We start from the raw sequence: 230,686 nt of genomic DNA, 5'->3' as shown, positions 1-230,686 counted from the left end.
CAATGAGACAACATTTGAACAACCAGAATTCCTGACGCTGCTGATTGCGAACAGCGAGGGCACTCCGGTCAGTGGACTATTATCTCTGGACTATCCTAGCGTACTTCAAGTGGCTAGGCTATCATCGACAGGCGGATCAGATAATGGAAAATATACATTCAATCTGATTGATTATTTAAATAAAATTAAGACAACAGCATATAAAAATACTTCATTATATCTATCTTTACCGCCTACAGCCTCGCAGACTTCGGCTAATAGCATCATACCTGCGGCGTTGTTTAATACAGGAAATAGGTTGATATTGGCAAAAGATGGCAATGATCCAAGAATTAAATTAAACATCCTATATACTAAATTTCAATAATTTATGAACAAGAAAAATTGGCTACTCGTATTGTCTGCTTTTGTAGTTACAGTTACAACATTCTCTTCTTGTAAGAAAAGTGATGATACTGAAGATGAGAAATCGACAGAGTGGTTTCAAAAAGCAGCTTATAAAGGTCCACAAACTTCTGCGGCAGCAAGTTTTGTGATCAAAAACATAGCTTACGTAACCACCGGTCAATCCAATAATGCAGGTAGCAGACCTATCCATTTAAAGACCACTTATGCGTATGACCCTGCTTCCAACAGCTGGAGCGAAAAAGATCCACTGGCGGATGATGCTGAACGCAGTGGCCGTCGTAATGCTATTGCATTTACTATCGGCGACTTTGGCTATGTAGGCGGCGGTAACGATGGTTCAAATTACCTTCAAGACTTCTATAAATTCGATCCTGCAGCAGAAAGAGGTAAACAATGGACCAGAATTGCCGATTTGCCAATTCCGTTGGCAAGTGCAGTTGCTTTCAGTATTGACGGTAAAGCGTATGTAGGAACAGGCGAAACAGCCATTAATAATGCTGTTACGTTTACCAACCAATTTTTCAAATACGACCCGACTGCAAATAAATGGGAAGCCATCAACGACGCACCATTCACAGCGAAACGCAAAGGAGCGTTTGTGTTTATGATCAACAATATTGCTTATATTGGTGGTGGCGTTTCCAATAGCAGTAATCCAAAAGACTTCTACAAATTTGACGGAAGCAAATGGACGCAATTGGCAGATATATCTAGAAACGACGGAACATATAATTACGACTTAACACGCTCAAATGCAACAGCTTTCACCATCAATGGCAACGGTTTCCTTGTCGGCGGCCTGAAAGGCAGTATAGCGATCAACAGCGTTGCGAAATATAACGTTAGTGGTGACTATTGGACTACAGACAATACCAATTTCGGCGGGACTGCCAGATACGATGCAGTGGGTTATGCCATTGGAGGAACAGGTTATGTGACCACCGGTCTAAATGGTTCTACCCGTTTTGATGACAACTGGAGCTTTACTCCGATTTATTAATCGGACCCAATCATAACAAAAAAGGGATGAGCGTACGCTCATCCCTTTTTTGTTATGATTGGGACTCTTCTTTTTATCGCGATATATAAACTGGGCAAAGGATATCTCAGCCAGCCCCTAAGTGCAAAATCACCACCTCTCCATGGGGGACAATCATTCCCTGCTGGGAAGACCTAGCAAAAAAGCTCCATCTTCTAGCACTTGCAACCAAGGTGTGAACAGGATTTATTGCCCAGCGGTAGCCAATAACCGGCGTATCAAATTGATAACACCTTTAATGCAACAATGAATCGATAAAACACGCAAAAAAGGGAATGTCCCTCTCCTGACATTCCCTTTAGCTTATTAAAGCAATACTAAGATCAGCTACTGTTCGATGGCCTTAATCTCAAATAAAGTATTCCACAGTTTACCCGTTACAAAAAGACGTTTGTTGGCCTGATCATAAGCAATACCATTGAGCTCGTTATCATAAGCGGAAGTATGTTCGTAAATACCTACTAAGTTTATCCGTCCTTCTACGGCTCCGGTCTCAGGGTCAATAATGACGATAATATCCTTCTGATACACATTGGCATATACTTTTCCATCAATATATTCTAATTCGTTCAGTTCGTCCACCGGCCCGTTTTCATCATAGACAGCAATGGCATGGAGTTCCTTACCGGTGGTAGCATCAAGGAAATACAATTTGTTGGATCCGTCGGATTTAATCAGGCGCTTTCCATCGTAGGTAATTCCCCAGCCCTCTTTACTATTTTCGTATTTAAAAGAACTTTCTTTTGCAAATGTATTTTTATCAAACACGTATCCTTCCCCCTGCTGCCAGGTCAGCATAAAAAGTTTATTGCCTACCAACGTCATGCCCTCGGCAAAGGTCTTCTCATCGAATTTGATCTCCTTCAGTACCTTTCCTGTTTTCAGGTCCACTTTGCGGAGGTTGGATTCGCCATAGCGTCCATTGGATTCATACAGCACCCCATCTGCAAACTGCAGCCCCTGGGTGAAAGCAGTTGTGTCATGCGGGTATTTATTAACAACCTCAAATCCATAATTTTTGGCCGCAGCAGGAACAATAAAAAATGTACTCGACACCGAATCAGACTGACCACCGCTGTAGACCAGGGCAGAAATATTACGCGGACCATAGGCCATATCTTTCGTGTCGACAGTTATTGCTGCCGTATCGGTAGAAGATCCTACATGCCTGTCGTCCACGAAATAGGCAACAGAATCCATTGTTACCGATTCGAATTTCAATTTCAGTTGCACAGGACTTCCTTTTAGCACTGCCTGATTCGGCCCCGGAGCCGCAAACTCCAAAGCTGTTTTTTTGGACTTACAAGAAGTAAAAGCAAGTGCTGTAATCGCAATGAAATAGGTGATTTTTTTCATCTAATTATTATTTTTCTTTTTATTTATTCACTCCACAGCCTCCTTCAGCTGTCCCAAAATGCATCTTTTATATAGGTAATGTCCGGATTTTCACTATTTGTTATTGCAACAACATCAAACCTGAGCTCTCCTACATAGGCGTGTTTCAGTATGTACGCCTGTGCTGCGCGAACCAGCCGCCGCTGCTTGCGCAGGTCCACAAATTCATATGGCTGCCCAAAGTCTGTTCCGGATCTTGTCTTCACTTCCACAAACACCAGGGTATCCCCATCCATGACAATCAAATCTACCTCTAAATTCTTAAAGCGCCAATTTCTTAACACTATTTTACAGCCTATCCCGACCAGATAGTCTGTAGCAAGCTGTTCGCCCAATGACCCTATTTCAAGATGCCTTGCCATACATACCCTTATTTCACAATGGTATTTCCAAGAAAGCCACCCAGAAGCTTCTCCGCTTCTTTGAGTTTTTGATATTTAAAGAGCAACACTTCGAGATTGCCAATATCCTTTTCATGTTTCATCTCTTCACGGATATTGTGCATCTCTGCTTCTATCTTCCGCTTTTTGATGCGATAGATCGCGGTAACGACAAGCTGCTTCAGATGCTCATACTCCTGGCTGACGTAAATCTTGCGTTTGTCGTCGTTCCAGTTTTCACTTAGTGAATATTTGCTGGCAACACAGTTGATCGCGAGTTCAGATACCGCAGCGTCAGCATTGGAATAAAACTGCTTGGGGTCCGGAATTTCATAATTTTCGGCGGCATCACGATAAGCCTTTAAGATATATGCAGCCGCCTTGTCTTTAAATTCAATATCATTGATGTTGCCCAATAGCACACCAGCGACAGGGATATCACCGTCCCCCTCCCAAGTTGCCAGATAATCCCCGTAATTGATCAGAATGCGGACGATCTCACGTTCCTGCAAAACTTCGGAGGTCAGCTGGGTGGGTTGATTCTCAGATTCCATGGCAGGTATTCCTGCTCGTTCCTCATCGGTCATGAAGAAATCCGGTGGTGGGCCATCCATACCAGGTGGAGGCATTCCGGCACCTGCAGGTGGCCCCTGCGTTTTCCGGGATGCTTCTTTATCCGCTTTCTTTGCTCTATTGAGCCTTATCTTGTTGAGTTCGGCAAGCAAAATACGCTCCTCGATGTCCAGCAGGCTGCTGCATTCCCGAATAAAGACCGAAACCTTGATTTCATCGGGTATCAGAGCAATACTTTCGACAACATCACGTATCACCTCTGCTCTTTTTATGGGATCGTTGCTCGCATCGCGCAACAAGATGCTGGTTTTATAAAAGATAAAGTCCTGCTGCCGGGATTTGACATAATCCTTAAAAGCTGCAGCACCAAATTTCTGAATGTAAGAATCGGGGTCGTTTCCATCAGGGAAGAGCAGGACTTTCACATTTAACCCTTCTTCCAGGAGCATGTCTGTACCCCGCAAAGACGCTTTAATGCCGGCTTCGTCTCCATCGTAAAGGATGGTGACATTTTTTGTGAAGCGGGAGATCAGTTTAATCTGGCCTGTTGTAAGAGAGGTACCCGACGAAGACACCACATTTTCGACTCCTGCCTGATGCACCGACAGGACGTCGGCGTACCCTTCGACAAGATAGCAATTGTCTTCGTCCATGATGGCCTTTTTGGCGAAGTTGAGACCATAGAGCACATCCGACTTATGGTAGATGTCGCTCTCGGGCGAGTTGACATATTTGGCGACCTTTTTATCGGTTTTTAACGTACGGCCGCCAAAGCCGATAATACGCCCCGTCAGATTATGAATCGGGAACATGACGCGTCCCCTGAAACGATCGTAGAGCGACTTATCATCCCGTTCGATCGCCAGACCACTTGCTACCAGATAGTCCGGATGAAATCCGGCTGCCTGCGCACTGTCCACCAGGGCAGTCCATTCTTCTGGCGAGTAACCGAGTTCGAATTTTTTGATGATATCCTCACGGTATCCGCGCTCTTTGAAGTAGTTGAGTCCAATGACCTGTCCCATCTCAGTCTTCCACAGGCGCTCCACAAAAAACTTACCGGCCCAGGCGCTGAGCACGTAAAGGCTTTCCCTTTTATCCTGTGCGGCAAGTTGTGCCGGAGAGCGCTCCACTTCTTCAATCTGGATCGCATATTTATCCGCTAAATAGCGAATAGCTTCAGGATAGGAGAACTTCTCCAGTTCCATAACAAACTTGAGCGAATCTCCACCTGCGCCGCAACCAAAGCACTTATAGATACCTTTGGAAACAGAGACATGAAATGAAGGTGTTTTCTCATTATGAAAAGGACAATTTCCGATCAGGGAAGTGCCACGTTTCTTTAAATCAACGAAGTCACCCACCACTTCTTCTATCCGTACTGTTTCCAGTACCTTGTCAATAACTTCTTGCTTAATCAAACCGTTCCTTTTTTAATGTAAAATTAGCATAAATATGATACATTTTTTAGCAGATCGCAGGTATTGCGTGTATTTTCTAAAAGGAGAGCGTAAATAATAAGTGTGACCGGCAAAAAACTATCACGCGAAATATTTACATTTGCTGTTCAATTTATAGCTGATTAAGTTAGTCAAAATGAGCAAAACGATCAAGAAAATATGCTGCATCGGTGCTGGTTATGTAGGAGGCCCCACCATGTCTGTTGTAGCCAGTCAGTGTCCTCATATTGAGATTACCATTGTTGATATGAATGCAGCCCGCATCGAGGCCTGGAACGATAAAGATCTGGACAACCTACCTGTTTATGAGCCTGGATTGAAGGAAATCGTTGCTGAAGCCCGCGATCGAAATCTGTTTTTTTCCACCGATATCAACAAAGCTATTGATGAAGCTGACATGATCTTCATTTCTGTCAATACACCAACCAAAAATTACGGTAAGGGCAAAGGCATGGCAGCAGATTTAAAATATATTGAGCTGTGCGCGCGGCAGATTGCCGCAGTCGCCAAAAATGATAAGATCGTTGTTGAAAAGTCCACATTGCCCGTACGCACCGCAGCTGCTTTAAAGAGTATTCTGGACAACACAGGCAATGGTGTCAACTTTCATATTCTTTCTAATCCGGAGTTCCTGGCTGAGGGAACAGCGATACAGGATCTGATCAAGCCGGACCGCGTACTTATCGGCGGCGAAAACAAAGATGCTATTGCCGCACTGGTGGATATCTATGCACAATGGGTAGACCGGAGCAAAATCCTAACCACCAACCTATGGTCCTCTGAGCTTTCCAAATTAACAGCCAATGCATTTTTGGCCCAACGTGTTTCGTCGATCAATTCGATCTCCGCTCTCTGTGAAAAGACAGGTGCGAATGTGGATGAAGTGGCCAGAGCCATCGGCATGGACACCCGCATCGGCCCCAAATTTCTCAAAGCCTCGGTCGGCTTCGGCGGCTCCTGCTTCCAGAAAGATATTCTCAATCTCGTTTATATTGCCCGTAGCTACGGTCTCACGGAAGTCGCGGAGTACTGGGACCAGGTGATCATCATGAATGATTATCAGAAACGCCGCTTTGCCGACAACATCATACAAACGCTGTACAATACAGTATCCGGAAAGAAAATCGCTTTCTTAGGCTGGGCATTTAAAAAAGACACCAACGATACGCGTGAATCAGCGGCGATCTATGTGGCCGACTACCTACTCAACGAACAGGCGGAGATAACGGTATATGACCCCAAAGTATCAGCCGAACGAATCTATGCGGACCTGGATTATCTGAATACCCGCTCATCCGAAGAAAACAAAGCCTTGGTAAAGGTCGTTAGTAGCCCTTATGAGGCTTGTGACGATGCCCATGCCATCGCCGTGTTAACCGAATGGGACGAATTTAAAGTTTATGACTGGCAAGCTATAAAAGAACAAATGAAGAAACCTGCTTTTGTGTTTGATGGCCGTAAACTTCTGGACCGCAGTCAGCTTGAAGCACTCGGTTTTAAATACTATGCGATAGGCGAATAATACATCAACAGGATAAAGGAAGAACCCTCAGCCCATAAGCAATGCTACGCTTTTGGCTGAGGGTTTTGTTTGTGCCTGTTGGCAACGCATAAGGAAAGAGAGATGAAACACAAGCGAAGCAACAGGACTTTTTATCTTAATTATTCAGCATACTATAAAATTCGTTCATGTAATAAGACTCCTGCAAGGCATCCCTAAAATTCTGCCATTGCTCTTCGTTAAACGAAAATACAATATCCGGATAAGGTGTTTTCATGATCAACCGAAATTCGCCGTCTGGAAACGAACTAAAAAAAAGTTCATCGCCATTACTTTTTATGATGCTCAGAAAGTCGGCAAACTTACCCGGTGTAAATGTCAGCACAAAACTTTGCTGCCAGATATAATATGTCTTGCACTTATGGCAGACACTGATATGGGTATCGCCGCGTTGGCTCAGAACTTTTGTATCACACATGCTTTACCAGTATTTATTTAGACTCATTATAAATAATATTCAAATGTAAGCATTGTTTTTAGAATTGCAAGTATTTATATAAAAAAAAGGGAGATATTTTCATATCTCCCTTTTTACGCGGTATCCGATTAATTGAGCCCGCGCTTTTTCAATAAATATTTTGGATCCGGATCGGCACCTCTAAATGTTCGATACATTTTAGCCGGATCGTCTGTGCCCCCTTTTTGAAGAATATTCTTTCTGAAGGAATCGGCGGTCGGCTGGTCGTATAAGGATTTTTCTTTGAAAGCTGCGAAAGCATCCGAGTCGAGTACTTCGGACCAGATATATGCATAATAGCCAGCTGAATATCCACTGTTAAAAATGTGTTGGAAATAGGTACTTCTATAGCGGGGAATAATCGCTTCTATCAGTCCTATCTTTTTCATTGCTCCTTTTTCAAAACTGTTGATATCTTTAGAGATTTCCTTGGTAGTGGCATGGTAGTTCATATCCAACAACGAAGCTGCGAGATATTCCACGGTTGCAAATCCCTGATCAAAAGTTCCGGCTTTTTCCATTTTTTGGATCAACGAGTCCGGCATTGCCTCTTTGGTTTTGTAATGTTTGGCATAAGTCTTTAACACTTCCGGATCCGCTGCCCAGTTTTCCATGATCTGAGAAGGCAGTTCCACAAAGTCACGTGGAACCGACGTTCCCGCCATAGAGCGGTATCTGACATTGGAGAGCAGGCCATGCAAGGCATGTCCAAATTCATGGAATAAGGTCGTTGCCTCATCAAAGGTCAATAAAGCCGGATTTTTTCCTACAGGTTTCGTAAAGTTACACACGATGGAAATAACCGGAGCTACCCGTTTGCCGTCTTTAGTAGACTGATCACGGTATGATGTCATCCATGCACCACCACGCTTAGACTCACGTGGGAAAAAATCTGCATACAGCAGTCCTAGATGTGAACCATCCTTGTCCTTAACCTCATACACTTCCACTTCTTCGTGATAAGTAGGCACATTGTTGAGTGCGACAAACGTCAATCCATACAGTTTGTTCGCTACAGCAAAGGCGCCTTCACGGACCGCCGGCAGGCTCAGGTAAGGTTTGATCTCATCTTCATCAAGTGCAAAACGTTTTTTACGAATAATCTCCGTGTAGTATCTCCAGTCGTAAGGTGCTACAGCAAAGTCTCCGCCTTCGGCCTTGATCTCCTTGGCAATATCTGCTTCCTCACCTTTTGCTTTTGCCAATGCTGGCGCCCAGAGCTTATTTAGAAGCGCATACACATTTTCCGGTGTCTTGGCCATTGATTCTTCCAGAACATAGTTGGCATGTGATGCATAGCCAAGCAACTTGGCTTTCTGAAGACGCAGGTTCACAATCTTCTGGATGATTTCCTTGTTATCACTGGTATTGTCGTGATTGCCGCGCATCTGGTAAGCATCCCAGATCTGTTTTCTTAATTCGCGGTTTTTAGCATACTGCAAGAACGGCATGATCGACGGATTCTGCAATGTAAAGACCCATTTGTCTTTTTTGCCTTTTGCGGTCGCTTCCTCAGCTGCTGCTGTTTTTAACGATTCTGGCAGGCCCTCCAACTGGCTTGCAGAGTCGACTACAAGCTCATAGGCATTGGTTTCGGCCAATAAATTCTGACCAAATTGCGTTGTCAATGTCGAAAGTTCGGCATTGATCTTTTTCATTTTTTCTTTATCCGCTTCTTTTAGATTGGCACCGGAACGCACAAAACTCTTGTAAGTCTCTTCCAGAAGCTTAGTATCTTCGGCATCCAGACCGAGGCTATTGCGGTTATTCCAAATTTCTTTGATCTTATCGAACAACTTCGCATTCATCGAGATTTCGTCGGAATGGCTCGAAAGTATCGGAGCCAGATCTTTTGCTATAGCCTGAATACTATCGTTTGTGTTAGCACTGTTCAAATTGTAAAATACAGTAGATACATTGTTCAATAGGCTTCCTGCATTTTCCAATGCCACAATGGTATTTTGAAAATTCGGTTTTTCCGAATTATTGACGATCGAGTCTATCTCCAAATTATGTACTTTTATAGCCTCTTCAAAGGCGGGCCTAAAATGCTCGTTTTTGATCTTGTCAAATGGTGGAACATTAAACGGCGTGTCATAGGCTAATAAAAGAGGATTATCTGTCATTATCTTTTTCTCCTCACAACCAACAATTGCAGTTGCCACTATCATTAAAAATGGCAAAAGTTGTCTTTTCTTCATATTGTCTGATTATTCCTGATTTTTTTCCAAAGATAATAAAATTAGGCAAATACACTAGCAGAGGAAGGACAGTTGATGGTATGCGTACAATCGTCATCCTATTGTAAAACAAAAACTTATTCATAAATCTTGTAAAAAATATCTGTCAATTTGAGTAAAAATATTTTAATGAGCGCTATTAACCGTTTCTTTTGGCGATGTGCGGGGGTGCATCAAGAAACACTTGAAAAGTATCCTGAAGAGCATAGCAAATACACAGCCATCGGTGCAACGATCTTTTTTACCGGCTTATTTGCCAGCCTTTCAGGCGGATACGCTATGTATTTTGTATTCAGCGGAGGGACATTGGACTGGCTACTGGCTATTGTATTTGGCGTGATCTGGGGTTTGGCGATATTCAATATGGACCGCTACATTGTCTTAAGCATCAATAAATCCAAAAGTGGCTGGATGCAGCTTTTACAGGCACTGCCGCGTATCCTATTGGCGATCTTGATCGGTCTGGTGATCTCCCGGCCGCTGGAGCTCAAGATTTTCGACAAAGAAATCCGTGAAAACCTCCGGGTACGTTACCTCGCGGATCAACGGGCCAAAATAGATACGCTGAACAGCACATTCAATAAAAAATACGCTAACGAGGTCAGCCAGCTAAAAGCGACGATGGTTGAACGGGATTCTCTGGAATCCAGTATCAAAACTGACCGTACCAAGCTGAACTACGAGATATTTGGAAATAAAACCACAGAAACATCCGGCGTAATGGGATATGGACCTTACGCCAAAATGAAGGCCGACGAACTGAAGAAAAAAGAGGCCTACCTGGATACCTTGCGGAATAAAATAATGGCTCAGCAGAGTACCATTCGGCAGAAGCAGCAATTCGAGGGTATCCTTGACCAAAAAGTGCTGTCCAATACATCACTTGACAGCGCAGTCAATGTTGCCGGCTTTGCCGACCGCAATGCTGCCCTGGGCAATCTAAAATATGACGCTAACGGAAAAGTGAACGAGTCCAATGCAAATGCTGTCTTTTTTATCGCCTTACTGTTTGTCTTTTTGGAATGCCTGCCGGTCATCGTAAAACTGCTGGCTGGACGGGACCCTTATGACAACGAGATCCAAAACCTCAGACAGCTACATGATTACGAGTCGGATACCAAACTCAGCGTGGAGAAAGACGCTGTGGACCGACTGAAAGATACCTATGTGGATGTATCGATCAACCGGCGGATGAAAGAGCTGTGATCTTTCACTCCTCCTCTAAAAATTTGGCATCTATCTGTTTACTGGCCTTGGCGCCCAATCGCTTGAGTTTTTCCACTTTGCCAATGACATTTCCCGCGCCGGTGGACAGTTTTTTGGTGGCGTCCTCATGGCTTTTCAGGGCACGTTCCAGCTGGTTTTGTACCTGTTCCATATCGGCCAGAAAACTGACAAACTTGTCATATAGACTTCCTGCTTCTTTCGCGATTTCGATCACATTGCGTGTTTGACGTTCTTGTTTCCAGATACTCGCAATGGTACGTAATGTGGCCAGCAAGGTAGAGGGACTCACAATCACGACCTTCCGGTCCCATGCATCGCTAAACAGATCCGGTTTTTCGGCGACCGACATACTCAAAGCCGATTCGATGGGCATGAACAACAACACGAATTCCGGTGATTCGATGCCATATAGCTCATGGTAATTTTTGGCAGAAAGTTCTTTAACATGATTTTCGACAGACTGCACATGCTGTTTGGCAAATATGGCACGGTCTTCGTCCGTGTCGGCGTTTACCCAGCGCTCGTAAGCGATCAAAGACACTTTAGAGTCCACAATCAGATGTTTATTTTCCGGGAGATCGATAATCGCGTCAGGCTGCATCCTCCGGCCTTCAGCATCCATCAAAGAAACTTGTAGGCGGAATTCGCGGTCCTTAACGAGCCCCGAACGCTCCAACACCCGTTCCAGGATCACTTCGCCCCAGTTGCCCTGCTTTTTGCTGTCTCCCTTTAACGCTTTCGTCAGGCTATTGGCTTCGTCTTTGATCTTGAGACTCTGCTCCACGAGTTGCAGCACAACACCTTTCAATGAATTTCGTTCGGCCGCTTCCTGATTATAATTTTTTTCAACCTTCTCTTCAAATAACTTAATCTTCTCCTTTAAAGGATCGAGGATAAGTCCAAGTGAACGGTGGTTGGTCTCTGTAAACTTTTGGGTTTTCTCTTCCAGTATTTTATTGGCAATCACCTGAAACTCGGTGTTAAATTGTCTTTTAATCTCTGCGATTTCAGCCTTCTGTTCCTGAAACTTGTTCAGCTGTGCCTCATAGAAAGAACGCGTACTCTCCAAGGAGCGCTCCGCCACCAGGAGACTTTCACGTTCTTTGTCGAGCTCATTTCTCAGCAGCACACGTTCCTCCAGGAGACTTTGTTCACGTTGCTGTGAACGCGCCAATTCGATTCGGAGTGTCTCCAGCTCTTTCTGTTGCCCGCCATCCATGGGGATGGCATTATTTCTTCTCAGTACCAATATGATTAAAATGACCAGTAAGAGTACTATTCCGGCGAAGAAAAATATTTCCATTGATTTGAATTTAAAATGAACAAGTAAGCCGTTGCTTATTGCAACTTCTGATGGGTCTTCCACCACAGATCAGGCATCTCTCCCGAGACTGCCAACTGGTAGTCTTCGTAGCGGCACGGCACGAGATAGTAACGTTCGTTCACCGACTTAGAACCAAAATATGGCACCTGCATCCACCAGCGGTCAGATTTTTTGCTTTTCACAAACACCAGCTCGTGCTCCTCGTTTTCGAGCGTCGTGCGGTAGATAATATACGAGGACTTGGGATATAGTGGTGTGTCGTGTTTGCGGTTGTAATAACCATCAATGAAACACCAGATCATTTGTGACACCAGCATGGCCGTCTGTTCCATCGGATCAAATGTGGGATTCAGTTCATAAAAACCGATCGAAGTACACTTATCCGACATCCCTGCATAACGAGCAAGCTGGCAGGCCTCATCGCCATACAGGCCATTGGGAATCGCATTGGCATTTCCGGGAGCTTCAGAAGCACGGATAGCGCCAATGTCAAAGCTGATCATATCTGCGGCACGGATCAACGGTTCCGACTGATCCATTTTGCCCGCAATAAGGCCAACCCTGGTCGCATTAAAAAACAGCTTATCATACATACTGATCGATTCCTTACTGACCAGATAGGTCTGATAAGCAATCGCATTGAGGTTGAATAAATAATCCGGCTGATGCAGGATAATGTGGTTCACATAGGACCGTGAATTCAGTGCTACATTTTCGACTTGTTCCTGATTGAGATCAAAACGGGCATCTATAATAGCCAACTCGATCTTACGCTCGAGATTTTGATAACCGAGATACTGTGCATAGGTCAGATCCTGACCTCCGCCGATGATAATGGGCAGAATATTGGCCTTCACCAATTCCTCGACCACGGATTTCAGCGCGACATAAGTATCCTGAATGGTATTGCCTGCTTTGATATTGCCCAGATCGACAATATTCAACTTGTAATCCCCCTGATAGAGGTTGTAAAGGTGCTTTCTTACCGCATCCGGAGCCCTGTGCGCCCCATTGTTATTCACAGATGCCCGGTCTTCCTCGACACCAACGATAGCCAGGTGAGGCGGTTCATTTTCCTCCCATACAGGAAAAGTCTCCTCATAAGCCTGAATGACATTTCCAAGCTGGGAATTCAAAAAACCATGTTCGGGAGAAATATGGGCTATCGAAATCGGACTAAAGAATACGGACAATGATGACATAAGCACTGGTTTGTTAACTTCTTATTTTTTCAGGAACACCTGACACAAATATCCATTTATTAACTAACTTTTGAAAACATTATTTTTAACAGTATCTTTATCAGGTGATATTAATAACTGGAGGAACTGGTTTTTTAGGGTCTACCTTAATTAAACAACTGATAGACCGCGGAATCGACGTCATTGCCATCAAAAGAGCTCAATCGACTATTCCGGAGGCGCTGCTATCGTCTTCCTTGATCCAATGGGTGGATGCAGATATCAACAATTACTTTGAGCTGGAAGATGCTCTGGAAGGTGTAACCAAAGTATACCATTGCGCTGCGTTGGTCTCCTATCAGAAAAAAGACGCTAAAGCTCTTTTTAAGGTCAATGTAGAGGGAACCGCCAATCTGGTGAATCTCTGTCTGCAAAAAGGCATCCGGTTGCTTCATGTCAGTTCTATTGCAGCTCTTGGCAGCAGCAAGTATAATCGCCCCATTTCTGAAAACGACCATTGGGAACATAGTCCGACAACATCAAATTATTCGCTTTCTAAGTATCAGGCAGAAATGGAAGTCTGGCGGGGCATTACGGAGGGCCTGGATGGCGTTATCGTGAATCCCTCCGTCATTCTTGGAGCTGCAGCCAAAGACAAAGGATCGGGGGCCATATTTTCCATGATCAACAAAGGACTGAAATTTTATCCGAAAGGAAGCGTGGGTATAGTCGATGTCGAAGATGTGGCGGCCATCATGATCCAGTTAATGGAAAAAGAGGAAATCACGGCCGAGCGGTATATTATCAACCATGTCAATATTGCCAATAAGGACTTACTTAGCGTCGCCAGTGTGCTTATGAACAAGCCTCAACCGCGGATAGAAGTTTCGGAGACGATGCTTCAGATTGCTTCGGCTTTGTCATCTGTGCTGTCCATCTTCAGGAAATCGGATTCTTCGCTAACCAAAGAAACTGCTGCGGCGTCAAGTGCTCAGCTGCAGTATTCCAATGCGAAAATCCAATCGTTGTTGAACCATCGGTATCGGCCTCTGGAACAGACATTAAAAGAAATTGCAAATTTGTATAACAAACAGTAAAACGATAATAGAGTAACAACCAAACCCTGGACCGATCATGAGCAGCTGTCCATCCGCAACGATGGATCCAAGCTCCTGATAGCGTCATCACCAAAACAAATTATTCTGATGAAAAACTATTACATCATTGATTTTGATAGTACGTTTACACAAGTGGAAGCGCTTGATGAACTCGCTAGAATTTCACTTGAAAACCATCCGGACCGTGAATCCATCTATAGCGAGATTGAAAGATACACCAATCTGGCTATGGAAGGGAAACTTTCTTTCCGGGAAGCACTGGCCGGTCGTGTGAAACTTCTGAATGCCAACAGAACTCATCTGGATAAGCTCGTCTCTCACCTCAAGAAAAAGGTTTCGACTTCTTTTTCGCGCAATCGCGAATTCTTCAAAAAACATTCGGATACTGCCTGGATCGTTTCGGGAGGCTTTAAGGAGTTTATCACACCTGTGGTGACGCCCTATCATATCAAGAAGGAGAATATCTATGCCAACACATTTAAGTTTGATGAGGAAGGCAATATCATCGGATTTGACGAAGAAAACCCACTATCCAATGAGGGGGGTAAAGTGCAGCTTCTGAAACAGCTCAATATCCAGGGGCGCCTTTTTGGTATCGGTGATGGCTATTCTGATTTTCAGCTGAAGGAATCGGGACTGATTGAAAAATTCTTTGCATTTACTGAAAATATCCAACGAAAGAGTGTAACGGAGAAAGCCGATTTTATCACCCCCAGTTTCGACGAGTTTTTATATGTAAATGACCTTCCCCGTGCTATTTCGTATCCAAAGAACCGGATTCTTTGTCTAATTGTTGGTAATGTACCCGAGATCGCTGCCCATATATTAAAAAGAGATGGCTTTTCCATCCGTACCAAAGATACCTTTGAAGAAAAATATGTGAAGGATGTCGGCATGCTGTTGCTGGGTGATCATATTGATATTACGGATGAACAGCTACAGCAAGCAGATAAGCTGAAGACTATTGGCTATCTGGGCGATATTAAAGGTCATATCAATAAAGATATCTGTAATGCAAAGGGCATTGTTGTATTTGACGACAAAAAGGGGAAAAAGAAAAATTCGGAATTTATTCCACGTCGGATGGCCGAATTTATCAATAATGGCGATACTTATCTGAGCCGCAACTTTCCGAACTTAATCCTCCCCAAAGTAAAACAGGTGACGCGGCTGCTGCATATTCATAAAAACGTACCGGGGATAATGGCACAGATCAACAAAGTGTACGCACAAAATAATATCAATATTGTCGCACAGTTCCTCATGACAAAAGGAGATATCGGTTATGCCGTTACTGATATACAGGGTGAGTATGACAAGGATTTGCTGAAACAGCTGAAACAGATTGAAAATACCATCAAGTTTAGAATATTATATTAATTATCAATGGGAGGTTTAACCTCCCTAACTTGCATATCTTTATGCCCTCAATGGTTAATTTCACATTTTTTATCACATGTCCCTACATCAAGATCCGGAGTTAAAGAAAGCGGTACTGGCACTTCCGCAAAAAGAGAAGGACAAATTGCTCGTGCGCCTGATCAGCAAAGATAAAATGCTAATCAAACAGCTACATTTTCAGTTGCTGGAAGACGAATACGACCTGGAAGAACGCATCGTCAAGCTGCGGGAACAGTTGCAACAGTTGTTTGATCTCGGCGCTAGACAGATCGGCAATACACCACAGCATAGCCATTTTGTGGCGCTCAGCAAACTGGTCAAGCAGGCCAGCGGGCTGGTCAATGAACATGAAAAAGTCACCAAAGATAAGACTAGCGAGGCCGAATTCCGGTTTTACATTCTTAGCCGCGTCATAAGTGACTATGAGCGCCTTTTTGGCTCCTCCTATCAGTCCGCCGCACACAAACTCCATAAATATATCACGGGGCGGATCAAGCATGCCATTGGCAAATACAACAAGCTACATGAGGATTTTCAGTTCGACTACCGGGAAGATTTTCAGAACACACTACATGCTTTTGGTAATACGACATTAAAAAGCTATATTAGTGAACAGAAAATTGACCTCGACCTGAACTAATCATGAGAAATAGCAGACACCGTGTTAAAATTGGATCTTTCCGCGTCACTGCCTACGAGCAATATAAATTAATGTATATCATCACTTTAGTTGCCTTATTAGTCTTTACCTATACTTTTTACCTGACAAAGTAACTTAACAGGATCCCATATTGCGAATCGCGTAGGATCCCATTTGATCTCCATGTACTCCTTCGGGAAAATATTCCTGCGCTGCGATAGGTTTTTAGCTGTTCAATCTCACCGGATGCTACTGACCCCAATTTTTACCAAAAAACTTAGCACTTCATACCTCATACTTAAGAGTATTTAATTAAATTCGCAATTATTCGAAATTTTTGCCCGTGGGAATTCAAGAAATACTAGAAAAATATATACAAAGCGAATCTGTCCAATCGCTTACCAAAGCCATGCACTCCAAAAACGCAAAGATCCAGCTGAAAGGCCTGATCGGCTCTTCGGATGCATTTGTCGCTGTTTCCTCTTATAAACTTCAGGAACGCCCAATGGTCTTTATCTTACCAACACATGAAGATGCTTCTTACTTTCTGAGCGACCTGGAAAGTCTGCTGGACAAGCAGGTACTGTTTTTTCCGTCATCCTATCGGAAGGCTTTTGATTTCACGCAAACGGATGCGGCCAATGTGCTTCAGCGTGCCGAGACGTTGAGTTCACTCAACCATACCTCTGAACTTCCAAAGATGGTAGTAACCTATCCCGAAGCGATCGCCGAGAAAGTGATCAACCGGACCGACCTCGAAAAAAACACGCTCGAAATCACAGAAAATACAGCCTTAAGCATCGATTTTATCAATGAGTTTTTAATCGAGTATGATTTTGACCGTGTGGATTTTGTTTACGAGCCCGGCCAATTTGCGATACGGGGCGGTATCGTGGATATCTTCTCCTTTTCGAATGATCTCCCCTACCGTATTGAATTTTTTGGAGATGATATTGAAAGCATACGTACTTTTAATATCGAATCCCAGCTTTCGGTCAGTAAAATCCATAAAGTCACTATCGTACCAAATGTACAGGCTAAATTCCTTACATCACAACATATTTCGCTATTGGAATATATCGATCAAGATGCTTCGATCTGGATCAAAGACGCACAGTTTACACTAGATGTTGTCAAGGACGGATTAAAGAAAGCTAAGCAGCTATGGCAGGGCCTAACGGATAAACAGAAAAAGGAAAATCCCGAGTGGCACAATCCTGACTACGAATTTACTGACGAGAAAAACCTGAACGCCCTGCTTTTTGGTTTTCCCATCGTCGAGTTCGGAAAGCAGTTTTTCTATAAAGCTTCGGACAGCCTGCGTTTTGATATCCACCCACAACCTTCGTTTAACAAAGACTTCAATCTGCTGATCCACAACTTTAAGGAAAATGAGAAGCAACACATGCAGAATCTGATATTTTCGGATTCCACAAAGCAGATTGAGCGCATTTATACTATTCTGGAAGACCTGGACAAAACGGCAACGTTTGTTGCTGTACACAAAGCTTTGCGGGAAGGATTTAGGGATGACAGTCTAAAGTTAGCCTGCTACACGGATCATCAGATCTTTGACCGTTATTATAAATACAAGCGAAAAAAGGCGTACGAGCGTTCGCAGGCCATTACACTCAAAGATCTGCGGGATTTAAAGCCGGGCGACTTTATTACGCACATTGATCATGGTGTAGGCCGTTATGGCGGTCTGGAAAAGGTCGATGTCAATGGAAAGTCCCAAGAAATGATCCGCCTCATCTACGCAGACAATGACCTACTTTACGTTAATATCAACTCACTGAACCGCATTTCCAAATATTCTGGGAAAGAGGGCACAGTGCCTAAGATGAACAAACTGGGAACTGACGCCTGGGACAAACTCAAGAAAACAACCAAGAAAAAGGTCAAAGATATTGCACGCGACCTTATCATGCTGTATGCCAAACGAAAGGCACAGCATGGCAATGCTTTTTCGCCCGACAGCTACCTACAGAATGAGCTGGAAGCATCGTTCATCTACGAGGATACGCCCGATCAGGAAAAGGCTACTGCCGATGTTAAAAAGGACATGGAGTCGCCCCACCCCATGGATCGCCTGATCTGCGGAGACGTGGGCTTTGGAAAGACCGAAGTGGCCATCCGTGCAGCATTTAAAGCTGTAGCAGATAGCAAGCAGGTGGCTGTACTGGTTCCTACAACGATTTTGGCGCTGCAGCATTATCGCACATTTACCGAGCGCTTAAAAGGTCTGCCATGTAATATTGATTACATCAATCGCTTTAAAACTTCGAAGCAGATCAAGGAGACCCTCGCGCGTCTTGCGGAAGGAAAAATTGATATCATCATCGGAACCCATCGTCTGGTCAGTAAGGACGTCAAGTTTAAGGACCTTGGCCTCATGATCATAGACGAAGAGCAAAAATTCGGTGTTGCCGTCAAAGAAAAGCTGAAGGTGATGCGGGCCAATGTGGACTCTCTCACGTTAACGGCGACTCCTATTCCACGTACACTGCATTTTTCCCTGATGGGCGCCCGCGACCTCAGTATTATATCCACGCCGCCACCCAACCGGCAACCGGTACAGACGGAACTCCATGTGTTTAACGAAACCCTCATCGGCGAGGCCGTAAGCTTTGAGCTGGACCGCGGTGGCCAGGTCTTTTTCATTCACAACCGTGTAGCCGATCTCCCACAGCTGGGCAACCTGATCCGCAAGCTGGTACCCGGCGCACGTGTAGGCGTCGCCCATGGACAACTCGAGGGGGATGAGCTAGAAGATGTCATGCTCAAATTCATTAATCATGAGTTTGATGTACTGATTGCTACCACGATTATCGAAGCCGGGCTCGACATTCCCAATGCCAATACGATTATCATCAACCATGCCCACATGTTTGGTTTGAGTGATCTGCACCAGATGCGGGGACGTGTAGGCAGGTCCAATAAGAAGGCATTCTGTTACCTATTGAGTCCACCACTGTCCACATTAACGCCAGAGGCTTATAAACGTCTGTCGGCCATAGAGGAATTCTCCGAACTAGGGTCGGGCTTTAATGTTGCCATGCGTGATCTGGATATCCGAGGTTCAGGCAATCTATTAGGCGGTGAACAATCGGGATTTATTGCTGAAATTGGTTTTGAAATGTACCACAAGATTCTGGATGAAGCGATCCAGGAACTAAAGGAAGATGAATTTTCGGAGGTATTCGCGGACGAAAAAGAACGTAAATATGTATCATTCACCCAGATTGACACTGATCTGGAAGTGCTGATCCCGGACGAGTATGTCACCAATATTACAGAACGTTACAATCTCTATACCGAACTGTCCAAACTGGAAAACGAACAGCAGCTGGCCGCATTCGAAAAAGAACTCGAAGACCGTTTTGGCCCGATTCCACACGAAGTGTTTGAGCTGTTCAATACACTGCGCTTACAATGGTTCGGAAAAACAATCGGTTTCGAAAAAATATCTTATAAAAAACATACGCTCAAAGGATATTTTGTCAACAATCCGAAATCCAGCTATTTCGAATCTGACCAGTTTGGCCGTGTATTGTCTTTTGTACAGCATCATCCCGAAATCAGCAATCTAAAAGAAGTAAAAGGGCAGCTCCGGCTTGCTTTGAGCAACGTCAATACCATCAGCTACGCCTTACACCTCCTAAAAGAAATGCTATAACAGGATACGTCCAATGTTTTGAACTAATAAAATCTACACAATAAGTAGATTTTATTTATATTTGGCTTTACAATCACAACAAGCATGGCAAGCAATACCGAAACGATACTCATTCACGAGGGACAACAGTTCAATACCACTCCGGCAGTGACCAGCCCGATCTACCAAACGTCGACGTACATTGCGGATCCTGACCCAACGGAATATACCAGAGCTGCGACTGAACCGAAGCATCCCTATTTTTATCACCGTCATGGTAATCCCACGAATAGCCAGGTAGCCGCTATTATAGCCAAGTTGGAGAAAACAGAAGATGCACTGGTCTTTGCCACAGGAATGGCTGCAATCAGCACAGCCATATTGGCGATCGTAAAGTCAGGTGACCATATTGTTGCTCAACATGCACATTATTCAGGCACAGCTATTTTCTTTAAAGAATTTTTGGCGGATTACGGTATTACGGTCACAGCCGTGGATCAGACAGACAATAAGGCCTTTGAACAGGCCATTCAAGCCAACACAAAACTGATCTATGTGGAGACCCCGTCCAATCCCAACCTGAACATCACCGACCTGAAAGCTATCGGACAGCTGGCCAAACAGCGGGGTATTCTGAGCATGGTTGATAATACTTTTGCGTCGCCGATCAATCAAACGCCAACAGATTTTGGAATTGATATCATCATTCATAGTGCTACGAAATATCTTGGTGGGCATAGCGATTTAACAGCGGGCATTGTCTGCGGAAATCAAGAATACATTGCCAGGGTGTGGAAACGTTCGGTAGCCTTGGGAGCATCGCTGGCTCCGCTGGATTCCTGGCTGCTGCTTCGGGGGCTAAAAACATTAAGCCTTCGGGTGAAGCAGATCAACGCCAATGCGCTACAGCTGGCCCAGTTTTTGGATCAGCATCCTAAAATCAGAACGGTCAGCTACCCGGGTTTGCCTAACCATCCACAGCATAACCTGGCGAAAAGCCAGATGAGCGGCTTCTCAGGGATGATTTGCCTCGAGGTTGCAGGCACCGACGAAGACAAAGCGTTCAAGAATGCCCAGACCCTCATCAACAACCTGCAGATATTTATCAATGCCGCTAGTCTAGGGGGTGTTGAATCGCTTATTGTACATCCCGCAAGCATGTGGGGTGGACATCATACCAAGGAACAGAAAGAAGCTTCGGGCATTTCGCTCGGCATGCTGCGTATCTCGGTTGGTATAGAAAATATTGAAGATCTCATCGACGACCTGAAACAGGGGCTGGAGAAACTCCATTAACAGCACAAGTATGATCATGCCCTCAATAGTCCCGGCTTTGAGGGCACGATAAATTATTACGTTTAAGAAAGACCTTTTAGCCTAAATCAATCGGGTACCATCAGCTATGTTCACCTGAATGACCGCGAGTTCTTTATCAAACTTTTGTCTATATTCCTGTTCCAAAGCGGGCAAAATTGAAGCTAAAGCACCTTCTTTCACAATATTGATGGTACATCCACCGAAGCCACCCCCCATCATCCGGGCGCCGATCACTTCAGGGAACTGCCTAACGTAATCAACCAGATAATCCAGCTCGGGGCAGCTGACTTCATAGACCTTGCTTAAACCTTCGTGACTCTGAAAAATATACTGGCCAAGCTGTTTGATATCGCCCGCACGTAAAGCTTCACAGGATTTCTCTACCCGCTCATTCTCAAGAACGACAAAACTCGCTTTGGCATAGATATCTTTATCTTTCTCCTTGACCAGGCGATCAAGCATATCAATCGTCACATCCCGTAAATTTTTAACTTCTGGATACTCCTCACGTACCCATGCCGAAGCCTGTTCGCACTGCTCACGGCGCTTATTGTATGCGGTAGAGGCCAATGAATGTTTTACATTGGTATTCAACAAGACGACTTCATATCCCTTCAGGTCGAGCGGAACATATTCAAATCCCAATGTACGGCAATCCAGCTTGATGACATTCTTCTCTTTACCAAAAGCGGACGCAAACTGGTCCATAATTCCGCACATCACACCGGCATACGTATGTTCGGCTTTTTGCGCAATTTGGGGAATGTCAAGCCGTTCTACATTCAGATCAAAGAGTTCGCTGAGCGCCAAAGTAACGGCACACTCAACGGCTGCTGAAGAGGACAATCCTGCACCCAAAGGCACATCTCCATCGATATAGAGGTTAAATCCACCTAGCGTCGCGCCTCGCTTTTGGTACTGATCCACAACACCAAGGATATAATTGGGCCAGTGCTTCTCAGAAATGGCAATGTCGCTCAGTCTAACTTCATGGCTTTCCCTATAGTCTTCAGCATATAATGAAATCAGGTCGTCGCCACGCTTGCTTACAGCGACGTAGATAGCCTTATCGATGGCGGCCGGCAGCACGAACCCATCATTGTAGTCGGTATGCTCACCGATGATATTAATACGCCCCGGGGAGGTAACCACTATAGGTTCGTCCTGATATAAGCTTTTAAATTTATTTATAATAGTTTCCTTTGCTATCATCTTATTTTGATTTATAATGTATGGTAGAGCAATTTCTCAGCTGCTCGGCAGCAATCTCGGGCGTAATATCGCGTTGTGGGTTGGCCAGCATCTCATAACCCACCATAAACTTTTTAACGGTCGCAGATCGCAATAATGGAGGGTAGAAATGCATGTGCCAATGCCATTCGGGATGATCACCGTCGTTCACCGGAGCTTGGTGCATACCGGCAGAATAAGGAAAGGACGTATTAAAAAGATTGTCGTAGCGGGTCGTCAACAATTTGAGAATCGCCGCAAGGTCTTCCTTCTCTTTTTCATTGAATTCACCGATATCCTGCACAGCACGCTTGCTTACGATCATTGCTTCATAAGGCCAGGCCGCCCAAAAAGGAACCAGTGACACAAAAGAATCATTCGTATCGATAATACGTTCCTCTTTTCTTAGCTCGGCGCTGACATAATCGGAAAGGATAGTTCGTCCATTTTTATCGAAGTACTTCTTTTGCTGTATGCTTTCTTTCTGGATTTCTACCGGCAGATGATTTTGTGACCAGATCTGTCCATGCGGGTGTGGATTGCTGCATCCCATAATTGCGCCCTTATTTTCAAAAATCTGAATATAGCGGATCCAGTCGATCTGGGATAGATCTGCAAATTCTTTTTGCCAAAGGTCAACCACAGCTTTGATAGCTGCAAGGTCCATTTCCGGCAAGGTCAGGTCATGTCGTGGCGTAAACGCAATGACTTTACAGATTCCTTTTTCTGTCTCTGCGACAAACAGGTCCTGTTCATTAAACTCCTGCTGGCTGGTATCTTTGAGCAGCGCGGAAAAATCATTAACAAAAACAAAGCTCTCTTTATAGTCCGGATTGATATCACCATCGGCTCGTTTGTTACCTGGGCACAGATAACATTTTGGATCATAGGCAGGCCTGTTGTCGCCGGGCAGATCTTCCACTTGTCCCTGCCACGGTCGTTTGCTGCGGTGCGGGGACACCAGAACCTTTTCCCCTGTAAGAATATTAACGCGTGTGTGGGGCGAATCCCCAAAGTTTAAAGTTGATTGCATGTCATGTATAACTGGTGTACAGAATACACAATTATAATGATATTACCGCAAAAGTCAAAGCGATTTTGTGATCTTGTTACCGTGCTTACTTCAGTAGCGGAATTACCGGCACAGGCAGGGCAACACTAGGCTTTAAATTTGGGGTCCTGAGCGCTCAACAGCTCGAAGATGGTAATTTCAGGCAGGATGCCAACGCGGCCGGGATAGCCCAAAAAGCCATAGCCTACATTCACATATAGGCGCTTATTTCCCTGCTCGCGATATAAACCGGCCCATTCTTTATAGATGTACTGGACAGGACTCCACTGCAGTATTTCTGAACGTACACCAAACTGCATACCATGTGTATGACCTGCAAACATGACATCGACATCGGTATCGAGCACCTGGGCCCGCCAGTGAGATGGATCATGCGACAACAACAACTTTACGGGTTGATCTTCCGTTCCCGTCAAAGCTTTCTGTAGGTCGCCATACTTTGGAAAGCGTCCCGTCCCCCAGTTTTGCACCCCTACGACACATAGCTCTTCACCGTCCACTTTGATTTTACGGTTTTCATCCATCAGCAGGTCCCAGCCCATGGTTTTATGCACGTCGATCACATCTTTTAGATTCTTGCGCTTGGCCGGGGAATCCTCCTTCCCATAATAGTAGTCGCCGTAATCATGATTACCCAGAGTTGAAAAAACGCCCAGATCGGATTTTACCCGCGCAAAGATATCCTGATAATCGCGCATTTCAGAAGCTTGGGCATTGACGATATCGCCGGTAAAGAATGTCACGTCGGCTTTCTCTCTCAACAGCATATCAATTCCCCCGCTTACAGCGGTATTGTTATAGAAAGAGCCTGAATGTACATCCGAAATCTGTGCAATGGTCATCCCATGGAATGCTTTTGGCAGGTTGGGAAGATATAGCGGCACCCTTCTGACGCGGTAATCGTATGCGCCAGAGATAATCCCCCAGCTCAATGGAATGAGAGGCGAAGCCCCGATCAGAATACCTGCTTTGGTGAGGAATTCTGAACGACTGATCCCTTTTACGGGGTTTTCAGGGAGCGGTTCCTCAGCATCCTCAACAATATCTTCTACCGAATTCTTCCGGCTGAATAGGCGTTTGATCCATACCCCACCACGGCGGAGATCATCGATCAATAACACTAAAAAGAAAAAGATCTTGGAGGTGGCTGTCAGAAAAAATGCAACCAAAATCACCGATCGAATAATCAACGGAATACTAAATTTGGCCGAAATAAAGACACCCAGAAGCAATAAAAAGGAGTACGACCACCAGAGTATGGAAAATAGCCTTGTTTTGGGAAATTTAATCTTTGTCGCACGTAGGGCAAAGAAGATATAAAAATCCAAAACAAGCAATACACATGCATTAACTAACAACATCGGCAAATATTTTATTAATTTTTGGCATTAAGTGCCAACTGCTTAAGAGACGCTATCCATTTCGGGTCATCATTAAGACTTTCGACCAGACAGACTTCCTCTCCACCCAAGTCCTTAAATTCCTTAGCATATTCTACGCCAATTTCATCAATAGTCTCTATACAATCAGCGACAAATGCGGGACTGAATACCAACAGTTTCTTATATCCTTTGTGTGCCAGATCATGCAGGAGATCGGAGGTGTATGGCTGGATCCATGGCTCCTTACCCAATCGGGACTGAAAACAAAGCGAATACTGTTCCTCTTTTAGTCCCAACTTGGAAGCAATTGCTCTTGTCGTGGCATAGCATTGGGACAGATAACAATATGTGTTAACAGTACTTTTACAGGAATCACATCCAGTCTCAGGACATTTTAGCCTTCCTGTAGGATCGACTTTTCCTAGCTGTCTGACCGGCAGCCCGTGGTAACTAAATACAAAGTGGTCGAAGCGTGCGAGATCATGCTTTCTGGCATGGTCAGCGAAGGTTTCCGTCATGAGCTCATCTGTACAGAAGTTACTGACAAAGCTGATCTCGGGAAGATAGTTCCATTTGCGGATAAGCTCCATCACACGGTCAATCACCGAACCGGAAGTGGCGGAAGCGTATTGCGGAAACAAGGGGATCACCCGGATGGATTCCAATAGCATTCCTTCCAGATTACGTAATGCAAATTCAATGGAGGGATTTTGATACCGCATGGCTAGCTCCACATGGTATTCTTCACCTAGTGCCTCCTGCAGCAAGTCGCGTTGCAGCAGACTATAATGCATCAGTGGAGAACCAGTTTCTTTATCCCAGATGGTCTCATAAATCTTAGCTGATTTGGGGGCACGTGTACGGGCAATAATTCCTTTCACCAATAGCGTCCGCTGGAAATATGGGATATCAATGACACGAGGATCCATTAAAAATTCGGTCAAATATTTTTTCACATCGGGTGTAGTTGGACTATCGGGTGTACCTAACTGTACTAAAAGAATACCTTTTTTGGCTTTATTGCTCATAACTACAAAATTAACAAAAAAGCGTGTATTGTGGATTCTACGCGAATAATATGAAATATCTGTGACGGGCAAGGACGCTAGAGAGCTTCCAGCGCAGCTTTGACTTCTTTCATCAGCCACATGGGAGTCGAGGTAGCACCGCAGATGCCAATACGGTCATTGGTAGTAAAAACAGTGGGGTCTATTTCGGCGGGATCCGATATAAAGTAGCTCTGTGCATTGGCTTTCTGGCATACTTCGAATAAAACTTTTCCATTGGACGATTTCTTGCCGGAGACAAATACAACTTTGTCATATTGCTTCGCAAAGGCACCCAGATCTTCGTACCTGTTGGACACTTGCCTACATATGGTATCATTAGCCTTCACCTCGTATCCACGTTTTATAAGTTCGTCTTTGATCGCGTAGAATTTGTCCACGCTCTTCGTAGTTTGACTATACAGCGTAAAAGAAGCCGGCAGTTCAACCTGATCCAGTTCGGCAATATCCTGAAAAACTAATGCTTCATTGTTGGTCTGCCCCTGTAGGCCGATCACTTCCGCATGCCCATGCTTCCCGAAAATCAAAATCTTTTCATCCTGATCATATGAAGTTTTAATGCGGTTTTGCAGTTTCAGTACGACGGGGCAGGAAGCGTCGATTAAGGTAATATTGTTTTCTAACGCAATACGGTACGTTTCCGGAGCTTCGCCGTGAGCGCGGATCAGCACTTTTTCATTTTTCAAATCGGGCAGAGCAGCATGATCGATAATCCGTAAGCCTTTGGCTTTCAGGCGTGCTACTTCCTCGTCGTTATGCACAATATCGCCTAAACAATAGAGATATCCGTCTTCTTCCAAAATCTCTTCCGCCATATCAATGGCGTATACAACCCCAAAGCAAAAGCCGGAGTCCTTATCGATGTCTACTGTTAGATTTAATGCCATAACATTACAAAGTTACATATTCATATTGAATATATTAATGCAATAAATCTGATTGGAGACGCTTTTTTGATATTAGCACACCTATTTTGTCATTCGATGGTATATAGCCTGCCACCGCTGTAAAAGTGAAAGCTGAGCGCCGAAATAAACACTTGTGAAAAAAGGGCAATTTATCTAATTTTGCAAAAAAATTAAATAATGGCAACTAACAGAACATTTACGATGATCAAACCTGACGCAGTAGCGAATGGTCACATCGGTGCAATCCTTAACGATATCATTGCTGGCGGTTTCAAAATCATTGCAATGAAATACATTCAATTATCCAAAGAAACCGCTGGTGCATTTTATGCAGTACACAAAGAGCGCCCTTTTTATGGCGAGCTAGTAGACTTTATGACTTCTGGCCCTATCGTTGCTGCGATCTTAGAAAAAGACAACGCTGTTGAAGACTTCCGCACGCTGATCGGTGCAACGAACCCTGCTGACGCAGCCGAAGGCACTATCCGCAACAAGTACGCTAAATCTATTGATGCAAATGCCATTCACGGGTCTGACTCAGATGAAAATGCAGCTATTGAAGGCAATTTCTTCTTCTCTCAGTTCGAAAGATTTTAGTCGATAAATGATTTTATACAAGAAGCGTTGCACGATCGTGCAACGCTTCTTGCATTTTGTATTCGCCTAGATGTGCAGTTTATCTGCTTATATACGCCTTAAAATGTTCTCTTGCTCAAATATTCATCTTCTTTGGCTGTCATCTTAGCTTTCTCCGCAGGCTTCTTATCCGGATATCCACATAGATGCATGACCCCGTGGATAATAACCCGATGTAGCTCATCCCGTTCGGCGACTCTAAACTTTTGCGCATTTTCACGGATCCGTTCCACACTGATGAAAATATCACCTGCAATCGTATCCTCATCCTCGGACGAGTCAAAGGTAACAATATCGGTATAGGTATCGTGGTTCAAATACTGTTTGTTGATCTCCAACAGATAATCGTCCGAACAAAGGATAAAACTAAGCTCTCCCACGCGCTTAAACCCTTCATTCTTAACGGATTCAAGGATCCATTGACGAATCTTTCCTTTTTCTTTTATTTTGAAATCGATATCTTCAGTAAAAAATTGTATACTCTTCATCTATTAATTTATTTATCGCTCGATATGTCCCCGAGCCTCTCTTCCTATATCCGCTGATCTTGAGTAGCACCTCATTTATTTTTTAAGGCATTGACGCTGTCTTCAGCAATCGGTTTTTACGTCCATTTGACGGCGTTAAGAGTACCGGCAGCCTTTCACTTTGTAATGAGAAATATGTCGCTACCTACTCAATAGCTACGGCCATCCATGTAGCTCTGTAAGATAATCGTTGCCGAAACTGTATCGATCAATCCTTTTTGCTGTCGGTCCTTTTTCTTCTTACCGCTTTGAGCAATAGCTGCTGCGGCTATTTTAGAAGTAAATCGTTCGTCGATCTCTACTACAGGAATCTCTGGATATGTTTTTTTTAATTTCCGCATAAAGCCCACAACGTGGGACGCAGATTCAGAATCCGACCCATCCAGCTGCTTCGGTTTACCAATGATAAAAGTCTCAACCTGTTCTGTCTGAAGATAATCAGCCAAAAACGTCCAAATATCCTGCGGATGAATGGTGGTCAGTGCTGTAGCAATGATCTGCATGGGATCTGTCACCGCGATCCCGATCCTTTTTGTCCCGTAATCAAAAGCCATCAATCTCATGGATATCTTTTTTACAAAAGTACAATTTAGATATGAGTATTGAGACATGAGTGTTCGGATTCTACCTTTACACCGTATACAAGCGCGAAATATGTCAACATTTTTTATTTTTTTTATCGAGTGAAACATCAATTCACTCATAAATCGATAACTTTGGTAGACTTTTACAAAGTTACACGCTTTTGACATGCGTAAGGCTGCATTATCCTACACGGATAGACAGAGGAGCGCATATACAGGAAGAAGAGTCATTGATTACTGGAACGGAAGCTTATAGCAAGTTCGAAAACAACTTACACAGATGAGAAGAATAATAATTGCAGGTCTTTTCGTGGCATTGTCTCTGTATGGCCACGCTCAGAGCGGCTATGAGCAGCAGATTTTGGCACAGCGGAAAGAAAAAGCGTCTGAGCTCGCCCGAGAAAAATATGGACCACTTAAAGCAGAGCAGGTAGCGTTTCTGGATTACTTTCCGGTAAATCGAGCATATAAAGTCAACGCTAAGGTCGAAGTCCTGTATGATGAACCTGTATTTCGCATGCCCACCTACGACGGCACAAGCAATGAGTATAAACGGTATGCAATCATAACGTTTCCATTGAATGGGAAAGAACGGAAGCTGAACATTTATCAAAGTGTTGCCCTGTTTCAAAATCCAGCTTATAAGAAACATTTATTTTTACCGTTTTTAGATGGCACAAACGGACAGGAGAGCTATAGCGGTGGACGGTATATAGACTTATCGATGGACGACATCAAGGGCGATCTGATCGAGATTGATTTCAATAAAGCCTACAATCCGTATTGTGCGTATAGCAATGGGTACCGTTGTCCGGTGCCTCCAGTTGAAAACACCTTAGACACAAAAATTATGGCAGGAGAAAAAGCTTTTCACAAACCAAAGAACGAGCGACCGGTCAATGTAGATGCTGCACAGGGCTTTAGCGATGCTGACAAAAAAATTATTTTGTCTGGCGACGATAACACACTCCTCCGCGTACTTCAGACTACCGACGAGAATGATCTGAAAGTCCTAAAAGCGACAAGCAGCGATGCCAAATACAACGACCCTTTACTGGAAACTCTTTCAAAAAGGATGTTTGCGACGGTCCGTGACCCCAATCATCCTGGTGTAGGCATAGCGGCCCCACAGGTAGGCATCAACAAGAACCTGATCTGGGTACAGCGCTTTGATAAGGCCGGCCAGCCTTTTGAATTTTACATCAATCCCAAGATCTTATGGCGGTCAAAGTTACAACGCAAAGGTGCCGAAGGCTGCCTCTCCATTCCGGATCGTAAGGAAGATGTCTTACGGAGTTATGCTATTCGGCTACAATATGTCAATACTGAAGGAAAAGTAATCGAAGAAAATATCGAAGGTTTTACGGCAGTCATTTTCCAACATGAAACGGATCATCTTTATGGTATTTTATTTCCCGACCGTCTTGAGGAACAGGCGAAAGCTGAATCTGCTTCACTAAATGATAAGCTCGAGTTTTCGATTCAGCCAAAGACATTGATGCCCTGATTGGTGGAGCATGCTGAATGTTGCGAAGTCGAATTTTGATCACAAGCGTGACAAAACAGAGAGCGCCCAGGGAAATTGAACCCTGGGCGCTCTCTGTTAGAATGATATCTAAGATTAGATCAATGCTTTTTCTGCCAATAGCTCCGCAATCTGAACTGCATTTGTTGCAGCACCTTTGCGTAAGTTGTCCGCTACTACCCACATGTTTAGCGTATTAGGCTGAGACTCGTCACGGCGAATACGTCCAACGAAAACCTCATCTCTTCCATGCGCATCTTTTGGCATAGGATATTGAAGGGAAGCAGGATCGTCAACAACGATACAGCCGCTCTGGGCTGCTAAGGCTGCACGAACCTCATTTAAGTCGAAATCATTTTCAAATTCAATATTTAATGATTCCGAGTGTCCCCCCATTACTGGAATACGCACAGTCGTTGCAGTAACCTTGATTGAATCATCCCGCATGATTTTGTTTGTTTCCAAAATCATTTTCATTTCCTCTTTGGTATAACCGTTTTCCTGAAATACATCAATATGTGGGATAACATTCAGATCAATCTGATAAGGATAAGCTTTTTCACCATCTTTGCCGGCACGCTCATCCATCAGCTGATTAACGGCCTTTACGCCAGTACCTGTAACGGATTGATAGGTCGAAACGACCACTCGTTTGATTTTATATTTATCATGCAATGGCTTTAAAGCCACGACCATCTGAATGGTTGAACAATTTGGATTTGCAATGATTTTATCTTCAGCAGCCAATACATCGCCATTAACCTCAGGGACAACCAGCTTTTTACTTGGATCCATACGCCAGGCTGAAGAATTATCGATTACCGTAATTCCAGCTTCAGCAAATTTTGGTGCAAACTCTTTAGAAGTATCGCCTCCAGCAGAAAATAAGGCCACATCAGGTTTCAAAGCAATAGCCTCAGATGGTGTAACCACCTTGTACTTCTTTCCCTTGAATTCAATTTCCTTACCCTTACTGCGCTCTGAAGCTACCGGAATCAATTCTGTTACTGGGAAATTTCGCGCCGCCAACACGGTTAGCATTTCAGTGCCTACAAGGCCTGTTGCGCCGACTACTGCCACTTTCATTTTTTGTTTGTGTTTAAATTGTGTATATTAAAATTTGTTATTTGATTTGTTTTTAGTTGATTCTTGAAGATTTGATTCTTCAAATTTATAAAATATTCAGCAATTACACTATTAAAATAATAAAATATCGTTTGTTAGACTAGCAAAGTCACAATTTGCGGCCAATTTCAATCGATTTGTCACAATGGTATGATACGCGTAACCCAGCATTTTCCTAAAAATGGTAACGGATCCAATTCAAAAAAAATAAAAATAATTGGCCCTCGTTCAAAAAAAAAGAACAAACGATTGAATCGGTTTAAAATCTCATAAAAACGACCTCAAGATGCTATAAATTAAGATTTTTACTCTGCTGCCATGGGGCTCCTCAGGTTGTTTGATACCGAAAAGCCTTTATATTTGCATCATGAAAGAAAGCATTATTATCATTGGTGCAAACGGCCAAATCGGTACAGAATTGGCCATCGCTCTGCGTAAAAAATTTGGTGCAGACCACGTTGTCACCACAGACATCAGAGAACCTCAGACAAAAAGCCCCGACGAAAATTTTGAAATTGCGAATGTACTCGACAAAAGCGGTCTGGACCTCTTATTTCAAAAATATAAACCCACTCAGGTCTACCTATTGGCAGCTATGCTTTCGGCTACAGGAGAGAAATATCCTGAAAAGGCTTGGGAGCTTAACATGAATGGATTGCTCAATGTACTTGATCTCGCTGTCACGTACAACGTTTCAAAGATATTTTGGCCAAGCTCGATCGCTGTGTTCGGTCCGCATTCTCCAAAAGTGAATACCGAGCAATATTGCGTGATGGATCCCAACACGATTTATGGCATCAGCAAACTTGCCGGCGAGCGTTTAATCGAATGGTATCAGGAACATCGCGGCCTCGATATACGAAGCGTACGATATCCCGGGATTATCTCCTGGAAAACCGAACCCGGAGGTGGCACCACAGACTATGCTGTTGATATTTTCTATGAAGCGTTGAGAACAGGTACCTATACATGCTTTCTATCCGAAGATACTGCTTTACCGATGCTGTATATGGACGACGCCATTCGGGGCACGCTGGAACTGATGGACGCACCAAAAGCAGACCTGAGCATTCGCCACAGCTATAACCTTGGCGGCATTACCTTTACTCCGAAAGAACTCGCACAGGAAATTAAAAAAATTCTTCCTAATTTTGCAATCTCTTACGTAGAGAACGACCCAAGACAGCAGATTGCGGATTCATGGCCCGCAAGTCTGGACGACTCCTACGCAAGGAAAGACTGGAACTGGAAGCCAGAATTTGACATCCAGAAGATGACAGTCGATATGATTGAAAATCTTAAAAACAAAATATAACAATGGGAAGAGCTTTCGAATTCAGAAAAGAGCGGAAATTCAAACGCTGGGCTAAGATGGCCGTACAATTTACACGTTTAGGTAAAGAAATCGCTATGGCGGTTAAAGAAAGCGGCCCTCACCCTGAAACAAACTCGAGACTTCGTACGGCAATACATAACGCCAAAGCTGTAAACATGCCTAAAGATCGCATCGAAGCCGCCATAAAACGTGCTTCTGAAAAGGATTCAAAAGGCTATGAAGAATATGTATATGAGGGCTATGGCCCACATGGTGTCCCTGTTTTGATCGAAACTGCTACAGACAATACCAACCGTACGGTGGGCAATATCCGTAGCTATTTTACAAAAGCTGGCGGATCATTGGGAAAAACAGGTTCGTTAGACTTTATCTTCCAACGCAAATCTATTTTTCGGTTTGCCGCTACAGATGAGCTGGATATTGAAGAACTGGAACTGGAGTTGATCGATGGTGGTTTAGAAGAACTGTACGTGGAAGCTGATGAAGAAGGCAATGATGTTGTTGTTGTGCAGACCTCTTTCGAAGATTTCGGCAATATGCAGAAACTACTCGAAGAAAAGGGAATAGAGATCAAATCTGCTAAACTGGAACGTATTGCATTATCCCATTCCGAAATCACAGAGGAACAGGCGGCTGATGTATTAAAACTGATTGATAAAATTGAAGAGGACGATGATGTACAAGCTGTATATCACAATATGGCATAAGCCAACTTTTTCAGGAATAGATTAAAAGAGCGCTGGCCGCTCTTTTTTTATGCCTATATCCCATGCCCGTCAGAAAAATTACTACATTTGTAATAGACTATAACAAACTCATGACGAAATGACTTTTGAAGAATTTTTCGTAAAAAAGAAAATTGATTTAAAAGCCTTACAAGCGGCAGATGAACCTTTATATGAAGAGTTCAGAATGCATTATGCCGTTATGGGAGAAAAGAGTTTTGATCATAGCAAAAAGTTTTGGTTCAACAAGCTGCGCCTGCGCTTCCGTTTAGAAGAAGAAGCGGCTCCAGTCGGCCCTATCGCGAACAAAACGGACAAAGCCGTTCCTGCTCCGCAGACGGAAGCCCTCACAGCTAAGCCCAGTGGGTTTAAACCCAGGTTTAAGGCAATTGTCCCAGCTGACAAGCCATCGTCGGAAGTGGCAACAACAGCAGCTGTGCAATCCGATGAAACGACTACTACGGAGAACTCGAAGCCCACAGGATTTAAACCGCGATTTAAGGCTGGAGCAACCAAAAGCGAATCCGTTCCCAGCGAACCGGTCTCGCCAGCTACTGACGATAACACAGCAGAAACTTCCAAGCCCGCTGGTTTCAAGCCGCGATTTAAAGCCGGAGTAACCAAAAGCGAATCCGTTTCCAGCGAACCGGTCTCGCCAGCTGACCATACTACAGCAGAAACTTCCAAGCCTACGGGGTTTAAACCTCGCTTCAAGGCAGGTGTCACGAAGACCGAAAATACAGACACGGTGCTAGGTAATACTTCGACAACACAGGAGACTTCTGAAACACCTTCCGAAGCGACAAGTAAACCCGCTGGTTTCAAGCCGCGATTTAAAGCCGGAGTAACCAAAAGCGAATCAGTTCCCAGCGAACCGGTCTCGCCAGCTGACGATACTACAGCAGAAACTTCCAAGCCTACGGGGTTTAAACCTCGCTTCAAGGCAGGTGTCACGAAGACCGAAAATACAGACACGGTGCTAGGTAATACTTCGACAACACAGGAGACTTCTGAAACACCTTCCGAAGCGACAAGTAAACCCGCTGGTTTCAAGCCGCGATTTAAAGCCGGAGTAACCAAAAGCGAATCAGTTCCCGGCGAACCGGTCTCGCCAGCTGACGATAACACAGCAGAAACTTCCAAGCCTACGGGGTTTAAACCTCGCTTCAAGGCCGGTGTCACGAAGACCGAAAATACAGACACGGTGCTAGGTAATACTTCGACAACACAGGAGACTTCTGAAACACCTTCCAAAGCGACAAGTAAACCCGCTGGTTTCAAGCCGCGATTTAAAGCCGGAGTAACCAAAAGCGAATCAGTTCCCAGCGAACCGGTCTCGCCAGCTACTGACGATACTACAGCAGAAACTTCCAAGCCTACGGGATTTAAACCTCGCTTCAAGGCCGGTGTCACGAAGACCGAAAATGCAGACACGGTGCTAGGTAATACTTCGACAACACAGGAGACTTCTGAAACACCTTCCGAAGCGACAAGTAAACCCGCTGGTTTCAAGCCGCGATTTAAAGCCGGAGTAACCAAAAGCGAATCAGTTCCCAGCGAACCGGTCTCGCCAGCTGACGATAACACAGCAGAAACTTCCAAGCCTACGGGATTTAAACCTCGCTTCAAGGCCGGTGTCACGAAGACCGAAAATACAGTCCCACCACCGGATGCTCCGGCTCCCGACAGCAATATCATTGCCCCCACCTCGGTTGAAGAAAACGGAACAACTGACAAACAAAATCAAGATGTTGCCTCAGACAGTGAAAGACAGACGCTCTTCGATGGATCTGAAACCGCCACTCCGAACAGGCCTTCCGGTTTCAAACCTCGTTTTAAACCCGGTTTAACAAAAATTGATAAAAAGGAAGAATAATTTTCATTACATTTAGGCGGATTTTTTCAATTTATTTCTAATCTCGATTAAAACCCTATACCAATGTTAAAGGAAGAAAGACAAGCATTTATTATACATCAGATTAATCTACACAACAAAGTTTTATCATCGGATCTAAGTGTACAGCTGAATGTTTCCGAGGACACAATAAGACGGGATCTGAATGAGCTCGCTGAAAACGGAAAAGTGCTAAAAGTGTATGGCGGAGCCCTTTCCAAATCTTTCCAATTTCCGTTTCAGGATGGCAATGTTTATGCAAAAGAAGCAAAGAAAGAAATTGCAAAAAAAGCAAGCTCCCTATTGTCAAATGGCATGAATGTACTGGTCGGCGGAGGGACGACTTTAATCGAACTAGCACGGACAATCCCAGATCATCTTCAATGTACCTTTTTCACCATTAGCCCATTAGTTGCGCTTGAATTGGCAGAAAAGCCGAATCTCGAAGTGATATTAGTAGGAGGCAAATTATCCCGTAATACCAATATCGTTTCAGGTGCACAAGTTGCCAATGAGTTAGCTGATCTCAAGGTGGATCTTTGTTTGTTGGGAACAAACTCACTTTCCGTGGAAGACGGCGTGACAGATTCGGACTGGGAGGTTGTACAGATCAAACGGGCGATGATCAAATGTTCGAAGAATCTGGCTATATTAAGTATAGCAGAGAAACTAAATTCAAACCAGAAGATGCGCGTCGCTCCTTTAAAGGACGTCACCTACCTGATTACTGACCTAGACCCCAATGACCAGTCTTTAAAAGAATTTAAAAATGCTGTTCAGGTACTTTAAGGACTAAAGGTACATGTCTACACGGTCAAAAGCCATTTCGGGAATAATCTGGACTTTCGCGGACAGCCTATTGTTAAAAGGTCTATCCATTGTTGCTGTCTTTATCTTAGGACGCTTACTCAGCAAAGAAGATTTCGGTATCAACGGTATTATGGTGGTCTTTATCAACCTCGGGATCACCATTGTCGATAGCGGGCTTGGTAATTCCTTGATAAGAGCCAAAGATGCGGATGACCGTGACTTCTCCTCGGTTTTCTGGGCCAATATTATACTGGGATTTGGTTTTTACTTTCTGCTATTTTTCGCTTTCCCGTATATTGTCCGTTTTTTTGACCAACCGATTCCAGTAAGTGTACTTCGACTATCAAGTCTTGGGATAATTATCTCGAGTTTTTCAACTGTACAGCTGGCCATCCTTACCACAAGAATGGAGTTTAAAAAGATCATGTTCACCAACATGCCAGGCGCTGTTCTTAGCCCAATAGTAGGTATTTTGATGGCCTATTATGGTTATGGAGTCCTGTCTTTGGTGGCGATGACTTTGATTACTCCCTTTATGCAAACGGTATCCCTTTGGCTGGTGTCGTCCTGGAGACCTTTAATGATATTAGACTGGGAAAAAACAAAGAAACACTTTCATTTTGGCTACAAACTGCTTCTTTCTTCCTTGCTAGACACGGTGTTCAAAAACATCTATAATGTAATCATTGGAAAGAAATACTTATTATCAGAACTCGGGGTCTATGACAGGGCGCAAAAAATCAATGAGCTTCCAACCTCTGTCCTAACCACCATCGTCAGTAAAGTTACTTACCCTTTATTGGCTAACATACAAGACAATCGGGAAGAAATCTCCAATGCCTACAAACAGATACTACGGATGTCTTTGTACATATCGGCTCCGATAATGCTGGGGCTTTCCGCTCTAGCCCATCCCCTGATTTCTTTGTTATTGGGCGACAATTGGACCGAAGTCGTCCCCTATTTTCAGATTCTCTGCCTAGCAAGCATGCTTTATCCGATTCATTCCATTAATTTAAATGTACTGAAGGTCTATGGCAAAACTGATCTGTTTCTTCGCTTAGAAATCATTAAAAAAATATTGACTACAATCTGCATTGGAGTTTCCTGGCCTTTTGGCATCTTAGGTTTGATGTGGAGTGTCGTGGCAGCTTCGATCCTGTCATTGCTCGTCAATACATATTTCAGCAAGGAGCTTATCGGCTATTCTACAAAACAGCAATTGGTCGATATGATTCCCACATTGCTTACCGCGACCTCTATGGCATTTTTCATGTACCTGACCGCTCAATTTATGACTGGGCTCCCTTTGATATTACAGATTTTAGTTAACTTTACCATCGGAGTTGTCTTTTATTTCGGCATTAGTTACCTTTTTAAATTGGCTCCATTTCAATTTCTGATTAAAATTATCAAAAGCTATAGATCATGATTCAAGTGACTCGTCCCTTTCTACCTCCTGCAGATGAATATAAAAGCTATATCGACGAAATCTGGAAGAGACAGTGGCTCACCAACATGGGACCGCTTTCGAGTGAACTGGAAATGCAACTCAAAGACTTTCTAAGACTCGATCATCTTCTTTTTGTTACGAATGGAACGGTTGCTTTACAAATAGCGATCAAATGTCTGGAGCTAAAGGGCGAGATCATTACAACGCCTTTTTCATTTGTTGCGACAACAAGCAGTATAGTCTGGGAGGGATGTACACCGGTGTTTGTAGACATTGACAAGGACAGCTTAAATATCGACGCAGATAAAATAGAAGCGGCAATTACGCCGAGAACATCAGCGATACTCGCTACCCATGTCTACGGCAATCCCTGTGAAATCGATAAGATTGATAAAATTGCAAAAAAACACAACTTAAAAGTAATCTACGACGCTGCCCACGCATTTTCGGTAGAATATAAGGGTAAATCAGTCCTAACTTATGGAGATATCAGCATTTGCTCTCTCCATGCAACCAAGCTGTATCACTCCACAGAAGGCGGATTGATCATCACGAAAGATCCAGTACTTTTGAAAAAAGCATCCTTGATGCGAAACTTCGGAATATCGGGATTTAACCAATTTGGTGAGCTGGGTATCAATGGGAAGAATTCGGAGTTTCATGCGGCGATGGGCCTCGCTAATTTGAAGTACGTCCCGACGATCATTGCGAAACGAAAAGCACTAAGCGAAAAGTATATGGCCAATCTAAAGAATTTAAAAGGTTATTTTCCGCTTTGGCATACACACTCTTCTCCGAATTACGCTTACTTTCCTATTATCCTGGACAGTGAGGAACTACTGCTCCTTATCATGGCCGAACTGGAAAAGAATCAGGTCTTCACACGACGTTATTTTTATCCTTCGCTCGCCAATGCTTTGCCTTATTTGGAAGACAAACATCTGCCTTTTGCGGATGACATTTCAAAACGTGTACTGTGCTTGCCGCTCTACTATGACCTGAGCATGGAAGAGGTCAACCTCATTACGCGCATCATTTTACGGGTTCAAAACAATAGCAAATGGTAATCGTTGGAGCGGGAGGATTTGCAAAAGAGTTACTGGAGGTCGTCCTCCAGACTAACCCAACAAGAGAGATCGCCTTTTACGACGACGTTACCGCAGCTGGCCCAAAATTGGTCTTTGACCAATTTCCCATCCTGAAAACTCAGCACGAACTCCTTGCCTATTTTGCACAGCATGGCAATAATTTTGTCTTAGGCTTAGGAGGTGGGCAAAATCGGAAAAAACTATTCGACAAAATTAGCCAGTGGGGCGGAAACCTTGTTTCCGCTATCGATACCCGGGCCACGATCGGGACCTTCAGCCACATTGGACGGGGTAGCACTATTCTTAGTCAGGCATGCATCAGCAACAGCGCACAAATCGGAAACGCTGCTTTAATTTATTACCACAGCAAGATTACACATGACTGCGTCTTAGGTGATTTTGTAGAAATTTCTCCCGGTGCTACTCTGCTTGGCCATGTTCAGATTGGCGAACTAAGTCAGGTCGGCGCTAACGCGACCGTCTTAAGTCATATTAAGATCGGTTGCAACTGCCTCATAGGTGCTGGAGCGGTGGTCACTAAAGACATTCCTGACAACTCGATTGTTGCTGGTGTTCCCGGTAAAATCATTCGGTATAAATCCTGATACAATTTAATTGATGAATTTACATATCTTTCATGACGATAAGTTTACGAATGGAGCAATAGAACAGTTCGAGCGTGCCTACCCAGAACAAAACCGTTATATTATATTACTTTACGATCAAAAAGAATTAAAATATACGACTCTCAGCAGCCATACCGCTGTATTTCATATTCGTGATTTAGACCTTGTAAAGAATCTTAGAGCCATAATTGCTACCTTCAATATCAGCCGTTTATTTATCCATTTTATGGATGATTTTAAAGCGGCATTAAGCAATAGACTATTGGAGCGGTTTAGGGATATAAAACTCTACTGGATTTTCTATGGCGGCGATCTATATGATTATTTAAGTCGCTATAAGGGCTACCACATTCTCGATAATCCCGAGCTAGTTCCCAAACAGTCTTGGGTAGAGCGCTGGTCAAAGCTAGCCAAATACCTGATACTCTTTAGGATGAGTCAAAAGTCAGCAAAAGACAAGATATTTCGACGACTTGACTACTTTTGCTTCTGGAATGAATATGACTACGACCTTTTTAAGTCAAAAATTGAAACCTCTGCCCATTATAAAGATTTTATCTATTATAACGCTTTAGGAAACCCCGATCATATTCAGCAAAACAAGAAAGACATCATCATGGTTAACCATGCGGCATCGTTCACGGGCAACCACTTATATATCATTGACAAGTTAGCGAAATCCGCTATTCCATTACGGGATCATCAACTGTTATTACCGCTGAGCTATGGCAATAAACCCTATGCAAATCAGGTAATAGCGGCAGCAGAACGCGTCCTCAACATGGATATTAAGCCCTTGACAAACTTTCTCCCACTGGAGGAATACCAAGCGATACTTGCTGACGTCAAAATAGCGATATTTGGTATGCGTCGTCAGGAAGCAGCAGGCAATATTTTTCAGTTGCTCAATCTTGGTGCAAAGGTATTTCTCAGGAAGGATAACACATTGCTCAGCTGGTTGCGGAAGCGAAATTTTATAGTCTTTTGTCTAGAAGAAGATCGTGAGGACCTTGAAAATCTGCGACCATTGACTGTAGCGCAGATGTCACATAACAATGCGCAATACAAGAAGTATTTTAATGAAAGTGTGTATGATTATATGATGGACCGGTTAATTGTTGATGATCAAAATATGGCTTAGCTATGGAAAATTTATTAGCACCGGTTGTACTGTTTGTCTATAATAGAGCCGATCACACCGAACGCACACTAAAAGCACTGGAAGAGGCTCATCTGGCTTCGCTAACGGAACTGTTCATCATTTCCGATGGCGCAAAAATACCGCAGCATGCCGATGCTGTAAAACGAGTACGTTCACTGATCCGTAAGCCCTGGGGATTTAAAAAGGTATACCTTATTGAGCGTGCAACCAATATGGGTCTGGCAGCGAATATCATACAGGGAGTCTCGGATATTATACGACGATGTGGGAAAATCATCGTTCTGGAAGACGATATTGTGGTTTCCCCTTATGCTTTACAATATTTTAATGATGCCTTGCATTTCTATCAGGCTGAAGACCGCGTTATGCAGATTTCGGGTTACATGTATCCTGTAAAAAATCCGGAACAGCTTTCCGAGAGCTTTTTGTTCCGCGTGGCCAACAGCTGGGGCTGGGCGACATGGGAGCGTGCATGGCAACATTTCAATCCAGATATAAATAAACTCGTTGGGGATTTCTCTCAAGAACAGATCCATCAGTTCAGTATCGAAGGGAAAGAGAATTTTTGGCGGCAAGTGCAAGAGCTTCAGACTGGAAAGATCAACTCCTGGGCAATCCGCTGGTACGCTTCGGTATTCAAAAAAAATGGACTAGTTTTGTATCCAAGGAATTCGATGACTCAAAATATTGGTAACGATGGCACGGGCACGCATACAGCGTCAGAAACAACGTACCAAGTTAAGCTGGCGGATCATCCTATCCACTATTTTCCGACAAACATCGTGGAAGACGAGGAAGGATATAGGGCGATAAAATATTTCTATGCGCATCGTAAGGGATCTCTATTCAAGCGCAGTCTTCGGTTCCTCAGGAAGAAAATTAATGAATTCAAGAAATAATTATGTCTGCTCACCCCAAATTTTCGATTATTACCGTCGTTTACAATAATGTCCGGGATATTGAGTATACGATCAAGTCCGTTGTGAATCAAACCTATGACCATATTGAATATATTGTCATAGACGGTCAGTCCACAGACGGAACGCTCGAGAAGATTCACGGTTACAAGGATCAAATTGCAGTCCTGGTTTCGGAAAAGGACAGCGGTATTTATGATGCTATGAATAAAGGGCTGGCCTTAGCAACAGGGAATTATGTCCTCTTTTTGAATTCTGGCGATGAGCTCTATGACGTCAATAGCATTGAGAACCTGGCGAAACTCAGTGCAGATGCCGACATTCTTTATGGAGAGACTATTCTCGTTGATGACGAAAGAAATATTGTTGGGGAGCGTCGGCACAAAGCTCCTGCTCATTTTGACTGGCGGAGCTTCCGATACGGAATGAATATCTGCCATCAGGCCATTTATATCAAGCGGGATATCGCGGAACCTTACGATTTAAAATACAAACTGTGCGCTGATATCGACTGGGTGATACGCTGCGCCAAAAAAGCGAAAAAATCAGTCAATTCGCATCAATATGTGGCACGCTATCTTGTTGGAGGCATGTCCAAACAAAAACATAAGGAATCGCTAAAAGAACGCTTCGCCATATTCAAACATTATTATGGTACCATCCCGAATTTATTCAATCATGGAATCATTGCCCTAAAAGCAATCTGGTACCGGATTAACTATGGAAAACCCCAAGACTGATGCTAAATCCCGAAATCTTAACCGACCTTGTCACAGTTAAAATGCCTTTTGGCAAATATCAGGGCTATACACTCTGCAATCTACCCGAACCATACCTGGTCTGGTATCAGCAAAAGGGTTTCCCAAAAGGAAAACTTGGCCAGCAATTGGCAACGCTATACGAAATAAAACTCAATGGCCTCGAATATCTGTTGGAGCCATTGAAGAAAAGGTAACCAAGGTCATTTCCATGACCTCAATATTTTTTGTACCTTTGCAGTAAATTTATTTTTAGCATTAAACGCCGTTTGCAGCGGTATCAATGAATATCATGACAAAATATCAAACTTTGCTGTACTATTGTTACAGCCCTATCGAAAATGCAGAACAGTTTGCTGCAGAGCATCTTGAATTTTGTAAATCCCTTGGTTTAGTCGGCCGCATTATTGTTGCTGACGAGGGCTTAAATGGCACCGTATCCGGTACTGTTGAGGCTTGTAAGCAATATATGGACGCTGTTTACGCAGACGGCCGCTTCAACAAAACCGAGTTCAAGATTGATGAAGTAGAGGAACCCTCTTTCATTAAGATGCACTGTCGTTACAAACCAGAAATCGTACATTCTGGTTTGCGAGATCCAAAAGTGATCGATCCCAACCGCCAAACAGGCATACATCTTGAGCCACAGGAATTCCTCGCCATGAAAGATCAGGAAGACGTTGTTGTACTGGATGTACGGTCAAACTACGAGCACAATGTCGGACGTTTCAAAAATGCCGTGACACTTGATATTGAAAATTTCCGTGAATTCCCGGAAAAAATCAAAGAGCTGGAAAAGTATAAAGGCAAGAAAATACTAACCTATTGTACTGGCGGAATCAAATGCGAGAAAGCGTCGGCATTATTACTCAAAGAGGGATTTGAGGATGTTTACCAATTACATGGAGGTATCATTAAATACGGTAAAGAAGCAGGCGGTAAAGATTTTGAAGGCCAATGCTATGTCTTTGACAACCGCGTTACGGTTGAAGTAAACTCTGTCAATCCGTCTGTTGTATCCACCTGTCTAAACTGCGGCAAGCAGACCACTAAGATGATCAACTGTGCTAATCCGACCTGTAATGAGCATTTTACTCAATGTGATGAATGTGGCTGGAAAATGGATGGCTGCTGTTCGGAAGCATGTAAAGAAAGTCCCAATAAACGTAAGTACGATGGCACTGGATATTATGTAAAAGTCCCACAGCCCGTCAATGCGGACAAGATCAGCAAGAGAAAACATAAAAATTTTCCACCAAAAGTAAGGGTCGAAAATTAAATAATTAAAGAGGTCGGTAGTATTACGCTACCGACCTCTTTTGTTTAGTGTCCTTTATTTTCCAAACATTCCGGCGATAGAGTCAAGAATATTTCCCTTGTCCTGCCCATCACTGTTTTTATCAAAGAAACTGCCTGCCAATCCGCCCAGTAGGTCCGTCATATTGTTCGCAGACGGCGCTTGGCCTTCTGCTTGTCCAGACTCTTCCTGGCCGCCACCCAAAAATGAGCCGAGTATACCGCCAAGTACACCGCCGCCTGTACTTTGCTGAGAGCCGCCTAAGACGGAACCAAGCAGATCGCCGATACCGCCGCCACCACTAGAGGTTTGCTTCTGCTGCCCTAGATAACCCATAACGATAGGAGCCAAAGTTGCCAGAACGCTACCTACCTGTGCTGAACTAATACCCGCCTTATCAGCGATATTTTGCGTCACCAAGTCAGTATTCTGTCCAAACATATGATTGACAATCTTATTACCATCGTCATTAGCTCCCGCGCCGAATAAGTCTCCTATTTTATCCAAGATTCCGCCGCCGCTATGCTGATCAATAGCTTTATCGATATTTTCGGATTGTCCTTTGTTTTTCGCATTATAATTCAAGGCAGCTATCATTAACGGTACTGCTGCGGCCACGATCCATTTAGCCTTGGATTCGCTGACGCCTGTCATTTTTGAGATGGCTTCTATCGCTTTAGAGCCGACTCCTCCTGTCACTAAATCTGTTAGATTCATAAGTTTATCATTTGTCTTGTTGCCGACATATGGAGTTTCTTTTTGTTTCTTACCTTTGCATACAAACAAAGACGCTTCTAAGCCTCCATATTTAGAATTTAAATTTGAATGAATATAACGATTTTTTTTGAGGAGTCCAGTATAATTAGTGATCTGAAACTCCTTAAAGATTATTTTTTGGAGCTTGAAAGTTACCACCAACAAGAACCATTAAGATGCCGGAACAATGTCTACTATGTTTGAAAGACTAAAGTTTCTCAAAACTCCACTGCACATAGTTTATATTCTTATCGTCTGCCAGATACTTCTTCTCATAATATGTCTTGATCGACAGGACCTCGTCTACCAGATCCGAATGGTAAAGATCTGTAGTCTCTTTATATTTTTTCAGGTTCAAAGCCTCAATCTGGTCCAGTGTATAGGCATAAAAACCATCATTGTCTGTCTTCAGGTTCATTTTGCTTTCAGGTTTCATGATGATCCGGTAACTTTCGAGAAATTTAGGTCCGGTCAGCCGTTTCTTTTCACGGCTATCCTGCGGCTGCGGATCAGGGAATGTAATCCAGATTTCATCGATTTCATTTTCAGCGAAATGCTCAAGGATCGTTTCGATCTGAATACGCAGGAAAGCGACATTTTTAATCCCCTCTTCTAATGCTGTTTTGGCTCCGCGCCAGATACGATTTCCTTTAAAATCAATACCGATGAAGTTTTTTTCAGGAAATAATTTCGCTAAATTAACCGTATATTCTCCTTTTCCACAAGCGAGCTCCAGAACAACTGGATTTGTATTGCCAAACTGTTTCTCAGCCCATTTTCCTTTATATTCCTTGCCTGCATCGAGCTGAATAACGTTTTCAAACGTCGCTACTTCGGCAAATTTACGTAGTTTATCCTTTCCCATTTTTACTAAAATATCCCACAAAAATAATCTTATCTTCCCGCTAAAAAAAATTAAATCTTTTTAGTCACGCACAAGACCTTTATCATGCCGTATTAAGCGTATCAGAAGGCCGCTTGAAGGAATAAATTGCTTTTCTATGCGCAATTAAATTGTATATCAAAACCAATTTATCTAAGTTTGCAGAAGTCAATAGCTTCGGCAGTCAATAACATATCGTGGAAAAAGACGCTAAAATTTACGTTGCCGGCCATCGTGGAATGGTCGGATCAGCAATATACCGTAAACTAACGGAACTCGGTTATAAGAATATCATCACGCGTACATCGCAGGAGCTAGATCTGCGCAACCAACAGGCGGTTGCGGAGTTTTTTGTTGCGGAAAATCCAGAATATGTTTTTTTGGCAGCGGCTAAGGTGGGTGGAATCATGGCCAATAATACCTACCGGGCTGATTTCATCTATGACAATATAGCCATACAGAATAATGTTATAAAATCATCTTACGATAACGATGTTAAAAAGATGATGTTCCTAGGGTCAAGCTGTATTTATCCCAAGTTAGCTCCACAGCCGCTCAAGGAAAATATGCTGTTGACAGGAACACTGGAACAGACCAATGAACCATACGCTATCGCCAAAATAGCAGGTATCAAGATGGCGGAAGCCTTTCGTGACCAGTATGGCTGCAACTTTATCTCGGTTATGCCGACCAATCTCTATGGCATCAACGACAATTACCATCCACAAAACTCACATGTATTACCCGCCCTCATTCGGAGATTTCACGAGGCTAAAGTCAACAATTCAAAGGAAGTCGTTATCTGGGGAACAGGCACACCCCTGCGGGAGTTTCTTTTTTCGGATGACCTGGCTGATGCCTGTGTATTTCTGATGAATAACTATGATGAAAGAGAATTTGTCAACATTGGGATTGGTGAAGATTTAAGCATAAAGGAACTTGCGGAACTGATTAAGCAAGTCGTGGGATACACCGGCGCCATATCCTTTGATAGCAGCAAGCCGGATGGCACGCCGAGAAAACTTATGGACGTCTCCAAACTACATGCCTTGGGCTGGAAGCACAAGATCAATCTCCCCGAGGGAATCAAGCTGGCTTATGAAGATTTTCTGAAAAAAGAACAAGGGCATTAATAGGTCTCACTATAGGAAGGAATACCATATTCATTGACTTCATCTTTAACAATGGTACTTTCTTCAATCTGAGAAGCTTTTTTCTTCTTCTTCTTGGGACGTATAAAATCGGTGAGTTTGCTCAGCAGTCCACTGATTTTATCTTGATTAATCTGGCCTACAGCACGTTCTGACAGCAATAGCATAAGTGCCTTTTTAAACATTCCCGCTTTTTTCAGAAACAGTCTGTTCATCACAAAAGGTACACCAATACGGAGTGTTTTGGTCAGCCAGTCCGAGTCAGGATTACTGCTCTTGGCAAATAATTGTTGAATGATATTTACACCGGGAATATTGTTTTTTAGCGAGTTGAAAAATCTGACAGGTGCTTCGATTTTATTATTGAGCAACGTAAATTGGGTCTTGAGATAGGCTTCCTGCTCATTCTTAAGTTCCTTTAGACGGAAGATTTCAGCCTTAAGTTCTTGTAGATTACGTATTTTAGTTTGTTTATTCATTTGCAGTCCCTTCCCTATCAAATTTTTCCTTTTGTTTCAGCTCTTCTTCCTCTTCTTCGATTTCATCGTTCCACTTCGCCAAAAAACGTCGAATGGAAAGATCCATAAACTTTGACTCCAGCGCAGGTTCAAAGATCCGTATCACTATTATAATGATGAGAAAGATTCCTGCGGTCGCCAAAAAACCAAGCGAATAGCTTCCTAATAATTCTCCTAGCCAAAATCCCAATGCTAAGCATAAGAAAAAGACAACAAACAAGGTGAATATTAACTTCGTTGTATCTACAACCAAACTAGCGATCAGGCGCGAAGACCGTTCGATAGTCTTTAATTTAACGAGCGTAAACTGGGAATCTATGTATTCCTTCGTTTTCTGAAAAGTACCGCTAAGTGAAAATTTTTCTTCTTCCATGCATCTCTAATTTATTCAGGCTATCTCAAAAGTCAGCTATGATTCTCTAATCGTTCAGATTATTATATTCAACTATCCGGCTTTTTGAAATAGCCTAATATTTCATATATCTCCACAAACTGTCCATGTGAACAATCTGTATGCTATGCATGCTCGATGATATCATCATCAACAATTTCTTCTGCCTGGTTTATTTTACCTCTTAGCGTGGAGACAATTTTTTCTTTAAATTCATTCAGTTGATCGAATTGCTCTTCAGCTCTCTCACGAATAGCATCACTCAAATCGCTTAATGAATCATTGATCTTATCTCTCGTATCCGATCCCTTATCCGGAGCAAATAAAACTCCTAAAGCTGCACCCGCAGCGAGACCTGCCAACAACGCCAAAGCTACTTTACTTGTGTCATTCATTTCTTTTTCGTTTTAAAGTTCTAATTCTATTACTCGATGAATCTAGTCTTCGATAATAATACAATTGACAAAGCAAATCGTTTGCCAAACACCATATTTTATCCATTATTTACTAGAACCGTTCTAGGACAAGATAGTAATTTCCAGCCAATTTTCTATTGCTTTTCAATAATTCAGAAAAGGATCCTTATTTATAAATTAATATTTACTATCTTTAAATCAGCCGATTATAAAATCTTATGTTGAATAAAATCTATTGTAGTGCTGTCTATGGTATTGAAGCACGCACGATTACTGTTGAAGTAGTTGTTTCCACCGGTTTACATTATTACATCGTCGGTTTACCTGACAATGCCGTCAAAGAAAGCTTAAGACGCGTCGAAAGTGCTATTACTTCCTGCCAGTTTCACATGCCAAGGCAAAAAATTGTGGTCAACTTGGCACCTGCGGATGTCAGGAAAGAAGGATCCAGCTATGACCTGGCCATCGCTATCGGCATACTCGCGTCTTCGGGGCAGCTTTCAAACGAACTATTAGCGCAATACCTGATCCTAGGAGAGCTCTCGTTGGATGGAAGCGTCAAGCCTATACGTGGAATCCTGCCCATTGCACTACAAGCTTCCAAAGATGGCTTTAAGGGCATCATACTTCCTCAGGAAAATGCTTACGAAGCAGCAACTGTGACCGGAATCGACGTGATCCCCGCCGAAAACCTGACAGAAGTGGTCCAATTCCTCAGCAGTGCAAAACAGATACAGCCTACACAAATTGACATTCAGTCTGTTTTTCAAACCGGCATCGACAACTATGATGTGGATTTTTCTGACGTTCATGGACAGGATAATATCAAAAGAGCATTGGAAATAGCAGCCGCCGGCGGGCATAATGTTATTCTGATAGGGCCACCGGGAGCGGGCAAGACCATGCTAGCGAAGAGACTGCCAACCATTCTACCGCCATTAAGTATGGCAGAATCGCTGGAAACAACAAAAATTCACTCTGTTTCTGGCAACCTTAAAGCTAGAGGTACCCTGCTCACTACACGGCCGTTTCGGGCGCCGCATCATACTATTTCTGATGTCGCGATGGTCGGTGGAGGCTCCAATCCATTGCCGGGTGAAATTTCGCTCGCCCATCATGGCGTACTGTTCTTGGATGAATTGCCTGAATTTAAGCGCGGTGTTTTAGAAGTCATGCGACAGCCTCTGGAATCCCGCAGCATCACGATCTCAAGAGCGAAACTCTCGATCGACTATCCGGCAAGTTTTATGCTGATCGCGGCTATGAATCCCTGTCCCTGCGGTTACTTCAACCATCCTGACAAGGAGTGCATCTGTGGTAATAATACGGTTCAACGCTACTTAAGCAGAATATCCGGGCCGCTCCTTGACCGTATTGACCTGCACATCGAAGTCACTCCAGTACAATTTGAAGAACTCAGCGCCCGACAGACTGCAGAAAGCAGCAGCGTGATCCGCGGACGGGTGATGCAAACAAGAGCACTTCAAAAACAACGTTTTGAGTCGTTACAAGATATCCACTGCAATGCGCAGATGAGCACGAAACTTACAAGAGAGATCTGCAAGGTTGATGAGCCGGGAAAGAAATTGCTCAAAACAGCCATATCCCGCCTCAACCTTTCTGCCAGAGCCTATGACCGGATTCTGAAGGTGGCCCGGACAATCGCTGATATGGAAGGTAGTCCACAGATTAAAAATCACCATCTGGCCGAAGCCATCCAATATAGAAGTTTAGACCGGGAGACCTGGGGCGGAAGATTTTAGAACGTGTGGAGACCTGTACTTGCAGGCCGAAGAAATACAGGCACTTTTTCCTTGCATAGACTGCTATAAGTCTGTCATGGACTGTTGTCATTTTGCCCCGAACACCATGTTGTTTTTGATAAACGACGATAAGTTCAGATTCAATTGATAACAGTTTGCGGCAAAGTGCGAGTAGAATGGGATAGACTGCTGTCTGTTACAGCTCAACTATTGGACAGTTGGAGGGTATGAGGATGAACTAAGGACAAAGTACAGGAAGTTTATATTAAACAGCGTGCAGTCTGTTGCAGATGCATGGTAAAAGCTTGCAGATTTCATGCAGTTTAGCATATTCTGTCTGGAGCTTGTGATAAAATATAAGGAGTCTGTGTTGGCCTGCTTAGAGTCTGAGACAAACTGCTACCTGTTTATGCTGGGTGATGTCCGGACCAGCTGTCATAAACAGCTGATCATCCAAGCCAGGAGCTCCTTCAGATCTTACTGAACGCCAACATCGTCGAGCCCTTTTCCACATTTAAATATGCCTGAGCCTTTTCTCCGGTCTGCAGAACAAGATCTACTCCGAATATAATCCTTTATTACAATTCAATTTCAAGTATCACGGAGTAACTATTCATATTATCTGACATGTTTAACGTGTATCTGTCCTTATATCGAAGTTCAAGTGTTCTTTTAACATTTTGCAATCCAATGCCGCCTCTGGGAGATGCAGGACTGTTTTTATTTAAACCATTTGCGACCACGAACCTTAAAATACCATCTTCTATAGTTAATGAAACAGTAATCCAAGCATCAGCCCTGCTTCTATCTGGTCCATGTTTGATGGCGTTTTCAATAAAAGGTAATAACATTAATGGTACAACTCGATAAGGTTCTTTTATTTTCTTTATATTAAAATTCAGATTAACGCTATCACCAAATCTTATCCGGATAAGATCTAGATAATCATTTAAAAACTGGATTTCTTTGGCAATGGATATTTTATCATCATTAGCTTGGTAAAGCATATACCGAAGCATATTCGACAGTTTCATTATAGTATTAGGGGTACTGGCTTCTCCTTTTTCCGCTAGCCTATATATGCTATTTAATGTATTAAATAAAAAATGGGGAGAAATCTGGGATTTAAGAATTTTCAGTTCCATTTTCAGATTATCTCGTTCCAGATTTGCTTTATCTAATTCAAGATTAGTAGTCTTTAGTTCTAAATTTGCCTTTTCAAGTTCGAGTTCTGCCTGAGTCTTTTCTAATAAGAGCATCTTGTTGCCTTGAGCAATAAGATGCTTAACCAATTTTGGTGTTAACGGTAGGGATACAAGGGTCAAAAAATCAGGAAATACACTAGGAAATTTTTTAAGTTGATAAATACCAAAATAGCCATCATCGGTAAAAAATCTTACATACTTAATAAATGCTCTACCTTCCTTTAATTCAAAATCGTTAAGAATATCACACGTCAAATACGTGATATTTAACCACCAGATATATGAAAAAACAATAAATATTACGATGGGCAGTACTTTTCTTTTTTCTATCCATTTAGAAATAAGCCATATGACTGAATAGAACAAGGAAGTAGTAACAAAAAGTTCTTTTGCCACTAAAATCCAGATATAGCTACCACCTAGCCTTTTATAGGTAAAAGAATACGTGCAGAAGACCAATATCCAAAAAATTATATGCACGATCACCCTAACAAAAGGTGTATACCATTTTCCCCAAATAATTTCACTTCTCATGTAATATTGGTTTGCTTAGAATATCATTTTATTCAACATGTGTAAGTACCCCATTTTTCCGACAGCTGAGATTGGACTTTTCTAATTTACGTTACTGATTGATTTATTTGTTGTTGGTGTCTAATATTTTTTGATAATTCCGTTGGTGTGAGATTCCCAAGACCTTCATGTGGTCTGTTGTTATTATATTCATCCATCCATGCCTGGGTATGTTCTCTTACTTCTGATAAGTTGAAAAATAAATAAGCATCCAAAATTTCTTTGCGATAACTTCGGTTGAACCGTTCGATGTAGCCGTTCTGCATAGGCTTACCGGGCTGGATAAATTGAATAGCGATGCCTTGGTCTTTACACCAGAGCTCAAAATGATGACTGGTGAATTCGGGGCCATTATCTACGCGTAGACAGAGCGGTTTGCCCCGCCAGTCTATGATTTGTTCAAGTGTCCGTGTTACCCTCAAAGAAGAAATAGAAATACCTATTTCGATACACAATATCTCACGGGAACAGTCGTCCATCACATTAAAAGTTCTAAACCTATTTCCGCTTGCCAAGCTATCGCTCATAAAGTCCATGCTCCATTTTTGATTAATGCTGACCTGTTGTTCCAGAGGCTGTTTCTCCCGAGCAGGTAAACGACGTTTGCCACCCTCTTCTTGTTCATATTTAACAGCTTATACACCCGGTAAACTTTTTTGTGATTCCAGGGCTTCCCCGCTCTGCGCAGATAAGCGTAAAGTTTTCGGAATCCATAGACAGGATGTTTGGCGGACAGATCTTCTAATGCAGATATGACTGCACTGTCATCTTTCTTACTAACATAGTAATATTGTGAACCGCACATGCCTGTCAATTTGCAGGCTCCGGTGACACTCAAACCGTGATCCAGGACAATCTCCTGGGTTAACTGTTTTTGCTGCCGGAGCCCCAACCTTTTTTTGTGATGACTTCTTTTAGGATATCATGGTTCATACTCAGTTCGGCAAACATCTTTTTTAAGCGGGCATTTTCTTCTTCAAGTTCCTTCAGGCGCTTGACATCCGATGCTTCCATCCCACCGTAACGGCTCTTCCAATTATAAAATGCGGCCTTGCTAATCTCAAGATCTCGGCAGATGTCTTCGGTCTTTCTGCCTTCTTCGCCCTCTTTGAGTGCTCGAACAATCTGGCTTTCTGTAAAACGTGTTTTTTTCATTTTATTACTTAAATCTAAACATTTATGTCCAGTTTTAAGCTGTTTGAGTTTTTGGGACACTTACAAATTCACGCATCCAGATTTTATTAAAACTTTGAATGAATGCGCTCGTGATATAATTCGATGTTCATACACTTTTTATTAGAGGAAACACGGCTTGGTGACAGTCGCCCAATGCGAATCGTATCTTCGTATCACTGGCAAAGCCGTCAATATCCGGAAAAATGCTGCCTTTTCTCACCCCGAGAAAGTACAGTGCCCTCTGGATTTCCACAGCGGTTTCATTCGAAAACTCCAGCTTATGGATCAGTTGCTAGAGGTTTCCTGCGGAAGACCGCCTTCAAAACCCTATATAAAAAATCGCCCACAACTTGACGATAGAAAGCGAAAATAGAGTCAATGCTGATGGCTCCCTAGGCATTATGGATAGCCAGCGTATTCGTTGGGGTAATATTCAATCCTGATAAGAATTGTCAAGCCCAAGTGAAAAAGCATGGATATTCAGATGACTTCGCTATCACTCATCCTGATTTCTGTAGACGCAAAACCTTCCAACCAGAGGATTAGGAAGCAGTCGGACAATGAGAACAGGAAATGATAATTTACCATTCCTAGCCACAAGCCCAATCAAGAATCTCTTGAGACAATGTTTCATCATCAATTACAATACATTTAATCATCTCTCAAAATTATTCAAATCAATTTCTAAAATGATAGAGTAACTATCAGGTTTATCCTTTATATCTAAGACATATCTCTCGCTATATTTCAATTCTAATCTTCTCTTCACGTTCTGTAAACCTATTCCTCCCTTTATTGGCTCTTTACTGCCCCTATTGACTCCATTGGCCACAACAAATTTTAATATACCTTCATTTAGAGTTAACGATACATGAATCCAAGCATCTTTCCGGCTTCTTTCAGGACCATGTTTAATAGCATTTTCAATAAAAGGTAAAAGCATTAGTGGTGCTATTCGATACGGTTCATTAATTTCATCAATAAAAACTCCAAGTCTTACACCCTGTCCGAATCTAATATGAATGAGATTAAGGTAATCTCGGAGGAAATGTATCTCCTTTTTTAAAATTATCTTATCATCACCAGTTTGATAAAGCATATATCGGAGCATACTTGAAAGCTGTTCTATAGTTTCAGCAGTGTTCGGATCACCCTTTTTAGCCAGCCTATAAATACTATTCAATGTATTAAAGAGGAAATGGGGTGAAATTTGTGATTTTAATATTTCCACTTCCATTTTTAAGTTATCTCGTTCCAAATTTGCTTTAGCAAGCTCTAATTCGGCCTTATTCCTTTCCATCACCAGCATGATGTTGGCATCTTCGATAAGTAATTTAGCTAGCTTTGGAGCCAAAGGCAAGGAGATTAAAAATAGAAAGTCAAGAATTAACGTTGGAACTTTTTTTATGCTGTATATTCCTAAAAATCCATCTTCAAGGAAGTAATGAACATACTTATAAATTCGTTTATCTTCAATTGGGACAATACCCTCCAATAACTCACATGTAATATATGTGAATGTCAACCACCAAAAATATGAGAAAATAAAAAAAAGTAAAATTGGAATTGCTCGTCCCTTTGCCACCCATTTGGAAATTAACCAAGTTGCCGAATAAAAAAGGCTGGTAGTAACAATCAGTTCTTTAATTACAAACGCCCAAATATAGTTTCCACCATATCTCCGAAAAGTATAGTAATAAAGATAGGATACTGATACCCAGAACACGACATGGCAAATGACCCTTATTAGAGGTGTGTACCATTTCTCCCATATATTCTCACTCCTCATTTATAATAGGTGTATGCTTTTCAACAATTAGCAACAAAATTACAGTTAAGTTAGAAAAATTATTACAAACTTTCTGGCAATAAAAACGTTCAAGCAATACTTTATGCTACGTCATATTACCTAAAAACACTGCAATACCCTCTGCCTAAATGAATAAAAAAACATACCGGTAAATATTTATTTAAGAACATTTTGAGTCGCAATACACAAGGTACAGATTGCTAAAAATTGTCATCGAGCATTTTACAGTATTCATATAGGTCAAAACGGAGTTGGTCGAGATTATTTCTTTCATAAAAATTCAGATAGTATATTCTCCACATCAATTGGAGCTCATGAACAAGAAGACAGAACCTTTTCAAGAAGATAGCTATAATAGACATTCAACTTGGTATATAAACCAATTCCCAGAAAAAGAACAAAAAATTAAATTGTTAAATGGAATAAAGTCATATAAAGGCACTATTAACCATTGGTTACAGAATCAGTTTTTTGATTGTGTCAAACCTATTACACAATATAAAAATGCATCTTGGCTTACTGTAGGAGATGCATATGGACATGATGCTAATTATTTGATAGAAAAAGGCGTTCAGAATGTCATTGCTTCCGACATTAATGATGAGTTTTTAGCGGTATCAAAAGAAGTTGGAATCGTCGATAAATTTTCTGCTGAAAATGCCGAAAATCTTTCATTCGATGATAATAGTGTTGACTACATCCTATGTAAAGAGACCTACCATCATTTTCCAAGACCTTATGCGGCATTGTATGAAATGATCCGTGTCGCAAAAAAAGCAATTATTATCATTGAACCGCAAGATCCAATTTTAAAAATGCCACTTTTGATGTTTATGAACAATGTTCTAGAAAAAATAAAACTTGGCCTAATTAATAAAATCTGGAAGAACCGCTTTTCTTATGAACAGGTCGGAAACTTTGTATATAAAGTTTCCGAAAGGGAAATGGAGAAATTTGCTGCCGGGCTGAATCTTCCAATGGTAGCAATCAAAAACTTCAATCCAAATTTTTGGTTTCCCGGAAGCGAAAAAATTCCAGCTGTAAAATCTGAAAAGAGATTTCGAAAAATTCTCTTTCAAAAAGCCATTAGAGATTTTCTATCAAAATTAGGAATTGTCCCAAGTCAATCTATGAGTATAATCATATTTAAGAGTCTACCAGAGCGCGAAATACAAGAATCATTAACAACCAACGGGTATAGGTTAATAGAAATTCCTAAGAATCCTTATTTATAATTTTGACTATGTACAAATTGGAAAAAGCGGTAATGCAAGCGTAACCATCTTTCTTTTACAAGATGGATACTGTCTTTCCAAGTCTGTATGCTCGTCTTTCGGTAACAATGCTTCCCTGAATGTGGCTTTTGGTTGTCGAATTATTCCAACCAGATATCAAGGGTGGCAGTTCCTCTATGCTGCCAAATATCTTTTAATCGGATGCGGTAGCATCTATTTCACGCATTCAAACCTAATCTCCTATATAATTCCGCTTTATATTGCCCTCCTATTGGAATATCCTTAATACTTCCTCTCATTTTCATAATATTACCCTCCACTCTTTTTGCAAAATCCAGATTCACAATATAAGATTTATGGACACGAATAAACTGTTTTGCCGACGCCAATTTTTCCTCCATTTCCAAAAGCTTTTTCCAGACATTGTATCTTTTTTCTAATGTTTCTATCCAGACATAGTCTTTAGCCCCTTCAATATAAAACACTTCGTCATAAGGGGAAATAATGATAGTTGACCTATCTTTTATTACCAAAAAATCCCTATCTGAATTGTTCCCATTATCATGATTTAAAACAGCCTGTGCTTTATCTATTGTTTTAATCAACCTGTCGAGACCAAAGGGCTTGAGAATATAATCTAAAACATCCAATTCGTACCCTTCCAAAGCATAGCTCGGATCACCCGTGACAAACACAAATAGTGGTGGATTTTTTAACGTTTTCAAAAATGCTACACCATCCATATCCGGCATTTGTATATCACAAAATACCAGATCTACATCTTTGGACTCAAGAATGCTCATTGCGTCGATCGCGTTTTCATATATGCCAAGTATCTGAATTTTTTGAATTTTGCTTAAATGTGACACCAAAATCTCTCTCGCCAGCTCTTCATCGTCAATAATAATACACTTCATTATTCTAACATTCTAATTTGATTTTTAAAAATATGGTATAGCTTTCTCGATCCTCTCTAATATCTAGCGAATAACGGTCTTTATAATAAATATCCAGCCTTCGTTTTACATTCTGTAGACCTAACCCACCAAATTGATGTTCTACAGCCAAATGATTGACACTATTCGAAACATTGTACATCAATTCTCCATCTTGAATTCTTAGTTCAACCTTAACCCAAGCATTCTTTCGGCTTCTATCAGGTCCGTGTTTAATTGCATTTTCAAGAAAGGGAATCAAAATTAAGGGTACAATCTGGTATGGTTCTTTTGTCCTTTCAACATTAAATTCAATTTGTATACTATCTTGGTATCTTAATTTCATTAAATCGAGGAAGTCATTCAGAAACTGTATTTCAAGAGAGATATAGATTAAATCATCTTTGGTTTGATATAAAAGATGTCTCAATAAATTGGAAAGGTTTAATATCGCATCCGGTGTCTTCACATCCAGTTTCTCCGCCATGCGATAAATGCTATTCAGCGTATTGAAAACAAAATGAGGCGATATCTGCGATTTGAGTATATTAAGTTCCATTTGGAGATTATCGCGCTCTAAGCTCAATTTATCCCGTTCAGAAATCGTAAGCTTATAAGCATCATCAAATATTACTTTGGTTAACTTAAGAGATAATGGAAGTGATACCAGATATAAGAAGTCAAGTAAAAAATCTGGCATTTTCTCCAACTTATAAACTCCCCAATAGCCGTCTTTAAGAAAGATTTTAAAGTACCTATGTAAGCTTTCCTCAGATAGAGGAATATGATTTAAGGCGAATCGACAAACAAAATAATTAAAGTTTAGCCAATAAATATATGCAAATAGAAAAAAAAGAAAAGCGGGGAATACTTTACCTCTAGTAACGAAATCCGGCATAATGTAGGATGCAAGATAAAAAAGGCTACTTGTAATCACAAAATCGCTCATTGTAAAAATCCAATAATATTGCCCCACAAGCCTTTCATAAGTGAAGGAGTAAAGAAGTAATACTCCTACCCAAAATAGGATATGAAAGAGAATACGAGTCTTAGGCGTATACCATTTTCCCCATAAATTATCACTTCCCATAATCAAAAACTACAACTTATCAGCTAAGATTAATTTAATATAGTAATACTTTAGCCAAAGTAAGCTAAAAAAATTGAAACAAGTATTTTTAATGAATAATATAATATTATAACGTTACCATTATATTTAATACTACGTCGAGCAAATCTAGGGATTTGTATAGATCAAACATGAGTTTGTCGGGAAAACTTCTAAAACTTAAATCTTGTAATAAGAAACTTTACAAAAATTGATGCTGTCATTACGAAAAAGTTTGGTATGACTGAATAGTAATTACGGAAAATAGCAAAAGATGCATTAGTATGTGCTATTGGACAATCCTGAATTTCATTCGTCTAGAAAAATCTATACAGATCCGCTACCTTATTATTTATTAATTCCATAGCATCAAATGTCCCTACTATCTCAAACAATAGGTTCTTTTTCCAATTTAGACACTAGTGGTTCTAGGGCCAACACCTTATCACCAATTACAATACATGTAATCAATTTAATATACTAAAGCTTAATTTCTAAACAAACTGAATAACTATCTTCTTCTTCCTTGACCTGCAAAGAATAATCTACACCATAGCGCAGATCTAATCTTCTTTTTACATTTTGAATTCCTATGCCGCCAAATCCTGGCCTTTTGCTAATTCGATTTACACCATTCGAGATATTAAATCTGAGGATATTCTCATCCAACTTTAATGACATCTTGATCCACGAATCATGACGGCTTCTTTCCGGCCCATGTTTTATTGCGTTCTCTACAAACGGTATTAAGATAAGTGGAACTATTTTATAAGGTTCATCAGTGTTTTCAAAATTTAGGTAGACTTTTGTGCCCGGTCCAAATCTTAATTTTGCCAGAGTCAGGTAATCTTGAAGGAATTTTACTTCTCTGGAAATCAAAACCTTGTCATCATTAGTTTGATATAATAAATAGCGAATCATATGAGACAGCCTTACAATCGATTCAGATGTTTTGGGGTTATTTGTCTCTGACATCTGATAAATGGTGTTCAAGGTATTAAACAAAAAATGTGGCGATATCTGCGATTTCAGAAAAGCCACTTCCATGGCTAAATTGTCCCGCTCAAGCTCTAGTTTGTCTCTTTCGAGTACTGCCATTTTATTCTTATCCTCAACAATAACCTTAACCATCTTTGGAGCTAATGGAACTGATACCAATAACAAAAAGTCTAAAATAAAAATCGGATGCTTTTGGAGAGCGAAAAGTCCAAAATACCCACCATCTATCCAAAAGTGCATATATTTACTAACCCTTTCATCAGAGGGAGGAACAAAATCTTCTATTAAAACCCATACGCAATATGTCCAGGAAATCCACCAGATATAAGCAAATAAAATGAACAAGATGAGGGGCGCGAGTTTCCCTTTCGATACCCACTTTGATATGATCCAGTTTATTGAATAAAATAAACTTCCGGTAACAAGGAGATCTTTCAGTACAATATAAAGCACATAATCGCCTCCGATCCTTTTTAATGACAAATAATAAAGAGCTGTAACAAGCAACCAAAAGACTATATGAATAAAAATACGAACTTGTGGTTTATACCATCGTCCCCAAACATTTTCACTTCTCATTCAATAAGGCTATAAATCAAACAATCTGTCTATCAAAAAAAGTTGAGTATTTTGATGAATATCTCAACCTCTATTATTAGCAAGACACTTTTATCCAACATCCTAAATTACGAAAAAATTAAAATAATTAGTCAACTGATTATTTTTCAGACTGTAATAAATAGCTATAACGCTCACATGGAGCAATTCAATATGAAAGTATTTTTCCACCTATGCGGCGATATCTCCTATTTTTCTGATAAGGGTTCTTTTTATGACCCGTGCTTAATTTAGAACTTTACTTCAAACAGTAATACCTATTTATTTAAATTAACTACCTAGCGGCATTCCATTACCTATAGCCCATTTTCGGGTTCTCTTTTCTTTTAATTGACCTTTTTCATCATAGATATTATAACTAGCACTTACCACATTATTCTGAATATTATAATCTGTAATTTTTATGGAATAGTCTGCCGGAATATTATTTGTCTCTTTTAGATTGTCCTTCCAAATTAAGGGCTGTTTTCCCGCCCATTTATCTTCAACACTAGTAACTATCTGCAACCTAGCCACAACGCCTTCAGGTATAAAGGTCATATATTCATCATTATTAATTGGAATATTACCTGAACCCCCAGAAGGATAATAGGCATCGGTAGCATCTATATCTTTGGTATAGCGAACTGAAAAGTCCCGCTCATAACAAACCAATTGAGTTCCCCGTTGTCCGAGCCCCATATTTCCTCCTCCTCTATTAAGGTCTTTGTCAGTTCCCTCTCTGACTAATAACGAATTTTGATACCATTGTACTAAGGAAATATTGTAATCAACATAAGACCAATCTAAAGGCTCTTCAACCTTATACTTTTTGGTATAAAATTTCTTGCTGTCAAGATCTATATTGGCAAGAAGTTGAACGTACTTATTCGGAATTTCCAAATCATCAAGAATGAGGCGCAATGAAAGGGTGGCATGGTTAGAATTAATATATTTACTTGGAGAAACTAAATAAGTAAAAAGCTTTTTTGAACTTTCAGGAATCTCACTTGCGTCTATTGTCGGGCAAACTTCTGAAAAAATGTTCTTTCCATCTTTATTATCTACCCTGATCTCTAAAGTATTCTCCAAGGTATTTACCACATAGTATTGGTTCCCCATACTATCGGTTTTAGCTTCGGTTCTCCATTTTTCGTTTTTCACCTCAGAACCATCTGGGCCATCTTTTTTACATGAAAATAAGAAGCATGCCATTAGCAAACATGCACTTAAAATCCCTAAATTCTTTTGTCTATATGCTGTAATCATCATAAATATATTAATGGTCAATTTTAAAAGTCATTTTAAATCGCGAATTATCTTTTAGATATTTGCCGTATAGTAAATCGGTACCACTGGATCACTCGCTGTAAATGTCCCAACGTTTTGTGCAATAAGATCGAAAACTCCATCAGGACTTGGATTGATCAATAGTTGTATCACATTATTTCCGATGTTACTTCCCAAGAGAGAGATTGTGACAACTGGCAAAAAGATTCGCTTCTTCTTGGGTATATGATTCAGTAGTTTTCTTTAGAATCTTCTTCACACAAAATACTTGTTCTTTTCATAATGTTATTTATAGCTGCCTGTTGTTTAGAAATAACTTCAAGAAGTTTATAAGTTTTGTTGTTCCCATCTAACGGCGGAGATGCCAAAATAGTTATCTGAACTTTTAATTTATAACGGTTGCCTTCCTCGAAAACAAAACCACTAATCTCGTCTAAACCTAAATGATACTCTTCTTTATTACTTTCTCTAACCTTAAGCGCCGGTATATTCTTAGGTTGGTCTGGTTTCGCCGGCGGATTAGGTGCAACATACTCAATAGTCGGTTGGATCTCCAACTGTGCAATATAGGTTTGGTCAGAATTTTCTTTGCTGCACGAAAACAGGAAAATTAATAAAAGGAAAATGCTATTTTTCATGGATTTACATTAAAATCTAAAATACTATTGGCCTTCAGTACTTTTTCGAACCCATATTATTAAAATATTTTCACTCTAAAAAGTTATTTCGACCAACTCGATTCCGACCCATACAAACAATGTGATTTCCTCGATAAAAAAACAGAACTTAATATTTAATTTCTATTTTTTACATAAACAACTATTTAATAACCTTTTAGATATTAGCTATGTGACTGAACTCAATCTCCCAAAAATTTAATTATTCGAAGGAAAATATCAAATCTGGGGGCTATTCCGATTACTTTCTCAATGTGTTATACAATTTGGCTGTTATATCCCTTTGAAACAGCCTTAGCTCAATTCCTATATATTCACCCAAAGTCTGTGGATTTAAAGGTACTTTTATCGGTAGAGGTTTACTGATTTTTTGTTCAAAACGCAAACAGGGCAACGTTTTGAGTCGTTACAAGATATCCACTGCAATGCGCAGATGAGCACGAAACTTACAAGAGAGATCTGCAAGGTTGATGAGCCGGGAAAGAAATTGCTCAAAACAGCCATATCCCGCCTCAACCTTTCTGCCAGAGCCTATGACCGGATTCTGAAGGTGGCCCGGACAATCGCTGATATGGAAGGTAGTCCACAGATTAAAAATCACCATCTGGCCGAAGCCATCCAATATAGAAGTTTAGACCGGGAGACCTGGGGCGGAAGATTTTAGAACTGTGCTAAGCAATGTTTTATCACCCAGGGAAAACACAGAATGGTCAAAATCAGCCCCGAAAGTGCACCGAAAAAATGGGCATCGTGATTGATGCCATCCCGTCCATTTTTGGAGGCCCAGATGCAATAACCCAAAAACAGAAAGGCAAAAAGGTAAGCCGGCATAGGGATAATCATCATTACCCCTATAGTCATCTTTGGATTGAATAGAATATAACTAAAAAGAACCGCACAGATAGCGCCGGAAGCTCCTAAACTATAATATCCGGGATTGTTCCGCTGCTGGATAACCGTAGGAATATCGCTGAGAATCAAGCTTCCCAAGTAGATAACGGCAAAGAGCACATGACCATAAACGCTGGCTTGTGCCAACATCTGCTCTAACCCAAATGCAAAGTAATAGAACGTGATCATATTGAACAGCAGATGTCCCCAGTCACGGTGCACAAAACCGCTGGTCAATAGCGTATACCAACGTTCCTTACGTGCAATGCTATATGGATGAAGCATGAGTTTGCCAAAAAGTTGTTCGTTGGATAAGGTATAAATGCTTGTGACAAGTGTAAAAAAGAAGATAACACTCGCTACGGGTGTTTGTTGTAAATAAAAAGTTAGCATAATAATCGTTAGAATCGGTCTTCCAAAAGTAAAACGTACAGCTCTTTGGGGCCATGTGCTCCTAGTACCAAACGTTTTTCGATATCAGCAGTCCGCGAAGGGCCTGTAATCGTTGAAATCATCGTCGGCACCTCCTGACCGTACCTTCTTTGCATATAACCCAGGGCATCCTTTAAATCCCAGACCAATTGCGAGGCTTTGGCGACGACAATGTGTATAGGAGGGTAAATACTCAAACGTCGTCCCGAAGCATTTGCGTTGCTCACCATAATACTTCCATTGCGGGCAATCAATGCCTCACAGGATGTAATGCCCGCATGCGCAGATTCAAAATCCTTTTCGGTCTTGATAAATGGAAAACCATACGGAGTCAATAAATTTTGGATCCCCTGCTCCCAGGCATATATATTTTTGATGTTGTTGACCTCGGTCAATGTGATCAGATTCTCAATCAGTCCAATTTCACCATCACAATACAAAAACTTACCGCCAGCCGCCGTGAACTCACGAACAAAAACAATATCCACCAGTTCATCTTCAGCTTTGTATAACGCAGTATCTTTAAAATTCGGATGGGGATTATCGTTTTTCTGAAGCAATGCCTGACGTATACGCTTTAACATTACCTCCTTCGCTGTCGCATTCTTCACGTTCATGGCTTCCTAGTAGTATATAAATGCAGCGCCAGAGACTCCAGCGCTGCACAATTTTCAATTAGTTGATATTATTTGGCGACGGATTATTATCCAACCGGCTTTCATCCCTCGAGCTTGTCTCATCCGGATGAACGTCTAAAGGAAGATCTGTTTGCGGCACACCGCCGCCGTCCGCACCGTTAACAAATTCATCGTAGGTTGTTTTGGTTTCAAAAGGACGTTTGCCTAGGATTTCTTCAAGATCCGACTGGAAGAGTATCTCTTTTTCCAACAGCTTTTCTGCGATCTTGATCAGACCTTCTCGCTTTTCCAAAAGCAACTGCTTGGTCCGAGCATATACATCATTGATCAGATTGCGCACTTCAGCATCGATAAGCTCTGCCGTTTTGTCAGAGTAAGGCTTTTGGAAGGATGCTTCCGAACTGTCGCGGAACGATACATTTCCAACTTTGTCGTTCATACCATAGATCGCAATCATCGCATAAGAAAGCTGAGTGATACGCTCAAGGTCGTTTTGGGCACCCGTCGAAATTCTTCCAAAAGTTATATCTTCAGCGACACGCCCACCCATAGTCATACAGAGACTATCGATCAGCTGTTCAGTTGTATATAGAAACTGTTCTCTCGGAAGATACTGTGCATATCCTAAGGCTGCAACACCACGGGGCACGATAGAGACCTTCACCAAAGGATCGGCATGCTCCAAAAACCAGCCTGCAATAGCATGCCCTGCTTCGTGATAAGCCACAATGCGTTTCTCCTCAGGTGAGATAATTTTATTCTTCTTCTCAAGACCTCCGATCACACGGTCCACAGCGTCCTGAAAATCCTGCATATCAATTTCGGGCTTGTTTTTACGCGCAGCAATCAGTGCCGCCTCATTACAGACATTCGCAATCTCTGCACCTGCAAAACCAGGCGTCTGTGCGGATAATTTTTTAGCATCAACTTCCGCTGAAAGCTTCAATGGCTTCAAATGCACCTTAAAGATCTGCTCCCGGCCAATTAAATCTGGCTTATCGATAGAAATCTGGCGGTCAAAACGTCCCGGACGCAATAACGCGCTATCCAGCACATCAATACGGTTGGTCGCGGCCAGAATAATCACTCCCGAATCAGTACCGAAACCATCCATTTCGACCAGCAGCTGATTGAGGGTATTTTCGCGTTCGTCATTACCGCCCATCATCGAGTTCTTACCACGTGCACGTCCTATAGCATCAATTTCATCGATAAAGATAATACATGGTGCCTTTTCCTTTGCCTGTTTAAACAGGTCGCGCACGCGGGACGCGCCCACACCGACAAACATCTCGACGAAGTCAGAGCCGGACAAAGAGAAAAACGGTACCTGCGCTTCACCCGCAACGGCCTTCGCCAGCAAGGTTTTACCTGTCCCCGGAGGGCCAACAAGCAGTGCTCCTTTTGGGATCTTACCTCCTAAATTCGTGTATTTACGCGGGTTTTTCAGAAAGTCTACGATCTCCATCACTTCCTGCTTAGCTTCTTCAAGCCCCGCAACGTCATTAAACGTAATATTGATCTGCGATTCTTTGTCAAACAGCTGCGCTTTGGACTTGCCAATATTAAAAATAGCACCGCCGCCGCCAGCAGCACCGCCGCCCATACGGCGCATCAAGAAAATCCATATCGCCGCCAGCACAAGCAACGGCAGCATAAACGTTACAAACCAGCTCGCCCAAGGATTGGAGCGGTCTGCATAGGTAAGCTGTACTTTCGGGGTTCCCGGAGCCAGCTCGGCCTGTGATTCGGCCAGTTTCTTTTCCAGCACCTCAGCCGAAGCGTCTTTAAAAATATATTGCGGACCTGCATTCTCCTGGCCAGAAAGGCTTGGAATAGCATCATTTCCTCTAGAAACATCTTTAAAGCTGGGATTATCCTTCCAGCCTTTTTTTAGGTAAACTTCAACCTCGACAAGATCATTTTTCTTATAAGCTTCCAAGCGCTCAACAGCACCTGTTTTTAACATGCGTGTCTCAAAATCACTGTAGCTAATTTCCTTAGCCGGGCTTTCTCCAAAAACATATTGCAAGGCAAAAAAACCTAAAAACATGGCAATCATGAGCCACACAAAGTTAAATTTTGGCGGTTTTGGGCTTACCTTACTACTTGGGATTTTTTTCATTATATCGTAATTATATTTTCTTCTTATAAATTATTCAATCAGAGCCGCAATTAAGCACTCTGAAAATGCTGAATCTCTGCATCTCCCCAAAGCTCTTCTATTCCATAATGGGCTCTTTTTTCAGTCTTAAAAATATGCACAACCACATCCACAAAATCCAAAATCAACCATTCTCCATTTGCTTGACCTTCTTTGTATTGGGGTTCCTGTCCAAAAGCTTTATAGACCTCTTCTTCCACACTCTTGGCAATAGCATTAACCTGAATGTTAGAATCGGCGTGACAAATTACAAAATAGTCAGATACAGAACTGTGCAGTTCCCGTAAGTCCAAACGAACAATCTCGTTTGCTTTCTTTTCCTGCATGCCGTGGACGATAATTTCTGATAGACGTTGGGACAATTCTGAACTTTTATTTTTACTCATTAAAAAATATGATAGTTTTGACTTAATATTTATTTAATACTTTCAGTTTGCAAAATAACAATATTTCGGGACTTATCATCGGTCAAAATACAATATATCTTGACAAAGTTGCCTCTACAAACGATTATTTAAGAGAATTATTGTCAAATTTCAAGCCACTAGCTGAGGGCACTGCCATTTTAGCAGAAGATCAGTTTCAGGGAAAAGGGCAACGAGGCGGCACATGGTTTAGCGAACCGGGCAAAAATCTAACGGCTTCCATTCTCCTTAAGCCACATTTCCTATCCATAGCACAGCAATTTGCCTTATCGGCAACAGTGGCTATCGCTGCCGCTAAGTGGCTGAAAGACAAAACAGAACAACCTGTTTTCGTTAAATGGCCTAATGATATCTATATCGCCAACAAAAAGATTGCAGGCATATTGATTGAAAATAAAGTAAAGGGCGTCCAAATTGATGCGTCTATTGTCGGCATTGGCGTAAATATCAACCAGATCAATTTTGACACTGCGGAAACAATTACCTCGCTCGCCACACTTACAAATAGGGAGGATTATAACGTCAAAGAACTCGCAAATGAGCTCTTTTTGAGTATACAACAAGAGTATCAGACGCTGAAACAAGGCCTTCAGCGCCAGCTCGAGCGTTACAACCAGCTACTATTATGGAAAGGCGAAGAAAAACCTTTCTTAATCGATGGCATACAAAAAAACGGTATTATCCAAGGAGTATCCATAGATGGCAAACTACAGGTGCTGACCGAGGGAAAGCTTCAGAAGTTTGACATCAAGGAAATTAAACACCTTATATCCTAAACTTTACACAAATCAGATACATACTTCTTGAGAATAGGAATGCTTTACCTTAAATTTGTCCTATAGCAAATTAAACCTTCGGGGTATTTAACCATCAAAAGAACATAACACACGCTATACGTGTCTAGGAATTGAAAAATTAAAGTCGAATGAAAAAACTAATTTTATTGATGACTGCAGTACTTTTTGCAGTTACTGGAGCTTTCGCTCAAATTCACAAGCCGGTAAAATGGACAGTAGCCAGCAAAAAGCTGAACAATAACGAGGCTATGGTATATGTAAAAGCAACGATCCAAAATGGATGGCATATCTATTCTCAAAACATAAAAGATGGCGGTCCTATTCCAACCTCTTTCACATTTGCCAAATCGGGGGATTATGGCATCATCGGAAAAACTGCTGAGCCAAAACCTAAAGTAAAACACGAAGAGGTGTTCAAGATGGATGTCGGCTATTTCACCAACGAGGTTATCTTTCAGCAAAAGGTAAAACTAAACAAAGGAACAGCCACAGTGAGAGGAACAGTGGAATGGCAGGCATGTGATGCTTCGCAATGTCTACCTCCTGACGATTATGCTTTTGCTGTGACAATCAAATAGTAAAAATGATCTTATACGGATAAATTAATAAGGCGATTCTCATCGCCTTTTTTTATTTTTGAAAATAACATCACAATTAGATCCGCATGTTAAAAAACACATTTATTCTACTACTCATTGCTTTTTTCAGCCTTTCGTTCAGCGCAGCCAGTTTCGCGTTTCAGCAGGACAGCCTGACAAGCACCGAAGGGCTTCAATTTGAATCATCACCTGACACATCGACGGCCACGCAGCCCGTTCCTGAAGATCTGGCATTCTCCGAAGCACCGGACACAGTAAGCCAAGACAGCAGCCAGACAACCAAAGCGCCTATTTCCACTTCTATTGATCAGGATGCGGGGAAAAAGTCGCTCTGGGGTATCTTCATTGCAGGACTGCTCGGTGGCTTTGCGGCACTACTGATGCCTTGTATATTTCCTATGTTGCCTTTGACTGTCAGCTACTTCACCAAACAATCAGGCAGCCGGGCGAGCGGTATCAGCAAAGCCCTACTGTATGGCCTCTTCATCATCGTTATCTATGTGGCACTCGGTATGATTATTACTATTGCTTTTGGATCGGATGCCCTGAATGCGCTATCTACCAACGGCATATTTAATTTTTTATTCTTTTTGTTACTGGTTGTCTTTGCAGCATCCTTCTTTGGTGCTTTTGAAATTACGCTCCCAAGCTCCTTTGTCAATAAAATGGATGCAAAGTCGGATAAAGGCGGACTCGTGGGACTTTTCTTTATGGCTTTCAGCCTTTCGCTGGTCTCCTTTTCTTGTACAGGCCCAATTATTGGCACCCTACTGGTGGAAGCTGCTTCGAAAGGAGAACGCCTAGGTCCTGCCATCGGTATGCTGGGCTTCTCCATCGCACTGGCGATCCCTTTTGGTCTGTTTGCCATGTTCCCTTCGATGTTAAAGTCCTTGCCGAAGTCCGGCGGATGGCTCAACTCCGTAAAAGTTGTACTGGGATTTTTGGAACTAGCCCTGGCATTAAAATTTCTGTCCAATGTGGACTTAGCTTATCATTGGAACTGGCTCGACCGTGAAGTATTTTTATCCTTGTGGATTGCCATATTTGGGCTGATGGGGCTATATCTGATCGGAAAGATCAAATTTTCGCATGATAGCGAGCTTAAATTTTTATCCGTTCCACGAACTCTATTGGCGATTGTTGTCTTTTCTTTTGTTATCTATATGGTTCCGGGCCTTTGGGGAGCACCCCTTAAGTCCATCTCCGCATTTCTTCCGCCGGCGGCAACACAGGATTTTGACCTTTCAGCCGGAGTAGCAGCCTCTCCCGCCCACAGCGATGGCAAAGTGAAAAAGTACGCTGAAATCTTCCATGATCGTGGCACACCAAAAGGATTTGATCCGTACTACGATTACGATCAAGCTTTAGAAACAGCTAAAGAACAGAATAAGCCTGTGCTGATTGACTTCACAGGCTGGAACTGCGTTAACTGCCGGAAGATGGAAGCAAATGTCTGGACTGATCCGGGAGTAGCAAAATTACTGAAAGAAGAATTCATAATGGCCGAACTGTTTGTTGATGACAAAACAGAGTTACCGGCAAATGAACAGTTTATTTCAAAATATAGCGGCAAAAAGATCACAACCATAGGAAAGAAGAACAGCGACTTTCAGGCGTCGGCATTTAATAGTAATTCGCAACCTCTGTACGTGATCGTGGACGCTTCAGGAAAAGTGCTGGTGCCGCAGACAGGTGCAAATTACAACATCGCAGAATATAAAGCTTTTTTGCAGAGCGGCATCGATGCCTTTAAAGCACAAAGATAACGGGGGCAAATAGAAAATACCGCTATTTCAAACGTCCGGCTCATTGCAAAGTTTGTACTTAATCTGGTTACCGCTTTGATGAATTGCATTATAAAAAGCGTTTGTTTAGCTTCTTTCATCTTTGGAAGTAGATTTTATAACATAAATATAATTGTATATACGCACAAATTTAGCTAAGTTTGATTACGTATGAGTAACATTAAAAAAATTGCCGTTTTGACATCTGGAGGGGATGCTCCAGGAATGAATGCTGGTATCCGCGCCGTTGTGAGAGCGGGTATCTATAATAATCTTGAAGTATTTGGGATACGGAGGGGATACGATGGTCTAGTGAATGGCGAAATCATTCCGATGGACGCTAAATCCGTAGCCAACATCATACAGCGTGGTGGCACCATACTCAAAACAGCTCGAAGTGAAGCTTTCAAAACTGTTGAAGGACGTCAGCAAGCGTACGAAAATTTGCGTAGCCACGGAATTGATGCGATGGTCGTCATCGGTGGCGATGGGACATTCACAGGTGCCTCCAAATTTATCGAAGAATTCGACATTCCTATTATTGGTCTTCCGGGAACAATTGACAATGATTTGGCCGGAACTGACTTTACCATTGGTTACGATACAGCAATTAACACAGTTATTCAGGCAGTGGATAAAATTCGCGATACTGCCGAATCCCATGATCGCCTTTTCGTCATCGAAGTGATGGGGCGTGACTCTGGATTAATCGCCATCCGTTCGGGTATCAGTACTGGCGCTGAAGCTGTGTTGGTTCCTGAATTTGAGGTTGATTATGATGCCATCATGAAACGGCTGGATAAAAGTCGTAAAAATAAATCTTCACGCATTATTATTGTTGCCGAAGGCGACAAAGAGGGGGGAATGGTCGTTTCTGAAAAAATCAAGGAAAACTTTCCACATTATGATGTCAGACTCTCCATCCTCGGCCATATACAACGTGGCGGCAGCCCGACATGTATGGACCGCGTTCTCGCCAGTAGACTAGGGGTCGCTGCTGTGGAGGCCTTACTCGCCGGCCGTAGGGGCGAAATGGCGGGGCTGATCTGTGGTGAAGTTAGGTTTACTCCATTTAAAAATGCAATAAAGCACAATGTGAAAATGAATGAAGATCTCGTTCGGATTATTGAGATTCTTTCCTTATAGCTCTTTATTATCTATAAAAAAAGCGGTAAAATAACTAAGTTTTACCGCTTTTTTTATGGGATCTGCTTCCAGTATCCTGCAGACTACTTCAAAAGTTCAGCTAACTTAGCTTCCAAAGCTTCGCCCCGAAGGTTAGAAGCCACAATCTTGCCAGAAGGATCGATCAGGAAGTTTTGAGGAATTCCACGCACTTCATATAGTTTAACCGGAGCTGATTTCCATCCCTGCAGGTCAGATACATGTGGCCATTGCTGTAGATTATCATCATGAATAGCTTTCAACCAAGCATCTTTTTTACCCGGATTGTCCAGAGAAACTCCGAAAACTGTAAATCCTTTATCTTTAAACTTATTGAAAGCAGCAACCACATTTGGGTTCTCATGACGGCAAGGTCGACACCAGCTCGCCCAGAAATCCAACAATACATACTTTCCTCGCAATGACGATAGGGAGATATTTTTTCCTGTTGTGTCCGGAAGCGTGAAATCAGGAGCGACTGAGCCAATGGCAACAGCTTTCAATTTTTGAATACGTTCTGCCAGCTCTTTCCCTTTTTCGGAGTTTTTCAGCTCAGGAGACAGCTTTTCAAAAGATGCGACATATTCGTTCACGTTTTCACCGCTGAGGTTATCAGCCAATAGGTCTAAAGTATACCAGCTTTTGGGATTTTTGCCGATAAACTCCGCATCAGCCTTCTCCATTTTTTCGGAAATCTCCCCAGCTTGCTTCTGCAAGCCCTCTATGAATTTGGGGTCGTTTTTCTGCTCGTCGCTCGCTGCATAGTATTGTTGATTTAATGCTTCAAATCCGTCAGCGTAAGGTTTGATAAACGCCTTGTACTGGGTAAAATCGTCATTAATTGCTGTTCCGCTAATGATTGCGTCCTTAAATCCCTTTGTAGCATCTACTTTGATAACACCTTTGGACAAATACAGCTGCGCCGTCTCCGGTTGCTTCTGTGCCCCTCTCAGCTCGGCAAAGGACAATCCATCGGCTGAGTAAATCATAATACCTTTTGTAGGCGAAGCTACTTCACCATTGAATTTAAATTCGCCTTTTACAACAGCTGCGGAATCAAGCTGACGCGTTCCATTGGAAGCATATTGTAGAAATACTTTTGCTTTGTCAGAAGGTGCATTGACCTTTCCTGTCACTGTATAGCTTTCTTGCGCCATTAACAAGGCTGGTAAAAAGCTTAAACCCATTAATATTCCCTTTTTCATAATTATATACTTATCGTAAATGTAAAACATTTCCCCTGCACTGCTGTCCTATTTAACATTATTTAGCAAAGTTGTTACCAACGGCCCGACGCACCGCCACCACCGAAATCACCGCCACCAAATCCGCCAAATCCACCACCGCCGCCGCCGCCAAATCCGCCGCTGCCGCCACGACCACCGCCACCTAGACCGTTGAGCAGGGTCCACCAGAAAATGTCGGACGAACCGCGACCGTTCATCACGCGTCCGCCTCCTTTTCCACCCCCACCTCGATTTGAAAACATGACAACAAGGAAGATGACAACAATAATCACAAATATAATCGAGCCAGAACCACCACCACTTGGTTGTTTCGGATCTGCCTGATATTCTCCTTTCGCATAGGATATCAGCGAATTCGTCGCTTTGTCGACGCCACCGTAATAGTCCCTTTGACGAAAGGCAGGCTTAATATCATTCTCTATGATACGGTAAGCAATGGCATCTGGAACAGCTCCTTCAATCCCGTATCCGGTCTGAATGGTGACCGCACGATCACCTAGTGCCGCCAATAACAAGATGCCGTTATTGTACTTTTTGTTGCCCACCCCCCATTTTTTTGCGAGACGTACCGCATAATCCGAGATATCATAGCCACCCGTGGAGTTCATCAAAACAACAGCAATCTGCGTTGATGTTGAGTCTTCAAAAGCAAGAAGTTTTTGTTCCAGCATCTGCTTCTGGTCGGCAGTTAATGTGTTTGTATAGTCATTGACAAGTCTATGTGGTGTCTCAGGAAAGTCCTGTGCCATTGCCACAACTAAGGACGCACAGTACGCCAGCACCACCAAAAGTGAAATCCGGACCTGAGAACGTATTTTCGATGTTAATTTCATCAACTATTCTTATTTATTGCTTTCTATCTTCTATTAATTATGGCTAACAGCCCTTTAGGCACATCCGACCTAGCACTCCGCACCAAACGTACTTTTTCACGATATGCTCTGGCAACGACCTAACGGTCACCAAATACGATATCGTTCGGAAGCTCATTGACATCATCATGCTCGCGTGGAAAAAAATTGGCCAATTGCCGTCCAGCATGTCCAATCCCCGCGACCAAACCTTCAACGATCCTGCCCTGTCTGAACTCTTCCACCATAATATCTTTCGTACAGTTCCAAAAATCATCTTCAACCCGCTCATTGATGCCTTTATCTCCAATGATAGCAAACTTGTGATCTTCCAATGCAATATAAATGAGCACCCCGTTTTTCAAAACAGTTTTGTGCATCCCCAATTTTGAAAAATAATAAGTCGCTCTATCCTGTACTTCGTCAGGGCAATGATTTTCAATAACGACTCGAATCTCACCTGAAGTCTCATTTTCCGCCACGTTGATAGCATGAACCACTCTTTCTTGTTCTTCCGTATGTAAAGCCATAATATTTCCTGATTATTATCTGTTTTCCTAGCTCAGATAGTCAGAGGAAAACAGCACAGCTAAAACTGTTAATATAAAAAATGGATGATGGGCTCCCACGCAAGCCGCATCATCCACAATCCATCCATTACCAACAAAATGCTATTCTAGAATGATACAGTCGGTGCTTTGTCTGAACCCGGTGCTGCAGTAAATGTTCCTTTGGCCTTAAACCCGAACATACCGGCCATTAGATTATTTGGAAAACTACGTACAGTGGTATTATATTGTTGTACAGCTTCGTTATATGCTCTACGTTCTGTAGAAATACGGTTTTCCGTACCCTCTAACTGAGCTTGTAGTTCCAGAAAATTTTGATTCGCTTTTAAATCGGGGTAGGCTTCCACTGAAGCTAAAAGACGGCTCAGGGATCCGCTGAACTCGTCCTGCACTTTCTGAAATTTAGCGATATTCTCCTCCGACAGGTCATCTGCATTAATTGTCACCGAAGTGGCTTTAGCTCTTGCTTCAACAACAGCTGTCAGTGTGCTTTCTTCATGTTTGGCGGCACCTTTTACAGTGTTAACCAAGTTCGGGACCAAATCAGCACGACGTTGATAAGCATTCTCAACCTGCGCCCATTTGGCTTTGACATTTTCGTCCTGGGACACCATTGTATTGTAGCCGCAGGAGTTTAATGATACTAACGCAAAAAAACCAAATAAGGCTACCAAAAATCTATTCATTTTCATTGTTTAAAGAATTAAATACTATTCAAATTATACGGTTACACTATCAAAGCATATACCAAGCTCTTACTAAGATAAGAATATTTTTATTTCAAATCTGCAAATACGCAATATTCCTTAACTTTGTCCCGGTTTTGGGATAAAAACCCAGCCCCTATGATATGCAAAAAGAAATTGAGATCGCAATACCCCCCGAAAGAATCGAAGACGAGCAATATATCCTTCAACTGGGCATAAAAGCTCTGCGGCTAAAACCTCAGCAAATAAAAGCCTATAAGATCCGTAAACGTTCTATTGACGCACGCAGCAGACAGGTGGTATACCGAGCACGCGTTATTTATTATATCGACGAATTTCCGCTACCTGAAGTCTACGAAAATCACTTTAAATCCGTCCGCACGGGCAAACCTGTAATCATTGTCGGTGCAGGGCCGGCCGGCTTATTCGCTGCTTTACGCTGCATCGAGCGCGGGCTTAAACCGATCGTTATCGAAAGAGGCAAAAAGGTGCAGGAGCGAAGACGTGATCTGGCAAAACTGAACCGGGAGGGAATTGTCAATCCCGAATCCAACTATTGCTTTGGTGAGGGGGGAGCCGGCACGTATTCAGACGGTAAACTGTATACGCGCTCGAATAAACGGGGAGACGTCGACAAGGTACTTAAACTATTTGTTTCCCACGGTGCTGCAACCGATATTCTGGTAAACGCCCGCCCGCATATTGGCACCAACAAATTGCCGCATATTATCGAAGCCATGCGCGAAAGTGTTCTAGAGTTTGGAGGTGAATTTTATTTTGACCAGCGTGTCGACGATATTCTGGAGTCCTTTGGCCAGGTGCGCGGTGTAAAACTCGCCAGCGGAGAACAAATCAAAGCAGATCATGTCATCGTGGCTACAGGCCACTCTGCCAGGGATATTTTTGAGTTATTCCGAAGGAATAATTGGCTGATCGAAGCAAAACCATTTGCGTTGGGCGTACGCATCGAACATCCGCAGTCAATTATCGATCAAGCGCAGTACCATTGTCAGGTGAGAAGTGAACATTTGCCCCCAGCTTATTACAGCCTGGTCGAACAGGTGAATGATCGCGGCGTATTTTCATTCTGTATGTGTCCCGGTGGAGTTATCGCTCCCTGTGCGACCGACCAGAATGAGATCGTCGTGAATGGATGGTCGCCTTCGAAACGGAATAATCCACACGCCAATTCGGGCACAGTCATCCAGATCAATCTCGAAGACGTGCCAAACGCAGCGAAAGACCCTTTTGCACTGCTTGATTTTCAGAGACAAATCGAACACAAAGCCTATACGGCGGGCGGGGGCAAGCTTGTAGCCCCAGCGCAGCGTATGGTTGACTTTGTGGAAGGGCGTATATCAATGGACCTACCCGCAAACTCATATAAGCCAGGAACCTTGTCTACGGATCTCAGCGATATACTACCCGACTTTGTTCATCAAGCACTCCGTGGTGCCTTGCCGATTTTCGGAAAAAAAATGAAAGGTTATTATACCAACGAAGCCATTTTGGTGGGTGTAGAATCGCGAACTTCCTCGCCAATAAGGATTCCGAGAAATAAGGAAAATCTGCAACATCCTCAGGTAAAAGGACTTTACCCCTGTGGAGAGGGAGCAGGCTATGCTGGCGGTATTATTTCAGCCGCTATTGATGGAATTAACTGTGTCGATGCAATTGATTTAAATTGATATTTTTTTGATTTTTCTCTTGCAGAATAAGATCAAATGCTTTACTTTTGTAGCATCAACGCGAAAGTAGCTCAGTTGGTAGAGCACAACCTTGCCAAGGTTGGGGTCGCGAGTTCGAATCTCGTCTTTCGCTCCAATAAAAAAAGCTTCCATCATCTGGAAGCTTTTTTTATATTCACGTTTAGCGACGCTCCCTTTCTGCTCCCAAATCCATAATCGGACGATTGAAAAAAGACAGTAATCCCACAAGCACCACTGTCAGACCGGCAATAACAAATGCGGTAGCTACTCCAATGGCGTCAGCGATATATCCTGTAAAAAGGAGTCCGATCATACTTGGCAAAATCGCAATACTAAAATAAAGGGAAAAAACACGTCCCAACATTTCCGGAACGACCTGTTCCTGGATGATCGTCATAAAAGACGCTGAAAATACGGACATAGAAACACCGCCCAGAGCTGTCATGATGACAAATGGAATAAACCAGCCTGATGGGAACCATCCTGACAACGCAAAAGTCAGTCCCAACAATATATGCATACTATTGACAAGTACCACCTTTGAGAAAGATATCTTGGCAAGTCCTAGAGCACTTCCGCCAACCAGCATGCCTACCCCCCAGACAATTTCAATGGCGCTCATCTCCCATTTACCACCACCATAATGCCCGATAGTCAACAATGGAAACATGATCGCTACTGGCATAATGCAAAATGTGGCAACCATTGCGTATAAAAAAAGCATTTTTAAGCCTTTATTGCCATAAATAGCCAACAAACCCTGCTGAAGATCTTTTAATACCGCTCTGACAGTGGATTTGTACTCCGACTGCGGTAAATGCGGGATAAAGACAAAAAGCAACGATGTGATCGCAAATACGGCGCCTATAACATCCAGATAGAGCACTTGCGCTACCGGAAAATAAGTAATCGCCAATGTGCCCAATGCGGGTCCGGCAATGTTACTCACCGACTGAAGCATCTGATTAATACCCGATACACGTAGCAGTTTGTCCTCCGGCACCAACAGCGGTGCAATCGCCTGCATCGCCGGAGAGTGAAATGCTGAACCAATTGAACGACAGGCCATCAGAAGGTAAATTAAAAACATATCTGTATGCGTATCTTTCAGCACAAATGTCATCGCCAATGTACACAGCGCTATAAAACCATCCGCAAAGATCATGACTTTCTTCCTATCCCAACGATCGATAAAAACACCCGCAAAGGGACCTATAACTGCTTGAGGCAATAATCCGGCTATCGCCGCGAAAGCGAGTACCTCCGCCGACTTGTGGGTCAGGCTGAGCCATATCATGATCGAAAAATTGACCGCTGAGCTAGACAGTAGCGAAATGAATTGTCCAACCCAAATATAACTGTAGGTTCGAAACCAATTATTCTTTTCCATAAAACATAAATCAAAAATACAACAAGCATAGGACCGGGAACGGCCTATACATTTGACATAAAACGCGGATAGATCCGTGGATAAATTCAGGATCTCTGAATATTGTTAGGCTATAAAACCCAAGGTTTATAAGCGTAAGTTGTATATAAAGATGTGTACATAGCATTACAAAAATACGCCAAAAAGACTAAAAACGCAAGAGTAGCACCTAATACACCGGCGCTCCTATTGGTTTGGTCATGAAGGCAAGCAAAAAAAAAAGCGTTTACCCGATGGATAAACGCCTATATGAATACTGTGAAACTGTATCGATTAATTCGTTTTTAAGCTCTCTTCTACCAGTTCTTCCACATATTTCCGGACAACATCGTTTGAGAAACGCGTAGTCACGTCAAAAGCAAACGCATGTACCAAAAGAACGCGCGCCGACTCCTCGCCGATGCCTCTTGCACGCAGATAAAATAATGCTTCATTGTCAAATTGCCCGATAGTACAGCCGTGCGAGCATTTTACATCATCTGCAAAAATTTCGAGCTGCGGCTTGGTGTATACAGCGGAATGATCCGACAGCAACATGTTATTGTTCTGTTGGAACGCATTTGTTTTCTGTGCATCTTCGCGGACAAAAATTTTCCCGTTGAACACGGCCGTGGAGTTGTCCTGTGTGATATTCTTATACCACTCATAAGATTCACAATGAGGCTTCAGGTGATCTACAATGGTATGATTGTCAACCAGTTGATCTCCAGCAGTCAAATTGATTCCATACAAGTGACTTTCTACATTTTCCGCATCCAGCCGCACATTGATATTATTGCGGATAAATGCTGCTCCGGGGAAGTTACAGTTATAATTGTTGTATAAACTATATTTCTCTTGATAGACCTCTGTATGGTTAAAATAACGGCTCACGGAATCAGCTACCTGTAAATAGTAATGCTGTACTTTCGCATTTTCCTGTACAACAATTTCCGATACCTTATTGTGTACATTATTGGCTGCACCGTCTGCGGTAATAAAGCTTTCAATCAACTCAAATTCGGCATTCGGTTCTACAACCACCAGATTACGTGTCTGCGCAAAGAAATCTTCCTGTCCCATCGCCACATGGATAATCTGGATTGGCTTATCCAATACAACGCCCTTCTTCAAGTGAATAAATACACCATTGGTAAATGCCGCTGTATTAAGCGCCACCATGATGTTGTCAGATTTATCAGCATATTGTGCAAAATGTGTTCGGAAAGCTGGTTCGTCAACAGCAGCATCCATCGGAATAACAGTGAGCCCTTTTACTTTTTCCAACTCACTTACCGCCAATACATATTGACCATTTACAAGAATGATGCGATAGGCATCCAAACCCGGAATCTCTCCTGCACTAAAATCCAAGCCCTCGATATCCACATCGACGTCAAGCGCATAGGGCTTATTAATGATACTGTGGATATTTGTATATTTCCATTCTTCATTCTTAACGGTGGGAAAACCTGCTGCTTCGAAGCGTTCGAAAGCCCGCTGGCGCGTCTCCACGAAAAAAGCAGGCTCCGTCGCCAGCTCCTGATCTCTGAACGCTCCCAACACTTGTTGAAGTAATGATTCTGAAACTAATGTACTCATGTTATTATTTAATCAAATCGCCAAACTTTCTTTCAATCCTTTATCAATTAAAAGGTTAGGCGTTTTGTGTATCATATTCTTTTAACCAATCGTATCCCTTTTCTTCGAGTTCCAAGGCCAGTTCTTTAGGGCCTGATTTCACGATGCGGCCGTTATATAGGACGTGTACAAAATCGGGCACAATATAATCCAATAGGCGCTGATAGTGTGTGATAACGATAAAGGCATTATCTTTAGAACGCAATTGATTCACACCGTTGGCTACAATACGAAGAGCATCAATATCCAAACCGGAATCCGTTTCATCCAAAATAGATAGCTTCGGATTCAGCATAGCCAGCTGAAAAATTTCGTTACGTTTTTTCTCACCTCCTGAAAATCCTTCATTCAAAGAACGATTGGCCAGGTTAGCCGAAAATTCGACCAGCTTTTGCTTCTCTTTCACCAACTGCAAAAATTCTTTCGCTTCCATCGGCGGCAGGCCTTTGTACTCACGAATATCATTGACTGCCGTTTTCAAGAAATTGATGTTCGATACCCCCGGAATTTCGACAGGATACTGGAAAGCCAGAAATAAGCCTTCCCGCGCACGATCTTCCGGAGAAAGCTCTAGCAAGTCTACGCCATCCAATAGCGCTGACCCCGCACTGACCTCATACGATTCACGTCCCGCCAACACATTACCTAAAGTACTTTTTCCTGCACCGTTAGGGCCCATAATTGCGTGAACTTCTCCAGCTTTAACTTCTAAGTTTAACCCTTTTAATATTTGTTTGTCTTCTACAGACGCATGTAAATTTTTAATGCTTAACATTTTATTCGTATTGAGTATTGAGCGACAGACCGATACTATGGCAGCTTGCTCAATTATTTTTTCTATCCTACTGAACCTTCTAAAGAAATAGCCAACAATTTCTGTGCTTCTACGGCAAATTCCATTGGCAATTGATTTAACACCTCCTTGGCATATCCATTGACAATCAGCCCGACAGCTTTTTCAGAATCAATGCCACGCTGATTTAAATAGAACACCTGATCTTCTCCGATTTTTGATGTGGTTGCCTCATGTTCCAATTTAGCTGTCTTATTTCGGTTTTCAATATATGGAAAAGTATGTGCACCACATTTATCGCCGATCAACAAAGAATCACATTGCGTAAAGTTCCTGGAGTTATCCGCATTCGGACCAATTTTGACCAGTCCTCTGTAGCTATTATGACTCTTTCCAGCAGAAATTCCTTTAGAAACAATTTTGGATTTTGTGTTCTTACCGAGATGAACCATTTTAGTTCCCGTATCCGCAACCTGGTAGTTGCGAGTCATGGCCACCGAGTAAAACTCACCGATAGAATGATCACCTTTTAAGATTACGCCGGGATATTTCCATGTGATGGCTGACCCTGTCTCTACCTGGGTCCATGAAATCTTACTATTGTCCCCTTTACAGATACCACGTTTTGTCACAAAGTTATAGATACCACCTTTACCGTCCTTGTCACCGGGATACCAGTTTTGAACGGTCGAATATTTAATTTCAGCATCTCTTTCCGCAATTAGCTCTACCACTGCCGCATGCAATTGGTTTTCATCACGCATAGGCGCCGTACAACCCTCCAAATAAGAGACGTAAGCCCCTTCGTCCGCGACGATCAGTGTGCGCTCAAACTGTCCTGTATTCTGCGCATTAATACGGAAATAAGTAGACAATTCCATTGGACACTTAACGCCTTTTGGCACATACACGAACGAACCGTCCGAAAACACCGCTGAGTTTAGGGCTGCATAAATATTGTCCGTTTGCGGGACTACCGTCCCCAAATACTTCTTCACGAGGTCAGGATACTCCTGCACAGCTTCTCCAAATGAACAGAAAATAACGCCCTGCTCTTTTAGCTTTTCACGAAAAGTTGTCTTGACCGATACGGAATCAAAAACGGCATCGACAGCAACTACGCCAGCCAGTATTTTTTGCTCATCCAATGGGATGCCTAATTTTTCAAAAGTGGCAACCAGTTCGGGATCGACTTCCTCCATCGAATTGAGCTGTGGCTTGGCTTTAGGCGCCGCATAGTAAGATATATCCTGAAAATCAATTTCGGGCGCCTCAAAATTCTGCCATGTAGGCATTTTCAACGTCAGAAAATGGCGAAAAGCTTTCAGCCTCCACTCCAATAACCACTCAGGCTCATTCTTTTTTGCCGAAATAAAACGAACCGTATCCTCTGTAAGGCCTTTGGCTGCAATTTCCATTTCGATATCCGTCGTGAACCCGTATTTATATTCTTCGAGCTCCAGCTCTTTTAATAAATCGTCGTCTTTAGTACTCATATTGCGCTCTCACGGTTTAACTAATTTGGGAGGTTTGACCTCCGCAACTATCGAACTGCAAAGTTACAATTTCAAAGCCAATAAACAGTATTTTAAAGCGCTCTACAACATGATTTTTAATAAAAAAATGACATTTATCACTCTATTTAATCAAAATGCGCACATTTCGAACAATTATGACAGATAAATGATTTTAGATAAATTATATCTATACCTTTACCTAAACACTATAATTAAAAATAATTAATCATCAATAATTTTGTATATTTTTAAATTTCCAAATATAATTTTGTATATTTACAAATACTATTGATTATTAAGACTTAAGATATGCCGTTTGCACCAGACAAAACTGATTTAAAAATTCTCAAATTATTACAAGAGAATGGCCGTATTACTAACTTACAGTTAGCATCGAGCATAGGGCTTTCTCCCGCTCCAACTTTAGAGCGTGTAAGAAAACTTGAAAACTCCGGTTTCATCAAGAGCTATCATGCTTTTGTGGACGAAGAAAAATTAGGGCTAGGCATCAAATCCTTTATACAAATATCATTGGACTTCCACACTCATAATGCAATTCCAGAATTTGTAGCTGCTGTGAAAATGATTCCCGAGGTCACAGAATGCCACCATGTCACCGGCAACTGCGACTTCATCCTCAAAGTGTACGTAAAAGATATAAAAGCGTATGAAGGCGTTATTATGGAAAAAATCGCAAAGATCCCCTTCGTGAAAACCTTCCAAACAATGATGATTATGTCTACCAGCAAGAAAGAACCCATCATTCCGTTGGAATATTAAAAAATAACGATGAAAACATCATCCCAATACCAGGATTTTGCCCTAATTCTTGCTTGGCCTGATGCTACTATCCGCGGTGACGAAGTGTGGATGATGTTTTTAAAAAAATTGGGACTAGTCAAAAATCTCAATTTCAAAGTCGGCCATACAGGCATTGTATTGATCGAACGGGCTTCTGGAAAACTTAGATTCTACGACTTCGGGCGGTACATCTCTCCCAGAGGACAGGGAAGAGCGCGTTCGAAAGACTCCGACCCCAAACTAGCTATTGGTATCAGGGCTCAAATCAACGGCGACTGCATTCTAAACCTACTGGAAATTGTTCAATATTTTGAGACGATGAAGGATGCCATGCAAGGGTCTGGAGAACTCTATTTGGCCATAGTTGCTGAAATAGACTTTTGTATGGCAAAAGCATTTGCGGATAGCTGGGTGCGCCGGGGGTCCTACCCTTATGGTGCAGTGGCCAGAAACAACAATAACTGCTCCAGGTTTATCACCCGGCTTCTGATGCATGCATCCAAAAAGTTCCATTTCTGGCACAGCATCAACTTTCCCGAGACGATCAAAGCAAGTCCGATGAGCAACTTGGTCAACGCCGCTCCGGACAGAACGATTTACCGCTATTCGGATTCAGCAGGACTATGCTGTCTACGAATGAACCGCTTCTCTTCGCTCGCATTTCTGCTCAGAAAACTAAAGACCAATATCTGCCGAAGCCTCGCAAGTACGCTTCCCGAAGACATTACCATAGGCGGGATGGTACAAAAAGACCGACCCGCCGCTATTCCCTGCAGATCACAGTACTTGGGCGGCGTAGGTGAGGGCGCCTGGTTTTATATCGAGCCAGTAGACACTAATCAAGCGATCGTCCAACGTTATACCATACATGGAGATCTGGAATATACTGTACTGGCAAGGCCCACGCAGCCCATGGATTTTAACAGCCCTTATCACGTCTGTTACGATAGCCATTTTTTATTTACTCACCTCGAGCAGAACAGCATCACCATCCGGCTGGAACATGTACGCGTGCTATCTCTAGGCGAAATCAGCAGCACGTCAATGGACAAATACGCTTAAGACAAACGCCAGTCAATTGGCGTTTTACCATGTTCCTTCAGATATTGATTGGCCTTCGAAAAGTGTTTGCTACCAAAAAAACCTCGATGAGCAGAAAGAGGTGACGGATGCACCGATTTCAGAACAAGGTGCTTACGCGTGTCAATAAGTGCACTTTTCTGCTGTGCATAGCTGCCCCATAGCAAGAAAACAACGTGTTCACACCGTTCAGAAATAGCATGTATAATACTATCCGTAAACATTTCCCAGCCTTTCTTTTGATGTGAGCCAGCCAGATGCGCCTGCACGGTCAATGTAGCGTTCAGCAGCAGCACCCCTTGCTTCGCCCAGCTACTCAAATCCCCGGAGCGCGGCACTGTAAATCCGGCAATATCATCCTGCAGCTCTTTAAAAATATTTTTTAAGGAAGGCGGCAAAGCTATGCCTCCAGGCACAGAAAAAGACAGCCCATGTGCCTGCCCATCATTATGGTAAGGATCTTGTCCCAGAATGACAACTTTGACATCTGGCAACGGAGTCAATTTGAAAGCATTCATGACTAACCCCGCAGGTGGGAAGACTTTTGTACGCCTGCGCTCCTCCTGTACAAAGGCAGACAATTGTTTCATATAAGGCTGGCTGAATAACGGTTTCAATACCGGCGCCCACGAATCATCATATAGCTTTTCCATAAACCAAACTTAGAGAAAGTTGCATATAATGGCAAATTTAAAAGCCCCGACCCTCGCCGGGAAAAATATAATTTTACAAAATAACCACTTCAACAAGTTGCTTAAACGGTGAAATTAACGGATATTTGCAGAATTAAATTGAACACAAATATTTTTTAAACAACGATTTATGTCAAATCTCGTTAGAATTATCATTTGCAGTGCATTGCTGATCGGCACAATCGCTCTTTTTTGGACGGGAAACTGGGGCTGGGGAATATTGGGCATCCTGATCACCATTCTTGGTTTTGTCACTGTATTTTTTCACGAATACATGCTTATTGCGCAATGGTATATGCGCAAACAAGATATGGCAAGTGCCGAAAAATGGTTACGAAAAATCACCAATTATGAAAAACAGCTGATCCCGCAACAGCACGGCTATTACAATATGTTGATCGGACTGATCGAGTCGCAGCGCGCCCCGATGCAATCGGAAAAATATTTTAAGAAGGCTTTGGCACTCGGGCTACATATGGATCATAATATTGCTTTAGCGAAATTAAGTCTGGCTGGTGTTGCCATGGCAAAACGCAATAAAAGGGAAGCTGAAAAGTTACTTCAGGAAGCCAAAAAAGCTGACAAAAATAAACTGCTTGCTGATCAGATAAAAATGATGAAAGATCAGATGGGTATGCTTGACAAGCAGCAGATCAGGTACAACCGCTAACACAAAGACTTTATCAAAAAAAAGCGCTGTATATAAAATAACAGCGCTTTTTTTTGACATCAACAACAGCTCACTTCGCCAACAAGATCGGCACCTCCAAAAATTTTCCTTCTTCTTCACTACTCTCAAAAACGAGCTTCAAATGGGCAGGCCTGTCTGTCTTCCTCCAGTTTTTCACCACAACTTGTATATCAACAGGCCTATCTTCTTCCAACAGATAATGTAAATAGTTCTGCCGATCGTCAAATTTTATCAGCACATTGCCCATTTGTATGGATGAGAAAAAATGAGCCTGCTTTTTTTGATCGATAACCTGTGTCGAAAAAGTATTCATCTTAAATTCCCTCGGATCCCGGTTGTAGGATATGGCAAACAAATTAATCACCAGTTCTTTGTTGTTTTCATCTATATGATACTCTTTTAAATCAAATTGGATATCATCCACCAGCAACACCGAGTCCGCCGACTGGGCTCGCGTTGCCTCACCGATAAAACAAAGAAAAAATAGGACGGCCATCAGGCGCAACAGACTGCTCATAGATTTGCTATTTAAAAAGCCACCCCATGGTGGCTTCAGTATCTTAAAAAGTTAATGGATATTGTTATGCACGCAGGCGGTCAGCAGAGCGGATCAGTTTCTCATCTCTACGAACGCCCCCAAGCGCAAGTGCACAAAATATAATTGCAATAGGCAACAAGAAAAAACCTACACCAATATTCCCTGCACCTAGAAATTGACTTACTGTAGCAAGATGCGTGCTAGCCGATGAATACAACCATATCCCAAAAAAGATGATCGCGACCATCTCTATCCAGATCAGCAATATCTGTACTTTTCGTTGTCTAAACTTAAATATTGTAAATAGCGGCAACAATCCGAGCACAACGGTTACAATGGTCTGTAAAATATAACCAAAGCCGCCCTCATGCACAGGCTGACCAGCGCTAACACCGTAAATACCGGTTACTTTGACGTTCTTCCCCAGTCCAACAAGATCGCTATAGTTTACATACGGGAACAAAAACAGGCCAAATATAACTAATCCTGCCACTAACAAATAAACAGTTTGGATACGTTGAATCATATTTTAAATTTTTGTATATCGACAAACATAGATAAATTGCTTTTTATATGCAATATAAATACTTGCCATTTAAAACAATTTATTCCAATCCCAAAATCCCGCACTTCAGCACATTGGATCCATTCCGTCTGAAATCCAGACTATAGCTATTGCAGATAGCCGAAACATCAGGAAGTCGCATAACCACAAATAACACCAGAGGCTACCGTCTCGTATACAACAATTGAAAGCCCCATTTTGTTGTAATCGAAAACAGTTCTTTTTTTGTGCTTTTACTGGCTAACAACCCTAGGCAATTATTTTTCGATGCACTATCTTTGCAAAAATTTGATATCATGCTATACATATACGGAGCTACGGCCCACGCCAAGACGGCAGTGGATGTCGCCGAGGATCTCAACATACAAATTGGCGGTCTCATTGATAAATCCCTGTTGATTGAAGATGTATTTGATTACGCAGTACAGCTGCATCACGAATCGAAATATGCTGATGAAGTGTTTTTTGTCGCTGTGAAAAATCCGGGGCTACGGAAGAGAATCGTATCAGAAAACCCGAGCTGGAAATTTCAATCGCTGGTCCACCCTCGGGCCAATGTATCCAAAAGGGCTGAAATTGGCGAAGGTTGTATCATTCTCCCCGGAGCAACGATCGCTGCGGATGTACAGATCGGAGATCACTGCATTATTGCGGGGTCGGCCGTCATCGAGAGCAATACCATCATCGAGGACTATGTCAATATCGGCGCAAATGTTTCCATCGGCGCAAACGTACTTATCGGCCGCGGTTCAGAAATCAAGGCCAATACCCGGATTGAGGATGAGGAAACAATTGCGAAGGAAAGCGTCGTTTAAATTCCGGCAGAATGGAACTGTAGATCGTACAGCTTTTTATAATAACCGTCAAAAGACAAAAGTTCCTGATGCGTTCCGATTTCTTTGATCTCACCTTTGTCCAATACAATAATCTTATCTGCTTTTTGAATCGTGGACAAGCGGTGGGCGATAACAATCGAAGTTCTGCCGCGCATCAGGTTGTCTATTGCGCGCTGTATCATCTCCTCAGTTTCAGTATCCACGGAAGAAGTCGCCTCGTCGAGGATCAGAATTCTTGGGTCGTGTACCAAAGCGCGGATAAAGGATATCAACTGTGCCTGACCGGCAGATAGTGTAGCGCCCCTTTCTTTGACATCATAGTCATATCCCCCCGGAAGCCGCATAATAAAGTCATGTGCGCCAACCTCCTTCGCCGCCTCAATCACTTGCTCGCGTGTGATGGAAGGATCGCCTAAAGTGATGTTGTTGACCACGCTGTCCGAGAAAAGGAATACGTCCTGCAGTACTGTAGCAATCGTATTCCGCAGGTACTCCAGATCGTAGTCACGGATATTGACGCCATCTAGCAGGATCTCACCTTTATTGATTTCATAAAACCGGCTTAAAATATTGATCGTAGAGGATTTACCCGCTCCTGTGGCACCTACCAAAGCCAATGTTTCACCGGGCTTGACGATAAAATTTACATCTCTTAACACCCAGTTCTCATCATTGTAAGCAAACCACACATGCTTAAATGCTATTTCACCCTCGATATGCGCGGGTTTCAATGTCCCTAAATTCGGCGTCATTTCGTCTGTATCCAATACTTCGAAAATGCGCTCAGCACTGACCATCCCCATCTGAAGCGTATTAAATTTATCAATAAGCTCACGGATCGGCCTAAAGATCATATTGATATACATAATAAAAGCGACGACAACCCCCGGCGAAATCACATCTCCCATGATCTGTTTGGCGCCAAACCACACCAGCAGTCCCAGCGAAATCGCCATGATGATTTCCAGCACGGGAAAGAAGATCGAAAAATACCAGTTGGTACGAATATGTGCATTCCGGTGCTGTGCATTGATCTCCTTAAATTTGTCCATTTCCTGTCGCTCACGAGCAAAATATTGGATAATGCCTATGCCCGTAATATGCTCCTGCAAGAAGGTATTCAAGTTAGACACCCATTTCCGGACATCGATAAATGCGGCCTTCATCGCTTCTTTAAAAACATAGGTTGCCGCGATCATCAAAGGCATCGGAATGAGCACGATAAGTGTCAGCTTCCAGTCAGAATAAAACATGACTCCCAGAATGACTGCAAGTTGCAACAGATCGCCGATGATCTGGATCAATCCTTCCGAAAAGATATTGGACAGTGTCTCCAGATCAGAGATGGTCCGCGTGATCAGCTTGCCCAAGGCAGTACGGTCAAAATATTTCAAGCGCAGTTGAACAATATGATTAAACACCTGAATCCGGATATCACGGATCACGGATTGTCCCAGGGTATTGGTCATTAAGGTATGGTAATAACGGATCAAGGTCTGTATAATCACGAGCGCCAACATAGCAATCAACATATAAGATAACCCTTCGGTATCAAAATTTAAGATATAGTTGTCCAACGTATGCTGGATTAGCATGGGCAGGGCCGGGGCCACCGCAGCCAATAATATCGTTAAGATGACCGAAACCCAAAAAGCCGTTTGATAAGGGCGCATATAACGTCCCATACGGCGCAACAAATTTATATCGTAGGTTTTACCAGTTATTTTATCTTGACTCACGTTATTTTTATATATAAGGATATGCAACCTCTGTTAAATATAATCCATGCGCGGGCACAGACACCCCCGCCTTTTTCCGATCCTTGCTTTTAATCACCTCCTGCATAAATGAAGCAGGCCGGCCTTTCAGCCCGATCTCCAGTGATGTCCCAACAATGGCCCTTACCATATTGCGTAAGAAACGGTCAGCTGTGATGTAAAAAAGTAGGCGCCCGTCCTGCTGCCACACCCATTCAGCCCGACGGATGTCACATATATTTGTAAACACCTGCGTATGCGACTTACTGAAACACTCAAAATCCTGTTTACCCAACAAAAATTGAGCCGCCTCATTCATCTTGACTACATCTGGCCGATCCCGCATAAAGCATGAGTAAGGGTACAGAAAAGGATCCTTTTGAAAATGCAAATGATATTCATATGATCTATGGGTGGCGTCAAAACGCGCATGCGCATCGGCTGCAACTTCGATCAGTCGCTTTACGGCGACATCAAATGGTAATAAAGCATTGAGTGAATGGATAAAACGATCTTGGTCGGCTAATATACCTATAGGAGCAGCGTCAAAATGAGCATATAACTGCTTCGCATGTACGCCTGTATCTGTTCGGCCTGCCCCCGTCGTCTCAACAGGCTCGCGCAACAGGATTTCCAAAGCTTTATTTAAAACCTCCTGTACAGAAATAGCATTGTTCTGAATCTGCCACCCATGATAAGCTTGTCCAAAGTAGGCTATCTCCAAAAAAAAACGTCTTTTTTCCATTATACAACACAAAGGTACATTTTTCCGAATGAGCCACATTTCCTCATTCCAATATTTCGCTCTTTTTTGTCAACATTTAATGCTTATATGACAAAACTAATGCATCTGCTAGGCTAGGCGCAATGAGACAAAACAGGGTTACACATGATGCCTGGATAAGCTATAAGACACCAATCAAATTTTCGAATGCCATACCACGGGAGGCTTTCAATAATACGGTAGCTCCTTTGACGGGGTTCGTCTCCAATGCTGCCCTTGCCTGATCCGTCGTTTCATAGAACTCAGCTCCTTCGTGACAGTGCTCGAAAAATGCTTTCCCAACAAAGATTTTGCGATCAGCATCTACCGTTTTTACTTGCTCGACAAGTTTGCGGTGTTCCGCAAAAGACTCAGCCCCCAATTCAAACATGTCACCTAAGATAATAGCCTTTTTCTGTGCTTCTATCACCCGGATATTATCTAAAGCAGCAGCCATGCTGGTCGCATTGGCATTATAATAATCACAAATGACTGTATTATAAGCCGTGTTCATGATTTGTGAACGATTGTTGGTGGGCGCATAGCCTTCAATACCCTTATTGATCGCTTCGGCAGAAATCGCAAAATGCAGGCCTACGGCTATCGCTGCCAAAAAGTTTTCAGTATTATAAGAACCGGTCAACTGTGTATCGACTTCGTAAACTCGCTCCTCGCCTTTTCGCTTCCATGCAATCTGTAACAGTGGCGTCGCTTTCAGAAGCTTGCCGATCACATCGTTGTCTTCAGAGAATCCATAAGTGATAGTCTTGCTTATTTTGCGTGCGGCCGCCATTTCCTTAAGATGAGGATTGTCTGCCTGTAGGAACAATATACCTTCATGATCCTGCAGCCAATCGTACAATTCACCCTTTGTTTTTTTTACTCCTTCAAACGATCCAAAGCCTTCTAAATGTGCTTTGCCCACATTGGAGATCAGCCCATGTGTCGGCTGTGCAATATCACATAAAAAAGCAATCTCTTTCAGATGGTTGGCCCCCATTTCTATAATGGCAATTTCAACCGACTCATCGATAGCCAATACCGTTAAGGGTACACCGATATGATTATTGAGATTGCCTTTTGTCGCGTACGTCTTATATTTTTGAGAAACAACGGAATACAATAACTCCTTGGTTGTTGTCTTTCCGTTTGTTCCCGTAACGCCGATGACCGGAATATCTAACTGCCGACGATGGTGCTTCGCCAGTTCCTGTAAGGCTTGCAGCACATCATTCACCAAAATATATTCTTCCCCAGCCTTATAAATTTCTTCATCAATGACAACATACTTCGCTCCGATTTCTAACGCTTGTGCTGCAAAGGTATTTCCATTGAAATTGGCTCCTTTGAGCGCAAAAAATATACTATCCTTTTCGATCTTACGTGTATCTGTCGTAATATTTGGATACTGTTTATAAATCTGATATAAAGATTGGATGTCCATGTTTAGAAATTTGATGAACAAACTTAGATAAATTGCTTTTTATATGCAACACTTACAAATAGAGGCTCAAATCTCCCCATGGGCCGCATACCCTTGCTAACAACACCCTGCAATGCCTATAATTTTTGTTACGCAAACGTCACCGATAACGTTTGCGCATTTATTTTAAGCAATTTTCTTTAATGGCGGTTTTAATATTGGTAATTTCAATGACCAATTACAGTGTTGAAATGCGGGCTATCATACTTTCAGTTTTTCTATTTCCGGTCTTCCTCTTTGCTTTCACGGCGAAAAGTTATGACTTTATAGTAGCAAAAGATGGTTCAGGAGATTTTCGGACGATTCAGGAAGCGATTAATGCAGTACCTGATTTCCGAAAGAAGGAAACCGTGATCTATATCAAGAAGGGGCTTTATCAAGAGAAAATCACCATTGCTGGAAACAAACAGCAGCTCACTTTAATTGGTGAGGACAGATTCGAAACGATTATTAGTTACAATGATTACGCGCAAAAGAAAAATCGTTTTGGAGAGGAGATCGGCACTTCAGGTTCGGCAAGTTTTTACAGCTATGGAAACGGTTTAACAGCGATCAACCTGACTTTTGAAAACAGTTCAGGGCGCATAGGCCAGGCGGTGGCAGCGTGGATTGCCGGAGACTGTAGCCGGTTTATTCATTGTAGATTTCTGGGATTTCAGGACACTCTATATACGTATGGCAAAGGCGCCAGACAATTTTATTATCAATGTTATATAGAGGGTACTGTGGACTATATATTTGGTTCGTCCACAGCATGGTTTGAGCAATGTGAGCTACACTGTAAAGATAGCGGTTATATCACAGCAGCCTCGACGCCTGAAAATATAGCATATGGCTATATCTTCAACAACTGCAAAATAACCGGAACTCAGGACAGCAACAGCTTCTATCTGGGACGGCCTTGGCGCCCCCATGCGAAAGTTATTTTTATGCGTTGTTATCTTCCACCATTTATCAGGCCAGAAGGCTGGCATAACTGGAACAATGAGTCAAATGAAAGGACGGCCTACTTCGCCGAATACAGAAACCACGGTCCGGGTGCTTTGTCACAAAGCCGTGTCAAATGGGCTCAGCAATTACCGACGAATGAAGCGGATATGATTGATTTTAAACAGGTATTCAACGATTGGCAACCCAATATTACTATCGAACAATAAGTTATGACCGGTAACGATTGCATAAGTTTTCCATCGAAGTTAAGTGCAAACAATGTACAATTGCTTTTACAAATAACCGTTTTTAAACCAAAAATTTAAAAAAATGAATCCGTTTAGAAAGCAATCTTCCTATACATTGAAATCTGCCCTTACGGCGCTCCTCATGCTGCCTTTCGTCGGTATGGCCCAGGAACCGGTCCGACCGGTCATACAGCAGGTCAGTTTCAAAAGAGACACGCTGAATATTGTGGACTATGGTGCCAAAGGCGATGGCCAGTTCCTGAACACTTCCACGATAAACCGGGCGATCAAAGCGTGTAGCGACCAAGGTGGCGGCGTCGTCCTGATCCCCTCCGGACTCTGGCTCTCCGGCCCGATCGAAATGCAAAGCAACGTCAATCTACACCTCAAAAAAGATGCTGTTCTGTTATTCACAAGAGATTTTGATGAATATAAATTAGTTGAATCGAATTGGGAGGGTGAACCAGCCTGGAGAAACCAAAATCCGATATCTGGAAAGGAGCTCACCAATATCGCTATCACCGGCAACGGTATTATCGATGGCAATGGCGACGCCTGGAGAATGATCAAAAAAAGTAAATTGACAGCTTCACAATGGAAAAACCTTGTTGCCTCCGGAGGCATTGTGGATCCTGAAACAGAAATTTGGTATCCTTCTGAGAGCTCGCTCAGGGGTGCAAAAGAGAAAAAAGCTGGAACTATCCGTCCGGGAACAACGGTAAACGATTTTAAGAATGTAAAAGACTTTCTGAGGCCTAATTTATTGGTCTTTACAAACTGTAAAAAAATCCTGCTTGAAGGGGTCACGATACAGAACTCTCCCGCATGGAATATACATCCGCTCATGTGTCAGGACTTAACCTTACGCGGACTTACCGTTCGCAATCCCTGGTACGGACAGAACGGAGACGGAGTGGATGTAGAGTCTTGTAAAAATGTACTTATTGAGGACTGCTCCTTTGATGTGGGTGACGATGGCATATGCATCAAGTCAGGACGCGATCAAGCAGGACGTGACCGCGGTATGCCCACAGAAAATGTTATCGTTCGAAACAATGTGGTGTACCACGCACATGGTGGCTTTGTTATCGGTAGTGAGATGAGCGGTGGCGCACGCAATATTTGGGTAGAAGACTGCTCCTTTATTGGCACGGATATCGGCCTACGCTTTAAGACAACAAGAGGCCGCGGTGGCGTCGTAGAGAATATCTTTATCAATAATATCAATATGATCGACATTCCTGGCGAAGCTATCTTATTTGATATGTACTATGCCGCGGTAGACCCAGTGCCATTGGCCGGAGAAAAGAGAGCTGCAGTAAAGACGGTAAAACTTGCTGTTACGGAGGAGACTCCGCAGTTTAGAAATTTCTATATCAAGAACATCGTCGCTAAAGGTGCTTCGAAAGGTATTTTCTTCCGTGGCCTCCCCGAAATGCATATCCAAAATATCCATATAGAAAATGCAACGTTAGAAGCGACTAAGGGTATTGAAATTATTGAAGCATCAACGATCCAATTGAAGGATATCATTCTAAAAACAAAGGATAGTGCTCCGTTGATTGCTGTCAACAACAGCAGTTCCATTAACCTGGAAAATATTCAGGCTTTAAATTCACCTGAGCTATTTATCCAGGTCGCAGGCGAAAACAGCAGCAAGATCAATCTGTCCAAATCCAATATAAAATCAGCGAAGAAAGACAAACAGTTTATCGACGGAAGTACGCACAAATCCCTAACCATCACAAATTAGAATACCATGAAAAAGTTACTTATCCTTCTTTTCAATGTTGTCGTTCTGGGTTCTTTTAATGGATTTGCACAGCAGAAAGCCCTATCAGAACAAATGGCCACGACGGTATTGAACAAAATTTACCCAGACACGCTCTTCACTAACCCAGGCAAATTTCCTAAGTGGTCATACGATATGGGGGTTATTTTTGAGGGGCTGACAGAAGTATGGCGCAACACAGGAAATGGGGAGTATTTCAACTATATACAATCCCGCATGGACCCCTATTTAAGTATTCCAGACTCGATAAAAAATTATAGAGCTACGGATTTCAATATCGACAATATTAAAAATGGCACGACCTTGTTGATGCTGTACAAGGTAACGGGACAGGAAAAATACCTGAAAGCGTGCCATCAGCTATATGCCCAGCTCAAAAAACATCCGCGTACCAATGAAGGCGGGTTTTGGCATAAGAAGATATATCCTTATCAGATGTGGCTCGATGGTCTCTATATGGGGCAGCCCTTTTATGCGGAATACGCTAGTTTGATGAATATCCCAAGTGCTTTTGATGACATCGCAAATCAATTCGTATACATGGAGAAAAACGCACGGGACCCCAAAACAGGCCTACTATATCACGGTTGGGACGAATCTAGAAAGGAACGCTGGTCAGACCCCAAAACAGGCTTATCTCGACATTTTTGGGGCCGTGGCATGGGCTGGTACGTCATGGCTCTTGTCGATGTATTGGATTATTTCCCGGAAAACCATTCCCGCAGGCCTGAATTGATAGCGATATTGAACAGAACCTTATCGGCAGTGACCAAATATCAGGACAGCAAAACTGGAGTATGGTATGATATCGTCGATTTGGGTACCCGAGAAGGCAATTATCTAGAAGCTTCGGCATCCAGTATGTTTGTATTCGCTTTAGCAAAATCGTTGCGTAAAGGATACATACCAAACTCATTTGAAAAGAATCTGGATTTCGCTTTCCAAGGCCTTGTTAGCGAATTTACCTCTCCTGCGGGTAAAGATCAGATAAATCTCAACAAGGTTGTTGAAGTATCCGGATTGGGCGGCAGCAAAAACTATCGCGATGGTAGTTTTGAATACTATATGAGTGAGCCTGTCATCACCAATGATCCAAAAGGTGTGGGGGCCTTTATTCTGGCTGCCTCCGAAGTTGAATTCTTACGCGCAAGAAAAGGGAAAAAGAGCCTGAATATCACCTTGGATAACTATTACAACAACGAATTTAAACGTACCGCCTCAGGACAGCTCAAACCCTACCATTATCTATGGGATGGTGATGATAATAATGGCTTTTCGTTGTGGGGCCGAATCTTTGAAAAAAATGGTGGTCAGCTCCAAACGCTCAAAGAAGCGCCTACAAAACGTCATCTGGCACGATCAAGCATTTATATTATCGTGGATCCTGATACGGAAAAAGAAACCGAAAAGCCGAATTTCATGAATGAGGCAGATGCAAAGCAAATCACCGACTGGGTAAAGAAGGGTGGGGTCCTTGTCCTTATGCTGAATGACAAAGGAAATTGTGAAATCAGCAAATTTAATACTTTGTGCAAGCAGTTCGGCATCACGTTCAATGAAGATAGCCGTAACCGCGTCAAAGGAAGGGAATTCGAGACCGGAGCAATCGCCATTCCACAAGGCAATAAAGTGTTTCCAAACACGTCAAAAATATATATCAAAGAGATTTCGACTTTGCGGGTGACGTCACCTGCGCAGGCCTTGATAAAGGATAATGGTGACAATATCATCGCGATAGCAACCTATGGAAAAGGAACGGTATTCGCTATCGGCGACCCTTGGCTGTACAACGAGTACACTGACGGACGAAAGCTTCCTAAAGAATACCAAAATTTTACCGCAGCAAATGACCTTACCGAGTGGTTGGTGAAACAAGCTAAAAAATAATACAAATATGGAAGTGTCTTATTGCAAAATCATCTGTTTAGCTGCGCTCACACTGAGTCTTTACCCTTTGCGCGCTCAAATTCAGAAGGACTCCCTTGCTGATAAGATCTTGTTGTATCAACTTCCAAATGGTGCATGGCCCAAACAGCTGATCGATAAAAGTGTAGTAGACTATAGACTGCCTATCGACGGCCGCCTTAGAAAAAAAATAAAAGACACTGGAATTGATCATGCAACCATAGACAACAACGCAACGACGAGAGAAATAAATAGCCTCATCAAAGCTTATGGTACAACAAAACAGGAAGCTTATTTAAAGGGTGCCGAAAAAGGGATAGCCTATCTCCTTTCTGCACAGTATGAAAATGGCGGATTTCCGCAATATTATCCCAACAAATCGCTTTATCGTGCCGAAATCACTTATAACGACAATGCCATGATCAATGCTCTTCGTGTGCTGGATAACGTTGCTAAAGCGCAACATGGCTTTGAGGCAATTCATACAGACTATCGAAAAAGAGCTCAGTCGGCTGTCGAGAGAGGGATAGCTTGCATCCTTAAAACGCAGATTATCCAAAACACAACACTCACGATCTGGGCAGCACAATATGATGAGAAAAACCTGACAGCAGCACAGGCACGGAAATTTGAGCCCGCAGCCTTGAGCACAAGTGAATCGGTCGCTATCGTACGCTTCCTTATGCAACAACCCGCCACTGCGCAGATTCAATTGGCTATAACTCGTGCAATCAGCTGGTTTCAAAATAATAAAATTAAAGGCTACCGCTTCGCTACTGAAAAAAATCAATCAACTGGGCAAACGGAGCGTAAGCTTATCCCAGACAGCGCATCCGTGGTCTGGGCACGTTTTTATGACCTTCAGGACAATAGGCCACTTTTTGGAGACAGGGATAATTCCATTAAGTACAAGTTCGAAGAATTGTCAGAAGAACGGAAGAATGGTTATGCATGGTTTGGAGACTGGCCTGAAAAATTAATCCGTGTGGACTATTTAAAATGGAAACAACAACATCAAATTCAATAATAGAAAAGAGCAATGCTACTTACACAAGATACATTACAATCCATTGCTTCCGATTTGGTCGATACACCAACAGAAGCCTCATTTTTATATCCTGAAAAAATACTTCAGTTTGGGACGGGTGTTTTACTTCGGGGCCTACCGGACTACTTTGTGAACAAAGCAAACCAGCAGGGGCTATTCCGGGGAAGAATTGTAGTCATCAAATCAACAAGCGCCGGTACTGCAGATTCGTTTGAACAGCAAAACAACTTATATACTTTGTGCATAAAGGGGTTGGACGAAGGCAAAGAAATATCAAGCTACGAGATAAATAATAGTATTTCTCGCGTGCTCTCAGCAAGCGAATCCTGGCAAGAAATACTGAAAAACGCAGAAAACCCCGCTCTTGAGATCGTTTTCTCCAATACCACTGAAGTCGGTATCGTGATGAGTGAAGACCTTGTTGACGACAATCCTCCAAAGTCTTTCCCCGGCAAGCTTTTGGCTATTTTATACCACCGGTTTAAACATTTTGCCGGCGACATTACGAAAGGGCTAACGATCGTGCCGACCGAACTGATAACGGATAATGGCAGCAAATTAAAAAAGATTATTTTTGACCTTGCTCAACAGAACAGTCTGTCAGCAGATTTTATAGAATGGCTGACGGGAGCCAACGACTTTTGCAATACTTTGGTGGACCGTATTGTCCCCGGTGCGCTATCGCCGGCAGACTATGTAAAGACAACAGCGATGTTAGGATATGAGGATCAGTTGATGATCATGGCCGAACCCTTCCGTTTGTGGGCCATCGAAGCAACATCCGACCGTGTAAAACAGCGCTTATCCTTCGCCGTAGCGGATTCCAGCGTGCTGCTGGTCCCCTCCATAGAAAAGTACAAAGAAATTAAGCTCAGGCTCCTCAATGGAACGCATACACTGAGCTGCGCAATGGCACTTCTATCGGGCTTCACTACCGTCAAAGAAGCCATGCAGAACGCTGCGTTCAGCCAATTTATCCGCTTGCTGATGCAAGATGAAATTGGACCATCCATCTTAAACACAGCGATTTCTCAAAACGACGTGAAGGATTTTTCATCAAAAGTTATGGATCGCTTCGCCAATCCTTATCTCGAACATAAATGGGAATCAATAGCCCTCAACTACAGTTCGAAAATGGCCATGCGTAATATCCCTTTATTGGATAAATGGTATGGCAGCCACAGCGAGGCACCGCAGCTATTCGCTCTGGGATTTGCAGCTTACCTTTACTTTTTAAAGTCAGAACGGAAAGATAGCCATTACATACGGACCATCAATGGACGCACCATCGAAATTCAGGATGAATCTGCAGCAGTCTTTTATGAGGCCTGGCAGCAGCCGGAGACGGTTGTTCATACCGTTCTTTCGAACGTAGGCTTATGGAATAGGGATCTGACCAAGTTTCCCGGACTGGAAGAAAGTGTAGACCGACAGCTAAAACAGATTATTCACAATGGTGCGTTGCAAGCGCTAACTATTTTGGAACATGAAAAATAAAGTACTTAAAATACATCCGAAAGACAACGTTCTGGTCGCTTTACAGGATCTAAAAAAGGGTGATGCTATCTCGTTTGAAGGAGCACATTATATCCTGCAGGAAGATATTCCCGCCAAACACAAATTTTTTATGCATGATATGCGTTTCGGCGATGAGATCCGAATGTATGGTGTGCTTGTCGGAAAAGCGCAATTTGACATTCCGCAAGGGAGTATAATGAATACCGAAAACACCAAACATGCTGCGGAGCCTTATCATTTCAGACCTTCCCAGTACCATTGGGACAAACCCGATGTCTCTAAATTCGAGACAAGGACCTTCAACGGATACCTACGCAGAGACGGACGGGCCGGAACAGCCAATTATTGGCTCTTCATCCCGACAGTATTTTGTGAAAACAGGAACTTGGATGTCATCAAAGAGGCTCTCTACAATGAGCTTGGGTACTCCGTTACCGGGAAATATAAAAATTTCACACACCAGCTGCTGCAAGCCTATGAAAAAGGGGAAACCTTGGATCTGTCTTCATTGGAAAAACTCAATACCAGTACAGCGCAATCCAGCCGGGTATTCAAAAATGTCGATGGGATCAAATTTCTCAACCATCAGGGCGGCTGTGGCGGAATACGACAGGATGCGGCGGTCTTAAGTAAACTGCTTGCGGCTTATGCTGACCATCCCAACGTAGCCGGTGTGACAGTATTAAGCCTAGGCTGTCAGAATCTACAACTAAACGACTTGGTGAACGACATCAAGCTTCGCAATCCCAATTTTGATAAACCGCTATATGTATTTGAACAGCAACAATCGAAGAGCGAGGAACAGCTGATTAAGGAAGCCATACTGCAGACCTTCATCGGCCTTACAGAAATCAACAAAATTACCAGACAACCGGTGCCTTTAAGCAAATTGACACTCGGTGTCAAGTGTGGTGGCAGTGATGGTTTCAGCGGTATTTCGGCGAATCCAGCTGTCGGTTATACGGCTGATCTCCTGGTCGCTTTGGGGGGGAAGGTGCTTCTAGCGGAATTTCCGGAATTATGCGGTGCCGAACAGAATCTTATAGACCGGACGTTGGATCCTGCCGCAGCCAATAAATTTATCGACTTGATGACCGCCTATAGCAATGCCGCGGAGGCTGTAGGCTCGGGGTTTTATATGAATCCTTCACCGGGCAATATACGTGACGGACTCATTACGGATGCCATCAAAAGTAATGGCGCTGCCAAAAAAGGCGGCACCTCCCCTGTAGTCGATGTCCTCGATTATACGGAGACAGCCACAAAAGCCGGACTTAATCTGGTCTGCACACCAGGCAACGATGTCGAAGCCACAACCGGTAAAGCAGCCGCAGGCGCCACCTTAATTTTATTTACTACGGGACTGGGCACCCCTACCGGTAATCCAATATGCCCGGTAATCAAAGTCGCCACCAATAATACATTGGCAAAGAAAATGGCCGACATCATTGACATTAATACCGGCCCTATTATCGATGGTGACAAAACAATCCAGGAAATGGGCGAAGATATACTCGAGTATTGCATCAAAGCAGCCAGCGGTGAGGTAATTCCCAAGGCTGTTCAATTAAATCAGGACGACTTCATCCCTTGGAAAAGAGGTGTGAGCTTATAAATTTATATAGTATGAAAGCATTCTTAGACGAAAACTTTTTATTAAACTCAAAAACAGCAGAAGTGCTGTACCACAATTATTCAAAACAGCTACCCATTATCGACTATCATAATCATCTGATTCCGGAGCAGATCGCCAATGATATTAAATTTGAAAATATCAGTCAGGTCTGGCTCCATGGTGATCATTATAAATGGCGGGCGATGCGCGCCAATGGTGTGAATGAACGGTATATTACGGGCGATGCCTCAGACGAAGAAAAATTCATGAAATGGGCAGAAACAGTGCCTTATACATTACGCAACCCGCTACATCACTGGACGCACCTTGAGCTCCAACGCTATTTTGGCATAACGGACTTACTTTCTCCGAAAACAGCCGCTAAAATATATGCGGATACCGGTCAGCTCCTACAGCAAGACAGCCATTCTGTACGCGGATTATTGAAAATGATGAATGTTGAAGTAGTCTGTACTACGGACGATCCTATTGATAGTTTGGAATTCCATCAACAATTCGCCGGAGAAAACGAGTCCTTCAAAATGCTTCCGGCGTTTCGTCCCGACAAAGCCATGAACGCCGATGACCTGGTCGCGCTGAACCAATATATCGACAAACTGGAAGAAGTCTGTAACGTGACCATCCACAGCTTAGGAGATTATCTGCGCGCATTGAAAGCCAGACATGACTTTTTCGCTGCCAATGGATGTAGTGTTTCTGATCATGGCCTTGAGCAGATTTACGCCGAAGATTATACCGAACAGGAAATTGCCTCGATTTTCGACAAAATACGGTCAAAAAAAGAAATTTCCTTCGATGAAAACCTGAAATTCAAATCCGCCATGCTGATCTATTTTGCAGAGTGGGATCACGAAAAAGGATGGGTTCAACAATATCACCTGGGCGCATTGCGCAATAATAATGCGCGTATGCACCGCTTAATCGGGCCAGATACAGGGTGGGATTCGATCGGCGATTTTAGCCAGGCCCGCGCATTGTCAAAATTTTTGAATAAATTAGACAATCAGGATAAGCTAACCAAGACCATCTTGTATAACCTCAATCCGGCAGACAATGAGCTCATTGCAACCATGATTGGGAACTTTAACGATGGATCTATCAAAGGAAAAATTCAATTTGGCTCAGCTTGGTGGTTTTTGGATCAGAAAGATGGTATGACAAAGCAGATTAACGCGCTTTCAAATATGGGGCTATTAAGTCGTCTTGTCGGCATGTTGACTGATTCCCGAAGCTTCCTTTCGTTCCCGAGACATGAATACTTCCGGAGATTGCTGTGTGACATCTTCGGGCAGGACATCGAAAGAGGCGAGATACCGAACGATATCGAATGGGTAGGCAAAATCGTACAGGACATCAGTTATAATAACGCACGAGAATATTTTGAATTTTAACAAAATGCAGGGTAAAGTACTAAGCTTTGGCGAATTGCTGTTGCGCATCTGTCCCGACATCGAACAGAACTGGATTGAACAGCATCAACTACCTTTCTATGTAGGGGGAGCAGAACTGAATGTGGCGACTGCTCTCGCCCTTTGGAATGTGCCATCCTCTTATTTATCAGCAGTGCCTCAAAATGCCATTTGTGAAAGCATCGACCAGTATCTGCAACGGAAGAATATCGATACAACATCCATGCAATGGACGGGAGACCGACTGGGAATATATTATCTGCCCAAGGGGAAGGACCTCAAAAACGCAGCCGTGATTTACGATCGGGCACATTCTTCTTTTGCCAGTCTGAAGGTAGGCAGTATCGATTGGCATCAGGTGTTTGCAGATGTCAAATGGTTCCATTTCTCTGCGATTTGTCCAGCTATCAGCCAGGAGGTCGCCGACCTTTGCCTGGAGGCGGTACAGGTCGCCCAAGAGAAGGGCATATTTGTGTCCCTGGATCTGAATTATCGGTCCAAGCTGTGGAAATATGGAAAAGCTCCAAAAGAAGTGATGCCGGAGATAGCAAAACACTGTAACCTTATCATGGGCAATATCTGGGCTGCCCATCAGATGCTCGACACAAAGCTAGACGGACAGTTCCTGACACAGGACTCAGGTTATAAGGATGAGAATTTGCTCACACAGGCCCTGGAAACGAGCCAGGAAATCATTGCCACCTATCCACGTTGCCAGTATGTAGCCAATACCTTCCGCTTTGACTATCAGCTCAAAGGCATCAGATATTATACCACATTGTTTGACAAGGACAATCTGATCAGGTCGAAAGAGTATATCTCAGAGGATATTTTAGACAAAGTCGGAAGTGGCGACTGCTTTATGGCAGGATTAATTTACGGTTTATATTCCAACCTGCCACCAAAAGAAACACTGGAGTTTGCAACGCTTGCTGCATTCGATAAACTATTTATTGCCAGCGATGCAACCACAAGCACAGTAGAAGATATAAAAAAAAGAATGAGAGCATGAGTTTGAAAGACATTGTACTACAAAAAATCATTGAACAGGGAACACTTCCGCTATTCTTCGATCACGATAGAGAGAGAAGTGCCGCTATTCTACGCACGCTGTATCAAGCAGGCGTACGTGTATTTGAATTTACCAATAGAGGCGCAGAAGCTCTTGAGGTATTCGAGCACCTAATCGCCGTAAGAGATGCTGAAATGCAAGACCTTTACTTGGGTATCGGGACAATCAAATCTGTGGAAGACGCACAGCAGTTCCTTCAAGTAGGTGCAGATTTCATTGTTGCACCCCTTGTAAATCCACTGGTTGGCTCTCTTGTTCATGAGCAGCATAAATTATGGATTCCGGGCTGTATGACACCGACTGAAATCTATACAGCGCAGCAACAAGGCGCTGCCCTGATTAAATTGTTCCCGGCCAATATCCTGGGCCCTGCATTTATGAGCTCCATCCGCGAGCTTTTTAAAGACCAAAAGTTTATGCCCACTGGCGGCGTGGAAATTGAGATGGAGAATCTGAAAGCTTGGTTCAGATCCGGAGTATGTGCAGTAGGCATGGGTAGCAAGCTTATAGATCCTAAAGATACAGCCCAATTATTCGAAAACACGAAGAAAGCACTTGACTTCGTTTCAAAAGCACGACAACAATAAAAATAAACTATTAAACCCATTATGATGAACACGGAGAAAAAGGGCAATTACCGCTGGGTAATATGTTCGCTACTATTTTTTGCTACGACGATCAATTACCTGGACCGCCAGGTACTTTCATTGACCTGGAAGGATTTTATCAGTCCGGAATTCCATTGGACCAATACCGATTATGGAAATATTACGGCTTTATTTTCTATCTTCTATGCGATCAGTATGCTTTTCGCAGGCCGTTTTGTGGACTGGATGGACACCAAAAAAGGATTTTTATGGGCTATAGGAATTTGGTCCGTTGGCGCCATTATCCACGCTTTTTGTGGGATTGCAACATCTGGAATTGTCGCCGGTGAATGGTTTGTTGGTTTTGAAGGAGCAAAAGAGGCTATTTCTCACGTGAACAATGCAGGCTTAGTCATCAGTGTCAGCGTCAACCTGTTTATCTTTGCACGGTTTGTGCTTGCTGTTGGGGAAGCTGGAAACTTTCCGGCAGCCATCAAAGCGACTGCCGAGTATTTTCCGAAAAAAGACCGCGCGCTGGCCACTAGCATTTTCAACTCCGGGGCGACTATAGGTGCACTAGCAGCGCCACTGACAATACCTGTCATCGCTGCACATTGGGGATGGGAAATGTCATTCATTATTATCGGTGCACTGGGGTTCGTCTGGATGGGTTTTTGGATTTTCCTGTACAAAAAACCACATGACAACCCCAAAGTCAATGCTGCTGAGCTAGCTTATATCCACCAAGATGACCACGAAGAGCAAGCTGCTCACCCCGGTGCAACAAAACAACCAAGGACCACAATATCAGAGTGCCTCAAATACAAACAGACCTGGGCTTTTGTATTCGGAAAATTCATGACCGATGGTGTTTGGTGGTTCTTCCTATTTTGGATGCCCGCCTACCTTTCCGCTGTTTATGACATTAAATCATCCGATACCGAGGGGCAGCTCGCAATCTTTGTCCTTTATGCCATCACGATGTTATCGATCTACGGCGGCTGGCTCCCTACCTATTTTGTTGATAAAAAAGGGATGAACGCTTATGAAGGGCGGATGAAAGCTATGCTTTTGTTTGCATTTGTGCCGTTAGTTGTTCTATTTGCGCAGCCTCTCGGACATATTTCATACTGGATACCGGTGATTTTAATCGGCTTTGCGGGTGCAGCACATCAGTCCTGGTCGGCAAACATTTTCTCCACCATCGGAGACTCTTTTCCGAAGCGGGCTATTGCAACAGTTACAGGCATAGGCGGACTCGCGGGCGGTGTAGGCGCTTTTATTATCAACAAAACCTCCGGCTGGCTGTTTGATTATGCAAAAGAGACACAAATGACATTTATGGGCTTTAAAGGCGAAGAAGCCGGGTATTTTATTATCTTTTCTTTCTGTGCTTTAGCATACTTGATTGCATGGGTGGTAATGAAAGCCCTTGTTCCTAAACTAATTTTAATAAAAAATTAACAAATATTGCAAAAATTGTATTATATTAGCAATATCTTTATGAATATCAATCTAAACCATTTTTAAAACAATGAGCTTAAACTTAGAAGGTATCTTCTACGAGGAGAAAGACATTCCCGCAGAATTTACACTAGACGAACAGGTCGATCAAAGAGAGTTCCTTTCCAATGGAGAAATGATTTCTTGGGCGGGTCAGGTAAACGAAGTTTTTTCACCGATTTGTGTGAAGACGAAGGACGGCCTGAAGCGTAAGCGCATCGGTAGTTTCCCTGTTTGTACTGAAAAAGAGTCCATGGAAGCCTTAGACGCTGCTGTAAAAGCATACGACAATGGACGTGGAGAATGGCCAACAATGAGCGTTGCCGATCGTATTGCTTGTGTGGAGAATTTTACACAAAAAATGATTGCCAAGAAAGACATTGTTGTCAAGCTTATTATGTGGGAAATTGGCAAGTCGTATGCAGACTCGGTAAAAGAGTTTGACCGTACTGTTGAGTATATCTACGCGACGATCGATGCATTGAAAGATATAGACCGTGACTCTTCACGTTTTCAGATCGAACAGGGCATCGTTGCCCAGATCAGAAGGTCACCACTGGGAGTTGTCCTTTGTATGGGACCGTTCAATTATCCGCTAAATGAGACTTTCACGACGCTCATCCCTGCATTGATCATGGGTAATACCATGCTATTTAAACCGCCTAAACATGGCACCTTATTGCACTACCCTTTATTGGAAGCATTTAGAACAAGTTTTCCAAAAGGAGTGGTCAATACGATCTATGGACGTGGAAACAAGATTGTTCCAAGTTTGATGCAATCCGGAAAAATCAATGTCCTTACCCTGATTGGATCAAGCCGTGTAGCTGACGAACTCAAAAAATTGCATCCAAAGGTAAACCGTCTACGTGCGATCCTTGGACTGGATGCTAAAAATGCGGCTATTATCACCAAAGATGCTGATCTGAACTTAGCGGTCTCCGAAACAGTATTGGGTTCGCTTTCATTCAATGGCCAGCGTTGTACGGCATTGAAAATTATCTATGTACACCGCAGCTTGGCACAAGAGTTTTTAAAACGTCTTTCTGCCGAAGTTGGAAAGCTTAAGTATGGAATGCCTTGGGAAAAAGGGGTATCCTTGACTCCTCTCCCAGAAGTTAACAAGCCGGCATACTTAACGGAGTGCATCGAAGATGCGAAAGCGTATGGGGCCAAAGTAATCAATGAAAATGGCGGCGAGGTAGCCGAATCTTTCTTCTATCCGGCGATTGTTTATCCGGTCAACTCCCAGATGAAGCTCTACAGAGAAGAACAGTTTGGTCCGGTGATCCCGGTAGTCCCTTTTGATGATCTCGAAGAGCCTATCGAGTACCTAATCGGTTCATCTCACGGACAGCAGGTAAGTATTTTCAGCAATAACGCAGCGGTGGTATCTTCTTTGATCGATCCGTTGGTTAATCAGGTGAGCCGTGTCAACATCAATTGCCAATGCCAACGTGGCCCTGATACTTTCCCTTTCACAGGAAGGAAGGACAGTGCCGAAGGTACATTATCTGTCGTTGATGCGCTACGTTCATTCTCTATCCGTTCGTTAGTTGCGACAAAATTCACAGAAGAAAACAAAAAACTGCTGAACGAGATCGTTAGTGAAAATGAATCGAATTTCTTAAGCACCAAATATATCTTCTAGAAAAGATCGATATCCTATAAAAACACCAGTTAATTGCAGCGTCTGCAATTAACTGGTGTTTCGTTTTTAAACGGCACGCTGGCAATTGCGATGGATGAGTATAAGATCGTTAATTCCGCAATATTAATGCGCCTCAAAATGCTTGCTAATTGGCAATTTCAGTTCCTTTATCCCCTCTACGACCAAGTTGGCAACAGCCGAAGCACCGATCGGGCTTAAATGGGTGTCATCCTGTTTACCTTCCGGATAGTTTGGGTTTCCCTTTTCCACATGAAGAAACAATGGTTTACTTTTTTCATCACCGTAAGATGACAATAATCGGGATGTTTTTTCTTCCATATCGATACAATGTACATGCAAGTTTTCAGCCAGTTTTTTCATAATCGAGGGATAATCCCCATGTGTAGGGACCAAGCTACCACCTTCAAATTTACGTCTGGCGATCGATGTTAAAAGAACAGGAATCGCGCCTTTTTCCCGTGTCTGTTGGATGTAGAAAGTCAGGTTCTGTTCAAATTCCTCTAGAGAGGTTCCCACATTGGGCTTATTGATTTTCTCATCGTTGTGGCCAAACTGGATGAATACATAATCACCATGCTGCAAATGCTCAACAATTGGAGTCCAATGATCCATGATACTTCCGTCCTTGCCGACATCGTGTTTGAAGGATTTACTGCTGCGTCCGTTCAGGGCCCGGTTATCAACCTTGACGTGTTGGTCAGCCAATTTCGCAAAAGCCATTCCCCATCCGGTTTCGGGGAAAGCCCGCTCCTGTTTAATAGCTGCCGTCGAGTCGCCAATAATATAGATAGTCAGTGGGCGATCTTGCCGGAAAGCGAAAAGGAGAATTGCTATGCAAAGGCCAACAATAAAGACACGAATTTCTTTTTTCATCATAATACATTCTTTTAGAGCACACGCTCAGGTTTTCTATAATCCATTCGTAATCACGCCTCCTAGGGATAAATCACAAGGATAGTTTAATCGGTTATGTTTCCAGCCAAGTTTACAAAGTATATCTGATTTGTCCATATGACACAGCCGTTAAAATTTATGCAATCGTTGCCGGCAACGATTGCAGCAGTCGTTAAAATTAGGTTTTGTGATTTTTTTTGGCTAATATTATAGTCTATTTTGCCGGTTATGAAATTTGAAAACTATACAATCAAAGATATTGCTAAAGCACTTAATTTATCTACTTCAACGATTTCCAGAGCGCTAAGAGACAGCTATGAAATAAGCCCTGAAACGAAGAAGATTGTATTGGAATACGCCGAAAAAATAAATTACCGCGCCAATCCGATTGCCAGAAGCTTAAAAGAACGACGCAGCCATTCAATCGGGATTATCGTCAGCGAAATCGCCAATAACTTCTTCTCCCAGGTCATCGATGGAGCGGAATCCATTGCATATAACAAAAACTTTCAGATCATTATTTCCCAGACACACGAGTCTTCCGAACGGGAGCGTCTCAACGTGGAATATTTGACATCTCGATCTATTGACGGATTATTGATCGCTTTATCCTCAGAGACCGAAGATATTTCCTACCTGCACAAACTACAGGAACGCGGTTTCCCGATCGTGTTTTTTGATCGGGTACCACAACAATTTGACACCTATAAGGTTATTGTGAATAATCAGCAAGGGGCATACGATGCAACCCAGCACCTAATTAAACAGGGTAAACAACGGATAGCCCACCTGACGAGCTCAAAGTCTTTGTCGATTACCAAGGACCGTCTTTACGGGTACCAAAAGGCTTTAATGGCCAACCATATCGATTTCGATCCGGCATTGGTCAAATATTGTCAGTACGGCGGGCTACATCAGGATGAGATTGAGACAGCCATAGAAGAACTTATGCATACAGGCTTTGACGCGATATTTATTTCAGGCGACAAGCTGACAACGGGTTATTTGCACGTAGCAAAGAAGAAAGACAAGCTCAATCTTCAACACATTGCTATTGCGGGATTCACAAACTCGAATGTCGTGGATCTGTTCTCCGCTAAGGTCACCTCAATACGGCAGCCCGCCTTTGAAATGGGTAAAATAGCGACCGAGCTCCTCATCCAGCTGATCGAAAAACGAACGCCGAACGAGCAATTTGAAACACGGGTTTTACCGACCGAAATAATCAAAAACGACTAAAAAGAAAGACCGTAAGAAGATATCTTCCTACGGTCTTTATACCCATGACAGCAGTTACTGTGCCCGTTCCTTTTCTTCGTTGCTGGTATCTTTCTTCCGATAATTATTCTTTAGATTACCAAATTTATAGGTGTAAGTCAGGCGCACAACCCGACGGTCTTGATGTTGTCTGATCCTGGAATCAAAAGGACCAAAATTGGTGCTTAGATTTTGATTTCCAGTATTGAATACATCGGTAACGGCCAACTTGAGCGAACTGCGTTCCTTAAACGTTTTGGTCATACCAACCTCCATATCCCACCTGCTCTTCAGATCATAGACATTATATTTGAATGGTGAGAAATAGCGCAGATTGACATTGGCGGAGAGGCTCTTGCTCATTTTAAGATTATGCATGGACATGGCCTGGACCAGAAAGGATTTCCGATTTACCGGAAGCCCTGCTATCATACCATCAAAGTCAAAATAAATACCAGTTATATTGTTGTTCATGCTCCACAGTTTTGAGACAGTGACCGGAATATTGAGATTTAGGTAGGAGGTCAGATTCCGGCCTAAGTTCTCACGGATGACCCATGTAGTACCAGCCACTGAATCTTGCCCCATACTCTCAACAATGGCGTCTTTTACGTCATTAATTCCCAAGGTTAGGTTATAACGTTGTAATAAGGTATAACTCAATGAAAATTCATTGGAGAACTGCGGATTTAAATACGGATTTCCGCGTTCAAAAGTAAGTTTGTCTATATAATAGTCAAAGGGGTTCAATTGCCGATAATTAGGTCTTGTCACCTTCCGGGTATAACCAAGCGACAGGATGTGTTTCTCATTGAACGAATAGCTGAGGTTAGCATTGGGAAAAAGTTCAAAATAGTTTCGTTTTACACGTTTGCTCATCGTGATGGAGTTTCCATCCGAAAACGTATACTCACCCCTTAGCCCTGCTTTTAAAGACCACTTACCAATGCTATTGTTATAATCTAGATACGCTGCCGCGATCTGCTCCTTATACACAAAATGATTGGTACGAGATACATCATTTACCCAGCCCTGGTCCACCAATTTCTCAAACAGCAGGTCATTATCAGATTTAACATTAGAGTATTTTGTTCCCATTTCAAGCTTGGAGCTCTTCGACAAAGGATGCTCATAGTCCAACTTTGCTACATATATATCAATCCCGATTGGCATTCCACTACGTTCAGCTTCTGCCGGAGCTTTCTTGCCCCCCACATCAGCGTATTGATTAAGATAGTTTACACGTTTGCTGCTCTTGAATTTACTCCAGTCCAGGTCGACGGTCAGCTTTCGCCCGTTGGAATCTATCCGGAATTCATTATTTAGATTGGCTGAATAACGGTCAAATAATTCTTTGAAATCAGATTCCGAGACTAACACTGTGTCATAGTCCACGAAGGATCTGCCGATATTTGTTCTGCTGTTATTGTCATTATACTCCGTGTTGTTCGCACCGTTAAACTGTACCGTCAATGTATTTCGGCTGGATGTTTTCTGCTCAATACCAAAACGATACGAATGATTACGTTCTTCCTCACCCAACGCCGACTTCTGCGCAAAATACTTCTGTTCACCACTGTTCTGTATGACGCGGTCGATTTCAAGTTTGCGATAAGCTTTTTCATCTGAATAAGCGTAGGAACCAAATAATGTCGTATTGTTCTTCTTATAATTTAACGACAGCGAGCTGTTTCCTCTGAACTTCTCGCCGTGCCCCGCCGTAAGATTGAAGGTACCATTAAACCCCTCCATCCGATTCTTCTTAAGGACGATATTGATGGTGCCTACTGCGCCCTCAGCATCGTCCTTCGCTGAGCGGCTAGTAATTACTTCCACTGATTTGATCTGGTTACCATCGGTGCTTTTCAAAAAATTGAGCAACTGCTCGCCGGTCATGTACGTTTGCCGTCCATCTATCGTCACCGCGACACCAGACTGCCCCATCAGTTGCAGGTTATTATTGTTGTCCAAGCTTACACCCGGTGCCCTTTGGACGATATCAAGAGCATTATTCCCAGCTGCAATGGGCGAATTCTCCACATTTAAAATCAGTTTCCCCGGTTTGCTTTCAACCAAAGGCCGCTTGCCTTCCACCGTCACCTCCTCCAGTTTACGGTTATCGCTGCGCAAACTGATCGTTGCTACAGCATAATCAGACTTGCCGACCTCAAAAATATTGCTGCGACCAGCTATATACCCGACCATCTTGGCATCAACGACATAACTGCCGGCAGCTACATCCGAAAATTGGTACTCGCCGGCTTCGTTTGTTACAGCAGCTTTCAGTACAACGGTGGAATTGGCTTTCATCAGGTAAGCCGTGGCCAACGGAAGTGGCACATTGTCTTCTGACTGCACCTTTCCCGTTATCTTTACCTGCGCATGGACGAAAGAAACGAGCAAAAAATTTAGTAGTAAAAGATAAAAATATTTTTTCATTAAGATAAGTAGGTTAGTGCTATGAAGCCAGTATCAGGATGTTCGTTGGATCGACCTGACTTGATTCCAATATCGTTTATTGTTATACCCTCTAGTTGTCTTCCGCGTTTTTATAGCGGAAGACAATGCTAGGATCAGTTCTTTTTAATCTGAAGGGAGCCATCGTTTTTCTTTACATTGATAATCGTGTCCCTGCGAATGACGATCGATGTGTCATTGAGTACGATTTCGTTACTATCGGTATTATCATGCTCTTCTTCTGTTGACTCCTTAGGTGGCAGAGCGCATTTTAATCCTAAAGACGTGACCACAAATTCAACTTCTTTTACGTCCTGGTTATAACGGTCACGACACTCATAAAAGGAAATATCACGTAGTTTGTCCTCCAATCTATCATTGATCACCAGTCTTGTGCCTACTGGCAAAAACAAGGTAACATTGACTTCCTGATCGCGGTAACGTTCACCTTCGGTCAACTGAAATGCATTATCAAAAACCAATGAACTTGAGTCCTGTTTCAATGCATAGTTTATTTTTGCAGCCCGATCTGTAGCCGCTTTATATGTACTGCCTTTGGCCGAGTATTCATATCTTACATAGGGCTCCTGCAACGAGTCAATACGTTCTATGCGGATACGGATATTGCGTTTCAGATGTGAAGATAGATTCTCGCTTTTTAATCCGATATTACTTTTGACGCCATTTTTTAAACGGATTACACGCACATCATTTTCATTCAGATAGTAGACCGCCCGCTTTTGTAAAGGCTTTTCCTCCACAATCGTACTTGATTCCCTGAATTCCTTCGCGACAGAAGTCGAATAATAAATGAGCGCCCCCGTTGACGCCAACCACACAATAAATAGTGCCGTGGTTAAATAATTGCTCATTGGCTTCTTCTCAAAAAGCACACGCAGAAGCAGATAAAACAATCCTGCAAAAGGAATAAAAACGGATAAGAAACCCGCGATCAGTGCAAAAGGCACATCGTTAGGATTCATCAAATAAAATGGTCCCGAATCATCCATTACATCTGGAATAACATTCACGATGGCCAGCGCAAAGAAAATGAGTCCGATGATCAGCCCAATCAGCGTCAGCCCGACGACAATGACAAAAAATACACCAATTACTTTAACAATGATTTGCAGCAGCTTGGCGACCCCATCTCCTGTACGGTCTACTCCCCGCGAAAATGTTTCCCGCATACCGCTCATCTCTTCATCAAAAGAACGCTTGAAATTATGGATATTAGGTGCTTCGCCCCGCATTTCCATTTTGTCAGCCCTGGTCACGGCCAATGGCATTACTATCCAGAGAATCACGTATACCAGCACGCCAGATCCACCCACCAATACAAACAACACAAAAAGTAATCTCACCCATTTGGCTTCAATACCGAAGAAATGACCTAATCCACTACAGACCCCACTGAATACCTTATCGTCAGGATCCCGCATCAGCTTTTTCCCCACTTTATAGGTTCCTGCATTTGCTTCCCCCTGATAGGTGGTATAATCATCTTGCTGCTCTGATTCAAAATCACTCACCCTACCCATTTGCTCAATGACAGCGTTCACATCATCCATATTCAGCACTTCTTTACTTCCGGCCTGAATTTTTTCCGTAAACATTTCAGATATGCGGTTTTCAATATCTTCCAGAATCTCGCGGCTGTCCTCTGAATGTCCAAAGTGCTTTTTGATATCAATCATGTATGACCGGAGGACCTCATAAGCATCTTCCTCGATATGGAAGACGATGCTGTTTATATTGATAATTATTGTCTTATTCATCGTTATTATCTTTAACTGGTTTAGTTGAATCCATACTTCTACCTGCCAGCGACGTGTTTACTGCAAACACGAGCTCATTCCAGGTGACATCTAACTTCGCAAGGACCTCTAATCCTTCCCGCGTGATTTCATAATATTTTCTAGGCGGACCTGAAGTTGACTCTTTCCATATATAGCTCAATAAGCCATTATTCTTGAGACGGGTCAAAAGCGGATATAGTGTTCCTTCTACAACCAACAATTGGGCTTTCTTCAGTTCGCTGATAATATCGGAGGCATAAATTTCTCCTCGAGAAATTATTGAAAGGATACAATACTCCAGTATCCCCTTCCTCATCTGAATTTGTGTATTTTCAGCTATCATAACAATACAAAGATATATGTATTTTATGGTACCATGCAATACATAGTACCATACAAAACAAACACAAAGACATAATCAATTGATTTTCAACTATATATTTTTTATAAAAAAGAATAATTTCTTTTCTATCGAGAATTTTTAGGATATTTACCCCTATGATTAAAATCCTACTGGACTATAAATGGTGTTTTATATGGGCCATTATTGTTATCATTCTGTGTACCCTTCCCGGCAACGACTTTGAGTCAGTCCCCTCCTATCCCGGGATGGATAAACTGGTCCACTGCGGCATGTTTTTCGTATTCTGTACACTGATGTACAACGGCGTTATTCGGCAATTTAGTGGAAAACCTACCCGCTGGGCTCCCATTTTTATCGTATCTTTTGTGGGTTTTCTATTTGCAGGATTAACCGAGCTGCTGCAACTATACATTTTTACCTATCGAAGTGGTGATTGGTGGGATTTATTTGCTGACTCCGTGGGAATTGGGATGGCCGGTTTCGCTTACCTTCTGAACTACGTCAATAGGAGAATATAATCATTCTATTGTTAAGCACGGGCCAAGGTCGCTACGGAGACTTTACAGGCCCAGGCTTGTTGGATGGCAAGTGCAGCAGACACGATCGTGGCTCCCGTCGTCAATACGTCATCGACAAGTAAAATGTGTTTTCCATATAAGGCAGGCATATGCTCACAAGCAAAAACATCTTCCACATTTTTGTACCGGGATAAGCGGTCCTGCCCTGTCTGCGTGATGGTTGCTTTTTTACGGATGAGCGCGTCCTCCTGCAAAGGTATGCCCATAGCCCTGGACAGGCCCCTGCCAAAATAACTGGACTGATTATATCCTCTTTTGCGGAGTTTGCCCGGATGCAAAGGGATGGGGATAATAGCGTCCAAATGTTGATAGCTTGCCGAGTCCAGCAATTTTAATCCATATTGAAATCCGAAATACTCTGCTAACAAAGGCTGATTGTTGTATTTTATCTGATAGATCAACCGTTCGACACGACTTTCTTTCTGTAAAATCAGAAATGAACAGGCTTCTTCTACCGGTACTTTTCCCCATAGTTGTCTGGCGGTGTCATTATCTGAATATTCGTGAAAATTGGTATACGGAAGATGGAAATCACAGGCGATGCAAATAAATTTTTCCTGATACCTGAGTACACATCCGCAACAGGCACACTCCCTCGGAAAGAAGATAGCAACAAAATCTCCTAAGATTCTCTTCAGATCAAACGGCATACTAGTGACCTCCTGAACTAAAGATAATAAAACAATATCGTAAATTAGACGTTTGAGCTTTCCTTTTGCTTGTCTTTTATAGCGAGCTGTCCACATGCAGCATCGATATCTTTACCACGGCTGCGTCTGATATTCGTAACGATCCCCTGGCTTTTAAGATAGTTGGCAAATATATCTATTTTGTCTGCCTCTGCATTCAGAAAATCCGCCAATGCAATCGGATTATATTCAATCAGGTTGACTTTACAGGGGACATGTTTACAGAATTTGGCGAGTTCCCGTGCATCTTCGAGTTCATCATTGAAATTGTTGAAAACAATATACTCAAAGGTGATCGGGTTCTTTGTCTTGGCATAAAAGTATTTTAATGCTTCGGCCAGTGACTTGAGCGAATTCTGCTCATTGATAGGCATGATTTCATTACGCTTCTTATCATTTGCGGCGTGCAGAGACAGGGCAAGATTAAAACGGACCTGATCATCCCCCAATTTTTTGATCATCTTGGCAATACCGGCTGTGGATACCGTAATCCGCTTGGCAGCCATATTGAGTCCATCGGGTGCAGTGATACGCTCTACAGACTTCATCATGTTGGCATAGTTAAGCAGCGGCTCACCCATTCCCATATACACAATATTGGTTAGCGGCTGTCCGTAATGCTCCTCAGCCTGCTTACTGATCAGCACTACCTGATCGTAGATTTCATCTGCATTCAGATTACGTTTGCGGTCCATATATCCTGTGGCACAGAATTTACACGTCAGACTGCAGCCTACCTGAGAACTTACACAAGCCGTCATGCGCTCAGGCGCCGGAATGAGCACACCCTCAATGATATTGCCGTCATATAGCCTAAAGCTACTTTTGATGGTTTTGTCCGAGCTGATCTGTGATTCCTTGACTTTTACAGCGTTAATCGTAAAATTTGCTTTCAGTTTTTCACGTAGGCCTTTGCTCAAATTGCTCATTTGATCAAAATCTATGCAAGACTTCTCCCATATCCACTCGTAAATCTGCTTCGCACGAAAGCCCTGTTCACCCAACGCCGTTAGTTGATCTTTGAGCTGACTCAAAGACAAACTCCTGATATCTATTATTTTACTTTTTTCAATCACGGTACAAAGATACGAATAATTAAGCGACAAAAAATCCCGTTCTAAAGAAAATAGAACGGGACAACTGTTATGTATATGTTTTAAAATAGGTAGATTAGCTACTCGTTAGCCATGTATGGCCTCCTTATTTCCATAAGACTGGATCAGCCGCCCTTCAAAATCCAACCATTCCTTCCAGCGTTTTTCCACGTCAACATCCACAGTATATTTGCGTGCAAAATTCAGGAAAGTAGTATAGTGATTGGCCTCCGATACCATGAGATCATAATAGAACTTGGCCAGTTCCTGATCTTTTATATTCTGTGACAGCACCCTAAACCGTTCACAGCTTCGCGCTTCGATCATCGCCGCGAACAGCAACCGGTCAATAAAAGCGGTATTCCGGCTACCATCCTTTTTGGAAAATTTCAGCAACTGCCCCACATAGTCATCCTTTCGTTCGCGCCCCAGCGTATAGCCACGTTCTTTGATGATCTCAATGACCATCCTGAAATGCTCCATCTCTTCAATGGCTATGGCAGTCAGTTCATGAACCAAATCTTCATGCTCTGAATTGTTTGTAATCAAAGATATTGCATTTGAAGCAGCCTTTTGTTCACACCATGCATGATCGGTCAAAATTTCTTCCAAATTCCCTTCTGCGATATTTGCCCATCGCGGATCTGTCAACAACTTAAGTCCAAGCATTTTAGTTTTTAACTGTTTTTATTCGCAAAGGTAGACAATATCTGTCCGTAAAAAAAATGCTACCACCTTTTAGTTATCCTTTTGGAGAGCTTTCCGAACCGCTGGAGCTATTTTATCTCCATAAATTTCAATCGACCGCAGCATTTCCTTGTGGGAAGGTGCCCCCACATCCATATGTGCAGAAAACCGCGTCAATCCAAATTTCTCCTGTATTTGCAAGATTTTGTCAATAGCATATGCTGCATCACCGACGATCAGGTGTCCTCTTGACGATCTGCCAAAATCATATTGCGTACGCTGATAAGGAGGCCAGCCGCGGCTAGCTCCAATACGGTCCATCTGTGCCGAGTATACCGGATAATAGTAATCAGCAATCTTCGCACTGTCATCACCAAAAAATGCATGCATATGGACGCCGACCTGAAACTTAGCCATATCATGGCCATTGTCTTCATATGCTTGGCGGTACATCTCAAATAAATGGTCAAAGCTTTCATACATACCGCCGATGATCGCGAACATGACCGGCAAGCCCAGCTTTCCGGCACGGATCACCGACGAAGTCGTCCCACCTACAGCAACCCAAATAGGCAGCGCTCCCTTCTTCGGTCTCGGATATATTTCCTGATTGATCAAAGGGGCCCTAAAGTTGCCGCGCCATGTAATCGGATGCTGTTTATTCAACCGCAGCAAAAGTTCAAGTTTTTCTTCGAACAGCTCCGCATAGTCTTTCAAATCGTAACCAAATAAAGGAAATGATTCAATAAAGGATCCGCGGCCAGCCATGATTTCCGCCCTGCCATCTGAAAGGAGATCAACCGTCGCAAAATCCTGAAATAACTTGACCGGATCAGCCGAACTCAGTACCGACACGGCACTGCCGAGCTTAATATGTTTTGTTACGGTCGATGCTGCTGCCAAAACAATTTCGGGCGATGCAACGGCATAATCCTGCCGGTGGTGTTCGCCAATGCCAAAGAAATCCAGCCCAACCTGATCCATCAGCTTGATTTCCTCAATTATTTCTCTCATCCGGTCTTGCGCCGCCTGTATCTGACCTGTCACAGGATCGATCCGCGAATCTCCGAACATACCTATTCCTAATTCCATATGTCTTTTATTTTAAAACTCATTCAAAAATAGTACCTCCGTTCAGCAAATAAATTGATCTAGGATAAGAAATACGGTCTGCTGCTCCTAACACGCTCGCACTAATCAATGGGTTTCATGACTTTGGTCAAAGCCGCGGGAAGCTGTATCAAGTCGAAGTCGTTATCAAAAATAAGATATTTATTCTCCCAGTACGTCGCATATTTCTCCTTAAAGTCGCGTAAGCTGTGGAAATGTCTGAAATTTCCCAATCGGTCAGAAGCAAATTTCATGATTTTTTCCGCAGGACTATCCGTTGTGTTCAAACCGGCCATCGGCACCATCCCCAGATTTAGGTAACGATAACCCGCGGCCTTGGCGTGTCGTATGAGCTCAACGATCAGGGCATCCATACTACCGCCCGGAGCTTTACACGATTTGCGAATCATATCGTAGGTACATTCATTTTTAACATAATCTGGAATAATATTCAGAAAGGCTACGATTTGTCCTTGTTCGTCACGCAGGACGAGGATATCCTGCGAAGCGAGCTCCTCGGTGTTAAACATACCCTGAGAAAATACCATCTCTTTTTTATTGAATTCCTTTAGCCATTCGTCGGAAACCTTCCTTAGCTGCTCCAAAAGCGATGAGGTATGCGGTGCCTGAAGTAAGCTCGCTGTATAACCTTTTTTCTGTATGGCATTGAGGCCATTACGCAGCGACTTACGATCTTTGCCCTCCAGCGAAAAGGCACCCAGCTCCAGAATCGCCTCCTGCCCAATCGTAATTTTCTTTTTTCGCAGGGACGAAAAATGCACAAGACTATTTTCATCGACCCGATAATAGACAGCCTTTAGCCCATTCGCATAGCAATAACGATCAAACTCCTGCACGAGCTCCTCTTTATCCCCTTCCTCACACACCGGTTCGTCCAGTACGATCGCGAACTCATTGGCCAATCTGTACGCTGTAAAACCCTCAGAGACCTCGGAGAAAAAAAGACTTTTATCTTTCGACAGCTTAAAAAAATCCATTGGCGACCGGCCGAACTCCTGCAGCAGCGCCTGTGCACGCTCCTGCTCCGTGGTACCCGACACTTGGTTGCGCAATAGCCGCGGACGAGCCAAGGCGTAAATCAGGATGAACCAACAAAAAATCCCTAATATTTTGGTGATACGCAAGAATTCCTGGCCGAAGCTAGTCTGCGGCATTAAATCATCATCCGCAAATAATAGAAAGCTTCTCGCGGTATGGTAGATCGACTGACGCCAGGTAAAATCCACTCCGAAGTGTTGTTTATCGATAAAATAAAAACTGAGTACGTCGAATAAGCACACACCGGCCAGCGCGACAGCAAACGTTACAAATCCTATGCGTACCCAACTGATATTACTCTTGATGCGATATTGCTTATAATTGATCCCCAGCAAGACCATCGTTAGTAGAGCTATTGAGGCCTCTTCATAATCCAATGCTTTAAGCACATGCCCGAAAAACGAAAGGGCACTAAAGATTAAAGCTACCCAGAAAGCAATGCGAAAACCTTTAATGAGGTAGGCGGCGGTAAGCAGCAGGCCCACGCCCAATACGAGCACCATAAATTTGGATGCGTGTATAGCCTCCAGGGGCAGATAAAACCGGTCCAGTTTCATGCGGTCAGCCAATGGCGGTGTGAGCACCGATATCACATTGACCATTCCCAAGAAGAATATCAGCAATGCAGGTCCAATACGCGCCAGCAGTTCTTTACTTCTCCAGGAAAACGCAATGATTCCTAGCAATAAAGGTAGCCAGAATTCGAATACCCGATACAGCACAGTAATCCCTAAAGCCGCGGTCTGTGGATAACCATACGCCTTAAAAATATACAGCATTGTAAGTTCTACCGCTCCGAGCCCCCGCAAAAATGGTGATACGATCATCAATATGACCGAAACGGTGTAAGCAATCGCAGCAGCCTCAAAAGAATGATCCAGTCCCAGGGCATACATACTGACGAATGCATGTGCTATGCCGCAGCACTCGACAACCATCGAAGCGACCATCGTTGTCAATAAGTATTTCAATTTGATTTCACCAGAAAAGATCTCGTCGATGTTGGAGGCCACCGCCGGAAATTTAGATTCCATCCATTGATAAATGCCCTTATGTGTCCGAAAAGACCATACCAGCCAAAAGACGAAGCCCAATAACAGTCCCAAAATCAGCAATGATATCCATGCATCCCCAAAATTCTTATTGTTCCAGACAGTGTATAGAATGACCGGCACCCCAATGATAAAAACAGTCAGCAGACCGATGTAGCCGTATAATGCCCCCGCCTGGTGGATCTGCGTCGTATTTAGGCTCTGCTTTCTTAGTTGTGTCGTGGTATAAGCCAGTGCACTGATACCTCCAGCCGGAAGAAATACACTGAGCAAATTCCTTTTTAAGAACAGATCAATAGCAATACGGAGATTAATGGGCAGGCCTATCGCTTTAAAGCTTTGCACATACATAACCCCCTGCAACAAAACATATAAAATGGTTATGCCCATGCCGACCAGAACCCAGGTTAAATCTGCCGATCGCAGCTGCGGAACGATCGCGGACAGTTCTTTCCGTTCATTGCGAAGAAAGACAATGGCCAACAAAATGACCAATACAGCGATGAGCTCTTTCCAATAGGTCTTTGGAGAAAAATGCCGAATGCGTTGAACGAAGTTCCTACCCATATCATTGTTTATTGACTAATCATCGTATCTAGTATAAACACCCGATAAAGCTAATCGTTTGAAAATGACAAATTGTTAAGTTTTCGTCAATTCTTCTGACATTTATCACTAATTTTCCATCATGAAAGAGAAAAAGGTCTTGTTCATCGGGTTGGTATGGCCAGAGCCTGCATCATCTGCAGCAGGTTTCCGCATGATGCAGATGATTGATACATTCAGGGCACAATCCTACCAGATTACCTTCGCTTCGGCCGCAGCGAAATCTCCCTATAGTGCCATCTTAACAGACTTGGGCGTTAGCGAGCAGCCTATTGTATTGAACAGCGACAGCTTCGACCGCTTTATTGCAACCCTGCAGCCCGATATCGTGGTGTTCGACCGCTTTATGGTTGAAGAACAATACGGCTGGCGCGTGGCCCAGCAATGTCCCGGGGCACTCCGTGTCCTTGATACCGAGGATCTGCATTTTCTACGCCAGGCCCGGCATAGCTGTGTCAAAAAGAAAGGTGATTTTTCATTCGATGAGTTATTTACGGATACGGCAAAACGGGAAATTGCTGCTATCCTGCGGTCCGACTTATCGTTGATTATCTCTGAATCGGAGATGAAGATACTCACGGAAGTATTTCATATATCGCCGAATATTCTCTATTATCTCCCCTTTCTCGAAGAAGAAATTACAAGCACTAAGGTACATTCCTGGCGGCCTTTTGCCGCTCGGAAACACCTGCTGTTTATAGGCAATTTTATACATGAGCCCAACTGGCATACCGTCCAGTATCTAAAAACGCAGATTTGGCCACGCCTACGCAACATGCTGCCACAGGCTGAGCTCCACATTTACGGTGCTTACGCAACACAAAAAGTCCTGCAACTAGACAATCCAAAGGAAAATTTTCACGTCAAAGGCCGGACAGAATGTGCACAGCTCACAATGGCCAACTACAGGGTGTTGATTGCGCCAATCCAGTTTGGGGCAGGCGTAAAAGGTAAATTCATTGATGCAATGCAGACCGGAACACCCTCTGTGACCACCTCTGTTGGCGCCGAAGCCATGAGCGGATCACTTCCCTGGAACGGCTTTATCGAAGACGATCCCGAGGCCTTCTGTCAAAAGACAGTAGAACTATATACTGATCCACTTATTTGGGAAAAGGCGCAAAACAACGGGATACAAATCATCAATGAGCGATATGAAAAGAAAAAATATCAAGCTGATTTCATGACCAACTTATCTCTATTGAAAGTTCAATTAGAAAAACATAGACAGCAAAATTTCATTAGCCAGATACTGTTGCACCATACCTTGCAGAGTACCAAGTATATGTCCTTATGGATTCAGGAGAAAAATAAACAGGACAATTAGTCGACATCCCGCCACCATGGGGCATAGAGGGTATCTAATCGGCTTAAATCCACAAGCTCCCCAATTTTGGGCGTGATTAGTCTGCTATGCTCCTTTTCTGCCACTTCATAGAACTTCTCCATGGGTTCTTTCCATCCATGCAAGGCCAACGCAAATTTCGAGGAGTGCACGGGCATTGTGGCTTTTGCCTGCAGGTCTTTTGTTTCCAAGGCCCATTCCTCAGGCAACGAATGAATATAATGCCAAGCATCGTTATATTGACCGTTCTCCAGAATGGCCAGGTCAAAAGGTCCAAACTTATCTCCGATCGTCTTAAAATGCTTGCCATAGCCACTATCTCCACCAAGGAACAGGTTGTATCGCGGAGTACGTAGCACAAAAGATGTCCACAATGTACTGTTGCGAGTAAATCTACGTCCCGAAAAATGTCTCGCAGGTGTAAAGGTCAGCCGAACATCAGCGTCAAGATCCACCTGATCATACCAGTCCCCTTCAATAATCTGTTCAGGACTGTAGCCCCACGCTTCGAAATGTGCTCCTACACCCAATCCGCAGATCACCCGTTCCACCTTGTCACGCAGTTTGATTACTGTTTCATAGTCAAGATGGTCGTAATGGTCATGAGATATCAATAGATAATCTATCTTCGGAAAATCAGCTGCGGTATAATCCACAGCCAATTTAAAGGCCCGGTTACTTCCGGGAACAGGAGACGCATTGTCGCTGAATACGGGATCGATCAACAAAAGTTTTCCGTCAATCTTCATTAAATAAGATGAGTGCCCAAACCACACGACAAGATCCCGAGACGGCAGATTCTTAAGGTCACATTTTACGGCTGGCACTATCCCCTGTGGCTTCAGTCCGGGTTTCTTATTAAATAGAAAATGCCACAGTAGAGAAGCCATATTCACATCCTCCTTCAATGCTGGAGTGATTTCCAGATTATGGAAGATCCCATTTTTAAAGTGTGGTGAGCGTCGCATCCGTTCGAGCCGGGCACCTGTAGGACTTCCGCCAAACATCGGATGAACAAAATAATAAAGGAGCCCACTGACCAGAACGATCAGTAGCATTCCTAAAATCAGCCATCCAACAGTTCTCATCAAAAATTATTCTTCCACATCATGGACTCCACAGGGCGAACGGTCTTGCCGGTATATTTGGCGTTTCCTTTTGTATTGTAAAAAGTCTCTATTTCGCCTTCTACAGCAAAATAAATCAGCTGACCAATTGGCATACCGGCATAAACCCTGACCGGCTGTGCCACCGAGATCTCCAGCGTCCAAGTATTACAGAAACCAACATCTCCTTTGCCTGCCGTCGCATGAATATCAATCCCAAGGCGGCCGGTACTGGACTTGCCCTCCAAAAAGGGTACATGCTTATGTGTCTCTGTATATTCGAGCGTTACCCCTAAATATAGCGTATTGGGTTCCAACACAAAGCCCTCTTCCGGAATTTCGAAATGGCGGATTTCATTATGCTTCTTTGCATCAAGTACACGATCCGCATACGTTGCTAAATATTTACCCAAGTGTACATCGTAGGAATTGGTCCCTAAGCACTTACGATCAAATGGCTGAATAACAATACTCCCATTTTCGATCTCTTCAAGAATTCTTTTGTCCGATAAAATCATGTGTATTCTTATAGCGAGAGCATCAGGCAACGCTATGTAAATTCAAAAATACAGTTATCCCACAAATTTTTACGTTATTTTTTTATTTAAATGAACCGTCTCCACTGACAGGTAGGTTCACTTCTACAGCCAGAATCCCCTTCCCTCAATGCTGTAATCTGCAATTTGTTTACTACATTTGGATATGAGTCTAGTGTATTTACGTGAAATCGATGAACAAACCAAGTTTGCTATCTGGCGCATCGAAGAGTCGGATGAGGACCTCTTGTCCAAACTTCAGCTAGATGAACGTGAAAAAGCCAAGCTAGCCTCTTTTAATAAAGGAAAACGGCGGCTGCACTGGCTCGCAACCCGTGTGTTATTGCGTACACTTCTCAACACATCAAAGTACATTGACTGCCCATCCGATGCCAATGGAAAACCCTATCTCGTCAATTTTCCACAAAAAATCTCGCTTTCCCATTCTTTCGATTATGCCGCCGCCATGATCAGTACAAGAGGTGAAGTGGGGATCGATATGGAGATTATCAAAACGAAGGTAGAGCGGATTCAGCACAAATTTCTCAAACCTGCTGAGCTTGATTTCATCAGCCGGGGAGTAAACCAATATGAGCAGTTGTACGCCTGCTGGTGCGCCAAAGAGGCGATCTATAAATTACAGGGGAACTCTGGAGTTTCCTTCCTAAACAACATGACCATTCTGCCCTTTGAATACCAGTCACAAGGTCTTCTACAATTGGTGCTCAATCACAATCAAAGGCAGTGTATTTTCGATGTGCATTACGAAAAATTCAATGAATATATGCTGGCCTATGCCGTTGGCGAGATACTTTAAAAAAATAATTTTTCTCAAATTCAACGAATTAGCATCAGAGCAATACTTTTTTTTTGCGCTTTTTGAAAAAGCCTCTATATTTGCAACATCAAAACAAAAAGGCCCGTTCGTCTAGGGGTTAGGACGCAAGATTTTCATTCTTGAAACAGGGGTTCGATTCCCCTACGGGCTACACATCTTGAAGTCAAAACATACAAAAGCCTGCAAATTAAACGTTTGCGGGCTTTTTGTTTTTCAGTACCTACAAAACTTCTAAGAATTCCCAAGAAAAAAGTGAGTCATTCAGTGAGTCATTTCCTCTAGTATACTTACTCACTGATAATACCTTAACTGATTAAAAATCAACATGTTTAAAAATAAGACATCTTGATCCGTTTTAGTTGCAAGGCTACATTTGCATCGAGTTTCATTGTCTTTTTTCAATGGCGATGCAGAGCCTTTCCCGACTTTCGGGAAAGGGTTTTGTTTCACTTAAATGATATTGTCATGAGTACAAATTATTCCTTGCTCTTCTACTTGAAGAAACCAAAAAATTATGTTAGCGGTCCCAAAGCTATCTACATGCGGATTACCCTCGATGGTATCCCAAAAGAAGTGTCTACAGGGCGGGAGTGTGATCCCTCCAAATGGAATTCCAAAGCCAATCGGGCAAAGGGCCATCATTTTAATATAAAGTTATTGAAAGGATCTATATGAATCCCACAGGATTTGTTTGCCTAATTTATACAATCAATCTAAGTATACTGTCCGGTATACTAAAAAGTGGCTTTATGCTATCATTAAGCGAAAAGAGTATCCCCGGAGGATACTCTAAACCCCATTTTATGCAAATGGGGCAAGAAGAGTAGGGCTCTGCCCAACTTCTGCTTGCTCACTTGTATCGTCCTATTATGGGTTTACAACTTGCTCACTTGCTCACTTGTATCGTCCGATTATAGGTTTAAGACAAGATGGATTTTTATGCATTTTGTTGATTAAAATTTAAAGTTTATTTTTAAGCTTCCTAAGTCACGAGTAAAAAATACTATTGGTTCAATATTTTCTAGATCTTCTTTGTCTATGATCCCATCATTAAGAAGATTGATCAATAATTTATTAGAGTATTCATCTAAATTTTTCCTAAGTTTTTCGCTCTTTTCAACTAAAGCTTCAAAAAAGAAAATGGGCCGAGGGATAATATACGAAATAACTATTGATTCAATAAGATTTACCTCTGTAGCCTGTTTACCGAAATAGAACATACATCCATTGTTTAACCCATAAATATTTGGTCCCATTTCAATAATCTCAAAATATATATCTAATATTCTTCTTTTGGGAATTTTAAAATGATTCTCTATAAGAAGTGCGATTATTACCTCTTCAATTTTTCGAAATATCATTCTTTCATTGGTTAAAAACAAGTTTTTGACAACCTGCATTGTAATAGTGCTTCCTCCACGAACGACTCTTTTTTCGTGAAAGTTACGTGCAATTGCATACCCTAAGCCAAATTCATCAACACCTCTGTGATGATAGAAATTAGGATCTTCTGAATGAACTAAAACCTTGCCTAAAAGACTTTCGGAAAGGGATTTATTTACTTCAGCAATTGGAATAGTTTTCGTCCCGCCTTGAAATCGAAAATCAAACGGGTAATTTAGGTAACTTAATGAAATTCCTGGTAGAATAGTTGCCCTTTCATCGACATCTAGAGACAAATGAAAATCGTAATATAAAGGATTAGAGATCAAAAAGCCTAGTCCGACCTTAAGAGTTAATTTTCGGTCTGATTGTAACTCTTTAAGGTCTTGAACATATAAATCTGGGATTAGTTTAATTATATCTTGGGGGTAAAATTCACAAAAGAAACTGATGTTAAAAAAGTCTTTATCATTTATATCCAAATTGGATATAAAATAACAGATAATCTCATCCAATTCGATTCTTGACAATTTATCAAGATAAATGATGTTTTGACTGAAAACAATGTTGAAAAGAATTTTAATTTTGTTCACCTTGATGTATTTTAAACTTTCCTTTCTTTCGTTTGCTATAAGACCTCTAGATTTAATTCCTATTTTTAGGCTTTTCGTAATTATATCCAATTGAATTAAACAAAATACTGATTTAATATTTATCCGATTATTGGAACTATACGTGGGTACGATTTTGAATATTATCTTTTTGGGGAGGAAATTTATTGATAGATCTGCATATTGAGGGTCACTTATCTTAGCCTTTAGTCTATTTTGGATCGAAATTATGTCTTTTATATAAATAGGGCTGCAGCCTTTATCACCGAAATGCAGTTCTTCAATCTTAACATCAACGAAGCGGATTATTTTGTAAATTCGAGGTATAAAATCAAATATTTTTTCCAGAAATTGTTCTTCTTTTATGGCTGTGGAGCTAGGATATTTTTTGGAATTGGAAGTTTGCTTTATAAAACTTAAAACTTTAACCTGAATGTTTGGACGAAATCTCCAATTATTAATAAATCGAATGTTAATATATTCAATTGCAATAGAGAATCTGCGGTGTCGGATTAATATATTGTCGCTTTGAAATCTGAGAAGATTAAAATTATCATTATTAAACACAGCTGAGATATTAAAGTGGGATTTAATAAGCAAAAGAAATTCCTGCTTCGCCTTATGCTTGCTTTTTTTAGCGTTCAACAGGCAAAAAAATAAATAATTGAACAGTGTTATAATAAATTTATACCTCATTATAAGTTAAAATAGCGAACATGCAAAGATATATTTCTTTATTAATTTATCAGAATAAACCCTTACAATATAAATAAGATGTTTATGCGTTATTTTGTTACTTTAAAAATATTTACTAAATTAAACGTTCTTATTTGTTGTTTGGTAAATTTTTAAAAATGATTTTGATTTTTAGCAAATCTGAACTTGAGCCATCTACGAATATGGTAATCGACTGGCTAGAGTACTATAAAGCGGATTATTTACGTATCAATGGCAATGAAATATTTGAACGGTATACATATCAATTAGAAGATACCTGGAAAGTCATTGATTCTACATCAATAAAAGTTATTCCAGAACCTGACTTAGTAAAAGTTGTATGGAATAGAAGATGGCTTGATCAATCATACCTACGACTTCAAAGTTCCAAATTCAAAGATTCGCGCCTGGCTAATCAATATAATCAATTTGTCACTTCAGAATATCGGTCTCTAAGGAAATTTTTCAGCTATTATTATCGCAAGAGTTTTTGGATAGACCCAGAGTCGGCAATACAGGTCAATAAATTAATGGTACTAGAAAAAGCTAAAGAATACGGTCTTGCGGTTCCCTTAACACTGGTAACCGGGACAAAAAATGAGTTAGGTCATTTTATGAGAAAATTCGGGCCCATTATTGTAAAGAGTATATCAGAAATGTCAGCATTTACTATAAATGGCAAAGGATATAATATGTTCACAAGTATTGTTGATAATAATTTTATGGAGCTTCCAGAGTTCTTTTTTCCTTCCTGCTTTCAAACATGCGTTAACAAAGAATATGAAATACGGACATTTTATTTTTTCGGTAAATGTTATTCTATGGCATTATTTTCTCAAATGCACGAAGCTTCTAGCATTGACTTTAGAGCTGACTATAAAGAGGATAATTTTAAAGAAGCTCCTTACAAATTACCTCTGGAAATCGAAAAGGCAATCAATAGATTAATGGATAATTTAGGCTTAAACACTGGTTCACTGGATTTAATATATACTCCTTCGGGAGAGTATGTTTTTTTAGAAGTTAATCCAATAGGTCAATTTGGCATGGTTTCATTGCCATGTAATTATGGATTAGAAAAAATAATAGCTGAAAAATTAATTGAATTAGATAAAGTCAATGATGAAAAATAGGAGTTTAATTATATCAAATGAATTAAAGGACCCGGATGATATTTTTATAATTCCCGCTGTATGGTTCTTTGCACAGCCGATTGCCGAATCTACCGCTCCATCTTATAAAAATAGGTCTGGTTATTCAGCATTTTATGATGATAAAGCATATTTATATCATATTTTTCAAAAAAAAATTAGTCAATTGAGAGATGAACAATAATATGTATTTGGTTTTGTTTCCATCCTGTAAACTGGTTAAAGGTGCAAAAAGAAGTATAATCTGTGATCTAAAGTCTGGTGTTTACGCTACCGTGCCACATTCCTTATATAATTTGATAGAAAACCTTCTTTTTACGCCGTATGACAAATACAAAAATTCTTTGAGTGAAAGTGATCAGGAGATACTTGAAGAATATAGAGAGTATCTAATAGAACATCAATTTGCTTTTTTTACTTCTAATCCTAATAACTTTAGCGTTATCAACGAAGAATTTTTCACACCGTCAATTGTAACTAATGCAATTATAAAGGTCGCAAAGACATCTTCACATAATTTTGGATATTTGTTCTCACAACTGTCTGATCTTGGTTGCAAAGCCATTGAGTTTAGATTTTCTGACATAGTGTTAAGATCTGGGTTAGAGGAGATATTAGATCTTTTGAGACAAACTCGTGTTCAATCTGTAAATCTATTCCTAAAATTTGCATCCTATCTTTTGATTGAGGGAATTCGGGATCTAGTGGATAGATACAAATTTATTACTTCGATAAATATTTACAATTCCCCATTTACATCAAATGATTATATTGATAATACGCATACAACAATTAAATATACCATAGGTAGTAACGTAGATAACTTATGTTGTGGAGATATTTCACCATCAAACTTCGCGGTAAATATCCCTATGTATACCGAGGCCTTAAAATACAATACGTGTCTAAACCGAAAAATCAGCATCGATGAAAGTGGTGAAATTAAAAATTGCCCTTCTTTGAATTCTTCATATGGAAATTTAAAAAATGTAAGATTAGAGGAAGTAGTTTTTAACGATGATTTTAGAAAAATGTGGGAAGTTAATAAAGATATTATTTCAGTCTGTAGGGATTGTGAGTTTCGCTATATATGTTTAGACTGTAGAGCATTCACCCATGGATCAAATATTTATGGTAAACCGGAAAAATGTAAATACAATCCTTATGAGTGATATTTTGACAAAAAACAGTATTCCTGTCTACATTATAAATTTAGTTGAAAGAAAGGAAAGACGAGAACATATTTTGGGGCAATTTAAAGAATATCCCGAGTTTTCTCCACAGATATTTACTGCTGAAAATCATACTATTGGATCGTTTGGCCTTTTGAGAACATTTGAAAAAATTTTATTAATTGCAAAAGTAGAAAACCATGATTACTTTATTATTGCAGAAGATGATCATTGTTTTACGAAAAATTATAAAAAAAATTACATCTACAGTATTATAAAACAAGCTAAAGGTGTAAATGCTGATATTGTGTCTGGGGGAATTAGCTCTTTTGAAACGGGAGTATGTATATCAGATAATTTGTTTTGGCTGAATAAATTTACAGGAGCACAGTTTTTAATAATAAATAGAAAGTTTATTGAAACATTTTTCCTAGAAAGCTTTAATACCTCAGATAGGCTTGATTTGTTTATTAGTCGATTAAGTAGTAAAATTTTCACAATTTATCCATTCATTTCTATGCAGAGTTTTTTTGGCTATTCCGACGCTACTCCTGAAATAATGCAGGGAAATATAGATGTGAAAGAACTATTTTTAAACACAGAGCAAAAGTTGGATAAGTTTATGTATATCAAAGATTATTATGAAAAATTTAATTAAACCAATTGTTTTGTTTGTTGCATCAATATTTGCATATATAAATGTTTACGGTCAAATAGATACCATTTTAAGAGATAAAATCAATCAAATGGCGAAGAAAGATCAAGATTGGATGATGAACCCTCCTAAAAATGCTAATGGTAATGACTATTTTTTTAAAAGAATGGAAGAAATATATCGTGAAAACTACGAGGATGCAAAAGTCATTTTCTCTAAGTTCGGTTTTCCTGGATATAACAAGGTTGGAAAAGACGGTTCAGATAAGTTTTGGCTGGTCGTTCAACACTTAAATAAATGGCCGGATTTTCAAACATTGGTACTAAAAAAGATGGCAGCGGAAGTAAAAAGAAAAAATGCTTCTGCTGATAAGTATGCATATTTATTGGACCGGATAAATCTCAATAGTGGGGAATTGCAAATATATGGTACACAGATTTGGTATGACATCAGGTACCACAGGACATTTCCCTATCCGGTTGTAGATATCAAAAGAGTTAATAAACGAAGAAAAGCTGTGGGTTTAGAAGCTCTCGAAGTTTATTTGAATACCACAACAGAATCACATTTTGCTCTAAGGGATTCTATAAATCTAAGATCCGGAGTCAAAAAACCTTGGCTTTATAAAGTTCCTTCGCACATGTTTGGTAAGTACTAAATTGAATCAATGTATGGAAAAATACAATTCTCTTTTAAACGGTGCTATTTTCGTTTCCAGCAACTGTGGGTTACATATAGTCTTGAGACATGCTGACGGAAGTATAACCCGCGAAAAGTTATTGGAGGCTTTTATAGATAATAAATGGGAAAAATTACTTTATTGTGTAAGAACATCCATAGAGCGAAATTTGGATTATTTAGTAATTTGTGACGAACAAATATTTCACTCTATAAGTGACAATTTAAGCCTGATAGACAAAATCGCCTCATTAAACAGAAATCGTAGGGTTTTAGAAGGTATTTTTTTCGCTTACTTGTTCTCTAATGACGTAATCCAGATAAGTACGGACTTGTTTTGGACAGACTATGTGATTGGAATTCAAGGAGCACTGATATTTAATCAATCATTTACAGCGATATTAAATCAAGATGTGCCAACCAATCTTAAGTTTGATATTCAGTTGTCTGAAACTTTAAAACACAAATTATTAACATCAAGTAATTTAGGTTCTATAGGTTTTATTAAGAATTATTCTGAACTCTTTGAGAATGAAGATTTAAAGATTTTATATGAAGGCAGCAAACTTCAGATTAATCTATCAAAACAAGTCTATGATAATTACCATTTTGAAAAAGGAAATTTAGATAGTCAGATTCGTTTTATTCAATCCCAATACCACAAAATCTATTTAAATTATTATCGTATAAAAGAAAGTTTGATCTCAAAACTGTTAAGCTATGAATGATTCATTACAAGATATTAGAGAAAAAGAATTAAAAATATTGGATGAAATAAGGAAACAGAGAGTGAGAAATGGCTTTACACAAGAATACATCGCCATGTTGCTTGGGATCTCTCAATCACAGTATAATAAAATGGAGAGCGGTATTGTAAGTGTTAAACTTGGATATTTAATTAAAATTTGTAGAGCCTTAAAAATTTCAGGGATCACATTTGACAGCAATCCGAATCCAACAAAGTCCTCCGTGGATATTATATCAAGTGTAAAAATTATTGAAGACGCTTTGCTCAACATAAAAAACAGGGTAGCGAAAAAAGAATAATGAGATACCAAGATTTAAAATAGCAAGATAAAATCCTATCCGAGGTCTTATTAAGGGGGCATATGAGTTGGAAACGGAACGTTTTAGATCCAGCTCATTTGAGCTAAAAAATATTTAGCTCCCAAAATAAGAACGGTAAAATCAAGAATTGATTTTACCGTTTTTATTTAACTAGGCATCACCGTCACCATAATCGGTTATGCCATCTCCTGATGTGTAAGCCTCTGTTCCCGTTCCATAAGCTAATCCACCATGAATTTTCTTCAAGTTATCCTTTTTGATTTCAAAGAAATCAGGATTGTTTTTGATAGATTCGAGTGTTTGTTTTTTCTCTTTCATTAGTTTATAGTTGCTACCAGTCAATGCTCCAGTGCATTGACGTTGTCTAACGTTAAAGATAAGATTATTAATTTTTAATATTATTCACCTAAGGAATTATATTATTTCTTTTAGTATGTACTTGTTTGAATTTTCACTGCAACATGCTATCAAATACGTTTTTGTAATATCTCTTTAAAGCAATTTCCCAAAATAACTTACCTGTTTTGTTAGACATACTTGTTTTAAGACCAAATTAAAAATGTTAAATTAGTTGTTATAATATGGAAAATAGCAAGTTTTCAGCACATTAATCGTTAACATTCTCAAGGAATATGAATCAGTTAAGTCTACAAAGGATATTTGTAATGAACATCCTATTTCAGCTCCCACCTTCTACCAATGGAAATAGAAGTACGACGGTATGGACGCACAGCACCTTAAAAAGCTAAAAGCACTTCAAGAACAAAATGCTCGTCTAAAACGGATGTTTCAGATCTAAGTTTGGATCACGAATTTAAAAGATATAATTAAAAAAACTCTAAAGCTTTGTGAACGCAAAGAGCTGGCCGGAATGATAACTCTTACATTTTTTAAGTATAAACAGAGTATAATAAACAATAATATTAAATAGAAAGTGCTAAAGAAGTTTCCTCATTACAAACAAATGGATATGATGGATTGCGGTGCAACCTGTCTCCGTATGGTTTTTAAATACTATGGGCAGTCGGTTTCTATTCATAAGATTCGAAAACTCTGCCAAACTACTAAATACGGGGTCAATATGTTTGGTATTTCCGAAGCAGCCGAAAAGCTGGGATTTCGAACTTATGGAGTGCAATTGAACTTAGAACAACTTGGTGAAGTTGAATTGCCCTGTATCCTGCATTGGAACCAAAATCATTTTGTAGTACTTTATAAAATAAGAAAAGGACGATACTATATTTCCGATCCCGCAACTGGGCTAGTCTCCTATGGGGAAAAAGAGTTTGCCAAAAACTGGTATTCTACTAAGGAGCTACATTCAGGATTATCTCTACTGTTGAGCCCTAGTCCAAATTTTTATCAATTAGATGATGACGAGGCTGAACTTACGCTGGAATGGGGCAAAATGTTCACGTATTTCTTTAGATATAAAAGGCTTTTCATACAATTGTTTCTAGGAATGATTCTTGGAACTGTCCTGCAATTAATCACACCTTTTCTAACTCAATCCGTCGTCGATATTGGGATTAATACTAAAAACATCAGTTTTATAAACTTAATTCTAATTGCTCAGCTTATGCTCTTTATTGGATCCAGCTCTGTTTCTTTTATTCGGTCATGGATCATGCTACATATCAGTACTCGAGTTAATATTTCAATTTTGACAGATTTACTAATCAAAATCATGAAACTTCCAATGTCATTCTTTGATTTAAAAACTCATGGCGATTTAATGCAACGGATGTCAGATCAACAGCGTATTGAAACGTTTCTTACAGGAGATACCTTAAACACCCTGTTTTCCTTAATCAATATGTTAATCTTTGGGACTTTGTTAGTGATATATAATAAAACAATCTTTATAGTGTTTTTTGTGGCAACTATTCTATATACTTTATGGATTTTGTTTTTTATGAAATATAGAAGAGAATTAGATCATAAACGATTTAAGATAGGCTCTGAAAATCAAACTTATATGGTTGAAATGATACAGAGCATTAAAGATATCAAACTTAATAATGCACAAAAGCAGAAACGTTGGGGATGGGAGGCATTGCAAGCCAAATTATTTCAATTTAAGGTAAAAAGCTTAGCCCTTTCACAATATCAGACTTTTGGATCAATGGCAATCAATCAGACCAAAGCAATTTTAATTACTTATATAAGTGCCAAAGCAGTTATAGATGGTGAAATTACCCTTGGCGGGATGATGGCAATACAATACATTATTGGAATGGTAAACGGTCCCGTAGAGTCGTTGTTAAGCTTTATGCAATCATACCAAGATGCCAAAATCAGCATGGAAAGGTTAAATGAAATCTACGAGACAGAAGAAGAAGAAGATGTTCGAAAAGATTATCTTTCAAAATTACCAACGAAAAGAGATATTGAAATTCGCAACCTAACCTTCCGTTATTACGGTGCAGGTAATGAACCAATATTTAATAAGCTTAATCTTACCTTTCCTTCCGGAAAAACAACAGCAATAGTCGGGACGAGTGGGAGTGGTAAAACAACTATCTTGAAGTTGTTATTGCGATTTTACAACTATGAGGAGGGCGAGATCCTTGTTGGTGGAAAAAGGTTGGAACATTTAGATTTTTCTTTGTGGCGAGACAGTTGCGGGGCTGTATTACAGGACAATTATATTTATGCTGATACTATTGAACGAAATATCACAATAAATGATGAGTTTCCAAACGAACAACGTTTACAAAATGCAATCACAATAGCAAATTTAGATGAATTTATTGCAGAGCAGCCTTTTGGAATAGCAACAAAGATCGGAACTGCTGGTAAGGGAGTTAGTCAAGGGCAACGGCAGAGACTTATGATTGCCCGGGCTGTATATAAGGAGCCGGAATTTATTTTTTTAGACGAGGCTACCAATTCTCTCGATGCCAACAATGAAAAAGTAATAATTGAAAATTTGGATCGTTTTTTTAAAAATAGAACGGTCGTTGTTGTTGCCCATCGTTTAAGTACAGTCAAAAATGCCGACAATATTGTAGTGATTGAGAAAGGAGTAGTTGTCGAACAAGGGACACATATAGAGCTAACTCAAATAAAAGGAAGATATTTTGAATTGGTAAAAAATCAGTTGGAGTTAGGAAATTAAAAAATGAAAAAATCTAATTTGATGCAGGAAGATCTTCATTCGGAAGATTTACAGGAAATTATTGCTAAACCACCATCTTGGTTATTGAAATGGGGGATTTCTTTAATATTAGGAACGGTGATATTGATCTTGGGACTATCCATGTTTATAAGATTTCCAGAAATGGTGACGAGTTCTTTGAAATTTAATAGTATAAATGCCCCGAAAGTTGTAATGAGTCGAAATAACGGCACCCTTGTCAAAATACTGGTCAAGGATGGGGATTGGGTAAAACCAGGTACCGAACTAGCCTATCTAGAAAGTACTGCAGATCATAGTCAAGTGACAATGCTAATCGAACGACTACAAAATTTGAAGAGAAAAGAAACCGATAATTATAACTTAGAAACTCTAGTTGCTCCAAATAAATTAAGCCTGGGAGAATTACAAGGAGGGTACCAGAATTTCTATCTTGCTTATTTGAATTATAGAGCTGCAAGCGATGACGGAATCTATCAAAAACGAAAAGGAGTTTTAGAGCAGGAAAGAATTAATTTAGCGAGACAATATGAAAAAGTATCGCAATCTTTTAAGCTGCAGCATCAACAACTAAAACTTGCTGAAGAAGAATTCGAAAAATATCAGCTGCTCGCTCAAAAGAAAATTATTAGCCCTTCTGAACTCAGTCAAAAAGAGTCTCTACTACTAGCAAAAAGACAAACTATTCCACAGATGGAAAATAATTTGATTGCTTATGAAGGTAATATACTTTCTAAAAAAAGAGAGCTATCAGATCTTAGCAATCAAATCAATGAGGAGCGCAAAAAATTTGTACAAGCACTAAATAGCTTTTTAAGCGAAGCTGAAACTTGGAAACGGCAGTATATATTAACGAGTCCCGTCAATGGGAAGCTCATATATGGATCCTTTATACAAGAGAACCAGCCGGTCAAGGTGGATCAGCCACTTTTTTATGTCAATCCAAATAATGACCAGTATTATGGAGAACTTCTGCTTCCTCAAGTGGTATCTGCAAAAGTTAAAAATGGACAAAAAGTATTGATCAAAGTTCGTAGTTACCCCTATCAGGATTACGGCTATTTAAATGGAAAAATAGATTATATTTCGGATATACCAATGCAGGACAGTGTTTTCTTTGCGAAAGTGTCACTAATTCGCTCATTGAAGGATTCATTGATTATTTTAAAGCCTGGAATATATGGTGATGCAGAAATTATTACTGAGGACAAATCAATTTTTAAAAGAATATGGGATAATTTAACAAAAAATCTACAGTTTAATACTTAGTTTTGGAATATTTAAAATATCAATTTCATCAGACTTGGACATAATGTAAATTCATAATGTAATGCCCTCTGAAATTAGCTCCGATTATTAGCGTAATTTTTATAATAACAGGACGATACAGCGCAGCAAACAGAAGTATTATATAAACAAGATAAATATAAAAGATGTCGTTATTTTTTACTAATTTTATTCGAAGATCTTGCAGCTAAAATGTATGTCAAACTAGTGAGTTATTCGATGAGTAGGGAAATGGGAGGTTTGTAAATTCCTGAAAAATAGATAGATGCAAGTAGGGTTCGATTCCCCTACGGGCTACGGATAAAGATATCAAAAGATGCTAAAACCCTGCAAATGTAGATTTGCAGGTTTTTTTAATGCAATCAAAACGCCAAAATATGGGATCAATCCGAACTCTTGGGGGGAATAATAAAAATTTCTTAGTTTAGCATTTTTAATACAGATATCCTTTGCAAGAGGCCGGACGTAAATTACTATCCCTATTAATGCCCGAAGGACTTTTAGAATATTTCCAGATTTTGGAAGTCGATCAGGTAGACCATCATCTCCACATTTATCTGGATGAGCTTAATATTGCTACAGCGGGCTATGAGAACATCAAGTTGGAGTCCAAGGGCTTTATACCTTCCGCCCAGATTTCCCGATCTGGGGACATCGGGTTACGCTACATATCCGTCGTCGTTGGACCGTTCCAGACACCGGAGAGATTATCACAAGGGATTGGAGCCTAGTGCGTGAAGGTGCTCGAATGACAAGGGAATTTGTTTCTTTTAAAGAAGATATTCAGATAATCATCCTGTCAACGCCGATTTAGTCGAAAGATGCGTATCTTCCAAATCAAATATTGATTATGAAAATATTAAATGTTGTTTAGTTATGAAAAAATTTGTATTACTAATCATAGTATGTTTTGGCATTACTTTGAAAGTTCGTTCTCAAGCATTTACATATAAAGAAGGAGTGACCTCTTCTATTGTTTCCTTTAGTACTACCTATCTTGATCATACCTATAAAAAATTATTTGAAAAACATCCGGAAATAGAATCTGTTATTGTCTGGTTTGAAGAAGGTAAACCTTCAGTCATCCGAATTAATGACAAACTAGTTAAGGGAACTTTTTATGATATGGCGTTCAAAGGTGATGTTTTAGATCTTCAAAATAAATATGGGGTACTGAAGTTCACATTCCCCAGATTATCAGTAACTAAGCTATATGGAATGGAAAACCTAAGTTTTCCAACACATTGGGTATTTACTTCAAAGATATTTCCAAATAGTGTAGTGCAATCTTACCGCTTTAATTCTGGGAAGAAATCATTAATATTCACAGGGTGGGCTGCGCGGTATAATGGGAATTATGCGGATATTGAAAAACAAATTGCGGATGGATTACAAAACTTAAAGAATGCGGCTGCGTCTGATTCAGAAATCGTATTACAAGGAATCTCAGAAAAAGGAACATCCCCGCAGTCACTTAGTGACTTAAAATTGATTGTAGGTAAAAAATCTTCATTTTCTGAAATGGCCTTACGAGTATTTGGAAATAAGAAAAATAAATGGTCTTCTGCTATTTATGATTCTGGCGTAAATGGCAGGTAGACATGAGCAAACTGAATAAATGTTATAAAGCAATCTATGGTGAAAGTCTAAAGCAAACCTGGAATAAGCATCTGATTCAAAAAGCAAAAGAGTTGCTGCTGGCGGGACATTCGGTCAAGAAGTAAGCAATTATTGTGGGTACGGGCAACAGCAAAATTTTTCGGCTCTTTTCAAGGGAGTGTAAAGCCTGCAAATTAAACGTTTGCAGGCTTTTTTGTTTTTCTGTATCTACAAAATTTACACGTATTTCCTTACTTTAAAATAATGTTGTAGCATGGATCTAATTTTACCAAAAATATTTATGTGTAATTATTGTGAGCTATCTGAGGTGATATTTTCCAATAACTCACATAATAGTTCAATTTAGTGTCTATATTAATACAACTATTAGATATTTGAGATACTAAATTTGAAAGAGACCTCAATAAGTAGAGGCCATTTCAATGGTATTATTTGGAGGCACAGTATTTATGAATTACGTGGCATTGCATTATGCTAATAATCTCGTGTAAGTTCCAGAGTTTTGTTATATTGTTCTGAGTATAGTTCATCCTTTAGTATTAATTTATTTTCAGCAAATTCAACCACCATCCAGTCGCCTTCTAGCTTGTTACTTTGTAATCCCCAAATTCTTAATAGTTTACCTTCTACATCATAGTCAAAGCCGCCAGTTTGTGTTTTCTCATATTCATATCTTCCCACTTTATCATCCAGAAATAGTAAGCTGATTTCTTTTTCGTTCGTTTCATCCTTGAAGTTGACTCGAAGTGTTCCCTTCCATCCAGTCTGTTTAATATTATCCTTACTGAATTCAAATATAGGTTTAGACGCTTCATCTTTATTACAGCCAGATAATATAAAGCCGACGAAAATAATCATAATATATACTGCTTTTTTCATATTGTATTAATAAATTAAATGTAATATAATAAAAAATTGTTCTACCAACGAAGTTGGCAGAACATTGAATTACAAACCAATTATTGTGTATCGTTGATAGAGATTCGTCATGGAAATAGCCTTTTCCTGTAAGGTATCGAACCAATCCTTCATTCCATAGACTTCCAGTATATAGTCGTCCAAATAGAAAGAATATGCAGTTAAACCCACTGGATCATAAATATACCACATATCCGATTCTGTGTTATAAAATTTAAGCATTCGACTTTCGCTAATATTAGCAATATTGATACTAAGTGGAATCCGTAAAAAAGGTAGGATTATTGTGTTTTCGTTCGACTTAATCAAACATTGATAGAAATTCATTTTTTCATTTGCGATTGCTTGACTTTTGGCCGCAAAAATGGAGGAGGTATTATTGGCCCTTAAATCAGCGTCCGTAGCAGTGGCTGAAGCTCCTTTTCCTAAAATAATCTTATCTCCTTGCCTTGTATTTAAAACAGCGGCAATATCATAGAGGCGTTCCCCCGATCCTGTTGTTCTCACCAAAACTTTTACAATTTCTATGAACGGCTCAACAAATGTATTAGTGTTAAAATATCCTAAATGGGTATCCTGCAGCCTTCTTTTAAAATTGGCTTCTAACATAAAATCAGAAATAGGATTAAGTCCCTGATCCGCTAGTCCAGAGAACGCATGATTACTTACATTGTTCAGAGAAGAAAGCCATTGAGAAAGATCAATATTAGAGTTTTTTATTTCCGTTGGCGGTGTCCGAACCTGAAAGTCATAAGCTCCACCAGTTGTCTCAATAATATAAGATGCCGACTCAATGTTCGACTGAAATGAACTACCGTTGCCTGTATTTCTTCCAAAACCGAAATTGGCACTTACAGAGTTGGTGGTATCGCCCTTTCCTCCCCATTTGTAAGATGCGGTAATATCAGTTTGCATATCTTTTTCCTTATTTGTAGAGTCGACGCTAAATTTATGAGTCCCATAGTATGTAGCACTCGCTCTCCCTCCAGAGTAATATCCTGTAATTACAAATGGACCATAAGTATTTAAAACATCAACAATCGTAGAATTGTAAAGATCATCCAAAAACCAACTGTCCATATATCCTGACGCGATTCTCCTCATGCTACTCGGGGATAAATCCATTCGATACATCGCATCTCGGACTTCGATGTTTAATTGCCCACTTACACTGCGTGACGTTTCCATCGTATTATTCGAGAATTTCTCTGTTGTGGTTCTCTTGGCGCCTAAGCTGAATAACCCCAAATTGAGGCTAAATCCAGCAGATACTTTTTTTGTAATGTTAGTCCAACTAGCATATCGCTGAAAATCAGAGAATGCAAAAGATTCAATATTGGTTTTCTTAATGGGGTCTTTTACTATTAATCCGTTTGTCTGAAGTTTATTAAAATCAAGAATTTGTCTTCTGACATTATCAACGCTTCCTAGAATACCATTCCCTACTGTGTAACCACGTCCCGAATATTCATCTATTGGTAATGTGGTAGAATTTTGCGTATTGAACTGATTTGTGCTCTTCTTTTTAGTTGACCTAGACAACACTCCCGGGAGTTTGGAGCTCCTCGCCTGAAGTATGATATCCTCAGTGTGTTCCTGTCTGATAGTATCGTTGAAAAGATCATTTTGCTTACAGGAAACGATAAGCGAAAGCAAAGCAATATAGATGAAGTATTTTTTCATTTTTATGTTTTTCTGTGCTAAATTATTCCTCAATTTGTTATTGAACAGCCAAAGGTTTATTTACCGAATTAAGATGCAAGTTTGGATTTGGAAGTTTGACCATTTTTGGCGCTCCTGTGTCTATATCAGTTATTATATAACTATGGTCACTTAGAGGATATTCATCACTTATCACCCTTCCAGTCCAACGTCCACTTATCTTTACTTCACGATCTTGATATGTGGCGATTGCAACGAAATCAACAGATACCGTATAAGATGCAACTTTATAGTCTATCGCAACTTTTGTACGGGGAGATATGAGAAAAGGTACTTTGGTGAGCATGTTTTTTGTATAACCAGTTGAGTTTAAAGAAACATCAGCTTCAATATTTGACCCTGGATTTAAGTTAATTACCCCTTGTAATACCGAAGGTCGTTTAAATTTTTGTGCTATATTTTCAAATTGGAAATTAATAGACTTGTTAACGGAAAAATTAGAAGACAAAAATTCAGATTTCAAACATTCAATATCATAGGAAAGATTGGAATAACCAGTGTTCGTATAGCTTCCTTTTAAAATGACATCAGGCCCTTTTGTTACAGTGGCATTATAATCATTAACATATTCCATTGAACTTAGCGTAAACTTGCTTCTGGGGGTTATTAAAAAATCTTGCTGAGGTTTATTTGAATACTTACCATATCCTATTTTGGTCGCGTCTTTTAGTTCTATTACATTATAAAATATGTCCCACATTCCACCTGGGCCTTGTTCAAGGTAAGATTGGCTTTCTATGGCAAAATATCCAGGATTACTTGACGATGCGATCAAATCCCAAGATGCATTGTATAATGATCCACTTTCATCATTTAAAAGAAATAAGACCTTATTATTTGGAGCATTAGAATATTGTCCAACACTTATTGGCGTATTTTCCTGGAAGGAGTAGATAAGGTATGGTATCCCTGAGCTCGCAGGTAAGACCCGTACTTTAAAGTTTGTGGTCGAGGGGTTATCTGAAGAGGTTAAAACCAGCTCTTTACCACGTCCATTGGTTTGTAAATATCTATTTGCAGAGTTTGCGCCTCCTCCTCTGGCTTGAAAAGTTAACGGCATATCCCTAAGGGCATACATATTTGAGGACAAATAAGGGTCATAAGATAAACCATCCATTAAACTGAACGTCTTATTCTGATTTTTACCAAATAATTTTGATTTAATTGAGTCAGGATTTACCTTAATGGGCACGATGGGGCCTTTCGTAGCCAAAGAATCAGACATTGTCTTTGCAAAGCTCTTTATTGTTTCTTTTTCTACTATATTTTCTTGTAAAACGTCATTTTGTTTACAGGAGAAAACTAAAAACATAGTAGATAGGGCTATTATAAATTTTGTTCTGTTCATGATTAGAATTTGATATTTTCTATTTATTTTTTATAAATAGAACTTTCCTGTAAGGAAACCATTTGTATTACTCATTTTTAGGATATAACTACCTGTGGTTAGTCCAATAGTTGAGATAGTGGTATCACCGCCCATGCTACACGAAGAATAACTGCGAACTATTGTGCCGTCCTCTGCTTCGATTACGATATCTACTATTCCAACATTAGAATAATACTCAATCAATACGCCGTTATCAATTAAAAATGCTTTAAGAGCCTCTCCTCCTTTTCTATTTGGGCTGCTTGGAGGAAGGTGCCCCGTGCAATCAATCTCCTGCTTCTTTTTTTCAGCTTGTATGCCAATGTGATCATCTTGAGTATTATTAAGCGCCTTGCAAGGAAAAAATGCAATGGTGCTTAATAATAAAGCAAATACTACTTTCATATCTAGTTATTATAAGTTAATACTCCGGCAAATATAAAGAGGTAAATAACCTAAAAATATACGGAATGATAGCGTGAGGTAAATGTGAGGGAATGTTAGTAATTAAATAACTGTATTTCAGTTTATTAAACAATGCGATGTGACCAGGTAAATACTCAGCCCGAAGAGACGGTATGCAACAAAAGGACGATTTCATAAATGACGGATTAAACGAAATAGAATCAGGTATTGCTTGAATTTAAGAAAGTATGAATCTATATATCGAGTTACTTGTTCGGCTCAAATATCTCGGATATTTGTGAGTCTAAAAGTCCAATAAGTTGTAGCTTTGATTTCAAACGTGATTTTCGGGTTGTAAGCGCGTGACTTTTAATCTGGAGCAATCCAGCTATTTCTGCGTGCTCAAAATTAGCATGTAATAGGGTAATCAATAATTGCTCTTCTAGTTTTAATTGGGCAACTTCGAATCCTTGTAATAAGTCTAACGATTTGAGATAATTGGTGATAAATGAGGTATAACCTGAATGAATATTTACCTCCATATCTTCGACAGTTTCTCTTATTTTTTCAAAGCCAATTCTAGGATCCTTAATATCTTTACGTGAGTATTTCACTATAAGATTATTAATCTGAGATTTAAATGTCGCTGTGTTCCCAATATGATTTCTGTAAACTTGAATTAGGCATTCATTCCTTTCAGATTGCTGTTGCAATTTGACATTCTCTTCCTTTTGGCGTATATTTTCTTCTTTCTGTCGTCTCTGTTTGAGGGACAAATACAGAACAATTAAACCAATGATCAAAATAATTAGAAAACTCAATGTCAGGATCAGTCCAAGTCTGTAGTTTCTAGTTTTTTCATTTGCTAATTGTGATTTTTTTGTCTCTAGATCAAACCTACGTTCGGCATTGGCTAGTTCTTGAACATTTGTATTCCTTATTATTTGCAACATTAAACTATCCTTTAGTTGCATATAGTGTATAGCTAATCGATAATTTTTTTTATCAATATAGTTCTCTGCAAGGAATTTACTTGCAGCAGCTTTAAAATTTGTGTCTGAATCTCCTTTGATTGAATTTTTCAGCTTCCCACTATAAAATTCTGCGGAATCTAAAATTTTCGCAGCTTTATAGGTTCGTGCTAAATTAAGCTGATAACGTCCTTCGGCAGTGGAATCCGGATCAATCTGTCTAGCGGTATATAGAAAACTAATGGATCTTAAGAAGTCTCCCTTTTCAAATAGAGCCACTGAAATATTCTGTAAGCATTTTGCCTCTTCCAGTTTATTCTGGGCTTGTCTAATTAGCATTAGTGCTTTATCAAAATACAGTAAAGCGGAATCTATTTCCCCTTTCAACAGAAATGATTGCCCAGCTGCCTGCAAAGAAAGTGCTTGCTTTGGTTTGTCATTTTTATATTTTATAGATGCGTCCTTATAATATGCTAAAGAAATATCATAGGTTCGTTTTTCGAAGTAAAGATCACCTAAATTATATAACACAAACGCTTGGTGAATTTGATTATCTTGACTTTTAGCAATGGAAAGAGCTCGCTTATATTCTTCGACAGTTTTAAAGTAATTTTTTTGATCACGGAACACGCTACCACTGTAGAAGTGAGCTAGAAAGCGTAAATTTCCAACATCTGTTTTTTTACAATCATAATAGTCTCGCGCTTTGAAAATAAGCGTATCATCGGAAATATCACGAAAATTTTTATAATAAACTTGGACACGAGTCACTAGATAAGACATATATTCTTCCTTATCCAAATTACTTGCAGGATCTGATATTGAATCTATTAGTCTCATAGCCTCTTGGGGAGAACTTTCAGCAAGATTTCTAGCCTCCAAAAGTAAATTCATTGGATGGCTCTTAGATCGACAAGAAAATAAAAATATCACATATAACGATAGTAAAAAAACAACAACCTTTAACTTCATACTATTATCACTATTTTTACCCTCCAAATTACTGATATATTTTCGTCAAAAATAATGAAATTTTCGAATTTACACTAAACTCGAACCCATTTAAGACTAATTGAATGAGAGGTCAAAAGCAAGAGTTTAAAGAACAACAGAATATAAACAAGAAAATCATCCCCGGCAACCGATTCCCTTTCCATTTTTGAAGGGTACATGGACTACCTCAGCTGGCTCACCGACAAGCCGGATGCAACCGACACCATTATCGTTCTCAATTCTGTCAACCTCATCGATGCCGCAGCAAGGCAGGCTTGGCGCTTTGGAGAGATAGAGGCTAAGATAGTGGATCTATGTATGCTAAGATTCCTCTGGTTCAGAAGACTCCACGATTTAACTTTGATCAACGGGAATTGGAGAAGTTTATAAAGCGCTGTCTGCCCCACTCTTACGGAAGTATTGTAAAAAATTGGGTTTACAGTATATTCCTGAAAGTATAGTTGCGCAGCTCAATTTAGAACTAGCTGACGTAGGAGGTCATGCAAATATCAATTGGGGGCAAAGTATTAATGTTCCACAAGGCAGCATGTCACATATAGATGTTGCAAATCGCGTTAGGGCAGCAGCTTCAAGAGTTCAGGGAACTGTACAATGTGTAAATTCTTTTAATATCATTGAGCTAAATGTTGGTGGGGGCTGTCCAACTGGCGACGGAGGATCTACTGGTGTCGGTGGTGGTGACGATGGAGACAGTATCGTAAAACATCAACTTGATGACTATCCATGTGCAGTAAGCTTAATAGATTATTTTACACAGTCAGAAAGTAAGCTTTCGCAACTTTTAAACGGTTTATTTGGTGGTAACCAAACCAGAATAAATTTAACGTTTCATGCCAAAGACTATACCAATCCATTGCAGGACGGAGGTTTAAGGGGTGGACAAGGAATCCATCCGAATAATGCGCATGTAGATCTCTCAAAGTTTATTCTACAAAACTCTACTCAAGAATATCTGTTAACCACTATGTACCATGAGGTGTGGCATGCCTATTTGGGAGCTGAGAAATATCGACTTGGAGCCAGCCAATTTAATATAAGATATCCTGAAATTCAATACTACCAATCACCGGATGGAAGTAAGTATCTTTATAGAAATGATGGGATGCATTCCAGGTTTGATACATTTATGGAATTAATGAAAGCCGAATTAAAAGCATTTAATCCCAATCTAAGCGACAATGTAATCCATGTCCTTGTTACTACAGGAATCATTGAAAACAGGTTGCCGAACGATATTATTCTAAATCAAAACGAGCGTGATGTGACAAAAAATAAAAACAAAGGTCAAAGGTGTCCATAATTTACTAATGCTAAAAATGAAAACTTTACTAAATAAGTTCTGTATACTTTTCCTATTGCTAATCATTCATTCTATCTGCGCCGAGGCTGCAGATAAAAAATATGTGCTGCTAAATGGAAAGAATGATATTAGAGAAGATAACAAATCATACTTCCTACTCAATACAAAGAAATTATATAAGGTAGATTATAATATTGAGATCTACAACTTTCTGTTTCCTGAAAATGAGGACCGGAACAAAAATCTGATTCTGTTTTCGATACTGCCAGATCTGATAACCGGCCGGGGATGGGAAGAAATCAAAGATCGGGATATAATAAAAAACCTTCTGGATATAGAAACATTGAAACAAGAACTTTTTCTTCCAAGCTTCGGTTCAAGCGGTTCGGAATATGGGAATCCTCAAAAATATTTTAGTGAATACCTCGCAGTAAAAAAGAGCGGCGAAAAATATTTTTATGCACCTAATACCTTATTGGAGAAATTCACTATTGTCTCTTATGAAAACATCTTTCCATCAGTCTATGGGTATTTAAATCTGAAACAACCAAAAGTCGGCCTTAAAGAATACTTTGAGTTATTTAAAAAGTCTCTTCCAAACGAACTTTCACCCTTTGCATTTGATAAAAGAGTCGTAGCTCCGAGTTACAGATTTGGATCTAGACTCTGGAAGGAATATCTTTCAAAGGAAGTTAAAACGTCAGCAGGTACAGCTTATCAATTCTGGACTATCGGATCATCTAATGGAGCAGATTATTACGACTGGACAAAAGGGATCAACCGTTTTCTTTACCATCCTACAAAAGGTATTATCGGAGGTTCTTATGATTTTTATTTCAGAGATTATGTTGGAAACGGTTATGAACTGATCAAGCAACAAAAACCTTTGAATAAACTATCAGATGCAGAATGGAATCAAAATATACTTGAGGAAAAAATTATGACTGTCGATCTTTTCCAAACTTTAAAGGAAGACTAACCGAGATAAATCTGTGCCAAAATGAGTTGAAAAATGAATTTTCCACTTTTATCCATGGGTTCTAACAGCTCCAGATGTTGCCCCGGGGCGCAAGAATAGCATATCATAGTAAGGTCAAACAAATATCTTTCAGACAACATACATATCGGGTAGATCGTGGAGTTTATAGTGAACGGACGTCTGTTTATCGAAAAAATTTGCAAATTCCAGGTGCAACACCTTACATTTATTCCAAGTCTTGCGTCCGGAGCAGACCAAATTTACCAGAGACAAATTATTCTTTGTACTTATGGAAGACCATTTTGCTATCATATTCCCCATTGAACCCATTGCTGTTCTGGACACCACCGTACATCCGGTGAACTTGAGCAGCACTGTGCTAAAATCTGCAGGATCATCCCTGCGGTATCTTTTCCCGACGACGGAAGTAGTGCGCGAAAAACTTGTCCTAAAAAAATATCATGTTGAGCTCAGCTTTGCTGCTATAGCGGAAATTTCGGTGCTCTTTTTTCAAGAAAAGCTGCTACCCCCTCTTTGAAATCTGCTGTTCCAAAAAGGTGACCGAACGCATCCATTTCAATCTTATTGCCGTCCCGTTTTTTATCCGTTGCAGCATTAATGGCGTCGATGGCATGTGCTACAGCAACACGTGACCGTGTAAATATCTTCTGCAGGATTTCCTCTGCCCGGCGGATCAGCCTCTCCTGAGGTACCACTTCATTGATCATCCCAAGTTCATAGGCTTTCTGGGCATCAATCATATCGCCAGTTAAAATCATTTGCATGGCAGCTCCCTTTCCAATAAGCCGAGGAAGGCGCTGTGTGCCGCCATACCCCGGAATCAGCCCCAAGGAAACCTCCGGCAGCCCCATCCGGGCATGTTCTACAGCAATACGCATATGGCAGGCTAGCGCCAGTTCAAGTCCGCCTCCCAACGCATAACCATTGATCGCAGCAATCACTGGCTTTGGCGCGCCTTCGATGTGGTCCGAAAATAAAATATGTCCCCGCTCACTCAGTGAACGTGCCTGTAACACCGACAAATCCGTAAATTCTTTAATATCTGCACCCGCGACAAATGCCTTATGACCAGCGCCCGTTAAGATAATACCCCGCACTTGACTGTCGGCATTGAAATGATTAAAGATATCCTGCAATTCATCCAGAGTATGCTGATTAAGTGCATTCATTTGCGGTTCACGGTCAATGATGATATAACCGATACTATCTTTGACCTCATACTTTATATTCGAATATTGCATCATAGCTGCTAAAAGTTAAAATGTAAAGACGCTGTGAAAGTATCTGAAGGAACTCCTTCTCCCCCTTTATAGCTTAGTCTTTTTTTATACTCTAATCTAAGCAATTTTAGGATATTATCAACGCCGATCAGGCCTTCGATATATGGATTTTTACGATCCAGCTTCGTTTGGACAATTCCATTTTTATCTGGTTCGAACTGCACATTTTCAGGCGTCACAAAGGGATTGTTGACATCGCTCAACTTGCCATAAAAAGCCTTAAAACCGGTAACTTCACGCCATTTCAAGCGTTTTAACAGTGGGATTCGGTTGAAGAAAAAGCCATTCCAGTTGTGGTAATAGGTAAGCTTCAGAAATTGATCCGATACAAATTCAGACGTTGCCATCAGGTCGAAGTTGACCAGTGGCCCCGATTTATCTTTTGTCACCTCCGGGAGCTCCAGCAAGGTGTATGGGAGGTGTTTCCCCCAGATTCTACCCCCTGAAAATTCAAAATCAGCCTGTCCTGCCGGTGATAAAAACAGTCTTTTATACACGCTGAACCGCAATGCATCGTAATTATAATCCGCTCCCAAAAAACCTTTCAGGCCTCGGTTATATTGCAATGTAAAAACGGGATATGTGTTATCCACGCGGCCCCGGTCCAGATTGTGGTACGTAAATTCCTCATTTGGTGCCCAGCGCAGTATAAACTGCAGATCATTGGTGATGACCCTGCGGATGGTATCTGGATTAGGTAGGCTGTTCGCATAGACCAGATCACCTTTAGGTTGTCTTCGCGTATGGGTAAATGCTGTTCCTATGCTGACATGATTACCAAATTCAATCAGATGGTCAACTCGGTAGATATCATTAAATTGCCATTTATTGGGTCTGTTCCGGCCAAAAGACCGAAAAAATCCATCTCCTTTCAAGAACCCCAGGTTTCGCCCCGGTTCCATGACGTCATGCTGGATGGAAAAACGTAAATAGTTTGCGGGAAATTGTACGATACGTTCACCATTTAACGTAAACGCACTGCTTAAATAATACTTTAGCTCCTTATCTTTATCGCCGTAGGCAGTATAGGCTTCTATATAGGCTTTTTCGGAAAATAAGCGTGTGGTACGTCCACTTAAACGGAAACGGTTACCTTCGTAGTTATTCCGGCTATACAGATACTCCAGCGGCCCCAATTCAAACTTTCCAAGATTAAAATAGCCCTTGCCGAGGAGATAGCCCAAAGCGACCAGCTGATTGAACGTGCGCATTTGTTGAATTGAATCAACTTTTTTATACGCCCCCAGCTCAGCTTCACTCAACGGCCCCGGCCGTACCTGCCCTATCGGAATATTGGTCGCAGATTGCAATAAATACCGTTTCTCCACGGGAACCCCTGCAAAGTTTTCATCATTAATTGAATCCGTGCGGTATCTTAAATATTGCGTCTCTCTTCGGCCATATAACACATCGGTCTTATTGCCACCAAATAACATCCTCAAATCAGAACGTATAGGGATCATGCTACCGTTTCTGAACTCTTCATAGCCCAGATCGATCTGCACATCATTGATCCAGTTGATATTTGCCGAGCGCCCGATATTCAATGTTGCCTCATGTACCGCGTAGCGGGTATCGTCCGATATCAGCAGCTTGCCATAAAACAACAGGTCGATAGTTGACTTGCCTTCAAAATGCAGCTCAATATAGTCTTTTTCCCCAATCTGGACGGTATCCAGAATCCGATATTTATAAAATGCAGTAGCACCTGTAGCAATCGGACTCAATATGCCCTTGTTGGTCACCTGTATCGTGTTCTCGTAGAGGTCAACATCCCGAAGTATGGCCTGAAAACGGGTCTGCCAGTTATCGTTATTGAAAAATCTCGGATTCAATTCCGTCTGACTATGACTGGTCACAATTTTTTTTCTCCGGTTTGGATCATGTGAGGAGTATACATTTGCATAATTCTCTTCCAGGTAGAAAGGAGAAATTGTCACTCCTCTGAAAGCTGTAGAATCGACATTCTCAAACAGAAATCTAAATTTTTTCGGAAACTTCTTCGCTTTATCTTCAGGATCTACAAAGCCAAACTGTGTCTTTTCATATTCATCAAAACGCACTTCGGGGATACGGCTGTAGTGATTTTGTGGCCGGTGGGCAATCACTTTTTCAATCAATGCAATGGCGGGATCCTTTGGCTTACTGTTTTTTCTGTTGATCACCACTTCCTCCAGCGTATTGTCCTTCGCCGTTAGCTGAATAACCACCAATGAATCCCGTAGACGACGTACATCGACTGTCCTACGTTCGTAAGCGACCGCACTAAAGACGAGCTGGCGATACTGTTTCTTGTCCGTTATTTTAAAATAGCCGAGCGTATCGCTAATCCCCCCATCGTCCTCTCCCAGCCAGTTGATGGATACTCTGGAAATACCTTTACCGGTCTGTGCGTCCACAACCTTCCCGCGGATAAATTCTTGTGCTGTCACCTTTCCATCATAGAGAAAGGCCAACAGTGCACTCAAAAAGCAAATTGAAAAAGATTTAACACACACTTTAAACACCATCTGAAACCTGATAGGATTTTCTTTTTTACAATATACAATTTGTATTTAAGAGTTATATCAATAAATATAAAAAAAGCACAGCGAAATTGCTATGCTTTATTAAACAACCCGTATTTTAACAAAAACTTCATATTAGCGTTAAAAGGCAGTCCGGATACACGCCAATTAGAATGGTTAAGCCCACTGCGAGCAGCAGGACAACAGAGTAATTCCATTGCACGTTGACACAAGACTCATCGCTATCCCGAAAATACATCGCCACAACGACCTTCAGATAATAATAAACCGCAATGGCAGCATTGATCACCGCCAGCACCAGCAATACGATATGATAGTCTTCCATTACTCCCGAAAACATCATGAACTTCCCAATAAAGCCTGCAGTCAATGGTATGCCCGCAAGCGAAAGCATAGCGACCGTTATGGCCAATGCCAGCATGGGGTTCCGTTTACCTAAACCGTTGAAAGCTTCGAAATGTTCCGATCCTGTCGTTTTCTTAACTAGGATAAGCCCCGTAAATGCGACAATGGTGGCAAGCGAATAAGCTAGTCCATAAGCAAAAACACTGCTAGCTGATGTAGCACCAATAGCGATAATAGCAAACAGCATGTAGCCTGCATGGGATATACTTGAGTAAGCTAGCATACGCTTAAAAGACGATTGCATTAAGGCCGAAATATTACCGACAAACAGGGTAATAATGGCAATAATTAAAAAGATAGGCGTCCAAAAGTCCTGCAGGGGCAATAGGCTGTAACTGAATAAGCGCAACAAGCCCGCAAAAGACGCTACCTTAACAACAGTACTCATGTAGCTGGTGATCAGAATAGGCGCACCATCATAGACATCCGGTGTCCAAAAATGAAAAGGTGCAGCCCCCACCTTAAAGGTCAGCCCTATAATCAGCAACAAGATCCCGCCATAGAATAATGGGGAGACCGCCTGCGGGTTATTAACCACGTAGGCCTTAATCTCGCTCAGGTCAAACGAACCCGTTGCGCCATATAATAAAGCGATACCAAACAATAAAAACCCCGTGGAGAAGGCGCCCATCAGAAAGTATTTGAGCGCAGCTTCGTTGGACGCAGGGTCCTTCTTACGGATTCCGACCAGGATATATAGGGCTACCGACATGATCTCAACACCTAAAAAGAGCATTGAAAAATTGTGGTAACTACTGACCAATACGGCCCCTGTCAATGAAAAAATCAATAGTGAATAATATTCGGCAACCTGGCCGCTTTCATCGAAATACCCCTTTGAGATGACGAATACACCAAGAGTAACGGCGATGCACAAAACCGAAAAAGCAATAGCGTAATGATCAAAATGAACCATTCCACTATAAAGGGGCCCCTTGTCTGACGACCAGTCATTAAATAAAAAACCGATAGCAACCAGAAAACCAAGAATAGAAACCGGCAATAGCATTGCTTTCGCTTTAAACAAGCCAAGATAAAGAACGACTAAAGCCAGTATTGAAAGTGTAATTATAGCTCCCATACAAATTGTTATATCTATTTATCTGCCTAAAAACGTGCTTAAGACTTCCACCGAACCTGCAGAAAGATTCAATAGGAAATTGGGGAATATACCGATATAAATAATCAGGAAAGAGATCAAGGCTAATATGACGGCTTCTCCGCCTTTTACATCTTGAAACTGTATTGTCCGGTCTGTGGCCTCGCCCAACATCGTTTGCTGGTAAAGGCGCAGGGTATAGACAGCTCCTAATATCAAAGTCAGGCCTGCAAAGACGGCAAACCAGAACCCGTACTGGAATACACCTTTCAGCAATAAAAACTCCCCGATAAATCCATTTGTTAACGGCAAGCCTACAGCTCCCATGCTGATGATCATAAAAAACAAGGCCAGTTTTGGCGCCTTGGCCGCGATGCCACCAAGCTGCGAAAGGCTACGCGTCTGTGTGCGCTGTTGTATAATATCCAGAACGTAGAACAGGCCTACGACAGAAATACCATGGTTTATCATCTGTATCGTTGCTCCACTCAGACCATTCGTATTCCACGAAAATACACCCGCGCTAATCAACCCGACGTGAGCAATAGAGGAATAGGCAACCAGACGTTTGACATCCTCCTGCTTAATGGCGATAATAGATGCGTAAACGATGCCAATCACACACAAAATCAGGGCAAAGTGCCCATATAATGCTACCCCAGTTGGAATTACCGGCAAAAGCCACCGCATCAGACCATATACCCCCATCTTGAGCATGATACCCGCCAGCAACATGGTGCCGGCAGCTGGAGCATGAGTATAGGTGCTGGGTTGCCAGGTATGAAAAGGAAAGACCGGGATCTTAATGGCAAAGGCGACGAAAAAAGCCCAGAACAGCCAACGCTGCGTGTTATCCTCGAGCTCCAAAGCAATAAATGAAGTCCACTCGAAATCGTGATTCGGGACCTGCTGATAAAGGTATAGAATGCCGATCAGCATCAATAGACTGCCCAAAAATGTATATATGAAAAATTTAAGGTTTACACGTATACGATCCCCTTCTCCCCACAATGCGCAGATAAAATAGATCGGTATCAACGCGATCTCCCAACCGACATAAAATGCAAAAGCATCTAACGCCGTAAACACCAGCAACAGCCCCGCTTGCATAAAAGCCATCAAAGCATAAAAATTGCCCTTGTAGTCCTTAGCAAAGGTTGTCGCAATGATGAGAGGCATCAGTCCATTAGTCAGCAGCACCAAGGGCAGACTGATTCCATCCAGCCCTATATGAAAATGGATATGCAAAGCAGCAATCCAGGTCCAGTTCTGTTCAAACTGCATGCCGCCATCCGGATCAAAGCTGGCTAAAAACGGAATGGTCTGTGCCAGTGATGCCAGTGACAGGATCAAGGCGGTTGTCTTTGCGGCATTGGTCTTTAAAAAAGTGAGAATCAATGCGCTTATTAACGGCAATAAAATAAGTAAAAATAAGTTATCCATCGATTATACTAAATATTAAAGACTCAAAAACCCATAGACGAAAATGGCAATTACCCCAATAACCATCATCAATAAATAAAAACCAACATTTCCATTTTGAAGCAGTCGTAGCACCTTACCCGTATCAAATGCAGCTTTACCCGCTCCATTCACCATCCCATCAATGCCATTCCGATCCACGATAGTGCCCAAAAACGACGATAACCAATGGATTGGGCGCACGACCACTGCATCATAAAGTTCATCCACATAAAACTTCCGGTAAGACAGATTGGCCAGAAACCCACGAGGTTGGCCATCCTGCGAAGGTATTTGCTGACCCTTGACGTATCGGGCATAGGCCCATGCAACCATGATCAGTACGCCCACCACGGAAATCGCCATCAACATATATTCCGTGCTGTGTTCCAAGTGCTGAACCATCGGGACCAAGGCTTTGCTTTCAGCAAACACTGGCTGGAGAAAGTCTTCAAGCCAATGGTTACCACCTAAAACAGCAGGAAAATTGATGGCTCCGCCGACAATCGAAAGTATGGCTAACACAATCAAAGGCAATGTCATGCTCTTAGGCGATTCGTGTAAATGATGCTTCTGTTCATCGTTACCTCTAAACGGACCATAGAAGGTCATGAACAGCATCCTAAACATATAAAAAGTAGTCATCAATGCACCGATAAATCCTAAAATCCATAAAACGGGATTCGCGGCAAATGCATTCGCCAGGATTTCATCTTTCGAAAAGAAACCTGAGAACGGAGGAATACCGGAAATTGCGATCGTACCGATCAGCATCGTAATAAACGTAACTGGCATTGCTTTTTTCAACCCGCCCATCTTGCGCATGTCCTGCTCATCACTCATCCCATGGATGACAGAGCCAGCGCCGAGAAACAGGAGTGCTTTAAAGAATGCATGGGTCAGCACATGAAAGAATGCACCTGTAAAAGCGCCTACCCCGAGGCCGAGAAACATGTAGCCCAATTGCGAAACTGTTGAATAAGCCAATACCTTTTTGATATCATTCTGTGTCAGCGCTATAGCCGCTGCAAGCAGTGCCGTACCTATCGCGATGACCGTGATCAGCTGCAACGTAAAGGGTGAAAGCACAAACAGTACATTTGAGCGGGCAATCATATAGATCCCCGCGGTCACCATGGTTGCAGCGTGTATTAAGGCTGATACCGGCGTAGGCCCTGCCATGGCATCTGGCAGCCAGGTAAACAAGGGTATCTGCGCGGATTTACCCGTAGCAGCGATAAACAACAGAATAGTGATACTGACTACCGTCATGTCGCCGGCAGCAAAGTTTTTTGCCGCAGGGAATACCGTGGAAAATTCAAGCGAGCCGAACGTCCCCAAGATGAGAAACACAGCCAGCAAAAAACCCAGATCTCCGATCCGGTTCATGACGAAGGCCTTCTTGGCAGCGCTGGCATAGGACTTGTTTTTATACCAAAAGCCGATCAGTAGATAGGAACAAAGTCCGACACCTTCCCAGCCAATAAACATCACCAGATAATTGGATCCTAATACCAGCAGAAGCATGAAGAAGATAAATAGATTCAGATAAGCAAAAAACTTCCCAAATCCACTATCCTGCTGCATATAGCCGATGGAATAGATGTGGATCAAAAAACCGATTCCGGTCACAATCAACAGCATGATCGCACTGAGCGGATCCACCAGAAAGGAAAGTCCAATGTTTAAATGTCCGACCGAAATCCAGTCAAATAGATGCTGCTGGATAATACCGTCTTGCCCGCTCTGTCTTGACTGATACACTTCGAGGAAAAGAACGCAGCTACAAACAAAAGAAATAAGAACAACAGCACTGCCTAAAGCACCGATTATACCTTTGGAGAGAACATTTCTGCCCAATCCATTTACTATAAACCCAATTAAAGGTAAAAGGGGAATCAACCAAACTAATTCACTCATCGTATTTATTGCTTAAGTTCTACCAACGAAGTTTATTTAAAGAATCGATATCAACAGACTTCGTATTCCGATATACCATAATGATAATAGCAAGCCCCACAGCGACTTCTGCAGCAGCAAGTGCCATGATAAAGAAAACGAACACCTGCCCTGATGAATCGCCGTGCTGTACAGAGAATGCCGCCAAGAGTAGATTGACAGCATTGAGCATCAATTCGATGGACATCATGATAATGATGACATTGCGGCGGATAAGAACGCCCATAACACCAATAGCGAAAATAATCGCACAAAAAATCAGATAATGATTAATTGGCACCCCCTGCAACTGTTGAACAACTGTTTCCATTAGATTTGTTTAGGTTCTTTCTTAGCTAATAATATCGCTCCGATCATCGCTGTCAATAACAATAAAGAAGACAACTCGAAAGGAAGCAAAAATTCATCAAACAACACCTTGCCCAAATTTTTCACCAGCCCAATTTCGGGATTTACCACAGCCAGCGGACTGGAGATTTCAAATACGCGGTAGACCCCAAAAAACGTGACCAACAAGCAGCAACCCGCAATCACCCCCATAAACTTAACCAGATTGGATTTCATCGGTTCGGTATCCTTATTCAGATTGAGCAGCATCAGTACAAACAAAAAGAGCACCATGATGGCTCCCATGTAGACAATAAAGTTAACTACGGCCAAAAACTGCGCATTCAACAGGATGTAATGTACCGTAAATGTGAAAAAAGTAATGACCAGATACAATACACTGTGTACCGGATTCTTGGTAAAAATGGTCATCAGGGCAAAGAAAATAGACAAGAAGGCTACAAAATAAAATACTGTCATAACTCCTGAATTAGCTCTTTAATTTGGTTATATCAAACTTCGGTTCGACCAGCTTATCCTTGCCATAAATAAAATCCTTGCGCAGGTAATCAGCCGTCACATGCGGGCCGTCCAGATAGATCGCTTCTTTCGGACAGGCCTCCTCACATAAGCCGCAAAAAATACAGCGCAACATATTAATTTCATAGACAGAAGCATATTTTTCCTCCCGATAAAGATGTTCCTCACCCTTCTTGCGCTCGGCTGCAGTCATCGTAATCGCTTCCGCAGGGCAGGAAAGTGCACATAGGCCACAGGCGGTGCAGCGTTCGCGGCCTTCCTCATCGCGCTTGAGCGAGTGTTGCCCTCTAAAATTCTTCGAATAAGGCCTTATTTCCTCAGGATATTTGACAGTGGGAATTTTCTTAAAAAAATGTCTCAGCGTAATCCGCAAACCTCTAATAATTGCCGGGAAGTAAATCCGTTCGGAAAATGTCATCGGTTTTTGCTCAATTACTTTTTTACGATTGCTCAGTTGCATAAAAGTCCTTTCTTATGAGAAATAAGTATCTTTAATCAATGTAAATACACCAGTAAGTACAATATTCGCTATTGCTAATGGTATTAACATCTTCCAGCCCAGATTCATCAGCTGGTCATAGCGGAACCGCGGCAAGGTCCAGCGTACCCACATAAAGAAAAAGATGAATCCAAATATCTTTAAGAAGAATACCAGCACCCCGATGATGGTGATCCAATTGGCCGACAACCCCAGATCATGCATAAAAGGAAAATTATAGCCGCCAAAATACAACGATGCCATCAACGCCGAAGAGACAAACATATTGATGTATTCGGAAAACATATATAATCCCAATTTCATGGAAGAATATTCGGTATGGTATCCACCGACCAGCTCGGTCTCACATTCCGGCAGATCAAAGGGGACACGATTACATTCCGCAAATGCACAGACCATAAAAATGATGAAACCTAAGGGTTGCGCCCAGATATTCCAGTGGACAAACCCCGATTGCGCAGCAACAATTTCTTTCAGTGACAGGCTCTGCGTTACCATCAACAATGCAATGATAGAAAGTCCCATGGCGATCTCATAGCTGATACTCTGCGAAGCCGCACGGATAGCCCCCATTAGTGAAAACTTATTATTGGACGCCCAGCCTCCCAACATGATGCCATACACGCCCAATGCAATCACACCAAACATATATAAGATACCCACATTGACATCAGCCACCTGCAAGGAAACGACCCGATCGCCCAATTGCAGTTCCTGCCCCCAAGGGATGACCGCCGAACTGATACAGGCCGTTATAATAGCGATGGTAGGCCCGACGATAAATAAGACTTTATGTGCTCCTGCGGGTATAATCTCTTCCTTAAAGAAGAACTTTCCGCCATCACACAGCGGCTGTAAAATTCCAAATATCCCAGCGCGATCGGGCCCATACCGATCCTGCATAAAACCGGCTATTTTTCGTTCAGCAAGTGTCGAATACATCGCAATGACCAATGTAATCACGAAAATAATGGACACCAATATCAATTTTTCTATAACAAAAGACCACTCCATGATTTGTGCTTATTTCAATTTTTCTGTTCTAGCCAACTGTTCGCGATTTTTTTCCTGTAACAGTGGATTTGTTTTAACTACCGACGGCGGGTTAAACAATTCGTAATGGTTAGCCGAAATCACCGAATGCGGATCTATTTCCGTCGGCTCTTCCAACACCCAGTCGCTGGTTTTCTTCTGTTCAAAGCGGCAGGTATTGCAGATAAAATCCTCCACTTCACCAAATTCATCCTTACGTGCGGTTACACGTATCACTTCCTCCCCTTTATACCAGAGTGTCACCTTTCCTGAACAGGTAGGACAGTCGCGATGGGCGTCTACCGGTTTGGTAAACCATACCCGATTTTTAAAACGGAAAGTTTTATCGGTCAATGCACCGACCGGGCAGACGTCAATGACATTTCCGGAGAAGTCGTTGTCAATTGCCTTTTCGATATAAGTAGATATCTCCGCATGATCCCCACGGCCCAAAATACCGTGTACGCGCTGGTCTGTCAGCTGATTGGCCACATACACACAACGGTAACATAAGATACAGCGGTTCATGTGCAACTGGATTTTATCACCCAAATCGATCCGTTCGAAGGTACGCCGGTCAAACTCGTAGCGCGTTTCTGCACTGCCGTGCTCATAACCCAGATCCTGCAATTTGCACTCGCCAGCCTGGTCACAGATCGGACAGTCGAGCGGGTGATTGATCAAAAGGATCTCTACCACTCCTTTTCGGGCTTCGATAACTTCAGGAGAAGTAATATTCTGCACCTCCATGCCATCCATTACGGTCGTACGGCATGAAGCCACCAATTTAGGCATGGGCCGGGGATCCTTTTCCGAGCCTTTGGATACTTTAACCAGACAGGTACGGCACTTCCCTCCACTTCCCTCCAGTTTGGAGTAGTAACACATTGCCGGGGGGACGATATCGCCACCGATTTGTCTTGCTGCATTCAATATGGTTGTTCCGGGTGCAACCTCCACGGGTATCCCATCGATAGTGACCTTAAACTTTACATCTTCCGCTTCTGCCATGATACTTATATTTTAGCGTTACAGCTTTTATTATGATTCAACTGGTTGTAATGGATCAGCATAATGTGCCAATCCGTAATTGCGTTTTTGGGACTCTTCCGGGTGAAGAATGTGCCATTCAAATTCGTCCCTAAAATGTCTGATCGCTGCAGCGACCGGCCATGCGGCCGCATCCCCCAATGGGCAGATTGTATTTCCTTCAATCTTCCGTTGCACGTCCCAGAGCAGGTCAATATCTGCCATTGATCCATGTCCACTTTCGATTTTATGGAGTACTTTTTCCATCCAGCCGGTTCCTTCACGACATGGGGAGCACTGCCCACAGCTTTCATGGTGGTAAAAACGGGCAAAGTTCCAGGTGTTACGAACAATGCATTGGTCTTCATCAAAGACAATAAAACCTCCCGAACCAAGCATAGTCCCCGTTTGGAATCCACCGTCAGACAACGATTCGTATGTCATCAGCCGACTATTGCCGGCGGCGGTCTTTAACATCAGATTGGCCGGCAAGATAGGTACAGACGAGCCTCCGGCAACGACAGCTTTCAGCCGTTTACCGTTAGCTATTCCACCACAATATTCATCAGAATAGATGAATTCTTCCACCGGTAAGCCCAATTCGATCTCATAGACCCCGGGGTTCACGATATTGCCGCTCGCTGAAATCAACTTGGTTCCGGTACTGCGTTCTATCCCAATTTTTGCATATTCCTCTCCCCCCAGGTTGATAATCGGTACGGTGGCTGCAATAGATTCTACGTTATTTACCACTGTTGGGCAGTTGTACAGACCTGCAATCGCCGGGAATGGCGGCTTGATACGCGGATTGCCACGTTTTCCTTCCAACGACTCCAAGAGCGCAGTCTCCTCGCCACAGATATAAGCGCCACCACCGGGCTGCACATATATTTCCAGATCGTAGCCAGACCCCAGAATGTTTTTACCCAGGTAACCTTTCTCTTTTGCTTCGGCAATGGCACGCTCCAAAATCCGAATCTGGGGCATCATTTCTCCCCGTACATAGATATAAGACGTATTCGCCCCCAAAGCAAAACTCGAAACAATCATACCTTCTATCAAGGCATGCGGGATATGCGTCATCAGGTAGCGGTCTTTGAAAGTCCCCGGCTCCGACTCGTCTGCGTTACAGACCAAATAGCGGGGCACTCCCTCAGGCTTAGCCAAAAAGGACCATTTCATACCGGTCGGAAACCCAGCTCCGCCACGGCCACGCAAACCCGATTTTTTTACTTCTTCGACCACATCCTCAGGAGACATGGACTTAATTACTTTTTCAACGGCAACATAACCTCCTTTTTGACGATAGACCTCAAAGGTATTGATGCCCGGAACATCGATATGTGTCAACAAAAGTTTACGTGCCATATTAATTTATTTTAGCTTTTAATTGATCAATCAGTTCATCCACCTTCTCTTCGTTCAGATTCTCGTAGAACGTATATTCTGGGCCAATTTGTAAAACGGGTCCAAAACCACAGGCGGCAAGACATTCAACACCACGCCAGGAGAAAAGCCCATCTGCCGTGACCTGTCCTTCTTTCACACCGAGCTTCTGCTCCAGGTGCTGCATGATACGCTCTGCACCGACCAAGCAGCAGGGGCCTGTACGACAGATCTCCAGCACATATTTACCTTTTGGCTCCAGCAAAAACATGGTATAAAATGTCGCAACCTCATACACTTCGATCGGCAAGATATTGAGGTATATGGCAACCTGGTCCATGGCACTGGTACTAACCCAGCCAAATTCAGCCTGCACAAGATGCAATATAGGTAAGAGACCCGATTTTTGCTTCCCTTCGGGATAACGGCTGACCACTTCTCCAAACTTAGCCAGCAGCTCCGGAGAAAACGTTACATTCTCATTATGTTGTTTTACACTAAGCATCTAATTCTCCTGCTATAACGTTAAGACTACTCATATTGATAATCGCATCTGAAATCAGCATTCCTGCACTCATCGGTGCAAACATCTGATAGTTGACAAATGAAGGCCTTCTAAAATGCAGACGATAAGGCGAGCGCCCTCCGTCATGAATCAGATAAAAACCAAGTTCGCCATTTGCCCCTTCTACAGCATGATAAACCTCGGCTTTCGGCGTATCGACTTCACCCATGACAATTTTAAAATGGTAGATCAGGGCTTCCATATTGGTATATACTTGCTCTTTGGGCGGTAAGTAGAAGTCCGGGACATCCGCATGGAACACTCCGTTCGGCTCTTTCTCTATTTTCTCCAATGCCTGTTCGATAATTCGTAGCGACTGCCACATTTCCGCGTTACGCACCATAAAGCGGTCGTAGACATCACCCTTGGTACCCACGGGAACTTCAAAATCAAATTCTTCGTATGAACAATAGGGGTTTTGCACACGCACATCGTAATCGACTCCAGTAGCACGCAGGATCGGACCCGACCAGCTGTAATCCAAGGCCTCTTCAGGGGTCACCGCCGCCACGCCCGAAGTACGCTCGATAAAGATCCGGTTGCGGACAAACATATCCTCAAACTCTTTCAATACCGGGGGATAACGCCGCAGAAACTCACGAATCTTCGCAAATGCCGTTGCATTAAAGTCGCGTTCAAAACCACCAATACGTCCAATGTTAGTGGTCAGACGGGCACCACAGATCTCCTCAAAGATCTCATAGATAAATTCCCGTTCCTGCATAACGTACAGAAAGCCTGAAAAAGCCCCAGTATCTACTCCCAAAATTCCATTACAGATAATATGGTCGGCGATACGCGCAAGCTCCATCACAATGACCCGCATATACTGCACCCGTTTGGGAATTTCTATCTTTAACAGTTTCTCAACCGTCATATGCCAGCCCATGTTGTTAATCGGAGCCGAACAATAGTTTAAACGGTCCGTCAATGGTGTAATCTGGTAGAACGGTCTATGCTCAGCAATTTTTTCAAAAGCCCGGTGAATATAGCCAATGGTGGATACCCCACTGACAATGCGTTCACCATCAATTTGCACAACATTCTGAAACACTCCATGCGTAGCAGGGTGTGTAGGGCCAATGTTCAGGGTAATTAGCTCGTCTTGTGGATCGTTGTCGTCAAAAACGGGCTGATTCGATGTTATTTTGCTTATAAACTCGCTCATATCTTATAAATTAGCGACCGAAATACAAATCTTTTTTATCCACCCGGTTCGGGTCTTCCAACGGATATTCCTTGCGCATGGGAAACACCTCCATCTCATCGACATTTAGGATGCGCCGCAGATCGGGATGCCCGACAAAGTTTATCCCAAAAAAGTCGAAGGTCTCGCGTTCCATCCAGTTCGCACCTTTCCATACGGTAGTAGCTGTTGGAATTTCCGGATTCGGACCATACAGAAACACCTTAATCCGTATGCGAATATGCTGTATAAGACTATGTACATGATAGACAACAGCAAACTCCTTTTCTAAATGCGGATAATGCACAGCCGTAATATCCGTCAAGTGAATAAATTGCAGTTCGGCATCCGATTTCAGAAACCGAAGCACATCAACAATATCTTCCACATCGACAACGACGGTCAATAGATTATGCGCATCCTCGATTTCTACAATTTTTGCAGGAAAATTCCTTTGGAGCTTCTCCAATAAAAAACTGTTCTCCATCCTCTATTTATTAGTGTGTATACCGTATTTCTCCAACAAAGCCTTATATTCTGGCGTATTCCGTCGGTTTAAGGACTCATTCTTGACAATCTCCTGCAAACGCAGCACCCCATCCAAGATCGCTTCTGGACGCGGCGGGCACCCCGGCACATAAACATCTACCGGGATCACCTCATCAATCCCTTGCAACACCGAATAAGTATCAAAGATACCACCACTTGACGCACAGGCACCAACGGCGATCACCCAGCGCGGCTCAGCCATCTGTATGTATACCTGGCGCAATACAGGAGCCATCTTTTTCGCGATAGTACCCATCACCAGCAACATATCGGCCTGTCGTGGTGAAAAGCTTGGTCGCTCAGCTCCAAATCTGGCCAGATCATAAGTTGATCCCATAGTGGCCATAAACTCAATTCCACAGCAGGAAGTCGCAAAGGGTAAGGGCCACAATGAATTCGCGCGCGCCAATCCAATGGCTTTATCCAAGCTCGTTGCGAAAAATCCCGCACCTTCAACTCCCGGAGGAGCTTCTGCCAATTTTATATCACTCATGAAAAGACGATTTATAAAGGTTTAAGTACGATTGGCTTGAAGCCAACAGTCATCGGACTACGCTTAGTCCCAGTTCAATGCTTTTTTCTTAATCACATAGATAAAGCCCAACAGCAGCAAGCCCATGAAAATAAACATCTCAATTAAGCCCTGCAAACCCATTTCCCTAAAGTTGACCGCCCAAGGATACATAAAAATAACCTCCACATCAAATATGACAAACAGGATGGCAACCAAGAAGTATTTTATTGAAAAAGGCTGCCTCGCATTTCCGACAACTTCAACGCCAGACTCAAAAGCTCCAAGTTTATTCTCCGTCCTTACTTTCGGACCGATCAGGTGTGTAATAATTATGGTACCTACCCCAAATCCTACGGCAACAATCAGCTGTATCAATATAGGTAAGTAATCTATCGGCATACTATTGGCTTGCTCCATCTCAATTAAAATTTATATTGGTAACTGTCTCTAAATATAGAGATTCCAAGAGTAAATTCAAAACAAAAAAGGCGCAGATCATACGATCTGCGCCTAATTTAGAATCATTTTAGTTAAGCTTATTTTAGGCTCTCCATATAACCTTGTACCGCCTCATTTGCCGGATCTAACTCCAATACTTTCTGGAAGTTAGTTTTAGCTTGCGGATTTTCCGCTTTGATAAGGTGGTATAGACCGATATAGGTATATGCGTCTATTAAATAAGCCTTGTTTTTCTCCTGAGTTCCTCTTTGATTGATTGTTTCTATCAATTTTTGGAACGGAGCTACGAAGCCACCTGTCGGCTGCTCTAAGTTATCTGCACCCAAAGCTGAGAAAGCTTTATAATATAAAGCGTTGATTAAATATTTATCCTGCGCTTCTTTATTGTCTGTTGCTTCGATAATCGCCAGTTCTTTTTGTGCTTTTTCAAAGTTGGCAATAGCCTCATTTCTCAGCTCCTGATTCGTATAGTTTCCTTCAGCATCTTTCGCTTGAGTATCTTTTTTAAAGCCGAGCTGATAATTACCTTCTCCAGCATAGTAATGTGAGTCAAAATAATAAGGAGAATCTTTGTACTCACCTACCAGTTCAAATAATGAAACCGCTGTCTGTACTTCTTGTTCTTGATATTTAGCGAATGCCAATTCAGCGACCTCAGCCAACAACTCTTTATCGCCTTCGATTGCTTTCTTGATATTTGCAATTCCTTTTTGGATATTCGCTGTATTCTCAGGTGTCAAGGCAGGAGCCGCGGTAGCCGTACTATCTGCCCCTGCAGCAGCAGGTTTAGGGCTGTTGGTCGCAATTTCGGCCATACCCAAGTACATATAATCCAAAGGAATGACACGATCTTTCTCCATCTTGCTGAACATCTGGTTTAGATATTCCAATGCCTTAGGATAGTCTTTGGACGTTTGAAAAGCAATATACCCCAAATAACGGTAGATCTTTGGATCTACATCTGGGTTTTTAGCCAGCTCTTCGGACACCGTTTTCAACTCGTCGTACTGACGTGCATAAACCAAAAAGTCTGCGTAACGGATTTTCGCTTCCAATGAGTTATCACCAGCGACCTCCAAATATTTCTTGTATTGTTCAACCCCTTTTTTGTTTAACTCCACATATTTCTCATCTGAAGTTCCGGGCATTTTTGACCATTGATAATATGTTTCGGCCAATTCACGGTAAGTTGGCGCATAGGTTGGCGCTTCAGCAACAATAGCTTCCAATTGGGTAACAGCTTCGTCATAAGCTTGTGCTCCACGAACGATCACCGCCTGACCAACTTTTGCCTGTACCGAATTTGGATCAATATCCATGGCATCACCATAACTTGTATAAGCCAATGATCCCTCTTTCAGCCCACGATAAGCATCACCCAACGCCAAAGGAATGGCAATATCTTTTTTGTTTTTCTCTTTCGCCTGTGTCAGATATTCCAATGCTTTTGCATAATCCGGTTCAGGTGCGTTGATGTAAGCACGGCCGATTTCCAACAATTCCTCGTAATCCTTCTTACCCAACTTGGCAGTTGCTAAAGCAAATTTAGATTCCGCACTTGCCTTATCCTTCTTCAATAAATCAACATAACCCAGGCCCACATTATTAATTGTAGCTTTTGGATCAGCAGCCAAACCCTGACTGAAAATCGTTGCAGCCGAATCCGCCCTGTCATTTACCAAATAAATCTGACCCAAATAGAAATAATTATCTCCATTCTTAGGTTGCTTAGTCACTAATTGTTGAAGAATAGTTTTCGCTTTACCATAGTTTTCAGCCTCAATGGCCGCTCTAGCATCTTTCAGACTTTGCGCACTTACTGTGCCCACAGACCCAGCCAATAAAAGACTAAATAATAATTTACTGTTTGTCATAATCTATTTTTGTACTATTTATTTCTAATTAATATAACTTTCATCTCTAATAATGATCTCCCGTCCCGGCATCGTAGCAGGCACCAGTCCCGCTTTTAGCACGATACGCTGTCCGCGGTCTCCTGTCAGAAAAGCACTAAATCCCAAGCCTAAGCCCATGTTAGGCTGATAGTTCATAATATAAACCGGCCGGATAAATGGATATACCCCGTCGGCTATGGTTGACTGTGAAGGCTTGTAAAAACCTGCTTTATCCGCCCCCGCACTTACACTTTCGATGCTCAATGTACGAATTTTATCCAATAATTGCGAATTTTTTTCAACTGCCTTCAGGTACCAGTTATAACCAATAACACCCACAGCATTAGCATTTTCACTCACATATTTCATCACTTCCTCACTATCCTTCATCGCTGCAATCGCTTTGGGATCGATCTTCTCCATGTTGAAATGATCCTTCAGGTAACGCAATGTGCTCGAATTTGCATTGTCAAAAATCATGCGCTTCCCGGCCAACCGGCCTTCTAACAAAGACTTAACGTCCTTTTGGGACACTATAGTATCCGCAGTACTCCGATTATTAATTAAAACCACGGCATCCGAAGCCACTTGAAATATCTTCGGCTGAATACCCCGTTTATTAAAATAAGCCTCTTCCTGATTATTCAGCTTTCTCGTCAATACCACAACGTAAGCCGAATCCGATAATAAGGCATTGACGGCCTTGATTTCTGGCCTCGGCATAATCTCCAGACTGGAGTTCGGATACGAGCTCTCGAACACATCCGCAGATTCCTGGATAATTGGCAGGAGTGTCTGATCCACGAGGACAGGCAGCTTGCCAGTCAAAATATCCTCACTCTCTTTGCCGCTTTTTGTTCGGTTTTTGCAGGAGACCATGCCCCCCAAACCAACGCTTAGCATCACAAGAATTACACTATATTTTCTCATACGATACATCATACTGTAAGACAATTAAAATAAAAGAATAGTTTAATTTATGAAGAGAGTTGATTGAAATTTAAAAAGACTGTCCACCGCAGCTAATTAAAAATTATTTTGCCAGAGGCGTACAAAACGCATGAACGAGTAGAGTATCAGTACGACGCCGAAAATCGTTTTATAGGTTGGATTGATCTCAATGGGGAAATTATCCCAAAAAATAATCAACAAGCCCAACACGAAATAAACGCCAAACATAAATAGTCCTAAAATAGACAGAAATCGCTTTAAAGGCGATTTCTGTCTATAATTAGAATTCGTATTCGAATTAAAATCTGTCATTTTAATTTTGAATAGTGTTCAAACGAATTGGTAAGGTATAAGCTACACGTACCGGACGGCCATTCTGAATACCTGGCTTCCATTTTTTAGCTTTTTTAAGCAACTTAACCGCTGCATCACCTGTACCATATTTCAAATCGCGCTTCACATTGATGTCTGTCAAGCTACCGTCTTTCTCCACAACAAAGGATACTTCAACAACACCGTTGATTCCATTTTCCAATGCTGCCTGTGGATAGTCGTAGTTTGAAGAAATCCAAGACATAAAAGCTTTCATACCACCAATTGGCTCTGGATTGACCTCTACTGCCGTAAAGATTTCGTTTCCATTTGGATCACCGTTTGGATCACCTTTTTTCACACCTGTGATACCACCATCCTGTTTCTTCGAACCAAACTCACCGCGCGCTACCGAAGTACCCGTCGGGCTACCTTTCAACGTGATACGTGCTGGAGTCTTGTTGGGATCCTTAAGTTCCTCCTGAGAAGCAACCTCTTCCACAACTTTGTTTGCAGGAGCTACTTTCGGCTCAGGGAAACGGATCAAATCCTCTTTAGGCACGTCCATCGCCACTTGCTGAGGCTTCTCCTCTGGCTCTTGTGGCAGAGGCTCCTCTTCAGGTGGTTCCGGCGGTTTAATTTCTTCAAGGTCTTCCAGAGTAACTTCTGTCACCACTGGAGGTGCTTCAACAGGCTTTTTCGGAAAAATTTTATCTCCGAAAAGACGAAGAAGGCTCGCAAGAACAACCACGCCGATAACGACAAGTAATCCTCTATTCGTCGCTTTAGGTGCAAGTTTACGGAGCTCATAAGCGCCGTATTCTTTGTTACGCCCCTGAAAGACGACTTCAAGCCATTCTCTCTTAAAAATATCTAATTTTGACCCTATCATAGTTTTATACTTTATCGTGACTGCTTAATGATTAATCATTATAGATATTGTCACGTTTTAAAATCTCCACTTCTTCTGGACTGATTTTAGCAATCATGTAACGCTTGATATCCACAATTTTCATTTCATCAAGAATATCTACAAGGTTACGCTGTGTACTTTTATCACTCGGTCTAATGATAACGATCAAGTCTTTACCGCCAGCAACACGTGGTACATAGGCTTTTTTCTCCATTAATACCTTACGGATGCCATCAGCTCCATAGCCAACCGTAGTCGGTCCTTCAATCGGATTTTTTACTTGTCCGTAAATCACAGAGACTTTGTTATCAGATCCCAATAAAACTGTCAATGAACGGTTATCAGCAGTCAGTAAATCCGGCTGAGGCTCATCCTTAACTTTATTTTTATCCGGCATCGCCACGTCCATCGCTTGTGGTTTATTTAAAGACGTGGTCAACATGAAAAAGGTAATCAACAAGAAGGCCAAATCCACCATGGCTGTAAGGTCAACCTTACCACCATTCTTCTTGGACCGGACTTTCCCGCCTTTGCCCTGTTTACCACTATCCTGATTTAATTCTGCCATTTCTTTGTTCTTATTAAATCGTCAATTATTTTTCCTCAGCACGCATGCCCGTGATGAAACTGAACTTGTTCTGCTTCTGATTACGCAAGGTTTCGATCACCTGATTTACAGAAGGATACTTCTCGTTAGCATCCGCTTTGATCGCAATTTTTAAAGGTCCTGGGTGAACAAAATTCTTATCCGCAGACTCCTTTTCTTTATTTACCTCTTCAGCAGCTAAGCGTGTGTTCTGAACCCAGTAATACAACTCGTTGGAAGTATTTTCCGTACTGTCAATCGGGATACCAGTTTGAACCCCTTTTTCTGTACGCTTACCAGAATCCATCGCCAACAATGCTTTTAACTTCGACATTGGGACACCGAAATTTTCCATCAGTCTGAAATGATCATAGTCCTCTTGCGAAAAGCCGATGCCATATTTTGCAGACATTCTTTCCAAAGCTTTTACACGGACTTGCTGATCTGTCGTTCCGAAGAAAACTTTTCCACCGTCACCGATCGTAATCATACCAACATTTGAGTCAGGCAGCTTATCTTTCGTTGTTGACGCTGGGGTATCTACTTGCAAAGCCTCCGGTTGGCGCGCTGTCGCCGTTAATACGAAGAACGTAAGCAGCAAGAACGATACGTCACACATCGCTGTCATGTCGATTGACGTACTGGCTCTTTTTACTTTTGCTTTACCCATTTTAAATTCTTCTTTTTAAATTAAAAACTCAATCTTCATATCTATGATGCTTTTTATTTTTGATTTCCATAAAATAAAATCAAAAATATTGATCATAGTCTTATTTGTGGTTTGCAGCGTATGTTTGTACGATGGAGAAACCAGCTTCGTCGATAGAGTAAGTTAATTTATCGATTTTTGCAGTAAAGATGTTATACAACACGATTGCAAATGTTGAAGTTGCGATACCTGTTGCAGTGTTAATCAAGGCCTCAGAGATACCGTTCGCCAATTTAGCTGAATCTGGAGCGCCACCGGTTGCCAATGCCGAGAAGGCTTTGATCATACCTGTTACTGTACCTAATAGACCACATAATGTACCGATAGAAACTAATGTAGCGATGACGTTCAAGTTTTTCTCTAACATTGGCATCTCTAATGCTGTAGTCTCTTCGATTTCTTTTTGAATAGCAATTGTTGCTTTTTCAGTGTCTACGTTAGCGTCAGCTGATACAGCTTTGTATTTTAATAAACCAGCTTTTACTACGTTTGCAACTGAACCTTTTTGTTTGTCACACTCAGCGATAGCTGAATCGATGTTTCCACCATTAATCAAAGATTGGATTTTTCTAACAAAGTTTCCTACATTTCCAGTACCAGAAGCTTTGTTGATAACGATTAAACGTTCTACCGAGAAAACCCATACCATTAAGAATAAACCGATCAAAACAGGTACGATCGCTCCAGCATGGTAAACCATTCCTAAATAGTTACCTGGGTTAGGTTGATTTTCAGGATTGTTGTCAACGAAGTTAGTTGGATTACCCATCACAAATTTCCATACACAGAAACCCACAATGAAACAGATGATAATTGCAGCTTGAGCAAAGAAAGATCCTCCGTTGTTGCTCTCTTGTTTTGCAGCAGTTTTAGGTGCGTTTGCCATTTTTCTAATTTTTAGTTTTTTACTGTTGTTTAAATATATAATGTTGTTTAAATTATATGCAGTGTTAGCCGCTTTTGAAATCAATTTTGCAAAGCAAATTTAATATTTAATGTCAAATTTAAAATATTCATCTTAAATACCTAAAAAAAATCAAATTTGTTTTTTCAAACTGAATACACGACGATCGCGTGTTATTTTTCTCAGCAGTTCCCGTTATATAATCCTTATTGCTACTGCTAAATCGCTTATTAGCAATAATTATTTTACAATGAAAACCATTTTTTTTTTGATATGCAAGAAAAACACCGAATTTAAGCGACAAAAAGTAAGTGGTTACTCATGGTTCCCAACAATGTCTTATTGCCAACTCCAACCATATTTGGTTCATAAACAATCTATTAGATTTATTACCATGCTCTTCTATATAGTTGTTTAACCACCGACCAATTTTACCTTATACCCTTCTTTAAGTAACAATTCATACAGCTTTTGCTTAAACTCGCCTTGAATGACGATCTCCCCGTCTTTCACAGTCCCGCCTACTCCGCATTTTTGCTTCAGCAACTTACCAAGACGCTCAAGGTCTTCTGTTTTACCAACGAATCCTGTCACCAAGGTGACGACTTTCCCTTTACGCATCTTCCGATCCAGCTGCACTTTTAAGTTCTGCTGCTGCACAGGCAACGTTTCGGTCTCCTGAAAAAAATCAGCGAGCTGATAAGTATAATTATCGTCTGTAGAATATACAACGCCTTCGTAAGGCTGTTTCTTATTTTTACTCATGATTTTAACAAATTATTTTCAACGCCTTTGGTATAATGGAAATATTTAATGTATCACCAAGCTCGATCGGTTCACCATCGACATGCACAGGCGAAACAGCATCCACTTCAATCTTGATATTTTTGCCGGGTATGATCTCCACATAACTGGACTGATCCGCTGATTTATTAAAAAGGTGGAATATCATCTTCGGAAGAATATAAAGCGGAAATTTATGCACGATGCAGACGTCCAACACACCATCATTGACAGAAGCTTGTGGCGCTATATAAGCGTTATTTCCGTATTGCGGCGAATTTGCCACGCTGATCATAAAGGCCTGCCGCTCATAGACCTCTCCGTCTATAGTCAATTTATAATGTGCAGGCTGATACTTACTTAGCACGTTAAATACGGATTTCATATAACCCAGTGGCCCACGGATATTTTCATTCGCAAAATTCTCGCTGACTGAGGCATCGAATCCCATGCCGGCGATATTAAAGAAACGTCTATCGTTGACCACCCCACAGTCAACCTCAATAGACTCAAAACGGTTGATCCTGCGGATAGCCGCAGCTTCGTTCATAGGCACCCCCAGATACAAGGCCAGACCATTGCCCGATCCTTCTGGAATAATCCCCAATGGTATTCCCGAACCGACCAAAGCAGAGCCCAGCTCGTTGATCGTTCCATCACCGCCGACAGCTATGACCGCATCATAGCCTTCCCGAACGGCCTGGAGACCAATTTCATAAGCGTGGTTGGGTCGCGCTGTCTGCTGAAATGTAGGATCGAATTTCTGCAAATCAAGCACATCCAATACTTGTTTTTTAAAGGATGTTTTCCGCTTTCCACCAGAAATAGGATTAATAACAAACAATATTTGTTTACGTTCTGACATATCCAAAGATAACGCAATTTAGCAATTTCTTAAAATTATGTAATCTTTGCACCCCTTTAGTCTTAGTTTCGAATGTTTTCGGCACGAAAGGCAAATTTGATTTTAAATATCCCTCAAAGTATCGTAGCTTTGTCGCGACAAAAAATAGAATGTGGACTGATTTGCGTGCTGTTGCATATATTATGGCAACGACAAGGAGATTGCAACCACAGTAAAAAAGTGCTAAAAACCCTTCGCTATCACGGCTCTTATCACTTTGCTGTAAATTCATCCAAGCGCAAATCCAATATTAAAATTACGTAAAGCATGGCTTATTTATTTACGTCAGAATCTGTTTCTGAGGGGCATCCGGACAAAGTAGCGGATCAAATTTCAGATGCATTAATAGACAACTTTTTAGCATGGGACGAGGATTCGCGCGTCGCTATTGAAACGCTGGTCACTACCGGACAGGTTGTTCTTGCAGGAGAAGTGAAATCAAATATATATTTGGATGTCCAGAAAATAGCACGTTCGGTGATCGAGAAGATCGGTTATACGAAGTCCGAATACATGTTTGAAGCAAATTCTTGCGGCGTATTATCGGCAATTCATGAGCAATCTGCAGATATCAACCAAGGTGTTGACAGAAAAACAAAGCAAGAACAGGGCGCTGGTGACCAAGGTATCATGTTTGGTTACGCCAACAATGAAACAGACAACTTTATGCCTTTGGCGCTGGACCTTTCGCATCGTCTGCTCTATGAACTGGCAGAGCTGCGCCGGGAAAACAAGGAAATAAAATACTTGCGTCCCGATGCCAAATCGCAGGTGACATTGGAATACGGTGACGATCACAGACCCAAAAGAATCGATACCATTGTCATCTCTACGCAACACGATGAGTTTGACAGTGAGGCTGCCATGCTCGAAAAGATTACCCATGATATCAAGACTATTCTGATTCCGCGTGTGAAGGCACAGCTGAAACCAGAACTACAGCTGCTGTTTAATGACGACATCAAATTTCATATCAATCCTACCGGAAAATTCGTCATTGGCGGACCTCATGGCGATACGGGACTGACCGGACGTAAGATCATTGTAGATACATACGGTGGTAAAGGTGCTCATGGTGGTGGTGCCTTCTCAGGCAAAGACCCCTCTAAAGTGGACCGTTCGGCTGCTTATGCAACCCGGCATATTGCCAAAAATCTGGTCGCCGCAGGCGTAGCAGATGAAATCCTTGTCCAGATATCTTATGCCATCGGTGTAAAAGATCCCATGGGAATCTACGTCAACACCTATGGTACGAGTAAAGTCAATCTAACGGACGGTCAGATTGCTGATAAAATCGCCGGCTTATTTGATATGACTCCGTACGGTATCGAAACCCGTCTTGGTCTCAGAAACCCAATTTATTCTGAAACTGCGGCATATGGCCATATGGGTAGAACTCCAAGAAAGGTGACCAAAGAATTTGAAAGCTCCACGGGCGAAAAGAAATTTGTTGAAGTCGAGTTATTCACCTGGGAAAAGCTGGACTATATCGATAAAGTAAAAGAGGCCTTTGGTTTATAAAATCAATCGGATAAAATAAGTTAGGGAGACGGCAATGTCTCCCTTTTTTTGTATATTGTTCCTTCTAAACCATTTCAATCATGAAAAGACGTCATTTTTTACTTGCACCTATGGGCCTGGTAACGGTACCTGCACTAGCGCACTCCACTTCACCAGCAACAGAGCTGTCTTCTGGCACGATCATCCATGTTGTTAACTTCTGGCTAAAAAAAGACCTTACCGAAAAGGAAAAGAAAAGTTTTGTTGGCTTTTTTGAAGAACTCCGCAAGATCGAAACGGTCAAAACGCTCAATTACGGAACGCCAGCAGCAACCAATCCTAGACCCGTAGTCGACAACAGCTTTGACTATACCCTGATTGTAACTTTCAAAGACCTCAAAGACATCGGCGTCTACGAAACGCATCCCATACACTTAAAGGCAATCGAAAAATATCAGCATCTCTGGACAAAGGTCATGGTCAAGGATACAGCACTGATCAAATAAGCCCCCGGGCCTTGATCTCCAGATACTTGTTGATTGAATTGATCGTTAGGTTTTCAGGCGTAGTATAAATGATCTGGAAGCCATTACGAATCAATTCTTGTACGATCAGCTGCTTTTCGTAAATAAATTTTTCCGCGATGATTTGGTTATAGATCTCGATGGTCTTTTTGGGCGAGCTCTTAGCCAAATCTTCCACTTCCACATTTTTAAATACAACGACGACAATGAGGTGACTACGGTTCAACATATTCAGGTAGCTCATCTGCCGATTTAACGAATCGAGAGTTTCAAAGTTTGTATATAGAAAAATAAGCGAACGCTTGTTGATATGTGCGTTAGCGTAGCTATATAGCTTACCAAACTCCGGTTCATTGAACCTGGTCTCCACCTGATACAAAGCCTCCGAAATCTTGAGCATCTGATTATTCCGCTTTTCGGCCGGAATAAATGCATGGATATCTTTTGCAAACGTCAATAATCCCGCTCTGTCCTGTTTGAGAATCGTAGCGTTGGAAAGCACCAACGCGGCGTTGATCGCATAGTCCAATAGTGAAAGTCCCTCAAAGGGCATACGCATTGCCCGTCCCAGATCGATAAAGGAATAGATGGGCTGGGATTTTTCTTCCTCATACTGATTTACCATCAGTTTCGTAACCTTTGCCGAAGCCTTCCAGTTCATATGCCGGTAATCATCGCCCCGAACATATTCCCTCACATGATCAAACTCCATCGCTGAACCGATGCGACGGATCCGTTTGATTCCCAACTCATTCAGCCTATTGCTTGTCGCCAGAAGCTGGTATTTCCGCAGTTGAATATAGGAGGGATAACAGGGAGTTTCCTGCGGCTGACAGACAACAAATCTGCGTTTGATAAAGCCCAATCGTCTAACCAAAGCCAGGCAGCGTCCAAAGCGGTATACACCGCGCTGCGTGGGACGCAGCAAGTAGGTAATTTCCTCGCTTTGATTGCTCGCTAACCGAACAAAAAACTCCTTATCCCGTATTTGCAGCTGTACAGGAAATTCCTCCAGAATCTCGATCGCTGTGCCAAAGGGATACAAAGATTGAACGATTAATTTCATGGAATTTTCATCCCCATTGGATAATTTTTCCGGATATACCCTTGTTACTTCAATTCGCCTCCGACCTGAAAAGAGCAAAATAAAATCAAAGATCAGCACTGCCATCCACAGCCAAAACACCCCCCAGGCAGCTAAGAATAGACCTTTAATAAAAAAGGAGATGGTGAAAAGCGCTGCAACTCCTATCAAAGAATAGAAAAACTGACTGGTCAGAAAAAGCTGCTGTAATTTTCTCATTATCTTGGTATGTCAACGGTATTTAGGATCTGATCAATGACATATGCGGTGGTGAATCCCTCCATTTCGCGTTCTGGGGTCAACATAACCCGATGCCCCAGTACTGCGGGAGCCACCCGTCTGATATCCTCGGGGGTTACAAAATCCCGACCGTTTAACGCGGCAGAGGCCTTGGCAGATTCCAGCAATGCAATGGACGCCCGTGGGGATGCCCCCAATGTTAAGCTAGGATTTGTACGCGTTTTGATAATGACCTGCGCAATATACGTAAGCAACTCCTCGTGCACAAAAATAGATTTGATCAGTCGTTGAAAGCTGGCTATTTCTGCTGCCGAGATCACCGTACCAACCTGATCTTCTTTATTCACCGCCTGTTGCGCATGATGTTCGCGCAATATCTGCAGCTCTTGCTCCAGCTCGGGGTAATTGACATTGATCTTAAACAGAAACCTATCCAGCTGTGCTTCCGGGAGCCGGTAGGTGCCTTCATGCTCAATGGGATTCTGTGTGGCGAACACGACAAATGGCACCGGTAGACCATACGTATTACCATCGACAGAAACTTGCCGCTCGGCCATACTCTCAAAGAGTGCCGCCTGCGTTTTGGCCGGAGCTCGGTTGATCTCGTCAATTAAAACAATATTTGCAAAAATAGGTCCTTTACGAAATTCGAACTCATTCGTTTTGAGATCGAGTATGGACGAGCCTGTCACATCGGAAGGCATCAGGTCGGGAGTGAACTGGATCCGTTTGAAATCACTGCTGATCGTTCTGGCAATTAATTTTGCAGACAAAGTCTTTGCCACACCCGGCAATCCTTCGATCAGGGCATGCCCCGAAGCCAGGATCGAAATCAGCAACATATCGAGCAGTTCGTCCTGTCCCACAATCACCTTTTTTACCTCCGCTTTTACCTGTGCCATCTTATCGTACAAAACCGATACATCTGTCCGGTTTTCAAAAGATTTATATTTATCGAAGTCACTCATATCATTTTTGCTTTAAGTTTGAATTCTTCTATCGTATCATTCAGTTGCTTGAGGTCGGCAACTTCATGTTGTGGCCACTGCCGTAGCTGTATAATCAGCTTAATGAGAAAACCGGTCTCCGCCTGCGATACACCTGATCGTTCGGCTAACTCCTCAACAAAGCCCTCTTCCTGAAGCTGGAGTGTATCGACATGAAAGCGGTTTCGAAGATCATGCAGGAAATAATCTATCTTCTTGGCCACCATGTTGCCCGGAGTTCCATTTTCGTAGTAGAGCGTAGCAATGGTCTCACAGAACTCCTTGGAGAGATTGGGCTCCGGATTCACAATCTCAACTGCACGCTGCTCACGCTTGCTCCTGAACACGAGCAACAGCAGCAGCCCGCCCAACAAAACATACCATGCCTGCCGAAGACCGTCACTCGTCAGGATAACGCGCATCGGCGTCCGATATTGACGGATGTTGGCTCTGAAATTGTACCAGGCAACTGGTTTATCGTTCAAATAAGACAAACACTTCGCGACATACACGTACTGCGAAGCCGAATTTAACAGGTAATAGTTGCCAAATAGATCGGGCGTCAGATGCAAATAAAGCAGCCCCCGGCCAAAAGGCACCTCGACAAAATTCGGCAAAAGAAAATCCCGATAAGTAATACCGCCAAGAATAGTGGCCTGCTTAGGAAGTTTACTGAACACCACGCTCAGCTCGGACTTATCATAGCTTATCTTACTCGTATCGTTGGTTAATGTTACCCTTAATTGGTCTTTTATATCCAGTCCTTTTTTGAATCCGTAGAAATTGTACGTTTCTATCTGCAAAGAATCCAATAGGTAGAAATCAATATCATTTGCTATGATCATGGCTTTACCTCCTTTAGATACATAGTCCAGTAGCTTATGGTGAGCAGCTTCGCCGGGGGAAAAATAAGAGGTATAAAACAGCAGATTTTTGTCCGGCCTCTTGACACTGTCCAGATACTCGTATAAGGGACGTTCAATATTCATATTATTCTGATCGATAATATGTTTCAATTCCTGTCTAAGGACAAAAGCGCCAAAGGGGTTTTTATCCTTCATATCAAAGGTACGCTCCCAGATAATAGGTTTCTTGCTCGTCATATCGATGATACCGATCAACAGTAGGACAACACCTAACAATATCAAGCCGAACTTTACAGATCCCTTCATTTAATTTGATTTTGATATTGATAAAACAGCTCCCTATATTGGTTAAACTCGGTCTCACTTAATCCGAACTGCCCGAACCACACCCGGTCAAACACCTGCGTGCAATCCAAGAATCCCGTTCGCAGCCCGTCATTGGTGATCTCATTGGCAAATTCTGCATTCGTTTTGCTATGCTTCCATATAATATGTCCTGTCTGTGCCAGCTTCTGGATATTCTGCAGCTGGAGATACCGGACTCCAAGCGCATAATTCTTCTGCTCAATACTCTCCTTGATATAATGGTCCAGATTGCTGTTCATCAGATTGCGCTCCACATAGCTTACTGTATCCAATTCTTCATCTTCCGGTTTATGTGTGATAAAATACGAGTTCTTATTATATAATACCTTGTATAAGATGTAGGCGAGAACGATCAGCGCCAGAAAGGCAAAGAGGTAGCCAAACTCTTTTTCGAATCTCAGGGGGTTGTCGGGCATTAAATCGCTCAGCCACTTCGAAATCCTACTCACAACACGTTGAAGTACTCCCACCCGGGATTTGATATTTTCCGAATACACAAAAGCATCATCTTCATAACGCTTGATAATATCCGGATACGGGTCCATCTTAAAGGCGCGCCTCTGGGAGTATCTAGGGATAGAATCGAAGAGACCGGGCTCCCAGATATCTATTTTATTCGGTTGGCTGCCAACCGCCGGGATTTTCGTTGTCCCGACGGTATCCACCGCAATACTGTCTGGAACAGCCACCAACGTATCGGTAACAATGGCAGAGGAATCCACTGCTTCACCATCGCTCCCCACATCACGCTGCTTGGGATGACAGGCTGTTAGTGCATATACAAATCCAAACAAAAAAATCACGAGTACTCTACTCATCACGCCCTCCGATCTGATCAATCATCGCATAAATGCGTTCGCCAAATTTGAGATCTTTGGCTGTTTCATAGATGATCCCATTGGCCAGCACTCCGGCCATATATAGAAAAAGAGTGAATAAGGTGACGAAGAGACCACCCAGCGTCATCAGCAACTTTCCCCAGGACGAGTCAAAGAAAGCAGCCTCCACACCCAGGAAATTATAGGACAACAGCGAAATGATGATCATTGGAACAATAGAAATCATCATAACGGCCATCTGGAAAATAAAATTGACAATATAGGTGGCAACACCATATTGAACGAGTTTTTTGCTGAGCATCACATACGCATCCGTAAAGCAGCTTCCCAGGTCGGAGTATCCTTCCCGATAAAATAGGAAAGAGCAGAATAGCCAAATGCCAACCATGGACATCAGAATGCCTATCGCAAAACTCCCGATAAATGGGATAAATATAGCGATTGCAGCGACAAAGACAACCGGTATGAAGATAACGACCAGCGCGAGGATCATTGCAAACAGAAACCTAAAATACCGGCCGATGTTTAATCTGAAATTGCGCAGCACCTCCTGCCCCGAAAATTGGGTGTCCTTGCGCTCTTTCAGGAGAATGAAGTACTCTATCGAAATGCCGTAAACATACAGCCCCAGCGCTAGCAAAGCCAGGATGAGCACTCCCGCCCAGGTAAGGCCATCGATATCCTCAAATGAGTTGCTATTTGCAGAAAAAGTGATTTTGGTAGATAAGAAATAATACACGAGGGCAATCCCCCCGAGCGGCAGTGCAGATAAACCAAAAATGGTGGTCACAAAGTGCTTATAGATCGATTTAAAAAGGTCGATAAAGCTCTGGACAAAATCTCCTATTTTACGTTCTTTCTGAAATTCAAAATCTACTTCCATTGCAATCGCCTGGCTAACCGATACGGATTAATTATATAAAAATACACGATGCCCAGCAAGGATAATACAATTATGATTACGCATAGCCAAACGGACACTTCATAATAACGTGTTACAAAACCTTCTAATGTGCCTGCCACAACGAAAAACGGAACGGTACTGAGCAAAACCTTCATTGCCGTCTTCGCCGTCCGGACAAAAGAGGCCAACCGCGTATAGGATCCCGGAAACAATAAGCTATTCCCGATAGCAAAGCCACATCCGCCCGCCACGACAATGACCGATATTTCGATAGTTCCGTGAATCCAGATTGCTGACATCGCTTTGCCCATGACGCCATACTGAAAGAATAACTGATGGAAAGCCCCCAGCATAATGCCATTACTGAAAAGAATATAGCCTGTTCCGACACTCAAAAATAAGCCGAAGGCAAAAGCCATAAAAGCCACACGTACATTATTGATGGTGATCCAGATCGCTGAACCAAAATTGCTGCCCTTTCCGTACACCGCTGCGGGGTCTCCGGCTCTGATGCTCTCAATCGTTGAATCTACATACTGATCGCCCAAAATTAACCGGACAAAATCGACATCATACATAGCCGACAGAAAACCGATGACCGACGCGAGTATAAAGATCAACAATGAATACATCAAAGGCCTGCGGATAGACCATATCGCCTGCGGAATCTCCTCCATAACAAAAGATCTAAACTTATTGTTGGAAGCTTTCTGGTCTTTGTAGATTTTTTGATGCGCAGTAACAGCAAGCTCGTTCAGGTACTTCCGAACCTTACTCTCGGGGTAAAATGTCTGCGCATAGGCCAGATCATTTGTTAGCTCAATATAATTTGAAGCCAGTACATCCGGATCAACGTCCTTGCTAATTGACAAATTATTTTCAATTAACGTCCATTTTTCTTTATTTCGTTCTACAAACGATGCTTCTCTCATTAATTTTTTTTAACTGGCCAAATCAAATATAGGAAATATCAGTGATTGAAAAGCACAAACCGGCATGAAAATACACCGGAAATTTCAGTCTTTTTCATGAGCATAAGGCCTCTTGCCGGCGGATAGGGCCTTATATGCGAATGGTAACAACCGATATACAGATACGCATTTAGATATGAATAAGCTTGAGATAAACACAGCACAAAATGTAAAAATCGAATACAACCTTGCCAGCTTAGGTTCAAGAATGATCGCATTTGCCATCGATTATTTTGTCATTGTCTGTTACATTTTCTTTTGTATATTCCTTCTGGACAGCATACATATCTCCAAAAGCGACCCTTATCTACGCTACGGCGTTATCATGGGCATGACGCTACCTGCATTTTTCTATACCTTGATCACAGAGACTGCATTTGGAGGACAGACCATCGGTAAAAAAATCATGAAGATAAAGGTGGTTAAACTCGATGGATCCCGCGCAAATTTTTATCAGTACCTATCGCGGTGGGCATTATCGATTGTTGATATATGGATGACCATGGGCGGCATTGCCATCACCTCCATTGTCCTATCTAAAAATGGACAGCGCATTGGCGATATTGCAGGCGAGACCGCTGTGATCAGCCTCAAGCCAAGTCTTAAGCTCAGTGATACAATCTATGAAGAAACCACCGACAATCATCCTATTCTATTCCCTCAGGTCATTAAATTAAGCGATAAAGATGCCAATTTGATCAAAGATGTTTACCAGACGGCATTCGACAGAAGGGATGTCGGCATACTCACAGCATTGGTACAGCGCCTGGAAAAGGTCATGGATATGAAGCACCCCGAGAAGATGACTCCCAACGATTTTGTGTTGCAGGTCATGAAGGACCATTACCGTATGTTTAAGGACAAATAATCCGCCGCCCACGCTGCGCAGGACGCTTGTTGCGTGTTAAAGCCGAGATAGATTATTCCTGTAACTTGGACTCTGCCTTGTCAATCCGTATTCAGCAAGGGGATACACTCCAAAAACTAAAAAAAGGAACCATAGTGTTCCTTTTTTTTAGTTTCGATCAGAAGCAAGCTTATGCCAGCACAGTTGCCGCGGAGGTTTGCACCTGACGGTCCACTTTCTTAACTAAACCCTGTAAGACATTTCCCGGTCCAACTTCCACAAATGCAGTAGCCCCGTCGGCCAGCATATGCTGCACAGTTTGTGTCCAGCGGACTGCGCCTGTCAGCTGTGCGATCAGGTTCTGCTTGATCGTTGCCGGATCGGTCTGCGGCTTTGCGTCTATATTTTGATAAATAGGGCATCTGGGGGAGAGAATATCCACAGCTTCGATTGCAGCCTGTAGTTCAACTTTCGCCGACTCCATCAATGGCGAGTGGAAAGCACCGCCAACATTTAATTTCAACGCACGTTTTGCTCCCGCTTCGGTCAGCAGTGCACAGGCCTGATCAACACCTTCAATGGATCCCGAGATAACCAGCTGCCCCGGACAATTGTAATTTGCCGCGACAACCACTTCCTCCACTTGCGCACAGATATCCTCCACAATAGCATCCTCGAGGCCCAAAATCGCAGCCATAGTCGAAGGCTGCAGCTCACAGGCCTTCTGCATCGCGTTGGCACGTTGAGCGACCAGCTTTAAACCATCTTCAAAACTTAAAGCACCAGCTGCCACCAAAGCAGAAAACTCACCCAAAGAGTGTCCCGCTACCATATCCGGCTGAAAAGAATCACCCAATGCTTTTGCCAAAATCACCGAATGCAAGAAAATTGCCGGTTGTGTTACTTTGGTCTGTTTCAACTCCTCGTCAGTACCCGAAAACATAATATCGGTAATACGGAAACCTAAAATATCATTCGCTTTTTCGAACAAAGCTTTTGTCTCTTCGTTTAAATTATACAGGTCTTGGCCCATTCCAACAAACTGGGCGCCCTGACCGGGAAATACATATGCAGTTTTCATCTATCTATTTTTTTCTTTAATGGCTGATGAGCCCGTAAGCCCGATTCATATTTAAGCATTACAGTAACCGCAAACTTAGATAAATTGCTGCTGATATGCAATATAATTGCTCGTCATATATAAAAACAATCTTCTGAACATCGTGATTTCGCCTCCGGCAATCCCGGTAGCCTCTACCGGTCGCACGGGCTCACCCACCCAAAACATACCTTCGCGTATCGTGCGTCTATCCAGGGCATTCAATTTTCTGGGACAAAACTCAGCGAGAGTAGCTTCCGTGGGTCAAATACATCTTGGGCAATCTCAAGGAGCTGAGCACTGCCGAGCATCTCTATTTTTTCAATCACTTCATCCAGTAGGATCACACGGTCGTAATCCATTACATTCTTGGCCGCCGAGATAATGGTACTCATGCGGTTCTCCTCTGTTAAAGCGATCTGTCCGATAAACTTCCGTTTGGCCTTGGCAAGTTTGACCTCAGATAGCGGGTGTTCGCACATATGGCGGAGTTCCTTAAATACCAGCTTTTTAGCTTTTTCCACTTTTTCCTCATCTGTACCCAGATAGATGCTAAACAATCCGGTGTCCGAAAAGATCGTGTAATTGGATTCTATCGTATAAGCGATGCCATATTTCTCACGGATGGAAAGATTGAGGATCGATCCCATACCCATACCACCGAGCATATTGTTCAGCAGCAGCAAGCCGGTCTTACGGTCGTCGCGATAACCGTAAGCCAACGAACCGAGCATATAGTGGACTTGATTAATGGGTTTTGGCACTGTCAGATGCTGTTCGCCAACCGGCTTCACATCATCTCTCGTCCGTAAGGTTTTATTTTCGGATATATTGCCAAAAGTTCTGAGCAGCAAGCGCTCCACTTCTTTCACACTGTAGTTGCCTGTAATACCGATCACCATTTCATGGGTATCGTAATTTGATTGCATGAAGGTCAGAATATCGTCCTTCTGAAGAGACAGCAACTGATCTTCCAGCCCCAATATATTATGCCCCAGCCCCGATCCCTGAAAAATAAGGTCTTCAAAATCATCCACGATAGATTCTTCGGGACTATCCAGATAAGACGCCATTTCATCGACAATCACCGATTTTTCCTTATCCATTTCTACTTCCGGAAACGTGGAATGGAAAAAGATATCTTCAAAAAGATCCAGCACCCGATCCAGATAGGGTTTCAGAATGGAGGCATGGACACAGGTATACTCTTTGGTCGTATACGCGTTCAGGTCACCCCCCACAGATTCCAGACGATTAATAATTTGTTGTGTCGAGCGTTTCTCCGTCCTTTTAAATAACAGGTGTTCAATGAAATGCGCGACACCAAACTTTCCGGCCAGCTCATCCCGGGAGCCCGCATTGATGACCATACATACGTGTGTTATGGGTAAGTTCTGATATTGGAATACCGCGCGCATTCCATTTGAAAGTCTGATAATCTCGTATTCCATGCAATCTGTAAATTGTCTAAAGATAATATATTGTGTTGAGCGGTACCCCACATCGCAGCCAGGATCGTCTGTCCCGGGTCTCCCAATCCTACCCCCCTGAGCACATATCATGCAAAACTAAGGTTTTTAAAATGCAAAACGGTCATAGCGAAATCACTATGACCGTTTTTTAATGATTATTTAGCCTCTTTACATCCGTGGCCGCCTCATACCACCGGGGAACCGATCTTCACCCTGAGGATTGCCCATGGCAAATTTTTGGAATTTATAGGTGAACAACAACATAAAGTAGCGCCCAAGACGGTTGGTGCGGCTATCTGTGATCATAGACTCACTGACTGTCCGCGAAACGTTGGTTTGCTGATTCAGCAGGTCAAATGCCTGGAGACGTATCGTACCACGACGTTCTTTTAAGAACTTCTGCTCAATGTAAGAGTTGATAACAAATGGGTTGGCATTGATCCCTGCACCATATCCATTATTGAATTGCTTCGAAAGATCTGCTCCAAAAATTGTTGTTGGGGTGATATTTACTGAACCGATCAAGGTCGGTGTCCAGGAAGAAACATTGGTGGTACGATTTGTCAGGGAGTTTTCCGTGTGATTATACTGATAACGTACACCGGGATTTATCTCCAGATTTTCCGAAGGATTATATCTAAACATCAAACCCTGATTAAACACAATGTTTCGGGCGACGTTCTTTTGTCCCATATTGTCATCCTTCTCTGTTGAAACGTAACCAATATTTTTATTGTAGGAGATTCCGCCCATTAGCATAATGTTATAGGTTTTTTCTTTTAGTGATTTGCCGTAATGGTAAAAGGAGCTGACATTAAAAGGTTTATCGCCGGTTTCATTGAGATACCGTGTTTCGGAAACCAACGTTCTATTCGTTTTTCCAGTCTGATAATCCATCAAATCATCCAAATAACTTTTACTCAGGCTCACAATCTTGTTATTGGTCAGACCTGCATTGACAAAAGCAAAAAAGTTGTTCCCCTTCTGAAAATCGTTTTTACGGAACCGAACATTCAGCTGATGACTAAATTCGGGGTTTAGATTGGCATTACCGATCACTATGCTTGTACGGTTTGTACTCATGTCAAACGGCAAAATCTGGGTCACTGAAGGCTCGTTGGGTGTACCGGAATAATTGACCGATAAATTCGATTGGCGCGAAAATTTGTACTCAAATCGCGCAATCGGCATCCAGTTCATGTTGTTCCGGTGTATCGGCACCACCAATCCCGAACTGATCGCATCCCCCCGCAATTGCGAAGGCTGTGCCGCCGCTCCGATAGAATAAGTAATTTTATCCCCATTATACAGGTAATTAGCGCCTACTTTATGGGTAGCAAAAGAATAATCATAATTATAGTCAAAATTCAATTTAGGGTCCTCAGCGATCAAATTCCCGTTTGCGTCATACCCCGTCTGCTTATTCGAGTTATCATACTTATTCTTATTAAAGTCATAAGTAAACTCCAGTCGCCCCTTCTCAGAGAGCGGCTCCGTATAGTTCAGCGAAGCGCCAGCATTCCAGCTTTTATTCTTTGCTTCTAAGATCGTCTTTTCATAAATCTTAGTTAGAGACACACCTGCGTTATTTGGATCAGCCAACAAACGGTCCAATATGGCGTCTTGGTCTTTCTTTGTCTCCGCATTATTGTAATTCATGTTGACAAATACATTTCGACCTTTGTCATTGAGCTTACGGTTGTACAGACCACTGATGCCAAAGCGGGGTGCCGTCGAATTGGCCAATATGTCCTGTGTCTGCGTGTTATTTAAAGCTCCACTACGGTAGGTGGTTGATTCGGAAAATGTTGTTGCGTCGCTTTTATCAAACCCAAACTGGGGAGAGATCTTAATATAGTCTTTATCTGACGGTTTCCATTCCACATTAGCCTCAAAACGATGGCTCCCACCGACAGTATTGTTCCTGTTAGAAATACTGTCGGTCTGCATGATACTAGGCAATGTGTTCTCCTGGATCCTTTCCGACAATGTCGTATTATCCGTATGACTATAACTATAACTACCATAAGCCGTCAATTTATCGTTAAAATCCTTTCGGAAATTAAGGCCTATCGAGCCAATTTTTGTAAGGCCGTCCGAACCACCAAACATACCGCCACCACGACGGCCGCCGCCGCCCTGCCCTCTCCGGGCACCACCACCTGTTGTATTGAAATCAAACAGGGGCGCGTTGGTGTTGTTTAGATTCCCGAGCACGGAAAGCTGCTCGCCCTCACGCATACCCATCCACATACCTGTAGCCTGATAACGGTCTTCCGTACCATAACCTGCCCGGAGTGTGGTCATATGTCCCTGATTATATTTAGGATCAATTTGAATATTCAACACCTTTTCAGACTCGCCATTTTTATTACCCGTAATATTGGCCATCTCACCATAATCGTCGATAATCTGCATTTTTTGGATGATGTTGGCCGGCAGATTCTGTGTCGCCGTTTTTAGATCACCTAGGAAAAAGTCCTTCCCATTGATACGCACCCGTTTGACAGATTCACCTTGAGCCGTGACGTTTCCATCTTTGTCTACCTCTACACCCTGCAGCTTTTTAAGTGCATCCTCAGCGACCGATCCTTCCCGCAATTTCAGGTCTTTCATCGTATACTCCAGCGTATCACTCTTAACGACCACCGTCGGAACACCGTCCACAACGACTTCTTCGAGCATCTGTGAATTCTGCTGCAGGGTCAAACTCGGAATAACGTATTTCTGCTGCCCTTGCGGGAAGTGAAACTCTTGTTCAAAGCGCTCAAAACCTAAGTTGGAAACTGTAATTTTAAATGTATCCGCTTTAATTTTGTCAAATGTAAAAATCCCGGCCATACTCGATCCAGTAGACATCGAATCCAACCGCGAAGTTAACGTGACGGTCGCTCCCGCCACCATCCTGTTTTTGTCATCTTTTAGCATTCCCTGTACGCTTCTGGTCTGGCCGTAAACTGTCCATGCCGTTAGCATACTCAATAAAAAAAGCACATAGCCTCTCATAACATCTATTTTATATCTCTATAATTGACCAATCCTTGATCTAAAGCGGCCCATAGGCTACTCAAAATCTTTACAAAAGAAGATATTATTAGTGTTAATTAATGTAAAAGGCCATTATTCACACAGAAGTTACAATGGATAACTCTAAAATTATTCGTACTTTCGTTCGGTTACCGAAGAATAAGATGCTACTATCATACTATCAGGAACAATGGATTGAAGCTGGATGTGATGAGGCTGGTAGAGGTTGTCTCGCTGGTCCGGTGTTTGCCGCGGCGGTAATTTTTCCACCCGGTTATCATCACAAACGCTTAAACGATTCCAAAAAATTAAGCGAAAAACAACGGATGGAATTGCGTCCCATTATTGAGCAGGAAGCTCTTGCTTATGCCGTTGCCAGCGTGTCTGCCGAAGAGATTGACCGGATCAATATTCACAATGCAAGTTATCTCGCCATGCATAAGGCCCTGGATATGCTGCACATCAAAGCCGAATATATCATTGTAGATGGCAATAGGTTCATTCCATACCAGAAAGTGCCTTATACCTGTGTAGTAAAGGGAGATGGAAAATATCTTTCAATCGCAGCAGCCTCTATTTTGGCCAAAACCTACCGCGACGAATATATGGATACCATAGCGGCTGATTTTCCGGACTACGACTGGATGAACAACAAGGGCTATCCTACGGTGAAACATCGGTCTGCTGTGCTGGCCTATGGAACGACACCCCACCATAGAAAAAGCTTTAGAATAACTGATCCACAGCTCAAATTATTCTAAAGCTTGATGTATTTTTGAAACGAAACAGCTGCCTATGCGGCTGTTTCGTTTTTATACCCTTTTAACGAGAAATATATGGCAGCAGCCATCCCCAGACCAAGTATGATCGAAGAAATCAACGTCAGTAAATTTCCTACTTTATGCGATTGAGGATCAAATATAAATTCAATCTTATGGGATCCCGCTGGCAATTGCAGCGCTCTTAATAGATAATCAGCACGGATTATTGGTGTCTCCTTTCCATCAACATATGCTTTCCAGCCTTTGTCATAGAAGATCTCCGAGAACACCGCAAAGACATCATTGGATGCCGTGTATTCATACTGCATTTTGTCCGGATGATAAGAGGTCAGCTTAATCTCTCCTGTCGTAGATGCGCTGGATGTTTTTGCTTTGATTTCATTTTGATACTGCTGATTTACGAAAGCCTCTTTATGCGGATCAAAGGAACTGATTGCCTGCATCTCCTCCGCATTGCCCTTCACAAAGGTTATCTTATCGACAAACCAGGCGTTACCCGCTGCCGTGCTTCTTCTGATAATACGCTGTGATTGACTCTGCGGATCCGTCGTGATCAAATAGCGGACATTGAACATATCCAGCACATCCTCGTTAAGCGCACCATTAAACTGATTCTCGAGAACTTCCTGAAAACGCATCAATTTTGCTGCATGATAGCCGCCCAATGATTTATGGAAGTACGAAGGACGCGCATCCGAAAAGGGATCTGTTGTGAGATCCAGTACCCGGTAGCTCAGGTCTTTATCCATTAAGATCAGCTGATCTACCTCGCGCTGCTGAAAGGCCTGCTGTGCTACCGCTCCCTTTTCGCTAAACGAACGATCATTTAAAAAGCGCTTATCAACACCCCAGAGATCAAATAAGAACAAGACGAGCAAGCTTCCAAACAACACGCCTTCACTCAGCTTTTTCTTCAGATAAAACCAGATCAATCCAAAGGTTAGCAAAATGAGGACAAACGAACGGTAAGCATCTTTACTGGCAATATCCTTTCGGTCCAGAACCAGCTGGTTAGCCAGTTCGCTCGCCGTTGCTTTGTCGCCGATCTGCTGGGAAAACGTCTCAATTAAACTATTATGTTCGGCATTTCTAAAATTCAAGAAAAGATCCGGCATCAGCCCCACCAAAAGACAAAATCCACCGACACCAACAAAAGTATACAGCACTTTCTTGTCCAGGTTAGGAATTTCCTTTGCGCGCGTCAGCAGTTCATTTACCGTCAATATCGCCATAAGCGGGACGGTGATGGACACAAGCACCAAAATCGATTCGACAGCCCTAAACTTATTATACATGGGAAAGTAGTCGAAAAACAGGTCTGAAACCAGCGTAAAATTCTTACCGAACGATAAAAGCAAGGCCAGTATGGTTGTCGTCAATATCCACCATTTCAAACGGTTTTTGACGATCACCAGCCCCAGTACAAAAAGAAAGAAAACACCGGCACCGAAATACCAGGGCCCTGAGGTAAAACGCTTATCTCCCCAGTACGTCGGCATCCCTTCGGCAATTTGTCCTGCTTGTACAGCAGATGCGCCTTTGTCCATGAAAAACTTGGCAACATGCGATTTTTCATCCAGCTGCCCGCCGGTAGATCCACCGTAGGCATTGGGAATCAAAAAAGTTACAGACTCTCCGATCCCCTGGCTCCAATCATAGGCGTATTCTTTGTCCAACCCTTTTTTTGCCGAACTTTTATCATCCACTTTTGTGATGTTTGCATGACCGCGCGTGCTCAATTTACTATACTCCCAAGTTGGCAGCAAAATGGAAGCATTGACCATCACTGCGATAACCACCGCAACAACCTGCCTGCCGGAATTGATAAAAAAGGCCTTTAATTGTTTTTGTTTGATGGCATCAACCAAGATGAATATGACATATAACATCAAGGCCATCAACAGATAGTAAGTTGTCTGCAAGTGATTCACACGAATCTCCAGCGAAAGAAGCAGGGCCAGGAGTACGGGCCCCCACAGCTTGCTGCCCCGATAACACATGATCACGGATGCAATCACCGGCGGAATAAACGCAATGGCGTTTGCCCGGGTAATATGTCCTGCTTCAATATAAATAAAATTGTAAGAAGTAAAGGCTATGGCGACGGCGCCCACAGCGGCAAGCCAGGGTTTAATACGCAGTACACTAAACAGAAAATAAGCGCCCAATAAATAAAACAATACCGTATCCATGGGACTTGGGAAAACAAATTTAACCGCATTCAGCACATAGGTACCAATGTTATTTTCATTCGCCTGCCAGATCTGGTACGTAGGCATACCGCCAAACATGGAGTTTGTCCACAAAGGTGCGGTTCCATCCTTGGCCCTGTAATCAAATAACTCTTTCTGTGCTGCCTGCGCCTGTACCACATCCGATTGGGCCAATGTCTTTCCTTGCCAAACGGGCGTGAAATAAAAAAATACAAGCGCAATGAATATCGCAATAACGATTAAATGCGCCGAATTTGCTTTAAACCAATTTTTCATTTATCCTCTTAGGTTGTTTAAAAGTCTTAAAAGCCAAACTTAGATAAATTTGTTTTTATATACAATTATTATTGCGACCAAATACAAGGGCAATACACAGGCACTAAAAGCCCTGTTCAGCTTTTAGTGTCCGATAAAATCAGCATGCATGGGTAGTCTATTTCATTTTGACAGCAGTTCCGGTTGCCCCCACCATCATCATGCCTCCGGTGCCTACAGTTTGAAAGTCCAGCCGTACGCCCACGACCGCATCGGCACCCAATGCCCTGGCCCGATCTTCCAGCTCGCGTAAGGCCGCTTCGCGCGTATCCTGAAATGCCCGCTCGTAAGAATTAGACCTGCCACCAAAAAAATCACGGAAACCAGCCATCATATCTTTGATGGCATTTGCGCCCAATACAACCTCCGAAGAAACAATGCCCAAATAACGGTCAATCTGATGTCCTTCAATATTGCTTGTTGTAGTCAATAACATAGTTACTCTCCTTTTTGAATTAGTTTATTTATATTGGATAATTCTCCAAACACAACCAAAATATCGCCCTCTTCCATCACCGTCTCGGAAGTGGCAATACCGGAAGCCTCTTTCTGTTCTCTGGTCACACCATCTTTTCTTGTTTCCGTAATTTTGACGGTCGTCAATACGATGATTTTATACAAGTTGGTCAGGTTTGCCTCTCGTAACGTCATGCCCACATATCGGGCTGGCACTTTTGTCTCCACAATAGAATAGCGGTCCGACACCTTGAAAGAATCCACAATATCGATATTGTCAAGCCGCATGGCCAGTCGCTCGGCAGCCTCTTCTTCCGGCATGATATATTCGTTGATCTCCATAGCTTCCAGGACCGTTTTCTGCAGATCAGATACAATACGGCCGATGATCCGCTTTACTTTCAATTGCTTTAAGAGCGCTACGGTCATCAGCGACGCACCCTCATCTTCTCCGATCGCCACGATGACGGCATGGGCATCTTTCAGCGGCAAGGAAGACACCGCCTCCCGGTCTGTCGTATCCAGGCATACCGTGTGCGTGATCCTGTCCTTCAGTTGCTCGACGATGGTTAAATTCCGGTCTGCACCAATCACCTCATGACCAAGCTCAGTAAGATGAACGCCCAATGAACGTCCGAAATGCCCCAACCCTAAAACAATATACTTCATACCCCAAACTAAGATAAATTTCCTGTATTTACAAGTTCCTACAGCCTGTTTCTAAAGCCTGATGCGCCAATGGACTGCTTCCGTAGCAAGAACCTGGTCATGCCCGGATCAAAACAGTATTTTTTCCTCCGGAAATATGATATTTCTTCTCGTTGTGTTTTTGATAAAAGCAACCAATAACGTCAACATACCTACACGGCCCACCAGCATCGTCACCACAATAATCAGTTTTCCGCCCATACTTAAAGAGGGCGTGACACCGAGACTCAATCCGCAGGTCGTATATGCCGATAGCGATTCGAACAGTAAGTCTTTCATGCTTTTGTCCGGATCCGTAAATATAAGAAGAAAGAAGCTGATGCCTACGACAAATAGCGACAATAAAATAATAGCAAAGGCTTTGTTGACAGACTCACCGGCGATTCGGCGTTTGAAAATCTCAATATACTCCTTCCCCTTTGCCAGAGAAATAATATTCATAAACGTGAGCGCCACCGTGGTCACCTTCACTCCGCCACCTGTGGAACCGGGCGAAGCACCGACCCACATGAGCACCATAATCAGAAATATGGTCGGGGCGCCCACAAAACTCAGGTCAATACTATTATAGCCGGCAGAACGGGCAGCATTAGCCATAAAGAAAGAAGTCGCCCATTCTCCACCAGCACCTTTTTCAAGCGAAAGTGTATTTTGCCTTTCCAAAAAATAGAAAAACAGCGTTGCCGCCACGATAATAATCGCATTGCACAGCAACACCAGTTTTGAATTAAAACTGAAATTCCATGCTTTATGCTTATAATTTCGCTTGGTGATCAGGCGGTGATACCAAAGTAAGATAGACTCTTTTATATAGGTATAGAAATTCAGAACGATTCCAAATCCCAGCCCCCCTAAAATAAACAGAGCGGAGAGTGCCAGCTGAAAGGGATAATTGAATTTATAGGCCTCATTTGTAATTCCCCCGGACAAAATCGAGAAACCGGCGTTACAGAAAGAAGAAATGGAGTGGAAGATAGAAAAGAAAACCATGCTGCCCACGTTCGGAAAATTGGCGCTATCCAATGTGCTAAAGATCAGTATTGCACCCAGAAATTCAAATAATAGAGTAATGAAGATCATGGTCAATAAGGTCTTGATAACCGAAGCCACCTTATTCTCCCCCAATATCTCGCCAAACATCAACTGGTTTTTAAACGAAAACCCGCCCGAAAAGAAATAACCAAAAAAGCCCGTGAATGTCATGATTCCCAGTCCCCCAACCTGTATCAGGACAATGATGACTGTCTGCCCGAACATGCTGAAGTTGGTGGAGATATCCGCTACCGAAAGACCGGTAATACAGACCGCACTCGTGGCCATAAACAGGGCATCGACAAAACTTAAGGGTGCCTCCAGCGTCGTACGGGGCAACATGAGTAATACCGTACCGATCAGGATAAGTACAAGAAAACTGATAACAAATAATATCGTCGGATTAAAGTAGAAATTATCAAAGAAAAGCGTGCTTTTGGAGAGTTCAGCAATAAAAATAATATAGATCCCCAAATAAATCCACTGTTCTCTGGAAAAAACAGATAAAGACTCCAGCCCGGCGAAACGCGCAATTAAGATAAAAATAAAATAGCTAAGAATCAGCAACCCCGAATAATGTTCGACCGCAATCTTTTTCAGCGCATAGATCGAAGAGGATTCCCGTAAGGCGATCATCAAAAAAAGCACATAGAACAGATAATGGATCGTCTTCCTCAACAGTTCGCCCAAAACCGGATCGGTTACATAGCCTACATTGAAAATAACGATTGCAGCACACATCATGCTTACATAAAACATAATTTTGTCTACAAGTCCGTTCTTATATTTGAAAACGAATCGGATAAAACTTAATATCGCATCTATCATGATAAGTCAAACTAAGATAAATTTGCTTTGATATACAAATCTATCTGCAGCTTCGGTGCGCAATTCCTCTTCCAGAACTGTACAACGGCTAATTTCACGTGAAACGAATTCTGAAGCCTTAATCGCCCCTGTTGGCGACAGCACCTTAATTGCCGGGAGACTCTTTTTCCAGTTCCTTTTCTGCTTTTTCGCGGTCCCGCTTTCTTTTTTCCTCCATTTTCGCGGCCTCTTTGGCCTCTTCTTCTTTCTCTTCTTTCAACAGCTCTTCGGCCGTTTTATGTTTCTTAAAAATTCCTGATATGAGCTTTTTCGCCTTCTCGACGCCATTGACCACCTTCTCCACCCGGTCTGCCGTATTCATTAATTTTGCTTCCCGCTCAGGGCCAAGACCGACACACTGCTTGATTCCCATGAGCAGACTCTGCCACATCGCCTTAAAAAAAGGATGCGTAGGATCGCGATGTTTATTAATATGGCCGACTGTATATTTACCATATAGATCCGGATTACCGGGATTAAACAGTACCTGATTCACCATAAAAGAAAGGAAACCTTTCTTCTCCCGCCGACCATCATCTCCGGTTTCTGACAGAATATTGACTTTGAGATCATTATAATCCATTTTGAACGTCCCTTTACTCCGATAGTCATTCGCCCATATATCGAATACAATCTGTCTTAGGTTTCCTGACTTGACCTCAACATTCAACAGCGGCCGGATCATTTTGTTCACCAGCCTCAGGTCCATCTGTCCCAGGCTCCCCTTGTAGGTATATGCGCCCACCTTGGAGGTCATATCAAAAACAAAATTAGTCAGCAGCTTGCCCGAATTCATAAAGTTGGTACTTAGATTGGCCCGCATCAGTTTCTGTTTCTGCAACTTCGTCGAGTCGTTGGTGACATTGAGTATCGTGCCGTAAGTATGATCGAAGGTAATCGTTCCAATCTGACTGTATTGATCACTCATTTCCGAATAACTGATGCCGATATTATCCAGGACCAAGGTGTCAATCCCGAGCCTTGTCGACATCTTCATCAACTTCATATGGGGTGCATTTCCAATCTGCCGTGTTGCCGGACTTTTATAATGCTTGTCACTGTAAACAGACAGCTGACCGTTTTTTAAGACTGCTTTTTGCGCATATACTTTCTTATCCCTCGACAACTGACCGAAATTAAAATCCATCAGCTGCAAAGTATCCATTTTGAACACGATATAGCTGCCGCCCTTGCCTTTCTTCTTATAGTAAGCAGCTTTGTTCAGCGTGGGCTGGTAAGCAACTTTGGTCAAGAGGACATTGCGTTCCTTGCTGTTGATCTTCAGTTGGTCAAAATCTATCTTATAGAAGCCGTCCGGGGTCTTATAGGTGAATCCCGGCACCTCAATATCAACCATCTTTGTATGGTAAAAACGCTGCTTGTCCTGTGCAGAGGTAGAGTCAATCAGCACATCGTCAATCCTCACCTTCACTTTCTTAATTTCAAAGTCCTGATGTACACCTTTCTGAACCTGCGTATACTTAAAATCAACATCATTTAGCTGGATGGCCTCGACCTGAATCTTCTTTAAATTTTCCTTTATTTTTTCATAAAGAGGCTTCTCGGGACCGCGGCTTATCGTATCGTTGTAGCTGTGGAATTCGTTAATGACATGTACCGTAGGGGTGTCAACAGTAATATCATGCAAAAAAAGCTCCTTATCCATCAATACTTTTCGGATACCGAAACTCTTGATCTTCAATTTGTTTATCGCTATTTCAAACCGGTTGTCCGGAGCCTTTTTCAGCCCCTCCAACTTTCGGTACACGCCGGTATCGGGAATCAGACGAAAATTCTCAATGGTGAGATTGCCGAGAGCCAGATTAACGTGAATATCATCATAGTGGATGGTGTATAGACTATCCGTGGCCTGCACCACCAGCTGCCTTATTTTGGTATCCAAAAGAGGCTTCCACTTATTGCTAAAATACCATATGGCACCCGTCAACGAAACGAGTATAAACACAACAATACCAATGATCCACTTGAAAATAGGCTTCATAAAGTCACAATCTCTTTGTAATTTAGTCTTTATTTTATTGAAAGACAAACAAAATTAACGCCTATTTTGTTTCAGATACGGTTAAATAAGGCAAGTATGCTGCGCAAAACACAACTATTTTTACTTTTTGTAACCTTATGGCTACTTTTATTCCATTCTTGTTCGAACTCCAAGCCAGAAACTGCTTTTTATTTCTGGAAAACCGTATTTCAGCTTGACACGATTGAACAACGCGCACTGCAGGAAATTGAGGCCAAATCCATGTATGTTCGGATCATGGATATCGATTTTGATCCCACAGGTATACAAGCTGTGCCGATAAGCCCCGTGACCTTTACCCAGCCAGTGCCCAAAGAGCAGACGTTGATTCCTGTTGTATTTATCAACCAGCGCATCTTTGCCGAAATGGATAGCCTGCAAATCCGGGCATTGGCAAATAAAATTGTACCTTTTGTCGAAGCCAAGGTCAAGCAGGCAGGCAAGACGGAATTTAGGGAGCTACAGCTGGACTGTGACTGGACCAGGACCTCGCGGGACAAATTCTTCTATCTGCTGAAATACCTACAGGCATTGCCCGAGCTAGATGGTGTATCACTGAGCTCAACGCTACGTCTGCATCAAGTAAAAAATACGGCGACAAGTGGCATACCTCCGGTAAAAAAAGTTACGCTGATGTGTTACAACATGGGCAACCTACGGCAATTTGGGAGCCAGAACTCGATACTTAACCTACAGGATCTGCAGCGGTATTTGAGCGGCAGCTTGGCGCAGTATCCAATGGACATCGATATTGCTCTACCCCTGTTCCAATGGTTTGTCGCGTTCAGAAACAACAATTACATCGGTATTTCTAAATATATCAGCGAGCAGGATATTCAGGATACTACGTTATTTACGCGCAACCCAAATACCAATCTGTACATTTTAAACGTAGACCTTCCAAAAGCGAACTTAAGAAAAGGCGATGTTATCCGGTTTGAAAAGGTAAGTAAAGAAGACCTTTTACAAACGGCAAAATTTTTGAAGGGACAACTCAAAGGAAAAAAACATCAGATTATTTACTATCATTTAGATCAAGCTACATTAGCAAATCATGGCAATGCCGAATTACAAGAAATTACTCGTGCTTTCTAGCACGACCTTTGCCTTCTTTTTCGGAGAGATGGCAACAAATATTGCCTGTGGACCTGAAATAGATCCCTATGACAATCAAACGACGTATTATCTCCCCAATCTTGAGGAGAACGGATTTTCAGCCTTTCAGTATATTCCCTATAAATTTCTATACACGGAAGACGAACCTGTTCAGGAGAGCCTCGTGAATAGCGAAGCCTGGGCAAAGCATCTTGGGGTAGGCGTAAAAGCCAGCGATGTCGAACAGTTTATGTACCATACTGACGCCGAGACAGCCGACCTGGTGAGCAACCGGGGCAAATCGTTGTGGAACAGTCTTCCAGATTCGGTCAGGGGAAACAGCTTCCTTCAAACCCTGATCGACGGCAAACATGAACCCGAAAGAGCTTACTTTGTCTTTACCAAATTGCAGGAACCCATCACAAATATTCAGCACGACTATTGGGACCCTGATCCGAGGAATTTCAACGCGATCGTCCAATACGCCTCGCTTGCCGAGGAGCAGATTAACAAGTATAAAAAAAACAGCTTCCTCTTTGTGCGTTATGCTTACCAGGCGGCCCGCCTTTACCTATTTGGCCGGGAGTACGGCAAAAGCATCGCAGTTTACGAAAAATATTTACAGCCGATCAAGCGTGAGGACGCGATTTTAAACTGGGCACTTTCGAACTATGCCGGCGCTGTACGCAAAAATGGTGACGGTGCAAAAGCCGCCTATCTGTTTTCAAAGCTATTTACCCAAAGCCCTGAACGCCGCGTACTCGCTTATAGCAACTTCCATTATATCACGGCCTCCGATGCCGAGATTTTTCAATATGCGACAAACGATGCCGACCGGTTTAACATCAATGCTATTCTCGGATTTGGCAGTGGCGAGCATAACATAAACTATCTAAGCTCCTGTTATGCTCTTGACCCGGCCAATACCGTCAATGCGGTACTCCTGGCCAGAGAAGTCAATAAAATTGAGGGCGATCTGAATGAGGCTTTTTATATCGGTGACGGAGACAGCTATCATTACTACAGCAAAAACGATGCGAAAAGCAAGGTGAAGCAACACCTGGAAGCTGTACGCAACTTCGCGCTGACCCTCTATCAGGACAAAAAATATGTACAGCCACAACTGGGGCTGATCACAGCAGCATACCTGAGCTGGATAAACAAAGAAAATGATCTCGCTAAGAAATATCTCGGTCAGGTCAAAGAAAACGAGCTCAATGGCAAACTAAACGATCAGTATCAGATCACCGTATTGCTTACCCAGCTAACCGACTGGCAGATTAACAAACAGATCGATCAGGCAAAGCTCGTCAAGACACTGTCCTGGCTGGAGAAAAAAGCACAATCAGACGGCAATAACAGCGCGAAGAACAACGATTGGAGCTATAACGCATTTGCATACAGCAACTATAGCCTGATCTGCAGAAATATCCTGCAAAACCTGGTTGTCAAACATTACCTCCATGCACAGGACACGGCAATGGCAAGCCTGGCGGCAGTCAAAGCCGATGTTTTTTACAACTACGGACTGGTAAAAGATACACTTGAAGACAACATGCAATGGTCGACGATGCATTTTTGGGAAAATAGCCTTACTCCAAAAACGCTCTTAAAAATCAGGTCTCTGTTGTCGGACAACGCACAGCAGCAACCATTGTCCAGATTCTTGCTGGAAGATATTAAGCACTTCAACAGGGACTACCTGACCGAATTGCTGGGCACAGCCTATTTGCGCGAGCTGGATTTCCAAAAGGCCGCGAAAACACTGCAGACATTGCCCAAGGATCATAAAATAAAAGAAATAAAGAATTGGTATGCGGAGGAGGACGACATCAAACCCAATCCATTTATTGTAACCATCAATGATTATCCAAAAAAATACGGAAAAGAATTTACGACCAAACTGAAATATGCCGAACGCATGGCGCGGCTGGAAAATGCGATAAAAACGGAGAAAAACAATCAGAAGAAAGCGGACTACTACTTTCAGATGGCCACCGCCATCTATCAGACGAGTACCTATGGCAATGCATGGTCAATGGTTTCTTACGACTGGTCATCGACCGACAACCACGCCGCACCGACAGTCTACTGGAAACGGAATTATGTACAGACCAGATCAGCCAAACAATGGTATGAAAAAGCGCGCTCGCTCAGTAGCGACAAGGATTTCAGGGCCAAATGCACCTTTATGCTGGCAAAATGCGAACAGAAGGACTTCGTATATACCGACGACACACGCTGGCAATATTATGATTCGCCGCTAAAAAACCCTTTCTATCGATTTTCAATGCAAAATAAGTACTTTAAGGAACTGACTATGCAGTATAGAGATACACCGTTTTTTGGGATCGCTTCCAGAGAATGTACGTATCTACAGGATTATTTGAACCTGACAGCAGGATTGAAATAATAAGTCACCGAACTATCTTGTCCAGGCTGGCGGCATCCAAATGTAGAAGCCGTTGGTCTGGGCTACTATGACCGGTTGTCTTCATTGTGATACATGCTGAGGTAACTCTCATAGCGGGAAGCTTCGATCTCGCCGGATTCCACCGCTTCCATGATAACACAACCGGGCTCATTGATGTGCCTGCAGTCGTTAAAACGGCATTGATTCATCAATGCCCGCATCTCGGGAAAAAAATGCGAAAGTTCCTGTTTCTCTATATCCACAATCCCTAGCTCACGAATACCGGGTGTGTCAATTAGCTTGCCAGCAAAGGGCAGGTCAAACATCTCGGCAAATGTTGTGGTGTGTTTGCCTTTGTCCGACCAGTCCGATATTTCACCTGTTTTCAATTCATACTCCGGCACGATGGCATTAATCAGGGTCGATTTGCCAACTCCGGAATGCCCAGACACCAAAGTGATCTTATCCCGGAGCAGTTCCTTCACCAAGTCGATATTCTTTCCTGTCAATGCAGACACTTCGTAACAGGGGTAACCTATGCGTTCGTAAATCGACTTATATTCCGCCAGTATTTCCAGGCCTTCTTCGCTAAAAAGATCAAGCTTATTAAAAATAAGCACCGCGGGTATGCCATAGGCTTCTGTCGTCACCAAAAACCGGTCAATAAAGCCCAGCGATGTTGGTGGAGAGGCCAGAGTGACGACCAAAAAGGCCTGATCCAGGTTGGCCCCGATGATCTGGGTCTGCTTGGAGAGATTGACGGATTTGCGGATAATATAATTCCGACGAGCCTCCAGCTCCCGGATGACGGCACTTTCCTGATCAGGCTCCACATCAAAATGAACCCAATCACCTACTGCAACAGGGTTTGTTGTTTTAATTCCTTTGGTCCGGAATTTACCTTTGATACGGCAATCGTATTTCCTGCCGTCCTCCCCCAAAACTTGATACCAGCTGCCTGTGGATTTCGTTACCAATCCTCTCATAGATCCTGTTGCATTACATGTGTCATTCCACAAAAATCGGAAAAATTTATTAAACTTACGGTTTGATGAATTTCTTACCTTTGTAAGGAGACTAAAATTCGACTGCGTGAAAAAATTATTCCTTCTAGACGGCATGGCTCTTATATATAGAGCATATTTTGCACTGAGCAAAACTCCTCGTATCACTTCAACAGGTTTGAACACAGGGGCAATTATGGGATTTACCAATACCCTATTGGAGGTATTGAAAAATCAGCAACCATCGCATATAGCCGTCGTGTTTGATACCGATGCCCCCACCGCCCGACACATTGAATTTGATGCCTACAAAGCACATCGCGAGAAAATGCCCGAAGACCTTTCGGCTTCCATCCCCTATATCCATCGCCTGATTGAAGGATTTAATATTCCCATCATTACCATGGATGGTTACGAAGCGGATGACATCATCGGTACATTGGCTAAGAAAGCTGAACAAAAAGATTTTCAGGTCTATTGCATGACGCCGGACAAAGACTTCGGACAGCTCGTTTCGGATCATATTTTCATCTACAAACCCGCACGCATGGGCAATGGTGCCGAAGTTCAGGGTGTCAAAGAAATCCTGGAAAAATGGGAAGTATCGGATGTCTGTCAGGTGATCGACATTTTAGGTCTCTGGGGTGATGCCGTCGACAACATCCCCGGAATACCCGGCATCGGAGAGAAGACCGCAAAAAAACTCGTACAGGAATTTGGGTCAGTAGAAGGAATCATAGCCAATGCAGACAAGCTAAAAGGCAAACTGCGCGAGAATGTCGAAAACTTTGCCGAACAGGGGCTAATCTCAAAAAAATTAGCAACCATCTTATTGGATGTTCCTATTGAACTGGATGAAAAAGCACTCGAACTGGAGGAACCCAACAGAGAATTGCTCGAGCCTCTTTTTGCAGAACTCGAGTTCAGAACCCTCGGAAGAAGAGTCTTCGGTGAAGACTTTTCCATCCTCGAACGAAATATACCCACAAGCGGACAGATGGATCTCTTCGCGACGCAGACCACAACGGTTACAGTCACAACTGAGGTAGTTGCCGAGGTTGCCATTGAACATACCGCGGTAAATAATATCCATAATACGGCGCATGACTACATCTTGGCCGATAGTCGGGAGAGACAGGAAGAGCTTGCACGTGAACTGGCTGCACTGGACAGTTTTTGCTTCGACACCGAAACTACCGGACTCGATGCCAATGTCGCTGATGTTGTGGGCCTATCCTTTTCTTTTGCACCGGGCAAAGCATATTATGTCCCCACCCCCAACGACCGTTCACAGGCCCAGACTGTCGTTGACCTATTCAGGCCCGTACTTGAAAATCCTGCCATCGCAAAGGTGGGACAGAATATCAAATACGATATCCTGCTATTGGCCCGATATGGCGTAAAAGTCCAGGGTGCACTTTTCGACACCATGCTGGCGCATTACCTCATCGATCCAGATACAAGGCACGGTATGGATGTACTGGCAGAAAATTACCTGAATTATAGTCCCGTTTCCATTACTGAACTCATTGGTGAAAAAGGGAAAAAACAAGGTAATATGCGTGACGTCGATATAGAGAAGATCAAGGAATATGCAGCAGAAGATGCTGATATCACGCTGCAGCTCAAGAATGTATTTGAGCCGCTTCTGATAGAAACCAATACATTGAAGCTCGCACAGGAGGTTGAATTCCCCTTGGTGTATGTACTGGCTGAAATAGAACGCAATGGCGTGAAAATCGATGTTCCTGCGCTCGGAGAATTCTCCAGGACGCTGGACCAGGATATCAAAAGCCTCGAAGCGTCTATCTTCGAAAAAGCAGGGACCAACTTCAACATTGCGTCGCCAAAGCAATTGGGCGAAGTATTATTTGACAAGCTCCAGCTGGACCCTAAGGCCAAGAAAACAAAAACAGGGCAGTACAAAACTGGCGAAGATGTGCTGCTGGCCTTAGCCCACAAGTCGGATATCGTTCAAGATATTCTGAACTTTAGACAACTACAAAAATTGAAATCCACTTATGTTGATGCACTGCCTGAATTGATCAATGCCGAAACAGGCCTTATTCATACATCGTACAATCAGGCTGTGGCAGCGACAGGACGGTTAAGCTCCACAAATCCAAACCTACAGAACATTCCGATCCGTACCGAGAGAGGACGAGAAGTGAGAAAAGCTTTTATTCCACGTTCGGAGAATAATGTTATCCTATCGGCCGATTATTCACAGATTGAACTCCGCCTGATTGCCGAGCTGAGTCAAGACCAGAATATGATGGAGGCGTTTAGCCAGGGGCACGATATCCACCGCGCCACAGCCGCCAAAGTCTATAATACGCCTTTCGATGAGGTGACCTCCGAACAGCGGCGCAATGCCAAAGCAGTCAACTTTGGGATCATCTACGGCCAGTCCGCTTTTGGGCTCTCCCAAAATCTCGGCATTTCACGCAAAGAAGCCTCCGACATCATCAACGAATATTTCAATCAGTATACTGGCATAAAGAAATACATGAGCGATGCAGTCGAATTCGCGAAGGAGAATGGTTATGTGGAAACTATTTTAAAGCGCAGGCGTTATTTGAGAGACATCAACTCGGCTAATATGACTGTCCGGGGGTTCGCGGAGCGAAATGCCATCAACGCACCGATTCAGGGCTCCGCTGCAGATTTAATTAAAATCGCCATGATTGCCATTCAGAAAGAAATTGAACAACAGGGATTGGCAGGCAAAATGATCATGCAGGTACATGATGAGCTTGTATTTGACGTTCCTAAACAGGAAGTGGACGCGTTTAAGGCGATTATCCTCGACAAAATGGCGAATGCCATCCAGACGCAAGTGCCATTAGTTGTGGAAATCGGAGAAGGGAAAAACTGGCTTGAAGCCCATTAGAATTTTAACTATGATCAAGAAAATCATCTTTATATTACTCGTGATGTGTCCTTTTTGCCTGACGGAAGTGCAGGCCCAGCAGGACAAACCTGTCTTTTACGAAAAGCTAGATCAGGGCTTAATCCGTTTTTATTTTGATAAATACTATTATCTTGCGGCCAAAGATTGTGAATTTAAAACGATTGAACGCGTCAGCAAATTTGATTTTACCAAACAGGTTTTCGAAGGCGAATTCCGGGATTTTGCGCCGGATGGCAGCCGGATGCTGGTGGGAAATTATACAGACGGCAAAAAGGAAGGCCTTTTTCAGGCTTTTCACCCCAATGGCGTCTTAAAATGGGAGGTCAATTTTAAAGCCAACTTCCCCACAGGAGACTGGAAATATTACTATCCGGATGGCAAACCGCTGCTGACCATTAGCTATGGCGACTACGGTTATTTCATCAAAGACTATTGGGACAACCGTGGAAAACAGGAGGTCATCAACGGTGAAGGCAACTACGAATTTGCCATACCTTTTGAAGGCTTCACCGAATTCGGGTTTGATTTTTATCTGCGCAAGGGCAAAGTAAAAAACGGCAAGCCACAAGGCAACTGGAATACGTATTTTTACAATGTTGGACAGCAGCCGGTCTACGCGATGACACAACGTTTTGTCAATGGCGAGATTGTGACCACCTATGACGACAATGATGAGCTTCGCACGGAGGACTTTCAGTCATTGAGCCTACTACCTTATGATTATTTTATCCGTGCCGAACTGCTGCAGAGCAAGTCCTGCAGTTTTGATGATTATTCCAACTTCTATGCTTTTGTTGCCAAACGTTTCACGGATGGGTTCAACAAGAGCGGCATGGAACTCACACGGCAGTTAAATTTCTCCTATGAAGTGGAAGTCAAAAAAACAGGTCTGGCAAACATCAGAAGCCTAAAGCTAACCACAGATTCGAGTAATGAAGATTATCTCAATATACTAAACCGCATTGCTAAAAGTATTGACTTTTATTTCCCGACGTACCAACAAGATCAGCCCCAGGAAGATACCATTAGAGTAACAGGGAGCCTGAGTGTAGGTAACGACGGAAAGGTCTATGCCCACTCAATTAAAATGGAAAGACAAATAGACAATTCGAGTAAATAATTATCTTTGCAGAAATAAATAGATATGAAATTCCATAAAGAAGGATATACCACATTAGCAATAGCTGTACTTTTTATTTTCATTATCAATGCTGTTGCAGATTATTACGACGCCTCGGACTATGTAAAATGGTTTATTTATGCGCTGTCCGCATTTCTATTCATTACTGTGGTCCAATTTTTCAGAAGTCCCAAAAAAGTCGTGGTTCCACAGGATGACATCATCTTGTGCCCCGCAGATGGGAAGGTGGTCGTCATAGAAGAAACCGAGGAGACCGAGTATTTTCACGATAAACGGATTCAGGTATCCATTTTTATGTCCCCCGTGAATGTTCATGTCAACAGAAATCCAATTAGTGGACTGGTTACCTTTTTCAAGTACCATCCGGGTAAATTCTTGGTTGCCTGGCATCCCAAGTCTTCGACAGACAATGAGCGAACAACTGTTGTTGTCAAAGACAAAGCGGGCAGAGAAGTACTTTTTCGCCAGATCGCAGGAGCCTTGGCCCGCCGGATTGTGTGGTACGTAAAAGAAAAAGATGAAGTGATTCAGGGCAGTGAGTTCGGTTTCATTAAATTCGGCTCGCGCGTAGACCTGTTCTTGCCATTGGGAACCAAAATCGATGTCAATATCGGCGATAAAGTGGTCGGAGGTAAAACTATTATCGGAAAATTTTAACAATTTATTAATATCATTATAAGTAACTTAGGCTCCAATTAGGGGCCTTTTTTATTCAACAAATGAATTTTAGACAATTATTATTGGCCAATTCCGCAGGAGTGGGCATTGCAATATCGACCATCAGCTTTTACTACAAGCATGATCTACAAACGGCATTGATTATTTTCTTTGTGGCGCTGGTCATCTCCTTTCTCTTATTCAATTACCTTTTTGAGAAATATATCTATCGCAGGCTCAATACCATGTATAAGCTGATCCATAATCTTAAACTGGGCAAAGACCTGAAAGACGCGATTGGCGAACACGTCAGTGAAGATCCGATTACGGATGCAGAAAATGAAGTAAAAGCATGGGCAAAAGATAAAAAAAATGAAATTGAGCAATTGAAGTCCCAGGAAAAATTCCGCCGGGAATTTCTCTCCAATATATCTCATGAATTTAAAACACCGCTTTTTGCCACACAAGGTTATATAGAGACCTTGCAGGATGGACTGATGGAAGAGGACCTGGAAATGGCAAAAAATTTTTTGGATAAAGCCGCACGAAACCTCGATAGATTAAATTACCTGATCCAGGATCTCGATGAAATTTCCAAACTGGAATCCGGCAAAATGGTACTGAACATTGAGAAATTCGACATTGTGGAGCTCATCAAAGACACGTCCTACTCGTTAGAAGATAAGGCCAAACAACATCAGATCAAAATCGAGTTTAAGCCCAAATCGGGCACCCCACATTGGGTGAAGGCAGACCGGAATAAGATCCATCAGGTCCTCTATAACCTAATTGATAATTCCATTAAATATGGGAAAGAAGGGGGGACCACAAAGATCAAGATCTTTCCGCTGTTTGAACAGGTGTTGATCGAAATCACCGATGACGGTTATGGCATCGAAGAAAAGAATCTCAGCCGTGTGTTTGAGCGTTTCTTCCGGACAGACAAAAGCCGATCCAGGGATATCGGCGGCTCAGGACTCGGATTGGCCATTGTAAAACATATCGTCGAGGCACATCAGCAGAATGTCAACGTGCGCAGCACAGAAGGTATCGGCACAACGTTTGGATTCACTTTGCAAAAAGTTCAGGCCGGCGACTAAACAATTGATGACACTCATGTGTTTAAACAAAATCAATGTTAACATTAACTTAACATTAAGGTAGTATTTTTGCAAAAATAAATTTAAGATATGTCTTTAAATAGCATTTTTCAATACTTCGTTCCAAAGGACAAAAAATTCTTCCCTTTGTTTGAACAAGCCGGTAACAACCTGATCGAAATGTCCCAGTTGTTAATAGATATTGTAAACTCAAGCAATCCGGAGAAGAAAAAAGAATTGACCCGCAAAATGGAGGATCTGGAGCATCGCGGTGACAACATCACTCACCAGATTCACCTGGAGCTCGGGAAAAATTTTATTACACCTTTCGATCGTGAGGACATACACTCACTGGCGAGCTCGTTGGACGATGTTGCCGATTTTATCCATGGAGCAGCCAACCGGATGGATCTATACAAAGTGGAAAAAGCAACCGAGCCCATGATTGAAATAGCCACTCTGCTTGTAGAGGCTACCGAACATGTATCAAAGGCAATCCACGAACTTAGAGACTTAAAGAACATCCGTAATATCACGGATTCCTGTGTGCGCATCAACAGTGTAGAAAACAAAGCAGACTATATTTTTGATAAAGCCGTAGCTGACCTTTTTGAATTTGAAAAGGATGCCATCTCATTGATCAAGCACAAAGAAGTGCTGTCGGCCATGGAAGATGCAACAGATAAATGTGAGGATGTTGCTAACGTTTTGGAAAGCATCCTAGTTAAAAACGCATAATCATTCGATTTAAGTGCATAAAAATTCTACGAGATTATGATGTCAACATTACTCGTTGTTGTGATTGTCCTTGCCATTGCATTTGACTACATCAATGGATTCCACGATGCAGCCAATTCAATTGCGACAATTGTATCAACAAAAGTCTTAACGCCAGCAATGGCGGTATTATGGGCTGCCATATTCAACTTTGCAGCTTACTTTTACTTCACCGACCACAAGGTCGCCAACACCATCGCCAAAACGGTTATAGAAGAATATATTACCCTGGAGGTTATTTTCGCAGGACTTCTTGCTGCCATTGGCTGGAACCTATTTACCTGGTACTACGGTGTTCCCTCCAGTTCTTCACATACATTAATCGGAGGATTTGCAGGATCGGGAATGGCTTATGCCTTTATCCTTGGGGCAGATCCTATACACGCCATCAATATCGATGCGACATTGAAAATCATTGCATTTATTGTTTTGGCGCCAATCATTGGTATGACCATTTCGATTATTATCACCCTTATTGTCATCAACCTGGCAAAAAATTCCAAACCCAGTGTCGCGGAGCGGTGGTTTAAAGTCTTACAGCTGATTTCTTCCGCTGGATTAAGCTTCGCCCACGGCGGAAACGATGCACAGAAGGTCATGGGTATCATTCTTGTTGCCATGGTGGCGGGCGGATATGTCTCCAATACCGAACATATGCCTGAATGGATACCATTGACCTGTTATGCGGCGATCGCTGCAGGTACCATGAGTGGAGGATGGAAAATCGTCAAAACAATGGGAACCAAAATCACGAAGGTAACACCGCTGGAAGGTGTCTGTGCCGAGTCTGCAGGAGCGGTCACATTGGGTATCACTGAACATTTCGGGATCCCCGCCTCGACTACACATACCATTACCGGATCGATTATCGGGGTGGGCGTAGTCAAACGCGTATCGGCCGTCCGCTGGGGGGTAACCATCAGTTTATTGTGGGCCTGGGTATTAACAATCCCCGTGTCTGCATTACTCGGAGCATTGTCTCTAGTTGTGGTTCATTATTTACTCTAGCAAGAATTTCTTAATTTTTTTCTTAAAGCTATTGTAACAAAACAAAAATTTGGTACTTTCGTACCGAATTTTTGTTTTGTTGTTTCACATTAAATCCTTAATTTAGTACGAAATATAGCGAAATTAAAAATTTAACATAATTTTAAGACTTTGGCACGGCAATTGTACTGTTCCAATTGTTAAACACGAAAATTAAATTTGAAAACAATTAAAATTAATAATAACCTTAAAAACAAGAGTATGAACTATTCTACAATTAAAAAAACAGCTGTTGCTGCTACATTAGTTGCCGCTTTAGGTTTCGCTGGTACAGCACAAGCTCAGCAAGTATTCGGTGGTAGATCACAATACAGAACTTGGTCTATCGGAGTTCAAGGTGGTATCACTACACCTAATACTGTAATTGGTGGTAACAACGCTTTTGGTCAAAAAGTAGGTTACTTCCAAAATAAAGTGGGTGAATACTATGGTTTAACCGTACGTAAACAATTCTCTCACCTTTTCGGTTTAGAATTGGAAGCTAACCGTGGTAAAATCAAGACGTATAATGCTGACGCTTCCGGTCCTGCATTCGAAGCTGGATCTGGAACTGTAGGTTTAGGCCGTGCGCAGTCTGCTGAAACTAAAGTAAACTGGGCAGCGAGCTTAAATGGTGTATTCCAATTGGGAACAATCGACTTCCTAAGGAGAGAAAATGCCGTTAACTTCTATGCTAAAGTAGGTTTAGGTGCTTTCGCTTATAACCCTATTCAGTATGCGAACAATGACTTCAGCGGTACTGTTGTTTATGAAAACAAATGGGGTGAAGATGGTAATTTCGGAGGTGATCGTACACCAACAGACAAAGACAAAGAATACCGTTTAGGTATGATCGTTCCTGTAGGTGTTGGTGCAAAATTCAAATTATCTGAAGTTGTTGCCTTAAACCTAGGTTACACCATGAACTTCACTGACGAAGCTTTATTGTACGGACCAAACAGACACGGAGCTGCTAAACAACGTTTCTCTAATGTATACGGTGGTTTAGAGTTCACTTTAGGTTCAAGAGACAAACAAAACTTGACTTTTGCTAACCCAGTTGCGACACTTTACGATGAGTTGAAAGATCCTTCATTGAGAAACGAAGTTGAAGCATTGAAACAACGCGTAAGCACTTTGGAAGGTACTGTTAACACATTGAGCGCAGACGCTGATGGTGACGGTGTATCTGACAAATTTGATAAATGCCCTGGTACTCCAGCTGGTACTCCAGTAGACGGTTCAGGTTGTCCAATCAAATTCCCAGAGCCCGTAGTTGAAACTGGAACTGCTAACGGCTACTATGCGCCAATTCAGTTCGAATTCGATAGCTCAGTGTTGAAAACGTCTTCTTACTCTACTTTAGATAAATTAGCTAAAGAACTACGTGACAACAACTCTTCTGTAACTTTAGATGGTTATGCATCTGCAGAAGGTACTGAAGCGTACAACTTGACATTGTCTAAAGACCGTGCAAACTCTGTAAAACAATACTTAGTAAATGCTGGTGTTCCTTCATCAAGCATCACTGCTAACGGTTACGGTGAGAAAAACCCAGTTGCTTCTAACGCTACTGAAGAAGGTCGTATCCAAAACCGTCGTGTTGAGATCAAAAAATAATTGTATATAACATATACCATTATAGGAAAAGCCGGCTCTAGAGCCGGCTTTTTTATTTGCGCAGATTTATGCGTAACTTTGTGGATGACATTGAATTTGTGGAAAAGTTATTCAAACGAATTCAGTAAGAAATTAGTATTTTGATTTAAAGAACAGAATACTGATTTAAACTTTTGAGAATGGAAGAGGATTTTGAATTTGAAAACCCCGAGGAAAGAAAAATCTCGGTGGACCGATATGAGGAAATGCTTCGAAACGAGGATCAGTATTTTTTTGATTCCAAAGCTTTTGAAGGCATAATTGACTATTACGCTGAAAAGAATGACCCCGTAAAAGCACTGCAAGTAGCAGAATTTGCCATTAGCCAGCACCCGTTTGATATCACGTTTTTATTAAAACAGGCACAGCTGTTTTCCACGATCCAGCAGTATCAGAATGCACTGGCGGCATTGGATAAAGCCGAGTTACTGGAGCCCTCAGAAGGCGATATCTTTCTCATCAGAGGTGGGATACTCGGTGGCATCGGACAATTTGATACAGCTTTGGAACATTTGTTTAAAGCATTGCCGTTGCTCGACAATAAAGATGAGGTCTACTTTCATATTGCCATGATCTATCAGGCTCAGATGAATTATGACAAGGCCATAGTCTATCTGAAAAAAGCACTTGAACTCAACATGGACTATCAGGAAGCACTTTACGAACTCGCATATTGCTATGACGTACTTGATAGACAGGAAGAGAGCATTTCCTTTTATAAAAAATATATTGATTCGGATCCCTATTCCTACTATGCCTGGTACAATTTGGGGAACTCCTATCATAAGATCGGTAAATTTGCAGAGGCACTGGATGCCTATGATTATGCCATTCTGATCAAAGAAGACTTTTCTTCAGCCTACTTTAACAAAGGAAATGCTTTAGTTAATCTAGACCGCTACCAGGAAGCTCTGGAAGTCTACAAACAGACTTTCGAGTATGAGCAGCCAAGTGCCGACACCTATTGCGCCATAGGTGAATGTTACGAGAAACTGGAGCAAATGGAAGAGGCCCGCAATTATTATAAAAAGGCTGTCAAACTTGATGCTGAACTTGCAGACGCATGGTTTGGCATCGGTGTGACACTCGATTTCGAAGAACGTTATTTTGAATCGCTCCATTTTTACAAAAAGGCCCTGGAATTGGAGGATACCAACCCCGATTATTGGTTTGCCATAGCGGATGCACGGTATAAACTGCAGCAAATCGATCAGGCGGAAGAAGCCTACAAGAAAGTTGTGACCTTAAATCCATCCGATATCGACGCCTGGCTGGACTATTCGTCAATTTTGTTTGAACAAAATAAAATCGATGAGTCTATCGATGTAATGTCGGAAGCGATCACGCAGAATCCACAAGCGGCCGAACTGTATTATCGAATAGTCGCTTACCTGTTTGCCAACGGACAGTATAACGAAGCTCTAAATTTTCTGGAACTCGGGCTGGCAACAAATCCTGACAAACATTATATTCTCTTTGACTACCTGCCACAATTACAAGGCAACCAGATCATCACAGAGATTGTAAAAAAATATACTAAACCGAACAATTAAAAAAAGATAGAATAACATCTTCAGACCATTTTTCAACGGTCTGAAGATGTACATCATACCATAAGAAGCTATTATCTACGAGAAGTACGACGTCATTCCATGAAAAAACTAGGTCTAATTGGATTTCCTTTAGGACATTCCTTTTCCAAGAAATATTATTTAGAAAAGTTTCAGCAAGAAGACATCAACGATGTCGATTATGACCTCTATCCGATTGAACATATTTCGGATTTTGTGCCCATTTATTCTGATAAAGACTTTTACGGTGTAAACGTTACAATTCCTTATAAAATCGAGGTAATGCGTTACCTGGATGAATTATCCGAAGAAGCCAAATCCATACAAGCTGTAAACTGTGTCCGCATCCTGCACTCCGATGATGGCTCGGTTTATCTGAAAGGTTACAATACAGATGCCTATGGTTTCGAAACCTCTCTCAAACCCTTGCTTACGCCAAAAGATCAGAAAGCACTTGTATTAGGCAATGGTGGTGCTGCAAAAGCAGTCATATATGCGCTCAATCAATTGAACATTGCATACAAACTGGTCAGCCGGACAAAACAGGCGGATCATTATACGTATGAAGAACTGGATGCTTCCATTTTGTCTGAGTATACAGTGATTATAAATTGCTCGCCCGTAGGCACATACCCCAATATCACAGCATGTCCCAAATTGCCCTATGAATATATCAATGAGAACCATTTGTGTTACGACCTGATTTATAATCCCGAAGAAACGGCTTTTTTAAGGAAAGGAAGAGAGCAGGGTGCCCGCACCAAAAACGGGTACGAAATGTTGCTGCTTCAGGCAGAGAAAAATTGGGAAATCTGGAATAGTTAGTTTCGCTTACCAATAAAAAATAAAAACAGTAATTTTGTCCTATGCTAACGATCAGAACATTCACATTCAATCCTTATCAAGAAAATACCTATCTAGTATATAATGAATTCGGGAACGCTGTCATTATCGATCCGGGCATGTATGGCGAAAAAGAGCAACGTGATCTTGTGGAGTTTATCGAACATCAGGACCTTAGTCCTAAATTGCTACTAAACACGCATTGCCACATCGACCACGTACTGGGCAATCACTACATTCATGAGAAGTACGGTCTCCTTCCACAATTCCATGAGGGAGAGATCCCGATCTTGGTTGCTGTTCAAAATTATGCTCCCCAAATGGGTTTTCACTACGACGTTTCTCCCATCGGCGAACAATTTTTGAACGATGGAGATCATATTCTGCTGGATAATGATGAACTAGAGGTTATTCTCGCCCCCGGCCATTCTCCTGCACATCTATGTTTCTACTCCCACGCCCAGAAATTTTTGATCGGAGGAGATGTTCTCTTCCGCAACAGCATCGGACGTACGGATTTACCGGGAGGCAACCATCAGCAACTGCTGGAGAGTATCAAACAACGGATTTACGCGCTGCCCGACGATACGATAGTTTATCCGGGCCATGGCCCCTCAACAACGATCGGTTTCGAGAAAAACTCCAATCCATTTATCCGAGGATAGTACTATGAACCTGCCCTTTCTATTTGCCAAACGGTACCTTTTATCCAAAAAGTCGGTCAACGCGATTAACATTATATCCTCTATCAGCGTTATCGGTGTCATGGTAAGTAGTGCAGCTTTAATTATATTGCTGTCATCATTTAACGGGATGGAAGACCTCATTTTATCGATGTACAGTAAGTTTGCGCCGGAACTGAAAATAGAGCCCAAAAAAGGCAAGCTATTTTCAACAAAAAATGCTGTTTTCCAGACGCTAAGAAAGGATTCCAATGTTATTCATTATACCGAAGTCTTACAGGAAAAGGTGCTGCTCCAATATGCTAACCGGCAATATATCTCGACGATAAAAGGGATTGAGCCCTCATCCCTGGACAAGACTACTGGAGACAGTATTATTGTCGACGGGTCCTATGCCCTCACGCATGACTCAACAGCTACAGCGATTCTTGGCGCGAGTGTTCAGGCCAATCTTGGCATCTCCATGCAAAATACACCGGACCTTATTCAGGTATATTCTCCCCGGAAAGGCGTAAAAAACTCGTCAAATCCCGCAGAAGAATTTAATATCCGATCAATCGCTCCGGCGGGAGTCCTGAGATATCAGCAGGACTTCGACAACCTAATCATCACCCCTATCGATTTTGCAAAAGAAGTACTTGGCGAATATGATAGAGTGTCCGCCATTGAATTTTATCTCAAACAAGGAACCGATATCGACAAATTCGAAAAACAGTTACAGGAAAAGCTAGGTGCGGACTACCTCGTGAAAAACCGGGAGGAGCAAAATCCAACGCTTTACAAAAATGTGCGTGTCGAAAGGTGGGTCGTCTTCTTCATCCTGACATTGATAAGTGTAATTGCCATCTTCAATATCGTCGGCTCATTAACCATGCTCGTACTCGATAAACAGAAGGATATGACGATTTTGAAAAGCTTGGGCGGAGATAATCAGCTCATCCAGCGCATTTTCTTTTATGAAGGACTGATGATTGCTGTTATCGGATGTGTTTTAGGTCTGATTATAGGTGCATTGTTCAATTACATTCAATCGGCATACGGCATCATCCGCGTCGAAGACGGTGCAAATGCCATATTGGATAGCTATCCTATGGTCAGTCGCTGGACAGATTACATTTTAGTCTTTCTAACAGTGAGCAGTATTTCGGGGCTGGTATCTTATTTCTCTGCCAAACTCAGCGTCAGAGAACTGGATAAACTCAAAACCGTAGACTAAAATCTTGAACTTTTGGAGCGGCTCTGGCTTCCCTTGGTGATCTGCTGGATCAAGCTTCCCCAGGCAAAAGGATTCAATAAGGGATTAGCATACCGTTGGTTAATGACTTTATTGTTCATCGAGTTGAAACTTTGCGCATTATTAATAGAACGCATTTCGTTCCCGTCCCGAGGGACGACAGCGGCCATCGCCGCCAAAGACTCATACGAAAGCGATCTTCTTGCGCGAACGATATTGTCTTCCGACACATCCAGATTCATGAATGCAATGTTAAATTCCTCAATACTCGCCCAGGGATAAGGAGTCACCATAGGTAATTCGGTGACCAGGTTTTTCATAATGATATTGGCGGTATATTTGTCTCCGGTAACCTCTGGGACCACTACCGTGAGTGGCTCAAAGCCAACAGACGTAAATCGTATCGTATCGCCAACATGAGCAACAAAGGAAAAATACCCTTCATTGTTGGCCGCTATTGCTTCATTTCGGAAAGAAACGTTGGTAACTGTTGCATAGCCAACAGGAAGCCCCGACCCCACTGTAGTCACAATACCGGAATATTGAATAATCTTTCTCTCCTGCGCCTTTGAAACAGAAGAAGTAAAGACTATCGACAAAAGTAATAATATAGGGATCAGCAACTTCATAGAACAAATTTACACAAAAAACGGTCGAGTTAGCCGTTAAATTGTGTTAATAGACACACTAATTGGCAGAAGGCAATGTCGCATCCGGCGAATCCGGATCTGTCAGATTGATTGCTTCAACGGCAGTCACTTCAGGAACAGCCTTTTTTATCGCTTGTTCCAATCCGGCTTTAAAAGTCATAATGCTCATTGAACACGAAGCACAGGCCCCCAACAGCTTCAACCGCACGACATTATCTGCCGTGATCTCTTCAACACTAACGTTGCCACCATCAGTTTCCAAATAAGGCCTCAAGGTGTCCAACGCCTGCTCCACTTTTTCTTTTAAGGTCATACTCTTTATTAAATTCAATAATTCTACATGTAAAGATAATCAAATATTTGAAAATGTCTATTTTTACAATCCATACCGCCGATAAAAACAACAAGCCCATGACAAATTGTGCAAACCCCTCTACTTGCCGAGTTAAAGAATGTTAATATGAAAAGCGACCTTTGGGATCAAAAAATTATTAAACTATATTGCACAGTAAAATTTAATTGATTAGTATAACAAATTCACTTATCTTTGTAAAATGTTTTTAAATAGGCGTATAGCGGCTATCTGTGCCGGCATGATGTTTCTATTGGTATTTACGGGCTGCAAAAGTAAATTTGAGAAATTGCGCGCAAGCAACAATATCGCTCAAAAATATGAAGAAGCCGTAAAACTTTATGAAAAAAAGAAATATACCAAGGCATTAGTCTTGTTTGATGACCTGCGCGCCAAGTTCCGAGGACAGGCTGAAGCAGAAAATATTTACTACTATTTGGCATTTGCCAATTACCGCTTAAAAGATTATACCTCGGCAGCCTATCACTTTAAGGACTTTGCCGACGTCTATCCCAATAGCCCCCGGGCGGAGGAGTGCCGTTTCATGAATGCTTATTGTTATTATCTCGATTCTCCGCGGTCCACGCTCGATCAGGCAAATACAAAGAAAGCCATAGATGCGCTACAGCTCTTCGTTAACCTCTATCCCGAATCAGAACGGTCCAAGGAAGCGGCGGACCTGATACAGAAACTGCGGGATAAACTTGAGCTCAAAGCTTTTGCGAATGCAAGGCTGTATTATGACATGGGCTTAAATGATGACTACAGAGCTGCTGTGATCGCACTGCAAAACGTGTTAAAGGAGTACCCTGACACCAAATACGCAGAGGAGATTGAATTCCTAACCTTAAAGGCGCAGTATATCTTTGCTTCTAAGAGTATTGTGTCAAAACAGGAAAGCAGATATGATGAAGCTTTAGACTATTACCGCAGTTTCGCGAGTAACTATCCGGACAGCAAACATATAAAAGAAGCTGAGGCTATCCGTGAAAATTCCGAAAAAGGCATCAAACATGCAGCTTCCCAAATGAAAGAATATAATAAAGCACTTGCCGAGCAAGAAGCATATATAAAAGAACAAAAGGCGAAAAAAGAAAAAGAAAATACCCAAAAAGATGAGTCAAAAAAATAACAATTCAATTCCAAATTCTACAGTCACCCGTGATTTAAGACAATTGGACAAAGGAACTGACAATATCTATGAGTCTATTGTAGTGATTTCTAAACGTGCAAATCAAATTGCGGTAGATATTAAGGAGGAATTAAATGGAAAGCTTGCAGAATTTGCAAGCAACAACGATAACTTGGAAGAGGTATTCGAAAACCGCGAGCAGATTGAGATCTCTAAACATTACGAACGCATGCCAAAACCAACCTTGGTTGCAATTGACGAATTCTTGCACGACAAAGTGTATTACAGAAATCCTTCGAAGGAGCAAGACTAATTCAAAAGATGGCTTTAGCTGGGAAAAATATTGTAATTGCTGTATGCGGCAGTATTGCCGCATACAAAATTGCAACCCTCATTCGACTGTTAGTTAAAGCGGACGCCCAGGTTCGAGTCATCATGTCTGAGGAAGCCACCGCTTTTATTACTCCACTTACGCTTTCAACACTTTCCAAGAATCCCGTTTTAGTAAATTATTACCAGCCGGACACGGGTGAATGGAACAATCATGTTGAAATTGCCCTGCAGGCTGACTATATTGTTATTGCACCAGCAACAGCCAATACGCTAGCAAAAATGGCAAACGGCTTGTGTGACAACCTATTGATGGCTGTATATCTATCAGCGAAGTGCCCGGTCTTTTTTGCTCCGGCAATGGACTTGGATATGTGGAAACATCCCGCAACACAGCACAATATAGAGCGGCTCCGTTCGTATGGAAATATTATTATTCCACCTGGCAACGGACCACTGGCCAGCGGTTTAATAGGTGAGGGACGTCTTGCCGAGCCCGAGGAAATCGTTGCATTTTTAGAAAATTACAGTGAAGATAGTCTTCCTTTGTTGGGTAAAAAGGCACTTGTCACTGCCGGACCTACTTATGAGGCAATAGATCCTGTTCGCTTTATTGGGAACCACTCGAGCGGGAAGATGGGTTATGCTATTGCCCGGCAATTGAAACAGCTGGGTGCAGATGTTACCTTAATATCGGGGCCAAGCAGCCTCAGTATACCAGAAGGCATTCATCTGATCTCCGTTACCTCGGCAGCACAAATGCTTCAGGCTTGCGAAGATCATTTCGCTGCAGCCTCCATTGTCGTCATGAGTGCCGCTGTAGCAGATTATACGCCTATCGAAGTAGCCACCCAAAAAATCAAGAAAAAAGAAGATCAGTTTTCTATTCCCCTAAAGAAAACAACGGATATTTTAGCGACCTTGGGCGCAAGAAAAAAAGACGGTCAGATTATTGTAGGATTTGCTCTTGAAACAAACGACGAATTGGACCATGCGAAAGATAAGCTGGCACGAAAGAACCTTGATTTAATCGTACTTAATTCCATGCGGGATAAAGGTGCTGGTTTTGCGACAGATACCAATAAGGTAACTGTTATTAGCCGGAATGGTGAAATCAAGGAATTTTCTCTCAAATCAAAAGAAGAAGTCGCAAAAGACATCTGTCAGCTCATCCTTACACATCCTCTGATCAATGGGTAACCCCGTTCTAGCAACGGGCAAGTATCCAGTACACCTTCTTGCTGTCTATAAATATGCTATCCTCAGCTCCTTCGGATAATAATTGTTCACCCTGTTGGGCAGTACTTTCATCCAGCCGAGAGCCTTCCCCTTAAATTTTGCCAAGGTCCATCCATTGATCCCTTCCGGAATCAGATCTATGGTAATATTTTCTTTTCGAAGGTAGTTTTGCGCATCTTGGAGAGAAAGTTCCACACACTGAAAGTCGGGTATCAAAGAATTACTCAAGGCCAGTGCATGTCCGGGAATTAGCTCTTTTCGATTGAGTTTTCCGATATTAGTTCCTGCATTCTTCAGATATAGCACATTTTGAAGGTATTTGAGATCATGCTCATAACGTTTAGGAAATATATACATATCGTCATGATGGCCAAAACAGTGAAACTCATCCAGCTTAGCCACCCAATTGCTCAAAATACCCTTGGGAATGTCCGATTTCTCTGCTTTTATCTTTCTTCTATTAAATGTAGGCTGTTCATCAACTTTCCTTAGGACAGTGATAAAAAATCCCTCACCGCTCAACTTATGTGGATAAAAACGATAGCCATGAGCGGCATTCTTCGCCGATCGCGTATGCTCAATTCCCCATGCGGCATCGATGCCTATCTCCACGGTCTCAAAGCCTCCCGAGCTTATCAGCCAATCCGCAATATCCTCATTCTCCTCCTCCGAATATGAGCATGTGGAGTAAAATAGATACCCTCCTGATTTAAGAGCTGCCATACTTTCTGCCAAAATACGCTGTTGCCTTTCACTGCAGAGCTTCACATTCGCTTCGGACCATTCATCTATCGTATCGGCATCCTTCCGGAACATACCTGAACCCGAACAAGGAGCATCGACAAGCATTAAGTCAAAGTATCCGGGTAAGCGGTCAAAAGCAGAAGGATCATTATTGGTAACAACGGTGTTCGCATTGCCCCATTTCGTCAGGTTATCCTGCAAGATGTTTACCCGTGTTTTGATGATTTCATTGGCAACCAATAAGCTATCTGGATGCAGGCTACTGTTCAATAAGGTCGATTTGCCTCCGGGAGCTGCACAGAGGTCCAATGCCATGATTGGTATGGCCTCTAACCCCAGCGTACGAATAATATGATCGACGAACATGGAAGAGGCATCCTGGGGATAATATGCCCCCGCATGAAACTGGGGGTCGAGAGTAAATATAGGACGATCTTTAAGATAAAAGGCGGTATCGCACCAAGGGACCTTACCCGTATATGGGAACGGACATTCATCCAGTTTATCCGGATTTAAGCGAACTGCTGTTGCCCGAATTGCCTCTTCATGTACTTTAATAAATGCTGCTGTGTCAAATCCGGGATTCGCGCCCAGTTTCCTCACTAAGGAATTTGGCAGAAAATTACTCATGATGTCCTAATAGTTTGTGCTAAAATTAACATAAATAAAAATGAAGTCAAAATAAGCAGACAATTACAATAAAGAGTAAATTTGCACTATGAAAGATTTCAAGAAGTACGCCATTATCCCAGCAACGCCAGAAGAATTGTATCTTGCATTGACAACCGAGATTACGGCCCGTCTGTGGACAGGAGACCTCGTTTCCATAGATCCAACCGTTAATGGCGAATTCTCGCTCTGGGATGGCGCAATCACAGGCAGGTTCCTTGAACTGGTCCCCCCTTCAAAAATCGTTCAGGAGTGGTATTTTGGCGAAACTGATACACCTTCTATCGTAACACTAAAGCTGCATGAACATAAAAAAGGAACATCTCTTGAAATCAGACAGACTAATATCCCAGATGAGGATTTCGAAAATATATCTGAAGGCTGGGATGATCCCTACCTTTCTTCCTTAATTGATTTTTATACAGAAGAAGATTAGTATACTTCTATAGGCGCATCTAATCTCTTGCGCCTGTGCTACTCAGATATTTTAATCCGGCGGACCTATTGTATCACAACGGTACCGGCTGTTTCTCAGCACTCAAATAATGAATTTCTCTCTTTTTGTCGTGCATATCATCCGGCGACCGTGATTGGTCTCTTTACAGGAAACAATCAAACGCTCTTTCCTATACATGGTTAATGAAAATTGTCATTTCGGAAGCATATAAACGGAGTTAAGCGCCGTCACTTATTATTGTTAATCTATCTAGCAGCTATAAGAGATGAAACGGATAACAGACATACCGCTGCTGGATGCTGGCTTTTTATGACCGCACGGCAGTATATCAGGACCGTAGACGCCCATAAACCGTTTCCGGTACCCGCGCAGAGAGAGCGGTTCCCTCCGGTCATCCCGCTGCGCGCAGCAGGTCCGCCGAAAACGGAAGAAGCCCTTGACTGTTTCCAGCAAGGGCTTCCGTGTAAAAAAAGGCACCGACCTACTCTCCCACCTGTTACGGCAATACCATCGGCTCTGGCGGGCTTGACTGCTCTGTTCGGAATGGGAAGAGGTAGACACCGCCGATATAGGCACCTAAAGATCATTTATGGTATCAAGCAGCTGGATGATGGTATTCAGCTTCCCTCCGCAGGGAAAATACCGGTCCGGCAGCACGCACCATACTGACATATATACCAAAAGAGGTTTTCAAAAATTAAAGAGGAAGACAACAGTGTCTGTCTGCATGAGAAAGCTTCGGGCTATTAGTACCACTCGGCTATGGTCTCTCAACCTTTACACCTGTGGCCTATCAACGTAGTCATCTCCTACGGCCCTGTCAGGAAGTCTCATCTCGTGGCCAGTTTCGCACTTAGATGCTTTCAGCGCTTATCTGCTCCAGACGTAGCTACCCTGCCGTACACCTGGCGGCATAACAGGTTCACCAGAGGTCTGTCCAACCCGGTCCTCTCGTACTAAGGTCAGATCCACTCAAACTTCCAACGCCCACAACAGATAGGGACCGAACTGTCTCGCGACGTTCTGAACCCAGCTCGCGTGCCACTTTAATGGGCGAACAGCCCAACCCTTGGGACCTTCTCCAGCCCCAGGATGTGACGAGCCGACATCGAGGTGCCAAACCTCCCCGTCGATATGAGCTCTTGGGGGAGATCAGCCTGTTATCCCCAGCGTACCTTTTATCCTTTGAGCGATGGCCCTTCCATACAGAACCACCGGATCACTATGTCCGTCTTTCGACCCTGTTCGACTTGTGGGTCTCACAGTCAAGCAAGCTTATGCCATTGCACTCCTCGTACGGTTACCAAGCGTACTGAGCTTACCTTTGAAAGCCTCCGTTACCTTTTTGGAGGCGACCACCCCAGTCAAACTACCCACCAAACAATGTCCTCCGCTTTGCGGAGTTAGAAACCGGATACAGAAAGGGCGGTATTTCAAGGGCGATTCCACGGATCCTGGCGAACCCGCTTCAATATCTCCCGCCTATCCTACACATCCTGTACCCAGTCCCAATGTTAAGCTATAGTGAAGGTGCATGGGGTCTTTCCGTCCCGTTGCGGGTAACCGGCGTCTTCACCGATACCACAATTTCACCGAGCTCATGGCTGAGACAGCGCCCAGATCGTTACACCATTCGTGCAGGTCGGAACTTACCCGACAAGGAATTTCGCTACCTTAGGACCGTTATAGTTACGGCCGCCGTTTACTGGGGCTTCGATTCAATGCTTCTCTTGCGATGACATCCCCTCTTAACCTTCCAGCACCGGGCAGGTGTCAGGCCTTATACTTCATCTTCCGATTTTGCAAAGCCATATGTTTTTGTTAAACAGTCGCCTGGGCCTTTTCACTGCGGCTGCTCATCGCTGAGACAGCGCCCCTTCTCCCGAAGTTACAGGGCCATTTTGCCGAGTTCCTTAGCCATGATTCACTCGAGCACCTTAGGATTCTCTCCTCGACCACCTGTGTCGGTTTGCGGTACGGGTCTTCTTAACCTGAAGCTTAGCGGGTTTTCTTGGAAGTCTGATTACCTGCTCTATCAGCGCCGCCGGAGCTTTGCTGTACTATCGGGTTTCAGCTGGAGCTGCGGATTTGCCTACAGCCCCAATACCTACGCCTTTCAACGAACTATTCCGTCAGTTCGCGGCAGTGTCACTACTCCGTCACCACATCGCAGTTAAAAAGAGTACTGGAATATTAACCAGTTGTCCATCGGCTTGCCCCCTTCGGGTGCGCCTTAGGTCCCGACTGACCCTGATCCGATTAACGTTGATCAGGAAACCTTGGTCTTTCGGTGGGCGGGTTTCCCACCCGCCTTATCGTTACTTATGCCTACATTTGCTTTTCCATAACCTCCACAGTTCATTACCGGACTGCTTCCCCGGCGATGGAATGCTCCCCTACCAGATGTACATCTTTCAGTACAAATCCATAGCTTCGGTACCGTTCTTGATGCCCGTTTATTATCCACGCCCGGCCGCTCGACTAGTGAGCTGTTACGCACTCTTTAAATGAATGGCTGCTTCCAAGCCAACATCCTAGCTGTCTGGGCAGCCGGACCTCGTTAGTTCAACTTAGAACGGATTTGGGGACCTTAGCTGATGGTCTGGGTTCTTTCCCTCTCGGCCTTGGACCTTAGCACCCAAAGCCTCACTGCAAGACATATCTGTCAGCATTCGGAGTTCGTCTGGATTTGGTAGGATTTGACTCCCCCGCACCCAATCGGTAGCTCTACCTCTGACAGACTCAGTTCTCACGCTGTTCCTAAAAACATTTCGGGGAGTACGAGCTATTTCCCAGTTTGATTGGCCTTTCACCCCTACCCTCAGGTCATCCGGAAACTTTTCAACGTTTATCGGTTCGGTCCTCCATTACATGTTACTGCAACTTCAACCTGCCCAAGGGTAGATCACAGGGTTTCGCGTCTACCTCATCTGACTATGCGCCCTATTAAGACTCGCTTTCGCTTCGGCTGCGTCCCTGAAGGACTTAACCTTGCCAGACAAGAGTAACTCGTAGGCTCATTATGCAAAAGGCACGCTGTCACGGAACTACTCCGCTCCAACCGCTTGTAAGCACACGGTTTCAGGTTCTTTTCACTCCCCTGTTCGGGGTTCTTTTCACCTTTCCCTCACGGTACTGGTCCACTATCGGTCTCTCAGGAGTATTTAGCCTTGCCAGATGGTGCTGGCAGATTCCCACAGGATTTCTCCGGTCCCGCGGTACTCAGGATACCACTATGTCTGTATTCTTTACCTGTACGGGGCTCTCACCCTTGTCGCGCAGTTTCCCACCTGCTTCCAGTTCATAGCACAGTACAATATCGTGGTCCTACAACCCCGCACATGCCGTAACATGCACGGTTTGGGCTCTTTCCCGTTCGCTCGCCACTACTTGGGAAATCATTGTTATTTTCTTCTCCTACGCCTACTTAGATGTTTCAGTTCAGCGCGTTCGCGTATCATACGGCATGTCTTCAACATGCCGGGTTGCCCCATTCGGAAATCCACGGATCAGTTCGCATTTGCCGATCCCCGTGGCTTATCGCAGCTTATCACGTCCTTCATCGCCTCTGAGAGCCTAGGCATCCCCCGTGTGCCCTTATTTACTTTCTTCACCGGCATAGCCTTTTGCCACTATGCGGCTGCTTTTGATATATATACCGATATGCTACGCAATGATTCCTCCGGTATTCACCGGATATCTCCTCATCACATCAGACACATACCAGCATTGTCTCTACTGTTGTCTTCTCTTGTAATTTTTTTTCTCTTTCAGTATGTCAAAGAACTCTTTTTCCGGTTGCTTTTTCTAGAACATCTCTCGATGTTCCTCCCGGAAACGTGGAGAATAACGGATTCGAACCGTTGACCCCCTGCGTGCAAGGCAGGTGCTCTAGCCAGCTGAGCTAATTCCCCTTTCTGTCCGTAGTCCCGAGCAGATTTGAACTGCTGACCCCTACATTATCAGTGTAGTGCTCTGACCAACTGAGCTACGGGACTAGCTGTATTATTCCATCTCTCCTTCCGGGACCGCTCCTTTAAGGGGAGGGCACTTTCTTCTGATGTTTTCTTCTTTTCAATCATGTGGTACGTGACGAGCAACGGTCCGCGATGCTCTAGAAAGGAGGTATTCCAGCCGCACCTTCCGGTACGGCTACCTTGTTACGACTTAGCCCCAATTATCGGTTTTACCCTGACACGCTCCTTGCGGTAACATGCTTTAGGTACCCCCAACTTTCATGGCTTGACGGGCGGTGTGTACAAGGCCCGGGAACGTATTCACCGCGTCATTGCTGATACGCGATTACTAGCGAATCCAACTTCACGGGGTCGAGTTGCAGACCCCGATCCGAACTGTGAACGGCTTTTAGAGATTAGCATGCTGTTGCCAGCTAGCTGCCCGCTGTACCGTCCATTGTAGCACGTGTGTAGCCCCGGACGTAAGGGCCATGATGACTTGACGTCGTCCCCACCTTCCTCACTGTTTGCACAGGCAGTCTGTTTAGAGTCCCCACCATAACATGCTGGCAACTAAACATAGGGGTTGCGCTCGTTGCGGGACTTAACCCAACACCTCACGGCACGAGCTGACGACAGCCATGCAGCACCTAGTTTCGTGTCCCGAAGGACGGATGCGTCTCTGCATCCTCCACTAACTTTCAAGCCCGGGTAAGGTTCCTCGCGTATCATCGAATTAAACCACATGCTCCTCCGCTTGTGCGGGCCCCCGTCAATTCCTTTGAGTTTCACCCTTGCGGGCGTACTCCCCAGGTGGATAACTTAACGCTTTCGCTGGGACGCTGGCTGTCTATCGCCAACATCGAGTTATCATCGTTTAGGGCGTGGACTACCAGGGTATCTAATCCTGTTCGATCCCCACGCTTTCGTGCATCAGCGTCAATACCAGCTTAGTGAGCTGCCTTCGCAATCGGAGTTCTAAGACATATCTATGCATTTCACCGCTACTTGTCTTATTCCGCCCACTTCATATGGATTCAAGCCCGTCAGTATCAAAGGCACTGCGATGGTTGAGCCACCGTATTTCACCCCTGACTTAACGGGCCGCCTACGCACCCTTTAAACCCAATAAATCCGGATAACGCTCGGATCCTCCGTATTACCGCGGCTGCTGGCACGGAGTTAGCCGATCCTTATTCTTCCGGTACATTCAGCTCCCTACTCGTAAGGAGGTTTATTCCCGGACAAAAGCAGTTTACAACCCATAGGGCAGTCATCCTGCACGCGGCATGGCTGGTTCAGGCTTCCGCCCATTGACCAATATTCCTTACTGCTGCCTCCCGTAGGAGTCTGGTCCGTGTCTCAGTACCAGTGTGGGGGATTCTCCTCTCAGAGCCCCTAGACATCGTCGCCTTGGTGGGCCGTTACCCCACCAACTAGCTAATGTCACGCGAGCCCATCTCCATCCTATAAATATTTAATAATATCCCGATGCCGGAAAATTATGTTATGCGGTGTTAATCTCTCTTTCGAGAGGCTATCCCCCTGATGGAGGCAGGTTGCTCACGCGTTACGCACCCGTGCGCCACTCTCACCATTGATAGCAAGCTACCGATGGATCCCGTCCGACTTGCATGTATTAGGCCTGCCGCTAGCGTTCATCCTGAGCCAGGATCAAACTCTCCATTGTAAAATGAAGTTTCTGACTCCGACTATTTATAATAATCAGAATTCTTTTTTTAATATCTCTGATCTCGGACCGAATTGAACGGATTGATTGAATCTGTTCCATGACTTCCGACTTTCGTCTGTCTGCCCGTCACGCTACATGATTGTGTGTTATTAAAGAACTTTATGCGCTTCAACTTCCGTATCCGCTGTATTCAGACGGGCATTGCGCCCGCTTTTATCTTTTTTGTTTTTTCCGCCGTTTCCGGCGGGACTGCAAAGGTAGGAATCTTTTCCGGACTTCCAAAAAATTTCTGAAGTTTTTTTGGCTTTCTTTTTCCGGTTTCCACGTTCAGCTACCGCTGAACCCTTCTTTTTTCATGGCTGCTTCTTCCGGAGCAGCCCGCCCTCCCTTGCGGAGTGGTGCAAAGATAGAAACTTTTGGAACAAACTTCCAAGACTTCTGTCCTTATTTTTTCCGTTTTTGCCCTAACCCGCTGGACAGGTGGACGATTGTTTTTGAAACCGCCTGCTCCGGGACCGCAAACAGGGGCCGCAAGGACGGGCGGAAGCAAAAATCTCCGCGGAAAGCATCCGGTTAAGCAGAATGCTATCCGGATGCAGGGCAGAGCAGAAGCCGCCCGGAGCCGGGCGCAGTTCTGCCGGACCGCAGAGGGCAGAGCAGATCCTGAAGACGGGTTACCAGAGCCCGCAATACTCCGATAATCCTTGACTCTCACTGCAGGACAGCAGCATGCCATCAGCACGGTGTGCTGACTGCCTGGACTGAACAGGCCGGAAGCGCACGACCAGCTACGGATATCCGGTCCAACGTCCAAAGGGCAATTCGGCAGAGGCCAATACATACTCTTATATAGGTTTTACTTAGGGTTTGTTTAGGTTTAGTTTAGGTTTTCATTAGGTTCAGACTAAATTAAACCTAAGGGAAACCTAACTAAGCAATATCTAATACCTAGGTAAATATGGAACTTGGTCACCGTCAATAGAAAACCAGCGCATACAACATACCGACAATGACACGGCAACAATACGGATGAAATTGTAAGATACCGTCAGGTAGTTGTTCATCAAAACATCGCGAACAGACTTTTAGCTACGAGGCAGACATTAAAGCAGAGCAGACAGGAAGGAATGAGCTAATTTTCATTAAATTTGATCTAGGTTAAGAAATTACAAAAAGAGATAATATTTATTTAAGATGTTAAAGATATTAGATACTTTTATTCCGATTAATATATTGATCCATGATAGATTATAACCAACTTTTAAAACAGATAGAGGAATATTCTGGAACATATATCGCAGAAAACATATCGACATGTCACTGTTTTCACAATAGCTTGCACACCCATTCGGTGGTTCAGGCAGCTGAAGAGATTTCTTCATTTTATCAGTTGGATGAGGTGGATCATTTTATTGTGATCAGCGCTGCTTATTTTCACGATTTGGGTTATGTACAATCTGACAACGCAATTGGTCACGAAAAAAGGAGTGTGGAGATCGCACTGGACTTCTTAAAAGATAAAGGTGTCCCCGAAGAGGTAAAGGAGAAGATTAAGGGCTGTATCCTCGCGACAAGAATGCCGCAAGAGCCCAATACCCTATTGGAAAAAATACTTTGCGATGCCGATCTATTTCACCTTGGAAGCGATGACTTTGAAAACAGAAACAAACTTATGAAGGCAGAAGCTGAAGCTGTCCTAGGTAAAGAAATCGATAAAGATATTTGGCGCGCAGGAACCATAAAGCTATTATTGAGTCACCATTACCACACGGACTATGCCCGGCAAAAACTTAATGCGAAGAAAGAAGAGAACTTAAAGGAGTTAGAACGAAAACAGGAAAAGTCTATTTCTAAAAATAAAGAAAGCAAAAAAGACGACAAAAAACCGAAAGAGAAAGACAGGAATGGGAAGCCCGAACGGGGTATAGAAACGATGTTCCGAATTACATCCGCCAACAACCAACGGCTGAGCGATATGGCCGACAACAAAGCCAATATATTGTTGACAGTCAACTCGATTATCCTGTCGGTTGTCATTGCTGTGTTGTTTAGGAAATTAGACAGCAACGAACATCTCATTCTACCTACGATTATTTTGACGACTGCAGTCGTCGCCACGATGGTTATGGCCATACTATCCACCATTCCAAAAATTCCTTCTGGAAAATTTTCAAAACATGAAATTGAACAGAAAACGGTTAATCTGCTTTTTTTTGGAAATTTTTACAAAATGAAGCTTGAAGATTACAACGAAGGCATGCAAAAAGTAATGGCCGACTCAGAGTTCCTTTATGGCATGCTCACCAAGGACGTATATTCCCAGGGTGTCGTTTTGGGTAGGAAATATAAGCTGTTACGTTATGCCTACGGTATTTTTATGTTTGGTCTAGTGATTGCAGTCATCGCGTTTGTATTCGCGACACTATTGTAAACTCACAGTTGGCCTATTATTGTCATTTCTTCAATCGTTTTATCGATGAAAAAAAAAGACCTATACATCAACAGAGATATCAGCTGGCTTTCCTTTAACGAGCGTGTCCTCGGTGAAGCGGGCCGCCGGGAGGTTCCTCTTTTAGAAAAGCTACAGTTTCTCGCCATTTTTTCATCTAATCTGGACGAATTCTATCGCGTCCGGATGCCCGTATTAATGGCTTGGAAAAAAATAAAAAAGAGGAGCGCCGAGACTGGTGTTCCAAACCTTGATATTGGAACCTATAAAAAGGCGGCCAAAATCATAGATAAGCAACAGGAAAAATTTGGAACGTTCCTGTCCGATATTATCCGTCAGCTGGCCGATGAGCGCATTCTGCTCATTTATAATCAACAAATTCCGCCCGAGATTGAAGCCGAAGTTGCCAAATATTTTTTCAATACCATTGCTTCCTATCTACAGATCGTCAAGCTTGACGAAGAGCTTTCTTTTTTTCCTGTCAACAACCAGCTTTATTTCGCGCTTTCAGATAGCAGTTCGTCCAATCTGTTCATTGTAAATATCCCTGCTGACCGAACGGGCCGGTTTTTCACCTGTGAGGTCGATGCCAAGACCTATGTTGTATTCGTTGATGATATTATTAGACTCTTCCTCCCCAAAGCGCTCAATAATAACAACTTAAAATTCTACTCCTTCAAAATCACACGCGATGCTGAACTCAATTTACAGGATGAGTTTGACGGTGACATCGCATTAAAAATCGAGGCTGAGGTTTACAAGCGGGACCTCGGCTACGCGACACGGTTTTTGCACCAGCCCAATTTTCCGGATCATCTGGTGGAAAGGCTGGCCTCGCTTTTCGATCTACGGAAAAGCAGCATTGTAGAAGGCGGTTTTTACCATAATCTGAAAGACTTCTTTGCCTTCCCAATTAAACGGGAAAAGCTATGCTATCCCAAACAACGACAGATCGAAGTCCATCAGGACTTTGGCCATTCTCTTTTCGAACAGATTGATCAACGTGATATTTTAATCTGCACGCCTTATGAATCATTTGCCCCTGTTCTTCGTTTCTTTAATGAAGCAGCCATAAGTCCGGATGTAGAGGAAATTCACACCACCCTGTACCGCATCGCCAGCGATTCGCGCATTGCACAAGCATTGGCTAGTGCTGCAAAAAATGGCAAGAAAGTACACGTGTTCGTTGAGTTAAAGGCACGTTTCGATGAGGCAAACAACATACATTGGTCAAGACTCATGAAGGAGCAGGGGGTAAGGATCAGCTACAGCATTCCCAACCTGAAAGTACATGCCAAAATTGCACTTGTCAAACGAAAAAATGGACAGGAGACGGCATTGTTCGGAACCGGCAATCTAAATGAAAAAACAGCAAAGGTATATACCGATTATTTCCTGATGACGTCCAACCGTCAGCTGACCAGCGAACTAAGGCTTTTATTTGATTTTTTGCCCAGCAGAAGAAAGCCTGAGAAGCCAACGGAGATCCCTTTCCAGCAGTTGCTGGTCGCCCAGTTCAATCTTAGGACAGCATTCCTGTTGCTGCTCGACGAGGCTATCCGCCAAGCTAGGGCTGGTACAAGGGCTTCCATAAAAATTAAGCTAAACAATTTAGAGGAAGAATCGTTAATCAATAAACTGTACGAGGCGAGTCGGGCAGGGGTACAATTACAATTATTGATTAGGGGAATTTGCCGATTGAAACCGCAGGTCACTGGATTGAGCGAAAATATTAAAGTAAAACGCATCGTGGGCCGCTACCTTGAGCATGGACGGATTTTCATATTCAGCTACGGTGACGACACAACAGTCTATCTGGGGTCATCCGATTGGATGAATCGTAATATTTATCGGCGCATAGAGACCTGCTTTCCGATTGTCGACCCCGACTTGTCCAGAAGGATACAGCAACTTTTTGACATACAGTTTGCAGATGATGTTGAAGCAACTTTTCTAGATGATCTTGGACAAAATGTTCCAGTAGACAAGCAAAGTGGCATAATATCACAACAAAGAATTGTTGATTACTTAAACAACTAATTAATGAAACCAGCAACATTGATGACAACATTGGCCTTTGGATTGACTGCAGCAATTTTACTAGCCTGCAACCCCAATAGGGGGAAAAATGGGAATTCAGGTGAGCCCTCCACCGTAACAGTGGATCGTGGGCAACAGCAGGGCATTCCCTACAAGCTATCTTCGGGCCAGAAGATAAACCTTCCGGATGAACTGCTTGAAATATCGGGCATCACATTTATTGAAGGGGAGGATGACCATATTTATGCTATTCAAGATGAGCAGGGATTGCTATTTACCTATAATCTAACGACACAAAAAGCAACCTATACCCCTTTCGGTAAAGATGGCGATTACGAAGATATCGCCAGCAGCAAAACACATCTCTTCATCCTAAAAAGCAATGGGACTATTTATTCTTTTCCCATCAGCGAAAAGGATAATATCAAAGCGGTCACAGAGCAGAAAGATCTTGTGCCGAAAGGAGAATACGAAGGTCTTTTCGTTGACAAAAGTACCAATCAGGCTTATGTATTGTGTAAAGAGTGTAAGGCGGATAAAAAACAACCACAGACCTCCGGCTATATGTTCACCATAGGCCCGGGCGGAGGACTAAGCCCACGAGGGGAATTTGCTGTTCAGATTGACGAACTGAAAAAATTCAATCCTAAGATTAAAAAAACATTTAGGCCGTCAGCCTTAGCTAAAAAGCTGGACAGCAATGAATGGTATATTCTTTCTTCTGTTGATAAGGCGCTGGTGGTAACAGATGATCATTTTCACGTTAAATCTGTGACAACTCTTGATCCAAAACTTTTTCCGCAACCTGAGGGGATCACCTTTGATTCAAAATTCAATCTCTATATCAGCAGCGAGGCGGGTAGTCAAGATAAAGGAATCATCTATAAGTTCGAAAAAATATAAGCATGAAATCGGCCTTACCTTTCTTTTTACTTTTCCTATCCTTGCATTCCTTTGCTCAGCAGCAAGACATGTCGGCAGGACATAACGGCCTTCCGCTTAGCCCCGCAGTGATCAAAGATAGTATAACCGTAGTTGCCAATGCTAAGTACGGAACAGCGGGAGGGTTCAAAAGATTCTTTCTTGGAGAGAATTACCGAAAAGAATGGGCAGCTCCAACCACCCTGCCACGATTACAGCTTTCGAGGCTGTATGGTGGACTGACCCCCGTGAAACAGGGTGGGGGCATGCAATCCGTCTCGCTGCGGCTGCAAGATTCCAGCGGTCGTCAATGGGCGCTTCGTTCAGTCAACAAACGTACGGAATCGCTGATCCCGGAAGAGTTGCATGGTACCTTTGTGCAGGATGTTCTGGATGATGCAACAAGCGCTCAGCACCCGTATTCGGCCTTGATGATTCCACCTCTGGCCCATGCAGTCCATGTACCATATGCGCATCCAGTGATTGGCGTAGTCGCTCCGGACACGATTTTAGGTGAATATGCTCCGCTTTTTGAAAATACTGTAGCCCTATTGGAAGAAAGAGAGCCGTTAGGCGATTCGGACAACAGTCCAAAGGCGGTCCGTAAGATGCAGGAAGATAATGATGATGACTTTAAAGCCAAGGCTTATCTACGTGCGCGTATGTTGGATGTCATCGTTAGCGACTGGGACCGACACGAAGACCAATGGCGATGGTACAACGAGAATCAGGATACCGATGATAAGGACAAAGATTATATTCCCATTCCAAGGGACCGCGACCAGGCATTACGGGTTACGCAAGGATTGTTGATGAAAGACATTTACCAGCGTTTTGTAAACCCGGTCATGCAAGGATTCACCATGGGAATCCCCAACATCAAATATTCATTATTTAAGTCCAAATTTTTGAATGCCCATCCCAGCAACCAGCTTCCGCATAAAGAATGGTCGAAAGAAGTCAATCAATTTGTTTCCCGTCTGACGGACTCGGTACTCCGGCAATCGGTCAACAGTCTCCCCCAATCATCCATAGCGATTCGTGGCGAGCAGATTTACCAAACACTTCAGAGTAGGCGGGATGCGCTACCGGCGGCGATGGAAACCTATTACCGTTTTATCAATACTATCGTGGATATCCATCTTAGTGATAAAAACGAAAGGGTAGAAGTTAAAAGCACGGGCAAAAAAGGCCTCAAAGTGAACGTCTCGAAGATAAACAAGGAGGGAAAAGTTACCAAAACACTAATGGACAAAACCTACGATAAAGGTTTGACCAAAGAAATACGCTTATATTTAGGCGCAGGAAGTGACACCGTTTTCGTCAACAACCGTAATTCGCCCATAAAACTTCGTATCATTGGCGACAGCTTACCCAAAACCTATGTTGTCACAAACAGCAGGTCCAGCATAAAACTTTATGAAAACTCCAAAAATTCGCTCTTTTTAGGTAAAAAAGAGCGAATCAAGCTGCATCGCAGCAAGGACAGTTCAAATATCCAGTTTGTACCGGTTAACCTGTACAATTCCTGGTTACCTTTGCTTACCGCAGGATACAATGCTGACGACGGTTTCTCCTTGGGCTTAGGTGCGGCGTACACCCATCAGCGGGGATTTCGGAAAACACCTTTCACCTACAAACAACAGATTACGGTTGCCGCGGCATTTAGAACAGGAGCCTATAAAATCCATTATCGTGGCGAATGGCAGGACGTTGTGGGCAACGCTGACTTGGTGCTCGATGCCTTGGCAAAAGCACCGGACAACACGCAAAACTTCTTCGGTGTCGGTAACAATTCCTTATTTCTAAAGGAGCAACATGGGGCAAAATATTACCGCAGCCGTTTCAATATTTTTAACGTTAATCCTCAGTTGAGATGGCATTCTGGATCTTCATTGCAGTATGCAGTAGGCCCACACATCCAATTTTATCATCTGGACCCAGCAGAAAACCAGGACCGCTTTATCTTAAATCCACAGGCCCTACACTCTTATGACAGCCTGTCTATCACCAATGACAAGTTTTTCACGGGACTGAACGCTTTCCTGACCCATGACAGCCGCAACCGCAAGGTCAACCCCAGCAAGGGGCTATATATCAACGCAATATTGAATTCCTATCTGGGCCTGAATAAATACTCCCGCAACTCGGCTCAGATAAGTGGCGAATTCGCAGGCTATTTTAGCGCGTTCGACGAAGGCCTTATTCTCGCCAATCGGGTAGGAGGTGGTACCGTCATCGGAAACCCCGCATTTTACCAGTATTTATTTCTTGGAGGCCACGAAAATTTGCGGGGTTTCCGTCAGTATAGATTTGCCGGGGAGCAGATGGTTTATAATAATCTGGAAGCACGGGTGAAAATACATGATGTGAAGAGTTATGTTCTGCCGGGCGAACTGGGAGTCATGGGAATGTATGATATCGGCAAAGTATGGGCACATGGGTACAACAGCAATAGGATCCATCAAGGCATAGGGGCCGGCTTATATTACATTGTAGCGAATGCATTACCGTTACATGTTGTCATGGCCAAATCCAACGAAGGCTGGTATCCTTACTTTAGTACTGGGTTCCGATTTTAACCGTTTAACGCATGGAAATTAAGAACGTACAACTCACCAAAAGCAAAGGTGTTGTCCATAACAACGAAAGAAGGCTCAACTTCGAGCCTTTTTTCCGATACCTCGAATCCTTTACTCAAAATAGTGCTGCTTCGGATGATATGATCCCAGTGCTCGCCCTCGAACGGATCAAGGAAATTGAGCTTGTCAGCGGCCGGCTCTGTAAACAGAACCTAAATGCTTATAAAGATATACTGCAATTGATCTATAGTTTATCGGTATCGCTTATTGACACCGATCCAAAAAAATACTGGGCTTTGGCCACTCCGCTTGCTGAAGAAACTTTTTATGGCACCGAAGCCTTTTTTGAGCTTTGCAGTCAGCGCTTGGCAGAGCAGGATATCGACGACCAGATACAAGGTGGGGACACATTGAGCAATCAGGAAAAAATGATCTATTCTTTAATTTTCCAGCGTCTATATGGCCTTCCTACGCAAGAGAACAGTAGTATCGTCTTTCATCACCTCAATACACGGGGCGAAATTATCGATTATTATGACCTTCATATTGACTTCAAATTTGTCGATATAAAGCCCCGGAAGGAACTTCCGCATTTTGATGTAAGCCACCTCAGCCAAAACGCAGACGACACATCTTTATTCGACTGGAATAATGTGACCAGCCAGATCAAAATAGAAGACTTTGAGCTGTCGGGATTTTCCATGGTGACTTTTAGAAAAAGTAGTTTAGCACATACGCAAAAACGTATTCAGTCGATGCTATCGGACCTGGAAACGTATAATTACCATATTTTTCTAACAGAGCTGGAGAACATCCTTAAACCCATATTAAAAGGATCGGATACTATTTTTAGCCTATTTCCTTTATTTCAGCTCAATGGCCTTCCATTTTTTGATTATTCCATTACGAATAAAAGCGTGCTGATTTCGGAGACTTATGGAAAG

200 protein-coding genes, 4 tRNA genes, 3 rRNA genes and 2 pseudogenes (2 of these 209 only partly in view) are annotated in these 230,686 nt (G+C 42.4%); 97 read left to right on the top strand and 112 right to left on the bottom strand.

All coding sequences use genetic code 11. The features are described from left to right. Both FGL37_RS08915 and FGL37_RS08910 read left to right on the top strand, forming a co-directional pair. A protein-coding gene (locus FGL37_RS08915) for a DUF4270 family protein (RefSeq protein WP_028071753.1) crosses the window boundary here: on the top strand, window positions 1-367 show its final stretch. 1,034 nt of this gene lie to the left of the window's left edge; only the last 367 of its 1,401 coding nucleotides appear in the window; its start codon lies off the left edge, out of view; its stop codon occupies window positions 365-367. Between the two features lie 3 nt (window positions 368-370). Further along, window positions 371-1,408: a Kelch repeat-containing protein gene (locus FGL37_RS08910; RefSeq protein ID WP_028071752.1), complete on the top strand. Its 1,038-nt coding sequence runs from the start codon at window positions 371-373 to the stop codon at window positions 1,406-1,408. A 366-nt stretch (window positions 1,409-1,774) separates the two neighbouring features. Here FGL37_RS08910 and FGL37_RS08905 read toward each other — a convergent pair whose 3' ends face one another. From FGL37_RS08905 to dnaG, 3 genes are read right to left on the bottom strand one after another with little or no spacing between them, the layout of a single operon-like run. Then, window positions 1,775-2,803 carry a glutaminyl-peptide cyclotransferase gene (locus tag FGL37_RS08905; RefSeq protein WP_028071751.1) on the bottom strand — a complete coding sequence of 343 codons (1,029 nt, stop codon included), beginning with the start codon at window positions 2,801-2,803 and terminating at the stop codon, window positions 1,775-1,777. A 44-nt stretch (window positions 2,804-2,847) separates the two neighbouring features. Continuing rightward, the gene (locus FGL37_RS08900; protein WP_028071750.1) at window positions 2,848-3,204 is read right to left on the bottom strand and encodes a YraN family protein; all 357 of its coding nucleotides are present in this window, start codon (window positions 3,202-3,204) and stop codon (window positions 2,848-2,850) included. Window positions 3,205-3,212: 8 nt separating this feature from the next. Continuing rightward, window positions 3,213-5,216: a DNA primase gene (dnaG, locus tag FGL37_RS08895; protein ID WP_028071749.1), complete on the bottom strand. Its 2,004-nt coding sequence runs from the start codon at window positions 5,214-5,216 to the stop codon at window positions 3,213-3,215. 175 nt (window positions 5,217-5,391) lie between these two features. Between dnaG and FGL37_RS08890 the strand changes: the two genes are divergently transcribed. Next, window positions 5,392-6,777 (top strand): nucleotide sugar dehydrogenase, encoded by a 1,386-nt coding sequence (locus tag FGL37_RS08890; RefSeq protein WP_028071748.1) that lies wholly within the window; start codon window positions 5,392-5,394, stop codon window positions 6,775-6,777. Window positions 6,778-6,913: 136 nt separating this feature from the next. Here FGL37_RS08890 and FGL37_RS08885 read toward each other — a convergent pair whose 3' ends face one another. Beyond that, the gene (locus FGL37_RS08885) at window positions 6,914-7,234 is read right to left on the bottom strand and encodes a hypothetical protein (protein ID WP_028071747.1); all 321 of its coding nucleotides are present in this window, start codon (window positions 7,232-7,234) and stop codon (window positions 6,914-6,916) included. A gap of 128 nt (window positions 7,235-7,362) precedes the next feature. Then, window positions 7,363-9,474, bottom strand: a complete 2,112-nt coding sequence (locus FGL37_RS08880; protein WP_028071746.1) for a M3 family metallopeptidase — start codon at window positions 9,472-9,474, stop codon at window positions 7,363-7,365. Window positions 9,475-9,642: 168 nt separating this feature from the next. Between FGL37_RS08880 and FGL37_RS08875 the strand changes: the two genes are divergently transcribed. Further along, window positions 9,643-10,719 carry a DUF4407 domain-containing protein gene (locus FGL37_RS08875; RefSeq protein WP_028071745.1) on the top strand — a complete coding sequence of 359 codons (1,077 nt, stop codon included), beginning with the start codon at window positions 9,643-9,645 and terminating at the stop codon, window positions 10,717-10,719. Between the two features lie 4 nt (window positions 10,720-10,723). Here the strand turns inward: FGL37_RS08875 and FGL37_RS08870 are convergent, their stop codons facing one another. Both FGL37_RS08870 and FGL37_RS08865 read right to left on the bottom strand, forming a co-directional pair. After that, window positions 10,724-12,043: a DNA recombination protein RmuC gene (locus tag FGL37_RS08870; RefSeq protein ID WP_028071744.1), complete on the bottom strand. Its 1,320-nt coding sequence runs from the start codon at window positions 12,041-12,043 to the stop codon at window positions 10,724-10,726. A gap of 35 nt (window positions 12,044-12,078) precedes the next feature. Beyond that, entirely contained in the window at window positions 12,079-13,266 is a 1,188-nt protein-coding gene (locus tag FGL37_RS08865; RefSeq protein WP_037534278.1) for a formimidoylglutamase, read from the bottom strand. Window positions 13,267-13,370: 104 nt separating this feature from the next. Between FGL37_RS08865 and FGL37_RS08860 the strand changes: the two genes are divergently transcribed. The 6 genes from FGL37_RS08860 (at window position 13,371) to FGL37_RS08840 (ending at window position 21,358) form a co-directional block, all read left to right on the top strand. Beyond that, on the top strand, window positions 13,371-14,342 hold the full coding sequence (locus FGL37_RS08860; protein ID WP_028071742.1) for an NAD-dependent epimerase/dehydratase family protein: 972 nt from the start codon (window positions 13,371-13,373) through the stop codon (window positions 14,340-14,342). A gap of 108 nt (window positions 14,343-14,450) precedes the next feature. Further along, window positions 14,451-15,743, top strand: coding sequence for an HAD-IB family phosphatase (locus FGL37_RS08855; protein ID WP_028071741.1), 1,293 nt, complete (start codon window positions 14,451-14,453; stop codon window positions 15,741-15,743). 76 nt (window positions 15,744-15,819) lie between these two features. Continuing rightward, complete coding sequence (locus FGL37_RS08850; protein ID WP_028071740.1) at window positions 15,820-16,404, top strand: hypothetical protein; 585 nt, start codon at window positions 15,820-15,822, stop codon at window positions 16,402-16,404. 2 nt (window positions 16,405-16,406) lie between these two features. Continuing rightward, entirely contained in the window at window positions 16,407-16,538 is a 132-nt protein-coding gene (locus FGL37_RS25925) for a hypothetical protein (RefSeq protein WP_262709452.1), read from the top strand. 209 nt (window positions 16,539-16,747) lie between these two features. Then, window positions 16,748-20,083 carry a transcription-repair coupling factor gene (mfd, locus tag FGL37_RS08845; RefSeq protein ID WP_028071739.1) on the top strand — a complete coding sequence of 1,112 codons (3,336 nt, stop codon included), beginning with the start codon at window positions 16,748-16,750 and terminating at the stop codon, window positions 20,081-20,083. An 84-nt stretch (window positions 20,084-20,167) separates the two neighbouring features. After that, window positions 20,168-21,358 carry a trans-sulfuration enzyme family protein gene (locus FGL37_RS08840; protein ID WP_028071738.1) on the top strand — a complete coding sequence of 397 codons (1,191 nt, stop codon included), beginning with the start codon at window positions 20,168-20,170 and terminating at the stop codon, window positions 21,356-21,358. An 81-nt stretch (window positions 21,359-21,439) separates the two neighbouring features. Here FGL37_RS08840 and galK read toward each other — a convergent pair whose 3' ends face one another. The 5 genes from galK to FGL37_RS08815 form a co-directional block, all read right to left on the bottom strand. Then, complete coding sequence (gene galK / locus FGL37_RS08835; protein WP_028071737.1) at window positions 21,440-22,591, bottom strand: galactokinase; 1,152 nt, start codon at window positions 22,589-22,591, stop codon at window positions 21,440-21,442. A gap of 1 nt (window position 22,592) precedes the next feature. Further along, complete coding sequence (locus FGL37_RS08830) at window positions 22,593-23,642, bottom strand: UDP-glucose--hexose-1-phosphate uridylyltransferase (RefSeq protein ID WP_028071736.1); 1,050 nt, start codon at window positions 23,640-23,642, stop codon at window positions 22,593-22,595. A 125-nt stretch (window positions 23,643-23,767) separates the two neighbouring features. After that, window positions 23,768-25,042, bottom strand: coding sequence for a metallophosphoesterase (locus FGL37_RS08825; RefSeq protein ID WP_028071735.1), 1,275 nt, complete (start codon window positions 25,040-25,042; stop codon window positions 23,768-23,770). Window positions 25,043-25,056: 14 nt separating this feature from the next. Next, complete coding sequence (hemH, locus tag FGL37_RS08820) at window positions 25,057-26,091, bottom strand: ferrochelatase (protein ID WP_028071734.1); 1,035 nt, start codon at window positions 26,089-26,091, stop codon at window positions 25,057-25,059. A 77-nt stretch (window positions 26,092-26,168) separates the two neighbouring features. Then, complete coding sequence (locus tag FGL37_RS08815; RefSeq protein ID WP_028071733.1) at window positions 26,169-27,017, bottom strand: 4-hydroxy-3-methylbut-2-enyl diphosphate reductase; 849 nt, start codon at window positions 27,015-27,017, stop codon at window positions 26,169-26,171. A 198-nt stretch (window positions 27,018-27,215) separates the two neighbouring features. On the opposite strand from FGL37_RS08815, the gene FGL37_RS08810 reads away from it, so the two are divergent. After that, complete coding sequence (locus FGL37_RS08810; protein WP_028071732.1) at window positions 27,216-27,635, top strand: nucleoside-diphosphate kinase; 420 nt, start codon at window positions 27,216-27,218, stop codon at window positions 27,633-27,635. A 98-nt stretch (window positions 27,636-27,733) separates the two neighbouring features. On the opposite strand, the gene ybeY is transcribed toward FGL37_RS08810, so the two are convergent. Beyond that, window positions 27,734-28,162, bottom strand: coding sequence for an rRNA maturation RNase YbeY (ybeY, locus tag FGL37_RS08805; RefSeq protein ID WP_028071731.1), 429 nt, complete (start codon window positions 28,160-28,162; stop codon window positions 27,734-27,736). 188 nt (window positions 28,163-28,350) lie between these two features. After that, the gene (ruvX, locus tag FGL37_RS08800) at window positions 28,351-28,764 is read right to left on the bottom strand and encodes a Holliday junction resolvase RuvX (RefSeq protein WP_028071730.1); all 414 of its coding nucleotides are present in this window, start codon (window positions 28,762-28,764) and stop codon (window positions 28,351-28,353) included. Window positions 28,765-29,065: 301 nt separating this feature from the next. Here ruvX and def point away from each other — a divergent pair, with 301 nt between their 5' ends. Then, on the top strand, window positions 29,066-30,292 hold the full coding sequence (gene def, locus FGL37_RS08795) for a peptide deformylase (RefSeq protein WP_081817989.1): 1,227 nt from the start codon (window positions 29,066-29,068) through the stop codon (window positions 30,290-30,292). Window positions 30,293-30,406: 114 nt separating this feature from the next. On the opposite strand, the gene FGL37_RS08790 is transcribed toward def, so the two are convergent. Then, entirely contained in the window at window positions 30,407-31,396 is a 990-nt protein-coding gene (locus tag FGL37_RS08790) for an aspartate-semialdehyde dehydrogenase (RefSeq protein WP_028071729.1), read from the bottom strand. A 406-nt stretch (window positions 31,397-31,802) separates the two neighbouring features. On the opposite strand from FGL37_RS08790, the gene FGL37_RS08785 reads away from it, so the two are divergent. The 12 genes from FGL37_RS08785 to trhO all read left to right on the top strand — a co-directional run bounded on the left by FGL37_RS08785 (window position 31,803) and on the right by trhO (window position 43,483). Next, entirely contained in the window at window positions 31,803-32,750 is a 948-nt protein-coding gene (locus FGL37_RS08785; protein ID WP_028071728.1) for an NAD-dependent epimerase/dehydratase family protein, read from the top strand. A gap of 2 nt (window positions 32,751-32,752) precedes the next feature. After that, entirely contained in the window at window positions 32,753-33,478 is a 726-nt protein-coding gene (locus tag FGL37_RS08780) for a YebC/PmpR family DNA-binding transcriptional regulator (protein WP_028071727.1), read from the top strand. A gap of 118 nt (window positions 33,479-33,596) precedes the next feature. Further along, a complete protein-coding gene (locus FGL37_RS08775; protein WP_138096755.1) occupies window positions 33,597-35,372 on the top strand; it encodes a hypothetical protein in 1,776 nt (591 codons plus the stop codon). 63 nt (window positions 35,373-35,435) lie between these two features. Continuing rightward, window positions 35,436-36,179, top strand: coding sequence for a DeoR/GlpR family DNA-binding transcription regulator (locus tag FGL37_RS08770; RefSeq protein ID WP_028071725.1), 744 nt, complete (start codon window positions 35,436-35,438; stop codon window positions 36,177-36,179). Between the two features lie 13 nt (window positions 36,180-36,192). Continuing rightward, the gene (locus FGL37_RS08765) at window positions 36,193-37,632 is read left to right on the top strand and encodes a lipopolysaccharide biosynthesis protein (RefSeq protein ID WP_028071724.1); all 1,440 of its coding nucleotides are present in this window, start codon (window positions 36,193-36,195) and stop codon (window positions 37,630-37,632) included. Then, entirely contained in the window at window positions 37,629-38,720 is a 1,092-nt protein-coding gene (locus tag FGL37_RS08760; RefSeq protein ID WP_028071723.1) for a DegT/DnrJ/EryC1/StrS family aminotransferase, read from the top strand. Before FGL37_RS08765 ends, FGL37_RS08760 begins: the two co-directional genes overlap by 4 nt. Further along, window positions 38,714-39,346, top strand: coding sequence for an acetyltransferase (locus tag FGL37_RS08755; RefSeq protein ID WP_028071722.1), 633 nt, complete (start codon window positions 38,714-38,716; stop codon window positions 39,344-39,346). Before FGL37_RS08760 ends, FGL37_RS08755 begins: the two co-directional genes overlap by 7 nt. Before the next feature lie 13 nt (window positions 39,347-39,359). After that, the gene (locus FGL37_RS08750; RefSeq protein ID WP_028071721.1) at window positions 39,360-40,508 is read left to right on the top strand and encodes a TDP-N-acetylfucosamine:lipid II N-acetylfucosaminyltransferase; all 1,149 of its coding nucleotides are present in this window, start codon (window positions 39,360-39,362) and stop codon (window positions 40,506-40,508) included. A 2-nt stretch (window positions 40,509-40,510) separates the two neighbouring features. Beyond that, on the top strand, window positions 40,511-41,428 hold the full coding sequence (locus FGL37_RS08745; protein ID WP_028071720.1) for a glycosyltransferase family A protein: 918 nt from the start codon (window positions 40,511-40,513) through the stop codon (window positions 41,426-41,428). 2 nt (window positions 41,429-41,430) lie between these two features. After that, window positions 41,431-42,186, top strand: a complete 756-nt coding sequence (locus tag FGL37_RS08740) for a glycosyltransferase family 2 protein (protein WP_028071719.1) — start codon at window positions 41,431-41,433, stop codon at window positions 42,184-42,186. Next, the gene (locus tag FGL37_RS08735; RefSeq protein ID WP_028071718.1) at window positions 42,186-42,401 is read left to right on the top strand and encodes a DUF3820 family protein; all 216 of its coding nucleotides are present in this window, start codon (window positions 42,186-42,188) and stop codon (window positions 42,399-42,401) included. Before FGL37_RS08740 ends, FGL37_RS08735 begins: the two co-directional genes overlap by 1 nt. 95 nt (window positions 42,402-42,496) lie before the next feature. Continuing rightward, window positions 42,497-43,483 carry an oxygen-dependent tRNA uridine(34) hydroxylase TrhO gene (trhO, locus tag FGL37_RS08730; RefSeq protein WP_037534379.1) on the top strand — a complete coding sequence of 329 codons (987 nt, stop codon included), beginning with the start codon at window positions 42,497-42,499 and terminating at the stop codon, window positions 43,481-43,483. A 54-nt stretch (window positions 43,484-43,537) separates the two neighbouring features. Here trhO and FGL37_RS08725 read toward each other — a convergent pair whose 3' ends face one another. Both FGL37_RS08725 and trmB read right to left on the bottom strand, forming a co-directional pair. Beyond that, entirely contained in the window at window positions 43,538-44,218 is a 681-nt protein-coding gene (locus tag FGL37_RS08725; RefSeq protein WP_028071716.1) for a DUF937 domain-containing protein, read from the bottom strand. A 247-nt stretch (window positions 44,219-44,465) separates the two neighbouring features. Further along, on the bottom strand, window positions 44,466-45,122 hold the full coding sequence (gene trmB, locus FGL37_RS08720) for a tRNA (guanosine(46)-N7)-methyltransferase TrmB (RefSeq protein ID WP_028071715.1): 657 nt from the start codon (window positions 45,120-45,122) through the stop codon (window positions 44,466-44,468). A 215-nt stretch (window positions 45,123-45,337) separates the two neighbouring features. On the opposite strand from trmB, the gene fcl reads away from it, so the two are divergent. Then, window positions 45,338-46,273, top strand: a complete 936-nt coding sequence (gene fcl, locus FGL37_RS08715) for a GDP-L-fucose synthase (protein WP_028071714.1) — start codon at window positions 45,338-45,340, stop codon at window positions 46,271-46,273. Here the strand turns inward: fcl and FGL37_RS08710 are convergent. The 3 genes from FGL37_RS08710 to FGL37_RS08700 all read right to left on the bottom strand — a co-directional run bounded on the left by FGL37_RS08710 (window position 46,270) and on the right by FGL37_RS08700 (window position 47,595). Further along, window positions 46,270-46,770, bottom strand: coding sequence for a hypothetical protein (locus FGL37_RS08710; protein ID WP_028071713.1), 501 nt, complete (start codon window positions 46,768-46,770; stop codon window positions 46,270-46,272). The two genes, fcl and FGL37_RS08710, sit on opposite strands and share 4 nt — an antisense overlap. Beyond that, window positions 46,763-47,182: a hypothetical protein gene (locus tag FGL37_RS08705; protein WP_051607278.1), complete on the bottom strand. Its 420-nt coding sequence runs from the start codon at window positions 47,180-47,182 to the stop codon at window positions 46,763-46,765. The genes FGL37_RS08710 and FGL37_RS08705 overlap by 8 nt, the downstream gene beginning before the upstream one ends. 143 nt (window positions 47,183-47,325) lie before the next feature. After that, the gene (locus FGL37_RS08700; protein ID WP_028071712.1) at window positions 47,326-47,595 is read right to left on the bottom strand and encodes a YtxH domain-containing protein; all 270 of its coding nucleotides are present in this window, start codon (window positions 47,593-47,595) and stop codon (window positions 47,326-47,328) included. A gap of 239 nt (window positions 47,596-47,834) precedes the next feature. Here FGL37_RS08700 and FGL37_RS08695 point away from each other — a divergent pair, with 239 nt between their 5' ends. Continuing rightward, entirely contained in the window at window positions 47,835-49,379 is a 1,545-nt protein-coding gene (locus FGL37_RS08695) for a YifB family Mg chelatase-like AAA ATPase (RefSeq protein WP_028071710.1), read from the top strand. Window positions 49,380-49,957: 578 nt separating this feature from the next. Here the strand turns inward: FGL37_RS08695 and FGL37_RS08690 are convergent. The 3 genes and pseudogenes from FGL37_RS08690 to FGL37_RS08680 all read right to left on the bottom strand — a co-directional run bounded on the left by FGL37_RS08690 (window position 49,958) and on the right by FGL37_RS08680 (window position 53,918). Next, window positions 49,958-51,118, bottom strand: a complete 1,161-nt coding sequence (locus FGL37_RS08690; protein ID WP_051607269.1) for a sensor histidine kinase — start codon at window positions 51,116-51,118, stop codon at window positions 49,958-49,960. Window positions 51,119-51,204: 86 nt separating this feature from the next. Then, window positions 51,205-52,312 (bottom strand): annotated as a pseudogene (locus FGL37_RS08685) (IS3 family transposase). Between the two features lie 676 nt (window positions 52,313-52,988). Next, window positions 52,989-53,918 carry a sensor histidine kinase gene (locus tag FGL37_RS08680; RefSeq protein ID WP_160169542.1) on the bottom strand — a complete coding sequence of 310 codons (930 nt, stop codon included), beginning with the start codon at window positions 53,916-53,918 and terminating at the stop codon, window positions 52,989-52,991. A 539-nt stretch (window positions 53,919-54,457) separates the two neighbouring features. Between FGL37_RS08680 and FGL37_RS08675 the strand changes: the two genes are divergently transcribed. Then, window positions 54,458-55,378 (top strand): class I SAM-dependent methyltransferase, encoded by a 921-nt coding sequence (locus FGL37_RS08675; RefSeq protein WP_028071667.1) that lies wholly within the window; start codon window positions 54,458-54,460, stop codon window positions 55,376-55,378. A gap of 47 nt (window positions 55,379-55,425) precedes the next feature. Here the strand turns inward: FGL37_RS08675 and FGL37_RS26095 are convergent. From FGL37_RS26095 to FGL37_RS08650, 6 genes and pseudogenes are all read right to left on the bottom strand, one after another. Beyond that, window positions 55,426-55,539 (bottom strand): annotated as a pseudogene (locus FGL37_RS26095) (IS481 family transposase); the annotation flags it as partial. Window positions 55,540-55,596: 57 nt separating this feature from the next. Continuing rightward, complete coding sequence (locus FGL37_RS08670) at window positions 55,597-56,295, bottom strand: LytR/AlgR family response regulator transcription factor (protein ID WP_028071666.1); 699 nt, start codon at window positions 56,293-56,295, stop codon at window positions 55,597-55,599. 4 nt (window positions 56,296-56,299) lie between these two features. Next, window positions 56,300-57,403, bottom strand: a complete 1,104-nt coding sequence (locus tag FGL37_RS08665) for a sensor histidine kinase (RefSeq protein WP_028071665.1) — start codon at window positions 57,401-57,403, stop codon at window positions 56,300-56,302. A 498-nt stretch (window positions 57,404-57,901) separates the two neighbouring features. Then, entirely contained in the window at window positions 57,902-58,999 is a 1,098-nt protein-coding gene (locus tag FGL37_RS08660) for a sensor histidine kinase (RefSeq protein WP_051607267.1), read from the bottom strand. A gap of 309 nt (window positions 59,000-59,308) precedes the next feature. Next, window positions 59,309-60,289, bottom strand: coding sequence for a hypothetical protein (locus tag FGL37_RS08655; protein WP_028071664.1), 981 nt, complete (start codon window positions 60,287-60,289; stop codon window positions 59,309-59,311). A gap of 248 nt (window positions 60,290-60,537) precedes the next feature. Beyond that, entirely contained in the window at window positions 60,538-60,945 is a 408-nt protein-coding gene (locus FGL37_RS08650; RefSeq protein ID WP_051607266.1) for a DUF4377 domain-containing protein, read from the bottom strand. A 409-nt stretch (window positions 60,946-61,354) separates the two neighbouring features. On the opposite strand from FGL37_RS08650, the gene FGL37_RS08645 reads away from it, so the two are divergent. Then, window positions 61,355-61,648, top strand: coding sequence for a magnesium chelatase subunit ChlI family protein (locus FGL37_RS08645; RefSeq protein ID WP_081817935.1), 294 nt, complete (start codon window positions 61,355-61,357; stop codon window positions 61,646-61,648). Here FGL37_RS08645 and FGL37_RS08640 read toward each other — a convergent pair. Genes FGL37_RS08640 through rsfS form a run of 4 tightly spaced genes read right to left on the bottom strand, consistent with a single transcriptional unit; the run spans window position 61,645 to window position 65,495 of the window. Then, entirely contained in the window at window positions 61,645-62,268 is a 624-nt protein-coding gene (locus FGL37_RS08640; RefSeq protein ID WP_028071058.1) for a rhomboid family intramembrane serine protease, read from the bottom strand. The two genes, FGL37_RS08645 and FGL37_RS08640, sit on opposite strands and share 4 nt — an antisense overlap. Before the next feature lie 8 nt (window positions 62,269-62,276). After that, window positions 62,277-62,924, bottom strand: coding sequence for a LutC/YkgG family protein (locus FGL37_RS08635; protein WP_037533933.1), 648 nt, complete (start codon window positions 62,922-62,924; stop codon window positions 62,277-62,279). A 58-nt stretch (window positions 62,925-62,982) separates the two neighbouring features. Next, a complete protein-coding gene (gene ftsH / locus FGL37_RS08630; protein ID WP_037533932.1) occupies window positions 62,983-65,070 on the bottom strand; it encodes an ATP-dependent zinc metalloprotease FtsH in 2,088 nt (695 codons plus the stop codon). Between the two features lie 50 nt (window positions 65,071-65,120). Then, window positions 65,121-65,495, bottom strand: a complete 375-nt coding sequence (gene rsfS / locus FGL37_RS08625; RefSeq protein ID WP_028071056.1) for a ribosome silencing factor — start codon at window positions 65,493-65,495, stop codon at window positions 65,121-65,123. A 47-nt stretch (window positions 65,496-65,542) separates the two neighbouring features. Here rsfS and FGL37_RS08620 point away from each other — a divergent pair, with 47 nt between their 5' ends. The 4 genes from FGL37_RS08620 to pfkA all read left to right on the top strand — a co-directional run bounded on the left by FGL37_RS08620 (window position 65,543) and on the right by pfkA (window position 69,860). After that, window positions 65,543-66,310: a biotin--[acetyl-CoA-carboxylase] ligase gene (locus FGL37_RS08620; RefSeq protein ID WP_028071055.1), complete on the top strand. Its 768-nt coding sequence runs from the start codon at window positions 65,543-65,545 to the stop codon at window positions 66,308-66,310. 149 nt (window positions 66,311-66,459) lie between these two features. Further along, window positions 66,460-66,909 (top strand): protein-disulfide reductase DsbD N-terminal domain-containing protein, encoded by a 450-nt coding sequence (locus tag FGL37_RS08615; protein ID WP_028071054.1) that lies wholly within the window; start codon window positions 66,460-66,462, stop codon window positions 66,907-66,909. 86 nt (window positions 66,910-66,995) lie between these two features. Then, on the top strand, window positions 66,996-68,696 hold the full coding sequence (locus FGL37_RS08610) for a protein-disulfide reductase DsbD family protein (RefSeq protein ID WP_037533931.1): 1,701 nt from the start codon (window positions 66,996-66,998) through the stop codon (window positions 68,694-68,696). A 189-nt stretch (window positions 68,697-68,885) separates the two neighbouring features. Next, entirely contained in the window at window positions 68,886-69,860 is a 975-nt protein-coding gene (gene pfkA / locus FGL37_RS08605) for a 6-phosphofructokinase (RefSeq protein WP_028071052.1), read from the top strand. 83 nt (window positions 69,861-69,943) lie between these two features. On the opposite strand, the gene FGL37_RS08600 is transcribed toward pfkA, so the two are convergent. The 4 genes from FGL37_RS08600 to FGL37_RS08585 all read right to left on the bottom strand — a co-directional run bounded on the left by FGL37_RS08600 (window position 69,944) and on the right by FGL37_RS08585 (window position 73,231). Then, a complete protein-coding gene (locus FGL37_RS08600) occupies window positions 69,944-71,083 on the bottom strand; it encodes a TlpA disulfide reductase family protein (RefSeq protein ID WP_028071051.1) in 1,140 nt (379 codons plus the stop codon). Between the two features lie 74 nt (window positions 71,084-71,157). Beyond that, window positions 71,158-71,958, bottom strand: a complete 801-nt coding sequence (locus FGL37_RS08595; protein ID WP_037533930.1) for a TPM domain-containing protein — start codon at window positions 71,956-71,958, stop codon at window positions 71,158-71,160. A 119-nt stretch (window positions 71,959-72,077) separates the two neighbouring features. Continuing rightward, window positions 72,078-72,506 (bottom strand): TPM domain-containing protein, encoded by a 429-nt coding sequence (locus FGL37_RS08590; protein WP_028071049.1) that lies wholly within the window; start codon window positions 72,504-72,506, stop codon window positions 72,078-72,080. Between the two features lie 146 nt (window positions 72,507-72,652). Next, entirely contained in the window at window positions 72,653-73,231 is a 579-nt protein-coding gene (locus FGL37_RS08585) for a LemA family protein (RefSeq protein ID WP_028071048.1), read from the bottom strand. A gap of 164 nt (window positions 73,232-73,395) precedes the next feature. Here FGL37_RS08585 and FGL37_RS08580 point away from each other — a divergent pair, with 164 nt between their 5' ends. Next, on the top strand, window positions 73,396-74,940 hold the full coding sequence (locus FGL37_RS08580) for an NAD(P)/FAD-dependent oxidoreductase (RefSeq protein ID WP_028071047.1): 1,545 nt from the start codon (window positions 73,396-73,398) through the stop codon (window positions 74,938-74,940). Between the two features lie 60 nt (window positions 74,941-75,000). After that, a tRNA-Gly gene (locus tag FGL37_RS08575) sits at window positions 75,001-75,076 on the top strand. 45 nt (window positions 75,077-75,121) lie between these two features. On the opposite strand, the gene FGL37_RS08570 is transcribed toward FGL37_RS08575, so the two are convergent. The 4 genes from FGL37_RS08570 to sufB form a co-directional block, all read right to left on the bottom strand. Further along, a complete protein-coding gene (locus FGL37_RS08570) occupies window positions 75,122-76,351 on the bottom strand; it encodes an MFS transporter (protein ID WP_037533928.1) in 1,230 nt (409 codons plus the stop codon). A 312-nt stretch (window positions 76,352-76,663) separates the two neighbouring features. Next, window positions 76,664-77,971 carry a Fe-S cluster assembly protein SufD gene (gene sufD / locus FGL37_RS08565; protein WP_028071045.1) on the bottom strand — a complete coding sequence of 436 codons (1,308 nt, stop codon included), beginning with the start codon at window positions 77,969-77,971 and terminating at the stop codon, window positions 76,664-76,666. 55 nt (window positions 77,972-78,026) lie between these two features. Further along, complete coding sequence (gene sufC, locus FGL37_RS08560; protein ID WP_028071044.1) at window positions 78,027-78,785, bottom strand: Fe-S cluster assembly ATPase SufC; 759 nt, start codon at window positions 78,783-78,785, stop codon at window positions 78,027-78,029. Between the two features lie 62 nt (window positions 78,786-78,847). Then, window positions 78,848-80,299 carry a Fe-S cluster assembly protein SufB gene (gene sufB, locus FGL37_RS08555; RefSeq protein ID WP_028071043.1) on the bottom strand — a complete coding sequence of 484 codons (1,452 nt, stop codon included), beginning with the start codon at window positions 80,297-80,299 and terminating at the stop codon, window positions 78,848-78,850. A gap of 330 nt (window positions 80,300-80,629) precedes the next feature. Between sufB and FGL37_RS08550 the strand changes: the two genes are divergently transcribed. Then, window positions 80,630-81,100 carry an Lrp/AsnC family transcriptional regulator gene (locus FGL37_RS08550; protein ID WP_028071042.1) on the top strand — a complete coding sequence of 157 codons (471 nt, stop codon included), beginning with the start codon at window positions 80,630-80,632 and terminating at the stop codon, window positions 81,098-81,100. A 9-nt stretch (window positions 81,101-81,109) separates the two neighbouring features. After that, on the top strand, window positions 81,110-82,183 hold the full coding sequence (locus tag FGL37_RS08545) for a DUF6695 family protein (RefSeq protein WP_028071041.1): 1,074 nt from the start codon (window positions 81,110-81,112) through the stop codon (window positions 82,181-82,183). Here the strand turns inward: FGL37_RS08545 and ung are convergent. Beyond that, the gene (gene ung / locus FGL37_RS08540) at window positions 82,180-82,854 is read right to left on the bottom strand and encodes a uracil-DNA glycosylase (protein WP_028071040.1); all 675 of its coding nucleotides are present in this window, start codon (window positions 82,852-82,854) and stop codon (window positions 82,180-82,182) included. The genes FGL37_RS08545 and ung overlap by 4 nt on opposite strands. A gap of 169 nt (window positions 82,855-83,023) precedes the next feature. On the opposite strand from ung, the gene FGL37_RS08535 reads away from it, so the two are divergent. Further along, window positions 83,024-83,563, top strand: coding sequence for a tetratricopeptide repeat protein (locus tag FGL37_RS08535; RefSeq protein WP_028071039.1), 540 nt, complete (start codon window positions 83,024-83,026; stop codon window positions 83,561-83,563). A gap of 70 nt (window positions 83,564-83,633) precedes the next feature. On the opposite strand, the gene FGL37_RS08530 is transcribed toward FGL37_RS08535, so the two are convergent. Together FGL37_RS08530 and FGL37_RS08525 are read right to left on the bottom strand one after the other, a co-directional pair. Beyond that, on the bottom strand, window positions 83,634-84,101 hold the full coding sequence (locus tag FGL37_RS08530; protein ID WP_232048661.1) for a hypothetical protein: 468 nt from the start codon (window positions 84,099-84,101) through the stop codon (window positions 83,634-83,636). Between the two features lie 64 nt (window positions 84,102-84,165). Further along, a complete protein-coding gene (locus tag FGL37_RS08525; protein ID WP_028071037.1) occupies window positions 84,166-84,648 on the bottom strand; it encodes a DUF4293 domain-containing protein in 483 nt (160 codons plus the stop codon). 335 nt (window positions 84,649-84,983) lie between these two features. Here FGL37_RS08525 and FGL37_RS08520 point away from each other — a divergent pair, with 335 nt between their 5' ends. Beyond that, a complete protein-coding gene (locus FGL37_RS08520) occupies window positions 84,984-85,502 on the top strand; it encodes a PglD-related sugar-binding protein (RefSeq protein ID WP_138096751.1) in 519 nt (172 codons plus the stop codon). Here FGL37_RS08520 and FGL37_RS08515 read toward each other — a convergent pair. The 3 genes from FGL37_RS08515 to FGL37_RS08505 form a co-directional block, all read right to left on the bottom strand. Continuing rightward, window positions 85,499-87,262, bottom strand: a complete 1,764-nt coding sequence (locus tag FGL37_RS08515; protein WP_028071036.1) for an ABC transporter ATP-binding protein — start codon at window positions 87,260-87,262, stop codon at window positions 85,499-85,501. The two genes, FGL37_RS08520 and FGL37_RS08515, sit on opposite strands and share 4 nt — an antisense overlap. Before the next feature lie 7 nt (window positions 87,263-87,269). Continuing rightward, a complete protein-coding gene (gene truA / locus FGL37_RS08510) occupies window positions 87,270-88,025 on the bottom strand; it encodes a tRNA pseudouridine(38-40) synthase TruA (protein ID WP_028071035.1) in 756 nt (251 codons plus the stop codon). A 160-nt stretch (window positions 88,026-88,185) separates the two neighbouring features. Beyond that, window positions 88,186-89,487 carry a UDP-N-acetylmuramoyl-tripeptide--D-alanyl-D-alanine ligase gene (locus FGL37_RS08505; RefSeq protein WP_028071034.1) on the bottom strand — a complete coding sequence of 434 codons (1,302 nt, stop codon included), beginning with the start codon at window positions 89,485-89,487 and terminating at the stop codon, window positions 88,186-88,188. Window positions 89,488-89,696: 209 nt separating this feature from the next. Here FGL37_RS08505 and FGL37_RS08500 point away from each other — a divergent pair, with 209 nt between their 5' ends. The 11 genes from FGL37_RS08500 (at window position 89,697) to FGL37_RS08450 (ending at window position 104,825) form a co-directional block, all read left to right on the top strand. After that, window positions 89,697-90,683, top strand: a complete 987-nt coding sequence (locus FGL37_RS08500; RefSeq protein ID WP_232048660.1) for a pectinesterase family protein — start codon at window positions 89,697-89,699, stop codon at window positions 90,681-90,683. A 103-nt stretch (window positions 90,684-90,786) separates the two neighbouring features. After that, window positions 90,787-92,457 carry a glycoside hydrolase family 28 protein gene (locus FGL37_RS08495; RefSeq protein WP_081817934.1) on the top strand — a complete coding sequence of 557 codons (1,671 nt, stop codon included), beginning with the start codon at window positions 90,787-90,789 and terminating at the stop codon, window positions 92,455-92,457. Between the two features lie 6 nt (window positions 92,458-92,463). Next, complete coding sequence (locus FGL37_RS08490; protein ID WP_028071032.1) at window positions 92,464-94,383, top strand: glycoside hydrolase family 88/105 protein; 1,920 nt, start codon at window positions 92,464-92,466, stop codon at window positions 94,381-94,383. Between the two features lie 7 nt (window positions 94,384-94,390). Further along, window positions 94,391-95,428, top strand: a complete 1,038-nt coding sequence (pelA, locus tag FGL37_RS08485) for a pectate lyase (RefSeq protein WP_037533925.1) — start codon at window positions 94,391-94,393, stop codon at window positions 95,426-95,428. Window positions 95,429-95,440: 12 nt separating this feature from the next. Continuing rightward, on the top strand, window positions 95,441-96,946 hold the full coding sequence (locus FGL37_RS08480) for a tagaturonate reductase (protein ID WP_028071030.1): 1,506 nt from the start codon (window positions 95,441-95,443) through the stop codon (window positions 96,944-96,946). Further along, entirely contained in the window at window positions 96,936-98,582 is a 1,647-nt protein-coding gene (locus FGL37_RS08475; protein WP_028071029.1) for a UxaA family hydrolase, read from the top strand. The genes FGL37_RS08480 and FGL37_RS08475 overlap by 11 nt, the downstream gene beginning before the upstream one ends. 11 nt (window positions 98,583-98,593) lie before the next feature. Continuing rightward, entirely contained in the window at window positions 98,594-99,994 is a 1,401-nt protein-coding gene (uxaC, locus tag FGL37_RS08470; RefSeq protein WP_028071028.1) for a glucuronate isomerase, read from the top strand. 4 nt (window positions 99,995-99,998) lie between these two features. After that, window positions 99,999-101,024 (top strand): sugar kinase, encoded by a 1,026-nt coding sequence (locus FGL37_RS08465; protein ID WP_028071027.1) that lies wholly within the window; start codon window positions 99,999-100,001, stop codon window positions 101,022-101,024. Next, on the top strand, window positions 101,021-101,671 hold the full coding sequence (locus tag FGL37_RS08460; RefSeq protein WP_028071026.1) for a beta/alpha barrel domain-containing protein: 651 nt from the start codon (window positions 101,021-101,023) through the stop codon (window positions 101,669-101,671). The genes FGL37_RS08465 and FGL37_RS08460 overlap by 4 nt, the downstream gene beginning before the upstream one ends. A gap of 24 nt (window positions 101,672-101,695) precedes the next feature. Continuing rightward, complete coding sequence (locus tag FGL37_RS08455; protein WP_028071025.1) at window positions 101,696-103,135, top strand: MFS transporter; 1,440 nt, start codon at window positions 101,696-101,698, stop codon at window positions 103,133-103,135. A gap of 70 nt (window positions 103,136-103,205) precedes the next feature. Further along, window positions 103,206-104,825, top strand: coding sequence for an NADP-dependent glyceraldehyde-3-phosphate dehydrogenase (locus tag FGL37_RS08450; protein WP_028071024.1), 1,620 nt, complete (start codon window positions 103,206-103,208; stop codon window positions 104,823-104,825). 123 nt (window positions 104,826-104,948) lie between these two features. Here FGL37_RS08450 and FGL37_RS08445 read toward each other — a convergent pair whose 3' ends face one another. Continuing rightward, window positions 104,949-105,722 carry a rhamnogalacturonan acetylesterase gene (locus FGL37_RS08445; RefSeq protein ID WP_037533923.1) on the bottom strand — a complete coding sequence of 258 codons (774 nt, stop codon included), beginning with the start codon at window positions 105,720-105,722 and terminating at the stop codon, window positions 104,949-104,951. A 246-nt stretch (window positions 105,723-105,968) separates the two neighbouring features. On the opposite strand from FGL37_RS08445, the gene FGL37_RS08440 reads away from it, so the two are divergent. After that, the gene (locus FGL37_RS08440) at window positions 105,969-106,979 is read left to right on the top strand and encodes a LacI family DNA-binding transcriptional regulator (RefSeq protein WP_028071022.1); all 1,011 of its coding nucleotides are present in this window, start codon (window positions 105,969-105,971) and stop codon (window positions 106,977-106,979) included. 54 nt (window positions 106,980-107,033) lie between these two features. On the opposite strand, the gene FGL37_RS08435 is transcribed toward FGL37_RS08440, so the two are convergent. From FGL37_RS08435 to FGL37_RS08425, 3 genes are all read right to left on the bottom strand, one after another. Beyond that, on the bottom strand, window positions 107,034-109,436 hold the full coding sequence (locus FGL37_RS08435; RefSeq protein WP_028071021.1) for an outer membrane beta-barrel family protein: 2,403 nt from the start codon (window positions 109,434-109,436) through the stop codon (window positions 107,034-107,036). Between the two features lie 134 nt (window positions 109,437-109,570). Next, complete coding sequence (locus FGL37_RS08430; RefSeq protein ID WP_051607149.1) at window positions 109,571-111,232, bottom strand: PspC domain-containing protein; 1,662 nt, start codon at window positions 111,230-111,232, stop codon at window positions 109,571-109,573. Continuing rightward, window positions 111,225-111,596 (bottom strand): PadR family transcriptional regulator, encoded by a 372-nt coding sequence (locus FGL37_RS08425; RefSeq protein WP_028071020.1) that lies wholly within the window; start codon window positions 111,594-111,596, stop codon window positions 111,225-111,227. The genes FGL37_RS08430 and FGL37_RS08425 overlap by 8 nt, the downstream gene beginning before the upstream one ends. Window positions 111,597-111,751: 155 nt before the next feature. On the opposite strand from FGL37_RS08425, the gene FGL37_RS08420 reads away from it, so the two are divergent. Then, complete coding sequence (locus FGL37_RS08420) at window positions 111,752-112,135, top strand: VanZ family protein (RefSeq protein WP_051607148.1); 384 nt, start codon at window positions 111,752-111,754, stop codon at window positions 112,133-112,135. An 11-nt stretch (window positions 112,136-112,146) separates the two neighbouring features. Here FGL37_RS08420 and FGL37_RS08415 read toward each other — a convergent pair whose 3' ends face one another. The 5 genes from FGL37_RS08415 to FGL37_RS08395 form a co-directional block, all read right to left on the bottom strand. Next, window positions 112,147-112,845 carry a ComF family protein gene (locus tag FGL37_RS08415; protein WP_028071018.1) on the bottom strand — a complete coding sequence of 233 codons (699 nt, stop codon included), beginning with the start codon at window positions 112,843-112,845 and terminating at the stop codon, window positions 112,147-112,149. A gap of 44 nt (window positions 112,846-112,889) precedes the next feature. Then, window positions 112,890-113,957 (bottom strand): dual-specificity RNA methyltransferase RlmN, encoded by a 1,068-nt coding sequence (rlmN, locus tag FGL37_RS08410; protein ID WP_028071017.1) that lies wholly within the window; start codon window positions 113,955-113,957, stop codon window positions 112,890-112,892. A gap of 108 nt (window positions 113,958-114,065) precedes the next feature. Further along, a complete protein-coding gene (locus FGL37_RS08405; protein ID WP_028071016.1) occupies window positions 114,066-114,647 on the bottom strand; it encodes a MiaE family protein in 582 nt (193 codons plus the stop codon). 69 nt (window positions 114,648-114,716) lie between these two features. Continuing rightward, window positions 114,717-115,757 carry an Atu2307/SP_0267 family LLM class monooxygenase gene (locus FGL37_RS08400; protein ID WP_028071015.1) on the bottom strand — a complete coding sequence of 347 codons (1,041 nt, stop codon included), beginning with the start codon at window positions 115,755-115,757 and terminating at the stop codon, window positions 114,717-114,719. A gap of 101 nt (window positions 115,758-115,858) precedes the next feature. After that, the gene (locus tag FGL37_RS08395) at window positions 115,859-118,453 is read right to left on the bottom strand and encodes a phosphatidylglycerol lysyltransferase domain-containing protein (protein ID WP_028071014.1); all 2,595 of its coding nucleotides are present in this window, start codon (window positions 118,451-118,453) and stop codon (window positions 115,859-115,861) included. A gap of 121 nt (window positions 118,454-118,574) precedes the next feature. On the opposite strand from FGL37_RS08395, the gene FGL37_RS08390 reads away from it, so the two are divergent. Beyond that, on the top strand, window positions 118,575-119,819 hold the full coding sequence (locus tag FGL37_RS08390; protein ID WP_028071013.1) for a glycosyltransferase: 1,245 nt from the start codon (window positions 118,575-118,577) through the stop codon (window positions 119,817-119,819). On the opposite strand, the gene FGL37_RS08385 is transcribed toward FGL37_RS08390, so the two are convergent. Both FGL37_RS08385 and dcd read right to left on the bottom strand, forming a co-directional pair. Beyond that, window positions 119,816-120,925 carry an MBL fold metallo-hydrolase gene (locus tag FGL37_RS08385; RefSeq protein ID WP_081817933.1) on the bottom strand — a complete coding sequence of 370 codons (1,110 nt, stop codon included), beginning with the start codon at window positions 120,923-120,925 and terminating at the stop codon, window positions 119,816-119,818. The two genes, FGL37_RS08390 and FGL37_RS08385, sit on opposite strands and share 4 nt — an antisense overlap. Further along, the gene (gene dcd / locus FGL37_RS08380) at window positions 120,925-121,461 is read right to left on the bottom strand and encodes a dCTP deaminase (protein ID WP_028071011.1); all 537 of its coding nucleotides are present in this window, start codon (window positions 121,459-121,461) and stop codon (window positions 120,925-120,927) included. Before dcd ends, FGL37_RS08385 begins: the two co-directional genes overlap by 1 nt. Window positions 121,462-121,645: 184 nt before the next feature. On the opposite strand from dcd, the gene FGL37_RS08375 reads away from it, so the two are divergent. The 3 genes from FGL37_RS08375 (at window position 121,646) to FGL37_RS08365 (ending at window position 122,992) form a co-directional block, all read left to right on the top strand. Further along, window positions 121,646-122,296 (top strand): 4'-phosphopantetheinyl transferase family protein, encoded by a 651-nt coding sequence (locus FGL37_RS08375; RefSeq protein ID WP_028071010.1) that lies wholly within the window; start codon window positions 121,646-121,648, stop codon window positions 122,294-122,296. A gap of 100 nt (window positions 122,297-122,396) precedes the next feature. Beyond that, a tRNA-Glu gene (locus FGL37_RS08370) sits at window positions 122,397-122,468 on the top strand. 314 nt (window positions 122,469-122,782) lie between these two features. Beyond that, window positions 122,783-122,992, top strand: coding sequence for an Arm DNA-binding domain-containing protein (locus FGL37_RS08365; RefSeq protein ID WP_028071009.1), 210 nt, complete (start codon window positions 122,783-122,785; stop codon window positions 122,990-122,992). Window positions 122,993-123,270: 278 nt separating this feature from the next. Here FGL37_RS08365 and FGL37_RS08360 read toward each other — a convergent pair whose 3' ends face one another. After that, window positions 123,271-124,956, bottom strand: coding sequence for a biosynthetic peptidoglycan transglycosylase (locus tag FGL37_RS08360; protein ID WP_160169522.1), 1,686 nt, complete (start codon window positions 124,954-124,956; stop codon window positions 123,271-123,273). Between the two features lie 185 nt (window positions 124,957-125,141). Between FGL37_RS08360 and gwsG the strand changes: the two genes are divergently transcribed. The 7 genes from gwsG to FGL37_RS08325 are packed head-to-tail and all read left to right on the top strand — an operon-like array spanning window position 125,142 to window position 129,731. Further along, entirely contained in the window at window positions 125,142-126,161 is a 1,020-nt protein-coding gene (gwsG, locus tag FGL37_RS08355) for a grasp-with-spasm system ATP-grasp peptide maturase (RefSeq protein ID WP_150113828.1), read from the top strand. Next, window positions 126,148-126,363 (top strand): hypothetical protein, encoded by a 216-nt coding sequence (locus tag FGL37_RS08350; protein WP_138096745.1) that lies wholly within the window; start codon window positions 126,148-126,150, stop codon window positions 126,361-126,363. Before gwsG ends, FGL37_RS08350 begins: the two co-directional genes overlap by 14 nt. Then, window positions 126,353-127,351 carry a grasp-with-spasm system SPASM domain peptide maturase gene (gene gwsS / locus FGL37_RS08345; protein ID WP_028071005.1) on the top strand — a complete coding sequence of 333 codons (999 nt, stop codon included), beginning with the start codon at window positions 126,353-126,355 and terminating at the stop codon, window positions 127,349-127,351. Before FGL37_RS08350 ends, gwsS begins: the two co-directional genes overlap by 11 nt. Further along, the gene (locus tag FGL37_RS08340; RefSeq protein WP_037533920.1) at window positions 127,344-128,009 is read left to right on the top strand and encodes a glycosyltransferase family protein; all 666 of its coding nucleotides are present in this window, start codon (window positions 127,344-127,346) and stop codon (window positions 128,007-128,009) included. The genes gwsS and FGL37_RS08340 overlap by 8 nt, the downstream gene beginning before the upstream one ends. Continuing rightward, window positions 127,993-128,664, top strand: a complete 672-nt coding sequence (locus FGL37_RS08335; protein WP_051607146.1) for a DUF6624 domain-containing protein — start codon at window positions 127,993-127,995, stop codon at window positions 128,662-128,664. Before FGL37_RS08340 ends, FGL37_RS08335 begins: the two co-directional genes overlap by 17 nt. A gap of 13 nt (window positions 128,665-128,677) precedes the next feature. Next, a complete protein-coding gene (locus FGL37_RS08330) occupies window positions 128,678-129,412 on the top strand; it encodes a hypothetical protein (protein WP_028071003.1) in 735 nt (244 codons plus the stop codon). Continuing rightward, window positions 129,405-129,731, top strand: coding sequence for a helix-turn-helix domain-containing protein (locus FGL37_RS08325; RefSeq protein WP_037533918.1), 327 nt, complete (start codon window positions 129,405-129,407; stop codon window positions 129,729-129,731). The genes FGL37_RS08330 and FGL37_RS08325 overlap by 8 nt, the downstream gene beginning before the upstream one ends. A gap of 171 nt (window positions 129,732-129,902) precedes the next feature. On the opposite strand, the gene FGL37_RS25355 is transcribed toward FGL37_RS08325, so the two are convergent. Then, window positions 129,903-130,070, bottom strand: a complete 168-nt coding sequence (locus tag FGL37_RS25355) for a hypothetical protein (RefSeq protein WP_160169521.1) — start codon at window positions 130,068-130,070, stop codon at window positions 129,903-129,905. Window positions 130,071-130,686: 616 nt separating this feature from the next. Between FGL37_RS25355 and FGL37_RS08320 the strand changes: the two genes are divergently transcribed. The 6 genes from FGL37_RS08320 to FGL37_RS25920 all read left to right on the top strand — a co-directional run bounded on the left by FGL37_RS08320 (window position 130,687) and on the right by FGL37_RS25920 (window position 135,902). Beyond that, on the top strand, window positions 130,687-132,873 hold the full coding sequence (locus FGL37_RS08320; RefSeq protein WP_081817932.1) for a peptidase domain-containing ABC transporter: 2,187 nt from the start codon (window positions 130,687-130,689) through the stop codon (window positions 132,871-132,873). Window positions 132,874-132,876: 3 nt separating this feature from the next. After that, window positions 132,877-134,160, top strand: a complete 1,284-nt coding sequence (locus tag FGL37_RS08315) for an HlyD family secretion protein (RefSeq protein WP_028071001.1) — start codon at window positions 132,877-132,879, stop codon at window positions 134,158-134,160. A 503-nt stretch (window positions 134,161-134,663) separates the two neighbouring features. Beyond that, window positions 134,664-134,909: a hypothetical protein gene (locus FGL37_RS08310; protein WP_051607144.1), complete on the top strand. Its 246-nt coding sequence runs from the start codon at window positions 134,664-134,666 to the stop codon at window positions 134,907-134,909. Continuing rightward, a complete protein-coding gene (locus FGL37_RS26200) occupies window positions 134,849-134,992 on the top strand; it encodes a hypothetical protein (protein WP_424541299.1) in 144 nt (47 codons plus the stop codon). Before FGL37_RS08310 ends, FGL37_RS26200 begins: the two co-directional genes overlap by 61 nt. A 62-nt stretch (window positions 134,993-135,054) precedes the next feature. Beyond that, the gene (locus tag FGL37_RS08305; protein ID WP_028071000.1) at window positions 135,055-135,777 is read left to right on the top strand and encodes a zinc-binding metallopeptidase family protein; all 723 of its coding nucleotides are present in this window, start codon (window positions 135,055-135,057) and stop codon (window positions 135,775-135,777) included. A gap of 2 nt (window positions 135,778-135,779) precedes the next feature. Continuing rightward, window positions 135,780-135,902, top strand: coding sequence for a hypothetical protein (locus FGL37_RS25920; RefSeq protein ID WP_262709450.1), 123 nt, complete (start codon window positions 135,780-135,782; stop codon window positions 135,900-135,902). Between the two features lie 370 nt (window positions 135,903-136,272). Here the strand turns inward: FGL37_RS25920 and FGL37_RS08300 are convergent, their stop codons facing one another. The 5 genes from FGL37_RS08300 to FGL37_RS08280 form a co-directional block, all read right to left on the bottom strand. Next, entirely contained in the window at window positions 136,273-136,677 is a 405-nt protein-coding gene (locus FGL37_RS08300; RefSeq protein ID WP_028070999.1) for a hypothetical protein, read from the bottom strand. 69 nt (window positions 136,678-136,746) lie between these two features. Beyond that, the gene (locus tag FGL37_RS08295; RefSeq protein ID WP_028070998.1) at window positions 136,747-138,399 is read right to left on the bottom strand and encodes a BSAP5a family pore-forming toxin; all 1,653 of its coding nucleotides are present in this window, start codon (window positions 138,397-138,399) and stop codon (window positions 136,747-136,749) included. Between the two features lie 37 nt (window positions 138,400-138,436). After that, complete coding sequence (locus tag FGL37_RS08290; RefSeq protein ID WP_138096743.1) at window positions 138,437-139,786, bottom strand: BSAP5b family pore-forming toxin; 1,350 nt, start codon at window positions 139,784-139,786, stop codon at window positions 138,437-138,439. Window positions 139,787-139,816: 30 nt separating this feature from the next. Next, on the bottom strand, window positions 139,817-140,212 hold the full coding sequence (locus tag FGL37_RS08285) for a DUF3244 domain-containing protein (RefSeq protein WP_028070996.1): 396 nt from the start codon (window positions 140,210-140,212) through the stop codon (window positions 139,817-139,819). A gap of 266 nt (window positions 140,213-140,478) precedes the next feature. Then, window positions 140,479-142,155 (bottom strand): tetratricopeptide repeat protein, encoded by a 1,677-nt coding sequence (locus tag FGL37_RS08280; RefSeq protein ID WP_138096741.1) that lies wholly within the window; start codon window positions 142,153-142,155, stop codon window positions 140,479-140,481. A gap of 451 nt (window positions 142,156-142,606) precedes the next feature. Here FGL37_RS08280 and FGL37_RS08275 point away from each other — a divergent pair, with 451 nt between their 5' ends. Both FGL37_RS08275 and FGL37_RS08270 read left to right on the top strand, forming a co-directional pair. Then, entirely contained in the window at window positions 142,607-143,497 is an 891-nt protein-coding gene (locus tag FGL37_RS08275) for a hypothetical protein (RefSeq protein WP_028070993.1), read from the top strand. A gap of 16 nt (window positions 143,498-143,513) precedes the next feature. Then, window positions 143,514-144,476 (top strand): hypothetical protein, encoded by a 963-nt coding sequence (locus tag FGL37_RS08270; RefSeq protein WP_028070992.1) that lies wholly within the window; start codon window positions 143,514-143,516, stop codon window positions 144,474-144,476. Window positions 144,477-144,958: 482 nt separating this feature from the next. On the opposite strand, the gene FGL37_RS08265 is transcribed toward FGL37_RS08270, so the two are convergent. From FGL37_RS08265 to FGL37_RS08145, 24 genes are all read right to left on the bottom strand, one after another. After that, window positions 144,959-145,741: an enoyl-CoA hydratase/isomerase family protein gene (locus tag FGL37_RS08265; RefSeq protein ID WP_317132231.1), complete on the bottom strand. Its 783-nt coding sequence runs from the start codon at window positions 145,739-145,741 to the stop codon at window positions 144,959-144,961. A 5-nt stretch (window positions 145,742-145,746) separates the two neighbouring features. Continuing rightward, on the bottom strand, window positions 145,747-148,245 hold the full coding sequence (locus tag FGL37_RS08260; protein WP_160169520.1) for a DUF5686 family protein: 2,499 nt from the start codon (window positions 148,243-148,245) through the stop codon (window positions 145,747-145,749). A gap of 169 nt (window positions 148,246-148,414) precedes the next feature. Further along, window positions 148,415-149,791 carry an NADH-quinone oxidoreductase subunit N gene (locus tag FGL37_RS08255; RefSeq protein ID WP_028070990.1) on the bottom strand — a complete coding sequence of 459 codons (1,377 nt, stop codon included), beginning with the start codon at window positions 149,789-149,791 and terminating at the stop codon, window positions 148,415-148,417. Between the two features lie 18 nt (window positions 149,792-149,809). Then, window positions 149,810-151,252 carry a complex I subunit 4 family protein gene (locus tag FGL37_RS08250; protein ID WP_028070989.1) on the bottom strand — a complete coding sequence of 481 codons (1,443 nt, stop codon included), beginning with the start codon at window positions 151,250-151,252 and terminating at the stop codon, window positions 149,810-149,812. Window positions 151,253-151,267: 15 nt separating this feature from the next. Continuing rightward, on the bottom strand, window positions 151,268-153,190 hold the full coding sequence (gene nuoL / locus FGL37_RS08245; protein WP_028070988.1) for an NADH-quinone oxidoreductase subunit L: 1,923 nt from the start codon (window positions 153,188-153,190) through the stop codon (window positions 151,268-151,270). Window positions 153,191-153,209: 19 nt separating this feature from the next. Further along, complete coding sequence (gene nuoK, locus FGL37_RS08240) at window positions 153,210-153,539, bottom strand: NADH-quinone oxidoreductase subunit NuoK (RefSeq protein WP_028070987.1); 330 nt, start codon at window positions 153,537-153,539, stop codon at window positions 153,210-153,212. After that, window positions 153,539-154,036 (bottom strand): NADH-quinone oxidoreductase subunit J family protein, encoded by a 498-nt coding sequence (locus tag FGL37_RS08235; RefSeq protein ID WP_028070986.1) that lies wholly within the window; start codon window positions 154,034-154,036, stop codon window positions 153,539-153,541. The genes nuoK and FGL37_RS08235 overlap by 1 nt, the downstream gene beginning before the upstream one ends. 10 nt (window positions 154,037-154,046) lie before the next feature. Beyond that, a complete protein-coding gene (locus FGL37_RS08230) occupies window positions 154,047-154,556 on the bottom strand; it encodes a NuoI/complex I 23 kDa subunit family protein (protein WP_028070985.1) in 510 nt (169 codons plus the stop codon). A 12-nt stretch (window positions 154,557-154,568) separates the two neighbouring features. After that, the gene (gene nuoH / locus FGL37_RS08225; RefSeq protein ID WP_028070984.1) at window positions 154,569-155,609 is read right to left on the bottom strand and encodes an NADH-quinone oxidoreductase subunit NuoH; all 1,041 of its coding nucleotides are present in this window, start codon (window positions 155,607-155,609) and stop codon (window positions 154,569-154,571) included. Between the two features lie 9 nt (window positions 155,610-155,618). Continuing rightward, complete coding sequence (locus FGL37_RS08220) at window positions 155,619-156,638, bottom strand: NADH-quinone oxidoreductase subunit G (protein WP_028070983.1); 1,020 nt, start codon at window positions 156,636-156,638, stop codon at window positions 155,619-155,621. Between the two features lie 30 nt (window positions 156,639-156,668). After that, the gene (nuoF, locus tag FGL37_RS08215; RefSeq protein WP_028070982.1) at window positions 156,669-158,024 is read right to left on the bottom strand and encodes an NADH-quinone oxidoreductase subunit NuoF; all 1,356 of its coding nucleotides are present in this window, start codon (window positions 158,022-158,024) and stop codon (window positions 156,669-156,671) included. Between the two features lies 1 nt (window position 158,025). Then, entirely contained in the window at window positions 158,026-158,547 is a 522-nt protein-coding gene (locus FGL37_RS08210) for an NADH-quinone oxidoreductase subunit NuoE family protein (protein ID WP_028070981.1), read from the bottom strand. Continuing rightward, on the bottom strand, window positions 158,540-159,775 hold the full coding sequence (locus FGL37_RS08205; protein ID WP_028070980.1) for an NADH-quinone oxidoreductase subunit D: 1,236 nt from the start codon (window positions 159,773-159,775) through the stop codon (window positions 158,540-158,542). The genes FGL37_RS08210 and FGL37_RS08205 overlap by 8 nt, the downstream gene beginning before the upstream one ends. Window positions 159,776-159,785: 10 nt before the next feature. Next, the gene (locus FGL37_RS08200) at window positions 159,786-160,280 is read right to left on the bottom strand and encodes an NADH-quinone oxidoreductase subunit C (RefSeq protein ID WP_028070979.1); all 495 of its coding nucleotides are present in this window, start codon (window positions 160,278-160,280) and stop codon (window positions 159,786-159,788) included. Between the two features lie 3 nt (window positions 160,281-160,283). Beyond that, entirely contained in the window at window positions 160,284-160,835 is a 552-nt protein-coding gene (locus FGL37_RS08195; RefSeq protein WP_028070978.1) for an NADH-quinone oxidoreductase subunit B, read from the bottom strand. A gap of 63 nt (window positions 160,836-160,898) precedes the next feature. After that, window positions 160,899-161,273 (bottom strand): NADH-quinone oxidoreductase subunit A, encoded by a 375-nt coding sequence (locus FGL37_RS08190; protein WP_028070977.1) that lies wholly within the window; start codon window positions 161,271-161,273, stop codon window positions 160,899-160,901. Window positions 161,274-161,392: 119 nt separating this feature from the next. After that, a complete protein-coding gene (locus FGL37_RS08185) occupies window positions 161,393-163,189 on the bottom strand; it encodes a tetratricopeptide repeat protein (protein ID WP_028070976.1) in 1,797 nt (598 codons plus the stop codon). A 24-nt stretch (window positions 163,190-163,213) separates the two neighbouring features. Beyond that, complete coding sequence (locus tag FGL37_RS08180) at window positions 163,214-164,140, bottom strand: PstS family phosphate ABC transporter substrate-binding protein (RefSeq protein ID WP_232048658.1); 927 nt, start codon at window positions 164,138-164,140, stop codon at window positions 163,214-163,216. 334 nt (window positions 164,141-164,474) lie between these two features. Further along, complete coding sequence (locus FGL37_RS08170; RefSeq protein ID WP_028070973.1) at window positions 164,475-165,365, bottom strand: TonB family protein; 891 nt, start codon at window positions 165,363-165,365, stop codon at window positions 164,475-164,477. A gap of 31 nt (window positions 165,366-165,396) precedes the next feature. Continuing rightward, window positions 165,397-165,954 (bottom strand): ExbD/TolR family protein, encoded by a 558-nt coding sequence (locus FGL37_RS08165; RefSeq protein WP_028070972.1) that lies wholly within the window; start codon window positions 165,952-165,954, stop codon window positions 165,397-165,399. A gap of 25 nt (window positions 165,955-165,979) precedes the next feature. After that, complete coding sequence (locus FGL37_RS08160) at window positions 165,980-166,642, bottom strand: ExbD/TolR family protein (RefSeq protein WP_028070971.1); 663 nt, start codon at window positions 166,640-166,642, stop codon at window positions 165,980-165,982. A gap of 100 nt (window positions 166,643-166,742) precedes the next feature. Beyond that, window positions 166,743-167,567: a MotA/TolQ/ExbB proton channel family protein gene (locus FGL37_RS08155; protein WP_028070970.1), complete on the bottom strand. Its 825-nt coding sequence runs from the start codon at window positions 167,565-167,567 to the stop codon at window positions 166,743-166,745. Window positions 167,568-167,999: 432 nt separating this feature from the next. Then, window positions 168,000-168,350 (bottom strand): translation initiation factor, encoded by a 351-nt coding sequence (locus FGL37_RS08150; RefSeq protein ID WP_028070969.1) that lies wholly within the window; start codon window positions 168,348-168,350, stop codon window positions 168,000-168,002. Between the two features lie 4 nt (window positions 168,351-168,354). Further along, window positions 168,355-169,233 (bottom strand): diacylglycerol/lipid kinase family protein, encoded by an 879-nt coding sequence (locus FGL37_RS08145; RefSeq protein WP_028070968.1) that lies wholly within the window; start codon window positions 169,231-169,233, stop codon window positions 168,355-168,357. A 306-nt stretch (window positions 169,234-169,539) separates the two neighbouring features. On the opposite strand from FGL37_RS08145, the gene metK reads away from it, so the two are divergent. After that, window positions 169,540-170,793, top strand: coding sequence for a methionine adenosyltransferase (gene metK, locus FGL37_RS08140; protein ID WP_028070966.1), 1,254 nt, complete (start codon window positions 169,540-169,542; stop codon window positions 170,791-170,793). An 80-nt stretch (window positions 170,794-170,873) separates the two neighbouring features. Beyond that, a complete protein-coding gene (locus tag FGL37_RS08135) occupies window positions 170,874-171,278 on the top strand; it encodes a Dabb family protein (RefSeq protein ID WP_028070965.1) in 405 nt (134 codons plus the stop codon). Here the strand turns inward: FGL37_RS08135 and FGL37_RS08130 are convergent. Genes FGL37_RS08130 through FGL37_RS08105 form a run of 6 tightly spaced genes read right to left on the bottom strand, consistent with a single transcriptional unit; the run spans window position 171,271 to window position 177,513 of the window. Then, a complete protein-coding gene (locus tag FGL37_RS08130; protein WP_028070964.1) occupies window positions 171,271-172,599 on the bottom strand; it encodes a DUF58 domain-containing protein in 1,329 nt (442 codons plus the stop codon). The genes FGL37_RS08135 and FGL37_RS08130 overlap by 8 nt on opposite strands. Continuing rightward, window positions 172,599-173,588 carry an AAA family ATPase gene (locus tag FGL37_RS08125; RefSeq protein ID WP_028070963.1) on the bottom strand — a complete coding sequence of 330 codons (990 nt, stop codon included), beginning with the start codon at window positions 173,586-173,588 and terminating at the stop codon, window positions 172,599-172,601. The genes FGL37_RS08130 and FGL37_RS08125 overlap by 1 nt, the downstream gene beginning before the upstream one ends. Next, window positions 173,585-174,778, bottom strand: a complete 1,194-nt coding sequence (locus tag FGL37_RS08120) for a DUF4350 domain-containing protein (protein ID WP_028070962.1) — start codon at window positions 174,776-174,778, stop codon at window positions 173,585-173,587. The genes FGL37_RS08125 and FGL37_RS08120 overlap by 4 nt, the downstream gene beginning before the upstream one ends. After that, complete coding sequence (locus FGL37_RS08115) at window positions 174,775-175,656, bottom strand: DUF4129 domain-containing protein (RefSeq protein WP_028070961.1); 882 nt, start codon at window positions 175,654-175,656, stop codon at window positions 174,775-174,777. The genes FGL37_RS08120 and FGL37_RS08115 overlap by 4 nt, the downstream gene beginning before the upstream one ends. Next, complete coding sequence (locus FGL37_RS08110; protein WP_028070960.1) at window positions 175,649-176,560, bottom strand: hypothetical protein; 912 nt, start codon at window positions 176,558-176,560, stop codon at window positions 175,649-175,651. The genes FGL37_RS08115 and FGL37_RS08110 overlap by 8 nt, the downstream gene beginning before the upstream one ends. Further along, window positions 176,551-177,513, bottom strand: coding sequence for a stage II sporulation protein M (locus FGL37_RS08105; protein WP_028070959.1), 963 nt, complete (start codon window positions 177,511-177,513; stop codon window positions 176,551-176,553). The genes FGL37_RS08110 and FGL37_RS08105 overlap by 10 nt, the downstream gene beginning before the upstream one ends. Window positions 177,514-177,688: 175 nt before the next feature. On the opposite strand from FGL37_RS08105, the gene FGL37_RS08100 reads away from it, so the two are divergent. Further along, the gene (locus FGL37_RS08100; protein WP_028070958.1) at window positions 177,689-178,420 is read left to right on the top strand and encodes an RDD family protein; all 732 of its coding nucleotides are present in this window, start codon (window positions 177,689-177,691) and stop codon (window positions 178,418-178,420) included. A 169-nt stretch (window positions 178,421-178,589) separates the two neighbouring features. Here FGL37_RS08100 and fabD read toward each other — a convergent pair whose 3' ends face one another. The 3 genes from fabD to FGL37_RS08085 form a co-directional block, all read right to left on the bottom strand. Continuing rightward, the gene (gene fabD / locus FGL37_RS08095) at window positions 178,590-179,480 is read right to left on the bottom strand and encodes an ACP S-malonyltransferase (protein WP_028070957.1); all 891 of its coding nucleotides are present in this window, start codon (window positions 179,478-179,480) and stop codon (window positions 178,590-178,592) included. 239 nt (window positions 179,481-179,719) lie between these two features. Beyond that, window positions 179,720-180,949 carry a M16 family metallopeptidase gene (locus FGL37_RS08090; protein WP_028070956.1) on the bottom strand — a complete coding sequence of 410 codons (1,230 nt, stop codon included), beginning with the start codon at window positions 180,947-180,949 and terminating at the stop codon, window positions 179,720-179,722. A 189-nt stretch (window positions 180,950-181,138) separates the two neighbouring features. Beyond that, window positions 181,139-183,976, bottom strand: coding sequence for a TonB-dependent receptor (locus FGL37_RS08085; protein WP_232048657.1), 2,838 nt, complete (start codon window positions 183,974-183,976; stop codon window positions 181,139-181,141). 185 nt (window positions 183,977-184,161) lie between these two features. On the opposite strand from FGL37_RS08085, the gene rnhB reads away from it, so the two are divergent. Continuing rightward, on the top strand, window positions 184,162-184,758 hold the full coding sequence (rnhB, locus tag FGL37_RS08080) for a ribonuclease HII (protein WP_028070954.1): 597 nt from the start codon (window positions 184,162-184,164) through the stop codon (window positions 184,756-184,758). Window positions 184,759-184,790: 32 nt separating this feature from the next. On the opposite strand, the gene FGL37_RS08075 is transcribed toward rnhB, so the two are convergent. From FGL37_RS08075 to FGL37_RS08055, 5 genes are all read right to left on the bottom strand, one after another. Continuing rightward, entirely contained in the window at window positions 184,791-187,268 is a 2,478-nt protein-coding gene (locus FGL37_RS08075) for a YfhO family protein (protein ID WP_028070953.1), read from the bottom strand. A gap of 157 nt (window positions 187,269-187,425) precedes the next feature. After that, a complete protein-coding gene (locus FGL37_RS08070) occupies window positions 187,426-187,743 on the bottom strand; it encodes a YbjQ family protein (protein ID WP_028070952.1) in 318 nt (105 codons plus the stop codon). Between the two features lie 2 nt (window positions 187,744-187,745). Beyond that, window positions 187,746-188,432, bottom strand: coding sequence for a potassium channel family protein (locus tag FGL37_RS08065; protein WP_028070951.1), 687 nt, complete (start codon window positions 188,430-188,432; stop codon window positions 187,746-187,748). Between the two features lie 108 nt (window positions 188,433-188,540). Further along, window positions 188,541-190,262 (bottom strand): TrkH family potassium uptake protein, encoded by a 1,722-nt coding sequence (locus tag FGL37_RS08060; protein WP_232048656.1) that lies wholly within the window; start codon window positions 190,260-190,262, stop codon window positions 188,541-188,543. Between the two features lie 214 nt (window positions 190,263-190,476). Then, a complete protein-coding gene (locus FGL37_RS08055; protein WP_051607135.1) occupies window positions 190,477-192,372 on the bottom strand; it encodes a hypothetical protein in 1,896 nt (631 codons plus the stop codon). A 96-nt stretch (window positions 192,373-192,468) separates the two neighbouring features. Between FGL37_RS08055 and FGL37_RS08050 the strand changes: the two genes are divergently transcribed. Both FGL37_RS08050 and FGL37_RS08045 read left to right on the top strand, forming a co-directional pair. Further along, complete coding sequence (locus FGL37_RS08050; RefSeq protein WP_037533910.1) at window positions 192,469-193,506, top strand: hypothetical protein; 1,038 nt, start codon at window positions 192,469-192,471, stop codon at window positions 193,504-193,506. Beyond that, window positions 193,466-195,919, top strand: coding sequence for a hypothetical protein (locus tag FGL37_RS08045; RefSeq protein WP_028070948.1), 2,454 nt, complete (start codon window positions 193,466-193,468; stop codon window positions 195,917-195,919). The genes FGL37_RS08050 and FGL37_RS08045 overlap by 41 nt, the downstream gene beginning before the upstream one ends. Window positions 195,920-195,984: 65 nt before the next feature. On the opposite strand, the gene rsgA is transcribed toward FGL37_RS08045, so the two are convergent. After that, on the bottom strand, window positions 195,985-196,905 hold the full coding sequence (rsgA, locus tag FGL37_RS08040) for a ribosome small subunit-dependent GTPase A (RefSeq protein ID WP_028070947.1): 921 nt from the start codon (window positions 196,903-196,905) through the stop codon (window positions 195,985-195,987). A gap of 106 nt (window positions 196,906-197,011) precedes the next feature. On the opposite strand from rsgA, the gene polA reads away from it, so the two are divergent. The 11 genes from polA to FGL37_RS07985 all read left to right on the top strand — a co-directional run bounded on the left by polA (window position 197,012) and on the right by FGL37_RS07985 (window position 210,510). Further along, entirely contained in the window at window positions 197,012-199,816 is a 2,805-nt protein-coding gene (gene polA, locus FGL37_RS08035; RefSeq protein WP_028070946.1) for a DNA polymerase I, read from the top strand. A gap of 10 nt (window positions 199,817-199,826) precedes the next feature. Next, window positions 199,827-200,957 (top strand): toxin-antitoxin system YwqK family antitoxin, encoded by a 1,131-nt coding sequence (locus FGL37_RS08030; protein ID WP_037533907.1) that lies wholly within the window; start codon window positions 199,827-199,829, stop codon window positions 200,955-200,957. A 24-nt stretch (window positions 200,958-200,981) separates the two neighbouring features. Next, on the top strand, window positions 200,982-201,635 hold the full coding sequence (locus FGL37_RS08025) for a phosphatidylserine decarboxylase family protein (protein ID WP_028070944.1): 654 nt from the start codon (window positions 200,982-200,984) through the stop codon (window positions 201,633-201,635). A 62-nt stretch (window positions 201,636-201,697) separates the two neighbouring features. Next, window positions 201,698-202,735: a sensor histidine kinase gene (locus FGL37_RS08020; protein WP_028070943.1), complete on the top strand. Its 1,038-nt coding sequence runs from the start codon at window positions 201,698-201,700 to the stop codon at window positions 202,733-202,735. A 90-nt stretch (window positions 202,736-202,825) separates the two neighbouring features. Then, window positions 202,826-203,473: a DUF47 domain-containing protein gene (locus FGL37_RS08015; protein ID WP_028070942.1), complete on the top strand. Its 648-nt coding sequence runs from the start codon at window positions 202,826-202,828 to the stop codon at window positions 203,471-203,473. A 36-nt stretch (window positions 203,474-203,509) separates the two neighbouring features. Continuing rightward, window positions 203,510-204,520, top strand: a complete 1,011-nt coding sequence (locus tag FGL37_RS08010) for an inorganic phosphate transporter (RefSeq protein WP_028070941.1) — start codon at window positions 203,510-203,512, stop codon at window positions 204,518-204,520. A 240-nt stretch (window positions 204,521-204,760) separates the two neighbouring features. Continuing rightward, window positions 204,761-206,158 (top strand): OmpA family protein, encoded by a 1,398-nt coding sequence (locus FGL37_RS08005; protein ID WP_028070940.1) that lies wholly within the window; start codon window positions 204,761-204,763, stop codon window positions 206,156-206,158. A 179-nt stretch (window positions 206,159-206,337) separates the two neighbouring features. After that, window positions 206,338-207,750 (top strand): tetratricopeptide repeat protein, encoded by a 1,413-nt coding sequence (locus tag FGL37_RS08000; RefSeq protein ID WP_028070939.1) that lies wholly within the window; start codon window positions 206,338-206,340, stop codon window positions 207,748-207,750. A gap of 99 nt (window positions 207,751-207,849) precedes the next feature. Beyond that, on the top strand, window positions 207,850-208,593 hold the full coding sequence (locus FGL37_RS07995; RefSeq protein WP_028070938.1) for a shikimate dehydrogenase family protein: 744 nt from the start codon (window positions 207,850-207,852) through the stop codon (window positions 208,591-208,593). Window positions 208,594-208,634: 41 nt separating this feature from the next. Further along, on the top strand, window positions 208,635-209,276 hold the full coding sequence (locus tag FGL37_RS07990) for an MBL fold metallo-hydrolase (protein WP_028070937.1): 642 nt from the start codon (window positions 208,635-208,637) through the stop codon (window positions 209,274-209,276). Window positions 209,277-209,280: 4 nt separating this feature from the next. Then, window positions 209,281-210,510, top strand: a complete 1,230-nt coding sequence (locus FGL37_RS07985; RefSeq protein WP_028070936.1) for an FtsX-like permease family protein — start codon at window positions 209,281-209,283, stop codon at window positions 210,508-210,510. Here the strand turns inward: FGL37_RS07985 and FGL37_RS07980 are convergent. After that, complete coding sequence (locus FGL37_RS07980; RefSeq protein WP_028070935.1) at window positions 210,507-211,157, bottom strand: carboxypeptidase regulatory-like domain-containing protein; 651 nt, start codon at window positions 211,155-211,157, stop codon at window positions 210,507-210,509. The two genes, FGL37_RS07985 and FGL37_RS07980, sit on opposite strands and share 4 nt — an antisense overlap. 58 nt (window positions 211,158-211,215) lie before the next feature. Next, window positions 211,216-211,491 (bottom strand): NifU family protein, encoded by a 276-nt coding sequence (locus FGL37_RS07975; protein WP_028070934.1) that lies wholly within the window; start codon window positions 211,489-211,491, stop codon window positions 211,216-211,218. A gap of 241 nt (window positions 211,492-211,732) precedes the next feature. On the opposite strand from FGL37_RS07975, the gene FGL37_RS07970 reads away from it, so the two are divergent. The 3 genes from FGL37_RS07970 to coaBC are packed head-to-tail and all read left to right on the top strand — an operon-like array spanning window position 211,733 to window position 214,192. Then, a complete protein-coding gene (locus FGL37_RS07970) occupies window positions 211,733-212,662 on the top strand; it encodes an outer membrane protein assembly factor BamD (RefSeq protein WP_028070933.1) in 930 nt (309 codons plus the stop codon). Then, window positions 212,646-212,975, top strand: coding sequence for a DNA-directed RNA polymerase subunit omega (locus tag FGL37_RS07965; RefSeq protein WP_028070932.1), 330 nt, complete (start codon window positions 212,646-212,648; stop codon window positions 212,973-212,975). Before FGL37_RS07970 ends, FGL37_RS07965 begins: the two co-directional genes overlap by 17 nt. 8 nt (window positions 212,976-212,983) lie before the next feature. Further along, a complete protein-coding gene (gene coaBC, locus FGL37_RS07960) occupies window positions 212,984-214,192 on the top strand; it encodes a bifunctional phosphopantothenoylcysteine decarboxylase/phosphopantothenate--cysteine ligase CoaBC (RefSeq protein WP_028070931.1) in 1,209 nt (402 codons plus the stop codon). Between the two features lie 45 nt (window positions 214,193-214,237). On the opposite strand, the gene FGL37_RS07955 is transcribed toward coaBC, so the two are convergent. Next, window positions 214,238-215,605 carry a methyltransferase RsmF C-terminal domain-like protein gene (locus tag FGL37_RS07955; protein ID WP_028070930.1) on the bottom strand — a complete coding sequence of 456 codons (1,368 nt, stop codon included), beginning with the start codon at window positions 215,603-215,605 and terminating at the stop codon, window positions 214,238-214,240. Between the two features lie 88 nt (window positions 215,606-215,693). Between FGL37_RS07955 and FGL37_RS07950 the strand changes: the two genes are divergently transcribed. Then, window positions 215,694-216,080: an SRPBCC domain-containing protein gene (locus tag FGL37_RS07950; RefSeq protein WP_028070929.1), complete on the top strand. Its 387-nt coding sequence runs from the start codon at window positions 215,694-215,696 to the stop codon at window positions 216,078-216,080. Between the two features lie 489 nt (window positions 216,081-216,569). Here the strand turns inward: FGL37_RS07950 and rrf are convergent. The 5 genes from rrf to FGL37_RS07925 all read right to left on the bottom strand — a co-directional run bounded on the left by rrf (window position 216,570) and on the right by FGL37_RS07925 (window position 221,747). Beyond that, window positions 216,570-216,681: ribosomal RNA gene (rrf, locus tag FGL37_RS07945) — 5S ribosomal RNA — on the bottom strand. A gap of 147 nt (window positions 216,682-216,828) precedes the next feature. Then, window positions 216,829-219,712 (bottom strand): 23S ribosomal RNA (locus FGL37_RS07940). 229 nt (window positions 219,713-219,941) lie between these two features. Next, a tRNA-Ala gene (locus tag FGL37_RS07935) sits at window positions 219,942-220,015 on the bottom strand. A 10-nt stretch (window positions 220,016-220,025) separates the two neighbouring features. Further along, window positions 220,026-220,099 (bottom strand) — tRNA-Ile (locus FGL37_RS07930). Window positions 220,100-220,219: 120 nt separating this feature from the next. Beyond that, window positions 220,220-221,747 (bottom strand): 16S ribosomal RNA (locus FGL37_RS07925). Together the 16S, 23S and 5S rRNA genes with 2 tRNA genes alongside form the textbook arrangement of a ribosomal RNA operon. Before the next feature lie 419 nt (window positions 221,748-222,166). Between FGL37_RS07925 and FGL37_RS07920 the strand changes: the two genes are divergently transcribed. The 6 genes from FGL37_RS07920 to FGL37_RS07895 all read left to right on the top strand — a co-directional run. After that, the gene (locus tag FGL37_RS07920) at window positions 222,167-222,451 is read left to right on the top strand and encodes a hypothetical protein (RefSeq protein ID WP_138096739.1); all 285 of its coding nucleotides are present in this window, start codon (window positions 222,167-222,169) and stop codon (window positions 222,449-222,451) included. A 539-nt stretch (window positions 222,452-222,990) separates the two neighbouring features. Beyond that, window positions 222,991-224,181: a Pycsar system effector family protein gene (locus FGL37_RS07915; protein ID WP_232048655.1), complete on the top strand. Its 1,191-nt coding sequence runs from the start codon at window positions 222,991-222,993 to the stop codon at window positions 224,179-224,181. 45 nt (window positions 224,182-224,226) lie between these two features. Then, complete coding sequence (gene ppk1, locus FGL37_RS07910) at window positions 224,227-226,239, top strand: polyphosphate kinase 1 (RefSeq protein WP_028071173.1); 2,013 nt, start codon at window positions 224,227-224,229, stop codon at window positions 226,237-226,239. A gap of 3 nt (window positions 226,240-226,242) precedes the next feature. After that, on the top strand, window positions 226,243-227,142 hold the full coding sequence (locus FGL37_RS07905; protein WP_051607179.1) for a YjiK family protein: 900 nt from the start codon (window positions 226,243-226,245) through the stop codon (window positions 227,140-227,142). A gap of 2 nt (window positions 227,143-227,144) precedes the next feature. Then, window positions 227,145-229,742: a BamA/TamA family outer membrane protein gene (locus tag FGL37_RS07900; RefSeq protein WP_051607178.1), complete on the top strand. Its 2,598-nt coding sequence runs from the start codon at window positions 227,145-227,147 to the stop codon at window positions 229,740-229,742. Window positions 229,743-229,753: 11 nt separating this feature from the next. Continuing rightward, on the top strand, window positions 229,754-230,686 hold the 5' end (the start) of the coding sequence (locus tag FGL37_RS07895) for a hypothetical protein (RefSeq protein WP_051607176.1). The gene runs 1,428 nt beyond the window's last position; only the first 933 of its 2,361 coding nucleotides appear in the window; it begins with the start codon at window positions 229,754-229,756; its stop codon lies off the right edge, out of view.

This window comes from Sphingobacterium thalpophilum, assembly GCF_901482695.1.
GTDB classification, from domain to species: domain Bacteria; phylum Bacteroidota; class Bacteroidia; order Sphingobacteriales; family Sphingobacteriaceae; genus Sphingobacterium; species Sphingobacterium thalpophilum.
The sequence above is the reverse complement of the archived record's forward strand: the minus strand, read 5'-3'. Positions and strand labels throughout refer to the sequence as shown.

What these genes read in the sequence shown, in the direction of transcription:
- FGL37_RS08910 (WP_028071752.1), top strand. Translation starts at nt 371, where the DNA reads ATGAACAAGAAAAATTGGCTACTCGTATTGTCTGCTTTTGTAGTTACA.
- FGL37_RS08905 (WP_028071751.1), bottom strand. Translation starts at nt 2,803, where the DNA reads ATGAAAAAAATCACCTATTTCATTGCGATTACAGCACTTGCTTTTACT.
- FGL37_RS08900 (WP_028071750.1), bottom strand. Translation starts at nt 3,204, where the DNA reads ATGGCAAGGCATCTTGAAATAGGGTCATTGGGCGAACAGCTTGCTACA.
- FGL37_RS08890 (WP_028071748.1), top strand. Translation starts at nt 5,392, where the DNA reads ATGAGCAAAACGATCAAGAAAATATGCTGCATCGGTGCTGGTTATGTA.
- FGL37_RS08885 (WP_028071747.1), bottom strand. Translation starts at nt 7,234, where the DNA reads ATGTGTGATACAAAAGTTCTGAGCCAACGCGGCGATACCCATATCAGT.
- FGL37_RS08880 (WP_028071746.1), bottom strand. Translation starts at nt 9,474, where the DNA reads ATGAAGAAAAGACAACTTTTGCCATTTTTAATGATAGTGGCAACTGCA.
- FGL37_RS08875 (WP_028071745.1), top strand. Translation starts at nt 9,643, where the DNA reads ATGAGCGCTATTAACCGTTTCTTTTGGCGATGTGCGGGGGTGCATCAA.
- FGL37_RS08870 (WP_028071744.1), bottom strand. Translation starts at nt 12,043, where the DNA reads ATGGAAATATTTTTCTTCGCCGGAATAGTACTCTTACTGGTCATTTTA.
- FGL37_RS08865 (WP_037534278.1), bottom strand. Translation starts at nt 13,266, where the DNA reads ATGTCATCATTGTCCGTATTCTTTAGTCCGATTTCGATAGCCCATATT.
- FGL37_RS08855 (WP_028071741.1), top strand. Translation starts at nt 14,451, where the DNA reads ATGAAAAACTATTACATCATTGATTTTGATAGTACGTTTACACAAGTG.
- FGL37_RS08850 (WP_028071740.1), top strand. Translation starts at nt 15,820, where the DNA reads ATGTCCCTACATCAAGATCCGGAGTTAAAGAAAGCGGTACTGGCACTT.
- FGL37_RS25925 (WP_262709452.1), top strand. Translation starts at nt 16,407, where the DNA reads ATGAGAAATAGCAGACACCGTGTTAAAATTGGATCTTTCCGCGTCACT.
- FGL37_RS08840 (WP_028071738.1), top strand. Translation starts at nt 20,168, where the DNA reads ATGGCAAGCAATACCGAAACGATACTCATTCACGAGGGACAACAGTTC.
- galK (WP_028071737.1), bottom strand. Translation starts at nt 22,591, where the DNA reads ATGATAGCAAAGGAAACTATTATAAATAAATTTAAAAGCTTATATCAG.
- FGL37_RS08830 (WP_028071736.1), bottom strand. Translation starts at nt 23,642, where the DNA reads ATGCAATCAACTTTAAACTTTGGGGATTCGCCCCACACACGCGTTAAT.
- FGL37_RS08825 (WP_028071735.1), bottom strand. Translation starts at nt 25,042, where the DNA reads ATGTTGTTAGTTAATGCATGTGTATTGCTTGTTTTGGATTTTTATATC.
- hemH (WP_028071734.1), bottom strand. Translation starts at nt 26,091, where the DNA reads ATGAGCAATAAAGCCAAAAAAGGTATTCTTTTAGTACAGTTAGGTACA.
- FGL37_RS08815 (WP_028071733.1), bottom strand. Translation starts at nt 27,017, where the DNA reads ATGGCATTAAATCTAACAGTAGACATCGATAAGGACTCCGGCTTTTGC.
- FGL37_RS08810 (WP_028071732.1), top strand. Translation starts at nt 27,216, where the DNA reads ATGGCAACTAACAGAACATTTACGATGATCAAACCTGACGCAGTAGCG.
- ybeY (WP_028071731.1), bottom strand. Translation starts at nt 28,162, where the DNA reads ATGAAGAGTATACAATTTTTTACTGAAGATATCGATTTCAAAATAAAA.
- ruvX (WP_028071730.1), bottom strand. Translation starts at nt 28,764, where the DNA reads ATGAGATTGATGGCTTTTGATTACGGGACAAAAAGGATCGGGATCGCG.
- def (WP_081817989.1), top strand. Translation starts at nt 29,066, where the DNA reads ATGAGAAGAATAATAATTGCAGGTCTTTTCGTGGCATTGTCTCTGTAT.
- FGL37_RS08790 (WP_028071729.1), bottom strand. Translation starts at nt 31,396, where the DNA reads ATGAAAGTGGCAGTAGTCGGCGCAACAGGCCTTGTAGGCACTGAAATG.
- FGL37_RS08785 (WP_028071728.1), top strand. Translation starts at nt 31,803, where the DNA reads ATGAAAGAAAGCATTATTATCATTGGTGCAAACGGCCAAATCGGTACA.
- FGL37_RS08780 (WP_028071727.1), top strand. Translation starts at nt 32,753, where the DNA reads ATGGGAAGAGCTTTCGAATTCAGAAAAGAGCGGAAATTCAAACGCTGG.
- FGL37_RS08775 (WP_138096755.1), top strand. Translation starts at nt 33,597, where the DNA reads ATGACTTTTGAAGAATTTTTCGTAAAAAAGAAAATTGATTTAAAAGCC.
- FGL37_RS08770 (WP_028071725.1), top strand. Translation starts at nt 35,436, where the DNA reads ATGTTAAAGGAAGAAAGACAAGCATTTATTATACATCAGATTAATCTA.
- FGL37_RS08765 (WP_028071724.1), top strand. Translation starts at nt 36,193, where the DNA reads ATGTCTACACGGTCAAAAGCCATTTCGGGAATAATCTGGACTTTCGCG.
- FGL37_RS08760 (WP_028071723.1), top strand. Translation starts at nt 37,629, where the DNA reads ATGATTCAAGTGACTCGTCCCTTTCTACCTCCTGCAGATGAATATAAA.
- FGL37_RS08755 (WP_028071722.1), top strand. Translation starts at nt 38,714, where the DNA reads ATGGTAATCGTTGGAGCGGGAGGATTTGCAAAAGAGTTACTGGAGGTC.
- FGL37_RS08750 (WP_028071721.1), top strand. Translation starts at nt 39,360, where the DNA reads ATGAATTTACATATCTTTCATGACGATAAGTTTACGAATGGAGCAATA.
- FGL37_RS08745 (WP_028071720.1), top strand. Translation starts at nt 40,511, where the DNA reads ATGGAAAATTTATTAGCACCGGTTGTACTGTTTGTCTATAATAGAGCC.
- FGL37_RS08740 (WP_028071719.1), top strand. Translation starts at nt 41,431, where the DNA reads ATGTCTGCTCACCCCAAATTTTCGATTATTACCGTCGTTTACAATAAT.
- FGL37_RS08735 (WP_028071718.1), top strand. Translation starts at nt 42,186, where the DNA reads ATGCTAAATCCCGAAATCTTAACCGACCTTGTCACAGTTAAAATGCCT.
- trhO (WP_037534379.1), top strand. Translation starts at nt 42,497, where the DNA reads ATGACAAAATATCAAACTTTGCTGTACTATTGTTACAGCCCTATCGAA.
- FGL37_RS08725 (WP_028071716.1), bottom strand. Translation starts at nt 44,218, where the DNA reads ATGAATCTAACAGATTTAGTGACAGGAGGAGTCGGCTCTAAAGCGATA.
- trmB (WP_028071715.1), bottom strand. Translation starts at nt 45,122, where the DNA reads ATGGGAAAGGATAAACTACGTAAATTTGCCGAAGTAGCGACGTTTGAA.
- FGL37_RS08710 (WP_028071713.1), bottom strand. Translation starts at nt 46,770, where the DNA reads ATGAATAAACAAACTAAAATACGTAATCTACAAGAACTTAAGGCTGAA.
- FGL37_RS08705 (WP_051607278.1), bottom strand. Translation starts at nt 47,182, where the DNA reads ATGGAAGAAGAAAAATTTTCACTTAGCGGTACTTTTCAGAAAACGAAG.
- FGL37_RS08700 (WP_028071712.1), bottom strand. Translation starts at nt 47,595, where the DNA reads ATGAATGACACAAGTAAAGTAGCTTTGGCGTTGTTGGCAGGTCTCGCT.
- FGL37_RS08695 (WP_028071710.1), top strand. Translation starts at nt 47,835, where the DNA reads ATGTTGAATAAAATCTATTGTAGTGCTGTCTATGGTATTGAAGCACGC.
- FGL37_RS08690 (WP_051607269.1), bottom strand. Translation starts at nt 51,118, where the DNA reads ATGAGAAGTGAAATTATTTGGGGAAAATGGTATACACCTTTTGTTAGG.
- FGL37_RS08675 (WP_028071667.1), top strand. Translation starts at nt 54,458, where the DNA reads ATGAACAAGAAGACAGAACCTTTTCAAGAAGATAGCTATAATAGACAT.
- FGL37_RS08670 (WP_028071666.1), bottom strand. Translation starts at nt 56,295, where the DNA reads ATGAAGTGTATTATTATTGACGATGAAGAGCTGGCGAGAGAGATTTTG.
- FGL37_RS08665 (WP_028071665.1), bottom strand. Translation starts at nt 57,403, where the DNA reads ATGGGAAGTGATAATTTATGGGGAAAATGGTATACGCCTAAGACTCGT.
- FGL37_RS08660 (WP_051607267.1), bottom strand. Translation starts at nt 58,999, where the DNA reads ATGAGAAGTGAAAATGTTTGGGGACGATGGTATAAACCACAAGTTCGT.
- FGL37_RS08655 (WP_028071664.1), bottom strand. Translation starts at nt 60,289, where the DNA reads ATGATGATTACAGCATATAGACAAAAGAATTTAGGGATTTTAAGTGCA.
- FGL37_RS08650 (WP_051607266.1), bottom strand. Translation starts at nt 60,945, where the DNA reads ATGAAAAATAGCATTTTCCTTTTATTAATTTTCCTGTTTTCGTGCAGC.
- FGL37_RS08640 (WP_028071058.1), bottom strand. Translation starts at nt 62,268, where the DNA reads ATGCTAACTTTTTATTTACAACAAACACCCGTAGCGAGTGTTATCTTC.
- FGL37_RS08635 (WP_037533933.1), bottom strand. Translation starts at nt 62,924, where the DNA reads ATGAACGTGAAGAATGCGACAGCGAAGGAGGTAATGTTAAAGCGTATA.
- ftsH (WP_037533932.1), bottom strand. Translation starts at nt 65,070, where the DNA reads ATGAAAAAAATCCCAAGTAGTAAGGTAAGCCCAAAACCGCCAAAATTT.
- rsfS (WP_028071056.1), bottom strand. Translation starts at nt 65,495, where the DNA reads ATGAGTAAAAATAAAAGTTCAGAATTGTCCCAACGTCTATCAGAAATT.
- FGL37_RS08615 (WP_028071054.1), top strand. Translation starts at nt 66,460, where the DNA reads ATGAAAAAACTAATTTTATTGATGACTGCAGTACTTTTTGCAGTTACT.
- FGL37_RS08610 (WP_037533931.1), top strand. Translation starts at nt 66,996, where the DNA reads ATGTTAAAAAACACATTTATTCTACTACTCATTGCTTTTTTCAGCCTT.
- pfkA (WP_028071052.1), top strand. Translation starts at nt 68,886, where the DNA reads ATGAGTAACATTAAAAAAATTGCCGTTTTGACATCTGGAGGGGATGCT.
- FGL37_RS08600 (WP_028071051.1), bottom strand. Translation starts at nt 71,083, where the DNA reads ATGAAAAAGGGAATATTAATGGGTTTAAGCTTTTTACCAGCCTTGTTA.
- FGL37_RS08595 (WP_037533930.1), bottom strand. Translation starts at nt 71,958, where the DNA reads ATGAAATTAACATCGAAAATACGTTCTCAGGTCCGGATTTCACTTTTG.
- FGL37_RS08590 (WP_028071049.1), bottom strand. Translation starts at nt 72,506, where the DNA reads ATGGCTTTACATACGGAAGAACAAGAAAGAGTGGTTCATGCTATCAAC.
- FGL37_RS08585 (WP_028071048.1), bottom strand. Translation starts at nt 73,231, where the DNA reads ATGAATAGATTTTTGGTAGCCTTATTTGGTTTTTTTGCGTTAGTATCA.
- FGL37_RS08580 (WP_028071047.1), top strand. Translation starts at nt 73,396, where the DNA reads ATGCAAAAAGAAATTGAGATCGCAATACCCCCCGAAAGAATCGAAGAC.
- FGL37_RS08570 (WP_037533928.1), bottom strand. Translation starts at nt 76,351, where the DNA reads ATGGAAAAGAATAATTGGTTTCGAACCTACAGTTATATTTGGGTTGGA.
- sufD (WP_028071045.1), bottom strand. Translation starts at nt 77,971, where the DNA reads ATGAGTACATTAGTTTCAGAATCATTACTTCAACAAGTGTTGGGAGCG.
- sufC (WP_028071044.1), bottom strand. Translation starts at nt 78,785, where the DNA reads ATGTTAAGCATTAAAAATTTACATGCGTCTGTAGAAGACAAACAAATA.
- sufB (WP_028071043.1), bottom strand. Translation starts at nt 80,299, where the DNA reads ATGAGTACTAAAGACGACGATTTATTAAAAGAGCTGGAGCTCGAAGAA.
- FGL37_RS08550 (WP_028071042.1), top strand. Translation starts at nt 80,630, where the DNA reads ATGCCGTTTGCACCAGACAAAACTGATTTAAAAATTCTCAAATTATTA.
- FGL37_RS08545 (WP_028071041.1), top strand. Translation starts at nt 81,110, where the DNA reads ATGAAAACATCATCCCAATACCAGGATTTTGCCCTAATTCTTGCTTGG.
- ung (WP_028071040.1), bottom strand. Translation starts at nt 82,854, where the DNA reads ATGGAAAAGCTATATGATGATTCGTGGGCGCCGGTATTGAAACCGTTA.
- FGL37_RS08535 (WP_028071039.1), top strand. Translation starts at nt 83,024, where the DNA reads ATGTCAAATCTCGTTAGAATTATCATTTGCAGTGCATTGCTGATCGGC.
- FGL37_RS08530 (WP_232048661.1), bottom strand. Translation starts at nt 84,101, where the DNA reads ATGAGCAGTCTGTTGCGCCTGATGGCCGTCCTATTTTTTCTTTGTTTT.
- FGL37_RS08525 (WP_028071037.1), bottom strand. Translation starts at nt 84,648, where the DNA reads ATGATTCAACGTATCCAAACTGTTTATTTGTTAGTGGCAGGATTAGTT.
- FGL37_RS08520 (WP_138096751.1), top strand. Translation starts at nt 84,984, where the DNA reads ATGCTATACATATACGGAGCTACGGCCCACGCCAAGACGGCAGTGGAT.
- truA (WP_028071035.1), bottom strand. Translation starts at nt 88,025, where the DNA reads ATGGAAAAAAGACGTTTTTTTTTGGAGATAGCCTACTTTGGACAAGCT.
- FGL37_RS08505 (WP_028071034.1), bottom strand. Translation starts at nt 89,487, where the DNA reads ATGGACATCCAATCTTTATATCAGATTTATAAACAGTATCCAAATATT.
- FGL37_RS08500 (WP_232048660.1), top strand. Translation starts at nt 89,697, where the DNA reads ATGACCAATTACAGTGTTGAAATGCGGGCTATCATACTTTCAGTTTTT.
- FGL37_RS08495 (WP_081817934.1), top strand. Translation starts at nt 90,787, where the DNA reads ATGAATCCGTTTAGAAAGCAATCTTCCTATACATTGAAATCTGCCCTT.
- FGL37_RS08490 (WP_028071032.1), top strand. Translation starts at nt 92,464, where the DNA reads ATGAAAAAGTTACTTATCCTTCTTTTCAATGTTGTCGTTCTGGGTTCT.
- pelA (WP_037533925.1), top strand. Translation starts at nt 94,391, where the DNA reads ATGGAAGTGTCTTATTGCAAAATCATCTGTTTAGCTGCGCTCACACTG.
- FGL37_RS08480 (WP_028071030.1), top strand. Translation starts at nt 95,441, where the DNA reads ATGCTACTTACACAAGATACATTACAATCCATTGCTTCCGATTTGGTC.
- FGL37_RS08475 (WP_028071029.1), top strand. Translation starts at nt 96,936, where the DNA reads ATGAAAAATAAAGTACTTAAAATACATCCGAAAGACAACGTTCTGGTC.
- uxaC (WP_028071028.1), top strand. Translation starts at nt 98,594, where the DNA reads ATGAAAGCATTCTTAGACGAAAACTTTTTATTAAACTCAAAAACAGCA.
- FGL37_RS08465 (WP_028071027.1), top strand. Translation starts at nt 99,999, where the DNA reads ATGCAGGGTAAAGTACTAAGCTTTGGCGAATTGCTGTTGCGCATCTGT.
- FGL37_RS08460 (WP_028071026.1), top strand. Translation starts at nt 101,021, where the DNA reads ATGAGTTTGAAAGACATTGTACTACAAAAAATCATTGAACAGGGAACA.
- FGL37_RS08455 (WP_028071025.1), top strand. Translation starts at nt 101,696, where the DNA reads ATGAACACGGAGAAAAAGGGCAATTACCGCTGGGTAATATGTTCGCTA.
- FGL37_RS08450 (WP_028071024.1), top strand. Translation starts at nt 103,206, where the DNA reads ATGAGCTTAAACTTAGAAGGTATCTTCTACGAGGAGAAAGACATTCCC.
- FGL37_RS08445 (WP_037533923.1), bottom strand. Translation starts at nt 105,722, where the DNA reads ATGATGAAAAAAGAAATTCGTGTCTTTATTGTTGGCCTTTGCATAGCA.
- FGL37_RS08440 (WP_028071022.1), top strand. Translation starts at nt 105,969, where the DNA reads ATGAAATTTGAAAACTATACAATCAAAGATATTGCTAAAGCACTTAAT.
- FGL37_RS08435 (WP_028071021.1), bottom strand. Translation starts at nt 109,436, where the DNA reads ATGAAAAAATATTTTTATCTTTTACTACTAAATTTTTTGCTCGTTTCT.
- FGL37_RS08430 (WP_051607149.1), bottom strand. Translation starts at nt 111,232, where the DNA reads ATGAATAAGACAATAATTATCAATATAAACAGCATCGTCTTCCATATC.
- FGL37_RS08425 (WP_028071020.1), bottom strand. Translation starts at nt 111,596, where the DNA reads ATGATAGCTGAAAATACACAAATTCAGATGAGGAAGGGGATACTGGAG.
- FGL37_RS08420 (WP_051607148.1), top strand. Translation starts at nt 111,752, where the DNA reads ATGATTAAAATCCTACTGGACTATAAATGGTGTTTTATATGGGCCATT.
- FGL37_RS08415 (WP_028071018.1), bottom strand. Translation starts at nt 112,845, where the DNA reads ATGCCGTTTGATCTGAAGAGAATCTTAGGAGATTTTGTTGCTATCTTC.
- FGL37_RS08405 (WP_028071016.1), bottom strand. Translation starts at nt 114,647, where the DNA reads ATGCTTGGACTTAAGTTGTTGACAGATCCGCGATGGGCAAATATCGCA.
- FGL37_RS08400 (WP_028071015.1), bottom strand. Translation starts at nt 115,757, where the DNA reads ATGGAATTAGGAATAGGTATGTTCGGAGATTCGCGGATCGATCCTGTG.
- FGL37_RS08395 (WP_028071014.1), bottom strand. Translation starts at nt 118,453, where the DNA reads ATGGGTAGGAACTTCGTTCAACGCATTCGGCATTTTTCTCCAAAGACC.
- FGL37_RS08390 (WP_028071013.1), top strand. Translation starts at nt 118,575, where the DNA reads ATGAAAGAGAAAAAGGTCTTGTTCATCGGGTTGGTATGGCCAGAGCCT.
- FGL37_RS08385 (WP_081817933.1), bottom strand. Translation starts at nt 120,925, where the DNA reads ATGAGAACTGTTGGATGGCTGATTTTAGGAATGCTACTGATCGTTCTG.
- dcd (WP_028071011.1), bottom strand. Translation starts at nt 121,461, where the DNA reads ATGATTTTATCGGACAAAAGAATTCTTGAAGAGATCGAAAATGGGAGT.
- FGL37_RS08375 (WP_028071010.1), top strand. Translation starts at nt 121,646, where the DNA reads ATGAGTCTAGTGTATTTACGTGAAATCGATGAACAAACCAAGTTTGCT.
- FGL37_RS08365 (WP_028071009.1), top strand. Translation starts at nt 122,783, where the DNA reads ATGAGTACAAATTATTCCTTGCTCTTCTACTTGAAGAAACCAAAAAAT.
- FGL37_RS08350 (WP_138096745.1), top strand. Translation starts at nt 126,148, where the DNA reads ATGATGAAAAATAGGAGTTTAATTATATCAAATGAATTAAAGGACCCG.
- gwsS (WP_028071005.1), top strand. Translation starts at nt 126,353, where the DNA reads ATGAACAATAATATGTATTTGGTTTTGTTTCCATCCTGTAAACTGGTT.
- FGL37_RS08340 (WP_037533920.1), top strand. Translation starts at nt 127,344, where the DNA reads ATGAGTGATATTTTGACAAAAAACAGTATTCCTGTCTACATTATAAAT.
- FGL37_RS08335 (WP_051607146.1), top strand. Translation starts at nt 127,993, where the DNA reads ATGAAAAATTTAATTAAACCAATTGTTTTGTTTGTTGCATCAATATTT.
- FGL37_RS08330 (WP_028071003.1), top strand. Translation starts at nt 128,678, where the DNA reads ATGGAAAAATACAATTCTCTTTTAAACGGTGCTATTTTCGTTTCCAGC.
- FGL37_RS08325 (WP_037533918.1), top strand. Translation starts at nt 129,405, where the DNA reads ATGAATGATTCATTACAAGATATTAGAGAAAAAGAATTAAAAATATTG.
- FGL37_RS25355 (WP_160169521.1), bottom strand. Translation starts at nt 130,070, where the DNA reads ATGAAAGAGAAAAAACAAACACTCGAATCTATCAAAAACAATCCTGAT.
- FGL37_RS08315 (WP_028071001.1), top strand. Translation starts at nt 132,877, where the DNA reads ATGAAAAAATCTAATTTGATGCAGGAAGATCTTCATTCGGAAGATTTA.
- FGL37_RS08310 (WP_051607144.1), top strand. Translation starts at nt 134,664, where the DNA reads ATGCCCGAAGGACTTTTAGAATATTTCCAGATTTTGGAAGTCGATCAG.
- FGL37_RS08305 (WP_028071000.1), top strand. Translation starts at nt 135,055, where the DNA reads ATGAAAAAATTTGTATTACTAATCATAGTATGTTTTGGCATTACTTTG.
- FGL37_RS25920 (WP_262709450.1), top strand. Translation starts at nt 135,780, where the DNA reads ATGAGCAAACTGAATAAATGTTATAAAGCAATCTATGGTGAAAGTCTA.
- FGL37_RS08300 (WP_028070999.1), bottom strand. Translation starts at nt 136,677, where the DNA reads ATGAAAAAAGCAGTATATATTATGATTATTTTCGTCGGCTTTATATTA.
- FGL37_RS08295 (WP_028070998.1), bottom strand. Translation starts at nt 138,399, where the DNA reads ATGAAAAAATACTTCATCTATATTGCTTTGCTTTCGCTTATCGTTTCC.
- FGL37_RS08290 (WP_138096743.1), bottom strand. Translation starts at nt 139,786, where the DNA reads ATGAACAGAACAAAATTTATAATAGCCCTATCTACTATGTTTTTAGTT.
- FGL37_RS08285 (WP_028070996.1), bottom strand. Translation starts at nt 140,212, where the DNA reads ATGAAAGTAGTATTTGCTTTATTATTAAGCACCATTGCATTTTTTCCT.
- FGL37_RS08280 (WP_138096741.1), bottom strand. Translation starts at nt 142,155, where the DNA reads ATGAAGTTAAAGGTTGTTGTTTTTTTACTATCGTTATATGTGATATTT.
- FGL37_RS08270 (WP_028070992.1), top strand. Translation starts at nt 143,514, where the DNA reads ATGAAAACTTTACTAAATAAGTTCTGTATACTTTTCCTATTGCTAATC.
- FGL37_RS08265 (WP_317132231.1), bottom strand. Translation starts at nt 145,741, where the DNA reads ATGATGCAATATTCGAATATAAAGTATGAGGTCAAAGATAGTATCGGT.
- FGL37_RS08255 (WP_028070990.1), bottom strand. Translation starts at nt 149,791, where the DNA reads ATGGGAGCTATAATTACACTTTCAATACTGGCTTTAGTCGTTCTTTAT.
- FGL37_RS08250 (WP_028070989.1), bottom strand. Translation starts at nt 151,252, where the DNA reads ATGGATAACTTATTTTTACTTATTTTATTGCCGTTAATAAGCGCATTG.
- nuoL (WP_028070988.1), bottom strand. Translation starts at nt 153,190, where the DNA reads ATGAGTGAATTAGTTTGGTTGATTCCCCTTTTACCTTTAATTGGGTTT.
- nuoK (WP_028070987.1), bottom strand. Translation starts at nt 153,539, where the DNA reads ATGGAAACAGTTGTTCAACAGTTGCAGGGGGTGCCAATTAATCATTAT.
- FGL37_RS08235 (WP_028070986.1), bottom strand. Translation starts at nt 154,036, where the DNA reads ATGACAGTATTTTATTTTGTAGCCTTCTTGTCTATTTTCTTTGCCCTG.
- FGL37_RS08230 (WP_028070985.1), bottom strand. Translation starts at nt 154,556, where the DNA reads ATGCAACTGAGCAATCGTAAAAAAGTAATTGAGCAAAAACCGATGACA.
- nuoH (WP_028070984.1), bottom strand. Translation starts at nt 155,609, where the DNA reads ATGGAGTGGTCTTTTGTTATAGAAAAATTGATATTGGTGTCCATTATT.
- FGL37_RS08220 (WP_028070983.1), bottom strand. Translation starts at nt 156,638, where the DNA reads ATGGCAGAAGCGGAAGATGTAAAGTTTAAGGTCACTATCGATGGGATA.
- nuoF (WP_028070982.1), bottom strand. Translation starts at nt 158,024, where the DNA reads ATGGCACGTAAACTTTTGTTGACACATATCGATGTTCCGGGCATCAAT.
- FGL37_RS08210 (WP_028070981.1), bottom strand. Translation starts at nt 158,547, where the DNA reads ATGCTTAGTGTAAAACAACATAATGAGAATGTAACGTTTTCTCCGGAG.
- FGL37_RS08205 (WP_028070980.1), bottom strand. Translation starts at nt 159,775, where the DNA reads ATGAGCGAGTTTATAAGCAAAATAACATCGAATCAGCCCGTTTTTGAC.
- FGL37_RS08200 (WP_028070979.1), bottom strand. Translation starts at nt 160,280, where the DNA reads ATGGAGAACAGTTTTTTATTGGAGAAGCTCCAAAGGAATTTTCCTGCA.
- FGL37_RS08195 (WP_028070978.1), bottom strand. Translation starts at nt 160,835, where the DNA reads ATGAGTGATATAAAATTGGCAGAAGCTCCTCCGGGAGTTGAAGGTGCG.
- FGL37_RS08190 (WP_028070977.1), bottom strand. Translation starts at nt 161,273, where the DNA reads ATGGAGCAAGCCAATAGTATGCCGATAGATTACTTACCTATATTGATA.
- FGL37_RS08185 (WP_028070976.1), bottom strand. Translation starts at nt 163,189, where the DNA reads ATGACAAACAGTAAATTATTATTTAGTCTTTTATTGGCTGGGTCTGTG.
- FGL37_RS08180 (WP_232048658.1), bottom strand. Translation starts at nt 164,140, where the DNA reads ATGAGAAAATATAGTGTAATTCTTGTGATGCTAAGCGTTGGTTTGGGG.
- FGL37_RS08170 (WP_028070973.1), bottom strand. Translation starts at nt 165,365, where the DNA reads ATGATAGGGTCAAAATTAGATATTTTTAAGAGAGAATGGCTTGAAGTC.
- FGL37_RS08165 (WP_028070972.1), bottom strand. Translation starts at nt 165,954, where the DNA reads ATGGCAGAATTAAATCAGGATAGTGGTAAACAGGGCAAAGGCGGGAAA.
- FGL37_RS08160 (WP_028070971.1), bottom strand. Translation starts at nt 166,642, where the DNA reads ATGGGTAAAGCAAAAGTAAAAAGAGCCAGTACGTCAATCGACATGACA.
- FGL37_RS08155 (WP_028070970.1), bottom strand. Translation starts at nt 167,567, where the DNA reads ATGGCAAACGCACCTAAAACTGCTGCAAAACAAGAGAGCAACAACGGA.
- FGL37_RS08150 (WP_028070969.1), bottom strand. Translation starts at nt 168,350, where the DNA reads ATGAGTAAAAATAAGAAACAGCCTTACGAAGGCGTTGTATATTCTACA.
- FGL37_RS08145 (WP_028070968.1), bottom strand. Translation starts at nt 169,233, where the DNA reads ATGTCAGAACGTAAACAAATATTGTTTGTTATTAATCCTATTTCTGGT.
- metK (WP_028070966.1), top strand. Translation starts at nt 169,540, where the DNA reads ATGGCTTATTTATTTACGTCAGAATCTGTTTCTGAGGGGCATCCGGAC.
- FGL37_RS08135 (WP_028070965.1), top strand. Translation starts at nt 170,874, where the DNA reads ATGAAAAGACGTCATTTTTTACTTGCACCTATGGGCCTGGTAACGGTA.
- FGL37_RS08130 (WP_028070964.1), bottom strand. Translation starts at nt 172,599, where the DNA reads ATGAGAAAATTACAGCAGCTTTTTCTGACCAGTCAGTTTTTCTATTCT.
- FGL37_RS08125 (WP_028070963.1), bottom strand. Translation starts at nt 173,588, where the DNA reads ATGAGTGACTTCGATAAATATAAATCTTTTGAAAACCGGACAGATGTA.
- FGL37_RS08120 (WP_028070962.1), bottom strand. Translation starts at nt 174,778, where the DNA reads ATGAAGGGATCTGTAAAGTTCGGCTTGATATTGTTAGGTGTTGTCCTA.
- FGL37_RS08115 (WP_028070961.1), bottom strand. Translation starts at nt 175,656, where the DNA reads ATGAGTAGAGTACTCGTGATTTTTTTGTTTGGATTTGTATATGCACTA.
- FGL37_RS08110 (WP_028070960.1), bottom strand. Translation starts at nt 176,560, where the DNA reads ATGGAAGTAGATTTTGAATTTCAGAAAGAACGTAAAATAGGAGATTTT.
- FGL37_RS08105 (WP_028070959.1), bottom strand. Translation starts at nt 177,513, where the DNA reads ATGAGAGAAGCATCGTTTGTAGAACGAAATAAAGAAAAATGGACGTTA.
- FGL37_RS08100 (WP_028070958.1), top strand. Translation starts at nt 177,689, where the DNA reads ATGAATAAGCTTGAGATAAACACAGCACAAAATGTAAAAATCGAATAC.
- fabD (WP_028070957.1), bottom strand. Translation starts at nt 179,480, where the DNA reads ATGAAAACTGCATATGTATTTCCCGGTCAGGGCGCCCAGTTTGTTGGA.
- FGL37_RS08090 (WP_028070956.1), bottom strand. Translation starts at nt 180,949, where the DNA reads ATGGAATACGAGATTATCAGACTTTCAAATGGAATGCGCGCGGTATTC.
- FGL37_RS08085 (WP_232048657.1), bottom strand. Translation starts at nt 183,976, where the DNA reads ATGAGAGGCTATGTGCTTTTTTTATTGAGTATGCTAACGGCATGGACA.
- rnhB (WP_028070954.1), top strand. Translation starts at nt 184,162, where the DNA reads ATGCTACTATCATACTATCAGGAACAATGGATTGAAGCTGGATGTGAT.
- FGL37_RS08075 (WP_028070953.1), bottom strand. Translation starts at nt 187,268, where the DNA reads ATGAAAAATTGGTTTAAAGCAAATTCGGCGCATTTAATCGTTATTGCG.
- FGL37_RS08070 (WP_028070952.1), bottom strand. Translation starts at nt 187,743, where the DNA reads ATGTTATTGACTACAACAAGCAATATTGAAGGACATCAGATTGACCGT.
- FGL37_RS08065 (WP_028070951.1), bottom strand. Translation starts at nt 188,432, where the DNA reads ATGAAGTATATTGTTTTAGGGTTGGGGCATTTCGGACGTTCATTGGGC.
- FGL37_RS08060 (WP_232048656.1), bottom strand. Translation starts at nt 190,262, where the DNA reads ATGTTTTATGTAAGCATGATGTGTGCTGCAATCGTTATTTTCAATGTA.
- FGL37_RS08055 (WP_051607135.1), bottom strand. Translation starts at nt 192,372, where the DNA reads ATGAAGCCTATTTTCAAGTGGATCATTGGTATTGTTGTGTTTATACTC.
- FGL37_RS08050 (WP_037533910.1), top strand. Translation starts at nt 192,469, where the DNA reads ATGCTGCGCAAAACACAACTATTTTTACTTTTTGTAACCTTATGGCTA.
- FGL37_RS08045 (WP_028070948.1), top strand. Translation starts at nt 193,466, where the DNA reads ATGGCAATGCCGAATTACAAGAAATTACTCGTGCTTTCTAGCACGACC.
- rsgA (WP_028070947.1), bottom strand. Translation starts at nt 196,905, where the DNA reads ATGAGAGGATTGGTAACGAAATCCACAGGCAGCTGGTATCAAGTTTTG.
- FGL37_RS08030 (WP_037533907.1), top strand. Translation starts at nt 199,827, where the DNA reads ATGATCAAGAAAATCATCTTTATATTACTCGTGATGTGTCCTTTTTGC.
- FGL37_RS08025 (WP_028070944.1), top strand. Translation starts at nt 200,982, where the DNA reads ATGAAATTCCATAAAGAAGGATATACCACATTAGCAATAGCTGTACTT.
- FGL37_RS08020 (WP_028070943.1), top strand. Translation starts at nt 201,698, where the DNA reads ATGAATTTTAGACAATTATTATTGGCCAATTCCGCAGGAGTGGGCATT.
- FGL37_RS08015 (WP_028070942.1), top strand. Translation starts at nt 202,826, where the DNA reads ATGTCTTTAAATAGCATTTTTCAATACTTCGTTCCAAAGGACAAAAAA.
- FGL37_RS08010 (WP_028070941.1), top strand. Translation starts at nt 203,510, where the DNA reads ATGATGTCAACATTACTCGTTGTTGTGATTGTCCTTGCCATTGCATTT.
- FGL37_RS08005 (WP_028070940.1), top strand. Translation starts at nt 204,761, where the DNA reads ATGAACTATTCTACAATTAAAAAAACAGCTGTTGCTGCTACATTAGTT.
- FGL37_RS08000 (WP_028070939.1), top strand. Translation starts at nt 206,338, where the DNA reads ATGGAAGAGGATTTTGAATTTGAAAACCCCGAGGAAAGAAAAATCTCG.
- FGL37_RS07995 (WP_028070938.1), top strand. Translation starts at nt 207,850, where the DNA reads ATGAAAAAACTAGGTCTAATTGGATTTCCTTTAGGACATTCCTTTTCC.
- FGL37_RS07990 (WP_028070937.1), top strand. Translation starts at nt 208,635, where the DNA reads ATGCTAACGATCAGAACATTCACATTCAATCCTTATCAAGAAAATACC.
- FGL37_RS07985 (WP_028070936.1), top strand. Translation starts at nt 209,281, where the DNA reads ATGAACCTGCCCTTTCTATTTGCCAAACGGTACCTTTTATCCAAAAAG.
- FGL37_RS07980 (WP_028070935.1), bottom strand. Translation starts at nt 211,157, where the DNA reads ATGAAGTTGCTGATCCCTATATTATTACTTTTGTCGATAGTCTTTACT.
- FGL37_RS07975 (WP_028070934.1), bottom strand. Translation starts at nt 211,491, where the DNA reads ATGACCTTAAAAGAAAAAGTGGAGCAGGCGTTGGACACCTTGAGGCCT.
- FGL37_RS07970 (WP_028070933.1), top strand. Translation starts at nt 211,733, where the DNA reads ATGTTTTTAAATAGGCGTATAGCGGCTATCTGTGCCGGCATGATGTTT.
- FGL37_RS07965 (WP_028070932.1), top strand. Translation starts at nt 212,646, where the DNA reads ATGAGTCAAAAAAATAACAATTCAATTCCAAATTCTACAGTCACCCGT.
- coaBC (WP_028070931.1), top strand. Translation starts at nt 212,984, where the DNA reads ATGGCTTTAGCTGGGAAAAATATTGTAATTGCTGTATGCGGCAGTATT.
- FGL37_RS07955 (WP_028070930.1), bottom strand. Translation starts at nt 215,605, where the DNA reads ATGAGTAATTTTCTGCCAAATTCCTTAGTGAGGAAACTGGGCGCGAAT.
- FGL37_RS07950 (WP_028070929.1), top strand. Translation starts at nt 215,694, where the DNA reads ATGAAAGATTTCAAGAAGTACGCCATTATCCCAGCAACGCCAGAAGAA.
- FGL37_RS07915 (WP_232048655.1), top strand. Translation starts at nt 222,991, where the DNA reads ATGATAGATTATAACCAACTTTTAAAACAGATAGAGGAATATTCTGGA.
- ppk1 (WP_028071173.1), top strand. Translation starts at nt 224,227, where the DNA reads ATGAAAAAAAAAGACCTATACATCAACAGAGATATCAGCTGGCTTTCC.
- FGL37_RS07905 (WP_051607179.1), top strand. Translation starts at nt 226,243, where the DNA reads ATGAAACCAGCAACATTGATGACAACATTGGCCTTTGGATTGACTGCA.
- FGL37_RS07900 (WP_051607178.1), top strand. Translation starts at nt 227,145, where the DNA reads ATGAAATCGGCCTTACCTTTCTTTTTACTTTTCCTATCCTTGCATTCC.